This window comes from Streptomyces sp. BBFR51 (assembly GCF_044591655.1).
GTDB lineage: Bacteria > Actinomycetota > Actinomycetes > Streptomycetales > Streptomycetaceae > Streptomyces.
On the sequence record NZ_CP172448.1, the window covers coordinates 7,498,141 to 7,728,826 of the forward strand.

The following is a 230,686-nucleotide window of genomic DNA, read 5'->3' on the forward strand; positions in this document are numbered from 1 at the left end:
CAGCTGGACGTGGTGCGCCTCGAAGTACGCCCGGAACTCGGGGAGCCGCCAGGCCAGGTAGCCGGGCTCGTACTTCTGCGAGTGCGGCAGGTACATCGTGGGCCCCGACTCGACGGGCATGTCGCGGTGTGCGACGGCGCCCTGGAGGGTGAGCACGGGGGAGAGGCGGTGCACGTGCGCCGGGTACGCGGCGGCGACCTCGCCCGAGAGGAAGCCCAGGTGGTAGTCGCGGTGCACGGTCTGGGCGGCGCCGCCCGGGTTGACCACGTTGATCTGCGAGGTGACCTGGTAGCCGGGGCCGAGCCAGGCGCGGGCGACCAGGGCCAGCGGCTCGTTGGCGTAGTACTCGGCGAACGCCTCGGGATCGTGCAGGGCCGCCTTCTCCAGGGCGTTCCACACCCGGTCGTTGGCGCCGGGCGCGGCGAAGTGGTCGCCGGACGTGGCACCCGAGGCACGCTGCTCGGCGATCAGGGCGTCGAACACGGCGGTGGCCCGGTCGACGACCGCCGGGTCCGGGTACGCGCCCTTGAGGACGACGATGCCGGGGCCGTCGGCGAGGGCGTGGACCAGTTCGGCCGCCGTCGCGCGGTCGTCGCGGAGCCGGCCGGCCTCGTAGACCGGGATGTTCCGCTCCACGGCCGAGGCCCGCGGATACGCGGCGGGGTCGGTGACGCTCTCGACGAGCGCGCGGAACGCGCCGAGGTCGCAGTCCCGTTCGAAAAGCCAGGCGCGGTGGGCGGGGACGGGAGTGGAGGACATCGTCGTCCTTTCGCTGACAGGGGCCACGCGGTGCTGACATTCTTGTCCTGACAAACGCGTCGAACAACCAGCAGGCGGCCATCAAAAACCCTTCAAGCCGCAGCTGTGGTCAAGCCAAGGAGCCGGTGATGGGCCACCCCTTCCCGATCAGGGAGATCGCACGTCAGGCGGGCCTGAGCGAGGCCACGGTCGACCGGGTGCTCAACGGCCGGGGCGGGGTGCGGCAGAGCACCGCGGACGAGGTGCGCCGGGCCATCGCCGACCTGGACCGGCAGCGCACCCAGGTCCGGCTGGTCGGCCGCACCTTCATGATCGACATCGTGATGCAGACCCCGGACCGCTTCTCCACCGCCGTACGCGCCGCGCTGGAGGCCGAACTGCCCTCCCTGCACCCCGCCGTCGTGCGCTCCCGCTTCCACTTCCGCCAGACCGGCCCGGCCGGGGAACTGACCGCCACCCTGGACCGCATCGCCCGCCGCGGCTCGCAGGGCGTGATCCTCAAGGCGCCGGACGTCCCCGAGGTGGCCACCGCGGTGGACCGGCTGACCGCCGCGGGCGTGCCCGTAGTGACCCTGGTGACGGACCTGCCCGTCAGCACCCGGCTCGGCTACGTCGGCATCGACAACCGGGCGGCCGGCGCGACCGCCGCGTACCTCATGGGCCAGTGGCTCGGCGAGCGGCCCGGCAACGTCCTCACCAGCCTCAGCAGCGGCTTCTTCCGCAACGAGGAGGAGCGCGAGATGGGCTTCCGGAGTGTGATGCGCGCCCGGCACCCGCGACGCCGGCTCGTCGGGGTCGCCGAGGGGCAGGGCCTGGACGCCACCCAGTACGAACTGGTCCGGGCCGCGCTGGAGCGCGACCCGGACATCCGTGCGGTGTACTCGATCGGCGGTGGCAACATCGCCACCCTGCGGGCCTTCGACGACCTCGGCCGTTCCTGCGCGGTGTTCGTCGCGCACGACCTCGACCAGGACAACACCCGCCTGCTGCGCGAGCACCGGCTGTCCGCCGTGCTCCATCACGACCTGCGCCAGGACGTACGGGAGGCCTGCCGGCTCGTCATGCGGGCCCACGGCGCGCTGCCGCCCGCGGGCCCGACACCGCCGTCCGCGATCCAGGTGGTCACCCCCTACAATATGCCGCCCGCGCCGGCCCGCTGACCGACGCCGGGACGGGCCGCGCCCCGGTAGACGCAGATGCCCAGGGCCAGCAGCCAGTAGCTCAGGACGGCGCCCATCAGGGCGGTGGTGCCCCAGCCGTTCGCCGCGTAGAAGTCGGCGGGGGTGTTGCCGAAGAACAGCGACGGCACGAAGGCCAGGTTGACGACGGCGAGGACGTACGCCGACCGGCCGGTCCAGCGCGGCAGCAGGCGGGTGCGGGAGACGGCGTACCCCACGGCCGTGAGGAAGAACGCGAGCATCAGCCGCGAGATCGACCCGTAGAGGATGTACGTGCCGCTGACGTCGATGGTCGGGTCGATCGGGTGGTCGGCGGCGATGACCGCGCCGGCCTCCAGACCGCTGGAGACCAGGGTGACCGTCGCGTAGACCAGCCCCGTGGCGAAGGCGAGGGAGCCCACCCACTCGTGGGCCGGGCTCACCCGCCTGACCAACTCCCGGAAGGCCGTCACGAACACGACGAGGAAGGCGAGCGCCACGATCCCGATCAGCAGCCGGGCCAGGACGTTCGCGTCCGGCGGCGGACCCGAGTAGACGAAGTACAGGGGGACTTCGACGATGAGGGCGGCAGCGGCGGCGATGCCCGCGCCACCGGTCAGCCGCCGGAGGAGGGTCTCGGTCGCGGGCGACTCGGTCATGGGTGACTGGGGCGTGGGTGACTCGGTCATGGGTTTCTCCCCAAGCGGTGAGGAAGGGCCTGCCGTCGGCGTGTTCGCCGACGACACGAGCCTGCCGCCCCGGGGGCCCGGCGTCCCTGGGCCTGATGCCCGGACCGGGGGTGGTGCCACCCACACTCCCGGTCGGCGCCCGCCGTCACCTCTCCTGCCGGACCTCGGCCCAGGCGCCGCTCTCGGCGGACCGCGTCATGGCCTCCAGAACGGCCGCGCTGTGCACGGCGTCCGGCAGGGTGGCGCCGTGCGGGACGCCCTCCGCGACCGAGCGCAGGAAGCGGTAGGCCTCCACCACCTTCAGGTCGTCGTACCCCATGGCGTTCGCGGCACCCGGCTGAAAGGCGCCGAACTCGCCGTGCCCCGGGCCCACATGGACGGTGCTGACGGGCTGGTCCTGGTACGTGGTGCCGCGGCTGACGCCGAGTTCGTTCATACGGCGGAAGTCCCAGAACACCGCGCCCGTGGTGCCGTGCACCTCGAAGCCGTAGTTGTTCTGCTCGCCGACCGAGACCCGGCAGGCCTCCAGGACACCGCGGGCGCCGGAGGTGAAACGCAGCAGGCAGTTGACGTAGTCCTCGTTCTCGACCGGTCCTGGCTCGCCGCCGACGGCCCGGGAGTGACCCGCGGTGGCCGCGGTGGGGCGGGCCCGCTCGGGCAGGAAGATCGCCGTGTCGGCGGTCAGGGACGCGATGTCGCCGAGCAGGAAGCGGGCCAGATCGGCGCCGTGCGAGGCCAGGTCGCCCAGTACGCCGCTGCCGCCGCGCTCGCGCTCGAACCGCCACGTCAGGGCGCCCTCGGGATGGGCCGCGTAGTCGCTGAACAGACGGATGCGGACATGCGTGACGGCGCCGATCTCCCCGGCGGCGATCAGGTCGCGGGCGGCCTCGACGGCGGGCGCGTTGCGGTAGTTGAAGCCGACCGCGCCCTGCACTCCGGCCTTGGCCACCGCGTCCGCCACCGCGCGGGCGTCGCCGGCGGTCAGTCCGACCGGCTTCTCGATCCAGATGTGCTTGCCCGCCTCGGCCATCGCCACGGCGATCTCGCGGTGCAGGAAGTTCGGCGCGGTGATGCTGACCGCCCGCACGCGCGGGTCGGCGGCCACCTCCCGCCAGTCGCGGGTCGTCGAGGCGAACCCGAACTGCGCGGCAGCCTCCTCGGCCCGCCCCGGCACCTCCTCGGCGACCGTCAACAACTCCGGGCGCAGCGCGAGGTGCGGATAGTGGTGCCGGACGCGGGCGTACGCCTGGGTGTGCACCCGGCCCATCCAGCCGAAACCGACGACCGCGACACCGAGTGCGTCGACCATGAGAGCCCCTCTTCGGACCTGTCCGTGATCTGTCCAGGCCACCCTGGGCGGGCATCGGCATCATGTCAACCTTTTGACAGGACAAACATCGCGACGGCGGGAGCGGTCCGGAAGGGGCGCCGGAACGCCAAATAACGCAAACAAAATTGTTGACAATCTTGTTTGGCTAGATTTACGTTCGACAGGCACTCACTCAGGGAGGGCAACCATGCCGAACCAAGCCCGTCCGGGCACCGGGGAGCAGGCCAAACAGCTTGCGCTCGGGCAGCTGCGGCAGGCGATCCTGCGCGGCGACATGGCACCCGCGCAGCGGCTGGTGGAGAACGAACTCGCCGAGCAGTTCGGCGTGACCCGGGCCAGCATCCGGGCCGCGCTGATCGACCTGGAGTCCCAGGGGCTCGTCGAGCGCATCCGCAACCGCGGCTCACGGGTGCGGGTGGTCACCGTGGAGGAGGCGGTCGCCATCACCGAGTGCCGCCTGGTCCTCGAGGGGCTCTGCGCGGCCAAGGCCGCCGCCGCCGTCGACGACGGGCAGATCGCCCGGCTCAAGGACCTGGGCTCGGCGATGCGCAAGGCCGTGGCCGGCGGGGAACCACTGACCTACTCGGACCTCAACCACGAACTCCACGCCAGGATCCGGGAGTTCTCCGGCCAGCTCACGGCCGTGGAGCTGCTGGAGCGGCTCAACGCCCAACTGGTGCGGCACCGCTTCCAGTTGGCACTGCGCCCGGGGCGTCCGCAGCAGTCCCTGAACGAGCACCTGGCCATGATCGAGGCGATCGAGGCCAGGGACCCACAGGCCGCCGAGGCGGCCGTCCGGGCCCACCTCACCAGCGTGATCGAGGCACTGCGCGACTGACACACGCGCGTGACGCAGGCACCTGAGACAGGCACCTGAGACACGCACCGAGGCGGGCGCCACCTGTCCACCAAGGAGATTCACCCATGACGTACGGCAACGCGCCCGCCGCCGTCCCCCGCTCGACCCTCGTCGTCACCGCGCACGCGGGGGACTTCGTGTGGCGGGCGGGCGGCGCCATCGCGCTGGCCGCCTCGCGCGGGGAGAAGGTCACCATCGCGTGCCTGACCTTCGGCGAGCGCGGCGAGTCCGCCAAGGCCTGGCGCGAGGGCAAGAAGCTGGCGGAGATCAAGGCGCTGCGCCGGGAGGAGGCCGAGAAGGCCGCCGCCACGCTCGGCGCCGAGGTCCGCTTCTTCGACGCCGGAGACTACCCGCTGACCGTCACCCCGGAGCTGACCGACCGGCTCGTCGAGGTCTACCGCGCCACCCAGCCCGACGTCGTACTCACCCACCCGGTCGAGGACCCGTACAACGGCGACCACCCGGCCGCCCACCGCATGGCAATGGAGGCGCGCGTCCTGGCCCAGGCCATCGGCTACCCGGGTGAGGGCGAGATCATCGGCGCCCCGCCCGTCTTCTACTTCGAGCCGCACCAGCCCGAGATGAGCGGCTTCAGGCCCGAGGTCCTGCTCGACATCACCGAGGTGTGGGAGACCAAGCGCAAGGCGATGGAGTGCCTCGCCGCGCAGCAGCACCTGTGGGACTACTACACCGACCTCGCCGTCCGCCGGGGTGTCCAGCTCAAGCGCAACGCGGGCCCCAACCTGGGCCTGGCGCACCAGACCATGGCCGAGGCGTTCATGCGCCCCTACCCGCAGATCGCGAAGGAGCTGGCATGAGCGGCGTCGTCGTCACCAACCCGCCCAAGGCCGACGCCGAGGACGTCGAGGCACTCGCCGCGTACGGTGTCGCCACCGTCAGCGAGGCCATGGGCCGCACCGGGCTGCTCGGCCCGGAGATCCGCCCCGTCCAGCAGGGCGTACGGGTCGCGGGCACCGCGGTCACGGTGCTCAGCTGGCCCGGCGACAACCTGATGATCCACGCCGCCGTGGAGCAGTGCGGCGAGGGCGACGTCCTGGTCGTCACCACCACCTCCCCCTCCACCGACGGCATGTTCGGCGAGCTGTTCGCCACCGCCCTCCAGCGGCGCGGCGTCCGCGGCCTGGTCACGGGCGCGGGCATCCGCGACACCCAGGAGCTGCGGGAGATGGGCTTCGCCGCCTGGTCCCGTGCCGTCTCCGCACAGGGCACGGTGAAGGCCACCGGCGGCTCGGTCAACGTGCCGGTCGCCGTCGACGGCCGGGTGATCCGCCCCGGTGACGTGATCGTCGCCGACGACGACGGGGTGGTGGTCGTCCCGCGCGAGGACGCCCGGCGGGTCGCCGACGCCTGCGAGGCCCGCGAGCAGAAGGAGGCCGCCACCCGCGCCGCCTTCGTCGAAGGGCAACTCGGCCTCGACCGCTACGGATTGCGCGAGAAGCTGAAGCAACTCGGCGTCACCTACCAGTCGTACGAGGAGTACGCCGCCGGGGAGCGGCCGTGACCGGCACCGAGGAGGTGCGCTGCACGCTGATGCGCGGCGGCACCTCCAAGGGCGCCTACTTCCTCGCCGCCGACCTCCCCGCCGACCCCGGCGCCCGCGAGGACCTGCTGCTGCGGACCATGGGCAGCCCCGATGCCCGCCAGATCGACGGCCTGGGCGGCGCCCACCCGCTGACCAGCAAGGTCGCCGTGGTCTCCCGCTCGGACGACCCGGACGCGGACGTGGACTACCTGTTCCTCCAGGTCGCCGTGGACGCCCCGGAGGTCACCGACCGGCAGAACTGCGGCAACATCCTCGCGGGGGTGGGCCCGTTCGCCGTCGAGCGCGGGCTCGTACCGGCCGGCGACGCCGAGACGTCCGTACGCATCCGGATGCTCAACACCGGTGAACTCGCCGTCGCGACCTTCCCGACCCCGGGCGGACGCGTCGACTACACGGGGGACACCGGGATATCCGGCGTACCCGGCACCGCCGCCGCGGTCGTCATCGAGTTCCCGCAGGGCGCCGGCCCCCTCCTGCCCACGGGCAACGTCCGCGACACCGTCTCCGGCACCGAGGTGACCTGCGTCGACAACGGCATGCCGGTCGTGCTGATCCCGGCCGCCGCGCTGAAGGCCACCGGCTACGAGACGCCCGCGGAACTGGAGCAGGACGCGGCGCTCGCCGACCGCCTGAACGAGATCCGGCTGGCCGCCGGGCACCTGATGGGCCTCGGCGACGTCGAGGGCGCCACCGTGCCCAAGCTGACCCTGCTCGCCCCGCCCCGCGACGGCGGCGCGGTCACCACCCGCACCTTCATCCCCGTGCGCTGCCACACCTCCATCGGCGTCCTGGGCGCCGCGAGCGTGGCGGCGGGGCTGCGGGTCCCCGGTGGCGTGGGGGAGGGGATCGCCCGACTCCCCGAGTCCGGCGACCGCGTCCGGGTGGAACACCCCACCGGCTTCCTGGAGGTCGGCGTGGATCTCGACCCCGGTCCGCTCGTGGTCCGCCGTACCGCCGTCGTACGCACCGCGCGCAAGATCTTCGACGGCACCGTCTTCCCCCGGTCCGCAGCGACGGCACCGGTCCCCGCACAACGCCCTGGAGGCCACCATGACTCCGCCGCTCGGTGACATCGCCCATGTCGGCCACGCCCAGCTCTTCACACCCGACCTGGACGCGAGCGTCGCCTTCTTCACGGACTACCTGGGCCTGACCGTCAACGGACAGGACGGCGACACCGTCTACCTGCGCACCTACGACGACTACGAACACCACAGCCTCGTCCTCACCGCCCGTGAACAGCCCGGCCTCGGCCGCCTCGCGCTGCGCACCTCCAGCGAGGAGGCGCTCAGGCGCAGGGTGGCGGCGCTGGAGGCGGCGGGACGGCCCGGCACATGGGTCCAGGACGAGCCGGGCATCGGCGAGCTGTACCTCACCACCGACCCCGACGGGCACGAGCACGCCCTGTACTGGGAGAGCGAGCACTACCGGGCGCCCGAGGAACTGAGGCCCGCTCTCAAGAACCAGCCGCAGGCCAGACCCAACCGGGGCGTGGGCGTGCGCCGCCTGGACCACATCAACTTCCTCGCCGCCGACGTGCTCGCGAGCGCCGAGTTCCAGCAACAGCTCCTCGGCGCCCGGGCCACCGAGCAGATCCGGCTCGACTCCGGGAAGATCGCGGCCCGTTGGCTGACCTTCACGGACAAGTCGTACGACGTCGTCTACACCGAGGACTGGACCGGTTCGTCCGGGCGCCTGCACCACATCGCCTTCGCGGCCGACACCCGCGAGGACATCCTGCGCGCCGCCGACCTCGCCATCGACACCGGTGTGTTCATCGAGACCGGCCCGCACAAGCACGCCATCCAGCAGACGTTCTTCCTCTACGTCTACGAGCCCGGCGGCAACCGCATCGAACTGTGCAACCCGCTCACCCGCCTGGTGCTGGCGCCCGACTGGCCGCTCATCACCTGGACCGAGGCCGAGCGGGCCAAGGGGCAGGCCTGGGGCCTGAAGACCATCGCGTCCTTCCACACCCACGGCACACCGCCGGTCGCCTGACAGGTTTCGCACAGGGGGGTGGGTCGCGCGTGTCCGCGCGCGGCCCACCCCCCAAATCGTTGCTGAGATTGTTAACAAAAGCGTTGACACTCCTGGAGTGCGCTCCTTAGCGTCGCCCCATCACACGTCCGTCCCCTCCAGGCACCGCCTCCTGGACGAGAGGAAACAACGATGTCCTCCTCACCCGCGCTGTCCGCCCGCGGCAGCAGACTGGCCCTGCTGGTCGTCGGCCTCTGCTGGCTGGCCGTCCTCTTCGACGGCCTGGACATGTTCATCTACGGCTCGGTGCTGCCCCACATGCTTCGGGAGAAGGCCCTCGGCATCACCTCGGGCCAGGCCGGCGACCTCGGCAGCTACGCCACCTTCGGCATGCTGGTCGGCGCGCTCGCCGCGGGGACGGTGGCCGACCGGATCGGCCGCAAGAAGCTGATGCTCTCCTGCGTCACGCTCTTCTCACTGGCCTCCGGCCTCTGCGCGGTCGCCGGGAGCGTCTCCGTCTTCGGGCTCGGCCGGACCCTGGCCGGTGTCGGCCTCGGCGGACTGCTGCCGACCGCGATCAGCATGGTCTCCGACTACGCCCCCCGGGGCCGCGCCGCGATCACCATCGGCCTGCTGATGACCGCCCACCACGCCGGCGGCATCCTGTCCGCCTACGTGGCCCTGTGGATCGTCGAGCCGCTCGGCTGGCGCTCCGCCTTCTGGGTCTGCGTGGTCCCGCTGCTCTTCGTCCCGGTGCTCCTGAGGTTCCTGCCCGAGTCGCTGAGCTTCCTCGTCGCCCACGGCCGGACCGAGGAGGCCCGCGCGCTGGCCGGCCGCCACGACGTCGAACTCCCCGCTGCCCCCGCCGGGAAGCCGGTCACCGCCCGCTGGGAGAACCTGGCCAACCTCTTCCGCGGCCGCGAGTGGATCCAGACCCTGCTGTACTGGCTGGCCTCCTTCGGCGGACTGCTGCTCGTCTACGGCGTCGCCACCTGGCTGCCCACCCTGATGCGCGGCGAGGGCTACGAACTGGGCTCCGCGCTGACCTTCGTCGTGCTGTTCAACCTCGGCGGCATCGTCGGCATGCTGGTCGCGGGCCGCGCCTCTGACCGCTTCGGCGCCCCGCGCATCTCGGCGATCTGGTTCGCGCTGACCGCCTGCGGCGTCTTCCTGCTCAGCGTCCACATGCCGCTGACGCTGACCTTCGTGGTCGTCTTCCTCACCGGCGTCTTCCTCAACAGCGCCCAGACCATGATCTACGCGACCGTGTCCATCGGCTCCACCCCGGCCAACCGCGCCACCGCCGTCGGCTGGACCTCCGGCATGGGCCGCTTCGGCGCCGTCTTCGGCCCCTGGCTCGGCGGCCAGTTGCTCGCCGCGAACAAGGGCGACTGGGGCTTCACCGCCTTCGCCATCGCCGGCTTCTCCTCCATGGTCTTCATCGGCATCGCGGCCCTGCGCACGAAGCCAGCCGACGACAGCGCGGAGCAGAAGCTGGTCGGCGCGCACTGATCGCCCCCGGCGGCAGAGACGCAAGCCGGCCACCGCGAGGACGCGGCGGCCGGCATCGGCGTACGGACCGGCAGCCAGCCGGAACCGGGCAGGACCACGGCCGGTAGCGTGACGATCATGGTGGAGTGGGAAGTCCGGCCCGCGTCGGCGTCGGACGTGGAAGCCGTCGCCGAGTTACGGGCCGTGGTACTGCGGGCGGACCTGGAGCGGCTCGGCCGGTACGACGAACGGCGGGTGCGGCAGCGGCTGAGGGACGGATTCGACCGGACGCACACCTGGGTGATCGAGGTGGAGGGCGCGCTCGTCGGCTGCGTGGCGCTGCGGCCAGCCGAGGACGGCCGGTGGCTGGAGCACTTCTACCTCACCCCGCGCCTGCAGGGCGCAGGCATCGGCTCGACCGCGCTCCGCGCGCTGCTGGCGCGGTGCGCGGAGCGCGGCGGTGATCCCGTCCGCCTGAACGTACTGCGGGGCAGCGCGGCCCGACGGCTGTACGAGCGGCACGGGTTCACCGTCGAGACCGAGGACGCCGTGGACGTCTTCATGGTGCGCGAGCCCGTCCGGACCTGACCGGCGGCCGGCCCGCGCCGACCCGGCCCGCCTCGGAGAACCCCCGCTCGGCCGGCCCTCGGTCACCGCCCCTGGCGCGACAGCCAGGCAGCGGTCAGGGAGCCGGAGACGTTGTGCCAGACGGAGAACACCGCGGCCGGCAGCGCCGCCAGCGGGCTGAAGTGGGCCGTGGCCAGTGAGGCCGCGAAGCCGGAGTTCTGCATGCCGACCTCGAAGGCCATGGCGCGGCTCCCCGGTTCGCCGAGCCTGCCCAGGCGCCCCGCTCCGTAGCCGAGCGCCAGCCCGAGGCCGTTGTGCAGCACGACGGCGAGGAACACCACCCCGGCCGACGACTTGATGGCGTCGGCGCTGCCCGCAATGACCACGGCCACGATCACGGAGATCGTCAGAGCCGACAGCCACGGCAGCACGGGTAGCGCCCGCCGCACATACCGCCCCGCCACGAGCCGTTATGAGTCCTTCCAGTTAGGAGTTGGTTCTCGGGTGAACCTGCGGCTCATCAGGTCGATCATCGCGAGACGGATCATGGCCTCGGAGCGATGCGGATGGGTTTCGTAGTCGCGGGCGAGACGGCGGTGGTTCATGAGCCGGCCGAATGTCCGCTCGACGACCCAGCGCCGCGGGATGACCTTGAATCCCTTCTGTCCAGGGTCACGCCGTGCGGTCTCGACGTCGATGCCGAGGTGGGCGCCGTGGTCGATGTCCTTGGTCCGGTAGCCGGTGTCGGCCCAGGCCTTGGTGATCCGAGGGTGGGCTTTGGCAATGCTCGAAAGTAGATTGATGCCACCGGCAATGTCGGCGACGCTGGCGGTGGACAGCCGTCCGAGGCCCGAGGTCGTGGCGGGTCAGGAGGCCGACCGCGACGTTGCTCCGGGACCGCCCGCGTTCGCACCGCGCCACGGCGGGGGTGCCTGTCGGCCAGGGCACGCGCGTGTGGTGACGCGACGGGGCGGCTTCGTCCTCGAACGAAGCCGCCCCCGTGACGCGAGGACCGGTTGTCGCCTACGACGGTCCGCGGGAGACACCGCCGGACCTGCGGCCATGGCCGACGAGTGCGGACGAGGCCCGTCGGCGGCCCGTGGCGGTCTGGTGAGAACACGCTCAGGCGCCGTGGTTGGACTCAGGAGAGTCCAGCACGGAGGAAGGCCGGGTGAAGGTGTCAACGGCCTCGTCGGGTGCGGGCAGGCCCACTCCCGGCAGTCGACCGACGACACGTCGCACAAGCGAGCGGCACCGCATGGGTCGGTTGCTGTATGACGAGCGGCAATGGCAGGCGCATGATGTGACGAGCGGCCGCCTCCGACGTCAGCCCGTTCCCCACACCGGTGAGCAGGTGAGCGAAGGCGTGCTCGTAAACCGACTGTATCGACGGGTCCGACGGGTGTACGAGAGCGCCCACGATCATGGCCGGGAGGACTCGCGGCCCGCGGTTGCGGGCGTCAATCAGTCACGGCGTGCAGGAGTCCGGCGCGGCCGTCTCAGTAGTCGGAGGGGCAGTACAGGGGTGCCGTATCCGCGTTGGCCTTGGTGACCAGGCGGATGGGGGTGTGGTCGATCTTCTGCGCCCTTCTGTCGCGCAGCAGGGCGATGGTGTTGCGGACGGCCAGTTCGCCGGTGTTCCCGGCCGAGTTGGACACCGTCGCGGAGAAGCGTCCGTCCTTCAGTGCTGCGAGGGCCTCGTCGGTGCCGTTGACCGTCACTATCCTGACATGGTCCGCTCCGGCCGCGTCGAAGGCCTTGCGGGCGGCGAAGGCCATCTGCTCGTTGGCGACGAAGGCGTAGTCCAGGCTGGGGTGGGCCCGGGCCATGGTGGCGGCGACCTCGCCGGCCTTCTTGGGATCGAACATGCCCGGCTGTTCGGCGACCACCTCGGCGTTGGCGGGCAGGGCCTTGGTGAAGCCGTCGGTGAGCAGGTCGGAGGCAGCGCCCGGCGCCCCCGCGATGACGGCGACCTGTACGTCCCGGCCCGCTGCGTCGTCGCCGACCCACTGGGCGTCCAACTGTCCTACGGCGTGGAGGTCGACGACCACCGCTCCCAGGATGTCGTCGGGGTCGGTGCTCACGGAGGTCAGGAAGACGGGGATGCCCGCCTCCTCTGCCTTCTCGATGTCGCGTTTCAGGGTGTCCGTGTCGACGGTCTGCAGGATGATCGCGTCGACCCCGCGCGCGATCATGACCTCGATGTTGTTCAGCTCGGTCGAGGCGTTCTGCCGGGAGTTGGAGGTGACCAGCCTCGCGAAGTTGTTCTTGGCGGTGATCTCCACGGACCGCTGGAGGCAGGTGTGGAACTCGCTGTCGCCGCCGTTGACGAATCCGAGGGTGAGCGGCCCGTCGTCCGTGGAACCGGAGTCGGCGGGGTAGAGACCGCAGCCGCTCAGTAGCAGGCCGGTGCCGACGAGCAGGAAGTGGAGGGCTCTTCGGCGACGGACGGGGGTGGGCATGGCAAGGCCGCCTTTCCGGGGAGTGCTGGAGATGTACGCGCGGCTTCGTTCGCCGACGGTCGTCCGGCGGCGGTGTACGCGTGCGGTGGCCACAGCTTGTGCGGCCACGCGACGGCGCGACGGTACCGCCGGACAGTGGGGTGTTCACCCTCTCGGGAGCGCAAGGTAAGCATGCGCGTAGGCGTAGGCTTGCATCGCTCGATATGCCCTCAAGTCGGGTGCTGGTCAGTACTCTTCGTCGGTGGCCAGATCGTGGGGCAATCGGCGGCGGAGTTGATCGAACCCTTCCCCTTGGTGGTCGGTATGGGTGTGCTTCGGCCGGCGCCGCGGCGGAGCGGGCACGTGGCCTGTGCCGGGCGATTGGTGGGGCAGGCCATCGAGTGATCGAGACTTCTCTCAAGCCCGCCAGGCGCTCTGCGAAGGCTCGGACGCCACGGGCGTCAGCCATCTCGGGCGGGGTGGTGCGCGACGTACGGGGGATGCGCGTTCAGGCCGGTCCGCGCTGTCACTGCGAGAGGTGGGGGCTCGCCGTAGCCATCGCGAGTGACGCAAGCGTGCCGACCAGCGTGAAGCAGGCGGCGGTGAGCAGGGCGTCGCCGTAGGCTCCGGTGGGGAGTGCGATCCACGGATCCAAGCGCGAACACCACCGTGTTGGCGACCGCGAAGGTGCGCTGTCCGTAGAAGCCGGAGCGGCACGAGAGGGGCGCGGCTCACTCATTCGATCGTGAGGAACACACCGATGAGGACCACGGACGCGAGGAGAGCAGACCAGACTGCGGGTGCGCTCCAGTGCTGGCTCTCCGCGGTGATCACACCGTAGGTGAACGCGGTGAGGCCCCCGGTGACAGCCGGTGCTCCGGGTAGATCCAGTCGGCGGAACCGGCTGGTCTCCGCGTGGTCGCGGACCTGCAGCAGAGCGGCGGCAAAAGCGAGAACACCGACGGGAGCGTTGACAAAGAAGATCCATCGCCAGCCGGCGTACTGGGTGAGCAGCCCCCGCGAACCGCTCCGGATGCGCCACCCGCCGCCGCGAGCGCACTCCAGAGGCCCATGGCCCGTGCTCGCGCCGCGCCCTAAGGGCTCGCAGGGAATTAACCTGCTGGTTTGATCTTCGTGGGATTGCTATTGGCGAGGAACGCGGTGACGTCAGCGGGTGTGTGGAACCTGGCTGTCGAGGGTGGAATGGTGCAACCGTGCTCGGCCAGGAGAGGCTGGACTTGGTGAACGGCCCTGGTGAGGGTGCTGGTGTTGACTCCGAAGAGCTGGGCGAGGAGATGGCGGGTGCCGAGTTTGCGCAGGTAGAGCACGGTGGCCAGGACTCTGTCGAAGGTGGTCAGCTTGTCTTTGGCCCCAGCGCCCCGAGCACGGATGCGCTCGCCCCCTCGCTGTCGGAGCCGTCCTTGCTCACGTAACTCGTCGAGGTGTGATGTCAGTTGGTTGACGAGTTCGTCCAGCGCCGGTTCGGGCATGCCGGTCAGCTCCGGGTTGCGCAGGCACCCGGTGCAGGGCTGCGAAGACGGGTCGCCGGTCGGCCACGGGGTCGTGGCTGCGCTGGTGGTGTCGCGCGGTGGCGGGTGGAGGGTGTAGTTCCAGTCGCCGTGGAAACGGTGCCGGTGCATGGGCAGAGCGTCGATGTCGCTGTCGGTGACCTTGATGCCGGTGTCGTAGGTGCCCGGGTCGAGTTCGGCGTGGACGGTCAGCCCGGTGCGGGTGGTGGTTGCCGCGATGCTGTTGACGATGACGTCGTGGCTGGTCAGCGGGCGCCCGCGCCAGTTCATGGAGATGTGGGAGAACAGCCGGTGCTCGATCTTGTTCCACTTCGAGGTGCCCGGCGGCATGTGGCAGACCGTGATGTCCAAGCCCGTCTCGGCGGCCAGGGCGGCGAGTTCAGTCTTCCAGGCGCGGGTGCGGTAGCCGTTGGACCCGCCCGCGTCCGCGGTGATCAGCAGGTGGGTGGCGGCCGGGTAGTCGTGCCGACCCCGGGCCTGCCACCAGCGGCGGATGGAGGCGACGGCGAACGCGGCGGTGTCGTGATCGGTGCCGACACTGACCCAGCCGGTGTTCGCGGCGATGTCATAGATCCCGTAGGGGATCGCCTTGCCCGGCCCCTGCCGGTCCAGGAAGTCGTGCGTCTTGACCAGGACCGGCTCACCGGCAGGCCGCCACTGGTGGCCCGCGTTCTTGTAGTCGCCGATGAGTTCTTTCTTCTTCGTGTCCACGCTGATCACCGGCTGGCCGGCGCTCATGTGTCCTCTGGCCTGCTCGTTGATGTAGCGGAACTGGGCGTCGCGGTCCGGGTGCTGCCTGCCCTCGAGTATCTTGGCGCCCGCCTGCAGGCTGAAGCCCTCCTCCCGCAGCAGGTCACCGACCGTGTCCGCACTCACCCGGTGCCCCTGACCGGTGAGCGCGGCCGCCAGGCTTCTGGTCGACTTCACCGTCCAGCGCAGCGGCGACATCGGATCACCCCGCTCATCGGGTTCCACCAGGGCCAGCAGCGCGGACCGCAGCCCAGGATCAAGATCTGCGGACCGCTTGCGGCCGCCACCGGGCCTGCGTACCCGCCCCAGGGGTTCCTCGCCGGCCTCCAGCTCGTCCACGCCCTTGCGGACCGTCGTCTCACTGACCTGGGCCGCCCGCGCGACCGCCCGGATACCGCCGTGACCCAGGATCCGGGCCTCGGCCCCCATCATCAGCCGCCGCTGCCGTTCGTCGAGGTGCGGGAACAACACCTCGAACCTCACAGCGAGTTGACCGCGGACCTCGTCGGAGATGCTCATACCACAACAACGAGCCGCATCACGGGAAGCAACATGTTAATTCCCTGCGAGCCCTTAGGGAGGTGCGGCGGCAGTGGTCCTAGTGCCCCCGAAACCAAAGCGCAAGGCAAGAACCGCGGCATCTAATGCTGCACCGCCTGCACGGCTGATTCGTGCCGCGCCGTAGACAGGCGCGAGACATGTGACCAACGTTGCGTAGTGCAACAGGGCCAGCGACGGCTCCCCGCCGCGGCCACGCATGCCCGCCCCCACTGTTGCCGCAGTGAGGCAGAAGGGTGCCGCTCTCATGTGCCAGGCCGCAGACGCCATCCCGTCCGGCAACGGTGCTGTCGCCGCGCACCTGCCCGTACCGCATCGGTCGGCGACGCGTAGAGCGCTGCTTGCGGGGGTTGCCGTGGCCGCCACCCAGTGGGGAGCGGTCCAGCCCGCTGCAGCGGCTCCGTCGCGTCCGTCGGACGCGCGGCTGTCGCTGACTCTGCTGGGTACCAATGGCGGACCGCCACCGCTTGCCGCCCGCTACGGCATCTCGTCCGCCCTGGTGGTCGACGGCAGGACGTACGTCGTCGACTGCGGCCGCGGCGCGGTCAGCCAGTACATGCGGGCAGGTCTGTCGATGCCCTCGCTCTCCGGCATATTCCTGACTCACCTGCATGCCGACCATGTCGTGGACTACTACGCGTTTCCGATGCTTGCCGCCGGAGCCTCCGGCGAAGCCGGCTTCCGTGCACCCATAGACGTCTATGGTCCGGGACCTGCGGGCATCGCGTCCACCGTGGCCCTCGCCCCTGGGCCAGTTGCCGGCACCGTGGAGATGATGGAACTGGCCGCCCGGGCCTTCGCCGCGTCGCCGAGCTTCTTCATGAGTGAGCACACCGGATCCGATCCCACGGCGCTGCTGCGGGTCCACGACGTGCTGCCACCGTCGAGCACGGGGGCTTCGGCTGCGAACACCGCGCCCGACATGGCGCCTTTCACCGTCATGGAGAACGATGCCATGAAGGTCACCGCTGTGCTCGTGCTGCACGGTGCGGTGTTTCCCGCGTACGCCTACCGGTTCGACACCGACCACGGCAGCGTTGTCTTCTCCGGAGACGCGGCACCGAATCCGAATCTCATCAGGCTCGCCCGGCACGTGGACGTCCTGGTTCACGAAGCGCTCCACCCTGAGGGCCTGGCGAGCCTGGGCCTGCCGCAGACCTTGATCGACCACATTCTGGCCACCCACACGGACGTGGCGGAACTCGGAAGGATCGCGGCCGAGGCCGACGCGCGAACCCTGGTCGCCACCCACCTCGGCCCCGGCGACCCGCTAGTGGTCACGGAGGGGACCTGGCGGCGACTGCTGAAGGACAGCGCGCGTCGAGTCCACTTCACGGGGTCGGCCGTAGTGGGCGCCGATCTTCTACACATTTCCGTGCGGAGCGGCGGACGACGTACGTGGCGACGCTATGCCCAGCCGTCCTCGTGATCGTGAGGCCCGGCCCTGGGTGTGACCTCCGTACCCCGGACGGTTCGCGCCCATTTGCGCATGCACTCTCAGTCGGGCGACACGAAAAGTGACCCCCGTCGACGCTCAGTGATTGTCACACAATGTTGATCTCGTCGGCGGCGGTAGCAGTTCTTTGTGCAGGATTTTCTTGCACGCATCTTGCTGGGGTGTGGCGGAGGGGTTACGTTCCACTCAGATCTTGTCGGACAATCTTGATGGCTCAGTGAGTCAAGGTCGTTCACAGGTGAGTTCGCTCCCGTGTGGTTCCGCGTGCCGTGAACACGGCCCGCGGTGATCAATCGCACGGAAACCCCCATCCACCGCACAGGCGATGCGCCAGGCCGCCCCCGCGCACGAGGTGTGGCCGAGGAGACGAAGATGTCGACCAACAAGCGCGCTCCACAGGCGGAAGCGCTCCGCTTCGAGAACGTGACCCTGGAGTTCCCCGGCAGCCATCGACCCGCCATCGAGGAGGTGTCGTTCCAGATCGAACGCGGCACGTCAGTCGCAGTGATCGGACCCAGCGGCTGTGGAAAGAGCACTCTGCTCAATCTGGCAGCCGGCCTGCTCAAGCCGTCCAAGGGCAAGGTGTACTTCGGCGGTGAAGAGGTCACTGCCGTCAACTCGGACGCCGCATACGTGACCCAGCAGACCGATCTGCTGCCTTGGCTGACCGTCAAGGCCAACATCGGCCTGGCCCTGAAGTTCCGCAAGGTGCCGAAGGCGGAACGGGACGAACGCATCGCTCACTGGATCGGCGTCGTGGGGCTCACCGGGTTCGAGGACCACTATCCACGGGAGCTTTCCGGTGGCATGCGCAAACGCTGTGCGATCGCCCGTGCACTCATCTACGAGCCCTCCATCGTACTGATGGACGAGCCCTTCGGCCCGCTGGACGCCATCACCAGGCTGGGACTCCAGCAGGAACTGCTCAACCTCTGGCAGGAGCAGAAGGGCACGCTGGTCTTCGTCACACACGACCTCAACGAGGCCATCTACCTGGCCGATCAGGTGGTCGTGATGTCCGAGGGGCCGGGCACCGTCCGGCGCGTGCTCCCGATTCCCTTCGAGCGCCCGCGCACCATCGGCACACTCATCGAGTCGCACGAGTTCTCGGAGCTCTACAACGACCTGTGGAGCCTTTTCAGGTCGGATGCGAAGACGCCCGACGCCGCATAGCAAATGCACAAAGCGAGGTCCAACCCTTGATATCCCTTGCTGAAATCATCGACGTACCCAGCCCGCCGGACCGCGTCTGGGAGGTCGTCTCCGACCCTTCCGCCGTCGTTTCGTGCGTCGGCGGCGCGGAACTCGGAGAGTCCCACGACGACGGTTCCTTCGACGCCGTCCTCGTCATCAGGTTCGGCGGCATCCGGGTCAAGTTCGCCGCCAGGATCACCCTGGAGTTGGACGAGGCCGAGCGGGAGGGCCGGCTCACCGCACGAGGCCGGGACGGCCAGGGCGCCACCAGGTTCAACGGGACCGCCGTCTTCTCCGTGACCGATAACCCGGCGACGGGCGGCTCGCAGGTCTCGATGAACGGTGAGGTCAACCTCTCCGGCAAGCTCGCCCCTCTCATCGAGTCGGGTGCCGGTGTCGTGGTGAAGAAGATGACCCGGGAGTTCTCGGAAGCGTTCACCCAACTCTGCGCCGAAACGGAGCAGGCCGAGCCCGCGCCCCCCGCTCCCGAGGAGACGGTCGTCGTCGCTCCGGCCAGGCCGGGGCTCTGGCGGCGAATCCGTGAACGGCTGGCCAGGCTGTTCGGCCGTCGGCGTTCCGTGCCGCCCGCCGCCCGGCCGGATCCCTCCCCGTCCTCCGCCGCATCCGCAACCACCCGAGGAGGCCGTCCATGACAGCCCAGCGCCTCAACAAGGTCATCGCTCATCTCGCGGCGGGCCGGCACGTCTTCGCTTCCTTCTCACCGGCCGAACCAACCGCGGCGATCGACTTCTCCACCAGCTCCTACGACGCGCTCGTCTTCGAGATGGAGCACAAGCCGTGGGACGCCGTCGCCCTTCGCGACACCTTCCAGTACCTGCTGAACCGGCGCCAGATCCGCACCTCCGACGAGCCGGGGCCGGCACTCACGCCGGTCGTGCGCATCCCCGCGAACGGGGCCGAGCGGGCACAGTGGCACGCCAAGCAGGTACTCGACCTCGGCGCCTTCGGTGTCGTCTGGCCTCACATCTCCACCGTTGAGGAGGCCCGCAACGCGGTGGCGGCCTGCCGGTACCCGTCCCTGGCCGACGATCCCCGGTACGAGCCGGCCGGACTGCGCGGCGACAGTCCGGGAACGGCGGCCCGCTACTGGGGCCTGACCAACCAGGAGTACTACTCGCGCAGCGACGTGTGGCCGCTCGACCCCGACGGAGAGGTCCTCGTCGCCCTCATGATCGAGGATCAGCGGGGCATCGAGAACCTGCCGCAGATGCTGGACGAGGTGCCGGGAATCGGTCTCGTCATCGTCGGCGAGGGTGACATGAGCCAGGAGCTCGGCATCCCGCGCCAGTACGACCACCCGCGCATGCTCGAGTGCAAGCGCCGCGTCCTGGACGCCTGCCGTGCCCGAGGTGTCCCCGTCGGCCACCCGCACGTCACCGCCGACAACGTCAAGCAGGTCCTCGACGACGGCTACCGCTTCCTGATGACCGCACCGGTGCGTACCTACCCGGGACTCGACCTGGGGCACTCGCTCACCGGCCGTGCCTGACGGTCCTCCCTTCCACCACCGCTGAACATCTTCGGAGTCTCCTCGTGCTCATCGACTGTCACGGCCACTTCACCACCGCACCGCCTGCCCTCGGCCAATGGCGGGAGAAACAGATCCGCGCCTTCGAGGAGTCGGGCACACACGTCTCGCCCGACGAACTCAGCATCGGCGACGACGCCATCAGGGCCGCCATCGAGAAGGGGCAGCTCAAGCTCCAGGACGAGCGCGGTGTCGACGTGGCGCTGTTCTCTCCGGGCGCGGGGAAGATGGCCCACCACTACGGCGACGAACGCACCAGTCTCGACTGGTCCCAGGTCAGCAACGACCTGATCTCCCGGGTCTGCGGCCTCTTCCCCGGACGCTTCGTGGGCGTCTGCCAGCTGCCCCAGTCGCCCGGCGACGCCCTCGCTTCTTCCGTTCGCGCCAGCGCCGCCGAACTGGAGCGCTGCGTCAACGAACTCGACTTCGTCGGCTGTCTCCTCAACCCCGACCCCTCCGACGGCTACTGGCAGGCCCCGCCGCTCACCGACAAGGTGTACTACCCGCTCTACGAGAAGATGGTGGAGCTGGACGTCCCCGCGATGCTCCACGTGGCCATGTCGAGGAACGCGGCGCTGCAGGGCACCTGTGCCCACTACCTGGCCGGCGACACCGCCGTCTTCATGCAGCTGTGCATGTCGGACCTGTTCAAGGACTTCCCCACGCTGAAGGTCATCATTCCGCACGGTGGCGGAGCCGTCCCCTACCACTGGGGCCGTTACCGGGGCGTCATGCAGGACCAGGGCCGTCCGCCGCTGGAGGAGCTGGTGCTGCGCAACGTCTTCTTCGACACCTGCGTGTACCACCGGCGAGGCATGGAACTGCTCACCGACATCATCCCCGCGCAGAACATCCTCTTCGCCTCCGAGATGATCGGCGCCGTCCGCGGCATCGACCCCGAGACGGGCCATCGCTTCGACGACACCAAGCACATCCTCGACTCCGTCGACACCCTCACCGACGCCGACCGCCGGCTTATCGAGTCCGAGAACGCCCTGCGCGTATTCCCTCGGCTGAACAACGTCCTGGACAACTCCGAGAACACCGAGGCGGGTGCCAAGTGAAGGTCTACGAAGCCATGGCCGAGGCGTTCCTGCGAGAAGGGACGCGCGACGTGTTCGGCATGATGGGCGACGCCAACATGCACTGGATGAACGCCCTCGCCGAGCGGGGCGTCAACCTGTACGAGGTGCGCCACGAGGGCTCCGGCCTCGGCATGGCCGACGGCTGGGCGCGAGCGGCCGGACAGCCCGGCGTGATCACCACGACCAGCGGACCGGGGGTCTCGCAGCTCGCCACCTCGATGATCGTCGCGGCCCGGGCCCGCACCCCGCTGGTCGCCTTCTGCGGGGAGACCGCCTGGGGCGACAAGGCCGCGGCCCAGTACCTCGACCAGGCCCGCTTCGCCGCCGCGATCGAGTGCGCCTTCATCCACCTCGACCGCGCGGACCAGGCGGAGGAAGTCGTCCAGCGGGCCTTCCACCTCGCCCGCACCGAGTCGCGCCCGGTGATGCTCAGCGCGCCCATGGACATACAGCTGCACGAGTACTCCGACGGCACCGACGCCCCGCCGTACGTGCCCTCCACCGAACTGATCGACCATCAACGGCCGTTGCCGGACCCGGAGCGCATCGTACATGCCGCCGACATCGTGCAGGCGAGCAAGCGCACCGTGATCGTCGTGGGACGCGGAGCGCGCCGGGCCGGAGCCGCCGACGAGATCCTGAGTCTTCAGGAGCGCACCGGCGCCCTCATTGCGACGACGCTCCAGGCGAAGAACTGGTTGCGCGACCGCACCGAGCACCACGTCGGCATCGCCGGCCTGTTCGGCAACCGGACCGCGATGGAGCTGTTGCAGGAGGCAGACTGCGTGATCGCGGTCGGTGCCAGCCTCAACCACTACACCACCGAGCACGGCTATCTCTTCCCCGAGGCGAAGTACGTCCAGATCGACACCGCCGAGCACCTTGTCATGGGCAACGGCGCCGCGGCGGACTGCTACGTGCGGGCCGACGCCGTCACCGCTCTCACCGCACTGGAGCGGGAGTTGGGTCTGCGCAAGGTCCGTGTGGAGGGCTTCCACACCGCCGACGTGCGCAACCGCCTGACCGCACCGCTCATCGACCCCGACGAGTACGTGCGGGAACCCGAGCGCATTGACCCGCGTGAGGCGATCGCCGTCCTGGACGCCGAACTGCCGGGCGAGATCGACCTGGTCCTGGGCAGCGGGCACCAGACGGACTTCGGCACCATGCTGTTCCAGCGCTCGCGCGAGATAGTCTCCAACTACGGCATGTTCGGGGCCATCGGCCAGGCACCCCTCATCACCATCGGCAAGATCGTCGCAGATGGGGGACGGCCGTCCTTCGTGGTCGAGGGCGACGCCAGTTTCCTGATGCACCTGTCCGAATTCGAGACCGCCTGTCGGTACCGCCTGCCGCTGCTCGTCGTGGTCATGAACGACGAAGGGCTCGGCGCGGAGTACCACAAGTCCGCGGCGAAGGACCTCGATCCGGAGCTCGCCGTGATCCCGACACCCGAGCTCGGACCCGTCGCGGTGACACTCGGCGGCGCCGGAACGACCGTCCGCACCGTAGACGAACTCCGTGCGGCCCTCGCCGACTATGTACGTGACCCGCGCCCCACCGTCATCGACGTCCGGATCACCCGCAGCGTGCTCAGCCCGCCCTACCGCCGTCTCTGGTACGGCGAGGACGTGTGAGGGGGGACGGACATGGCCAAGCTCGACATCCTTCTCGGGGACTATCCGCACACCCGCCCGCTCAAGGACGGCACACTCCCGGTCGACGGGGTGGAGTGCCGCTTCCAGACGGCCAAGCCGCTGTACTCCGCCTTTCCTCGGATGGTCCGCGACCTCGAGTTCGACGTCTGCGAGATGCCCGTCGCCACCTTTCTCCAGGCGCGCGAGGCCGGGGTGCCCGTCACCCTGCTCCCGGTCGTCCTGATCGGGGCCACACACCACGGCTCGCTCACCCGACTGCCCGACTCTCCCGCTCTGGACCCGCGGCGGCTGGCCGGCAAACGGATCGGCGTGCGCTCGTACGGCCAGACCACCGGCCTGTGGGTGCGTGGCATCCTGCGCGAGGACTACGGAGTTCACGCCTCGGAGATTACCTGGGTCACCACCGAGGAAGCGCACGTCGCGTCGTACCGCGATCCCACGAACGTCGAGCGGTGGGCCGGCCGGAACGTCGCGGGCCTGCTCCGTGCCGGTGACGTGGACGCGGCCGTGCTGGGCCCACGCGCCATCGGGACCCAGGGCACCCCCCTCGTCCCGGTGATCGAGAACGCAGAGGCCGCGGGCCGCGCCTGGTGCGAGCGCCACGGCACGGTGCCCGCCAATCATCTGCTCGTGGTCCGCGACGACGTCCTGAAGACCGAGCGCGACGCGGTCACCGCCCTGTACCGCGCCCTCGCGCAGGCCATCGCGGACACGGCGGGCCAACGCGGCCAGGCGACACCGGCCGGCCGCGCGGTGGCCGCGGGGTGGAGCGACTCCCTGAGCAACTGCCTGCACACAGCGGCTCGATACGCGCTGGAGCAGCAAGTGGTGCGCACTCCGGTCGATCTGGTCGGCATCGAGCGGGGCGCGGAGTTCCTCGCCGACTGAGCCGGCCGATCCGACATACACACGAGAAGCAGACAAGAAGAAGAGAGGAGGGCAGTGATGGGACTGCGCAAGCGCGGAGCCGCGCCCACCCGAGAGCCGGCCGAGTGGACGCCGGAGCTGCTCGCCAAGGTGGAGTGGCGCCGCAAAGCGGCCGACGAACCCTTCCGCGGGCTGGCCACCACCGAGGGCGTGCGCGAGGGACTGTTCCCGTTGACCGGGACCGGCGTCGACACCACCGGGATCCGACGGGCGACCGAGGCCTACCTGGGACAGCTCACCCCGAAGGAACTGTCCGAGGCGCGATTCCCGATGGAAGACGTGACGTGGAGGCACTGGGCCAACGGGGCCCGCTACTTCCTGCGCCACGGCCTGTGCCTCGAGGACCTGGACGACACCAAGCGACACCTCGCCCTGGACCTTGTCCGCACCAGCCTCAGCAAGGCCGGGTACCAGCAGGTCATCGACCTGATGCGGCTGAACCTGACGATCGGTGAGCTGCGCGGCGAGACCGACATGCTCAACGAGTGGATCTACTGGTTCAGCGTCTACGGCGACCCCGGCGGCGACAGGCCCTTCGGTTGGCAGCTGGACGGACACCACGTGAACGTCAACTGCGCGATCGTCGGCGATCACATGGTCCTGACACCGACGTTCCTCGGAGCCGAACCCGTCGTCGACGTGTCGGGCAAGTACGCGGGCACGAGCGCCTTCCGGCTCGAGGAGGCGGTGGCGGCGGAACTGTTCGCCGGTCTCTCCGCGCCGCAGCGGGAACGGGCGGTGATCGCCGACGGAATGCCCGAGGAACTGTTCGTCGGCGCGTTCCGGGACAACTACGAACTGAACTACGAGGGACTCCGGCTCGGCGAACTGACCACGGACCAGCGCCGCGCGGCACGGGAGTTGATCGGCCTCTACACCGGCCGCGCCAACCCCGGGCACGCCGCCGTACGCATGGAGCAGGTCCTCGCACACGAGGGCGACACACACTTCGCGTGGGCGGGTGATCCGGACGGCGTCTTCTACTACCGCATCCACAGCCCCGTGATCCTTATCGAGTTCGAGCACATGGCCGGGGTGATGTTCGACAACGACGTGCCCAGCCGGCGCCACATCCACACCGTGGTGCGCACCCCCAACGGCAACGACTACGGCGTCGACCTGCTGCGTCAGCACCACGAACGCCACCACTCCAGGAGGAAACAGTCATGAAGCTCGTTCTCGGCCGTGACGATCTGGCGGAGGCGGCCGAGGCTGCCGTGGCGGCCGGCGGGGGGCAGGCCGAGCGCCTCGCGATCCGACCGGTCCACAAGGCCTCGCGCGGCTTCGTCGACGGCAACGGACCCGACGTGTGCGAACTCGCCATCGTCACCCTGCTCCAGGCGGTCGCCCAGGACCGTCCCGTCCTGCTGCTACCCATCACCGCGCTCGGCCGCGACCAGCACCAGACGCTGGTGACCATGGGCCGGCTGACCGTGGACGACGTCGAGGGCCGCAGCGTCGGTGTCCGCGCCTGGAGCCAGACCACCGGTGTGTGGGTACGCGGCTTTCTCACCGAGCAGTACGGGGTCGACCTGCGCAAGGTCGACTGGAGGACCTACGAGGGCGCGCACGTCGACGGCTGCGAGGACCCCTCCTGGGTCACCCGTGCACCCGAGGGCAGCAAGCTGCCGGCCGACTTCCTCGACGGCCGCGTCGACTTCGGAATCATGGGCAATGAACTGCCCGCCGACGACCGCATCCGCACGGCCGTCAACGATGCGCGCAGAGTGGCCGCGCAGTGGTCGTCGGCCACCGGCTTCACCCCCGTCAACCACGTCGTGGGCATGACCGAGGCCGCCGCCCGCGAGAACTCCGCCGCGATCCTGGCCGCCTACGACGCCATGCGCAAGGCGGCGGCCGCGGCACCCACGGCCGCCGTCGACCCCTCCGGATTCGCCGGGCTGCGCGGTCCGGTGACCCGTGCCGCCGCCTACGCCGTGGAACAGGAGGTCGTCGCCCGCCCCGTCGACTTCGACGAGCTGGTCGAACGGACCTGCGCCGCTCTCGGCGTCCCCGCCTCCCGCCTCGGTGGCTGACCGAGGCGCGGCACCGCTCTTCCTCCCCCGAACACCATCGCGCTCCGCGGAGCGCAACAGAAAGGCAGGAGATGCAGAAGCTCTCGACCGCCCTCGGCGACTACCCGCACGTGCGGGCACTGCTGGACCAGACGGCCGCGGTACCCGGTCACAGCGTTGAGGAAGTACAGGTCAGGCCGATCATCGGCGCCTATCGGCGCATGATCCGCGACCTCGAGTACGACGTGTGCGAACTCGCACCGGTGTCCTACCTGATGGCCCGCCAGGCAGGTGTCGCCCTCACTGCCATCCCGGTCTTCCTCAACCGGCGGTTCCACCACGGCGACGTCCAGTGCGGACCCCGCTCCGGCATCCGTGTCCCCCGCGATCTCGAGGGACGCCGGGTGGGCGTGCGCGCCTACTCGGTGAGCACCGGGGTGTGGGCGCGTGGTGTCCTCACCGAGGAGTACGGAGTCGACATCGACAAGATCACCTGGGTCGTGGACGACGACGACCACGTCGAGGGTCGCGTGCCGTCCAACGTGGAGCGTGTCACAGACGGGCGCTCGCTCGGTGAGCTGCTGCGCGCCGGCGAGATCGACGCCGCCTTCACCGGCAACGCCGGTACCGGCCGGGCAGGGGCTCCGCGCAGCGGATGGACCGCGACGGCCGAGCCGCAGCCCGTCGACGGCGACGCCCCGTACCCGCTGTTCCCCGAATCAGGCATCCTCGCGTCCGACCACTACGTGCGCACCGGCGTCTACCCCCTCCACTCGGTGATCGCGCTGCGCAGTGACCTGGTCGCCCGCGACTCCTCCCTGCCCACCGCGCTGTACGCGGCGTTCACCGAGGCCAAGCGGCAGCAGCTGGTCGCGGACCCGGACTGGACGGCGCTGCCGCGGTTCGCCCGGCAGGCCGAGCAGATCGGGGGCGACCCTGTGCCCTACGGCGTGGCCGCCAACGAGCCGAGCCTGGCCGCCCTGGTGCGCTACTCACGGGACCAGGGGCTGCTGGACGCGGACTTCTCCGACGACACGCGCGCGCTGTTCGCCGACGGCGACTACCCCGACGCCTGACTGGAGCCAGAACCATGGACATCATCGACACGCACTGCCACGTCATAGCGGGAGACCAGGAGCGGTATCCCTGGTCGCCCATCGGGGGGAAGGCGTCCGCCTGGGCCACCTCCCGCCCCGTGACCACCGAGGACATGGCCGCCCACATGGACGAGGCGGGCATCCTGCAGTCCGTCCTCGTTCAGGCGACCACCGCCTACGGCTACAACAACTCCTACGTTCTCGACAGCGCCGCCGCCCACCCGGAACGCTTTCTCGCGGTCGGCACCTTCGACCCGCTGGCCGACGCGGCCGCGGACCGGTTGGCACGGGCCGTCCGGGGGACGAGCCTCGCCGGTGTGCGGCTGTTCACCAGCGGCAGCACCGTGCCCACGCAGGGAGAGTGGTTCGCGGCGCCCGAGACCTACCCGTTCTGGCGTGCCGCGGGCGAGCTGGACGTCACGGTTTGTCTCCAGCTGCGGCTGGGCGCGGCCACCGGGCAGCTCGTGGACGTACTGGAGCGGTTCCCCGGCGTCCGGGTGCTCCTCGACCACATCGGATACCCCGACATCGCGTCGGGCCCGGCGCGCGCGGGCAAGGAGGTCGCCCAGCTCGCCGGTCACCCGAACCTGCATCTGAAGCTCACCCATCGCAACCTCGAACCGCTGCACGCCGCGGGGGAGGAGGCCATCGAGTTCCTCGCACCCGTGGTCGACGCCTTCGGCGCCGGGCGCATCGCCTGGGGGTCCAACCTGCCGGCGGCCGAGCAGTCGCTGCCCGAACTCGTCGACCTGGCGCGCACGGTGCTGGCACCGCTGCCCGCGACGGCGCAGCAGGAGATCTTCGCAGGCACCGCACGCCGCCTGTACTCGTCGCTGGGCCGGCCCGGGAGCTGACCCGCCATGTGCTCGGTCAGGGTCTCCTCCTCGGTTCTCGTCCCCATGGAAGGCAAAGGCGGTCAAGGTGGACAACGGCAGTATCGGTGTCGAGTCCGGAGCGAACGGGTCGGGCACCCGCTACGGCAAGACCTACGAGGGCCTTCGCGCCCTGCTTCTGTCGGGAAGCATGGCCCCCGGCACCCGGTTGACCGAGGCGGACCTGACCCGGATGTTCGACGTGTCACGGAGCACCATGAGGTCCGTACTGGTGAGGCTGGCGCAGGAGGGCTACGTCACCAGCGAGGTCAATCGAGGGGTGCGGACGCGAAGCTTCTCCGCGGCCGAGGCGGCGGACATCCTGGAGGCCCGAGAGACGCTGGAGTCGGCTCTGGCCGGCAAGGCCGCCGAGCGGGCCACCCCTGAGGAGGTCTCGGACATGCGCCGCACCCTCCTGGACATGGAGGAGGCCAAGTCCAGGGGCGACCAGGACATGTACTCCCGGTGCAACCGGCGTTTCCACCAGCAGATCAAGCAGTCGGCGCACCAGACGACCCTGGCCCGCGCCTACGACACGCTGCTCTACCCGCTGGTGATGCGTCAGTACCGCAACCTGTCCGCCCAGCACCCGCGGTCCGGGTCACTGGAGGAGCACCAGGCCATCTTCCTGGCCGTCGTCACCCGCAACCCCGCCGCCGCCGTCGCGGCGATGCGTCACCACGTCGGCTCCGCCCGCCGGGCGCTGCTGCTGGACAACTCCCGTGGGCCGTCCGTCTCCTGACGGCCCACGGGGATGGGAAGGACAACATGCGCCACGTCGTGGCCACTGAAGCCGGGTCGGTCGAGGGCGTACCGTGCCGGGACCGCACCGTCACGGTCTTCCGCGGCATTCCGTACGCCGCCGCACCGGTCGGCGAACTGCGCTGGCGGCCGCCTCGGCAACCGCCGCGCTGGGAGGGGATCCGACGGGCCGACCGGTTCGGCCCCATGTGCCCCCAGGCCCCGACCGACGCGGCCGCGACAGGCGTCGACGTGCCCATGAGCGAGGACTGCCTGTCCCTGAACATCTGGACGGGCGCGGCCGCGTCGGCGGAGCGCCGACCGGTCCTGGTGTGGATCTACGGAGGTGGGTTCCGCGAGGGCACGGGAGCACATCCCCGTTACGACGGCGAGAACCTGGCGCGCGAGGGCACCGTTGTGGTTACCTTCAACTACCGCCTCGGCGCCTTCGGGTTCCTCGCCACCGCGGAGTTGAGCGAGGAGTCCGGTCACGGCTCCTCGGGCAACTACGGACTGCTCGACTGCGTCGCCGCCCTGCGCTGGGTGCGCGACAACATCGCGCGGTTCGGAGGCGACCCTGACCGGGTCACCATCGCCGGCCAGTCCGCGGGCGCCGGTATGGTCAATTTCCTGGCCATGTCCCCACTCGCCAAGGGCATGTTCCACCGCGCCGTCGCGCAGAGTCACGCCCGGTACGGGCGCGATCCCGAGCTGCGCTACCTGTGCACCTCATACCGGCTGTCCGCCGATGCCGAGGCGGCCGGAGAACGCTACGCACGGGCGCACGGCGCGCACACCGCGAACGCACTGCGCAACCTGCACTGGAGCAAGCTGATCGACGGCCATCAGCCGGTCGACACACTGGTCGACACCGGCGGCACCGCGGGGCCGCCACTGTTCCGCCCCGTCGTCGACGGATGGGCGATCCCCACCGGCTACGACGAGACATACGCCAAGGGCCTGCAGAACGAGGTCGACTACCTCACCGGGAACAACCTGGACGAGGGCGGAGCCGTACCCGAGGACATGGTCGCCGGCCTGCGCTCCGGCCAGCGCCTCCGGCCGGGATCACCGCCGGTCCATGTGACGCTCGAACAGCACCGGTCCGCGGCACGACGGAAGTTCGGCCCGCTCGCCGAGGAGTTCCTGAGGCTGTACCCGGCCGCGACGGACGACGAGGCGGCCCGAGCGAGCAGCCGTGCCGCACGCGACAACTCACGTGTCTCGACCCACCTGTGGGGCGTGGACTGGGGTCGCCAGACCGTCAGCAGACTGCACACCTACTTCTGGACCCATCGTGCCCCGGCGCCCGGTTCGGGACCGAGACGGGCCGGTCACGGCTCCGAGATCGACTACGTCTTCCAGAACCCCGCCGGCAAGAGCGCGTCCTGGACCGAGGAGGACCACGAAATCGCGCGGACGCTTTCCTCCTACTGGACCAACTTCGTCGCCACCGGCGATCCCAACGGCTCGGGCCTGCCACGCTGGCCCGCCTTCTCGCCGGACGCCGGCTCCGTCATGGAGATCGGCGAGCACTTCCGGACCATTCCGGTTTCGGATCCGGCGCGCACCAACTTCTGGATCCGATTCTTCGCCACCCAGCAAGCCTGGTGAACAAAGGAGTTCCCATGAGACAGCACACGACCACCTCGACGCTCGCCCTGGCCTCGGCCACGATACTCGGCGCGGCACTGCTGACCGCCTGCGGCGACGACGGGGCGGCCACGGTCGGAGCGGACGGCAAGACCACCGTCTCCGTGGGTGTGAGCGGCAACGTCTTCGACCTGTCCATCCGCCTCGCGGAAAAGAACGGATACTTCGACAAGCACAACATCAAGATCAAGTACGTGACCTTGACCGCCTCGACGGGCACCTCCGCCCTGCAGTCGGGATCGGTGCAGTTCCTCAACTCCAGCCCCACCAGCTTCCTGGCGGGTCTCTCCAAGGGGTTGCCGGAAATCTCGGTCGCCACCAATGGCGGAGGCAACCCGCTCGGTATAGTCGTCAGCGACGAGTTCGCCAAGGAGCACAACCTGACCGCGGACACTCCCGCGGACCAGGTGGCCAAGGCCCTGGCCGACTCGACGGCCGGTGCCAGCTCTGCCAACACCAAGGCCGAGGCCGGCATCTTCCTGAGGGCCCACGGAGTCGACCCGGACAAGCTGAAGTGGGTCTCGCTGCCCAGTCCGGCAGCCGACAAGGCATCTCTCGCCAAGGGTGAGGTGGACTGGTTCATCACCTCCCAGCCGATCCCGCTGCAGGTACAGCACGAGGGCGACGGCGTCGTCGTCGCCGACTCCTCCAAGGTCCCCGAGTGGACCTACGAACAGGCCGGATACGGCCAGGTCGTCGTGGCGAAGGAGAGCTTCGCGAAGAGCAACGGCGACACCGTCAAGGGGTTCGCCGCCGCCGTTCAGGAGGCGACCGCCTATCTCAGCACGCACCCCGCCACCGACAAGAAGGTACTGGCCGCGGCCCGCAGCACCTTGCGGAGCCTGCCGGACGACGTGCTGAGCTCCTCCGTCTCCCAGGTGGACTGGCCCAGCACGGCCAAGCAGGACGCGGACGGATGGAAGAAGACCCTCGCGTTCGTGAAGGACGGCATCAAGGCGGTCCCGGACGCCTCCGTGTCGTCCGAGGACTGGACCAACACCTACCTGCCGTAGACCTGTACGACCGACCCCAACCAGAAGGGAGCAGACCATGGCAACCGTCACCGACAAGGCCGTGACCAAGCCCGACGCGGACATCCCGTCCTCGCCCGTCAAGAGCGCCCGCGAGCGCCTGCAGGGCACCGCCTCCGTGATCACGCTGCGCGTCCTGGTGATCGTGGTCGCTCTGATCCTCTGGCAGGTGATGAGCGGTCCCGTCGTGCCCGAGTACGCGGTCAGCAAGCCCACCGAGGTGTACGACGCGCTCATCGACATGCTCGGTTCGGCGGCCGGATGGACCGACATCAAGGTCACCGCCATCGAAGTACTGGCCGGCTTCGGGCTCGGTGTCGCCGCCGGAACGGTGATGGGTCTCGTACTCGGATCCTTCCCGCTCATGGGGCGGGTGCTGGAGCCGTTGGTCGCGGCCATCAACGGCATTCCGAAGATCGCCCTGGCACCGCTCTTCCTGCTGTTCTTCGGCATCGGTTCCTGGTCGAAGATCACCATCGCCATGACCGGTGTCGCCTTCGTCGTCTTCTACAACATCTACCTGGGCCTGCGGCTGAGGGAACGCGAGCTCGTCGAGGTCGTCCAGGTCATGGGCGGGCGCAAGCACCACGTGCTCGGCTACGTGACGATCCCGACGCTTGCCGCACCGTTCTTCGCCGCTCTCAAGACGGGCGGGCCTCTGGCCATCCTCGGCGTCATCGGTGCCGAGTTCATCGCCTCCTCCGAGGGGGTCGGACACGAACTGTTCACCTCGGCGCAGAATCTGGACGCGGCCCGCGAGTTCGCCGGCCTCATCGTCCTCGTTGCCATGACACTGACCCTCAACGGTGTTCTGTCCGCCCTCGACGCCTACGCCCTCAAGCGCCTCGGTCTCGCGGCCCGACGCCGGCCGCAGCCCAAGAACTGAGTCCACCCGCCACACGGCAGAGAGAAAGGTGTTCCCCGATGAACGACTTCCCTCACGGTCCGCCCGACGCCCCGGGGGAGGGGGAGCCACCCAGGAGCCCCTCCCGCAGAACGATGCTGGTGGCGATCGCGGCGTCGGCCGCGGCCACCGCACCCCTGATGTCGGCCGGTACGGCCGAAGCGGCACCGGTGCGCCGCGAGGAGCTGCTCTACATCGGCACGTGGAAACAGAACCAGGTCTTCGCGGTCCGGTTCGATCCCGGGAACGGGGCCATGACACCACTCGGGGCCGTGGCGGAGGTCAGCTCGAACTGGGTCGTGGCACACCCCACCCGTCCGGTCCTCTACGTCGCCGGCGACGAGGAGGGCGGACACATCCGGGTCTTCCACATCGACGACGACTCGGGTGCCCTCGACCAGGTCGGCGAGATCGCGACCGAGTCCACGCCGGGCGTCACCGGCGGTCTCTCGTACTTCGGGTTGACCGAGAACGCGGAGACGTTGCTGGCGGCGGACTTCGCGGACGGCTCCGCGGTGACCGTGCCGGTCACCGCGGACGGCCGCCTCGGCCCAGTGGCCTCGCGGGTGCAGGACGCGGGCTCCGGGCCCAATCCTCGCCAGCAGGGCCCGCACCCCCACCATGTGGTCGTCGACCCCAGCGGCACGCACGCCCTGGTCGCGGACTTCGGCGCCGACCGCGTCTTCGTCTACGACTACGACGCGGCCACCCGGCGGATGTCGGCCGGTGCACACGACGGTCCCGGTGCCTACGCGACGGCACCCGGATCGGGACCGCGGCGTCTGACCTTCCACCCCCGTGGACGGATGGTCTACCTGCTGAACGAGCTGACCGCCGACATCCAGGTGCTGCACTGGGACCGCCGGCACGGCGTGTTGACGCCCCACCAGCTCCTGTCGACGAATGCGCCGGACCACACGGGAGCGACGAGCGCCGCCGAACTGGCCGTCAGCCGTGACGGCCGGCACGTCTACACCTCGAACCGCGGGGACAACGCCCTGGTCGTCTACTCCGCGCACCCGAGGACCGGGCTCCTCCACGAGGTCCAGCGGGTCCCCTGCGGGGGCGTGACACCGTGGAGCTTCTCCCTGCATCCGGACGGAAGGTGGCTGTTCGTCGCGAACGAGGCGAGCGGGACGGTGAACCTCTTCCGCGTCGACCCGGCATCCGGGCGCGTTACGGACACGGGCGCCTTCGTACCCGTGCCCCATCCCGACTGCATCACCTTCCGTCCGCGGGGCCGTCGGCACCTCTCCGGACGCTCCTGACTCTGCGGGCTTCGCCGTAAACGAAGCCCTGCAGCTCATCTTTGTCATACAAAAGTCATCGCCAGGGCGGGCGGCGCCCAAGCAACTTGGCCTACTGCCGCGTAATTGTTTCCACGGTGCGTCGGCGCTGCTACGTTCATGCCTCACAGCTTGTCGGACAATTCCTGAATGGGTTTGAGACACGTTGGCGCACTGTCGCGCCTGGGTTCGCACGCCTGCCCGTCCGGTAGTCCGGCGCTGCTGCACCGCATTCAGGACTTGGTGACAGGAGAAGTGCCATGAGGCTCCACCACAGACGCCCCCCAGTCTTCGCGGGCGGATCGCCGTCAACGGTCGCCGGCGGCCGGACCGTGGCCGTGGTGACGACCATGGTGCTCGGTTCGACTCTGCTGTCGGCGTGCGGCGACACGGTGGCACTCGGCTCGGACGGGGCCGAGACGGTCACCGTCGGTGTCGCGGGCAACATCTTCGATGTTCCTCTGCGCGTGGCTCAGGACCAGGGGTACTTCAGCAAGAGGGGGCTGAAGGTCGAGTTCGTGACGGTGACTGCGGCCACGGGGATGCCATCCCTGCAGTCCGGTTCCCTGCAGTTCCTCAATTCCAGCCCGACCGGATTCCTCGGCGCCCTCTCCAAGGGCACTCCCGTGGTGGCGGTCGGGGTGGACGGACTCGGCAATCCTCTCGGCCTCGTCGTCAGCAAGGAGTTCGCCCAGGAGAAGGGACTGACCGCGAAGTCCTCGCCCGACACCGTGGCCAAGGCGCTGGCGGGTTCGATCGGTGGTTCCAGTTCGGCCAACACGAAGGCCGAGGCCGAGATGTTCCTCAAGAACAACCACATCGATCCTGGCGAGGTCGACTGGGTGTCGCTGGCCAGTCCTACCGCGGACAAGGCCGCACTGAACGAGGGACGGATCGACTGGTTCGTCACCTCGGAGCCGCTGCCACTGCAGATCCAGCACGCCGGGCAAGGTGTCGTGGTGGCCAACTCCCGTACGGCGCCCGAGTGGTCGAGCGACTATGCCGGTTACGGCCAGGTCGTCGTCACCCGCAAGGAATTCGCCGATGAGCATGCCGACACGGTCAGGAAGTTCGCGGGCGCTGTGCGCGACGGCACCGCCTATCTGGCCAAGCACGTGAACGACCTGTCTGTGGTACCGGTGGCGAAGCAGGCGATGCCCGGCGTCCCCGACGCGGTGGTGCAGGCCAGCATCGAGGAGGTCGAGTGGCCGCTCTTCGTCGACATGGACGCGCCGACCTGGAGGAAGACCCGCTCCTTCGTCGACGAACTGGGTGCCCTCCCCGAGGGAGCCGAGATCACCACGGATGACTGGACCAACGAATTCGTGAGGTGACACGGTGTGGCCCGGTCACGGCCATGGGGCCGGTGCGGCCGCGCTGGGAATTGAATGAAGAACCCTGTGATACCGGCGGACGAGAGAAGCGTTTCCACATCATTCCGTTCGGAAGAACCCAGTCGTTCACGAACAGGAGCTGGTAGAGCGATGTCCCCCAGTATGAAACGACGAGCGTTTCTGGCAGCCGGTGCGGGTGCTGCCGGCGCCGCCCTCTTACCCCAGCCGTTCGCCGTGGCGGCTGCCGGCCGGGGCAAGAAGGGCGTGATGCTGATGAACCGGATCGGACCCTCGTCGTCCGATCTGTTCGTCTCCGACCTTGATGGTTCCAACGAGCGCAGACTGCTGCGGAGTACCGGGTTCGACCATCACGGTACTTTCACGCCGGACGGCCGCTCGGTCGTCTTCACCTCGGCGCGGGACGGCGATGGCAACTCGTCCCTCTACTGGGCCCGTGCCGACGGCAGCGGCGTCGAGCCGTTGGTGACCGGGCCCGCGGTGGACGATGTCGGTGCGCTGTCACCGGACGGAAGCAAGCTGGCGTTCGTGTCCACACGCGGAGACCACAAGGCGCACATCTGGCTGCTCGACCTGCGTTCGCACAGACTGCGAAACCTCACGGCCGGCCAAGAGGTCGCCGGTGACCCCGACGGCCCCGACTGCTACTTCCGTCCCGCCTGGTCGCCCGACGGCCGGTGGATCGCGTTCTCGAGCGACCGCAACACCGTCTGGCGCGGGCACGACGACGGCGTCGGATGGGAGCACACCCAGGAACTCAGCGTCTACGTCATCCGGCCGGACGGCACCGGCTTCCGCCAGGTCGCGACGAAGCCCGGATACTGTCTGGGCTCCCCGAAGTGGTCGCCGGACGGCCGGCGAATCGTCTACTACGAGATCACCACCGAGGGAACCTGGGACGCCCACCGCCCGGAGGGTGCCGGACGCGTCGAGTCCCAGATCGTCTCCGTCGACGTGACCACCGGGGACCGTGCGGAGCACACCACCGGTCCCGGCCTGAAACTGGCTCCCCAGTTCATCGACGCCACCGAGATCGGCTATCTGATCAAGGGGGGACCGGACGAGGGGCTCGCGTACACATCGGGCAGGCCGGCCGTCAATCGGGCCCTTCGCTCGCCCGCGTGGTCGCCCGACGGCCGGTCGGTGATCTACGAGAAGGTGGGATTCACGACACGTCCACTGGACTCCGCGCTGTACAGCTGGGACCGGGACTGGGAGTACCGCCACTGCGACGTCTTCCCTGTGCTGTCCCGGCAGGGCCGCATCGCGATCACGGAGAAGCAGCTCGGCAACTCCTCCATCGTCACCATGCTCCCTGACGGCTCCGACCGCCGCGTCGTCTTCGACCCGCGGGGCAAGATCAGCGATCCGCTCCCGGGCTCCATCGGGGCCTACCGGCCGGCCTGGTCACCGGACGGCGAATGGATCGCGTCCGGCCTGGGCACCTGGTTCCGGGAAGATGCCCCGAGCAACCTGGTCATCCGGGTGCGCAGCGACGGCTCGGAGTGGGAGAAGCTGACGGACGGCACGTCCAACTCCGGATTCCCGAGCTATTCGGCGGACGGCAACGAAATCGTCTATCGCGTATGGGGCGGGGAGGAGAAGGGATTGCGCATTCTCGATCTCCGCACCCGTACGACCCGTGTGCTCACCGACGACTACGACAATCTCCCCGACTGGTCGCCGGACGGCGAGCTCATCCTCTTCACCCGCAAGACGGCAGGCGTCAATTTCGACGTCTACACCATACGGCCGGACGGAAGCGATCTGCGCTGCCTGACCGACAGCGGCGCCAACGACGCTCACGCTGTCTGGAACCACGACGGACGCATTCTGTACAACAGTGGCATGTACGGGTTCCGGGAGGAGGCGGCGCTGTACGACGACACCTTCCAGTCGTACGGGCAGATCTTCAGCATGAACGCGGACGGCACCGGCAAGAGGATGCTGACCGACAGCCTGTGGGAGGACTCGATGCCGCTCTTCCTGACTCAGGAGGTGCTCCGCGGGAGGGCGTAGTAGCTCCTTGACGATGTGACGACGGCATGACGTGACGCACAACGGCCGTGCCGTGGGAGTGAACCCATCCACTCCCACGGCACGGTCTGCGGTCGTCTCACCTCACTGGGAGAGCACACTCTGCGGGAGGTAGATCGGCATGGAGTCCTCCCACTGGCTGTCGGTCAGCAGCCGTTTCCCGGAACCGTTCGCCTTCATGCTCATGATCTGGCCGTAGGGCTGGAAGGTGTCGTCGTACAGCGCCGCTTCTTCCCGGAAGCCGTACATGCCGCTGTTGTAGAGAATGGTCCCGTCGTAACTCCAGACGGCGTGACCGTCGTTGGCGCCGCTGTCGGTCAGGACCCGTAGATCACTGCCGTCGGGCCGGATGGTGCACACGTCGAAGTTGGTCGCGCTGGTCTTGCGGGTGAAGAGGATGAGCTCGCCGTCCGGCGACCAGTCGGGGAGATTGTCGGACTCCGAGGTGAGGACCGTCGTCGCCCCGGTGGCGAGGTCGAGGATGCGCAGGCCGTTCTGCTCGCCCCACACGCGGTAGACGATCCTGCCTCCGTCGGCGGAGTAGCTCGGGAAACCGGCGTTGGTGGAGTTGTCCGTGAGCGCCTCCGCCCTCGTGCCGTCACTGCGGACCCGCCAGATCGAGGCCGCCATGGCGGCGCGTTCCTGGAACCACCCGCCCAGACCGAACGCGATCCATTCGCCGTCCGGCGACCAGGCGGGCCGGAAGGCGCCGGCCAGACCCTTCGCGAGGAGCTCCGGGTCCAGGTCGCTGTCGGCCGTGTTGAACACGACCTTGAGGTCGGAGCCGTCCGGCTTCAGGGTGACGATCGAGGAGTTGGCGAAGCCGGTCTGCTTCTCCGTGATCGCGAGTCGGCCCTGCTGAGAGACGATCGGGAAGACGTCGCAGAAGCGGTAGTCCCAGTCCGAGTCCCAGGTGTAGAGGGTCTCGTCGAGGTCACGGCTGGTGAAGTCCTGCCTTTCGTAGATCACCGACTTGCCGTCCGGCGACCAGACCGGAGAACGCAGGGACCGTTTGACGGGCGCCCTGCCGGACGTGTATGCGAGGCCTTCGTCGGCGCCTCCCTTGACGAGGTAGCCGATCTCGGTGTTGGTGACGTACTGGGGGGAGACCTTCAGGTGGGGACCGGAGGTGTGCACGACACGGTCGGCGCCCGTCTCGACGTCGACCGAGACGATCTGGGACTCGACGACACCGATGGCCTCCGGGCGGTGGGCGCCCCAGGTTCCCTCGGTGGTGATCTCGTAGTAGACGATTCGCCGGCCGTCCGGCGACCACTTCGGGGAGCCCAGACAGTATCCGGGCTTCGTCGCGACCTGGCGGAAGCCGGTGCCGTCCGGCCGGATGACGTAGACGCTGAGTTCCTGGGTGTGTTCCCAGCCCTTGCCGCCGTCGTGGCCCCGCCACGCCGTGTTGCGGTCGGAGGAGAAGGCGATCCACTGTCCGTCCGGTGACCAGACCGGCCGGAAGTGACAGTCCGGACCGTCGGGGTCGCCCGCGAGCGCCGCGGCCCCGGTGAGGTTGGTCAGTGTGCCGGTCTTCATGTTCCTCAGCCAGATCCGCGAGAGATGGTCGGCCGAGCGGGTGGAGGCGAAGGCCAGTGTGCGCTGGTCCGGTGACAGGACGGCGCTGTCGTTCACCGACGGTCCGGTCACCAGGGGTTGTACGCCCACGGCCTGGCCGGATCCGTTCAGGCTGCCCGAGTAGATGTTGGAGTTGCCGTCACCCGTGCGCTCCGACGTGAAGAACACGGTCTTGCCGTCGGGGGAGAAGTTGGCGTGGCGGTCGAACGCGGCCGTCTTGCTGTCCAGCAGCTTGCGTTCGTTCGACCCGTCGGTCTTGGCGATGTACAGGGTCGACGAGGACGGGCCGATGCGGTTCATCAGCATGACGCCCTTCTTGCCGGCGCCCGCGGCTGCCACAGCGAAGGAGCTTGGCAGCAAAGCGGTGGCCGCTGCTGCCCCGGCTGCCAGGAATGATCTACGTTTCAGCTCATATGGCATGTCTGCGTCAAACCTTTCGCTGATTGACGGACGTGTGACCGCAAGGGGAAGGGCCCCGCTTGTTCAGGCTGAGGTGTCGATCTCGCCGGAGGGGGTGGGGGTGAGATCGGGTTCTGTGTCTGCCGGTCGCCGCCGGTGTGTGTCGGTGGCTGCGGCGCGCGCACGGTCACATGCGTCCATCGCATGGATTGTCGAACAACTTGCGAGCGACCGTAACACCGCCGTATGGGACCGACAAGAAGCGTGCATGAGGAACTGGGCTAACCGTCCGGTTACCTCTCGAGGCAGCCTCGGGTATTGTTGGACAAAGATTCAAGAGTTTTGGTTCGGGCTGTAGCCGGTCGTGTGGGGCGGTGGCCGCTGCACACGCAACTCCCGTACCGCGAGGGCCGGGACCGGTGCGGTCACCCGACATACTGCGCTGTACTCGGCACTTCCCTTCGAGAGTTACAGGTGATCACGTGAACGCCAGTTCCGACGACAGGGCGGTCGACACCGGCAAGGCCGCCTCGAACCGGCACGGTCGCGCGTACGAGGGTCTGCGCTCGCTACTGCTGTCGGGGAGCTTCGAACCGGGCACGCGGCTGACCGAGGCGGAGTTGACCCAGAGATTCGGCGTCTCGCGGACCACCATGAGAGCTGTCCTGGTCCAGTTGACCCAGGAAGGCTACGTCACCAGCGAGGTCAACAGGGGTGTGCGGACACGGCACTTCTCGGTGGAGGAGGCGATGGACATCCTGGAGGCACGGGAAACGCTGGAGTCGGCTCTGGCCGGCAAGGCGGCCGAACGCGCAACCGCGGAGGAGATCGAGGAACTGCGCAGCACGCTGGACGCCATGGCAGACTGCCAGGCGCGGGGTGACCAGGCAGCCTACTCCCAGGGCAATCGCACCTTCCACCAGCAGGTGAAGCTCGCGGCTCACCAGCAGACCCTGGCCCGGGCCTACGACAGACTGCTCTACCCCCTCGTGATGCGGCAGTACCGCAATCTGTCCGCGCCTCACCCCCGATCCGGTTCGCTCGAAGAGCACCAAGCCATCTTCCTCGCCATTCTCACCCGCAACGCCGACGCGGCCATCGCCGCGATGCGTCACCACGTCGGCTCCGCACGCAGAGCCCTGCTGCTGCGCGCGAGCCAGGACGGGGCGGTGTCCAGCGTCGTGGACGGCGACTCGACGGCCGACCCAGTGCAGACACCGGAACTCTAGGAACCCTGAACATGTCGGCGGCCGGCGCCGCGGGAGGTGACTTCGTCGCCTGATCCCTCTTCCAGCAACGGTGCGGACGCGCAGACCCGACGCGGGACTGTCCCAGGCCGGCTGCGAAGACCCAGAGCGGAGGCACCGAACCCAAGTGACGGATGCGCAGAGCCAGGCAGACACCCGTTCCACACCTGAGGTGAAGTCTCAGGAACCGATCTTCACGCTCCCCTTCGTCGGTCTGATGACGTCCAACGGACTGTTGCGGATCTGCACGAACATGCTCATCACACTCGTGCCGCTCTACGCGATCGAGCACGGTGCCTCCACCACGACGGCCGGGCTGACCACCACCGTCTACATGCTGGCCGCGGTCGTGGTGCGGCCGTTGTCCGGCAGACTCGTGGACACCCGTGGCCGCTTCGCCGTGATGGTGTTCGGCTCTCTGCTCTTCTGCGTCGCGACCGGCCTGTACGCGCTCGTGATGCCGGTGTGGATGCTGCTGGCGGTGCGGGTGATTCAGGGGCTGGGCTTCAGCTTCAACGGCACGGCCGTGATGACGCTCGCGACGGATCTGATCCCGGAGAGCCGAATGGCGGAGGGGATCGGGTACTTGGGCATGGAACAGACCGTTGCCCAGCTCTTCGCCCCCTGGCTCGCTCTCGCGGTGAAGAACGCATACGGGTACAGCGCGGTGTTCGGTCTCGTCTTCGCCTTCGCCACGCTGAACCTGCTGCTGCGCATCCCGCTGAAGCGTGTGGCGGCCCAGGTCCACACGGACCGGGAGGGGACCGACCGTGCTCTGCCCGCCGCCGGCGATGCCGGACCGGGCAGTCCTGCGTCGCGGGAATCGGACAAGGGGCGAGCCAAGGAGCCGTTGTGGAGCCGAGTCATAGAACGGAACGTGTGGCGGCCTGCCATGATCATGTTCTTCCTCATGCTGGGGCCGACGGCCATCAACACCTTCATGGCGGCCTATACCGTCGGTCGTGGCATCTCCAACCCGGGTCTCTTCTTCACCGCGAGCGCGGTGACGCTCGCGGTCGCACGCCTCTGCACGGGGCGGATGCAACGCCGTCTCGGGACGGCCTGGACCATCGCCCCGGGCATCGTGTCGGTCGCTGCCGCTCTCGCGCTCGTTGGTTGGTCACCGAACCTGGGCGCGCTCATGGCCGCCGGTGCCTGCTACGGCTGGGGTATGGGCACGGCCCACCCTGGGATCAACGCCCTCGCCGTGCTGTCCGCCGACAAAACCAGGCGGGGCCGGTCGAACGCCACGGTGTTCATGGCCATGGACCTGTCCCGGGCGCTCGGTGCCGTCGGACTGGGAGCACTGGCCGGCCTCACCGGTATCGGCAGTGTCTTCGTAGCCTCGTCCGGCGTGGTCGCCGCCACGTCCTTGACCTACCTGGGGCTGAGGGCGCGCGGCCTCGTGAAGTGAGCCCGAGAACCCGACGGCACGTGGTGACGCCTGCCTAGGCACGCCGGCCGCCTCAGTGGTGGGAGCTTGGTTGTCCCTGAACCATTCGCCGAGGAACTCCAGAAAGACGGTGACCTTCCGCGGTGCGGGTCGGCCAGGGCCGTAGATCGCGTACAGAGGACGTTCGGGGACGGCGTGGCCGGGGAGGAGGACCTGGAGCTTGCCGACGCGGAGATCGTCGTAAGCAGTCCGATGCGGCAGCAGAGCGATGCCGCGACCGTGAGTCGCCGCCTTCTGCAGGGCGGTGTAGGAGTTGGAGGAGAACACCACGTTACGGATCTTGTGCAGGGTGGAGGTCGGTCCATGGCCCAGTCGCCACACCGGTTCGTTCACGTGTACGAGGCAGTCATGTGCCGACAGCTCGTGCGGGTGCGCCAACGGGCTGTGCCGGTCGATGTAGTCCGCGGAGGCGCACAGCACGAAGGGAAGGGACGCGATCTTCTTGAGCCGTACGCCCGAGTCCGGCAGGTCCCGGGTGTGCAGGGCGACGTCGAAGCCACTGTCGAGGAAATCGTAGGTCCGGTCCGACATGCCGCCCATTTCGAAACGCACGGCGATTCTCGGGTGCGCGGCGGAGAATGCGGCGATCGCATCGCCGACGTCGAGGCTTCCGATCCATTTGGGGGAGATGATGTTCAGGCTGCCTTCGGCCCGGTTGTGTAGGTTCGCGATGCCGGCGTCCTCTGCTTCGATCTCCTTGAGAATGCGGGTGGCGAACTCCGAGTATCGAAGACCGGCTTCCGTGAGAGTCACGGAACGGGCCGTGCGGTTGACGAGTCGCACGCCGATCTGCCGCTCCAACTCCGCGACATGACGCGAAACGAGCGAACCCGAGGAGCTGAGAACCCTGGCCGCTTCACTGAAGCTGCCGAGTTGCGAGACAGTGACGAACGTGCGCATCAGTAGGAGACGGTCCATGGGTTTCCCCGTCCTCCTCGCCTCAGATTCGTACGAGGGTCCTGTGAGGTCAAGCGGCGTGATCATCGCCTCGACCTGATCGAGTTCCGAGCGGTCGACTGGTGTGGAGGATGTGAACCGACATGACGACCAGATCGTTTTAGTGATGATAGCAGGAAGGTGAAGGGGGTCGGGCCCGTGAGCGCTCGCTCACTGCAGGGGATTGTGTGGGACGGGTGAGGAGGAATGGCGAGCCCCCCGGCGCGTGGATATTATCTCGCTGGTAGCCGCACCGGCGCCGCTTGCCACTCGAAGTCTTCTCCTCCATATTCCTGCCGACGCACGGCACTGCTAGGGTCGCCATCCCCGTGCTGAGAATAATTGACAGGTGGCGGATTTCCGCCGCTGCTCCTCGGTTTACCAGTTGGCGAGCCAGTGCGTGACGTCGCGTGGACGGCGGCATAAGCAGGGGTGAAAAGGGTGGATGTGCACTTGCTCGATCGGCTGCGAGGATCCGTCGGCACTCGGCGTGCGAAGCCGTCTTCGGCCGGAGGGTGGAGCGGCTTCTGGGCCCTGCTCAGCACGCGCAGCGTGGTGGGGCAGATGTTCGTGCTGCAGGTGGCGATCGTGGTGCTGCTCGCCGTCGTAGCCGTGGTGCTGCTGGTGATGACCGTGCAACGGCAAGCCACCCGTTCCGCGGCCGATCGTTCGTTCGCCGCCGCGGAGGTCTTCGCCCATGCTCCGGGGATTGTGGAGGCCCTGAAGTCACCGGATCCGACGGCGGAACTGCAGCCCCGGGCGGAGGAGGTCCGCAAGGCCGCGCATCTCGACTTCGTCGTGATCGTTGACGACCAGGGAATCCGCTACACGCAGGCCGACCCCAGCCTGATCGGTGAGCGCATCCCGGTCGCCCAGGACCTCGACGCACTGCGCGACGGCCGTACCGTCAGGGGGCGCAACGAGACGGGGAGCCACACCGCGATGCGTACCTTCATGCCGATCAGGGAGACCGACGGCACGGTGGTGGGCGGTGTCGCGGTCGGTGTGCGGGTGTCGAGCATCAGCGCCGAGGCCATGAAACAGCTGCCGACGCTGCTCGGGGTCACTGCCGCCGCCGTGCTGGCCGGCACGGCCGGCGCCGTGGTGGTCAGCCGTCGTCTGCTGCGCCAGACTCACGGCTTGGGACCCGCCGAGATCACGCGCATGTACCGGCATCACGACGCGGTCCTGCACGCCGCCCGGGAGGGCATCGTCATCGTGGACGCCGGTCAACGGCTGCTGCTGGTGAACGAGGAGGCGCAGCGGTTGCTCGATCTGCCCTCGGAGGCACAGGGCCACCGCGTGGAGGAGCTGGATCTCGCATCGCCCATCTCCGATCTCCTGACGTCCGGGCGCGAGGCCACCGACGAAGTCCATCTCGCCGAGGGCCGGGTACTGGCGGTGAACCAACGACCGCTGGACGAGTACGACGGTGCGTCCGGCAGCGTGGCGACCTTGCGCGACTCCACAGAGCTCAGAGCACTCTCGGGCCGGGCGGAGGCCGCGACGGCCCGCCTGAACGTGCTGTACAGCGGGAGCATCGGCATCGGCACGACCCTGGACGTCACCCGGACCGCCGAGGAACTGGCCGGAGCGGCCGTACCGGAATTCAGCGATTTCGTGACCGTCGACCTCGCGGAGCCGGTGCTCAGGGGCGACGAACCGACCGGTGTCGAACGGTCTCTCCGCCGGGTGGCGGTGGGAGGCGTTCGTGAGGACGCGCCGTTCACTCCTGTTGGAGAGAGCGTTCTGTTCGTGCCGGCGGAGTCCGGGGCGGGTGACCTGACGGCGGGGCGGGGACTGATCGATCCCGATCTGCGGGCCGTGGTGGGACACGTCCCCGGCTACGTACCGGGCTTCGGTTTCCGCGACATCGAGCGTGGGCGTCGCGTCGTCGAGTACGGGATCCACTCCCTCATCACGGTCCCGCTGTCCGCCCGGGGCGTGCTTCTGGGCGTGGCCGGCTTCTGGCGGGCGGAGCGGCCCGAGGCCTTTGTGAAGGACGACCTGGAAGTGGCCGAGGAACTGGCCACCCGGGCCGCGGTGGCCATCGACAACGCCCGCCGCTACACCCGCGAGCACGCCATGGCCGTCACACTGCAACGCAGCCTGCTGCCGGGCTCCCTCCCCGGCTCCAGCTTCCTGGAGGTGGCTCACCGCTACCTCCCCACGGAGTCCGGAGGCGTGGGCGGCGACTGGTTCGACGTGATTCCACTTCCGGGGGCACGCGTGGCCCTGGTGGTCGGTGATGTCGTCGGCCACGGTCTGCACGCGGCCGCCACCATGGGGCGACTGCGTACCGCGGTGCACAACTTGTCGGCCCTGGACCTGGCGCCCGACGAACTCATGGCCCACCTGGACGAACTAGTCACCCGCATGGACGAAAGCGGAGCGGGCGAGGACAGCGGCCAGGGCGTCAGCGGCGCCACGTGTCTGTACGCCATCTATGATCCCACCTCGGGTCGTGCCGACGTCGTACGGGCCGGACACCCAGGACCGGTGCTGATCAGTCCCGACGGCTCGGCGCGCCTTCCCGATGTGCCCGTCTCCCCACCGTTGGGGCTCGGAGGTGCGGAACCCTTCGAGACCGCCGTTCTGCAGATCGCCGAGGGGAGCCGACTGGTGCTGTACACCGACGGCTTGATCGAGAAGCCCGGTCACGACATCGACTTCGGCCTCGATCTGCTGCTCGACGTGCTGGCCGGCCATCCGGATCAGGACCCCGAGGCCACCTGCCGGACGGTCATGGGCGCCGCACTCCATTCCCGGCCTCGGGACGATGTCGCGCTGCTGGTCGCTCGTACCCATCTACTGCCGCCGGAGCGGATCGCCCAGTGGGAGATCCCCTCCGAGGCCGCGGCCGTGTCACAGGCCCGCGCCGCGTGCGGACAGCAACTGCAAGCCTGGGGCCTCGACGACCTCAGCTATGTCACGGAGCTGATCGTCTCGGAGCTGGTCACCAACGCCGTCCGCTACGGCAGCCCGCCCGTCACCGTTCGTCTCCTGTACGACCGGACCCTCATCTGCGAGGTCGCCGACGCAAGCAGCACCTCACCGCATCTGCGCCGCGCCGCCACCACGGACGAGGGCGGCCGGGGCCTGTACCTGGTCGCCCGCCTGGCACAGCGTTGGGGGACCCGCTACCTCCCTCGTGGAAAGGTCATCTGGTCCGAGCAGGCTCTGGTCGACGCGACAACGCGGTCCAGCGAGGACACGACCGATGCCCTACTGGACCAATGGAGCGACGAAGCCTTCTGAGCGGGAGCCTCTTCCTGTTGCCAAGGCGCCCCCGCCGGGTCAGTCGTGGCCCATCTGGTCCTCCGCCGACAGGTGCTCCACCGTGCGGCCGGTCTCGGTGAACGTCCGGGTCACATGGCCCGAGGAGTACACCCACAGAATGCGCAGGGGCGTGTCACCGACGTTGCGGAAGAGGTGCGGGATCGGAGAGGGGACGTACGTGGTGTCGAACCGCTCCAGCTTCGTCACCTCGCCGTCGACCCAGACCTCCGCCTCGCCTTCCAGGATCGTCACGTGCTCGTCGCAGTTGTGCGAGTGCAAAGGCGCTCCGGAGCCCGCCGGATACACACTCATGCCGCTGGTGATGCGGTTCTCCCCGCCGGCCGAGGTCGTGGTGATCAAGGGCGTCGTCACCACGGCGCCGCCCCGGTCGAGCAGGGGCACCGTCGCGGTCTTGATGATGGTGGTCATCCCGGGAATCCTCTCCAGTCCAACGTGTCGCGACGATCGACGTTAGGTCGGCCCGGCGCAAAACGGTGCCCTCCGGCGTGCAGGTTTACGTTGCAATCCGAGGAGGGTGAGCATCCCCCGCCCGCCTGTACCGTCACCTGTCACCGCACGGCTCCCGTCTCGTTGCGGAAACGCGTCGGAAAGAAAAGGCAGGTATCGGCCACATGAGGCTCCCCGTTCTCACCGAAGAGGAAATGGACACGCGCCAGCAGGAGCTGGCCGCCCGTATCGCAGGCCGCCGCGGCGCGGTCCGCGGCCCCTTCCGGGTGTGGCTGCACAGCCCGGAGATGTGCGAGCGGGCCGAGTCGCTGGGCGCCTTCGCCCGGTTCGACTGCAGCCTCCCCAAGCACCTGCGCGAGCTGACGCTGCTCATGGCGGCCCGCAATTGGGACGCGCAGTACTCGTGGAACGCCCATGTGCACCAGGCGATCGAGGCCGGCATCCCCGAGGCCGCCGTCAAGGCCGTCGCCGAGAAGCGCGACGCCGTCTTCGACAACGAGGCGGACCAGGCGTTCTACCAGTTCTGCCGCGAGATCCTGGAGGAGCACTTCGTCGCCGACGAGACCTTCGCCGCCGCGCTCTCGCACTTCGGCTCCAAGGGCCTCGTCGACACCATCGGCGCCCTCGGCAACTTCACCATGCTCGGCATGTGCCTGAACACCTTCCAGGTGGACCTCCAGGCCGACAAGGAGCCCCCCTTCCCGGACGTCCGCGGCTACGCCCGGGTTGCCGCCGCCCCGGGCAACGACGGGACGCGGCCGTGAGCTCCCCCGTGACGACGACCCGGACCGTGCTCCGCGTCCGCGGCATCACCAAGAGCTTCGGCGGAGCGGCCGCGCTCAAAGGGGTGGACCTCGACCTGTACCCCGGCGAGGTCCATGCCCTGATGGGCATGAACGGCGCCGGCAAGTCGACCCTCGTCCAGGTGCTGAGCGGCGTGCACCAGCCCGACGGCGGCACCATCGAGGCCGGCGGACACGAGTACGCCGGACTGAATGTCCGTAAGGCCCGCAAACTCGGCATCTCCTCGGTGCCGCAGCGTCGTGAGCTGGCCATGGGGCTCACCGTCGCCGAGAACGTCATGCTGGGCGACCTGCCGACCCGGGGCTTCGGCGCCGTCAACTGGAAGGCGGTCCGCGTTCAGGCCGGTGCCGCCCTGTCCGGCCTCGGCATCGACATCGACGTGGACCGGGTCGCGGGAACGCTCACCGTGGCCGAGCAGACCATGGTCGAGGTGGCGCGCGAGGTCCGCCGCGGCGGCAGGGTACTGATCCTCGACGAGCCGACCGCCTGCCTCAGCGCCAAGGACGCGGGACAGGTCCGTGCCCTGGTGCGCCGCCTGCGAGAGGAGGGTGTCGCCGTCGTCTACATCTCGCACTACATCGACGAGGTCATGTCCATCGCCGACCGGATCACGGTGCTGCGCGACGGCGCGCTGGTCCGCAGCGCGCCGGCCGCCGAGCTGGACCCGGCCTCGCTGGTGCGCAGCATGGTGGGCCGGGACGTGGTATCCACCCGACCCGAGCGGCCCGCCCCCCAGGACAACCACGGGCTCGTCGTACGCGGACTGAGTCAGGGACGCGCCATCCGCGACTTCACCGTGGAGGTGCGCAAGGGTGAGATCGTCGCCGTGCTCGGCCCGGCCGGCGACGCGCAGTCCAGGCTCTTCGACCTGCTGTCCGGGCGGCGGCGCCCGGACGCCGGAGAGGTGCACGTCGACGGGCGTGCCGTGCCCTTCGGCCGGGTGCCCGCCTCCCTCGCCAGCGGACTGCGCTGCGTCACCGGCGACCGCCGTTCGCTCGGCCTGGTCCAGGGGATGACCGTGGACGAGAACCTGATGCTGGCCGGCGACCGCTTCGCCCGGCGCAGGCTGCACCGCACCGGACCCCTCGCCCGCCGCGCCGCTCCCGTCCGTGACACCTACGGCGTCGTCGCCCTCAGCGGCAACCCGCCCGTCGGCTCGCTGTCCGGCGGCAACCAGCAGAAGGTCCTGCTCGGCAAATGGCTGGAGACCGCGCCCATCGCCTGCTTCCTGGAGGACCCCACCAACGGCGTGGACGTCGCCGCCATGGCCGACATCCACACCCTCGTCGACGACCTCGCCGCCCGCGGTGTCGCCGTCCTGCTCGCCTCCTCCTCCGCCGAGGAGGTCATGCGGCTGGCCGACCGGGTCGTCGTCGTGAGCGCCGGCCGCACGGTCGCCGAACACGACATCACCACCATCACCCGCGACGAACTCGTCGCGACCGCACTCGGAGGTCAACCGCAGTGAGCGTCAAAACCCCCGCCGCCGCCCCGGCCGTCGCGACGACCGGTCCCTCCGAACGCCGCGCCCCCTTCCGCTCCGGAGGTCGCAGGCTGCTGCACGTCCCGCACGGCGGGCTCATCGCCGTACTGATCCTGGTGTGCGTGTTCACCGCCGTCCAGGCCGACGCGTTCACCTCCTCGCAGAACCTGCTCAACGTGCTGCGCCAGGTCAGCGTGAACGCCGTGATCGCGGCCGGACTGACCCTGCTGATGACCGCGGGCGGCATGGACTTCTCCATGGGCAGCAACGCCGCCGTCACCCTGTGTGCGGGCGCGCAACTGATCGACGGCGGCTGGTCCACGCCCCTCGTCGTGGTCGTCTGCCTCGCCCTGGCCACCCTGATCGGGCTGGTCAACGGCCTGGTGGTGACCTACACCCGGGTCGCGCCCTTCGTCGCCACCCTCGCCTCGGCGATGCTGCTGGACGGCGTCGCCCTGCTGGTCCTCGACGGCATGAGCGTCACCATCGGCGACAAGATGTCCGCGCTCGGCAACGACGAGCTGGTCGGCGTGCCCTACCTGACCGTCGTGGCGGTACTCGTCCTGGCGCTGATCGGCGTGACCATGCGCTTCACCACCTTCGGCCGCGACGCCTACGCGATGGGCGGCAACGAGCACGTCGCCCGGCTCAGCGGCATCAACGTCAACGCCCGCAAGCTCGCCCTGTACGCCCTCGCCGGAGTGCTCGCGGGCCTCGCCGGGCTGATGCTGCTGTCCCGGCTCGGCGCCGCCGCGCCCAACACCGCGGGCCTGCAGACCCAGCTGACCGCCGTCGCCGCGGTCGTCATCGGCGGCACGTCGCTGGCCGGCGGCCACGGCACCATCATCGGCACTGTCATCGGCGTGGTCCTGCTCGGCGTGGTCGCCAACGCCCTGAACCTTCTCCAGGTCAACAGCAACTACCAACTCGTCGTCACCGGAGGCGTACTCCTGGTTGCGGCGATCATCAACGAGTTCCAGCGCAAGTCCTCACCGGGCCATTAGCGCCCGTCGGCGAACGACGTCCCGCTGCCTTCGCGCATCCCCACGCTCCGCGCCACCCCCACGCAAGCACCTTCTCTTCAACGATGCAGGAAAGGCCCGACCCCATGAAGTCCATCGCCCCCTCCCACCGCCGCGCCGCCGCGGTCTCGCTCGCCGGCGTCGCCGCCCTGGTCCTGGCCGGCTGCGGCTCCGGGAACGACAGCGGTGGCGCCGCCGACGGTGCCGTCTCCCTCGGCTTCGTCAACGGCTCCAACACGCACTTCCACACCTGCCTGCTCCGCGCCGTCGAGCAGGAGGCCAAGGCCCAGGACGCCAAGGTCTACTCGGCCAACTCCAAGCAGGACGCCGGGACCGAACTGTCCAACATCGAGGACATGATCGCCCGGAACGTGGACGCCCTGATCGTTCAGACCGTGAACGTCGACGCGCTCGAGGGAGACATAGCCAAGGCCAAGAGCGCCGGCATCCCGATCTACCTCACCTCCGTGGCCACCTCCGACATGGACGAAGTACTCGGCGCCGCCGTGGTCGACCTCAAGAAGGTCGGCGCCCTGGACGCCGAGTGGATCAGCAAGGACGCGGGTGGCAAGAACGTGAGCGTCGGTATCGTCGCCGGTGCCCCCGGCGCCGCCTCCGACCTGCTCGTCGGCGGCTTCGAGGACGCCCTGCCGAAGACCGCGAAGGTGGTCGCCAGCCAGCCCGGCATGTTCAACCCCGCAAAGGCCCAGGACGTCGCCGAGAACATGATCCAGTCCCACCCCGACCTGGACTACGCCTTCGTCGCCAACGAGGAGATGGCATTCGCCGTCCGCAAGGCGTTCGACGCCGCCGGCGCCAAGGACGTGAAGATCGTCTCCGTCAACGGCACCGAGGACGGCGTCGCCGCGGTCAAGGACGGGCGCCTCTCGGCGACCGTCGCGAACTCGGCGGCGACCATCGGGCAGACCGCGGTGAAGAACACGGTCTCCCTGCTCGACAAGAAGGAGGGCGTTGACAAGATCTCCGACATTCCTCTTGTCTTGGTAACCAAGGACAACCTGAGCGAGGCTCCCCAGTACTGCCCCAAGTAGGGCCCACCGGGAACCGGCGCCCGTCAGGGCGGAACCCCTGCTCCTCGCCTGACGCCGGTCGGGCGGGGAGCGGCCTTGGGAGGAAGAACATGGATCGCCTGCTTCTGATGCACAGCTTCGTCACCGTCGCCCAGGTGGGCAGTTTCGCCGGGGCCGCCAAGAAACTCGGCTCGTCGGGCTCCCTGGTCTCACGGCACGTAGCGGAACTGGAGCGTCACATTGGTGTCCGCCTGGTCAACCGCACCGCTCGCTCGGTGAGCCTGACCGAACCGGGTCAGCGTTACGCGGAATTCGCCGCCCGCATCCTGGAGGAGATCGAGGCCGAGGACGCGGGCATCGCCCAGCTCCACGACCGCGCCGAAGGCACGCTCAGCGTCATCTGCCCCAAATGGATCGGAAGTCTGGATCTTGGCGATGCCATCGCCGCCTTTTCCGCCGCCCATCCCAAAATCCACATCCGTTTCGAGCTGGGCGGGATGTCGGACCGCACCTACGATTTCCTGGACAGCGGCTTCGACGTCGCCTTCCACACCCGTGACCTGCGCGACTCGAGCGTTCGCCTGAAGAAGATCTCGTCGCTGCCCTTCGTACTGTGCGCGTCCGCGGAGTACATCAAGCGGCACGGCGCACTGTCCCACGTCAACGACCTCGCCGCTCACGACTGCCTGGTGCACGTCAACGACCCGGTGTGGCGGATCGGCCACGGACACGCGAGCACCCTGCACAAGATCCGCAACATCGCCTTCTCGTCGAACTCCTACATCGCCCTGCAGAAGGCCGCCGTACACGGCCGGGGGATCGCCCTGCTGCCTCAGCGTCCGGTCTACGACGACCTGGTCTCCGGCGCTCTCCAGGAACTGCTGCCGGAGCTGGCTGTGCCGGACCGCCCCCTGTACGCCATCTACGGCCCCGGCCAGGACACCCCGCGCAAGGTCAGCGTCTTCCTGGACTTCCTCGCCGACTGGTTCTCCCGGAATCTCACTCCCGTCATCCGCTCGTAACCGCCGACGAGGGCGCAAGAAACGATTGCGAACTTTGGGGACCTCCGGCCATTGAGACGGCCATGCCCCCAAACCTACGCTCACCGGGCGAGACGGAAACGAGGAATCCATGGGAATCCAGAGAATCGAATCGGTCACCTACGGCATCGACGACCTCGACACATGTGTGCGGTTCTTCGAGGACTTCGGGCTCCTCCTGGTGGAGCGGACCGACGAACACGCGGTCTTCGAGACACTCACGGGACAGACGCTCCATCTCGACACCGCCCCCGGTCCGCTGCTGCCGGCCCCCGTCGAGAGCGGCCCCACCCTGCGGGAGGTCGTGTGGGGCGTCGACACCCGTGAGGAACTGAACCGCCTCGTCCACTCCGTCGGCCGGCACCACGCCGTCCGCGAGAGCGCCGACGGCGTCCACCACACCGTCGACCTCAGCGGCTTCGGCGTAGGGCTCTCTCTCGCCCGTGCGAAGAACACGACAGTCGAAGCCCGCCCCGCCAACACGCTGGGCACTGTCAACCGCTGGAACCGAGCACTGGACCCGCTCACTCGCGCCCACCCGCTGCGCATGTGCCACGTCGCCCTGAACATCGCCAAGGAGGGCAAGGAGGATGCCGTCGCTTTCTACACCGACCTCCTCGGCTTCCGCCCCACCGACGTGGTCGAGCCCATGGGCGTCTTCATGCAGGCCCCCGGCGACCAAGACCAGCACACCATGCTGCTGTGCCACCGCCCCGACCGTGTCGGGGTCAACCACATCGCCTACGAGGTCCCCGGCTTCGACGACGTGATCGAGGGCGGCAACTTCATGATCGAGCGTGGCTGGCGCGAGGCCCGCAGGCTCGGCCGGCACACCATCGGCTCCAACGTCTTCCGCTTCCTGCACGCCCCCTGCGGCGGGCGCGTCGAGTACGCCGCCGACATGGACCGGGTCGACAACAGCTACGAGACCCGCGTCCACGAGACCACCCCGCCGCACCACATCTGGGCGCTGCGCACCAACCGCGACCAGGACGCCCCCGCCTCGTCCTGACCCCCGCCCCGACCCCGAGAGGGCACACACCCATGACCACCGAGCACGGCTACCCCGCCGTCCGTATGTACATCGCGGGCCAGTGGTGCCAGGGCGGCACCAAGGACACTGCCCCCGTCGTCGACCCGGCCACCGAGGAGGTGATCGGAGAGGTACCCCTGGCCACCCCCGCCGACCTGGACCGCGCGCTCGACGCCGCCACCGAGGGCTTCGAGGTCTGGCGCGCGACCCCCGTGGCCGAGCGCACCCGCGTCCTGCACGCGGCCGCCGACCTGATCGCCGAGCGCGCCCCCGAAATCGGTCGGGTCATGACCCGCGAGCAGGGCAAGCCGCTGCGCGAGTCGACCGGCGAAGCCCGCCGTACCGCCGAGACCCTGCGCTGGCACGCCGACGACGCCCGCCGCGCCTACGGCCGCATCATCCCTTCTGCCCCGGGCACCGTACTCACCGTCCGGCGCGAGCCCATCGGGCCCGTCGCCGCGTTCGTCCCGTGGAACTTCCCCGTCGGCGGCCCCAACCGCAAGATCTCCTCGGCCCTGTCGGCCGGCTGCTCGCTGGTCATCAAGGCCTCCGAGGAGACCCCGGCAACGGCCATGGAACTGGTCCGCTGCTACGCCGACGCGGGCCTGCCGCCCGGCGTCCTGAACCTGGTCTTCGGTGAACCCGCCGAGGTCTCCGAGTACCTGATCTCCTCCCCGGTCATCCGGCTGATCGCCTTCACCGGCTCCGTCCCCGTCGGCAAGCTCCTCGCGGCCCGGGCAGGCGAGGTCATGAAGCCCTCCCTGATGGAACTGGGCGGCCACGCCCCGGTGATCGTCTGCGCGGACGCCGACCCCGTGACGGCGGCCCGCCGGGCGGCACAGGCCAAGTGGGCCAACGCTGGACAGGTGTGCACCTCGCCCAGCCGCTTCCTCGTCCACGAGTCGATCGTCGCGGAGTTCACCGCCGAATTCGTCAAGGCCGCCGAGGCGGTCGTCGTCGGCAACGGACTGGACCAGGGAACCACCATGGGTCCGCTCGCCAACGAGCGCCGCCTGGCGGCCATGGAGCGCCTCACCGCCGACGCCGTCGCCCGCGGCGCCAAGCTACTCACCGGCGGCGAGCGCCTCGACCACCCCGGCCACTACTTCGCCCCGACCGTCCTCACCGACGTACCCCTGGACGCGGAGCTGCTCTTCGAGGAGCCGTTCGGGCCGCTGGCCCCGATCCTGCCCTTCGCCGACCTCGACGAGGCGCTCGCCACCGCCAACGCGCTGCCCTACGGACTGGCTGCCTACGGTTTCACCGGCTCCGCCGCGACCGCCGAGCGGCTCTCCGCCGAGCTGGAGGCGGGCATCCTGTCGATCAACCACTGCGGCGGCTCCGTGCATGAGGCTCCCTCCGGCGGCGTCAAGGACAGCGGCTACGGCCGCGAGGGCGGCCCCGAGGCACTGGACGCCTACCTGGTCACCAAGCGCGTCTCCCACCTGCTGGCGCCATGAGGTACGCGCGCATCTCGGTCGGCGGGCGGGCGGTCTGGGGCCGGGTGGGGGAGGAGCACGTCGAGCTGCTGTCCGGCTCGCCGCTCGAAGAGTCCGGCTGCGACGCCATCGGCATCGTTCCGCGCAGCGAGGCACAGTGGCTTCCACCCGTCGTCCCGCCCGTCTTCTACGCGGTCGGCATGAACTACCCCCGGCACATCGCCCACGCGAAAGCCGCCACCCCCGAGCGCCCCGAGGTCGGCTATCGCGCCAACAACGCCCTCACCGGCCACCTCTCGCCCATCGTCAAACCGGCCGAGGTCACCGGTCGCTTCGAGGCCGAGCCCGAACTCGTCGCCGTCATCGGCCGCACCCTGCGCCACGCCACCCACGCCGAGGCCCGCAAGGCGATCTTCGGCTGGACCATCGGCAACGACGTCAGCGCCCGCACCTGGCAGCACGCGGACCGCACCTTCTGGCGCAGCAAGAACAGCGACACCTTCAAGCCGATGGGCCCCTGGATCGAGACCGACGTCGACGCCCTCGCCCGGACCACCACGCTCCGCGTCAACGGCGTCGTCCGGGCCGAGTTCCCGACCGGCGACATGGTCTTCGACCCCTACGACTTCATCGTCGAGATCACCAAGCACAACACCATGCACCCCGGCGACGTGCTGTGGATGGGCGCCGAGTCCGTCTGCGGGCTCGAGTCCGGCGACACCGTGGACGTCGAGATCGACGGCATCGGTGTCCTGTCCAACCCCGTACTCCTGGAAGGAAATCAGTCATGAGCGCGGCACCCCGCTACATCCACCACGTCAACTTCCCCACCACCGACCCCGACCGGACCGCCGCCTGGTACACCAAGGTCTTCGGGATGAAGCGGATCATGCCCAAGTCCAACACCCGTGTGGTGCTGATGACCCGGGGCAACTTCGACCTGCACTTCACGCCGGTCGAGGAGATGGAGCGCATGGCGCCCTACCACTTCGCCGTCGAGGTCGACGACTGGGACGACTTCCTCGCCCACCTGGGGGAGCTGGGCATCCGGCACACCCGGCCCATCCAGCGCCCCGAGAACCAGTCCAAGTTCTGCTACATCCACGACCCCGACCACACCATGATCGAGCTGGTCTACCACGCCAAGCGTCCCAACTAGACCGGCACATACGGGAGTTCAGGAGTTCACCCCCATGCCCCTCGCCGACTCCGACGGCACCTCCATCTACTACGAACGCCACGGCAGCGGCCCGGCGATCCTGTTCGTGCACGGCAGCGGCGGCCACCACGCCGCCTGGTGGCAGCAGGTCGCGGCGCTGCGCGACGAGTTCACCGTGGTCACCGTCGACCTGCGCGGTTTCGGCAAGTCCGACTCGTCCATGCCCGAGTTCGACGGCCAGGACTTCCCGGGCGACGTGGTCGCGGTCCTGGAGGCCGAGGACCTCACCGACGTCATGCTGGTCGGCCAGTCCATCGGCTCGGTCGCCGCGCTCCGCGCCGGCCTGCTGCGGCCCGAGCGGGTCAGCAGCGTCGTCCTCGGCCACTCCCTGGGCGGCGTCAGCCACCCCGAGCTGAGGGAACTGGCCGCCGCCGACCGCGCCGAGGCCGTCAAGATGCCGGTCATCGACCGCCTGCTGACCAAGCCCTTCCAGACCGGGCGCGCCGATCTCACCTTCCTCTTCCAGCAGATGGGCACCTTCAACGTCGCCCGGATGCAGGACCTGCGCAACCTCGACACCGACGGCCCCTCCCTGGAGGAGATCCGGGCCTGTGGCGTCAAGGTCGCCTTCCTGGCCGGTGAGAAGGACGCGGTACTGAGCGTCAAGACCGTCACCCGCGCCCACGAGCTGCTGCCCGGCTCGCATCTGGAGATCGTCCCGGGTGCCCCGCACTCCATGTACTGGGAGACGCCCGAGCCGTACAACGCGGCGATCGCCCGCCTGCGCCGCACCCTGACCGCACCGAAGGAAGCCGCATGAGCAACATCACCCTCGACGCTGCCGAGGAGATCATCGCCGCCGCCCACAAGCGCGCGCAGGACATCGGCAAGGCCGTCAGCGTCGCCGTCGTGGACGCGGGCGGCTTCGTCGTCGCCGTCCGCCGTCCCGACGGCGCCCGCCCGCTCACCCCCGACATCGCGCGTGCCAAGGCGTACACCGCGGCCGTCATGCAGCGTCCCGGGAAGATGCTGAAGAAGTGGCAGGAGAGCCAGCCCGTCTTCTTCGCCCAGCTCTCCCAGCTGCCGGGCGCCTCGATGCCCATCCTGGCCACCGAGGGCAGCGTCACCATCAAGAAGGACGGCGAGATCATCGGTGGCCTCGGCATCGCCGGCGGTACCGCAGACGAGGACCAGGTGATCGCCGACGAGGTGCTCGCCGCCCTCGGCTACGAACTGGAGTTCGCTGCCTGGGGTGTCGCGAGCAGGTCGGCGGGCGATTCCGGAAAGGACGCGTAACCCATGGCCGACACGTTCAACTACCGCATCGACCACCACGGCAGCCTGGTGCGGCCCGCCGGGCTCGAGAACGACGACCCCGAGGCCGTGGACTCGGCCGTGCGGGAGGCGGTCCAGCTCCAGCGAGGGCTGCGCTCCACCGTCGTCACCGACGGCGACTACCCCCGCGAGGACTTCCGCGGCGCCGTCTTCGACACCGTCTCCGGTTTCCGCCGCACCGGCAAGACCGGCCCCGACGGCCTGACCCGCTGGGTCGCCGAGTCCCTGCCGAAGGCGAACGGCCCGCTGCTCCCCGGCTACGGCACCCGCCTCGCCGCGCTGACTGTGATCGCCCCCAAGGCGACGTTGCCGTCCCCGGCGTACCTGGCCGCCACCACGTTCCAGGCCGGGCTCGGACCGGGTTCCGCGCGCGAGCTGGGCGAGGCGCTGGCCGAGATCGTCCGGGCGGAGATCGCCCTGCTGGTCTCACAGGGTGTCCGGCTGATCCAGCTGGACAACCCCCTCCTCCTGGACCACGTCGCCGTCGACGCGGCCGACGACAGCGTCCTGTCCTTTGAGGACGCGCTCGCGGTGGACGCGGCGGCGGTACGGCTGGACGAGCGCCCCGAGGGCGTACGCATCGGCGTGGCACCCGGCTGGGCGGCACCGGCCGCCGTGGACCGGGCGCGGGCCGAACGCCTCTACACCGGGGTGCCGGCGGACCGCTGGGTGCTGCCCTTCGACCAGGGCACCGGGGCCGAACTGGACCTCGTACGGGCGCTGCCCGAGGACCGTGACGTGTGTCTGGGTGTCGTGGACGCCACCGTGCCCGGACTGGAGGACATCGATACGGTGATGAGCCGCGTCGACGCCGTCGGAGAGTTCAAGGATCTCGAGGACGCCGCCGTCTCCCCGTCCCGCGGCTTCGCCGACATCGCGACCAGGCCGTTGCTCGGCGCCGAGGACCAGCGCCGAAAGCTGGTCCTGGTCGAGACGATCGCCCGCTACTGCTGGGGCAACGAGTTCTGACCGGCCCGAGGGCCGGGAAGCACACGCTTCCCGGCCCTCGGGGTGCCCTCACTGTGCTTGCCTCACAGTGTCTCGGCGAACGTCACCGACCGATCCGTCAGCAGGGGCCACGCCGTCTCGACGATCTGCTCCTTGAAGTGCGGTGCCGCCTTGTGCGCCTCGAACCCGGCGGCGTCCTCGTACCGCTCGTAGAGCAGGAACCCGCCGGGCTCGTCGGCCACGGCGTGCACCTCGTACTGCTGGTTCGCCGGTTCCGCCCGGGTCGCCTCGCGTGCCTTCAGCAGCGCGGCGCGCACGGCCGCCTCGTCGGTGGGGGCGCAGCGATAGTGGGCGACGACTGCGTAGGCCATGTCTCGACTCTCCTCGGTACCCGGCGGCGTCGTGCACGCCGTCCGGCCAGCCGATTCCAGCATGGAACAACCCCGCGCCGACCTGCGCGGGCTGCAACCAATGCCTGCCGTCGCAGGGCTGGTGAACCGGACCTCGCATGGTGTGTTGTCGCATCCGGCCCCGTGTGGCCGACCAGCTGGGACCGCGGGCATCCGCACCTCGGTCGACGAAGGAAGAAGTGATCTGATGCGCACTCTGGAAACGCTCCTGGGCGGAGAGTGGGTGACGACCGGCGAGTGGGTCGACGTCCACGATCCGGCCGACCTCCGGGCCCCCGTCGCCCGTATTCCGGCCCTGCCCGCCAAGGACGTCACCCGGGCCTACGACCTTGCCGAGCAGGGTTTCGCCGTCTGGAAGCGCACCAGCCCCTTCGACCGGGCCCGCATCCTCACCGAGGCCGCCCGGCTGATCCGCGAGCGCCTGGACACGATCGCCGCCGACGTCACCGCGGAGAACGGCAAGACCCTGGCCGAGGCCCGCGGCGAGGCGGGCAAGGCCGCCGACTTCCTGGACTACTACGCGGGCCTCGCCCGCCAGGGCTACGGCACCCTCCTGCACGACGCCCGCCCCGACACCCGTACCCACACCCAGCGCGAGCCCATCGGCGTCATCCTGGTGATCAGCCCCTGGAACGACCCGCTGATCACCCCGGCCCGCAAGCTCGCCCCGCTGCTCGCCACCGGCAACGCCGCCGTGTTCAAGCCGGCCACCGAGACCCCGGCGTCGGGCCTGCACCTCGCCCGCGCCCTGCACGACGCGGGCCTGCCCGCCGGTGTCCTGAACGTCGTCACCGGCCGCACCGCCGAGATCGAGGAGGCCCTCCTCGACGACCCGCGGATCACCGGCATCACGTTCACCGGCTCCAACGCCGTCGGCAACCGCATCCGCCGCCGCCTCACCGACCGCAACGTCCGCTTCCAGGGCGAACTCGGCGGCAAGAACGCCTCCGTCGTCCTGCGCGACGCCGACCTCGCCGCCGCCGCGAAGAGCGTCGTCGCCGCCTCCTTCGGCCAGGCCGGACAGCGCTGCACCGCCACCAGCCGGGTGATCGTCGAGCGCCCGGTGCACGAGGAGTTCGCGCGTCTCCTGCTCGCCGAGGTCGAGACCCTCACCGTCGGCCCCGGCACCGACCCGGCCACCACCCTGTGCCCGCTCTCCAGTCCCCGGCAGCGCGACAGCGTCCTCGCCGACCTGAAACGGGCCGTGGAGCAGGGAGCCACCGTGCTCGCCGGCGGCACCGCGGACACCGAGGGCGCCCGCGCCCACGGCTGCTACGTGCGACCCACCGTCCTGGCCGACGTCACCCCGGAGACGGCGATCTGGCGCGAGGAGGTCTTCGGCCCGGTGCTCGCGCTGCGCGCCGTGGACGACTTCGCCGCCGCCGTCGCGGCCGTCAACGACTCCGACTACGGGCTCGCCGCCGCCGTGTTCACCCGCGACCTGGGCGCCGCGTACCGCTTCGCCGACGAGGCGGACTGCGGGCAGGTCGCCGTCAACACCACCACCACCGGCTGGGACGTCCACCTGCCCTTCGGCGGCTTCCGCGACTCCGGCACGGCCTACAAGGAGCAGGGCGAAGAGGTCCTGCGCTTCTCCACCCGCGTCAAGACGGTCGCCGTCCACTTCGGCGCGTGAGCACGCGGGGAGCGGTACGAACAGGAAGGAGGATGCCGATGGCTGACGAGACGGTCGGCATCGTCGGCGCCGGCATCGTGGGGCTGGCCACGGCCCGTGAGATCGCGCTCCGGCGCCCCGGCACCCGCGTCGTGGTGTTCGAGAAGGAACAGCAGGTCTCGCAGCACCAGACCGGCCACAACTCGGGCGTCGTCCACGCCGGCATCTACTACACCCCCGGCAGCCTCAAGGCCGACCTGTGCGTGCGTGGGGTGTCACTGCTGCGCGAGTACTGCCAGGACCGCGAGCTGCCCTACCGGGAGACCGGCAAGCTGGTGGTCGCGGTCCGTGAGGACGAGTTGGGCCGCATGGAGAACCTCTACGAGCGGGCGAAGAACAACCATGTGCCCGACCTCAGAAGGGTCTCCAAGGACGAGATCGGGGAACTGGAACCGCACGCCGGCGGCATCGCCGCCCTGCACTCCCCGCGCACCGCCATCACCGACTACCCGGCGATCGCCCGGGAGTTCGCCAAGGACGTCACCGATTCCGGCGGCGAGGTGAAGGTCGGCTTCATCGTCACCGGCCTCACCACGGTGCCCGATGGCATCGAGGTCGCCTCCGGGCAGGACCGGGTCAAGGTGGACCGGCTGATTCTGTGCGCCGGCCTCCAGTCCGACGTCGTCGCGAAGCTCGCCGAGGACGGGCGTGAGCCGAAGATCGTTCCGTTCCGGGGTGAGTACATGCTGCTCAAGCCGGACCGCACCCACCTGGTCCGCGGCCTGATCTACCCGGTGCCGGACCCGCGGTACCCGTTCCTCGGCGTCCACTTCACCCCCCGCGTCGACGGCTCGGTCGAGGTCGGGCCCAACGCCGTACTGGCCATGGCCAGGGAGGGCTACACCCTCGGCCGGATCAGTCCCCGCGACCTGCTCGGCCTCGCCGCCTACCCCGGCTCCTGGCGGATGGCCGCCCAGCACTGGCGCACCGGCGTCAAGGAGTACCGCGGCGCCCTGTCCAGGACGGCGTTCATGAAGGACGCAGGGCTCTACGTGCCCGGCGTCGGAGCGTCGGACGTCGTCCGCGGCGGAGCGGGCGTACGGGCCCAGGCCCTGGATCGGGACGGCACCCTCGTGGACGACTTCCGCATCCACAGCGTGGGCCGGATCACCGCCGTGCGCAATGCGCCCTCGCCGGCTGCCACGGCGTCCATGGCAATCGCCGAGCACATCGTCGGCCAGGTCTTCGGCGACGGCTGACGCACGCTGAGAATGCCCTGCTCACGGGGATGCTACGCGCAACAACAGCTTGCATCCCAGGCTCTCGGCAAGACCCCCGGCACCCGCCTAGCGTTCTTGCCGCACCACCCCACCGCCACCGCCCAGCACGTGAAAGCAAGTCCGAGCAAGAGAGAGGCCACGACATGTTCGTCGTCGACACCCAGATCCACATCTGGAAGGAAGAGACCCCGGACCGCCCCTGGGTCCCGGGCGCCCGCGAGCGGATCCGCCTCAACGGCCACCGCGAGGACCCCTTCTCCTACGAGGAGGCCCTGGAGCTGATGGACGAGGCCGGCGTCAACCGCGCGCTGATCCTCCCGCCGTCCTGGGAGGGCAACCGCATCGACTACGCCCTGGAGGCCTGCGAGGCCCACCCGGACCGCTTCGGCATCATGGCCCGCGTCCCGCAGGACAACGAGGCCGAGGGCACCGCGATGCTGAAGGACTTCGCCCAGAACCCGCACATCAAGGGCACCCGGCTGACCTTCCACCGCCCACAGGACCGCAACTGGATGATCGACGGCACCAACGACTGGTACTGGCCGATCGCCGAGCAGCTCGGCATCCCCACCATGGTCCACGCGCCGGTCTGGAAGCGCGAGCTGGGCGAGATCGCCGCCAAGCACCCCGAGCTGAAGATCATCATCGACCACATGGGCATCATGGCCCGCTGCGTCGACGACGCGATCGGATACTGGGTGGCGGAGACCGCCGACCTGGCCGCCCACCCCAACATCTACGTGAAGGTCTCGGCGCTGCCCGGCTACTCCACGCAGCCCTTCCCGAACAACAACATCCAGAAGTACGTGCGCGAGATGGTCGACAGGATGGGGCCGCGGCGCTGCTTCTACGGCACCGACATCACCCGCCTGCTCGGCCACGGCATCACGTACACCGACACGATCGAGCAGTTCACCAAGCACTGGGACTTCACGCCCGAGGAGCTTGAATGGATCATGGGCCGCGGTATCTCCGAGGTCCTGAACTGGCCGTACGAGGGCTGAGGACGTACACGAGATGACGGACAGCAAGAACAGGCCGGGCGCCGACGGCGGTGACGCTCTCGTTTCCGCCCTCACCGCCGTCGGCGCCGACTACGTCTTCTGCTCATCGGGGTCCGAATGGGCCCCGGTGTGGGAGTCCCTGGCCCGGCGCCACCGCGACGGGGAGCCGGCGCCGGCGTACCTGGACCTCACCCACGAGACGGTGGCGGTCGGCATGGCCACCGGCTACGGGCTGCTCGAACGCCGCCCCCAGGGCGTGCTGCTGCACGCCGCTCCCGGTCTTCTCCAGGGCTCCATGGCCGTGCACGGCGCGCTGCTGGCCGGCGTCCCGATGCTGGTCGCCTCCTCCGAGTCGACCACCTACGGCGACGGTCCCGGTCAGGACCCGGGCGGCCAGTGGTACCGCAACCTGTCCATCGTGGGCGGACCGCACCACGTGGCCCAGCCGTTCACCAAGTGGGCCAACGAGGCAGCCGACATCAGCACCCTGCCCACGATGGTCACCCGGGCGGCCGAACTCGCCTGGCGGGCCCCGGCGGGACCCGCCTACCTGAACATCCCGCTGGAGATCCTCCTGGAGGAGTGGGACGGCCGCGAGGCCAAGCCCATCGTGGCTCCCGGCTCGACCCACTCCTCGCCCGAGGAGGTCGAGCCGGTCGCCCGGCTGATCCGCGAGGCGAGGAACCCGGTGGTCGTCACCGAGACCGTGGGCCGTGAGGCGGGCGGCTTCGAGGCCCTGGTCGCCTTCGCCGAGGCCTGGGACATCCCGGTCGTCGAGCCCGACTCAGCGGTGTGCGGCAACTTCCCGCGCAGCCACCCCCTGCACGCCGGCAGCGACATCGGCCCGTGGATGGACGAGGCGGACCTGATCCTCCTGGTCAACTGCCGCGCACCCTTCTACCCGCCGAGCCGCAGGCCGGCCAAGGCGAAGGTCGTCGTCGTCGACCAGGTGCCGCAGCGCCCGCACATCGCGTACCAGGTCCTCTTCGCGGACGCCTACCTCGAAGGCAACGTCGCCCACACCCTGCGTCAACTGACCAGACGGGCCAAGGATCTGGACCGGACGGCGGTGGCCGTGCGGCGCGCGGCCCAGGACGAGCGCAACGCCGCCGAGCAGGACGCGATCGCCGCCGCCGAGGAGAGGGCGGAACAGTCCGAGGGCGTCGACCCGGTCCTGGTCGCCGCGACGCTGCGCAGGCTGCTGACCGGACGGGACGGCATCGTCGTCGACGAGACCATCACCCACAGCCGCGTGGTCAAACGCCACCTGAAGACCGCCGACCCCGACTCGTACTTCTACGTCCAGGGCGGCCTCGGCCAGGGCATCGCCGTCGCGCTCGGCGTCAAACTGGCCGCGCGGCGGCGCCCGGTCGTTCTCACCGTCGGGGACGGCGCGTTCACCTACAACCCGGTGATCCAGTCGTACGACGCGGCGAAGGCCTACGACCTGCCGGTACTGGTCGTGATCTTCAACAACCGTGTCTACAAGTCGATGAATCTCAACCACCGCCGCTTCTACCCCGAGGGCGCGGCGGCCGACACCGGCGAGTGGCTCGGCACCGACCTGCGCCGGCTGCCCCGACTCGCGGCCTTCGCCGAGCCGTTCGGCATGCACACCGAGACCGTCGACACCACCGACGCCCTCGCGCCCGCCCTGGAGCGCGCGCTGAAGGCCGTGACCGAGGGCACGACCGCCGTCGTCGACGTCCTCGTCACCCGCTGACCTACCCAGGAGACCCCGCACCATGACTGAAACTCCCACTCCCGGGCCGGGGAAGGTCCGCGTCGCCGCCGACGACCTGAGCGCCTTCGCCGCCGCCCTCCTGGAGAAGGGCGGCCTGAGTGCCGCACACGCCCGCACCACCGCCGACGTCTTCGTCTGGGCGGCACGGCGCGGCATCGAGTCCCACGGCATCGCCCGCGTCCCCGCCTACCTCGACCTCCTCGCCAAAGGCGTCGCCAACGCCGAACCCGACCTCCGGTTCGAGTCGAGCACCCCGGCCGCCGCGGTGCTCGACGCCGACCGCGCCCCCGGCCCGGTGGCGCTGAGCGCGGCGGCGCAGGAGGCGGTGCGGCGTGCGCGGACCAACGGCGTCGCCTCCGTCGGCGTACGCGGCACCGTGCACACCGGCGCCATCGGCTACTACGTCTCGACGATCGCCGAACAGGGCCTGGTCGGCCTCGGTTTCGTCGCCGGCATGCCCAACATGGGCTACACCGGCGTCAAGGGCGCGGCCGTCGCCACCAGCCCCCTCGCCGTCGCGGTACCCGCCGCCGACCGCGCCCCGCTCCTCCTGGACATGGCCACCGCCACCATCGCACTGGGCAGGATCCGCCAGGCGAGGGCGAACGGCACCCCGCTGCCGGAGAACGCCGCCGCCACCGAGGACGGCACCCCTACCACCGACCCAGCGCTGGCCGTCATGCCGCTGCCGCTCGGTGGTGCGAAGGGGTCCGGCATGTCACTGGCCTTCGAGCTGCTGACCAGCGTCCTGGTCGGCGCGCCGATCCTCTCGGCCTTCCACTCCGACGACCCTGCCGGGCGCAGGCACCGCCAGAACGCCCTGCTCATCGCCCTCGACCCGACCGCCTTCGGCGGGAGCGCCGCGGACTTCGAGGCCGCCGTGGACGACACCCTCGCCACCCTGAAGACCCTGCCGGTCGCGGACGGCGCCGACGGGGTCTACTACCCCGGCGAGCGCAGCGCCGCCCTCGCCGAGGAGCGCGGCGCGGGCGGGATACCGGTGGCGCCCAAGGTCTGGCGCGACCTCACCGAGCGGGCGGCCGGTTCCGGGATCACGCCGCCCGCGACCGTCGAGGCCGTCTAGTACCCCGTCCAGCGCCCCCCGTACGTCGCCGGCCGCCCCCGAGGGGAGGGGCCGGCCGGCGACCCCGTCCCGCCGCGTGGATGGGGTAGGCTTGACCAGCGCGATCACGGCAGACGCGGATCGCGCACCGGGACGTGGCGCAGCTTGGTAGCGCACTTGACTGGGGGTCAAGGGGTCGCAGGTTCAAATCCTGTCGTCCCGACTCATATGAGTCGCAGGTCAGGGCTGGTTTCGGAGGCGTCCGAAACCAGCCCTTGATCATTCTTGGGGACCAGTTGGGGACCGGCGTCCTTGACCGCGTCAGCGAGTCATGACTATCGGGCCCGGCATCGGCATCGCCCTGCTGGCGCACGCCCCCGGGCGCATACGGGAGGAAGCGCTGGCCGGCGCGGTGGACGCGCCCTGCGTCCGCCGGCTTCTGGCCACCGTCCGCACCGATGGGGTCTGTGCCGTGACGGTGCTCAATCCACTGCGCTCGGGGCCCGCCGCCATGTCGACCGTCGCCGCCCCGATCCTGAACCGTCGCGGCGTGGCGCTGGGCGCGTTGTCGTTGGTCGCCCCCGATGAGGGCGGGCCCCGTACCGTGGCCGTGACGGCGCTGCGCAGGGCGAGTCTTGCGATCTCCCGGGCCGCGGGGCCGTGAATCACGCCTGTGCCGGGCAGCAGACCGGCGCCCGTCGGCGGGAACTCTCACGGCCCGGTCCCCTGTCACCGTTCCGGTCTCCGCCTGCTTCGGCCGGGCCGCCGCCGGCGGCTCAGGACTCGACGAACTTGTCGGCCAGTCCCCGGTCCAGGTAGTCGTCGGGCAGATCCTGGATGACCAGCTCGGCTTCGGTGCGCCCGGTGTGCAGCCGCCAGTAGGCGTCGGCGATCGTCTGCGGCTGGGAGTCGTGGCCCCCTTGGCCGATGTAGGCGGCGATCGCCACGTGCGCGGCGTAGACGCCGGTGCCGGCGAGCGCCGCGTGCAGGTTGAGGATCCAGTTGCGCATCCCGCCGGTGGCGATCTGGACGTTCGCCACGTGCGGGGCGATCACCGGCCCCGATCCCGCCCCGCTGCTGACCAGGATCGTCCCCGTGCCGCGCTCCAGCATGCCGGGCAGGACGTGCTGCACCGCCGCCACGCCCCCGAGCAGATAGAGGTCCAGCTGGGCCAGAACCGAGTCGACGGTGACCTTCGTGGCCTCGACGAGCGGTGCCCGGCGCAGGTCGGCCGGGGACGGCGCGGGCGAGTACTCGAGTATGTCGATCGGTCCCAGCCGCTCCTCGGCTGCGGTGAGCGCGGCGTGCAGAGCGGGACGGTCGGTCACGTCGGCGGGAAACGCCTCGGCCCGCACGCCCATGTCGGACAGGTCGTCGGCCACCGCCTGCAGCGTCGTGCGGCTGCGGGCGATCAGCGCCACGTCGACCCCTTCGGCGGCGAACCGCCGGCCGATCGCGCGCCCCAGTTGCGGGCCTGCGCCCACGATCGCGAGCGTGCTCAATTTCGCCACCTCGTTACCCTTGTTCCGACATTCCGGACCGCGGATGTCGGATCTTCGATGTATGCCGGAACAAGGGTAGGAAGCGTGTGGTCCCGGCGCCTTGGACCGGTGCGTCAGCTCGAACGGGAGATTCGCGACAACGATGAGCGGCACCTTCTCGGCAGACGTGAGCGGCGCGAACGCCTTCAGCGACTTCGCCCACGAGTGGCGCAGCCGGATGGGCGACACCTTCGCGCTGGCGCCCTTTCGCCGCACGACCGTGTCCGGCTTCTCGGCGCGCTCCCGCGGGTTCCGGGTGCGGGACATGATGTTCAACCGCTTCGAGACCGCGGCCGCCCTGCGGACGGAGGGCCGACGGGTCGGGGCCGACGATCACGTACGCCTGTGGATCGTCCACCGGGGGACCTGGCGGTTCGAGGAACCGGGAGGGGCCGAGCACACGGCACCGGCCGGCCGCCTGCTGGTACAGACGGGGAGGCTGTCCCACTTCTCCGCCGCGCCACGCACGGTCGTGCAGGTACTCGTCCTGCCCGCCGCAGAGGTGCGGCGCGGGCGGGGCGGGCCGGCCTCCGGTCCTGCCGACACCGCCGAGGTGCGGTTGCTGACGGCGCACGCCGCCATGGTGGGCCGGATGCTGGAGCGTCTCGGGCCGGCCGGGGTCGACGCCGCCCGCGGCACCCTGGCCGAGTTGGCCCGGGCCGCCGCCGGGGGCGGCCTGGACGACGTGGAGCCCCTGTTGTCGCCGGCCCTGGCCCAAGCCGCGCGGGACCTGGCCGACCGCCGGCTCACCGACCCCGCGCTGTCCCCCTCGGCTCTCGCCCGGGAGCTGAACGTCTCCCCGCGTACCCTCCAACGGGCTTTCGCCAGGGAAGGCCGACCGCTGAGCACCTACATCCGGCGCCGACGCCTGGAGGAGGCATGCCGCGCGCTCGTCGCACCGCACCGGCGCATGACCGTCACGGAGATAGCCGCCCGCTGGCAGTTCGCCGACAGCGGCCACTTCGCCCGCGCCTTCCGCAAGTACTACGGCCGGACCCCGACCGACTACGCCGCGACCGCTGTTCGTGAAACGGATGCCACGTAGCTGTGCGGGGCCGGTGCCGCCACCCGCCCGCGGCAGGGACGTCCGGGTCAGCCGAGGCACACCACCAGCAGACAGAGCTGCGGCGATGACGGTTCCGCCGCGGGGGGTGTCCGGGGCGCGTCCTCGTCGCTGCCGTCGCCGGGCGCGGAGGTGGCCGGCGGCTGCCGCGTCGCGGGGTCCGAGTCCTCCGGGGGCGTGTCACCGTAGGCCGGGGCGGTGGTGTCCGGCTGGGGCCGTGCGGTCGTCGGGACCTCGGTGGTCCCGGAAGGGGTGGTGTCGTTGCTCTGCGGCGGGGCCGTCGCCGTCGACCGGTGCCGGGCCTCTACGGGCTGCTGCGGCTCGGCACTGTCCGTCGACGGGTGCGGCTGCGCCGGGCCGGAGACGGGCGCCGGCCCCTGTGCGCGCTCCGGGGCGGTCGGCGGGGGCTCCTGCCGGGGGGCTCCTGCGAGTCGGTGGGGGTCCGGTTGGCCGGGGAGGTGGCGATCTGGGCCCGGTGGTCGGAGTGCCGGTCCACCGAGGGGAGCCAGCCCGCCGCCGACGATCGCGACTGCACGCGCGGCGACTGCGCGGCGCTTGTTCTTCTTCGATCTCGCCAACTGGTGGCGACGGGCCGCCCGCCTCTTCTGCCGCGCGGGCGGCCGGTCCGCGGCACCGATGTCGGCACGAGAGACGGCCGCGGATACCGGAGCGAGGGCGAGCCAGACGGCGGGCGAGGACCAGGCGGCGCACGGCCTGCGCCGGCGTCATCGATGCCGCCTGGGTCACCTATGTTCCTGGTGCCCCTGCCGCGTGCGGGTCGATGTCCGGGGCGTATGCGCCGCGGCCGGGGCACACCAGGGCGCCGTTGAGGTGTCGACGTCATGAGGTGGTTCACCGCCGTGACGAGGTCACAACTCTTCTGAGGCGCGGGGCTGTTGGCGTTCTCGCGGCTTACGCGGTGACGGAGGCGGAGGCGGTCCAGCCGGTAGCTCGGATCCACTCGGCCAGGTCCAGGGGGGCCGGCTCTATCGAGCGCACCGCCGCGCGGTCCGAAGGGTATTCCGCTGCCTTCGCGAACTCGCGGAACATCACCCTGTCGAGGTCGTTGGGAAGCACGCTCAACGGGAGGGCCTCGTACCGTGCCGGGAGCCCGGCGCGTGCGCCGAACGCGGCGGCGATCTGGGGGCCCGTCAGCTCGTCGCCGACGAGGTCGACGGCTCCGCCGGGCGCCTGAGCGGTGTCGAGCAGGAGCGCGGCGGCGACCCGGCCGATGTCCCTGACCGAGATCATCTTCAGGGCGACGTCCTTTGGCAGTGGCAGCCTCAGCACGATCTCCCCGTGCTCCAGGCTCGGTGCCATCACGCTCGCGAAGTTCTCCATGAAGGCGGTCGCGCGAACCATCGAGGCCCTCAGGCCGGACTTCCTCAGGTGCTCCTCGATCCAGTGCTTCGAGTCGTGGTGCGGCACACCCGACTCCCGCCCCGCTCCGAAGACCGAGTTGAACACGACGTGCGGGACGCCCGCCTCGACCGCCGCGTCGACGAGCGCGGTACCGATGCGGATCTCCGCCTCGACCTCTTCGAGGCTGTTCGCCTCCGGGGTCATGAAGTAGAACCCCTCGACCGTCGCCAGCGCGGCGGCCAGCGACGCCGGGTCGTCGGCCCGGACGGTCACCGGCTCGACGCCGCGGGCGGCCAGCGCCTGTGCCCGGTCGGACTGCGGGTCGCGGACCAGAGCCCGCACCCGCGCCTTGTGGTCCAGCAGCGCGTCGACCACCGCCCCGCCCTGTTGCCCCGTCGCGCCGAAGACCGCGATCGTGCCACTCGTCTGTGTGCTCATCGCTGCCACCCCTCACTAGTTCATGGCATGAACGAAACTAGTTCACGTCATGAACTTCGTCAAGGTGCGGGTGCAGCGGGACCTCACGGTGTGATGGGCTGGTTCGAGGTGGGCGAAGAGAGGTCCGAGGTGTCCACGATGGCGGTGGCCACGCGCTCGAAGTCGCGCTGGTCGCCGGCGTCGAGGTTCCTCGCGATCTCGGGCAGGCGCTTGGCGACCTCGGCGTAAACGGCCTCGGCGAGCACCTTCCCCGCAGGCGTCACGCTGAGCATGACGACCCGTCGATCCTGCGCCGAGCTTGCCCGGCCGACCAACTCGCGCCGCGCGGTGCGATCGACCAGCTGGCTCAATGCATTCTTGGTCATACCCAACGACGCGGCGAGGTCAGCCATCTGCCGCGGCTCGTTCCTGATTGCGCACAGCAGCGTGGCCTGCAAGGGGGTCAGGTCGAACTCGGCGCAGACCTGCGCGTACTTGCGTTGAATCACGACCGAGAGCCAAAAGAGCTTGTCGCCATAGTCCACGCCGACCTCCCCGGTCCGATCACGAACGACCAGCCTACTCGTCACGGTCCGGCAGCCACGCCACTGACCAGGAGATGCACACTTCTGCGAGACCGACCTGGCACTCCTTCCCCAACCGCTTTGATCGACTCACCCTGTCCCTTCACCCTCGGTATCCGGCACAGGTATCGATACCCGGCCACATCCGCCCGCTCCTGGACCGCCTGTCGGGTGGCCGGGTTCTGCTCCCTGTGGCAGTGGCCAGCCCTCTGACGGGTGTCAGGGCTCGGGGAGGTGGGACATTCGACGTGCTGCCCGACCGTGAGGCCGCCGGCCTCGAAGCTTGGCCGCGCACGGATCCCGGCGTCGAGATCGTGTGCCGGGACGGGTCGGCCACCTACTCCGAGGCAATCCGCCGGGCCCTGCCCGACGCGGTGCAGGTCAGCGACTGATGGCACCTGTGGCGGAATCTGTGCGGCAGGGTCCTGGCCGAGGTACGTGCCCACGCCCCCTGCTGGGCCACCGTGAACCCGACCCTCTTCGGCGGGGTCCACGAGCAGACCACCTGCGAGCGCCGGCACAAGGTCCACGACCTCCTCGGCCGGGGTGTTGGACCCTGGAATGCTCCCGCCGCCTGACCGTGAACACTGTCAAGCGCTACTCCCGTACCCCCGAGCCGTCGGTCGAATGCATCACCCTTCGCTACCGGCCCCCCTTGGTCGACCCCTACCGCAACACCTGCGCACCCGGCGCGCGGCCGAACCCGCGGTGTCCGTCACGCAACTGTTCCGCGAGATCAAAACCCGGGGCTATACCGGCAGTCACAACCTTCTGGCCTGTCGACCCTCACCGCCGCATGCCCCGAGATGGCCAGACTCTCCAAACCGGTCGCCGAGTTCGCCCAGCTGCCGACCCCGGCGAAGGGCAACGACACCCGGCTCACCGAGTGGATCACCGCCGCCCGGGTGGTCGGCCTGCCCCACCTGCACAGCTTCTGCAACGGTCTGGAACTCGACCGCGCAGCCGTCAACGCCGGCCTGACCCTGAGCTTCCATAACGGCACCACCGACTACGGGACAGAGCCCGTTTGACAGACCCCACCCCGTGTACCGCGGGACGGCGGGGGGGGGCACGGCCGGGCGGACTCGAGAGAGGGCGCCGTCGGCGCCGATGACCGGATCGGTCTCGACGGTCAGCACGGGCTGGGCGACTGGCTCACAGGTCGCAACGGCCGGCTGCCATGGCGGTGACCGCGCACTCGGCCGCGTGGCGAGCCGCGAACGGGGTGCCAAATGTCCCACAGTTGTGTGTGATGCGCTCGGACGTCCCCGGCCGCAGCTGCCACCTCCAGGTGAACTGGACGGGGGCGACCTCAGGATGGCTCCAGATCGGCATCTCCGGGGGCGGCAGAGCCTCCCCCCGGTCGACCAGGATGTGGCGCTTCACCCCACTGATGCAAGCTTCTGCCGACTCTTGCCCCTGCTTTGCACCGTTCCTCCACCGCAGCGGGGTGGGTGTGGACTCGGAGGCGTCGATCAGGGCGTCGGCCAGGTCCGCCAGGCAGAGGTACAGGGCGGCACGGACCGCCTGCGTGTGGAGGCGGCCCCAGTGCTGCGGGGGGCGTTCGGCGATGTCGTCGACGAGGGAGTGGGCGCCGAGTTCGTACAGCGGTTCCTCGAGGTCCGCACCGGCGAAGCCGAGCACAGTGGCAGCGCCCTTGGCCGCCTCCTCCCAGGTGAGCGCGGCGTGGTGGGCGAGCTGGGCGAGATCACCGATACCGAGGTCGTCCACCAGCTGCTCTAGGTATTGTGCCGCGACCTCCGACGGGCCCGGCACTTGGACGTCGAGGGCGCCGGAGCGCACGTTGGCGGCAGCGCTGATGTCGCCCGGTTGAAGTGCCCCCGGCGCTGTCGTGGCGACCACTTCGAGGACTCGCAGGTAGAGAGCCCGTACAGGATGCGCTCCCCGGGGAGGCACCGGTCGGCCCGAGAGCTCGCACACCGCGTCCACGAGGCCGGCCCTGGTGACGCGGAGCGCGCGGCACGCCTGTGGCAACCGATCGGTCATGCCCTTCCGTTCTCCGAAGACGTCCGTTGGGTGCCACCGGGTCAGCGATGGCCCTCACGGGTGCCGTGTGTCATGACGCGGCCGATCGGCTGCAGCGATCCGGGACGGGCCGTCGCAACCAATCGGCCGCGCTGCGATGGGCCTGGTCAGCCCTCGATGGCGGCGAGGGCGTCCACCTCCACCAGCATGCCGGGCGGAAGCGCCATGTAGACGGTGGTACGGGCCGGGAACGGCTCGCCCACCGCCTCGGCGTATGCCTGGTTCATCTCGGCGAGATGAGCGGGGTCGGTGAGGTAGACGCGCAGGATGAGCACGTCCTCCAGGCTCGCACCGGCCGCTTCGAGGACCCCGGTGACGTTGCGAAGGACCTGTGCGGTCTGTTCGGCGACCGTGCTGCCCACGATGTTCCCGGTCGCCGGGTCGAGGGGCAGCTGGCCGGCGACCTGGACGAGTCCGCCCTTGCGCACGCCCTGGGACAGGGGAGCGGGAAGCACGGGGGCGTCTTTGGTGCTGATGATGGTCCTGCTCATGGGAGTTTCCTCGGTTCTTTTCAGAGGCGCATGTCTGCGAGACGGCCGGATCCGTGGTGAGGGGGATCGCGAGGCGTCTCGGTGGGTGACCTTGGCGGGGGCCGCCCGGCTACGGGGCGGGAGGCCCGGGCTGTCAAGATCCGGTGGGGACGGGGGCGGATGGACCGATTCGGTTCATGCCCGGCCCCGAGGGCGGACGCGGACGCCCGCCCCGTTCCGGAGCCGGCCTGCGCCTACCTGTGAGGGCGGCTGCCGGAGCCCGGGGAGCCGTCGTGTGCCGCGGCCCCCGGGGTGGGCGGCGCTCAGCTCCAGAACTGTCGCTCCGCGCTGCGGGGGTCCTCCGTGAGAGTCCACTCACTGTCGATGCGCATGGTGGCCCGACGCGTGGTTTCGTAGCGGTCCCAGCCGGGGGAGCCGCTCCTGGCGAATTCGATCCAGGTGGCGTGTACCCGGCGCGGCAGTTCGGCGGGAGGTTCCACCGGACCGAGGATGGCCTTCGCGCCGTGCAGCTGCGGCAGGGCGGTGATGTCGAAGACGAAGGGGAGCTCCATGGTGTGGGTGGCGCCCAGTTCACCGTTCAGCGCCTGGGAGCGCCAGGCGAACTCGTAGGCGTACGTGTCCGACCTCGGGTGCTGGGAGGCGTGGGCCTCGGCCATACGCCGGCTGCCCTTGCCGAAGATCGCATCGGCCATGATGGCCGACCGGAGTTCCCCGGAGGATGCCTGCGGACGCTCCCGACGGAGGGTCTCGACGAGTCCGGCGGGATCACGGTGCGAGCGTGCCGCGGCGGCGTCGACGTCGGCGTCCGTCGACGTGGAGTAGTTGCCCATCGGGGCGAGGTAGAGGTTTCCCTCCTCGGAGTTGGTTCCGACGAGCAGGTCGACGCCCTCGGCGGCGCCCGCGGCCACGGCGTCGGCCGGCTGCACATCCAGGACCAGGCTGAACGGGCTCAGGCCGATCAGCGGATCGGAGTGGGTCTCGGTCCTCAGGTCGATACCCGCCAGCTTGGGCATGATCTCGACGAACCGCTCGTCGGGGACGGCGGCGAAGGCGTCCGCACGGGGCTCGACGCCAAGGGCCTCCGCCGCCGCCCGGGTCACCCGGGCGGCCTGCTCGGGGCTGAAGGCCCCCAGCCCGCTGCCGCTCTGGACGATGGCGTGCTGGAAGAGACCTTCCGCCTCACGACGGGCCAGGACACCGCCGACGACGGTGGCTCCCGCGGACTGACCGAGCAGGGTGACGTTGCCCGGGTCGCCACCGAAGGCCGCGATGTTGGCACGCACCCACCGCAGGGCGGCGACGACGTCGAGCAGGCCCCGGTTGGCGGGGGCGCCAGGGAGGTCGAGGAAGCCGGAGATGCCCAGTCGGTAGTTGAGGGTCACGAAGACGACGCCGTCGCGAGCGAACGCGCTGCCGTCGTAGAGCGCGGACCGGGTCGAGCCGGCCACGAACCCGCCGCCGTGCACGAAGACCATCACGGGAAGGTCGCCGGACGCTCCCTCGGGCGCCCATACGTTGACGGTGAGGTAGTCCTCACCGGGGATCCAACCGGGGCCGAAGTACGGGGACATGTCCAGCTCGCCGAACGCGTCCCGCTTGGCCTGCGGTGCCGTGGGCCCGGCCTCGGTGGCGTCGCGTATCCCGTCCCACGGAGCATGCGGCTGCGGGGGCGCGAAGCGGCCGGCGCCTACGGGCGGTGCGGCGTAGGGGATGTTGAGGAAGACAGCGGTGCCGTCCTGGTGCAGACCGCGGACGGCACCCTGCGCGGTCTTTACGATGGGATCTGTGTGGTTAGTCATCGGTTGGGCCTCTCTCGGCTGATCAGCTCTGGGCGTACGGGGAGAACGCGGCCCAGGACTTGATCGCGAACTTGTCTCCGTCGCGCTGCACCTCGGCGGCGCCGGAGCCGCCCAGGTGCGCGGGGACGACGAGAACGTTGTTGTCGGATGCCCAGCTCAGGACCTTCCGCCGGGTGGCGCGGGCCGCGGCGGGATCCTCGCAGAAGCAGCTGTTGGCGTCGGGCTCGTGGATCTGGACCGGACTGTGCATCATGTCGCCGACGAAGACCGCCCGGTCCGATCCGGAGTCCAATGTCAGGACCGAAGAGCCCGGGGTGTGGCCGGGGGCGAGGTCGAGGCGCAGGTTGGCGTCGATCTGGTGGCTGTCCTCCCAGAGCAGGGTCAGACCGGCCTGGTGCACCGGGGCGACGCTGTCCTCGAAGACATTCTGGTTGCCGCGGCCCAGCAGGGGCTTGTGCTCATTGGCCGGGTTCCAGAAGTCGAAGTCCGCCTTGGGCATGAGGTAGGTGGCGTTCGGGAACGTGGGCACCCAGGTCCGGCCGTCGAGATGGGTGTTCCAGCCCACGTGGTCGATGTGCAGGTGGGTGTTGATCACGATGTCGACGTCTTCGGGCCGGACCCCGGCGCGGGCGAGGTTGTCCAGGAAATTCGTGTTCAGGCGGCTCCACACCGGCGCGTAGGGGCGTTCCTTGTGGTTGCCGACACCGGTGTCGACCAGAATGGTTTTGCCCTCGCTGCGCAGCACCCACGTCTGGATCGCGGTGTTGACGATCCGGGTCTCGGCGTCCAGGAAGTCCGGAACCAGCCAGGAACGGTGGGTCTCCCACGCCTGGGCCGGGCTCTCCGGGAAGAACGCCTCGGGGGTCATGTCGACGGGGCCGAAGTATTCCCAGACACGAGTCATCGTGACATCGCCCAGGGTGATGGTATCCATGATTGATCTCCAGTTCGATCGGATCCGCACGCTCGGGACCGTGGTGCGGCACGGATGCGGAGGAGCGGCTGTTCATTACGGGAACGGGGTGCCTCCGCGGGTCGGGGCGCCTTCGACGTGCCGGCACGCAGCCGGAGGATGGGCTCGACATCCGCTTCCGCCCGACGCCCACCCGGGTGGGAGACGGCCGAGGCTGCGGTGTCCGAGCCTTCGCCGGGTGGCGACAGGGCCGCCTCCCGGCGAGTACGACCGCTCCGTGAGCGACCCCGCACCACGATGCTGCGGCACCGGGCCCGTGCCGCGGTATGCGTCACGTGACTGCACCTGGCCACGACGGACCGCCGATCGCTGGACGGGAGCGCGCCTCATCGACGATCCGTGCCCACCGGCCCACGCCCAGGCCTGCGCCGTCCGGGGAAAGAGGTGGCGGCCGACAAGGCTTCGGGGCTGCTCGACCCGGCGGGCGACACGGTCGGTCGCCGTCTACGCGCGGTGGGCACAGGGGACGGCCGCAGCCGCGGACGTGCACGTCCCGCGACGTGGTGTGGCCGGTCGTGGCCCGGTGTCGTGCGGACGACGGCCCGGGGCGCGGCCGGGTTCCGGGGCGAGCGGATCCAAGGCTCGCGCGAGCGCGATCAAGGTCGCGTCGAGGTGATCGATGTGCAGGAGCAGACGCTGCTCCGGGCGACGCATGCGTCGCTCGTCCGAGAGCAGCGACAGCGCCCTGGTGACCCTGGGGCGTGCTGCACGCGAGGTGATTCCCGGTCGATGGTGCGTGATGCGGATCAACTGTGTCACGGTCTCCCGTGCGCGGTCGGCCGCGGCGGTGAGCCGGGTGGCGCACTCTGCGTCCTGGCCCGCCGAAGAACGCCCGGCCGTGACGGCCAGGCTCCGTGCGTGGTAAGCAGCAGCCTCCAGCAGTTCCACCAGGTGGCGGGCGCGATCACGTCGGCCACGCTGCGGGTTGAGCGGGTGGGTGAGCGGCAGAGACGCCTTGCCGAAGGACTCCAGCGCTTGGTCGAGGTCATGTGCCGCGCGCACCCAGCTCGTCGGTGTTCCTGCCTCCGGGGTTCCTGCGGTGGCCCGAAGGAGGTGGTGGAGGACCAGCAGGAAGTTGACCAACTCCTCGTCACTGGCCCGGCGGACCGTGGTGGGCAGAACCAGGACGGCGGCGAGGACCCCGCAGGCCACTCCCAGTGCCGTCTCCTCGACGCGCAGGAGCAGCACGTGCGTCGAGAAGGTGCCCAGGAGCGCGAGCAGCAGGCTGAGCATGCAGGTGATGAAGAACGTCACCGCCCAGTAGGCGACGGACGGCGTGTAGAACATCCCGAACATGCAGACCAGCAGCAGGACCAGGAGAAGTGGGCCGTCTCCGTCGACCAGGGCGGCGAGACCGTAGCCGACCACCACGCCGATGACGGTGCCCGTCAGCCGCCGGAGACTTTGCAACAGGACTTCGCCGGTGCTCTCGTTCTTGACGAATACGACCCAGGACGCCGCGACGGCCCAGTACCACAGGTGCGGGGACAGGAGATGACCGCCCACGATGGCGAGTGCCGAGGCAGCGGTCACCTGGAAGGCCTGTCGAGTGGCTGCGCGCTTCAGGCTTCCCGTGTCCCCTTCCCCGCTCCGCTCCACTGCGAAGGCTTGCCTCCGCTGCGGAGCGGGCTCGCGAGGAGGCGTCCCCCACTCCGGCCGGAGGCCGACGCGCGGGCCGAGAGCCCACAGGGCCGCGGTGAGTTCGTCGACTGCTCGGAAGTAGTCCCGCAAATGTGCGGATTCGGCCGGCCGGGGTGCCGGACCGTCCTCACGCTGCTCCTCGTAGTGCTTGGAGGGAGGGGCCGTTCCAACGGTCAGCTGGTGTCGGAGAACCTGAATCCGTCCCGTGAGCTGCTGGCGCGCTGTCCGTTCGCCCAGGTCGTTGAGGCTCGATTGCGTTCGGGCCGCGCGGACGGTGAGCACGGCCAGCCGCTGCGCAGCCACCTCGACACGAGAGATGTGCTGCAGTAGCAGGTCGTCGGTGGCCCGGTCGACCGCGCCTTCATCGAGGAAGTCCTCGATCAGAAGCACGGATGCGTGCAGCCTGTCCAGGCGGCGCTCCAACGCACGACTCCGAGTGTGGACGTCCTGACCAGCGGCGATCATCAAGGCTGTGTCCCGTAGGACATCGTGCACTCGCCCGTCGAAGGCGCGCCGCAGCCGCGTCAGGACGCCGTACGTCGTCCTGGGGCCCGCGCAGTACCACACGGTCGCGACGGCCCCGAATGCGATGAGCACCGCTGCCCCGAGCTGCGGAAGCTGGACCACTCGGGCCTGGGCGAACTGCGACAAGAAGAAGGCCATGAAGCCGAAGATCCCCAGCCCCAGCCCTCGCGCGCCGAATCGGCGGGCCTGGACGGCCAGATAGATCAGCAGCAGGAACAGCATTTTGGCTGCCGTCGCGTACGGAGTCAGCACGGCTCCGGCGGACAGGGCCGCGAGGGAGAGTGGAGCCCCGAGCCCGAGCGTGATGAGCTGGTTGCGCGGGTGCAGGTCACTGATCGCCAGTGACGTCACCATCGCGGTGAAACCGCCGGCCAGCAGGGCTGTGTCGGACCCGTGCAGCGCTGTCAGCACGGCGAGGGTCGCGGTGGCGCCGAGCACGGCGCGCATCGCGGAGGTGAGACGCATCAGCCCCGGGTCAATGGCGGTGAAGCGGTCCCACAGCGATTCTGTCCTTGCCACCATGGGGTTCTCCGTCATCCTTCCACCTGTGGACGGTCGTGCCTGCGGCTGACGGCGCGGAGCCACTGCGTGGCGGTCGTCCGCGCGGGGGCCTACGTCACCGCGACAGGCCGGACGGCGATGAGAGGGGTCTGGAGGTCCCGACCGACTCATTGCCGCGTCCTCAGTCTCGACGAGTGGGGGTCCCGTCCGGTATGCGTCAGGCGACTGCTTCCGGAGGCTCGTGACGGAACGGGCACGGGAGCCCGTCACCGAGACGGGAGACGGGCTGCGCTCTCCGATGCGCCGAGCCGCGTCCCGCGTGCTCCGGCTTCGACGGCGGTGCTGTGCGGCGCAGCGGGAGGCCCGCGTATCCCGGGAGGCCAGACCTCGCAGGTGACGGCCGGGTTCTGCAGCGCGACACGGAGGGTGCGCCCGCGCAGGGGCCTTGCCCGTCGGTGCCCGCCACGGCTGACTGCCGACGCCGGACAGCGACAGGGCCCGGACCACCCCACGGCCAGGGCGGGCTGAAAGCGCCCGTGTGCCCGCGGGCGGTCGCAGGGCGCCGGACCGGTGCGGGTGCCGGCGCCCCGCTCGTCGCCCAGCGGTCGCGGGCCTCAGGCGCTCATCGCCGGAGTGGTGGTGGGTGGGGCTCCCAGCGCGGGGCGCTCCTTGCGGCCGGTTCAGCTGTGACTGAAGCCCGCCCACTCCTTGATCTTGAAGGAGCTGCCGTTGCGCTCCACCTCGGCGGCGCCGCGGCCGGGGAGGTGGGCGGGCAGGACGAGGGCCTTGTTGTCGGCGGCCCACTCCAGTTCACGGCGCCGGGTCGCGAGCGCCTTCTTCTCGTCCTCCTCGAAGCAGCTGTTGAACTCGGGGTGCTCGAGCTGGAGCGGGGTGTGCAGCAGGTCGCCGGTGAACAGCGCCTTCTCCTTGCCCGATTCCAGCCGGAGGACGGAGGAGCCGGGAGTGTGCCCGGGCGCGAGATGCAGCTTCAGGCTGCCGTCCAGGGTGTGCGAGTCCTCCCACAGCTTCACCAGGCCGGCGTTGTGGACCGGGAGCACGCTGTCCTCCCAGACGTTCTGGTTCCCCTGCCAGTACTTCGGCTGGACCGGGCCCAGGGGGTTCCAGAAGTCGAATTCGACCTTGGGGATCACGTACGTGGCGTTGGGGAAGGTCGGCACCCAGTCGCGGTCCTCGCGCTGCGTGTTCCAGCCGACGTGGTCGTTGTGGAGGTGGGTGTTGACGACGATGTCGACGTCCGGCGGTCTCACTCCGGCGCGGGCGAGGCGGCGCAGGAAGTCGGTGTCCATGTACTGCCACTGCTTGGCGTAGGGACGGTATTTGTCGTTTCCGGCGCCCGTGTCGATGAGGATCGTCTTGCCCTCACTACGCAGGACCCAGGTCTGCAGGGCGGAGCTGACCATGTCGGTGCTGGAGTTCCAGAAGTCCGGGCTCAGCCAGTTCTCGTTCTCCTGCCACAGCTTCGGCGCGCTGTCCGGGAAGAACTGACGCGACGTCAGGCCCACGGGACCGCTGAACTCGACGACACGGGTGATGGTGACCTTGCCCAGTTCGATCGTCTGGACCCGCGTCCGGCGTTCGGCGGCGGACGCCGGGAGCTGGCTGCCGAACAGGCCGGCGGCACCGACCGCCGCGCCGATGCCCGCGGTCATTCCGACGAAGCCACGCCGGCTCAGGGAACGTGAATGATTTTCGCTATCCATTTTTTTGCACTCCGATGAAGTCCACACATGACGTCCTATTGCGCCGGCCATGGGAGGCCGCCAGGACTGTGATAAGGCCGAGCTCGTGTTATCGCGGCCGCTATAACCATGGTGATTCAAGGAACAATCAATGGGTATCAGTCACGTGACTGAGATGGGAAACGCCGCCGAAATCGCAAGTGAAAGAGCAACGAGTGCTCAGGCGTCGAGGTGGTGAGCGGTGTACGTACTTGGGACGGACAGTCGCCGGCTGCCCATGGGATCGCGGAACACCCGGCGTATCTCGACACACCCGTCCTCGAGCCGCAGATCGGCGCGGGCTGCGCGTTCCCGCGGGTGGTCGGCTCTCCCAAAAGCTGCCTTGCGGGCGTGCTCCGCATCGGCTGCGCGGTCGATCACGTAGAAGTGGCGTACCAGTCGACCGCAAGGCGTGCGGAACCCGAGTCCCACCAGCCACGAGCCATCGGTGACCATGAGAGCGACCTTTCCTGTCAGAGATGTGCGGCTTCGGTGGTCTTCTGCGCGGAAGCGCGCCACCGCCGGCGCCGGTCGTGTCTGCCCCGCCGATCCGGGGGAGGCACGACCGTGCGCGCATCACGATTCTGTGTCCGGTCACACGTTCTGAGGTATGCGTCACATGACTGCATCGGTGCCGCTCACCCACGGGCGGAGAGCGCGTGCGCCTGCCGGTTCTCCCCCGCGGCGGCCTCGACGCCCCGGCCGGGAGCCCGTACGGCAGGGGGTCGGGCGCCGTTCTGTGGCGAACCGACAAGGCGACGGCCGGAATATCTCGGGTAATGCGTGTGTTTGGACGGCTGAAGACGGCCCGAGCCCGGTGAGCGGCATCTGCGGGCACTGCCCCGGTTCGGGGCGCGCTATCATCTGGGAAATTCTCAATTCCCTGGAGCATCCGTGCGAAACAATGGAAGGGCTCGTGCGGACCAACGCTCGACGCGGGATTCCGCTCCGGCGGTGGTGAGCCGAGAAACCGAGACCGCAGAAATCATCCGGCGTGTCGGCGCCGACCGGTCCCACAGCGACGTGTTGATCATCACGGGCGAGCCCGGTGCCGGAAAGAGCATGCTGCTCGACCTCGCGGTGGACCACGCGCGAAGCTCGGGCCGCCGAGTGCTGCGGACGGTGGGCTGCGAATCCGAGACGCACCTCGGGTTCGCCGGTCTCTATCAGATGCTGCGCCCGGTGCTCGGCGAAATGGAGAGCCTGCCGTCGCGGCAGCGCTCCGCGCTCCGCGCCGTTCTGGGTCTCGACGACTGTGCCGAGACGCCCGACGCCATGCTCGTCGGATTGGCGGTCCTGACCTTGCTGTCGGACCTGGCGGAAACCGACCCGCTGGTGGTGGTGGTCGACGACGCCCAGTGGATCGACCGCGGAACACTGGACGTTCTCTCCTTCGTGGCGCGACGCATGGACAGCGAACCCGTCACGCTGCTGGTGGGAGTCCGCACCGCGGCTGCGCTGCCCGGGTTCGACAAGGGATACGAGCGCCTCGAGGTCGGCCCACTGGGCATCGAGGCGGCGAACCGGCTGCTCGACCAGCAGCCGACGCCGCCCACCGGCCGCATCCGCGTGCGGATCCTTGAGGAGGCGGTCGGCAACCCGCTGGCCCTGGCGGAACTCGCCCGCGTCGCCGCGATCCGACAACTCGAGGGCAGCAGCATTGAGGGCCCACTGCCGCTCACCGACCGGCTGAAGCAGATTTTCGCGGAGCACGCGGCCGACCTGCCGGGACCGACCCGCCGCACCCTGCTGCTGCTCGCTGCCGCCGGTGCGACGGATGCGCCGGCGGCCTCCATGGGACTCCCCGAGGCGGACGACAAGGTGTTGGTGCCCGCGGAGCAGGCCGGTCTCGTACGCCAGGAGGGCCCCAGGGTCGTCTTCCGCAACCCGCTCATCCGCTCGGCCGTCTACCATGCCGCGTCCTTCGAGGAACGCCGCCGGGCGCATCTCGATCTCGCGGAGCTGCTGCGTGAGGAGCCCGACCGCCGAGCCTGGCATCTCGCCGCCGCAACCCTGCTCCCCGATCAGGAGGTGTCGGCCGCCCTGCAACAGACGGCCGACCGAGCCCGGCGCCGGGGTGGCTATGCGGCCGCAGCCGCAGCTCTGGAGCGCGCCGCGGAACTGAGCCCACGCGGCGAGGACCGGGCGCGACTCCTGACGGAAGCCGCCGCCGCAGCCGTCTTCACCGGTCAGCTCGGCTGGGTGGAACGCCTGGCCGCCGAGGTCCGCGAGTCCACCGACGACCCGGCACTGACAGGCGAGGCATCGCTGGCCTCCGGGCAGCTCATGGCCATGGGCGAGCACCACACGGCGGCCTTCACCATGCTCCTGCGGGTCGCCCGCGAGGCGGCGGTCGCCCGGTCGCCTCGCGTACTGGACGCGCTCGCCGCGGCGGCCGTGGTCCGCTACTACTCGGGTGAGGAGTTCCAGCAGCGGGAGATCCAGGGCCTGCTCTCCCACGTGCCCGACGATGACGCCAGGGCAGCCCTGCACGCCTGGGTGCTGGCCGTCTCGGACCCCAGCGGCGCAGGAGCATCCCTGGGACCGCTGCTGCCCGGCCTGATCGCCGAGGCCAAGGACGACGCCAAGCGCCTGACCATGCTTGCCATCGTCTCCTGGCTCCTCGACCAGACCCCCCTGGCCGCCAAGACCTTCGACGAGGCGTTCGACCGGTGGCAGGCCCATGGACCGCTCCCGGACGGACTGGGGTGCGCGGCCGGCTGGACCTATCTGGAGCAGGGTCGGTGGGCCGAGGCCCGGTCGGTGGCGGCCGACATCGCCGCCATGGCATCGTCGGCCGGACTTCACCACGCCGAGGCGTGTGCTCGCGGACTCGACTCCACGGTGCTCAGCCTGCTCGGTGACACGGCCGCCGCACGCCGGCTCGCCGAGCAGGCGCTGGCCCTGGTCGATCCGCTGGAGAGCCGCTCCGTCGCGGTCTTCGTACGTCGGGCTCTGGGGATGGCGGCCGTGGCCGAGGGAGACTACGACACCGCGTACACGCAGTTCCGCGCCGCTTTCACCGATGACGGCGATCCGGTCCACTACCACGTCTCCTACACCGTCCTGGCCGAACTCGCCGCGGCGGCCGTCCGCCGAGGGCGGCAGGGGGACGTCACGGAGTTGCTGGAGCGGTCGGCGCGACGCCTGGGTACGGGGATGTCGGCGCGGGTAGCCGCGCTGATCGCCCGGGGCCGCGCCCTGTTGGCCGATCCCGAGCTCGCGGAGCCGTACTTCCAGGCGGCGCTCGCGGACGCCACAGGTGAGCAGTGGCCGTTCGAACGGGCGCAGACACGGCTTGACTACGGCGAGTGGCTCCGGCGGCAGCGCCGCATCGCCGAGGCCCGCCCGCTGCTGAGCGCCGCCCTCGCAACCTTCCAGCGGCTGGGAGCGCGGCCGTGGATCGAGCGGGCACAGACAGAGCTGCGCGCCGCCGGTATCGAAGCCAGCCGCGTCGTGCCCAGTGCTTTCGCCGAACTCAGCCCCCAGCAGCAGCAGATCGTGTGGCTGGCAGCCCGAGGACTGACGAATCGTGAGATCGGCGAGAAGCTGTTCCTCTCGCCGCGCACGGTCGGCTCGCACCTCTACCGTGTGTTTCCCAAGCTGGGCATCACCGCCCGGTCACAACTCCGGGACGTGCTCGAAGGCACTCTGTCGGGGGCGGGTGTCCAAGGCCGAGAGGGGACCATCGGCGGGCCACCCGCGCCGGGGGCAAGCGGCTGATACCGCCTGGTGATGCCATGACCGATCACCTGGAGGAAATCTCCGACGAGGACGGCGCGGTCGCCCTTGGAATCCAGGGTGAGTACGGAAGAACCCGAGGTGTGTCCTGGGGCGGGTTCCAGGCGGAGACCGGCGTCGATGTCATGGCCGCCGTCCCACCCGGGGCAGAGCCTGTCCGGTCGCGTGGACGGGACCGACGGAGTCCTCGAAGACGTAGCAGTTCCGAACTGGCAACGGGACGGGCGCAGGGTTGGCAGGGTCCGTCCCCGCTCCAGTTGGTTGACGGATACCGTGGCTGAGTTCAGCATGACAAATTCGGTGAGCGTGAATCGTGCTGGGGGACACGGCGCGACTTCGTGGCGCCTGAACTCGCTCGGGCGCCACAGGTTTCAGTCGACCACGCGGGTATCAGCCGATCATCCGGGGCCCGTTCCGCATACCACCGATGCACCACCATGTCGGCCCCGCGTCCAGCCCACGGCGGTACCTGCCCGCGGCAGGACGTCGCGGCTTGCCACGTGGTCACCGGTTAATGTTCTCGACTGGCGCATGCACTTCGGGGACTGTCTCCTGATGTCCCTCACTTGCGGGAGTCTCGCCGGGCGCCGGCGTTTCGATGTCCCGCGGGTGCGCGTTCCGAAGAGTTCGGGTATGCCACGCCGAGCCCCACGATGAAGGCGAGCATGACCGCCCAGGTCGAGCCGGTGCCGACGAGCAGGAAGAAGGGGATGACCCACACGACGGAGCCGATCGCTCCGGCCAGGTACACGGGCCGTCGTCCGACCCGGTCGGACAACCGCGCATAGACCGGAATAGTGATCACCTCCAGTGCGGCCGCCGCGACGTCAGCCCCCAGAGCCACGTTGCCGCTCACTCCGAGCTCCGTGGTGACGAAGGCGACGCCGAAGACCGGGAAGAGGTAGGCGAACCCGTTCTCGGCGAAACGGGCGCCGATGACCACCAGGAAGCTCTTGGGCTCCTGGCGCATTGCCGCGAAGAGATCCAGCCGCTGAGGTGTCTGTGGCTCCTGTGCCTTCTCGAAGGCCGGTGTCTCACTGATCCGCCGTCGGATCAGGTAGCCGACGGCGACGACGACGAGACTGAGCAGGAAGGGTATGCGCCAGCCCCATGCACGGAACTGGTCGTCGGGCATCAGCAGGAACAGCTGGAACACCCCCGCAGCCAGCAGCGTGGCCGTGGCGTACCCGACGGGTGCCCATGCTCCGGCGGCTCCGCGACGTTGCTGGTCGGCGTGTTCGACGGAGAGCACGACGGCCCCGGCGTACTCTCCTCCCGCTCCGAAGCCCTGCACGAGCCGGAGCAGGATGAGCAGGACGGGCGCGGCCATCCCGATCTGGTCGTACGTGGGCAGCACACCGATCAGAGCGGTGGCGGAGCCCATGATGAGCAGGGTGAGGACGAGGACGGCTCTGCGTCCCAGCCGGTCGCCGAGCACGCCCAGGAACAGGCCTCCGAGGGGGCGGGCGAGGAACGGAAGGGGACTGAGTGTCCTGGTCGTCCTCGCGGTCTCGGCCCACAACGGCGACTCCGCCGTTCTCCGGGGGGCGTACGGCCAAGCGCCCGAGCCGTACCGCGTGCTGGAAGGAGTTCCCGGTGGACGTGTCCGCGGCGGGCTCTTCGGAGGCGCCGGTCCCACCTAGCTAGACGAGTGGCGGACGGAGGAGTACGCCCCGCCGTCATTCCATGCCCTTCTTGCCTGGCGTCCAGAACGGTTTGGTCAGGACCGCGCGCCGGCCCCAGCCCGCTTCCTGGACGAGCACCCGCCGCACTGCTTGCACGTCCCGTGCCTCTCCGGCGACATATGCGATCCCGCCGGGTTCGGGAGCGAGTCGTCGTACCGCGTCCGGCAGTGACGTCTCGCCCCGGAGTACCCAGTCGAGCCGGTCGCCGCCTGCCAGGGGCAGCCGGTCCGCGGCTGTCGCCATCTCGATGCACCCGGAGACGACGGCTTCCCCGGGCAGTGCAGCGAGCATCGCACCGAACGCGACCGAGGCCGTCTCGTCGCCGACGAAGAAGTGGCGGGCGGCATCGGGGCGCAGCGTGAAGGTGCCCTCGGGGCGTCGCAGCCGCACCTGTTCGCCCGGTGCGACGGCACGGCCCCATCGGGCGCCCGGTCCGCTCCCTGCGTGGTCCAGTACGCACAACTCGACGACGCCGGACGGGTCGTAGTGCCAGATCGAATACGTACGGAGGGCGAGTCCGCCGACCAGGACACGCACCTGCTGGCCCGGCTGGACCTCCAGACCGGCCAGTTGTCCGCCGTCGATGCGCAGCCGACGCATTCGCGCGGTGAGCTGCTCAGCCTCGGTGACGGTGCCGCGTACCGTCAGAAGATCGAGGACGGGGTTCAGAACAGCGGGCATGCAGGGCTCCTCAACGGGGCGGGGTGTCGTACTCGGCGGGAGGCGCAACGCGATAGTACGCGTCTGCGAGAGTTCGCGATAGTGCGTGTTGAGGTAGCGTCCCTGTAACCGGCGCACACGGCCGGCATCGCCGCCGGCACGGCGTCCGGCGCAGGCCGACGCGAGCGGACAGGATGATGTCGGCGGGCCGCATCGCCCAGGGCGGTGCGGGCACCCCGGGCTGTGATGCCCAGACCGGAGCTCCGGCCCGCCTGGTGCGGCGAGAGCGAGGCCGCCACGCCGTGGGCGAGTGCCGGCATGGCCGGACCGGTGCTCCAGCGCCCGTCACGGTGCCGAACGTTTCCGCTGCAGCAGCCAGGTGCCCCCTGTTACTGCCCCCGTCACCAAAAAGCCCACCATCAGGGACATTTTGAATTCCTCCATCTTGCTGCCGTCGTCCGCCATAATCACTGACAGCGTCGTAATGACGGCCGTGATCACTAGCCCAATGGCCAGGTTTTTACGCACCAGCGATTTCAGCAATTTCTCCTCGTTTCTCGATGAGCGTGCCGCAGTATCGTCCTTTACTCGGCGGCGCACCTGGGCTGTCAGTGCTTGTGGCAGGCGAAGTTGTAGGTGCCCTTGTTGGCGGTATGACGGCGGCCACGACGGCGGCCGTGGCCACTGGAAGGGCGAGGCGCAGCTTCCAGGCCAACATCCTCTGAATCCTCTTTTTGGGGGCACCGACCGGCCGACGAGAGTCGTGGCGCAACAAAAATGACGGGCGTTTCGTCTGCCTGTATGCGATATGCGCGCTAAAAGCATGGGTCTAGGGTTGCCAACGGCGGTTTTTCGCAACGGCAATGGGGCTGTACTGAGGTCGTGCCGGATTCACCGGCGCCCTTGACATTTGACGCCAATACGAATGTCTCCTCGCGATGCTGGCCCGATGTCGGCCAGGCAGGCACCGCCAAGCGCGACGGCCAGAGCGGCACCCTGGGTGGGACGCCGAGGAACTCCGGATCGGGCCCGTCGTGGGTGAAGAAGCCGAGGGGAACCCCGTCGCGATGGCCGGCGCCTCGAACACGAACGCCACCGGGTCGCGCAGGCGAAGAACCCCCGGCGCCGCGCCGGCCGTAGGTCATGCTGCCGTGCACGAGCAGGAAGAGGATCAGGCCGAGCATCATCGGCAGGGCCGAATCGTCACGAGAAGGGGCGCGAGCCCGCGGCCACCACGATGTCCTCGATGCACCAGGTCCGGTGACACGCGTCGTCCCTCGTCGATGCGGACACCGTCGTCACCGCGACGTGCCGGACAGCGTCATGTCCTGCGGACCGCCCGCCTCGGTCGCCGGCCGGCGGCCGCGGATCCTGCGGGCCAAACCGACGAGGACCGAGCGCAGCGCCTCGGCCCGACGGCTGGACGGGACGAACATCTGCTGCTTGAGCCGCGCGGCGCGCTGGTGCTTGGTGATGAACGGACGCAGCCCTGCCTCCCAGGCGTCCAGGGCGGCGGCGAGGTCGTCGGGGTGCTCCTGCAGGGCCGCGCCCAGTGCGGCGCCACCGCGCAGCGAGGACGTGGCGCCCATGCCCGAGTAGAGGTTCATGCACCAGGCCGCGTCCCCCACCAGCACGACTCGCCCCGTACTCCACCGCGGCATCCGCACCTGGTGTACCGAGTCGAACACGTGGTCAGGGGCCTCTTCCAGGGAGTCCAGGACGTGGCGCACCGTGGGGTCGTCCATCCCGGAGAAGGCCGCGCGCAGCCGGTCGAGTCGCGACCCGCTGAACTGCTCCTGGATGGCCGTTGTCCGGTAGGTCAGCAGCGCGGTGGGTGCGTGGTCGGCGAGCCCGAACACCCACACCGCCCGCTTGGCGCGCGCGATGATGATGCTGTCGCTCGCCTCGTACGTGGGCGCCTGCTCCTTCAGCTGGAAGGCGCAGATCATCGCGTTCCACGTGGTCAGGTGGTCCTCGTGGGGACCGAACACCATCCGGCGCACGCTTGAGCGCATCCCGTCCGCGCCGACCACCAGGTCGAAGCTCTCGCGGTACTGGCCACCGGTGTCGGAGTTCTCGAGCAGGACCTGCACCTCGGCAGGACCCTCGGTGATCGCGACCGGAGTGGTCGCGAACCGCACCTCGACACCCGTGATGCTCTGCCACAGCGCGGCCTCGATGTCGCCGCGCAGCACTGCTGCCGGCCCTCCGGGTTGGTCCAGGAATCCCAGAGCCGGCCTGCGCCTGCCTCGGCGATCCACCGACCACGCATTCGGGCCGGCCGCGCGTTCCGGGTTGCGGGTGTGCAGGTGGTCGGCGATGCCCAGGTCGACCGCGGCCTGCCGGCCCTCCGGGAACAGCCCGACGAAGTAGCCCCCGGTGCGCCGCTGGGGCGCCCGTTCGACGATCACCGGTGTCCAACCAGCCCGGCGCAGTCCGATCGCCGCGGACATCCCCGCGATCCCGAGCCCCACCACCAACGCCCTCTTCTGCATGGCTGTCATCGCGTCGTGCCGGAGGGGACAGCGGCCGCAGTCGGAGCCGCAGCCTCGGTGAACTCCGCCGCCAGCCGGCGGTGGACGACCCTGCGGACCAGATCGAGAACGCCCGAAACCAGCACCTGGACCGGGCGGCTGGACGGCACGAACCGCTGTTGCTTGATCCGTGCGGAGCGCCGCTGGCTGGTGATGTAGGGACGCAGCCCTGCCTCCCAGGCGTCCAGGGCGGCGGCGAGGTCGTCGGGGTGCTCCTGCAGGGCCGCGCCCAGTGCGGCGCCACCGCGCAGAGAGGACGAGGAGCCCATGGCCGAGTAGGTGTTCATGCACCAGGCCGCGTCTCCCACCAGCACGACCCGCCCCGTACTCCACCGGTCCATCTTCACCTGGTGGATCGAATCGAACACGTGGTCAGGGGCCTGCTCCAGGGAGTCCAGGACGTGGCGCACCACGGGGTCGTCCTCCATCCCGGAAAAGGCCGCGCGCACCTGCTCGATCGACGGCCCGGCGAACCGGTCGGGGATGTCCTCGGTGCGGTAGGTCAGCCACGCGCAGGGCGCGTGGTCGGCGAGTCCGAACACCCACATCGCACGCTTGGGGCGCGAGACGATGATGCTGTCGCTCGCCTCGTACGTGGGCACCTGCTCCTTCAGCTGGAACGCGCAGATCATGGCCTTCCAGTTCGCCAGGTAGTCCTCGTCCGGACCGAACACCATCCGGCGCACGCTCGAGCGCATCCCATCCGCGCCGACCACGAGATCGAAGTCCTCGCGGTACTGCTTCCCGGTGCCGGCGTCCTCGAGCAGGACCCGCACTCCGTCGGCGCCCTCGGTGATCTCGGCCGGAGTGGTCGCGAACCGCACCTCGACGGCGTCCTGGGTCTCGTCGTCGGTGATGCCCTGCCACAACGCGGCCTCGATGTCGCTGCGCAGCACTGCTGCCAGCCCGCTGGGCGCGTCCAGCAATCCCAGAGCCGGCTTCCGCCTGCCCCGGCGATCCACCGACCACGAGTTCCCGCCCGGTCGCCATTCCGGGTTGCGGGTGTGCAGGTGGTCGGCGATCCCCAGGTCGGCCGCGGCTCGCACTCCCTCCGGGAACATGAAGATGAAGTAGCCCCCGGTACGCCGCTCGGGTGCCCGTTCGACGATCACCGGCGTCCAACCGGCGTGGCGCAGCCCGATGGCCGCGGACATCCCCGCGATCCCGAGCCCCACCACTAGTGCCCTCTTCTGCATGGCTTTCCTTTCTCCGATTACGTTCTGATGGATGGATGGCTCGATCCGCCACGACGGCGACGCGGCTGCGGCCAGTGTGTGCCCATGCCTCACCGACCCCAACGGGCACGCGGTGTGGGGCAGTTGCGGGGATCCGTAGGCGCAGCGGGCCATGACTTCGGGCGCCTCGGCGAGCATCTCCCCGACTGACCGCGATCCGACGCCGCTCCCGGTGATCCAAATTCGCGGGCTGCGCAGCAAGGTCCGCGGGCAGCGACGCCTCCGAGCCGGCGGACGAGCCGATTTAGACGTGGGCCGTGTTCGCCCCGGTGTTCTCGCCGTTGCTGAGCGGCGCGGCGAAGAAGGCCTTGGTGACAGGCCCCCACAGGCAGTTCGGCACGAGCCTGGGCGACGTCTCGGACATCGCATCGGCCAGAGCCTGCTCCAGAGCGTCGGGCCCGTCCTGGGTCAGCGACACGGTCGTCGCTCCCGCGCCGCGCAGCCGCCCGAGCGCCTTCGGATCGCGCCCGGCGGCGATGACCCGCTCTGCCCCGAAAGCCAGTGCCCCCTGTGCGGCAAGGCTGCCCGACATTCCGTGGCGTCCAGCACCAGTACGGTGTCCAACGCTCCCACTTCCCTGCGTCGCGCGGGGAGGGTCATCCAGCGCGACAGGCCGGGGTTCATGCCCGCGGCGATCGCGAGTGGATCCGCCCCCGCCGGAACCTCCTTCCGGAAGGCAGCGACCAGCCGCCCGACCGTCGTCCCGAAGGACGGACGCGCGCGCTCGGTGTGGACCAGTCGCCCGTACCGGCGGATACCTCATCCGGCCGCGGCCGTAGTGCCGCCAGGTAGCCAGCCCGCGCCCGTTGTTGACCAGGCCGGCTCCGATGAGGTGCAAGGGCTCGGGACCGGGCGGGACCGTCGGCTCGGGCAAGTCGGCGCAGAAGGGCGCGGTGAAGGTTGCAGCACGCATCACGGGCACTCCTTAACTAAGTTCAGTGCTGTGGCCAGCATTCCTGAACGCTGTTAAGGTGTCAACCATGACCAAGGGCATCACCCGGGAGCACATCGTCACGGCGGCGCTCGAACTCCTCGACGACCAGGGCATGGACGCCCTCACCGTCCGTACACTCGCCTCCCGGCTGGACGTCCGCCCCTCCGCGCTCTACTGGCATGTGCGCAACAAGCAGGAGCTGCTCGACGAGATGGCCACCGAGGTCATGCGCCGGGTGGCTGACGCCCTCGCCGCGGTCCCGCCGGGCGACGGATGGCGCGACGACCTCGCCGCCTACGGCCGCGTGTTGCGCTCGGAGTACCTGCTCCACCGCGACGGGGCCCGCATCTTCAGCGGCACCCGGATCACCGACCCGGATGTGGTCCGCATGAAGGAGCCGCTGTTCGAACGCTGGACCGCGTCCGGCTGGAAGTCCGCCGACGCGGACGACGCCATCGACCTGGTCACCGCGTTCGCCGTTGGCTTCGTCATTGAGGAGCAGGAGAGGCGCCAGGCCGTCGGGGCCGATCCGTCGCGGTACTCGATCGACCAGCGCGACGCCTGGCTCGGCGAAGGCGCGTCACTGGTCAAGGAGGCCGGGCACCTCCGCGACGACGGCGACCGGCGGTTCGAACGGCTCCTCGGCATGGTCCTCGACGGGATTGGCGCCCGGCTGGACACGTGACTCCTCCGCGCCTGCGCACTAAGGCGTGTCTCTTCGATCATGCAGCTCGTTGTTCTGGTCATGATGAGTCGGGGGGATCTGACCGACGCCGAGTGGGCTGTGCTGGAACCGCTGCTGCCAGTGAGCAACAACCGGTGCGGCCGGTGGCGCGATCACCGACAGGTGATCAACGGGATCATGCACCGGTTGAGCACCGGAGTGCAGTGGCGAGAGCTGCCCGAACGCTTCGGGCCGTGGAAGACCGCTCACAAACGGCACTTGCTGTGGTCGGCTGACGGCACCTGGGAGAGGCTCCTGCAGCACGTCCAGTCCGTCGCCGATGCCGATGGCGGCATCGACTGGAACATCCAACGTCGACTCCACCGTTGCGCGTGCTCACCAGCACGCCGCGGGGTCGCCCAAGGGCCCACCGCCCGCACCGCCGGGCTCCTCAAAAGGGGCTCTGCAAAGTTCGGTTCAACGACTGCCGGCGGTGGTGAGCCTGCGCGACCTGCTGGAGGAGGCGGTACAGCAGGTGAAGCCCTCGGCCGGTCCCGCGGCGGGCTGACCACCAAAATCCACATCGCTGCAGAGGGCCGCTGCCGCCCGCTGTCCCTGCTCATCACGCCGGGACAGCGGGCGGACTGCACCCAGTTCGAGCCGGTCATGGACAAGATCCGAGTTCCCCGCATGGGGCTCGGGCGTCCTCGCCGCACGCCGGACAGCGTCGGAGCCGACAGGGCGTACAGCAACCGTATGATCCGCGCCTACCTCCGCAAGCGCGGGATCCGGCATGTGATCCCGGAGAAGAAGGACCACAAGGCCGCCCGCCTACGCCGGGGTTCACGAGGAGGACGGCCCCTGGGCTTCGACAAGGAGCGGTACAAAGATCGCAACACGGTGGAGCGGGCCATCGGAAAGCTGAAGCAGTTCAGAGCCGTGGCCACCCGGTATGCCAAGCGCGGATACGTCTACCTCGGCACCGTCACCGCCGCAGCACTCCTCATCTGGCTCCGCTCGTGATCGGCTGGAGCTTTTGGGACCGACAATGGGCTATTCGAAACCGGGCGCACAGCAGCGTTCGCCCGCCGTTCTGTGTCAGGAGGACCTATGCAACGAGGCGAAGTCTGGTGGGCGGATTTCGGCGAGCGGCGCCTGGTCGTGCTGCTCTCGGGGGAAGCAGAATCCGAGGTCCGGGCGATGCAGGTCGTCGATCCTGCGGGCACCGAGCTCAGCGGCGTTGCCGCTGAGCTGGCAGTAGGCGCCTCCGAAGGACTACCTCTTGAAGGTGTCCTGCGAGTCGCACTCCCGCGTCCAGGCCTCATCCCCTGCACTTGGCTGGTCAGCCTCACCCGGGAAGACCTGATCGAGCGGGTGGGAGCCCTGTCGACCGCGAAGCTCGGTGAGCTCCAAGATCTCCTCCACCTCGGTGGACTTGAGTAGCCACCCGTGGGTCGCGATCACCCGCTACCACCGCGCGGCCACGTCCAGCCCGGCGGCACCGTGACAGCCTCCGCACTCCTCAACTGGCTCCGATCGTGATCGAAGAGACAGGCCCTAGGGTCCGTCTTCAAGGATCACCTGGGTGGTAGATCATGCTGTCGTGGTAGGTCGTCATGAACTTACTGACCAGGAGTGGGAGTTACTTGCTCCGCTGATACTCGGGGCCGCTACGGGGCGGCCTCGCGTGGAAGACCGACAGGTCATCAACGGGATGGTTTAATCGACTCCAGGGATTTCGAGGCGCCGGGTGTCGGGTCATCCTGCGCACCGTGAAGGACGAGCTGTCCAACGGCCCGACCCTGCTCTTCTGCCGGCAGCTCGATGCGGTCGCCGTACCGTTGGCAGCGCTCGAATTCCGAAGCGGCAGACTTACCCTCCGGGGTGTCGGGGTCCGTGATGCTCAGCGCGATGTGGAGTGGCTGGTCACGGTCGGCTCCGGGATAGGCGGGAAGGACTTCGATTCCGGTGTGCGGTCCCGGGCCGGCGGTGATGCGAAAGTCGTAGTGCGGGTCCAGCTCGGCTAGGCGGTCGCACAATTGTCGGAGCCGCGCGGCCGCAGTCTGCAGCGTGTCAATGGGTGAGGTGTGACTTCGGGCGACCTCCTGAAGCAGGTGCCCCCAGCTCCGCGTGATGGTCGGCGAAATAGACCCGGCGGACAGCCGGGTGCTCGGCCAGCCGGGCCTTGATCCAGGTGGCCCCGCGCCACGAAAGAGGGAACGAGAACCGCTGCTGAAGGCTGCTGAACCACTTCTCCTCGGTCGGGTTGAGGTCGATCGGCACGCTGACGTCCCCACTGACGGGGTTCAGCAGGGCTGCCCGACCCAAGGACTTCTCGACCTTCTCCCGGCGCCCCTTTGCCATCCGGCCAGTGAAGGATTTCGTCTCGAAGACGTGGACCCCGTGAGGGCCTGTGAGCTGTGCGTCTCTGCCGCCATCGCCACCTGATCCATCGACGCGCAGGAGCTGCGGATGCATGCAACTGAGTAGGCCGGTGATAACCTGTTCGGAGGCCCGTGGATCCTTCGGCCACTCCATGTCACCCACGCCTGCCGCCCTTCGAGGCCACGGACCGATCTGGCTGATCTCTCACGGTAACGCCGGCCGCTGATAGGGCCCTCGAAGCTGGCTGTTGGACTGCGCCGTCATGGGGACCAGTTGGGGACCAAACGACCTGCGCGATGCCGAATAGTCCCCGTAGCCCGCACTCCTGGGGGTCAAGGGGTCGCAGGTTCAAGTCCTGTTGTCCCGACTGGAGACAGTCACAGATCAGGGCCGGTTTCGGAGCCATCCGAAACGGGCCCTCGGTCATTTCTGTGGGGCAGTCGCCGCCGGCCCGGACCGGCGACGACTTCCTGCGCCCGGAAGCGAGGGGTAGTGAACGACGTGAACACCGGCGAGCACACCGACGTGCTGCTGCACACGGCCGGACGGGCGGCCCACATCACCCTCAACCGGCCCAGGGCCCTCAACGCCCTCACCCACGCGATGGTCCGCCGCATCGACGAGGCGCTCACCGCGTGGGAGCACGATCCGGCCGTCGAGACCGTCGTCGTCACCGGCGCCGGGGAGCGCGGCCTGTGCGCGGGCGGTGACATCCGCGCCATCCACGACGACGCCCGTGACGGCGACGGCAGCGCGTCCGCCGCGTTCTGGCGCGACGAGTACCGCCTCAACGCCCGCATCGCCCGCTACCCCAAGCCGTACGTCGCCGTCATGGACGGCATCGTGATGGGCGGCGGCGTCGGTCTGTCGGCGCACGGCCGGGTGCGCGTCGTCACCGAGCGGTCCCGGGTCGCCATGCCGGAGACCGGCATCGGCTTCGTGCCGGACGTCGGCGGCACCTATCTGCTCGCCCGCGCGCCCGGCGAACTCGGCACCCACCTCGCGCTGACGGGCACGGCAGTCGGCGCCGCCGACGCCCTGCTGTGCGGTCTCGCCGACCACTACGTGCCGTCCGCCTCCCTGGGACGTTTCGCCGACGACCTGGCCGGCCTGCCCCTGCGAGAGGTGCTGGAGCGCCATGCGCAGCAGCCGCCACGGGGCGAACTGGCCGGGCGACGGGCCTGGATCGACGCCTGCTACGCCGCCGACACGGTGGAGGAGATCGTCCGGCGGCTGACCGACCACGGCGAACCGGACGCCAAGGAGGCCGCCGAGACGCTGCTCGCCAAGTCGCCCACCGCGGTGAAGGTCACCCTGGCCGCCGTACGCCGCGCCCGGCGGCTCGACTCGCTGGAACGCGTCCTCGACCAGGAGTACCGCGTCTCCTGCGCGGCCCTCACCACCCCCGACCTGGTGGAGGGCATCCGCGCCCAGGTCGTCGACAAGGACCGCACCCCGCGCTGGTCGCCCGCCGACCTCGCCGACGTCACCGACCAGGACGTCGAGCGGTTCTTCCGCCCACTCGGCGAGCGGGAGCTGGGGCTCTCCGCCGCGACCGGCACCGCCGCGCAGGCCGCCCGCTGAACAGCGTGGCGTTTCCCAGGAGGCGGACACCCTCTTGACGCGCCCCGGACGCCGGTCGACACTTCCCTAGGAATCCTAGTGAACAGGTAGGGAAACATGGGGCGCCTCGACCAGGTCACCGGCGACGAGCACCGCACGCCCGGGCCGTCCCCCATGCTCACCTCCCGCCGGCACATTGACCTCCTCCGCGTCTGCAGCGCGATCGGCTCCCCGCGCTGAACCCGCTCGGCGCCGGCCGACGGCGGTCCCCGTACGGACACCGCCCGCACCGCGCCCGCTCACGGTCCGCCGCCCACCTCCGCCGCGTGTACGTCCACGCGCCCGCACCCGGGGAGAACCATGTCCGTCACGCCGCTCACCCCCGCCCCCGCCTTCCGGGGGCGCCTCGGCCGCGACCCGCGCAGCGGCCACTACGCCGTACCGCGCCGCTACCGCCTCCACCTGTCACCCGGCGACGACGACTGTCTGGGCATCGCCGTCGTGCACAGCCTCCTCGGCCTGGACCAGATCTGTCCGGTGACCGTCCTGGACCGGGAACCCGACTGCGCCGACGGCGGCCACTCCGTGCTGCGCCCGCTGTACGAGGCCAGCGCACACCACTACCGGGGCCCGGCCGTCGCGCCGGTCCTCAGCGACGGCTGGTCGGGCCGGATCGTGAGCACCCACGCGCGCGACATCAAGCGCGACCTCGCCCGGTCCTTCACGTCCGCGGCCGGTCCGGTGCTGTACCCGCGCGGCACGGAGGGGGAGACGGCTGCCGTCGAGGAGCTGTGCGCGCGGACCGCCGATCCACAGGCGCTGCCCGGCGTGCTGGACGCGCTGGAGCGGCGCCTGACCGCGCATCCCTACCTCCTGGGCGACCGGCTGACCGCGGCCGACGTCGAGGTGTGGGTGGCCCTCGTGCGGCGCGACACCCCGCGCCGCGCCGCCGGCCACCCCGCCCTGTGGTCCCACGTGCGGCGCCTGTCCGCCCACCCGGCGTTCGGCCGCCACCTCGCGGAACGTCCCAGCTGACGGAACGGCGTTGACACCCGCCGGGTCAACTGCCTTACTTGCGGACCAAGAACGGTCATGAGTGTCAGCGACAAGCCCTGGCTCGCTGGCCGGCAACCCTCGCTCCGCGGTGGGGTGCCCCAGGTGACGACCGGACCGGATGACTCACTTCGACATGACTCACTTCGGTAAGCGCGAGGCCCAAGGGGCCGGACAGTGACGGTGACGGACATGCGCACAGCTCCCAGGACGGCCCGGCGCCGCGCCCAGGGCCGCGTACGCCCGTACCCCAGCCCGCTCGTCGCCGACCGCGCCGTCGACCTGCTCCGCGTCAGCAGCGCACTGTGTACCGGCTCCGGCCGCGCCCGCTGCCAGTACTGAACAGCCCGTTCAGCCCCGCGGCGGGCGCCCGGCCACGACGAACACCGCCCCCGCGCCGGGGAGCGGTCCCACCGCCCTGCCGTCCCGCCGTAGCGGCCCGGACAATGCATGACGCCCTGTCACCGCATCGCGCCGCCGGTCGTTTCGCCGTACGAAAGGACTCCGCGCCCGTGAACCACCCGACCGGCCTCCGCGCGGACGCGTCCCGGATCGCCCCCGGCCCGCATCCGCTCGACAACGCCGTCTGGGCCGCCCTGACCGGGCCCCACGCCCACTTCGCCGAACGCGTGGGCCGGGCCGCCCGCTACCCCTTGGACGTGGCCGTCTTCACCGCCCTCGCCGACCCCGCGGACCCGGCCGCCTGGGCCGACCTGCACCGGCTCGTCGGCCCGGACACCGCCGTCGCGCTGCCCGGCGGGCACCGGGTCCCCGAGGGCTGGCGGACCTCCGGCGGCGTGCCGGGCGTGCAGCTCGTCGACACCGCGCTGCGTGCCGAGCCCGACCCGGACGCGGTACGGCTCGGACCGGCCGACGTGCCCGAGATCCTCGATCTGGTCGCCCGCACCCGGCCCGGCCCCTTCCTGCCCAGGACGGTGCTGCTCGGCACCTACCTCGGCATCCGGCACCGGGGCCGGCTGATCGCCCTGGCCGGCGAGCGGCTGAGACTGCCCGGCTGGACGGAGATCAGCGCCGTGTGCACCGACCCGGAGCACCGCGGCCGGGGCCTGGCCGCCCGCCTGGTCCGTGCCGTCGCCGCGGGCATCCGGGAGCGGGGCGACACCCCGTTCCTGCACGCGGCCGCGAGCAACACCGGAGCCATCCGGCTCTACGAGTCCCTCGGCTTCACCCTGCGCCGCCACACCTGCTTCCTCGAAGTACGCACCCCCGCCACCCCCGCCGCCCCCGCCACGGCCCCCGTGACGGCGACGCCGTGACGGGCGGCGGACGGCCCAGACCCCCCGCACCACCGCGCGCCGTCCCACGCGAGGCCGGCGCTTCGTACGACCACCAGGACGGACCACCAGGAAGGCACCCATCCGTGTCCACCACTCCTTCCGAACCACTGCACCTCGCCGTCGCCCTCGACGGCACCGGCTGGCACCCCGCCTCCTGGCGCGAGCCCTCGGCCCGCCCCCGGGAGCTGTTCACCGCCGGTTACTGGGCCGACCTCGTCGCCGAGGCCGAGCACGGCCTGCTCGACCTCGTGACCATCGAGGACGGCCTCGGCCCGCAGTCCTCCCTCCTCCTCGCCCCCGACGAGCGCACCGACCAGGTCCGCGGCCGGCTGGACGCCGTACTGATCGCCGCCCGCGTCGCACCCCTGACCCGGCACATCGGACTGGTGCCGACCGTGATCGCCACCCACACCGAGCCGTTCCACGTCTCCAAGGCGATCGCCACCCTCGACTACGTCAGCACCGGCCGCGCCGGACTGCGCGTGAAGATCTCCGCCCGCCCCGACGAGGCCGCCCACTTCGGCCGTCGCACCGCCCCGCACATCGACGACTACGAGAGCCCCGCCTCCCGGGAGGCGGTCACCGAACTGTTCGACGAGGCCGCCGACCACGTCGAGGTCGTCCGCCGGCTCTGGGACAGCTGGGAGGACGACGCGGAGATCCGGGACGCGGCCACCGGCCGCTTCGTCGACCGGGACAAGCTGCACTACATCGACTTCCAGGGACCGCGCTTCAGCGTCAAGGGCCCCTCCATCACGCCCCGCCCGCCGCAGGGCCAGCCACCGGTGACCGCGCTCGCCCACGCGACCGTGCCGTACCGGCTCGTGGCCCGGCAGGCGGACGTCGGCTACGTCACCCCGCACGACGCCGGCCAGGCACGGGCGATCGTCGCCGAGATCCGCGCCGAGCAGGAGCGCGCCGGACGCGCCGCGGAGCCGCTGCACGTCTTCGCCGACCTGGTGGTCTTCCTGGACGACGACCCGGCCCGCGCCGCCGCCCGCAGGGACCGTCTCGACGAGCGTGCCGGACAGCCGTACACCAGCGACGCCCGGATCTTCACCGGCAGCCCCGCGCAACTCGCGGACCTGCTCCAGGAGTTCGCGTCGGTCGGGCTGACCGGCTTCCGGCTGCGGCCCGCCGTCCACGGCGACGACCTCCCGGCGATCACCCGCGGCCTGGTCCCCGAACTCCAGCGCCGCGGAGCCTTCCGCCGCGCCTACGAGGCGGACACCCTGCGCGGACTGCTCGGGCTGTCCCGCCCCGTCAACCGCTACGCCGCCTGAGCCGGAAGGGACACCAAGCCATGACCGAGCCGCTGAAGCAGATCCACCTGGCCGCGCACTTCCCCGGCGTCAACAACACCACGGTGTGGAGCGACCCCCGCGCCGGCAGCCACATCGAGTTCAGCTCCTTCGCCCACTTCGCGCGGACCGCCGAACGCGCCAAGTTCGACTTCATGTTCCTCGCCGAAGGCCTGCGCCTGCGCGAACAGGGCGGGAAGATCTACGACCTCGACGTCGTCGGCCGCCCCGACACCTTCACCGTCCTCGCCGCGCTGGCCGCCGTCACCGACCGCCTCGGCCTGACCGGCACCATCAACTCCACCTTCAACGAGCCCTACGAGGTCGCCCGCCAGTTCGCCGGCCTCGACCACCTCTCCGGCGGGCGCTCCGCCTGGAACGTCGTCACCTCCTGGGACGCCTTCACCGGCGAGAACTTCCGGCGCGGCGGCTTCCTGCCGCAGGACGAGCGCTACTCCCGCGCCCGCGAGTTCCTCACCACGGCGAACGAACTCTTCGACTCCTGGCGCGGCGACGAGATCGTCGCCGACCCGGACACCGGAACCTTCCTCGGCGACGCCAAGGCCGGCGCCTTCGTGCACCAGGGGCAGCACTTCGACATCCACGGCCGCTTCGACGTCCCGCGCTCCCCGCAGGGCCGCCCGGTGATCTTCCAGGCCGGGGACTCCGAGGAGGGCCGCGAGTTCGCCGCCGCCGAGGCGGACGCCGTCTTCAGCCGGTACGCCACCCTCAAAGAGGGACAGGACTTCCACCGGGACGTCAAGCGGCGCCTGGCCAAGTACGGCCGCGCCGCCGACCAGTTGCTGATCCTGCCCGCCGCGACCTTCGTACTCGGCGACACCGACGCCGACGCCGAGGAACGCGCCCGCGAGGTCCGACGGCAGCAGGTCAGCGGGGCCACCGCCCTCAAGCACCTGGAGTTCGTCTGGAACCGGGACCTGTCCTCCTACGACCCGGAGGGCCCGCTGCCCGACGTCGACCCGGTCGTGAGCGAGGAGCACATGGCCCGCGGCCGGGCCCAGGTGCGGACGTACCGGGACCCGCTGGCCACCGCCCGCGAATGGCGCGAACTGGCGGCGGCCAACAACTGGTCCATCCGCGACCTCGTCATCCACACCGGCAACCGCCAGACCTTCGTCGGCACCCCGGCCACCGTCGCCCGCACCATCAACGACTTCGTCCAGGCCGACGCCGCCGACGGCTTCATCCTCGTCCCGCACATCACCCCCACCGGCCTGGACGAGTTCGCCGACACGGTCGTCCCGATCCTCCAGGAACAGGGCGTCTTCCGCGCCGACTACGAGGGCACCACCCTGCGCGACCACCTCGGCCTGGCCCACCCCGACGCGGAGCGCGTCAACCACCGGGAGGCGTCGTGAAGAAGTCGCCGTGCCCGCCGCCCCCTCGCGGCGGACACGGCGTGTGCCGCTATACGTCACCCTCCCCCGAAGGTGGCGTATAGCGGCCGGCCCCCGGCGCCGGACTGTGGCCACGGCACCCGGGCGTCTGTGAGCCGCGCGGTCACCAGCACATGACCGCCGTCTCGCCCGCACCCCACGAGGAGTACAGACGCACCCGGACGACATAGCGGCGGCCCTTGACGAAACGGGCCCTGATCGAGGCGTTGCGGGGGCTTGCCCCGTCGTCGTGTCCGGCGAGGTAGCGCGGGACACCGTCCCGCTCCTCGAAGATGACGACGACGGCGTCGCTGTCACCGAAGGTGCCCACGGTGTACTCGCGGGTCTCCGGCGGGTCCACGCGGAAGTCGGCCTGCTCGCCGGGTCCCAGACCCAGCGGCACCGAGCGGAACGGCACCAGCGGACCCGGCCGGCCGGTGGGCGGGTACCAGCGCAGGGCGAACTCCTTGTCGGCGGCGGAGAGGGTACCGGGCGGGTGCAGACCGGAGCGGTAGTGCTCGGGCTCCAGTATCAGCCCCGAAGGGAAGGGATACTCCATGATCGACTGCGGATCCCAGACCGGGCCGTTGACCTCGTCGCTGTCGAGCTTGCGCAGGATGTTGTGGAAGGTCCGCTCCCGGCTCCAGTGGTTCGGCGGGCCCGCCAGTTCGGCGTAGACGGCCTCGTCGTCCCAGAGGATGCCGGCGAACGGGCTCTGGTGCTCGTGCAGCATGCCGAGCGCGTGCCCGATCTGGTGCAGGGCCGTCGCGCGCTCACCCGGTGCGGTCAGGTCCCACCCGAAGTTCATCGTACGGTCGTTCAGACCCACCCGGAGCGCGTCCTTGCCCACCGCCGACCAGGACCCGTCGCCGGGCTGGAAGCCGATGCGAAGTTCCGCCTCCGAGCGGTCGCGGACCTCGGTGAGTTCGAGCCCGATGCCGAGGTCCCGCCACTCCCGGAAGCAGTCGCGCACCACGTCCCGCTGCTCGTCGGTCCCCACCCACGAACCCCGGCGCGGCCGCCCGGTGCCCGGCATCGGCACCACGGAGGTGTCGGTGTCGCCGCCGAGGAAGCAGTAGTGCAGAACGGTTCCGTTGACCCACATCCGCTGCCCGCCGACGAGCGCGGCGACGCGCTCGGCGGCCAGCCCCGGTGCGAGCACGGGGGCAGGCTGCTGCGCGAGCGAGCAGTAGCGTGCGGTCATGGCCCCCAGCGTGCCGTCCGGGCAGGTCCCGGCGCCTGAGTCGAGGGGTACTCAAGTCACCCTGTATCAGGGATGAGTACGCCGACTCATGTTGCCGTGACGACTTCTTGGTGGGACGCGAAGACGCTGGAGACGCCCTGGCCGTTCACCGGCCGGGCGGACGAACTGGAGCTGGTGCGCCGGTCCGTGACCGCCGGGCGGCCCGGCCTCGTGGTGACGGGCCCGGCCGGTTCGGGCAAGACCAGGCTCGTGACCCAGGCCGTACGCGGCACGGACTGCGCCAGGGCCGCCGGGACGCCCGAGAGCCGGGACATCCCCTTCGCCGCGTTCGCCCACCTGCTGCCCGAGACCGTCACCCTGCACCGTGCGGTGCAACTCCTGTCCGGGGTACGGCTGCTGCTGGTCGACGACGCGCACCTGCTCGACGGCGCCTCCGCAGCCCTCGTGCACCAGCTCGCCGTGCACGGCCGCACCCGGCTCCTGGTCGTCGCCACCGACGGCGTCCCCGTACCGGGCGCCGTGTCCCGGCTGTGGTCCGGGGAACTGCTGCCGCGCCTGGCCCTTGAGCCGCTGCCCCACGAGGAGACCGCCGAACTCCTCACGGAGGGCGCGGGCACCGGCCTGGAGCCGCTCACCGTCGACCGGCTGCACCGCCTGTGCCGGGGCGACCTGCGGCTGCTGCGCGAACTGCTGACCGCCGTACGCGAGGAGGAGCTGCTCGTGCCGGTGCCGGGCACCGACCGCCGGACGTGGCGGGGACCGGTACCCCTCACCGCGACGGTACGCGAGCGCACCGCCCACGTCCTGGGCCGCACCCGCCCCGGGGAGCGGGAGACGCTCGAGCGCCTCGCCTTCGCCGAGCCCATGCCCCTCGACCTGGACACCCTCGACGTGGGGACCCTGGAGCAACTGGAGGCCGAGGGCCTGGTCACCGTCGACGACCACGGCGCCACCCGCCTCGCACACCCCCTGCACGGTCCGGTCCTGCGCGCCGCCGCGGGCCGGCTGCGAGCCCGGCGCCTGGCCCGCACCCCACAACAGTGCGGCCCCGCCCTGGAGGCGGAGCGGGCGGACCTCGCGCTGCGCATCGAGCAGGCCGACGTACGGGCGACCCAGACGCCCGTGGGGGAGTGGCTGGCGGCCGAGGGAGCCCCGCTGCCGGCGCCGTACGCGGCGCTGCGGGCCCGGTTCGCGCTGCTGCGCGGCCGCCTGGGCGAAGCCGCGGCCTGGGCGCGCGAGGGCCTGCGGACCCGGCCCGACGACCCGTCCTGCCTGGCCGAACTGGCCTCGGCCGTAGCGCAGTCGGGCGACGCGCCGAACGAGAACGAGGGGGCGGCCCCCGCCTGGTCCGCCGCCGCGCGCGGCGACCTCGACGCGGCCGTCCGGCTCGCCGCGGAGGGTGACCCGTACGACGCCGTCCGGCTCGGCGCGCCCGAACGGGCGGCCGGGAGGCTGACCGGCGTCTTCGCCGCCCACGCCGACGCCCTCGCGCGCGGCGACGGACCGGCGCTCGACCGGGCGGCCGAGGAGCTCGAGCGGCGCGGATTCCTCCTCTTCGCGGCCGAGGCGCACGCCCAGGCGGTACGCGCCCACCGCGACCCGCACGCCGCCCGCAACGCCCGTACCCGCGCCGCCGCCCTCGCCCGGCGCTGCCAGGGCGCCCGCACCCCCGCCCTGTCCGGCCTGGCGCTCGGCGAACTCACCGCCCGCCAGCGGCAGATCGTCACGCTCGCCGCCGCGGGTCTGAGCAACCGGCAGATCGCGGAGCGACTCACCCTCTCCATCCGCACAGTCGGCAACCACCTCTACGGCGCCTACACCCGCCTCGGCGCAGGCGACCGCGGCGCCCTGCCCTGGCTGATGGAACTACCCGAACCCCAACCGGCCTGAGCCCGGGCCGAGCCGACCGGAGCCCGAGCGGGTGCCCGAGCCCCAGCCGGTGGCGCGCGGGCCCCAACCGGCCTGCGCCCGCGCGCCGACCGGCCTGGGCCCAGCCCAGCCGACCCGAGCCCGAGCAGGTGCCCGAGCCCCAGCCGGTGGCGCCCGAGCCCCAGCCGGCCTGGGCCCGAACCGGAACCCGGCCTGAGCCTCCGCCCCAACCTGCCTGCGCCGCCGCCCCCTCAGGCCGCCCCGAACGCGGAGAAGGCCCACCCCGTGGCCTGGTGCACCGCGTCGCTCGGCAGGGCGGCCCGCGCGTCGCGCAGCGCCTCCGCCAGGGACAGACCGGCGTCCAGCCCCTTGTGCAGCGCGAGCATCAGGGGCACCACCGCCGCGTCGTTGACCGGCGCGGTGCACGCCACCACCCCTGCCGTGCCCAGCGGCAGCAGCGCGGTGACCAGCCCGAGCAGCTCGTCGGCGCCGACCGACGCGAAGCGGGCGGTGTCGCAGCAGGGCAGGATGATCCGGTACGGGCTGCGGTCCAGCCGCTCGAAGTCGTGCACGATCAGCGGCCCGTCCGCCATCCGCAGCGACGAGAACAGGGGGCTGTCCGCGCGGAAGGTCCCGTGCGCCGCGATGTGCGCCAACGCGGCCCCGTCCAACTCCCGCAACACCCGCGGCACCCGCGCCTCGTCCCCCTCCAGCACTAGGGGCCCGCCGGGCGTGGTGCCGTCGCCAGGCCCGGCCGACACCCCGTGAGCCTCGCGCTCCCGTCCGTCCCGTGCGAGCGCCCCACGGGCCCCGGTCGGTCCACCGGACGACGGCATCCACGCCTCGTCGCCGCCCGCCGACCACTGCCCGGCGTACCGGTCGGAGAGTTCGGGCACCTCGGCGCCCTCGCTGGCCAGACCGGGGCCGCGCACCAGGACCTGACGGCCGCCGGGCGGGGGAGCGGTGTCCTTCGCGCGCAGCCAGCTGCTCGCCGACGGCGACACGCTCAGGACCCGTTCGCGCAAAGCGGGCAGCAGGGCCCACGGCACCCGGTGCAGCCGGCCCGGCGGGACCACCACGACCGGACCGGTGCCGAGGTGTGCCGCGGCGGGCCCGAGCAGCAGCCGCTGAAGACGGGCGCCCGCCGCCTCCACCAGCGGCAGCCGCGCCTCCGCCCCGGGATGGGCCAGCCGCCGCAGACCGGCCTGTACGTGCTCGGCCTCCACCTCCGCCTCGGCCAGCAGGCCCGCCTCGAACCGCCGTACCCGTCCCTGCCCGCACAGCAGTACGTGCACGCGCCCGTCGAGCACCGCCAGCTCCACCAGCCGTACGTCGTCACCCAGCCGCCGCAGCAGACGCCCCACGTCGAACCGGTCGCCGTCGCCGGGAGCCTCGCCCCGCATGTGCAGGGTGCGGGAGCGGATCTCCCGTTCCAGGCGACGCTGTTCGCGCTCCAGGGCGGGGACGGGCCGGCCGCCGTCGGTGCGGGCCTCCTCCGCGCGGGCGGCGAGTTCCCGGAACGCCGTCATGGCGCTCAGCAGCACCGGATCGGCCGGCGGCCGGGTCGGCGGCGCCGACAGCACCGTCGCCCGCCAGCGCTCGCTCCACACCAGCAGCCGCCGCGGACCGCCCGAGACCAGGCTCGCCCGCTGCGCCAGCGCCGCCAGCTCCGCGCCCTGCGCGGTCGCCCGGGCCCGCAGCTCCGAGGCGCCCAGCGTCATCCGGTGGTCGTCGAGGACGTCGAGACCGCGCCGGCAGGCCTCCAGCACGCCCCGCGCCGACCCGGCCGCCCGCGCCCGCAGCGCCTGCGCCGCCCAGCCCGTCATCCGCGCGAGCGGCGGCCCGTTGTGGCGGCTGCGCGCGGCGACCGCCAGATGCCGCTCCGCGTCTGCCGTCCAGCCGAGACCCAGCGCGATCCGGCCCGCGAGCAGCGAAGCCTCCGGCGCGGCCGGTGCCCCGAAGGCCGCCAGCCGCTCCGCCACCGCCGCCGCGTCCGCGACCAGCCGGCCCGACCCGCGCCCCGTCGCGACCCGCGCCTCGATCAGCACCAGCCGGGCGTGTGTCTCGTACCAGGTGCGCCGCTGGGCGGCGAACAGCCGTACCGCGAGTGCCGCGCGGGCGAGCGCCGTGCGCGGATCGTCCGCGAGCCGGGCCGCCCGCGCGGCGACCAGCAGCAACTCCGCCTTGCGGGTGGACTGTCCGCCGATCCCGTCCAGCGCGGCGATCGCCCCGTCCGCCTCGGTCAGCGCCTCCGTGGCCAGCCCCGCCGCCATCAGGACCTCGCACCGCCGGATGGTGAGCATGAACGTCGGCGTGCCCAGCTTCGCGTACCGCTCCTCCGCCTCGTCCAGCAGCCGCAGCGCCGCCGGCACGTCACCCGAGCGGAACGCGGCGAGCCCCCGGCTCTCCACCGCGTCGGCCTTGTCGTGCTCCTGGCCGGTGGTGTCCCACAGCGCCTCCGCGGCCGTGAAGTCGGCGTCCGCCCGCTCCACCGAACCGAGCGCCAGATGCACGGTCGCCCGCAGCGTCAGCGCCCGCGCCGTCCAGATCACGTCCTCCGCCTGCCGCAGCACCGGGATCGCCCGCCGTACGTCCTCCAGCGCCTCGCCGTGCCGGCCCAGCACCCACCACACGTACGCCCGCCGGAACAGCACCCGCGCCCGGGTGTGGCCGGTGCCGCGCGCCACGCCCCGCTCGAACGCCGCCAGACCCTCCCGGGTGCGCCCGGAATGCACCAACGCGACCCCGAGCGTGGCCAGTACGTCCGCCTCCCGCTCGGCCGAGTCCGCGCGGGCGGCCAGATCGCGGGCGCGCCGCAGATGGGCGAGGGCCCGCCGGGTGTCGCCGAAGTCCCGCTGCCAGATGCCGATGACCTGGTGGGCGATCGAGGCGTGCAGCGGCGAGGGATCGGCGCCGAGCAGCTCCTCCGCCCGCGTCAGCGCCTCGCCCGGGGCGGCGAACACCATCGGCAGGAGTTCGAGAACCGAGTCGTTTCCCGCTGTCACCCCACGGATGGTAGTGCTCCGCAACCATGCCACACAGGTTCGAGTCTGTATCAATCAGCCACCCTGGGACTCTGATTGACGACCGCGGCCGCGACCGTGGCCCGAACCGCCCCGCAGCACGACCGTAGTCACCGCCGCCGCCTCAGTGGAGGACATGCCATGGCACCACAGCGATTCCGCGAGCAGTTCGACCAGATCCAGCGCTCGATGCCGGACGTTGCGCTGGTGATGGGGCCGGACGACTCCGCCGAGTTCTTCTACGAGAAGGGCGTCGTCCTCGCCCGCGACGGCGAGGAGGCCCGCCTCGTCGAGGACACCGTGCGCGAGCACTTCACCGCGACGGCCGAACTGACCCCGGACCACGTACGCCGGGCGAGCCCCGAGACCAACCGCACCGGCATCACCCGCATCCAGGTCGGCGACCCCGGCGAGGGCGACCGCGGCGGCGACCCCACCGTCGCCCACGCCCTGCGCTCCCTGAGGACGATGGAGGGACGCGCGGGCCGCAGGATGATCAGCCGCAACCACGTCGTCTCGATCGCCGTCAACGCCTGCCCCGGCGACGAGCCCGTGCCCGTCCCGGTGAGCGAGCCGCCCAACCCGGCCGCCGCCGCGACGCCGTACGACGCCGGGACCGCCGTCGGCGTCCTCGTCATCGACACCGGCCTCATGCACGACTACCGGTCCTACCCGCTGCTGACCCACACCGACGGCGACGCCCAGATCAGGGAGTGCGACGACGACGGCGTCCTGTGCCAGTACGTCGGCCACGGCACCTTCATCGCCGGGCTCGTCGCCGCCGTCGCCCCCAACACCGACGTGACGGTGCTCAACACGCTCAACGACGCCGGTGCCATCCTGGAGTCGGAGCTGGGCGAGAAACTCTTCGAGGCCGTCGACCGCGACGGCTGGCCCGAGGTCCTCAGCCTCTCCGCGGGCACCTCCAACGGCCGCACCGACGGGCTGCTCGGCGTCCACGCCTTCATGGAGGAACTCCGCGACCAGCGCACCCTGCTGGTCGCCGCGGCCGGCAACAACGCCAGTGCCACGCCCTTCTGGCCCGCCGCCTACGCCGACCTGCCCGGCTGGGAGAACTCGGTCCTGTCGGTCGGCGCCCTGCGCTCCGACGGCGAGTTCGGCGCCTGCTTCAGCAACCACGGCGGCTGGGTCAAGGCGTACGCCCCCGGCGAGCGGCTCACCAGCGCCCTGACCGGCTTCGGGACGCCCGTGCCGTACGTCTACCAGCACTCCACCTACGACGCCTGCCGGTTCGGGTTCGCCTACCCCTGCACCTGCCAGCACCCGCGGCACAACGGGGTGCTGAGCGAGCCGGGCGAGGCGCCCGCCAAGCCGGACCAGGTGATGTTCGAGGGGCACGCCCAGTGGAGCGGCACCTCCTTCGCCACCCCCGTGGTCGCGGGGCTGGTCGCCTCCCACATGACGGCGCACGAGGAGACCGACCCGCGCGCTGCCCGCGCGCAGCTGCTCGCGGCCAACACCGAGTACGCGGAGGTGCGCGGGGCGCACGTGCCGGCGCTGCTGCCGCCCACCTGGCGTCCGGTCCCCCTCGACCCCTCGGCCGGCGGGTCGTGAGCTGCCTGACGGCGGTCGGAACCACCCCCTCCACGGCGTACGATGACGTGTCGTACACGAGGGGTGGGACCGTGGACCGTGCAGATGTCGGGGCGCTCGTCCAGTCGGCCGCCGACGGGGACGCGGCGGCCTGGAAGTCGCTGGTGGACGGGCTCGGCCCGCTGGTGTGGTCCGTCGTACGGTCGCACGGACTTTCCGACGCCGACGCGCACGAGGTCTACCAGACCGCCTGGTTCCGGTTCGCCCAGCACCTGGGGCGGATCCGCGAACCGGAGAAGACCGGGTCCTGGCTTGCCAGCACGGCACGGCACGAGTGCCTGAAGCTGCTCAAGGCCTCCAAGCGGTGGACGCCGACCGACGATCCGCAGCTGCTCGACCGGCCGAGCGAGGACCGTACGCCGGAGGAGTCGGTGCTCGACTCCGAGGAGGCCGCCGCGCAGACCGAGCGCGTCCGGCTGCTGTGGCAGGAGTTCGAGGAACTGGGCGAGCGGTGCCGCCAGTTGCTGCGGGTGCTGATCTCCTCGCCACCGCCCAGTTATCAGGAGGTGTCCGCCGCGCTGGGTATCGCGGTGGGCAGCATCGGGCCGATGCGCCAGCGCTGTCTGCGCAGGCTGCGCGCCCGGCTGGAGGCACGGGGGACGATATGAGCGATCTGAACGACGACTTCGATGACGACGAACGGACCGACGAACGGACCGGCGACCGGTCCGAGGGGACGTTCACGGACGACGAACTCGCGACCGGGCTCCTGGAGGAGGAGCTGCGGCAGGCCGCCGCTATCCTGGACCCGGTCCCGGCCGAGCTGCGGCGGATCGCCGTCGACGCCTTCGCGCTGCACGACCTGGACGCCCGGGTCGCCGAGCTGACCTTCGACTCGCTGGTCGACGGCATCCCGGTCAGGGGAGAGAGCGACCCGCCGCGGATGCTGACCTTCCGCGCGGACGGGGTGACCGTGGACGTCGAGGTGACCGCGGACGGACTGATCGGCCAGCTGCTGCCGCCGGGGCCGGCCGGCATCGAGGTGCTGAGCGGCCCGCGGTCGCACGCGCGGCTGACGGCGGACGACATGGGCCGGTTCACCGGCGAGGCCCCGCCCACCGGCCCGTTCGCGCTGCGGCTGCGGACCGGCCGGGAGGTGGTCGTGACGGAGTGGCTGCGCGCCTGAACGTGCCTGAGCCTGCTGAGCCTGCTGAGCCTCCCCGAGTGCGCCCGCTACCAGGCGCAGGGCAGGGTGCGCGGGCCCCGGATCATGGTCTTGCGCCGCCAGGCCACCTGGTCGGCGGGGACCGCGAGCCGCAGGTCGGGCAGCCGCTCCAGCAGGGTGTCGACAAGGAGTTCGGTCTGCATCCGGGCGAGCACGGCACCCGTGCAGAAGTGGTGCCCGTTGCCGAAGGCCAGGTGCGGGTTGGGAGCGCGGTCGAGGTCGATCCGGTCCGGGTCGGGGAAGACGTCCGCGTCGCGGTTGGCGGCCAGGTAGGAGACGTACACGGGGTCACCCGCGGCGATGCGCACCCCGCGCACCTCGACGTCCTCCAGGGCGATGCGGGCCAGACCCACCGAGGTGCGGTGCGAGATCCAGCGCAGCAACTCGTCCAGCGCGACACCCCGCTCCTCGGGGCGCTCCCGCATCCGGGACATCAGCTCGGGGCGGGTGAGCAGCAGGTACAGCATCTGGCCGACGTTGTGCGTGACGGCCTCCCCGCCGATCTGCAGCGGCCCCGCGAGCCCGACGGCCTCCGTCTCGCCGACCTCGCCGCGGCCCACGGCGGCGCCGAGCATCGAGTACACGGCGTCGCCGCTGCTGCCGGCCCGCGCGCGGACGGTCTCGGTGATCCACCCGTACAGGCCCTGTTTGGCCCGCTCGGCGGCCTCGGCGCCGCCGGAGGTGGAGATGATCTGCCGGGTCCAGGAGTGCACGCGCTCCCGGTCGGCGGCCGGCACACCCATCACCTCGCTGACGACGGCGATCGGGAAGGGCTCCAGGACCCGCTCGACCAGGTCCGCCGGCGGTCCCTCCTGAACGATCCCGTCCACCAGACCGTCGAGGATCAGCTGCGCCCGGGGCCGCAGCCCCTTCGTCGCGCCCACGGTGAACGCGCCCGCGACCGCGCGCCGCAGCCGGTTGTGGTCGGGCTGGTCGGCGAACGCGAGTGAACCGGGACGGGGCTTGAAGTGCGGGGCGAGGCGCGTGATCTGACGCTTCGTCACCTCGGCCCGTCCGAAGCGCGGATCGTTCGTGATCGCCTTCACGTCGTCGTACCGCGTGGCCAGCCAGGCCCAGCCCTCGCCGTGCGGCAGCCGGACGCGGGTCAGCGGCCCCTCGCGCATCAGATCGGCGAGGACCGGGTCGAACTCCGGGCCGTCCAGGTCGAGGGCGGGCCAGTCCCGTACCGGGGGCGGGGACTGGCCGGTGAGGGTGGTGGTCTCCTGCGTCATTCCCCCACCCTCGCGGCGCACCCGCCCGGCTGTCGCGCGGGAGTGCTCCAGCCGGTGGGCGGGCGGCGGGTCAGCCGGACACGGCGTCGACGAGCGCGGCCAGTGACCCGGCGAGGCGGGCCAGCCCAGGCCCGGCCGGACCGCCCGGTTCGGTCATGTAGGTGTCGCGGCGGATCTCCACCATCAGGGCGCCGACCTCGCTCCGCTTCCCGTAGAAGTCGAGCGGTACGTACGTTCCGCCGAACGGGCTGTCCAGGCCCGTCTCCCCGCACGGGGCGAACGCCTCCCGCGCGGCGGTGAGCAGTTCGGACGGCGTGTGGAACGCGTCGGTGCCCAGGCAGACGGGCGGGCGCGGACCCGCGCCGTGCAGCTCGTAGGGGAGCGGCTCGGTGGGGTAGGAGTGCACGTCGACGATCACGGCCCGGCCGGTGGCCGCGAGCCGGTCCGCGACCGCCTCGGTCATCGCTCGCGCGTACGGCCGGAAGTACCGCTCGACCAGCGGCTCCGGGTCCGTGTCGCCGGACCGCAGCACCTCGCGGTGCGACGTCCGCGTGTACACGGCGCCCATCCCGACGGCCGTCATCTCCTCCCGCTCGTCGGGGAACCGCTCCGGGTCGACGACCAGCCGCGACGCCCGGTTCACGAACCGCCAGGGCACGACACCGGCCAGGCGGGCCGCCGCCTCGGCGATCTCGGCCGTGTGCGAGTCGGTCATGTGGTCCAGCTCCCGCTCCAGCTCCGCGTCGGACAGGACGATGCCGGGACGGACGTCGGCCGGGATCACGCGGGAGGAGTGCGGCACGTGCAGGATCACCGGGGACCGCGCGGCCCCGGGGAGCAGCTCGAAGGCGGTCGGGACGTCGGTCATGGGGAGGCTCCGAGGGCGTTGTCAGTGGGGTGCGGCAGGATCGTGGTGCCGGTGCCGGTGCCGTTGCCGTTGCCGGTGCCGGAAAGCGAGGACAGGGGGGCGTCATGCCGATCACCAATCAGCGGGTGACCGCACATCCGTTTCTGCGGGGTCTGTACGAGGACGGGTACTTCCCCGACCACGTGGTGGACCGGGGCCGCGACATCCTGCTCCGGCTGTGCGAGCGGGTGGAGACGGACCGGCCGGCCGACCTGGCGGCGCTCTACGCGCTGACTCACGCGGCGACCGGCGAGTTCAACGAGCTGGAGGCCGCCTTCGAGGCGGCGGGCAGCGAGCTCGAGACCACGGCCCGGGAGGAGATCGGCGAGGACTTCTGGTTCGTCGCCCAGGCCTACGGCTTCCCGGACGCGGACCCGGAAGAGCTGATCGCGCCCCGGGAGTGGTGAAGAGGCGGCACCCCGCCTCCGCGGGGACGGAGACGGGGTGCCGGGTGCCTGCTGGCCGGGGGAGGATCAGGCGAGGGACGCCAGCGCCTCGTTCCAGGTGGCCGACGGGCGCATGACCTCGGCGGCCTTGGCCGGGTCGGGCTGGTAGTAGCCGCCGATCTCGGCCGCCTGGCCCTGTACGGCGTTCAGCTCGTCGACGATGCGCTGCTCGCTCGCGGTGAGCGTCTCGGCGAGCGGGGCGAAGGCCTTGGCCAGGTCCGCGTCGTCGGTCTGCTTGGCCAGCTCCTGCGCCCAGTACAGGGACAGGAAGAAGTGGCTGCCGCGGTTGTCGATGCCGCCGACGCGACGGGTCGGCGACTTGTCCTCGTTGAGGAAGGTCGCCGTGGCGCGGTCCAGGGTGTCGGCGAGGACCTTGGCGCGGGTGTTGCCGGTGGCCTCGGCGTACTGCTCCAGGGACGGCACCAGGGCGAAGAACTCGCCGAGGGAGTCCCAGCGCAGGTAGTTCTCCTTGACCAGCTGCTGCACGTGCTTGGGCGCGGAGCCGCCGGCGCCGGTCTCGAACAGACCGCCGCCCGCCATCAGCGGGACGACCGACAGCATCTTGGCGCTGGTGCCCAGCTCCAGGATCGGGAACAGGTCGGTCAGGTAGTCGCGCAGCACGTTGCCGGTCACCGAGATGGTGTTCTCGCCGCGGCGGATGCGCTCCACCGACAGCTTGGTCGCCTCCACCGGGTTGAGGATCCGGATGTCCAGGCCCTCGGTGTCGTGCTCCGCCAGGTACGCCTTCACCTTGGCGATCAGGTTGGCGTCGTGGGCGCGGCCCTCGTCCAGCCAGAAGACCGCCGGGTCGCCGGTGGCGCGGGCGCGGGTGACGGCCAGCTTCACCCAGTCGCGGATGGGGGCGTCCTTGGTCTGGCAGGCGCGGAAGATGTCTCCGGCGGAGACCGTCTGCTCCAGCACGGCGTTGCCGTCGGCGTCGACCAGGCGGACCGTGCCCGTGGTGGGGATCTCGAAGGTCTTGTCGTGGCTGCCGTACTCCTCGGCCTTCTGCGCCATGAGGCCGACGTTCGCGACCGAGCCCATGGTGGACGGGTCGTAGGCGCCGTTGGCGCGGCAGTCCTCGATGACGGCCTGGTACACACCGGCGTAGGAGGAGTCCGGGATCACGGCGAGGGCGTCGTGCTCGCCGCCGTCCGCGCCCCACATGTGGCCGGAGGTGCGGATCATGGCCGGCATGGAGGCGTCGATGATGACGTCGGAGGGCACGTGCAGGTTGCTGATGCCCTTGTCGGAGTCGACCATCGCCAGCTCCGGGCCCTCGGCGAGCTCGGCGTCGAAGGAGGCCTTGATCTCGGCGCCCTCGGGCAGGGACTCCAGGCCCTTGTAGATGCCACCCAGGCCGTCGTTCGGGGTGAGACCGGCCTTGGCGAGCGCCTCGCCGTACTGCGCGAAGGTCTTCGGGAAGAAGGCGCGGACCACGTGGCCGAAGATGATCGGGTCGGAGACCTTCATCATCGTGGCCTTCAGGTGCACGGAGTACAGGATGCCCTCGGACTTGGCGCGGGCGATCTGTGCCGTGAGGAACTCGCGCAGTGCGGCGACGCGCAGCACGGAGGCGTCGACGACCTCGTCCTTCTTCACGGGGACGGACTCGCGCAGCACCGTGGTGGTGCCGTCGTCGCCGACCAGCTCGATCCGCAGCGTGCCGTCCTCGGCGATCACCGCGGACTTCTCGGTGGAGCGGAAGTCGTTGTCGTCCATGGTCGCGACGTTGGTCTTGGACTCACCGGTCCAGGCGCCCATGCGGTGCGGGTGGTTCTTGGCGTAGTTCTTCACCGAGGCCGGGGCGCGGCGGTCGGAGTTGCCCTCGCGCAGGACCGGGTTGACCGCGGAGCCCTTGACCTTGTCGTAGCGGGCGCGGACGTCGCGCTCCTCGTCGGTCCTGGGGTCGTCCGGGTAGGCCGGCAGCGCGTAGCCCTGGCCCTGCAGCTCGGCGATCGCGGCCTTGAGCTGCGGGATGGACGCCGAGATGTTCGGCAGCTTGATGATGTTCGCCGCGGGGGTCCTGGCCAGCTCGCCGAGCTCCGCCAGGGCGTCCGGGATGCGCTGGTCCTCGGTCAGGTACTCCGGGAACAGGGCGATGATGCGGCCGGCCAGCGAGATGTCGCGGGTCTCGACCGCGACACCCGCCTGCGAGGCGTACGCCCGGATCACCGGCAGGAACGAATACGTCGCCAGGGCCGGGGCCTCGTCAGTGTGTGTATAGATGATGGTCGAGTCAGTCACCGGTGCTCCGCTCCACGTCTGCAACATTGCTCGACATCAAGATATCTCGTGACCGGCCTCGGCTCGACAGGGGTGGCGCGGAGATTCCGGACACCCTGCCGTCAGGGCAGCGGGACGGCCTCCTCACCCGCCCGCTGCTGCGGGAACACCACGGTGCCCCCCTGCTGGAGCGCGACCGTCCGGGCGGGCGACGGAATGCGGATGCCCTCGGCGCGGTAGCGCCTGTGCAGGCGCTTGACGAACTCGTGCTTGATCCGGTACTGGTCGCTGAACTCGCCCACGCCCAGGATCACGGTGAAGCCGATCCGCGAGTCGCCGAAGGTGTGGAATCGGATCGCCGGCTCGTGTTCCGGCACCGCGCCGCCGACCTCCGTCATCACCTCGGCGATCACCTCGGTCGTCACCCGCTCCACGTGGTCCAGGTCACTGTCGTAGGAGACGCCGACCTGGACCAGTACCGTCAGACGCTGCTCGGGCCGCATGAAGTTGGTCATGTTCGACTTCGCGAGCTGCCCGTTCGGGATCACGACCAGGTTGTTGGACAGCTCGCGGACGGTGGTCTGGCGCCAGTTGATGTCCTCGACATAGCCCTCCTCGCCGCTGCTGAGCTGGATGTAGTCACCGGGCTGCACGGTCTTCGAGGCCAGGATGTGGATGCCCGCGAAGAGGTTGGCCAGCGTGTCCTGGAGGGCCAGCGCGACCGCCAGACCACCGACGCCCAGGGCGGTGAGCATCGGCGCGATGGAGACGCCCAGCGTCTGCAGCATCACCAGGAAGCCGATGGCCAGCACCAGGACCCGGGTGATGTTGACGAAGATCGTGGCCGACCCGGCGACCCCCGAGCGGGAGGTCGTCACCGTCCGCACCAGACCGGCGATCACCCGGGCCGCCGACACCGTCGTCACGAAGATCAACAGGACCGTCAACACCTGATTGACGCCGTGCTGCACCGTCCGCGTCAGCGGCAGCGCCGCCGCCGCACCGGCCACGCCGCCCGCGACCGCCGCCCACGGCGCCACCGTGCGCAGCGCCGCCACCAACACGTCGTCGCCGCCCCAGCGGGTGCGCCCGGCATGGCCCGCCAGCCACCGCAGCAGCATCCGCAGCAGGAACGCCCCCAGCAGGCCCGCCCCCAGCGCGATGCCCGCGGGCACCAGGCGGTCCATGGTCAGCTCCTCGGTCACCGGCCGCCTCCAAGGGGCACGGCCGCGGCGAAGTCCCTCGCCGACGACCGGATGTGATGGTTCGTCACGTCGTCACCTGCTCGAATGCCTACGGGATGTCGGGGATGCGCGACCCGGCCGATCCGCAAGACAGTTCGACCCGCGCGACCGCTCATCCTGCCGCATCCCCGGCCATGGTCAGAACCGTGCCGAGGGGCTGGGCGGGACGTTTCAGACGATGCCCTCGGCCAGTTCCGCCTGCTCACGGTCGTCGCCGTACGCCGCGGTCGTCGGAGTGCCGTACGAACGGCGGGCGACGAACCACCACACCGTGGCCAATACCAGTACGACGACAAGGGCGACGACGGCGTAGTTCATCGTGTCTACCGTCACCGGCGACGACTGGGGGAGGCAGAACAGCACGGTGACCAACGCCACCCACACCACCGCGACCCAGCCGACCGGCCTGCTCCAGCGACCGAGGTTCCAGGGTCCAGGCGTGAACCGGTCGCCGGCCCGCAGCCTCAGCAGCACCGGGATGGCGTACGCCGGGGTGATGCCGATGACGTTGATGGCGGTCACCGCGCCGTACGCCGTCGCCGAGTACAGGGACGGCACGGCGAGCAGGCCGGCCACCACCACCGACAGCCACACCGCGGCGACCGGGGTCTGGGTGCGGGCCGAGACCTTGCGCCACAGGGCCGAGCCGGGCAGGGCGCCGTCCCGGCTGAACGCGAACACCATGCGGCTGGCGGCGGCCACCTCGGCGTTGCCGCAGAAGAGCTGCGCCACGATCACCACGAGCAGCAGCGCGCTCGCCCCGTCCGTGCCCAGTCCGTCGAGGAGGATCTGCGCGGGCGGCACCCCGGTCGCGGTGTCGCGCGTCGCGTCGTAGTCCTGGATGGCGAAGGTCAGTCCGGCCAGCAGCACGAAGCCCGCCAGCCACGACACCCAGATGGCCCGCACGATGCCGCGCGCCGCCGACACCGAGGCGTTCGAGGTCTCCTCGGACAGATGGGCCGAGGCGTCGTAGCCGGAGAACGTGTACTGCGCGAGCAGCAGGCCGATCGCGGCCACGTACAGCGGGTTCTCCCAGCCGGTGTCGTTGACGAACTCGGTGAAGACGAAGGACGGCGACTGGTGGTGGTCGGGGACGATCACCAGCGCTCCGACGATCAGCGCGACGCCGGCCAAGTGCCACCACACACTGACGGAGTTGAGCACGCTGACCAGCCGCACCCCGAAGAGGTTGAGCACCGCGTGCAGCAGCAGGATCGCGAGGAAGATCAGCATCGTCTTCTCCGGCGTCGGCTCGAAGCCCCACTGCAGGTTCAGGAACGCGCCCGTGAACAGCGCCGCCCCGTAGTCGATCCCGGCGATCGCGCCGAGCAGCCCCAGCAGGTTCAGCCAGCCGGTGTACCAGCCCCAGCGCCGGCCCCCGAGCCGGTCGGCCATGTAGTACAGCGCGCCGGACGTCGGATACGCGCTGGTGACCTCCGCCAGCGCCATCCCGACGCAGAGCACGAACAGGCCGACGCCCGCCCAGCCCCACAGCATCACGGCGGGGCCGCCGGTGCCCATGCCGAAGCCGTACAGGGTCATGCAGCCGGACAGGATCGAGATCACCGAGAAGCTGATCGCGAAGTTGCCGAAGCCGCCCATGCGGCGGGCCAGCACGGGCCGGTAGCCGAGTTCGCGCAGGCGCTGCTCCTCGTCGGTTGCGGCGCCGGACGCGCTGCGCGGCCCTGGAACGGACGGTTCAGAGGGGCGGGACATACGAAAACCTCCGGGAACGCAAGGGTGGGGGGTCAGGAGCGCCGGTCACCGCCGCGGGCGGCCGAACGACTGCGGGTGCGGGCCTGGAGGAAGACCTCCACCGCCCGCTGGGAGGAACCCGCTCCCGGGGCCCGGCAGGCCCAGGGCAGCGGCGTCCAGTAGGGGCCGAGCGCGTCGAACACCCGGGCCGCCTCCTGGAACCGGAGGGCGCCCCACAGGGCGTGGGCCAGGTGGTTCATGTCCAGCAGGGACCGCTCGTCGTCCTGGGTGAGCGTGAACCAGGAGTGGAACGCCTGCCGCGCCTCACGGGTGGCGTCCTCGGCCACCCAGTGCAGGTCCAGGGCGGCCTCCCGCCCGCCCGAGCGGCGGTAGCGCTCGACCCGCACGTACAGCGGCAGCACGTGCAGCGCCGAGCCCGGCGGAGCCGACCCCGCCGCCCAGTGCGCGAACCCCGCCGCCTGGGCGAGGCGTTCGGAGCCGCCGCGCGGATACAGGAACTGCAGCATGCGGTGATGGGCCTCGCGGTTGTACGGGTCCCGCTTGCCGGCCTCGGCGAGCAGACCCCACGGCCCCGGCGGCAGCATCGGCTCCGGCGGCGGCATCCGGTGCTCCTGCCAGCGCTGCCCCTCGTCCAGCCGGGCCAGCGCCAGCAGGCACACCCACGGCACCGGGTCGTGGGGCGCCGCCCGGGACGCCGCGTCGCAGGCGTGCCAGGCCTGCAGCCACAGTTCGCGCGTGCGGCGGTGCTCCTCGCGGTGCGCCCGCAGCGCGCGCTCCACGACGACGCGGGCGTGCATCACCGCGGCCGCCACGCTGCGCGGCTCCTCCGCGAGCCACGCCCGCACCACGTCCGTACCGGCCGCCGACGCGGCGAGCACCTGGGTGCGCCGGGTCCACTGCGCCCAGGAACCGGTCTGCTCCAGCAGGATGCGCATCGACATCCAGCGCCCGGCGCGCAGTTCCTGCAAGGCGGAGCGGAGCGCGGTGTCGTGACCGGCGGGATCGTAGGCGGGCTGGGCTCCGTCTCTGGCCATCAGACGGCCGCTGTGGGGAGCGGAGCGGTCCTGACGGCAGGGTGGAGTGACAAACAGCCCTCCCCTGGGGCGGCGGTGCGGCGGTCGTGCGGTCGGCGCACACTATAGAGGCGGAGGTTCCGCCTCTGTTCTGTTTTGGAAAGTGAGCGCAAATCCTTTGCCACCAGGTCGAACTGACTGGCCGTCTCTCACTCGTGACGCCGTGTGCCCACGGAGGGCGGGCCGACGCGCAGTGATCGCCGAGACGGTCGACGCGGGAGCCGGGGAGGCGCGCGACTGCGGACCCGGTGCCCCCCGTCGACCAGGGAACCTCGGGCGCCAAGGCCCCGGTGATCCGCCCCTAACGCGGCGTCGTCGGCACCGGTTTCGCCGAGGTCCGTCCGCGCTGCCTGCCAGGGGAAGCTGTACGCCTCGGTGGTCGACGCCGGACACCGGCCGCCCGCTCACGACCCACTGGTCCGGCAGGACCGCCGGGCCGAGCCCGTCCTTTTGGGTGAACTCGACGCACACGTCGGCGAGTTGCCGAGCCTAACCCGCCTGCCTCTCGATGCGTATTTCGCCGCGCCGAAAATGGCCTGGATACGACGCCACCTCACCCGCGAGGGCCACGTCACCACCTCCGACAGCCGACTGGTCCACCGGCTCACCGGCGCCCTCGTCACGGACGCCGCGACGGCCTCCCGCACCCAACTGCTCGACCTCGACCGTGCCCAGTGGTCACCCCGCGCACTGGAGCTGTACGGCCTGACCGGCGAACGGCTCCCCGACATCGTGGACAACGCGGCCCGCGAACGCCCCCGCGCCGCCCGCCTCGCCCGAGCGGTACCGAGCGGTACCGAGCGGCCCCGAGGTGATCCGCGCTCAGATCACCCGCATCCGTACCAGCGCGGCCAGCGTCAGCGCCCCCGGCAGCAGCGGCAGCCAGACCGTCAGGAGTCTGAACGCCAGCACCACCGCCGTCGCCACGCCGGCCGGGCCGCCCGCCGCCACCAGCGCCACGACCAGCGCCGCCTCGACCGACCCGATGCCACCGGGCGTGGGCACCAGCGCCACCGCGACCGTCGCCGCCAGATAGGCCACCGCCATGTGCGCGACCGGTACCGGCAGCCCCAGCGACCGCCCCACCAGCACCAGCGCCGAGGCCTGCAACGCGGGGAACGCCAGCGCGCCGCCCCACAGCGCCAGCGCACGAGCCGGGCGGGCGTGCACCGACCGGGCCTCGCCCAGCGCCGTCCGCAGGAAGGCGGCCACCGCCCCGCGCAGCCGCGGCATCAGCGCCAGCACCACCGCCGCCACGACCGGGACCGCGCCCGCGACGACCACCAGCGGCCCCACGGCACCCTCGGGCAGCAGCGTGCCGAGCCGCAGCGCGTCGGGGAACGCGATCAGCAGGGCGCCCAGCAGGGCGAGCCGGCCGACGCTCTCCGCCAGCAGATACAGGGCGAGGGCGGCCGAGGACCGGGCGAGCGGCAGCCCGCACACCGTCATGAACCGCAGGTTGACCGCGCTCGCGCCAAGACCCGTCGGCAGCAGGTGGTTGGCCGCGCCCGCCGCGAACTGCGTGGCCAGCAGCCGCCGCCGGGGCAGCCGCTCCACCACCGCGCCCTGCCGGGTGCAGGCGGCGGCGGCCCAGGTCAGACAGGTCGCACCGGCCGCGGCCAGCAGCCAGGGCCAGCGGGCCGTGGCGAGATGACCGAAGCCCTCGGCGAGTACCGACCGGTGCCGCACCGCGACCACGGTCACCAGGAGCAGCGGAAGCACGCAGAGGATTCGGCGGACCGGGACGCGGTGCAGGAGTGGCTTCTCGGGGAGTCGTACCGCTGTCGTCACACCACAAGACATTCCCCGAGTAGCGCCAACTACGGATGGCCGACGCGCGGACACGGGCTTACGGACCGCGGGCGGCGCCTGATTGACCTCAAGGTTGGTCGAGGTTCTACGGTCTCCCACATGAGCATGGAGACCACAGCCTGGACCCAGCTGCACAGCGTCATGAACGCCGAGCAGGAGCGCCGCCCCCTCGCCCGCGCGACGCTGCGCCGCATCGGCGCGTTCGCCCGCCCGCACCGCCGCCGCATCGCCCGCTTCGTACTGCTCGGGATGGTGACCGCACTGCTCGCCGTCGCCACCCCCGTCCTGGCCGGACGGGTCGTCGACGCGATCGTGTCGCGGGGCGAGGAGGGCACGGTCGTGCGTCTCGCCCTGCTGATCGCGCTCATCGCGGTCGCCGAGGCGGTGCTCGGCATCCTCTCCCGCAGGCTCTCCGCGACGCTCGGGGAGGGACTCATCCTGGATCTGCGGACGGCCGTGTTCGATCATGTGCAGCGCATGCCGGTCGCGTTCTTCACACGTACTCGTACGGGCGCGCTGGTCTCCCGTCTCAACAACGACGTCATCGGCGCCCAGCGGGCCTTCAGCAACACCCTGTCCGGCGTGGTCAGCAACCTGGTCACGCTGCTGCTCACCCTCGCCGTCATGCTCACCCTGTCCTGGCAGATCACCCTGCTCGCCCTGGCGCTGCTCCCGGTCTTCGTGCTCCCGGCCCGCCGCATGGGCCGCCGCATGGCCCGCATGCAGCGCGAGGCCGCCGCGCTGAACGCCTCGATGGGCACGCGTATGACCGAGCGCTTCTCGGCGCCCGGCGCCACCCTGATCAAGCTGTTCGGCCGTCCGGAGGAGGAGTCCGCCGAGTTCGCCGACCGCGCCCGCCGCGTCGCGGACATCGGCGTGCGCACCGCCACCGCCCAGGCCGCCTTCATCACCGCGCTCACCCTGGTCTCCGCCCTCGCCCTGGCCCTGGTCTACGGCCTCGGCGGCTTCTTCGCCCTGCGCGGCACCCTGGACCCCGGCGCCGTCGTGGCGCTGGCCCTGCTGCTGACCCGCCTGTACGCGCCGCTCACCGCGCTCGCCGGGGCCCGCGTGGAGGTCATGAGCGCCCTCGTCAGCTTCGAGCGGGTCTTCGAGGTGCTGGACCTGACCCCGCTCATCGACGAGAAGCCCGACGCCCGCCCGGTCCCCGACGGCCCGGTCGCCGTCGAGTTCGACGACGTCCGCTTCGGCTACCCGTCCGCCGACAAGGTCTCCCTGGCCTCCCTCGAAGAGGTCGCCTCCCTGGACACCCGCGGCGGCGAAGAGGTCCTGCACGGCCTCTCCTTCCGCGCCGAACCGGGCCAGACCGTCGCGCTCGTCGGCACCTCCGGCGCCGGCAAGTCCACCATCGCCCAGCTGCTGCCGCGCCTGTACGACACCGACGGCGGCACCGTGCGCGTCGGCGGCGTGGACGTGCGCGACCTGAGCGCCCGGTCGCTGCGCGACACCGTCGGCATGGTCACCCAGGACGGCCACCTCTTCCACGACACGGTCCGGGCCAACCTGCTGCTGGCCCGGCCCGACGCCACCGAGGGCGACCTGTGGGACGCGCTGCGCCGCGCCCGCCTCGCCGACCTCGTACGGTCCCTGCCCGACGGACTCGACACCGTCGTCGGCGAGCGCGGCTACCGGCTCTCCGGCGGCGAACGCCAGCGGATGACCATCGCCCGGCTGCTGCTGGCCCGCCAGCGCGTCGTCATCCTCGACGAGGCCACCGCCCACCTCGACAACACCTCCGAGGCGGCCGTCCAGGAGGCCCTCGCCGAGGCCCTCGAGGACCGGACGGCCGTGGTGATCGCGCACCGGCTCTCCACGATTCGGGCGGCCGACCAGATCCTGGTGGTCGAGGCGGGCCGCATCGTGGAACGCGGCACCCACGAGGAACTCCTCGCGGCCGACGGCCGCTACGCCCAGCTGCACCGCACCCAGTTCGGACGACCGGCCATGGACAAGGCCGCGTAAGCCCGCCGCGCGGGCCGTTACGGCGGGCCGGACACCCCGGCCCGCACCGGCAGGTCCTGCTCGGCCCAGACGACCTTCCCCTCGGGCGTGCGGCACGAGCCCCAGCGCCGGCACAGCATGTTGATCAGCTGGAGACCGCGCCCGCTCTCGTCGCTCACGTCCGCGTGCTGGATCTGCGGCAGGTCGGGACCGGAGTCGGAGACCTCCACCGACAGCCGCTCGTGCCGCAGCAGCCGCAGCTCACCGGGGGCGTTCCCGTACCGCAGGGCGTTGCCTACCAGCTCGCTGACCACCAGCTCCGTCGTGTCGACCAGCTCGTCCAGACCCCACCGCTCCAACTGCTCGCGCACCGCCGTACGCGCCTGCCCGGCGGCCTTGCCGTCCGGCGGCAGCGTCCGCACGTACACGTCGTGGTCCGGACCGAGCGGCCGGGCGCGGGCGGCCAGGACGATCGCGTCGTCCGAACGGTCGCCGCCGACCCGTTCGGCGACCGCCCGGCACTCGGTGCCGTCCTCGGGCACCCCGTCGCCGACCGCCTCGCGCAGCCGCTCCAGCTGGGCGGCGAGGTCGGCCGTACGGGACCTGATCAGCCCGTCCGTGTACAGCATCAGCCGGCTCCGCTCGGGCACCGGCCGCTCGACCGGGTCGTACGGGATCACCCCGGTCCCCAGCGGTGCCCCGGCGGGTACCTCCAGGAAGGAGACGGCACCGTCGGGCCCGGTCAGCAGCGGCGGCGGGTGACCGGCGCTGGCGATGCGGAAGGTGCGGCCGTACGGGTCGTAGACCGCGCACAGACACGTGGCCACCTGGTCCTCCTCCAGGTCGCGGGCGGCCAGGTCGAGGCGGGCCAGCAGCCGCTCGGGCGCGATGTCCAGCGCCATCAGGGTCCGCGCCACCGTGCGCAGCCGCCCCATGGTCGCGGCGGCGGCCAGACCGCGCCCCATCACGTCGCCCACCATCAGCGCCGTACGGCCACTCGGCAGCTCGACCACGTCGAACCAGTCGCCGCCCACGGCCGCCGGATCCGCGGCCGGGTCGTAGCACGAGGTCACGTCGAGGCCGGGGGTGCTCGGGCTGGACCGGGGGAGCAGCGCCCGCTGAAGGGTGACGACGTGCTCGCGCTCGCGCCCGTACAGCCGGGCGTTGTCGATGTACACGGCCGCCTTCGACGCCAGCTCCATGACCAGTGCCACGTCGGCACGCGTGAAGGGGGTCCGGCTGCCCGCCCGGACGAAATCGGCCAGGCCCAGCAGCACCCCGCGGGCGATCAGCGGCACCGCGAGGTAGGAGTGCACACCCGCGTGACGCATCCGGTCGGCCGCCTCGGGCGTGGGCGCCACCGCGGCGAAGTCGGGCCGCTCCATGCGCGTGACCAGCACGGGCTCGCGGGTGGACAGGCAGGTGCGCAGGAGCCGGTCCGGGGTGTACACGGACAGCTCGCCCACCGGGTCCGGAGCGAGGTCGAGCCCGGGAATCTCCGCGACCGCCATGGCTCTGAGCTCGGGGGTGTGCGTCTGCGCCTCCGGACGGTCGCCCTCCTGGAACCGGAGCACCGACTCCAGCAGGTCCACCGCGCACCCGTCGGCCAGCTCCGGCACGGTGAAACCGGCCAGCTCCTCGGCCGTGCGCCGCAGGTCCAGGGTGGTCCCGATGCGCATACCGGCCTCGTTGAGCCACGCCAGCCGACGCCGGGCGCGCACCGCCTCGGTGACCGGGCGCACGGCGTTCTTCAGCGCCCGGCGGCCGCCCACGAGCGCCTCGGGAGGCCGGCGGATCCCGCGCAGCCACGGTCGTTCCCGCACGCGTCGCCTCCTCCCACGGCCTCCTGTCCCCGATTCTGCCTCGCCTCGCGGCGACCGGCGACGGCGGAGCCCCGGCCGTCGGGCGCACCGACCGGGGCCACCGCACCAGGGCGCGGCAAAGGGACGCCGCCCTGCGCCGCCCTGCGCGGCTCAGGCGCGCAGCCACACCGCCGTGTCGCCCGGCAGCCGGCCGGCGCCGTCCAGGGGCCCGCTGACGAGCAGGACGGCGCTGTGCGCGGGCAGCTCGGCCGGCCCGGCGGACAGATTGACGACGCACATCAGGCCGCCCGCCCGCCGGAAGGCGAGGACACCGTCCGGCGCGGGCAGCCAGTCGAGCGGGCCGTCGCCGAAACCCCGGGTGGAGCGCCGCAGCCGCAGCGCCTCGCGGTAGAGCGACAGCATCGACTCCGGGTCCGCGCCCTGGCGGTCCGCCGCATACGCCGACCAGCCCGCCGGCTGCGGCAGCCAGGGCTCGGTCTCGGAGCCGAACCCGCAGTACGGGGCGTCGGCGGCCCACGGGAGGGGGACGCGGCAGCCGTCCCGGCCCGGGTCGACGCCCCCGGAGCGGAAGTGCATCGGGTCCTGGATCCTCTCCCGCGGGATGTCGGCCTCGGGCAGGCCGAGTTCCTCCCCTTGATACAGATAGACGGACCCGGGCAGGGCCAGCGTCAGCAGCGCCGCGGCCCGCGCGCGCCGGGTGCCCAGGGCCAGGTCGGTCGGGGTGCCGAAGGCCTTCGTCGCGAAGTCGAAGCCGGTGTCCTCGCGGCCGTACCGGGTCACCGTGCGGGTCACGTCGTGGTTGCAGAGCACCCAGGTGGCCGGGGCGCCCACGGGGGCGTGCTCGGCCAGGGTGTCGTCGATGGTGCGGCGCAGCCGGTCCGCCTCCCAGGGGCAGGACAGGAAGTTGAAGTTGAAGGCGGTGTGCAGTTCGTCCGGCCGCAGGTAGCGGGCGAAGCGCTCGGCGTCGGGCAGCCACACCTCACCGACGAAGACACCCCCGTACTCGTCGGCGACGGCCCGCCAGGAGCGGTAGACGTCGTGCAGTTCGTCCTGGTCGATGTACGGGTGCGGGTCGACGCCCTCCTCGAAGTCCGCGAGCGCGGGGTCCTTCGCGAGCAGCGCGGCGGAGTCGATGCGTACGCCCGCCACCCCCCGTTCGAACCAGAAGCGCAGCACGTCCTCGTGCTCCCGGCGTACTTCGGGGTGGGCCCAGTTGAGGTCGGGCTGCTCCGGGGTGAACAGGTGGAGGTACCACTCCCCGTCCGGGACCCGGGTCCAGGTGCGGCCGGAGAACTGGGAGGGCCAGTTGTTGGGCGGGAGTTCGCCCCTCTCACCGCGGCCGGGACGGAAGTGGAAGCGCTCCCGCTCCGCGCTGCCCGGACCGGCCTCGAGCGCGGCCCGGAACCAGGCGTGCTGGTCGGAGACATGGTTGGGGACGATGTCGACGATGGTGCGGATGCCCAGCTCCCGCGCCTCGGCGATCAGCTTCTCGGCCTCGCCCAGGGTGCCGAAGGCCGGGTCGATCGTGCGGTAGTCGGCGACGTCGTAGCCGCCGTCGACGAGCGGCGAGACGTACCAGGGGGTGAACCAGACGGCATCCACGCCGAGTTCGACGAGGTGGGGCAGTCTCGCCCGGACGCCCGCCAGGTCACCGGTGCCGTCGCCGTCGCCGTCGGCGAAACTGCGGGGATACACCTGGTAGATGACGGCGTCGCGCCACCAGTCGTCGGTGCGGTGCGAGTTGGGGGCTGCCACGTGACGGTCCTTTCGGGCAGGGTGGATCTTCGCCGCCGGCCCGGACAGAGCGGGGCGTCGGACAGGCCGGCGGCGAAGGTTGACGGGACGAGCCGGAGGTGGGGAGGGGAGCGGGCCGCAAGCGCCTCGGCCCCGCGCCCTCAGCCCTTGAGTCCTCCGGCGGTGAGTCCGCTCATGATGTTGCGCTGGAAGATCAGGAAGATGACGAGGGTCGGCAGCGAGGCCATGGTGAGCGCGGCGATCAGCACGTTCATGGGCACCCCGTTGGACAGGGAGTAGATCCCGACGTTCAGGGTCTGCTTGGCCGGGTCGGGCAGGGTCAGCATGGGCCAGAGGAAGTCCTTCCAGACGCCCACGATCGCGAAGATGGACACCACGCCGAGGATCGGCCGCGAGATCGGCAGGACGATCGACCAGAGCGTGCGCATCGGCGACGCACCGTCCATCGAGGCGGCGTCGAGCAGTTCCCTGGGGATCGAGTCGAAGAACCGCTTCAGCAGGAAGATGTTGAAGGCGTTGGTCACCGAGGGCAGCCAGATCGCCCACGGCGTGTTCAGCAGGTTGCGTTCGAAGATCGGCACGTCGAGCACCGTCAGGTACTGCGGCACCACCAGCACGGTCGCCGGGATCATCAGCGTCGCCAGCATCAGACCGAGGACGGCCTTGCCGAAGATCGGCCGGAGCTTGGAGAGGGAGTAGGCCGCCGCCACGTCGAACACCAGCTGGAAGGCGAGCGCGCCGAACGCGTAGAACAGCGTGTTCCCCAGCAGGCCGGCCAGGTCCATGACGTTCCACGCCTCGGAGTAGTTCTCGGGCCGGAAGGACTCGGGGACCAGCGTCGGCGGGGTCTGCACGACCTCCTGGGTGTCCTTGAAACCGCTGGAGATCATCCAGTACATCGGCCCGAGGAACACCACGGTGAAGAGCGCGACGACGAGGCCGAACACCACCCAGTACAGCAACTTCCCGCGCGGGCGGGCGAGCTGGGCCGGTGAGATGAGTGTGCGTGTGGACATCTGTGGATTCCCCCGGCTCTACTCGTCCTCGGCGCGGCTGAGCTTCACGTACGCCGCCGAGAATCCGGCCAGCAGTACGAGGAGCAGCAGGCCGAGGGCCGCCGCGGCACCGTAGTTGTTGAAGTTGAAGGCGTACTGGTAGATGAGGTAGACGACCGTGGTGGTCGAGCCCTCGGGGCCGGCGCCACCGGTGAGCAGGAAGGGCTCCACGAAGACCTGCATCGTGGCGATGATCTGCATCAGCAGCATCAGCGACAGGATGAGCCGCGTCTGCGGGATCGTGACGTGCCAGATCTTGCGCAGCAGCCCGGCACCGTCCAGCTCCGCCGCCTCGTACAGCTCGCCGGGGATGCCCTGGAGCGCGGCCAGGTAGATGAGTGCCGCGCCGCCCATGTTCATCCACGTCGAGGCGATGACCACGGAGAGCATGGAGAGGTCGGGGTCCTGGAGCCACTGCTGCTCGGGCAGTCCGAAGAAGCCGAACACCTCGTTGAGCATCCCGTAGCCGGGGTCGTACAGGTACTTGAAGAGCAGTACGGAGGCGACCGGGGGCAGCATCACCGGCAGGTAGACGAGCAGCCGCAAGTACCCCTTGCCGTGCCGCAGTTCGTTGATGACGATCGCGACGACGAACGGCACCGCGAAGCCGAGGACGAGGGCCAGCACGGTGAACAGCAGGGTGTTGCGCCACGCCTGCCAGAAGGCCGGGTCGTTGAAGACCGTCTCCAGGTTGTCCAGGCCGACCCAGGAGACCTCGCCCTGGTCCGTCTTCTGGAAGGCGAGGAAGAACTCCCGGACCATCGGGTACCAGGAGAAGAACGCGAAGCAGAGAACCGCTCCGATCAGGAAGCCGTGCGCGGTGAGATTGCGCTTCAGGCTCCTGCCGAACGACCCGCCGCGCCGGGGCGGGCCGTCCACCGGCGGCCGGGCGTGCTGGGCTCTCGCCGCCTTGCTCGGGGTCAGGCTGGGGGCCGACATCGTCGCTCCTTGGGACTGATCTCATGGGCCCCGGGGGGCGGTGCGGCCCGCCCCCCGAGGGAGCCGGTCACTGCGTGGCCAGAACCTGGTTGACCTGCTGCTCCGCGCTGGAGAGCAGCTTGTCGACGTCGGCGTCCTCGTTGGTGAGGATGCCGGACATCACGTTGTCCAGGACCTTGTAGACCTCCTGGGCCTTCGGCGGCTCGGCCATGCCCGGGACCGGGTTGTCCATGAACGCCTTGAAGTTGTCGACCGGCATGGTGGCGTGCTCGAGCCGGGCCGCGTCGTCCTTCTTCTTCGACTCGTTCAGCCAGAAGTTGGGCTGCGGGAGACCGACCGGCAGCTTGTCGGTCTTCTTGCGGGCCCAGTTGAACTGACCCTCGCCGACGGTCAGGTTCTGGAAGTTCAGCCAGGCGATACCGGCCTTGATCTTGTCGGGGGAGATCCCCTTCTTGATCATGTAGTTGTTGCCGCCGGCCAGGGTGTTCTTGGCACCCGGGATCGGCCCCATGCCGAAGTTCTCGTAGTCGGCGCCGAGTTGCTGGACCATGTACGTGATGTCGTCCGGCGCGGCGAGGAACATGCCCAGCTTGTCGGTGGCGATCTGCTTCTGCAGGTCGCCCCACTTGAGCAGCTGGGTCTTGCCCATGCTCTCGTCCTCCCAGCGCATGGCGTGGAGGTTCTCGGCGACCTGCTTGCCCAGCGCGTCGTTGAACGCCGCCTTCTTGCCGCTCTCGTCGACGACCTCGCCGCCGATGCTGTACATCTGCGCGGTGAAGTGCCAGCCGCCGGTGTTGCCCGCGCTGTACTCGCCGAAGCCGGCGATGCCTTCGCCCAGGTCGGCGATCTTCTTGGCGGCGGTGCGGACCTCCTCCCACGTGCGCGGCGGGGTGTCCGGGTCGAGTCCGGCCTTCTCGAAGAGCTTGCGGTTGATCAGCAGGCCCATCGTGTAGTTGCTCGTGGGCAGGCCGTAGAGCTTGTTCTCGTGCTTGAGCGAGCCGAGGACGTTCGGGTCGATGTCCTTGAGGGCCGGCACGGTCTTGTCGTTGACGTAGGCCGTGATGTCCTCGGCGCCGTCGTTGTCCAGCACCTGCGGCAGATCGGTGAAGTACGTGTAGAAGACGTCGGGCTGCGACTTGGCCTTGAGCATCGCCGTGAAGCGCGGCGGCTCCAGACACTGGCCCGGGGTGGAGCGGCCCTCGATGGTGACGTTGGGGTACGTCTTGTTGAACTCCTTGACGTCCTCCTTCCACTCCTTCAGCTCGGCCGCCTTCGCCGTCGGCGGCATGCAGTCGATGGTGATCGTCACCTTGGTCTTCGGGTCCAGCGGGGCAGCCGGGTCCGAGGACCCACTGCCGCCTTCGGAACCGCCGCCGTCGTCACTGCTGCTCGTGCCGCAGGCGGCCAGAGCGGTCAGGGTGAGAGCGGAGACGAGCGTGATGGCGCCGGCACGACGAGTACGGCGGAACCGAGCACTTCTCATGGGTGGTCCCCTTCGGGCATGAACGTGGAAGGCGCCCCACCGCCGATGCGTTGTGGGGCGCCGCTCACTCAACCACCGCAAACAAGTGAACGCAATATCTCGCGCTGATTTCGTAATTGCTTGACAGTCCGCCGAAGATGTTGAGGTCCCGCTACCGGGCGGATACCTGTGCCGTGGAGCCGCGGACGACGAGTTCCGGTTCGAAGAGCAGTTCCCTGTGCGGGACTTCGGTCCCTTGGATCTGGGCGCAGAGGAGGTCGACGGCGGCGCGTCCCATGGCCTCGATGGGCTGGCGGACGGTGGTGAGGGGTGGTTCGGTGCAGGTCATGAAGGCGGAGTCGTCGTAGCCGACGACGGAGACGTCGTGGGGTACGCGGTGGCCGCGGCGGCGGGCGGCTCGTACTGCGCCGAGGGCGAGGGGGTCGCTGGCGCAGATGATGCCGGTGACACCGCGCTGGAGGAGGCGGGTGGCGGCGGCCTGGCCGCCTTCGAGGGAGAACATGGCCCGCTCGACGAACTCCTCGGGCAGCTCCCCGTGGGCGGCACGGGCGGCCTCCTGTGCGGCGGCGAGCTTCCTGCGTGAGGGGATGTGGTCGGTGGGGCCGAGGACCAGGCCGATGCGCTCGTGTCCCAGCGAGGCAAGGTGCCGCCAGGACTGCTCGACGGCCACGGCGTCGTCGCAGGCGATGCACGGGAAGTCGAGGTCGGTGATGGAGGCGTTGATGAGGACCACGGGGATGTTGCGTTCGGCGAGCAGCCGGTAGTGGTCGTGCGGGGCGTCGGCCTGGGCGAACAGGCCTCCGCCGGCGAAGACGACGCCGGAGACCTGCTGCTGCAGCAGCAGCTCGACGTAGTCGGCCTCGGAGACGCCGCCCTTGGTCTGGGTGCACAGCACCGGGGTGAGCCCCTGCTGGGCCAGCGCGCCGCCGATGACCTCGGCGAACGCGGGGAAGATCGGGTTCTGCAGCTCGGGCAGCACCAGCCCCACCAGTCGTGCGCGCTCGCCCCGCAGCTGGGTCGGCCGCTCGTAGCCCAGGACGTCCAGGGCGCTCAGCACGGACTGCCGGGTCGTCTCCGAGACTCCCGGTTTGCCGTTGAGCACCCGGCTGACCGTGGCCTCGCTGACCCCAACCTTCTTCGCCACCTGAGCAAGTCGTCGCGTCACATACGCAAGACTAGCGCAAGTCTCGCAAGAGACTTGCGCCAGTCCGTGGGGTGACCGACAAGAGCCGTTGCGGGCCCCCGCGGTCTAGGGGTTGCGGTTGATCTTGAAGGTGGAGGTGGTGTTCCGGACGTCCACGGCGTTGTCACCGAGCTTCAGCCCGTTGAAGGTGACCTCGCCGACCGCCGGTCCCTGTCCCGCCTCGGGCATCTCGTTGGCCCACAGGCCGAAACCGGACTTGGCGTCGAACTCGTCACCGCTCTTGTGCGCGCCCGTGACGGAGACGTCGGTGAAGACCGTGTCCTTGATCGGGAACTGCGGCTGACCTCCCACGTAGTTGGTCTGGAACATGATGCCGCTGTAGGTCGGGTCGACGATGTCGACGTTGTTGACCCGGATGCCCTGGAACACCTTGGACGCCGAGAACACCCAGATGCCGGGGAAGGTCTGACCGCCCCAGAAGTGCCCGCCGGCCCGGACGATCGAGACGTTCTCGAAGGTCGTCGGATCGGTGCCGAACCCGTTCATCGGGTAGCCGAAGTCCAGCGAGCTGATGGTGATGCCCGAGTAGACCAGGGTGTCCGCGATGTGGATGTTGCGGAAGGTGTTGTTGTAACCGCCGTAGACGGCGAGACCCGCCGCACGCCAGGTCAGCGTCGTCGTGAGGTTCTCGTACAGGTTGTTCTTCATGTCCGCGCCGCCCGCGTCGATCGCCGAGAAGAGCGCGAAGCTGTCGTCACCGGTCGCCCGGGCGTCGTTGTTGGAGACGAGGTTGTCGGTCGAGCCGTTGGTCATGTTGACGCCGTCGGCGAACATGTTGCGGATCCGGGAGTTCTTGATCGTCATCCGGTCGGTGTTGGCGCCCCAGTACAGACACACCATGTGCTCGTTCCAGATGTTGTCGATCACGATGTCCGACACGTTGGAGAAGTCGAACACCTTGCCCGGCCCGTCGATGCGGCTCGTGTAGTTGCCGAAGTAAGCGAAGTTCGCGAACGTCGACCCCTTCGCGCTAGCCTCGGCCCGGAAGCCGATGTCGGTGTTGTCCTGCGTCGTCGGCGCGTGGAACCTGGTGAACCACGGACCGGCGCCCACCACCTTCACCGCCTTGCCGTACACCTGGAACTTGCTCGTCGTCTGGTAGTCGCCGGGCGGCAGGTACACACCGACCAGCTTGCCGGAGGTGTCCATACGGACCTTGTCGAGCGCGTTCTGCACGTCCTGGTGGCCGAACCCGGCCGGCACCGTGTAGGCCGCCGGGTCGGGGTTCGCCACCGCGGCGACCTGCTCCAGGTTGACGAAGTCGATCGCGTAGTCGGAGGTGTTCGAGGCGTCCTTCTGCAGCCGGATCCTGCTGCCCGCCGGCACGGTCTCGCCGAGCATGATGTGCGCCTCGTCGTAGATGTGACGCGGCGCGCCCGCACCGGGGGAGTTGCCGGGCGAGGCCTCGTTGCCGTACAGCCAGGCGTACTTCGAGGTGAGCGGGAGCGCCTTCTTCATGACGCCGTCCACGTACACGTTGATCGTGGCGTCGGTGCCGCCGCCACCCGGCGCGTCCGGGATCGAGAAGCGGGTCACCAGGGTGTTGGTGTCCGCCTTGGTGGTGAACTCGACGTACTCACCGGTCTTGTCCAGGTGCACGGCCCTGCGGCCGGACGCCTCGCCCGCGATGTCACCGATGGTCCGGTTGGGGCCGACCACGGTGGCGCCGCCGCCGACCGTACCGTCCTCCGCCTCGTACATGTCGTACGGCATGTTCGCGCCGCGCCCGACGAACAGCGGCTGCGTGGAGGTGTTGTTCTCCCGCTTGACCGGCAGTTCGTTCGCGTCGTCGGCGACCGTCGCCTTCAGGGTGTACGAGCCGTTGGCCGCCTTCCAGGTGCCGAGGCTCACGGCCGGGGCCGTGGTGCCGGCGGCGATGACACCGGAGTGCGCGCCGGTCAGCGTCTTGACGGTGGTGCCCTTGGAGTCGACCAGGGTGAGCGTCACCGCGTGACTGCCGCCCGCCGAGTCCTGGGTGCCCTGGTTCCGGAGCGCGACCTTGAAGGTCACGTCGTCACCCGTGGCGGGACTGGAGGGAGAGGTGGTGACGGCGGCGGCGACCAGGTCGGAGCTCTGGACCGGCTTGACCACCAGGGGCTCGGGCCGCGTGTAGGTGTTGTTGGTCTCGTTCTGCTCGATGATCTCGTTCGCCTCGTCGGCGACCGCGCTCAGTTCGTAGGAGCCGGCCTCGCGCGCCCCGACGGACGCGTCGACCGTGCTCTGCGCACCGGGCTCCAGCGCACCGACCTCGGCGGTGGCGACCTTGGTGTCGCCCAGCCGCAGGGCGACCTCGCCGGCCGGGGCGGCCGCCGCGCCGCTGTTGCGGACGGTGGCGGACACGGTGATCTCGTCCGACTCGACGGGTGCGGCGGGCGAGGTGGTCAGCTTCGTCACCTCGAGGTCGGGGTTGGGCGCGGGGGTGCCGATCACCTGGAACTCGGCGATCTGCCCGGCCGTCGCCCCGGTGTTGGAGGTGACCCTGAGCCGGATGTCCGCGGCCCGGTCGTCGACCGGGACGGTCACGCTGTTGCCGCCGCTCGCCGGGTCGAAGACGTAGTCCTTGGCGGCCACCAGGGAGGTGAACTCCGACGCGTCCTGCTCGCGTCCCAGCACCTCGATCCTCTGAGTGCGCTTCGACCAGCTCGTGTCGGGATTCAGCTTGAGGACGACGCTGTCGATGTCCGCGTTCGCGCCCAGCCCGAGGGTCAGCGTGTTCGGGTAGCTGCCCGCCGCCCCCTCCCAGTAGGTCGAGGTGCTGTTGTCGTTGGCGTTCTCGGCGACATAGGTGTGGATGACGGACGAGGCACTGATCGGCTTGCCGACGGCCAGGTTCGAGCCGTCCTTCGTGCCGCCCCGGATCACGGAGTTGCTGTCGACCGACTCGTTGCCCGCCGCGTCCTTGGCCCGCACGAAGTAGGTCACGTTCGCCGACGCCGGCTGCGTGTCGGTGAAGGTGGTGACGTCTCCGGCCACGCTCTCGCGCAGCTTGTTGTTGGCGTAGACGTCGTACGCGGTGACGCCCTTGTCGTCGGTCGAGGCGTCCCAGGTCAGCTTGACCTGGCCGGCGGCCGGCTCGGTGAGCGCGAGGTTCGAGGGCGCGGTGGGCGCCTGCGTGTCACCGGTGTCCGCGCGGCGGGTGACCGAGTTGCTGTTGCCCGACTGGTTGCCGGCCGCGTCCTTGGCCCGCACGTAGTAGGTGACCGTGGTGTCGGCCGGCCTGGTGTCCGTGTACGTGGTGACGTCACCCGCGACCGAGGTCAGCAGATCGCCGTTGGCGTAGACGTCGTACCCGGTGACGGCGGTGTCGTCCGAGGACCCGTTCCAGGTCAGCCTGATCTGGCCGGTGGCCGGCTCGGTGAACGCGAGGTTCGCCGGAGTGGTGGGGGCCTGTGTGTCACCCGTCGCCGGACCGTAGACCTCCAGTTCGGAGAACTGGGCGGCGGGCTGACCGGTGTTGGCCGTCACCAGGACCCGCACGTAGCGCGTGGTGGTCGCGTCGAAGGTGATCGTGGCCGCCTGGCCGCCCGCCGCGTCGAAGGCGTACGCCTTGGCGGCGGTCAGGTCGGTGAAGTCCGAGCCGTTGTCACTCGCCTGGATCTTCAGGGTCTGGCTGCGGGCAGGCCAGCCGTCGGGCAGTCGCAGTACGACGCGGTCGACCCGGCGGGAGGAGCCGAGGTCGGCCTGGAGCCACTGCGACAGGGCGTTGTTGGCGCTCTCCCAGTAGGTGGCCTTCTTTCCGTCGTTCGCGTTGCCGGGGGTGTACTGCTCCGTGGAACTGCTCGCCGTCAGCCGGCGGCCGGCGGCGAGGTTCGCGGACGACTCCCCGGCCGCGTGCACCTCCAGCTCGGAGAGCTGGGCCGCCTGCCAGCCGGTGTTCGCCGTGACGTCCACCCGCACGAACCGTGTCTCGGTGGCGGGGAAGCTCACGGTGACCGTGTTGCCCGTGCCCGGGTCGAAGGCGTACGTGGCGGAGGTCTTCAGCGTGCTGAAGCTCGTGCCGTCCGCGCTGCCCTGGAGGGAGAGCGTCTGGTCGCGGCTCTCCCAGCCGGCGGGCAGTCGCAGGACGACCTCGTCGATCCGCTCGGTGGCACCGAGGTCGGTCTGCACCCACTGGGGCAGACCGCCGCCGCCGCTCTGCCAGTACGAACCCTGGTTGCCGTCGGTGATGTTGGCGGCGCCGTACTCGCCGTGCGAGCTGCTCGCCGCCGTGGCGTCCCCCACGGCGATGTTGGGGCCACCGGCTGCCGTGGCCGACAGCAGCGGTCCTCCCAACGCCAGGAGACTGGTCGCGACCACGGTGCACAGGGCGCGTGATCTCCAGTTCCGGTTTCTCATCTGTCCCCACATCAGGTAGACACTCAATGTTCTCTGACATTTACGCTGAGCGCCCGCAGAGTTGCAGAGAAATGTTGAGTCGTCTACAGGATGGACAGCGGCAAGTGGGCGCACGGCAGGGCCCGGTGGCGTCGGTGAGGGGTGAGGCGGCGTCGGGGCATGCCTCGGATCAGCGGCTTTCACGAGCTACGTCGAGTACCCGCAAGCCGCTGCCATTTCCCGCAAGGAACTTGCGGTCAAGTAGGGGAGAGAGGAGCCGTCAGCCGGCGGACGGCTGTGCCGTGGAGCCGCGGACGACGAGTTCCGGTTCGAAGAGCAGCTCACCGTGCGGGACTTCGGTGCCCTGGATCTGGGCGCAGAGGAGGTCGACGGCGGCGCGTCCCATGGCCTCGATGGGCTGGCGGACGGTGGTGAGGGGTGGTTCGGTGCAGGTCATGAAGGCGGAGTCGTCGTAGCCGACGACGGAGACGTCGTGGGGTACGCGGTGGCCCCGTCGGCGGGCGGCTCGTACTGCGCCGAGGGCGAGGGGGTCGCTGGCGCAGATGATGCCGGTGACACCGCGCTGGAGGAGGCGGGTGGCGGCTGCTTGCCCGCCTTCCAGGGAGAACATGGCCCGCTCGACGAACTCCTCGGGCAGCTCCCCGTTCATGGCCCGGGCCGCTTCCTGCGCGGCGGCCAGCTTCCTGCGGGACGGGATGTGGTCGGAGGGGCCGAGGACCAGGCCGATGCGCTCGTGCCCCAGCGAGGCAAGGTGCCGCCAGGACTGCTCGACGGCCACGGCGTCGTCGCAGGCGATGCACGGAAAGTCGAGATTCTCGATCGACGCGTTGATCAGCACGACGGGGATCTGCCGCTCGGCGAGCAGCCGGTAGTGGTCGTGCGGGGCGTCCGCCTGCGCGAACAGTCCGCCCGCGAACACCACCCCGGAGACCTGCTGCTGCAGCAGCAGCTCGACGTAGTCGGCCTCGGAGACGCCGCCCTTGGTCTGGGTGCACAGCACCGGGGTGAGCCCCTGCTGGGCCAGCGCGCCGCCGATGACCTCGGCAAACGCGGGGAAGATCGGGTTCTGCAGCTCGGGCAGCACCAGCCCCACCAGCCGTGCGCGCTCGCCCCGCAGCTGGGTCGGCCGCTCGTAGCCCAGGACGTCCAGGGCGCTCAGCACGGACTGCCGGGTCGCCTCCGACACCCCCGGCTTGCCGTTGAGCACCCGGCTGACCGTGGCCTCGCTGACCCCAACCTTCTTCGCCACCTGAGCAAGTCGTCGCGTCACACACGAAAGGCTAACGCAAACACCGCAAGCGGCTTGCTCACCGCATGCATTGAGGCGGCTCCGTCCCTCTCCACGGGATATGTCCCGTTCAGTCCACTGTGACCCGGGCGACGACCGGGAGGTGGTCGCTGCCGGTGGCGGAGAGGGTGCGGATGCGGCCGACGGTCGCGGAGCGGGCCATGACCTGGTCGATCCGGGCCAGCGGGAAGGCCGCGGGATAGCTGAGGGCGACGCCCCGCTCGGCCACGTTCAGCCGCTCGGTGAGCGGCTCCAGGGCCCGGTCGTCGACCGTGCCGTTGAGATCGCCCAGCAGGATCACGCGGTTCAGCTCCTCCGCCGCGACGGCCTCGCCCAGCAGGCCGGCGCTCTCGTCCCGCCAGGACGACGCGAGTCCGCTCGCCCGGACCCGGACCGAGGGCAGATGCGCGACGTACACGGCGATCTCACCGCGCGGCGCGTGCGCCACGGCGCGCAGCCCCCGGTTCCACTCCTCGGTGATGCCCCGGGGCCTGATGTCGAGCGGGCGGGCGTCGGTGAGCGGGTACTTCGACCAGAGTCCGACCGTGCCCCGGACCGCGCGGTACGGATAGTCCGGGGCAAGGGTGCTCTGGTACACCTCCAGGGCCGGCGGCACCAGCTCCTCGAGTGCGATGAGGTCGGACCCGGCGCCGGCCAGCGCACGAGCCGTACCCGCGGGGTCGCCGTTCTCGTCGCTGACGTTGTGCTGCACCACGACGAGGTCGTCGGTGCCGGACTCCGCCGCCGGCAGGAGCAGCCCGCCGAAGAGATACGTCCAGGCGGCCACCGGCAGGAGCAGACTCACCAGGGCGAGCGCCGAACGGCACACCAGCGCCAGGACGAGCAGCACCACGACCACCAGACCGAGCCACGGCAGGAACGACTCCAGCAGACTGCCCAGCCCCAACACCGCGTTGGGAACCACCCCGTGGAACACCAACAGGAGTGCCGTCACCACTGCCGCCCCGGCGAGCACCCGCCCCCGCCGCCAGACCGACCGGCCCGCCACGCCCACCCGCTCCGCCATCGCTCCCCGTTCCACCGTCGTCACCTGTCAGGACGAGTCACTGGTGGATCGAGTTCCGGCGCGGAGCGGGCAAGGCGGTGCGGGCAGGGCGGAGCGGGCAGGGCGGTGCGGGGCCGGTCGGGGCGCCGCTCAGCCGTCCGCGGAGCTGCCGCGGACGACGCAGGAGCGGTTGTTCTCCCAGCCCCAGCCGTCCCCGTCCGGGTCGGAGGAGGAGCCGTTGACGCAGTACGGGTATCCGTTGGGCGCGGTGCCGCCGCCCGTGTCGCCTCCGCCGCCGTAGACGGTGGCGGTCCTGGAGGTGGAGGAGATGCCGTCGGCCCCGTAGAAGATGCGGTTGCCCCAGCTGGTCATCGAGTTCGCGTCGAAGCCGTTGACCATGTCGAGGTACTCGACTCCGCCGCCGTTGCCGCTCCAGGACCAGCCGAGGTAGCCCACTCCGAGGGACCGCGCGGTCGCCATGATGGCGTCCTCGTCGGGATCGCCGTCGCTGTGCCGGTCGCCGAACTCGCCCACGACTACGGGAAGCCGGTTGCCGACGAAGTGGTTCAGGTAGCCCTGCACCTCGGCGGCGGTGTCGTAGACCCCGTACATGTGGATCGAGAAGATGGTGTTGCGGTCGGGGTCGGAGGCGAAGACCGAGGCCGCGTTGTCCCGCATGGTGCCGGACCAGTCCTGGCCCCAGTTGGGGGCGTCGACCATCAGCGCGTGGTTGATCCCGGCGTTGCGCAGCTTGCCGATCGCGCTCTTGGTGGCGCCGGTCCAGGCGCTGTAGTTGTTGTTCCCGAAGGGTTCGTTGCCGATGTTGACGACGACGTAGTCCTCCTGGCCCTGGAGCGCGCTCTTCACGGCGATCCAGTAGTCGGCGGCCCGGTCCAGGGTGGTGGCGGCGCCGTCCTCGCCGTACCCGGTGGTGTCGTGCACCTCGAGCACACAGATGACCTTGGCGGCCTTGCACTGGCCGATGAGGGAGGAGACCTCGGAGGCGCTCGTCCGCGTCCACCGGTCACCGCTGCTGAGGACGACGCGGACCGTGTTGGCGCCCTTGGCCGCGATGTCGGCGACGGACCCGGAGCGGTCCGGGTACCAGGCGTGGGCGTGGTTCACCCCGCGCATGACGAACTCGTTCCCGTTGGCCTCGTACACGCGCCCGTTGACGACGCGGATACCGGTGACCGCGGCGTCGGCCCGGTCGGGGGCGGGCCCGAAGACGGACACCAGCAGACCGAGGACGGCGGCGAACGCCATGCCCGCGGTGGTGAGCAGCCTGCTCTTCGGTGATCTCTCCATGTCTCTCCTTGGATGTGAACGTGCCGGATGGACAACGTTGTCAGTGAGCTGCTTCGGCGAGAGGGTGCGTGCGGCAGCGGCTCCGGGCCCGGAGGCGCTGCGGGTTGGATCCCATGAGGCCCGCTGTGTTGCGAGCATGTCAATGGATAAGGCGCAGAAAGAGCGCGGAATTGATGCCCGATAAGTAAACTCCAGCTAAACCGAAGCGATCTCGGTCAAGCGTGTTGCGACGCGGGAGAAGTGGCGCTATACCGGTTCACTTGCCATGCGCCGGTTTCGAGTCAGGGGGCAGGCTGACGACACTCGACCGGTTCTTGAGAAAACGTCTTCAAGGGACTGTCGAGTAAATGCTGTTGCCCCTTGAACGGAATTGCCCGCAGGTCCCGCTTCGGCGGTGGACCGCCGGGCCCGATCATGCCGCACGGCTGCAGAGTGACTCGCGGCTCACCTGCCCGGAGGCCACCTGACGGCAGGTCATGGGCCGTGAGCGGAAGGGCTGTCCAAGGGGTTGACCGTAGTTGAACGCCGCCCTTACGGTCACGACCGCAACCTCTTGCAGTCATCTTGCTGCAAAGCATTGCAAGCGTGTGCCGACCCGACTCCCCAGCCATCGTCGGCACAGCACCCCGGGACACCCGCACCCTCACACGGGAGACTCCATGCACGGGAGCACCAGCACAGCACGAAGAGTCACCGCCACGGCGCTCGCCCTCACCGCCGGGATGGCCGGCAGCCTCCTCGGCACCGCGGCACCGGCGCAGGCGGCGCCGCCGGGAGAAAAGGACGTCACCGCGGTGATGTTCGAGTGGAAGTTCAGCTCGGTCGCCCAGGCGTGCACCGACACCCTCGGGCCGGCCGGCTACGGCTTCGTCCAGGTCTCGCCACCGCAGGAGCACATCCAGGGCGGACAGTGGTGGACCTCGTACCAGCCGGTGAGCTACAAGATCGCGGGCCGGCTCGGTGACCGCGGACAGTTCAAGAGCATGGTCGACACCTGTCACGCGGCCGGCGTGAAGGTCGTCGCCGACTCCGTCGTCAACCACATGGCGGCCGGCGACGGCACGGGCACCGGCGGCTCGTCGTACACCAAGTACAACTATCCCGGCACCTACTCGTCGACCGACTTCGACAACTGCACCTCGCAGATCAACGACTACGGCAACCGCTTCAACGTCCAGGAGTGCGAACTGGTCGGCCTCGCGGACCTGGACACCGGCGAGGACTACGTGCGCGGGAGGATCGCCGGCTACCTCAACGACCTGCTGTCCCTCGGCGTCGACGGCTTCCGGATCGACGCGGCCAAGCACATGGCAGCCGGTGACCTGGCCAACATCAAGTCCCGGCTCAGCAACCCGAACGTCTACTGGAAGCACGAGGCCATCTACGGCGCGGGCGAGGCCGTCTCCCCGAGCGAGTACCTCGGCAGCGGCGACGTCCAGGAGTTCCGCTACGCACGTGACCTCAAGCGGGTCTTCACCGGCGAGAACCTCGCGTACCTGAAGAACTTCGGTGAGTCCTGGGGCTACATGGCCTCGGACAAGTCCGCCGTCTTCGTCGCCAACCACGACACCGAACGCGGCGGCGACACCCTCAGCTACAAGGACGGCGCCACCTACACCCTGGCCCACGTGTTCATGCTGGCCTGGCCGTACGGCAGCCCCGACGTCCACTCCGGCTACGAGTTCACCGACCGCGACGCGGGACCGCCGAACGGCGGCCAGGTGAACGCCTGCTACAGCGACGGCTGGAAGTGCCAGCACGCCTGGCGCGAGATCTCCTCCATGGTCGGCTTCCGCAACGCCGCCCGCGGCCAGGCCGTGACCGACTGGTGGGACAACGGCGCAGACCAGATAGCCTTCGGCCGCGGTTCGAAGGCGTACGTCGCCATCAACCACGAGGGGTCCTCGCTGACCCGTACGTTCCAGACGTCGCTGCCCGCCGGCGACTACTGCGACGTCCAGTCCGGCAAGGGCGTCACGGTCGACGGATCCGGCCGCTTCACCGCAACGCTGGGCGCCGACACGGCCGTGGCCCTGCACGTCAACGCCCGCACCTGCGGCGGCGGCACCGCTCCCGACCCCGACCCGCAGGCCTCGGGCGCGTCCTTCGCCGTCAACGCCACCACCACCCCGGGCCAGAACATCTACGTGACCGGCAACCGCCCGGAACTCGGCAACTGGAACCCGGGCAGTGCCCTCGAACTCGACCCGGCCGCCTACCCGGTGTGGAAGCTGGACGTGGATCTCCCCGAGGGCACGTCCTTCGAGTACAAGTACCTCCGCAAGGACGCGGCGGGAAACGTCACCTGGGAGAGCGGCTCCAACCGCACCGCGACGGTGAACACCACAAAGATCAACCTCAACGACACCTGGCGCAACTGAGTACCGCTCGATGAACAGTTGCGTGTGAGCAAGCTGACACGCGCGGGGACATCGGGGTCGGCCGTTCGGGGGAAGGTACTGTGTTCAAGGCTCGAACGGCCCCCCGTATGACCCGCGGTGGGGACCGCGGTGAAAGCCGTCCGTCTGAGCCGCCCGCACGCGACCTCTGAAGTGGAGCTCATGAACGTGTCGACCGGCGGCAGACGGTTGCGGATGGGGGGCGCCACAGCGGCCCTGGTCTGCGCGATCGCCCTGTCGCCCGGCCCCGGTTACGCGGCCCCGAGCGAACCCGAACCGCGAAACGACAAGTCGATCGAGGACATCCGCGCCGAACTGGACGGCCTCTACCGCGAGGCGGAAGTGGCCACCGAGGCGTACAACGCCGCGAACGAGAAGGCGGCCAAGCAGGAGAAGCGGCTGACGTCGCTGCGCAAGGACCTGACCCGCGCCGAGAAGCGGGTGAAGGACCTGCGCGACCTCGCGGGCGCGGCCGTCCGTACCCAGTACCGCGGGGGTGATCTCGCCGCCACCGGCATCCAGTTGCTGCTCGGCGACCACCCCGACCAGGCCCTGGACGAGGCGTCCCAGGCCCGCCAGGCCATGCGGGGGCTGGTCAACGTCGCCGAGACCCAGAAGACCGCCCGCGCGGAGCTGAGCGGGCAGACCGATGCCGCCACCAAGGAACTGCGGGAGCTCAAGAGCAGCCGGGCGGCCAAGGCCGGTGCGAAGCAGAAGATCGAGAAGAAGATCGCCACGGCCGAGCGGATCGAGGCGGGGCTCGAAGAGGAGCAGACCCGCAGACTCGCCGAGTTGGAGAAGGAGAGGGAGCGGGAGGCCGAGGCCAAGTGGACCGGACCCGGCTCCGGCGGCGGTGGCTCGACGGGGACCGGCAAGGGGAAAGGTCCGGGAGGAGGCACACAGGCGAGCGGAGCGGCCGCACAGGCCGTCGGCTTCGCGATGGCGCAGATCGGCAAACCGTACGTGTGGGGCGCCGTGGGCCCGTCGTCGTACGACTGCTCGGGACTCACCTCCGCCGCCTGGGCGGCGGCCGGGCACCCCATTCCCCGTACCTCGCAGGCACAGTGGGCGGGCCTGACCCGCGTGAGCCTGTCCTCCGCCCGGCCCGGAGACCTGATCATCTACTACAACGACGCCACCCATGTGGGCATGTACATAGGAGGCGGGCAGATCGTCCACGCCCCGCGGCCCGGCCGCGCCATCACGACCGCGCCGGCCGCCTCCATGCCCGTACTCGGCGTCGTACGACCCGGAGCCTGAGCGGATGACCCACTCGCTGACCCCCCGTGACCAGGGGAACCTGCCCGCGCTCAGCGCCACACCGCTGATCCGTCTCGACGCCTACGTGGCCGAGGACGGGTCGACGGTGGTCAACGGTCACCTGTTGGAAATGGGCGGCATGCGACCGCCCAACGAGGCGATCCTCGACGCCGTCGCCATGTTCGCCCGCACCCTGCGGGCCCCGGTCGCGGCCACCGTCATCGACCGCACCGTGCAGCAGGTGGCGCGCCTGCGCGTCCACCCCGACGGCTCGAGCCGGACCATCGCCGACGAGGAGGACCTGCCGCCCGGCCGCGAGCGAACGGCCGCCGAGGAGGAGGCGTTTCCTCCGCTCGCCCGCGTCGAGCGCATCATCCAGCACGCGCAGCGCGAGGAGCTGCACGCCGCGTTCGTCCTCGCCAGCGCGCTGCGCGAGCACCTCACGCTGCGCAGGGGGGCGGAGGACGAACTCTCGCTGGAGGCCAGGGCGATCGAGGCGTACCTCGCGTATCTGCGCGGCGACCACATGCTCTCCACCGTCCTCGCGCTGACCGTCGCCCGCATCCGCTGCCGTACCGACCTGAACCGGGCGGCCCCCGACGTCGCCCGCGCCACCGCGGCCTGGCAGCGGCTCTGGGACGACGGCCAGGTGGCCACCCGGGGGCAGGAACTGCTGCACATGTGGGAGCGGCTGTCCGAGGCGGACCTGCTGCGGGACCCGTCCCACCACGCCATGGCCCAGGCCGTACGGAGCCGGCTCGCACAAGGCGGCCGTCCCGTACCGCCACCGTCCGCGGCAGCCGCCCTGACCGCGGACCCCGACACCACCCCCGCCGCCCCCGAGGACAAACCCCTCAAGCCCACCCGCCGCGGCCTGCGACGCTTCACCCGACGGCCGGGGCGGTGAGGCGGACGACCAGCGCGCCCTCGGCGAACCCACAGGTTTCGAGTCCGACATGTGAGGTCGCCATGGTTCGGATCAAGGCCGGACGGGTGGTGTGTAGGGAAGGGTCAGGGACAGCAGGGTGAGCAGGCCCAGGACCACGGGCAGCAGGGCCACGAGGTAGAGGAAGGTGTAGCCGATGATGTCGCGTGCCTTCAGCTTCAGCACGCCCAGCAGCGGCAGCATCCAGAAGGGGTTGACGAGGTTGGGGAGGGCTTCGGCGGCGTTGTAGATCTGCACGGTCCAGCCGAGGTTGACGTGCAGGTCGTTGGCCGCCTGCATCACGTAGGGCGCTTCGATGACCCACTTGCCGCCGCCGGAGGGGATGAGGAAGCCGAGGACGACGGAGTAGACGCCCATCGTCACCGGGAACAGGCCCGAGGAGCCCGTGCCGGTGAACATCGAGGCCAGGTAGTGCGACAGGCTGTTGCCGGAGCCGTTGGTGGCCTCCGTCATGATGGCCGCGATACCGGCGTAGAAGGGGAACTGGATCAGCACTCCGCCGGTGGCCGGCACGGCCTTCGCCACCGCGGCGACGAACCGGCGCGGACGCCAGTGCAGCAGCATGCCCAGCGTCAGGACCAGCAGGTTGTACGTGTTGAGGGCGGAGATCGCGACGATGGGACTCTGGGACGTGAACTCCTGCACGGCCCAGCCGCCGACGAGCGCGACGACGACGAAGGTGAGCAGCGGGCTGTACTCCAGCCACTCCCCGGGCCGGGTGCGCGGCCGGTCCTCTTCCACCGGGTCGGACGGGTCGATGCCGAGGTCGGCGGCGGTACGCACGCTGTCCCCGCGCGGCGCGGTGACGTAGGCGACCGCGACACAGGTGACGATCACCGCGGCGGCGAGGGTGAGGGACTGCCAGGTGAAGATGGTCTGGCTGAAGGGGATGACGCCGGTGACGTCCAGCAGCGAGTCCGTCAGGCTGTCCGGATTGGCCTGCAACTGGGCGGCGGAGGAGCTGAGGCCGAGTGCCCAGCTGCCGCCGAGGCCCAGGTAGGCGGCCGCGGACGCGGCGCGGTAGTCGACGCGCAGGTCTTCCCGCTCGGCCAGCCGGCGCACCAGCAGTCCGCTGAAGATGAGGCTGAAGCCCCAGTTGAGCAGCGCCGAGGTGAGGCTGACGGTGGCCACCATGGCGACGGCGGTGCGATTGCTCGCCGGTATCGCGGCGAGCCGGGTGATGACCCGCTGTACGGGACGCGCGGTGGCGACGACGTAGCCGCCGATCGCGACCATCGCCATCTGCATCGTGAACGGGATCAGGTCCCAGAAGCCGTCGCCGAAGACGTCGGTGACCTTCGCGGGCGACGATCCGATGGCCATCGCGGCGACCGCCACCACGGCGACGGCGAGCAGGGCGAAGACCAGCGCGGTGGGGAACCAGCGCTCGGAGAAGGCGGCGCTCCGGGCGGCGGCCCGCGCGAAGACGTTGTCGGTGGCCGACGGGTGTCGCGGCTCAGCAGGGGGGACGTGCCGCTGGGTCATCGGGGATCACTCCTGGGACATGGTGGTCTCGGACGAGGGACCGCACGCCTGGTAGACCGCCGCCGCGGCGGTGAGGTCGGCGAGCGCGCTGCCCACGGACTTGAAGACGGTGATCTCGTCCGGGGAGCGCCGGCCGGGCACCGTGCCCGAGCAGAGGCCGGACAGGGTGCCGCGGATGTCGGCCGGGGTGAGGACGCCGTGCTCCAGGGGCTGGGTCAGATCACCGGACTCGCGCACGGCCTGCGGGGTGTCGATGAACACCGAACCGCGGCGCACGCACTGGTCGTCGGCCTCCCGCATGGTGGGGCGGAAGCTGCCGACGAGATCGAGATGGGTGCCGGGCCGCAGCCAGTCGCCCCGGATCACCGGTTCGGTGGCGAGCGTGGCGCAGCTGACGATGTCGGCCTCGGCGACGGCGGCGGGCAGGTCGGTGACGGCCCGGGCGTCGACGCCCTGCCGGCTCAGCCGGTCGGCGAGCCGCCCCGCGCTCTGCTCGGACCGGCTGTGCACGAGGACGGTGTGGATGCCGAGGACACTGCGGTAGGCGTCGGCGGCGAGGCTCGCGACGTGTCCGGCGCCGACCACCAGGAGCACGCCGCTGTCCGGGCGGGCGAGGTACCCGGCGGCGAGTGCGGACGTGGCCATGGTGCGGCGCCGGGTCAGCTCGTCGCCGTCGATGACCGCCAGGTGTTCCCCGGTGACGGCGTCGGCCAGCACGTACGCGGAGGACAGGGCGGGCCGGCCGAGGGCGGCGTTGCGGGGGAAGACGTTGACCAGCTTCACGCCGAGGAAGCCGCCCTCCGTCCAGGCGGGCATCAGCAGCAGGGTGGCGTCGCCGTCCGCGTCGACGGTGTGGTGGTGGCGGGCGGGGCTGTGCGCGCCCCGCACGAATCCGTCCCGCAGCGCGGGGACGAGCCGGTCGAATGGGAGGGCGGCGACGGTCTGTTCGGCGTCGATGTGCAGCATGGGGGTCTTTCGGTAGTCCCGTGAGGGTCGGTCGGTCGATCGGGGCGGGTCAGGCGTCCAGAACGAGGTCGGCGGAGACGGGCAGCGCCTGGCAGGTCAGGCACTGGTCGTCGGGCAGGTCCTCGGGTGGGTCGACGAGATGGGTGACCCGCCCGCCGAGGACGGTGACGGCGCAGCTCTCGCACTGGCCGAGCCGGCAGCCGCTGGGCAGCCGGACGCCTTCCCGTTCGGCGAGCTGGAGCAGGGTGCCGTCGGCGCGGGTCCAGGTCACGCGTTTGCGGCTGCGCCGCAGCTCGACCGTGGCGCGGGCGTCCTCGGGGACCGCCACCGCTCGGGCCGCCGCGTGGAACTTCTCGGTGAAGACGTCGAAGCGTGGCACGCCCCGGGCGACGAGCCCGGCGGTGACATCGGTGAGCATCTCCTGCGGACCGCAGAGGTAGAAGCGGGCACGGCGGGCGATCAGTTCGGCCTCGACGTGCTCGGCGCCGATCCGCCCGTGGTGCGTGGGCCGGTCGGCGGGTCCGCTTCTGCTGTAGTGCGTGTGCACCCGCAGCCGCGGCAGCCGCCGGCGCAGAGCGGCCACACGGTCGGCGAAGGCGTGCGAGGCGCCGTCCCGGCTGCCGTGGTGCAGCACGACCTCCGGGACGCTGCCGCCGCTGTGCGCCAGCGTCTCCAGGTAGCCCAGGAACGGCGTGATGCCGATACCGGCCGCGAGCAGGACGACGGGCCGGTCGATGTCGGTGGGGATCACGAAAGGCCCGGCCGGCGCGGCGAGCCAGGCCCGGGTCCCCGGGGCGGCGGTGTGGGCGAGGCCGGAGACCTCGCCGCCCGGCACCCGGCGCACGGCGATGCCGTAGCCGGTGCGGGCGGGGTCTCGGGCGGGTCCGGTCAGGGAGTAGCTGCGGGACGCCGCCGCCCCGGTGGCGCCGGGACCGGTGAAGGACACGGTGACGTGCTGTCCGGGGCGGAAGTCGCCGGCCGCCAGGCCGTCGGCGGGCTCGAGGGTCAGCGCGACGATGTCGGCGCCCTCCGGGCGGGCGTCGGCCACGACGAACTCCCTGTCGCCCGTCCAGTGGGTCAGGGGCAGCGCCCGGACGTCGCAGGCACCGGAGCGCATGGGCACGGAGCCGCTGACCGGGTCGCGTATGTCGTCGTCGACGAGCAGGTTGTAGTTGCTGCCCCGCTCGTCGAACGGGTCGAAGCCGGGCAGCCCGAGGTCGGGGGCCTCCTGCCACCAGCCGTACTCGGCGACCACCACGTCGTCGTGCAGATCGGGGTCGATCCGCGCCCGCATCCGGACGGCGCCCGAGCGCGTCGACAACTCCACCCACTGCCCGTCCTCGACGCCGCGCATACGGGCCAGTCGGGCGCTGACGTCCACGGTGGGGTCCGGACTGCGCCGGCGCAGGGAGGTCAGGCCCCGGTGCTGGCTGTGACAGAAGTAGCCGTTCTTGGCGCAGGTCAGCCGGAGAGGGTGGCGGTCGTCCGTGGGGCGGTGCGGGTCGGTGTGCTCGGGCACGGGGGAGTGGCCGTGCGCCGCCAGCTGCTCGGAGTACAGCTCGACGCGGCGGGTGGGAGTGCCGAAGCCGGTGACGTGTCCGGCCTCCCCGGCCTCCCCGGCCTCCCCGGCCTCGACGGGGCGGGCGTACTTGCGGTGGGTGTGGGCGAGGGGCAGCCGCAGCCCGCCGGGCCGGCGGCGCAGCTCCTCGACGGTCAGGCCGAGGGGAGCGAGCTGGTGGTTCCAGCCGGCCGTGACGTCCCCGTCGAAGAAGTCGGCGCCCATGCCCAGCCGTTCGGCGAGGTCGAAGACGACCTCCGTGTCGGAGCGCGACTCGCCCACCGGCTCCACCATGCGCGGCCGCAGTTGTACGTGCTCCTGCGCGCGCAGCCCGACCTCGAAGCCCGCCTTGACCGCCTCGTGCTCCCAGGGGCTGTTGACCGGCAGCACGATGTCGGCGAACTGCGAGGTGGGGTTGGGGAACAGGTCCAGGTGCACATAGAAGTCGAGCGCGCGCAGCGCCTCGGCGGTGCGCCGCGGGTCGGGCTGGGAGAGCACCAGGTTGCTGCCGAAGCCGACCAGGGCCCGCACCGGGTAGGGGTCGCCGTCCAGGACGGCGCGGCACAGGTCGCGGCCGCTGATCCAGCCCTGGGCCGGCGGGCCGACCGGGTGCTCGGCGAGACCGAGGGCCTTCGTCCGCTGTCCGGCGTCGAGTTGGTCGAGGGAGGTGACCGGGGCGAGAGGCTGCCGGGGCCAGATCACGTTGCCGCCGGGCGCGTCGAAGCTGCCGGTCAGGGCGTACAGGGTGGCGATGGCACGCTCGGTCTGCGTGGCGTTCGCGTGCTGCCCGACGCCGGTCCAGGAGTGGTAGGAGACGGAGCGGGCCGAGGCCAGGGCGTCCGCGAACGCGGCCAGTTCGGCGGCGCCGACGCCGGTCGCGCGGACGGTGGCCTCCGGGGTCCAGGGGGCGCAGGCCTCCCGGTACCGGACGAAGGCGGGCACGCAGTCGACGGGACCGTCGACGGTGTCGATCCGGTACGTGCCGTCCAGGGCGAAGTCCTCGGGGCGGGTCGCCGGGAACCGGGTGTCGTACGGCCGCCAGGTCCCGGTGACGGCGTCCTGGACGACGTGACCGGTGAGCGCGGGGTCGAGGTCCTCGGCGCGCAGGAAGCGACCGGTGTCGCGGCGCACCAGGAGCGGGGCGTTGGTCCAGGCGCGCACGAAGACGTCGTCGTACGCGTCCCGCTCCAGCAGCAGCCGGGCGGTGCCCAGGGCGAGGGCCGCGTCGGTGCCGGGCCGCACCCGCAGCCAGTGGTCGGCGTCCCGGGCACTGGTGGACCGGCGCGGGTCGACGACGGCCAGCCGTGCGCCCCGGGAGCGGGCCTCGGCGAGCGCCGCGGACTGGGCTAGCCAGGTCTTGGCCGGGTTGTGGCCCCACAGCACGGCGAGGTCGGTGCCGGCGAAGTCGGCGGTCGGCAGGGCGCAGCCGAAGGTGAAGGCGTGCGCCCAGTCCTTGTGCCAGTTGCAGACCTCGGTGGAGTAGCAGATGTTGGGGCTGCCGAAGAGCCTGACGAACCGCTCGATCCAGTCGATCGAGTCCGACAGCGCCGTGCCGCTGGGCGAGGTCACCGCGAACGCCACCGCCTCCGCGCCGTGCCGGGCCTTCGTCCGGCCCAGCCGTTCGGCGATCTCGGCGAGTGCCTCGTCCCAGCCGATGGGCTCCCACTTGGGGTCCGGGTCGGACTTCGGGGTGGTGCGCCGCAGGGGCCGGGTCAGCCGGTCCGGGCTGTGCACGATCTCGGGCGCGGCCCGCCCCTTGGGGCACAGGGCTGCCCCCGTGGGATGACCGGTGTCGGGCCGCACACCGGTCAGCGCCCCGCCCTCGACGGTGTAGACGGCACCGCACCGGGAGCGGCACAGGGTGCAGTACCCCTGCTTCTCCACCATCTCCGCCCTCTCCGCCATTGTTACTCCGCAGTAGTCGGTTACCGGCTACCGGTTGCCGGTAAGCCAGTAAGATGCATTGCGGCAGAGTTCGAAGTCAAGGGTTCGAAGTCAAGAGCTTCGAAGTCGAGAGAAGGCGGGGCGGAGCACCGATGGCGCAGAACCTGGCAGCCGGTTCAGCCGGTTCCCTCAAGCGCACCAGCCTGCGCGACCAGGTGCTCGACCTGGTGCGCCAGTCACTGGTCTCGGGCGAGATCCGGCCCGGGGACATCTACTCGGCCGCGGCCCTCGCGGCCAGGCTCGGCGTCTCCAGCAGCCCGGTGCGTGAAGCCATGCTCACCCTGGTCGGCGAGGGCCTGATGGAACCGGTCCGCAACCGCGGCTACCGGGCGGTGCCGATGAGCGAGCACGACCTGGACGAGGTGTTCGCGATGCGCCTGCTGCTGGAGGTGCCCGGCACACTCTGGGCGGCGGAGCGGGCGACGCCGGAGGACGTGGCCGGACTGCGCGTGGTGGCCGACGAGATCGAGGCGGCGGCGGGGGCGGGAGACGTCGTCGCGTTCCTGGACGCCGACCGCCGCTTCCACGCGGGCCTGCTGCGGCTGTGCGGCAACCGGCGACTGGTCGACACCGTCCTGTCGCTGCGTGACCAGACCCGTCTGTACGGCCTGGACGCCCTGGCCCGGCACGGCCTGCTGGACCGCTCGGCCCGTGAACACCACGACATGCTCGACGCCATGGCCGCAGGGGACTCCGAACGCCTGGAGGAGGCCGTCCGGCACCATCTCCGGCACACCCGCTCCGACTGGGCCGCCCCGGACGACGGCACCCCGTCCGGCGCGGCCGAGGCGCCGGAGAAGACCACCCCGTCGCGCTGACGGACGCCCGTTCCACACCCCGGCCGCAGGCACGGCTCCCGGCACTCGCGGCACTTCAGGTCAGCAAACGGTCAGCATCGGGCATAAAGGTGTCACCCGCCGAGCCGACTCCAACAGGCCTTGCCGACCGCCCGAGTTGATTCTTCCGGACCAGTTCGCCCGTACGCTTTCCCTCCAGTAGACAGCAGGCGAGCGGGACCGGCCACGACACAAGGGAGTGACGGACATGCGGCGTATCGACGTGGCGGAACGACGGGCCCGGCTCGGCGTACGGCACCGGCTGGCGGCCGCCGCCCGCGCGAAGGATCCGGTCGAGGTGGCGGGTGACCTCGTCGCGCTGCACAGCACCGACCCCTCCTCCGTGTACGTCGCCACCTGGGCGCGGACGAACGGCGGTTCGGTGCGGGAGGTGGAACGCGCCCTCTACGAGGACCGCTCCCTCATCCGGCTGCTCGGCATGCGCCGTACCGTCTTCGTGACCACGCTCGACGTGGCCCCGGTGATGCAGGCCGCCTGCTCGAAGGCGGTGGCCGCGCGCGAACGCCGCAAGCTCCTGGGCTTCCTGGCCGCGTCCAAGGTCGCGGACGACGAGACGGGTGTACGCGCATGGCTCGCCGAGACGGAGGACGTCGCCGTACGCGCGCTGGCAGCCCGAGGTGAGGCGACGGCCGCCGAACTCGCCGGCGACGACCCCCGCCTCAGTACGACCGTCGTCCTCTCGGCGGGCAAGCACTACGAGGGCACGCAGAAGGTCGCCAGCAGGCTGCTGCTCCTGCTCGCCGCCGAGGGCCGCGTGGTGCGGGGCCGGCCGCGCGGCTCCTGGACCTCGCACCAGTACCGCTGGGCACCGCTGAGCGACTGGTCACCTGGCGGCCTGGCCGAGTTGGACACCCACGAAGCGGAGGAAGAACTGGCCCGGCGCTGGCTGCGCGCCAACGGCCCGGCCACGGCGGACGACCTGCGCTGGTGGGCGGGGTGGACCAAGACACAGGTCAAGCGCGTGCTGACGGCACTCGAGCCGGTCGAGGTCGATCTCGGCGGCGGCACGACGGGTCTGCTGCTGCCCGACGACCTCGAGGAGACCGAGGCCCCGGAGCCGTGGGCCGCGCTCCTTCCGGCGCTCGACTCCACCCCCATGGGCTGGCACGAACGCGACTGGTTCCTCGGCGACCACGGCCCGCGCCTCTTCGACCGGGCCGGCAACATCGGCCCCTCCCTGTGGTGGGACGGCCGCATCGTCGGCGGCTGGGCCCAGGACAGCGGCGGCGAGATCGTGTGCCGCTTCCTGGAGGACGTCGGCGCGGACGCCGAGGCGGCGGTGCACGCGGAGGTGGAACGCCTCGCCGCCCCCCTGGGCGACGTCAGACTGAGCGCCCGCACGCGGGGGCGTACGTGGCTGGAGGACGAGCTGGCGAAGTAGCGCCGGAGAGGCGACAGCGAGGTGGGTCCCGGTCGGCCACCTCGCGCCCTCACTGCCGTCCGGACCGCCCGAGCGAAGCAGTTGAGGGTGCAGGCGGCGACGTCGGTCGCACCCGCTCAGCCGGCCGACGTGCTCGGTGGCGCCTCGCGTGCTTCGGTGAGGGCTCGCTGCCTCATAAACGGTACGCCGACCGTCGAAGAGACCGCCCGCCGGCTCGTGAACCGCACGCTCAAGGCCGAGCGTTACGACACCTGACGGCCTCTTGGCGGAGCAGGGGACGAGACGGCCCCCGCAGTCGCGGAAGACCTGGGCCTGGCTCCGCCGGGCTACCGCGGAGGTTTACCCAAAGCCCAACCCGGGGTTGACGCCGAGATGACCTGCGCACGTCAGAATCCTCGCGAGACCGACGTTGCCGCGGCAACGGCATTCAAGGGGGAATCAGTGAAGCGACGCGTACTCGGGCTGTTGGCCGTGGCCTTCAGCACGGTGTTGATCGCCACCACACCGGCCTCGGCACACAGCACAAACGACTGGGTGAAGACCACCCAGGGCGCGCCGGCAGGATGGGCACACAGGACCGCGAAGAGCTACGTCGGTGGTGTCCAGCAGGAGACGGACATCTACTGGCAGGACAACGGTGAGGTCTGGGTCCAGAGCAGGGTGTGGGACAGGTCGACCGACGGCTACTGCGCGGCCGTCCAGATCCGCTACGAGATCTCTACGAGTCCCGGCCAGTGGGCAGGCCACTGGCACTACCGGCCCGTCGGTGGCGCCCTCGACTGCGCATACCTCGAACCCTCCCCGCAATACAGCGCGAACTGGATGGCGCGCTACTCCACCCGCAAGGTCGCGGCACGGGCCTGTCACGCCAACTCGAAGGGCGAGATCGTCGAGTGTGAAGGAACGTGGCACTGAACCTGCGGGATGGCAACCGGGACGGCGGGCCGAGCCCCGGTCGTGGGGCCCGGCTGACCGTCTCAAAGCCTGTTTCCAGACCCTCTCCATGGCTGGTCAATCGCAGGCTGTTCACTCACCTGTATAGCTCCCAAGGGGGGAGCCGGAGTCTGGGGGATTCATGAGTTCACGCTCCAAGCGGATCAAGCTCGCCGCCTCCGCGGTCGGCATGCTGACCGCCGCCACCCTTGCACTGAGTACCGCGCCCGCCTCCGCATCCGGGACCTACAGCGGCCTCGCCTACATCTACGGCGCCGGCACTTACACCGACGACTGGGGCGACGAAGGCGTCACGGACACCACCCACAACACCAACTCCAATGCCACCTGCATGTGGCAGCAAATCCTTTGGGCGGACGGCTACCTCACATCCACCACACAGATCGACGGCGTCTTCGGAAGCAGGACCGCGACCGCGACCGCGAACTGGCAGCGCCATTTCACGGGGGCCGCGTCTGCCGACGGAAGCGCCGGCAAGAACACCTGGGGCAATGCAGACAACCGGCTCTACTACATGTCGGGCAGTGAAGCTTCCGGCCAGTCCCTGGTGGTGGCGTACAACGGTACGTCCCACAGCTTCACTCTGGAGCGCGACGAAAACGGGAAGTATCGCTTCGGAGACGGGACCGGCAACTGGTGGTTCGCCGGCTACAACTACCGGACCTGCAGTTTCTGACGTCAGGCGCTCTCCGGCGCGTTGGGTCCCCGAGGGCGAGCCAGTCCGGAAGTGCCAAGGCATCTACGCGATACGGCCATGACGGCGAATTTCCCTTGGTGGAAGGCACGTTAATTCGCCTGAAAGTCGAGCGACTAACGAAGGACCTGGATGCCCCCGGGTGACGACGGGCTCTGAGATGAGTTGTTCCGGCGTTGTCCCCGGGTGCTGAGAGTCCGGGAGATGCAGGTCTGCGCTGTGCCAACAATATGGCGCGATCGGCTAATGACCGGGCCATTCGCGCGCAGTACGCTGCCGACGCCCTCTACGAGAAGAGGAAACATGAGACGCATCCTGTTCGCTGTCATTGCGGCTGTGGGACTGGTGTTAGGTATGCCCGGCGCCGCAAGCGCCCATAGCACCGACGACTGGTACACCGCGGAGGAACCACCGGCGAACCACACCTTCGCCGGCTGCTCCCTCAGCCATGTCAGCGGTGTGTACCAGGAGCTGTGCTGGGGCCGCTACGGCAACTGGTTCTCTATGGACGGCGTGATCTCCGATACCGTCACCGACGGATACTGTGCGACGGCGCAGCTCCGCTACGAGATCTATGAAAACGGAGCCTGGGCCGGGCACTGGCACTACCGCAAGGTGCCGGGCTACGACTGCACAACTGGAGGGCCGTTCGAGGGCGATTTCGTCGGGGAGTTCGTCTCCAAATATCAGATGCGCAACATCTCCTCGCGGGCCTGCCACGCCGACTCCAATGGCGAGATCATCCACTGCGAGTCGAACTGGCACGGGCTGACGCAGTCGACAGCAAGAAATGAGGACCACGGACAGCCCATGGAATATCCGTGGGTCAACGGTGAGTAGCTCTGCCCACTTCTCCGGGATGCGGTTGCCGATTTGGTGTGGGACAGTGACGTTTTCTCAGCGGTGATCATTCCCAGATTGTGTTGAGGCCGAGGGCGGCGCGGGCAATGTCGCCGATCTGGCTCGGGCTGATGGTGACGTGCTGCAGGGTCCGCCCACGCTGCTTGAGTTCGGCATACGTCGCCAGCCGGTCCAGGTAGGCGCAAGCGTGCGTGGGGTCGTCCGGTCCGGCGCTCGGGCCGGGCCGGACCGCGTCCAGTTCCGCCCCCGCGCCCCGTGCGGCGTCAGCCGATGGCGATACGCGTTTTCCAGTAGCTCGCGGCGCCGATGGTCTGGGTGCCGGAGCCGATGAGCACGGTCCGGCCGCCCGCGTAGAACCTCACGGACCCGTCGGAGTGCACGGTCCAGATGTCGGGGATCGCGTCCCCGTTGACGTCCGGCGTGCCGATCAGATGCGGGATGTCGGCGCTGCCCCAGCCGGAGGCGCCGTACTCGGTGTCCACGCCCCCCGCCGAGTTGGCTGCGGCGGCCGGCGAGGTGAGGTTCACACCTCCGCCGGAGGCCGCGATGCCCTTGCGGAGCAGCAGCCTGCCGGTGACATCGGTGCGGTGGACGAGGTCGGTGACGCCGTCACCCGAGACATCCTGGACGGTGACGGTGTCGAGCGCGGCTTGGTCAGCCGCCGGGTGATGCCGTCTCCCGGCAGATGCGCTCGAACAGCACCTCCACCGGCTGGGGGCGCGTGTGCCGACCGGTGAACTGCTTGCCGTTGTCGGTCAGGACCTGGAAGGGCACCCCATACCGCGCATCGCCGCGATGAAGGCCGAGCACACCGCGCGGGCGCTGGGGACGGCCACGACGGAGGCGATCGGGATCGATCGGGATCGATCGGTCACAGCGGGGAGCCTCGTTCGGCTTGGACCACAAGGCTGCCCGGATCGTGTGTTCTACAGGCGTCGGTAGGGAATTAGCCCGTCGTAGGCCCACTTGACCGCCTGGAGTCCGGGGACCGGATGAAGCCCCGGGTTGCCCGGTGCGTGAAGGGCTTTCCAGATCGATGCGGAGGACGGCTCCGTACTCGACGAAGTCGTATCTGGCGCATCGTCAGGTAAGTCGGCATCTGGTCGGCATGAGTCCTCGCGCATGCCGAGAGAGGTGCTCGGCCGGGTGCTTGGCAGGCGGTGGTGCAACAGCCTGGCCCAGACGGAAGCGCAGGCGAGAATCCTTCTTGCCCGATAGAAATCGATGTTCCGCTGAATCTTCGAGTCCGACGAGTGCCGGTGTACAGTGAACAACGCCCCTGACCTGCAGAAAGCGGCGGGGAGCCGTCACATAGGAGTCCAAAGTGCTGCGCACTGTTCTCAAGTCCAAGATCCACCGCGCCACCGTCACCCAGGCCGACCTGCATTACGTCGGCTCGGTGACCATCGACGCCGATCTGCTGGACGCGGCCGATCTGCTGCCCGGTGAGCTGGTGCACATCGTGGACATCACCAACGGGGCCCGGCTGGAGACGTATGTCATCGAGGGCGAGCGGGGGTCCGGGGTGATCGGGATCAACGGGGCCGCGGCTCACCTCGTGCACCCCGGGGATCTGGTGATCCTCATCAGCTACGCCCAGGTCACCGACGCCGAGGCGCGATCGCTGAAGCCTCGGGTCGTGCATGTGGACGGGGACAACCGTATCGTCGCCCTGGGTGCGGACGCGTCCGCGCCGGTACCGGGCTCGGACCAGGAACGCAGCCCGCGGGCCGTGTCGGCCTGACGTACTGACCTGCTGATCCCGCTGAGCTTTTGGGGACGAGGAGCGTGCCGTGAGTGACATCGAGATCCGTGACGACCGGGCGGCGGGACGGCTGGAGGCGATCGCGGCCCAGGAGGTCGTCGGCCGCGTCGAGTACTTCGTCCTGGACGCTCCCGCGCGCGCCCTCGTGCCCGTCCACACGATCGTCGAGCCGGCCCACGAGGGCCAGGGCATCGCGGGTTCCCTGGCCCGTGAGCTGTACGCCCTCGCGCGACGGGAGGGCGTCACGGTCGCCCCGCTGTGCCCGTACGTCGTGAAGTGGGCCGAGCGTCACCCCGACGAGGCACCCGCGGCCGATCCGGAGCTGCTGCGCGCGGCGAAGGAATGGCTCGTGGCGCATCCCGAGCGGTTCTGAGCGGGACCCCGGAGCACCTGTGCTGGCGTTGCTGCACACCTCGCCCGTTCACGTCCCCGTCTTCGACGCCCTGCGTGACGACGCGCATCCCGGTCTGGAGCTGCGGCATCACGTCGACGCCGGGCTGCTGGACCGGGCGCGGCGAGAAGGGCCGGAGGCGGTGGCCGGCGCGGTCATGGCCGTGCTGAGGCAGGCGGTCGCCGAGGGGGCGCGGGCCGTGCTGTGCACCTGCTCGACCCTCGGCGGCGTCGCGGAGGCGGCCGCCGCCGGGGCCGGTGTGCCGGTGCTCCGTGTCGACCGGCCGATGGCCGCCGGCGCCGTGGCCGCCGGTCCTCGCGTCCTCGTCCTCGCCGCCCTGGAGAGCACGCTCGCTCCGACGGCGGCACTGATCGAGGAGGAGGCCAGTCGCGTGGGCCGCCCCGTGGAGGTGCGCACGCGGCTGGTGGCCGGTGCCTGGCGGCGGTTCGAGGCCGGTGACACCGAGGGCTACGTGCGAGCGGTGGCCGAGGCGGCCGACGCCGTCACCGGCGCGGACGTGATCGTCCTGGCCCAGGCATCCATGGCACCGGCCCGGGAGTCGACGACGGCCCGCGTCCCGGTGCTGGCCAGCCCCGCGCCAGGACTGGCCGCCGGTGCGGCGGCGGCGCGCCTGGGCCACCTGGGCCCGGGGGTTCATGCGGACGAGTGAGTGGGGAGGCGGCCGTCGGGTAGGCGGGGGACAAGTCCAGAGCCGACGTCGACCGACTGGCCGGAGGACAACGCCATGACGAACCCGTATCCGGATCCCGTCCCACCCGGTCCCACCCCGGGGCCCACTCCCGGTCCGGACCCGGAGCCCCCACAGCCGAGCCCGGACCCGGCCTCACCACCGGCCCCCGGTCCGGAGCCGACCCCTCCGCCGCCGCCCCCTGGGCCCGGCCCGCAACCCACGCCCCAGCCTCCGGGCCCCGGTCCGCAGCCAACCCCTCCGCCGCCCGGCCCCGGCCCGCAGCCGCCGCCCGACCCTCCCGGTCCTCCTGGGCCCTCGCCGTCCCCGATCCCGCCGGGGCCCGAGCCCGTGCCCAGCCCCGAGCCGGGACCGCCCCTCACCTGAGCGAGGGGCGGCACACTCCGGGGGAGGGCACAGGGAAGGGAAAGGTGCTACGCGGTGACCTCCGACCGGTCCCCGCCCCACAGCGTGTGGAACGCGCCGTCACGGTCCGTCCTGCGGTACGTGTGCGCCCCGAAGAAGTCCCGCTGCCCCTGCGTCAGCGCGGCCGGGAGCCGCTCGGCGCGCAGGGCGTCGTAGTAGGCGAGGGCGGCGGCGAAGCCCGGTGTCGGGACGCCCTGCCGGGTCGCGGCGACCAGCACCTCGCGCCAGTCGTCCTGCGCTGCGGCGATCTCCTGGGCGAACGTCTCGTCCGACAGCAGGCTCGGCAGGTCCGGCCGGGCGTCGTACGCCGCGCGGATACGGTCCAGGAACGCCGCGCGGATGATGCAGCCACCGCGCCAGATCGCGGAGACCGCGCCCAGGTCGATGTCCCAGTCGTACTCCTCGCTGCCCGCCGCGATCTCGTGGAAGCCCTGCGTGTACGACACGATCTTCGACGCGTACAGCGCCTGCTCGACGCGGTCGGCGAAGGCGGCCGCCTCCGACTCGCCGAGCGGAGACGCCTTCGGGCCCGCCAGGCCGCGCGAGGCATCCCGCAGCGGCGCGTGGCCGGACAGGGAACGGGCGAAGACGGCCTCCGCGATGCCCGACACCGGCACGCCCAGGTCCAGCGCGATCTGTACCGTCCAGCGGCCGGTGCCCTTCTGCTCCGCCTGGTCGACCACCACGTCCACGAACGGCTTGCCCGTCGCCGCGTCCACGTGCGAGAGCACCTCCGCGGTGATCTCGATCAGGTACGAGTCCAGTCGGCCGGTGTTCCAGGTGCGGAAGATCTCGGCGATCTGCGCGGGGGAGTACCCGGCGACGTCGCGCAGCAGCTGGTAGGCCTCGCCGATCAGCTGCATGTCGGCGTACTCGATGCCGTTGTGCACCATCTTCACGAAGTGCCCGGCGCCGTCGGGACCCACGTGCGTCACGCAGGGCGCCTCGTCCGCCGCCTTCGCCGAGATCTTCTCCAGCATCGGGCCGAGCGATTCGTACGACTCCTTCGAGCCGCCGGGCATGATGCTCGGGCCGTTCAGCGCGCCCTCCTCGCCGCCCGAGATGCCGGTGCCCACGAAGTGAATACCCTGCTCGCGCAGTTCGCGCTCCCGGCGCCGGGTGTCCGCGAAGTGCGCGTTGCCTCCGTCGATGATCATGTCGCCGGGCTCGAGGAGCGGGGCGAACTCCCGGATCACCGCGTCGGTCGGGTCACCGGCCTTCACCATGATCACCAGGCGCCGCGGCCGCTCCAGCGCCGCCACGAACTCCTTGGCGGTCTCGGTCGCGACGAAGTCGCCCTCGCCGCCGAACTCCTCCACCAGCGCGTGCGTGCGCGACGCGGTCCGGTTGTGCACCGCGACCGTGTAGCCGTTGCGGGCGAAGTTGCGGGCCAGGTTGCGGCCCATGACCGCGAGACCCGTGACGCCGATCTGCGCTGTAGTGCTCATTGGTTTGGCTCCTAGTGACCTTGGTGTCTGTGGTGCTCTGTGTACGTGGTGCCTTGTGTCTGTGGTGCCTTGGTGTCCGTGGCGCCCTGTGTCCGTGGTGCCGGTGCCCGCCAGTATCGCCGGTTTCGCTCCTCGACCGTGCTGACGTGCCGGTACGCCGGTCGCACTTTCTGCCACCGCGGACTCCAGTACGCGCGGGAGGGGCCGGGTGCCTCAGCGGCCGGACGCCCCATCCGGCCAACTGCCGCCCGTTCCCGGCCACTCGGCGTGACCAACCGGCCGATTGCCGTCTTGTCATGGCCGGTTCGTGGCGCTTACTTTTGCCCCTCCTGACGCAATGTCGAGGGGGATCTCCATGGCCGTACGCGGCCGGCATCGCCGGTATCAGCTGAACAGGATCAATCGCGCCTCACTGACCGTCACCGCCGGCGGCGCGGGACTGGCTCTCCCACTCGTCGGTACCGGTACGGTCCACGCGGCCGACGTGGAGACCTGGGACAAGGTCGCTGCCTGTGAGTCCACCAACGACTGGGACATCAACACCGGCAACGGCTACTACGGCGGCCTGCAGTTCACCCAGTCCACCTGGGAGGCGTTCGGCGGCACGCGGTACGCCCCGCGCGCCGACCTGGCCACCAAGGACCAGCAGATCGCGGTCGCCGAGAAGGTACTCGACGGCCAGGGCCCCGGCGCCTGGCCGGCGTGCGCGCCGCGGGCCGGACTGGCCCGCGGCGGCGAGACCCCCGACATCCGGCCGGCCGGGGGAGCGGGGTCCGCGAATAAGTCCGGCTCGGTGAAGGACGTCCAGCCCCAGACCACACCGCAGTCCCGGGCGGGCAAGGCCCGGATGTACACCGTGGTCACCGGCGACACCCTCTCCGGCATCGCCGACGCCCACCAGGTCCGGGGCGGCTGGCAGCGCCTGTACGAGGCCAACCGCGGCGCGATCGGAGCCGACCCCGACCTGATCCTGCCCGGCCAGCGCCTGACAGTGCGCGGCGAGGGGGCCACCACGGCGTCCCCTGCCGAGTCGAGGACGACCCAGCCGCGCCAGAAGCAACCGAAACAGGACAAGCAGCAAAAAGAGCCGAAGCAGGAGCAGAAGAAGCAGCAGCAGAAGCAGGAGAAGAAGCAGCCGACGCAGAAAGAGCAGCACAAGCAGCAGAAGGCGCCGAAGAAGTCGTCCACCGACAGCGGCAAGGCCACCACCCACCAGGCCGTCGTCGCCCCGGTGGACGCCGCCATCGGCACGCCGTACCACCAGGCGGGCTCCTCCTGGTCGAAGGGTTACCACACCGGCGTCGACTTCCCCGTCCCCACCGGCACCTCCGTCAAGTCGGTCGCGGCCGGCCGGGTCGTCAGCGCGGGCTGGGGCGGTTCGTACGGCTACCAGGTGGTGGTCCGGCACGGCGACGGCCGGTACTCCCAGTACGCGCACCTCTCGGCGATCTCCGTGAAGGACGGTCAGTCGGTGGGCGCCGGTCAGCGCCTCGGACGCTCGGGCTCCACGGGAAACGTCACGGGCCCGCATCTGCACTTCGAGGTGCGGACGGGGCCCGGCTTCGGTTCGGACGTCGACCCGCTGGCGTACCTGCGGGCCGGCGGCGTCAGGATCTGATCCGGACCCGTCGGCGGCTGAGCAGCGGCGGCGGGACGAACGGGCCGCCGTAGAAGGGGCCGTAGGAGAGCGTCGTGTCGTCGCTCTCCGCCGGTCCCCCGGCGTCGTACGCCTCCTCGGCGGGGGCGGTGTCCGGGACCGGCGATGCCGCCGGGGAGGGCACGAAGACCTTGTCGGGCTGCCGGGCCGCGGGCGCGCCCCGCTGCTTGCGCTCCTCCCGCTCCTCGCTCCCGTCCCGGACGCCTCGGGCCCCCTCGACCGGCACGGACCCGGCCGGCAGGGACCCCACCGGCGTCGCGACCGCCGCCGCCCCGGCCACGACCTCCGCGGCCAAGGCGGAGCCGGAGACGGAGGCCGTGCCTGTAGCTGCAGCCGTAGCCGTAGCCGTATCCGTGGTCTCCCGGGCGATCCGCTCCGTCGTCAGGAGGATCAGTCCGCCGGCGGCCACCACACCGCAGCTCAGGGCGAGCGCGGTGCCGGTCGTGCCGTAACGGAAGGTCTCGCCGAACATCGTGATGCCGACCACGGCGGCCACCACCGGGTTCACGACCGTCAGCGTGGCCAGCGGGGCCGCGAGACCGGCGCCGCGGTAGGAGGCCTGCGACAGCACCATGCCCGCCGTGGCGAGTACGCCGATCACGGCCAGCGACGGCAGGTCGGCGGCGGACACCCCGCCCGTCCAGTCGACGGCGACCGTCTTGGTGAAGACCGAGGACATGCCGAAGGCTATGCCGGACGCGGTCGCCAGCAGGATGCTGCGGACCGCCGGATGCCGGTGCGCGGCCCGCCCGGCGATCATCAGCGCCACGACCACACCACCGGTGACCAGCGCCGACCCGACGCGCTGCGCCGTGTCCAGCGACTGTGCCTCGGACGCGCCGACCAGGGACAGCAGACCGGCGAGGCCGACCGTCGCCATGAGCGCGCCCCGCCAGGCCGTCGCCCCGGCCCTGCGGCCCACGAACAGCGCGGCCATGGGCAGGGCGAACACGATGGTGAGCGCTCCCAGCGGCTGGACCAGGCTCAGCGGACCGAGGGCGAGAGCGACGACGTGCAGCAGACCGCCGAGGCCGTTGAGCCCGACCGCCGCCCACCAGCCGGGCCGGCGCAGCGGAGCGTACTGAGCACCCGGGGACGACGACGCGACCTGCTCCTGCACGATGGCTCCGCCCGCGTACGCCACGGCGGAGACGAGTGACAGCAGCACGGACAACGCGAGGGCGCTCATCGGCTGCTCCTCTGCGTGAGGCGGGGGCGCTGGGCCCGGCGCGGCGAACGGTCGTCATCCATGGACAACACGATGCCGTCTCAGGGTCTTCCCGTCGTCGTCCCTGAGCATTCTTTGGGTCCTACTACCGATGGAGTACGACGGCCCCGCCGTCCTCCCCAGGGTGGGCTACTTCCGGGCTCCGCCCCCCGGCCACGCCCGCCGGCCCCGGCCCCCAAGGGTCTTGATACTACTGCTCTCCGTGGACCTCGATCCCGCCCTCTCCGCACTCCGCCCGCTCGGCGGCTTCTCCGTCCTGCACACGTCTCTGCCGTCGTCCGGGCACCCGTCCCTGCCCACGTCCCCGCACCCGTCCCCGCATACGTCGCACCCGTCGCCGTCCCGGCCGCTCGCCACCCTCGCACACGCCTACGCACCGGGATACGCGGCCGCGACGCCGGACGTTCACGTTCCGGTCGGACCGGACCCGCTGGGCCTCCGCGTCCGGAAGGTGGCCCTCGCGCTCGGCGCCCCCGAGACCCGGGTCGCCGCCTCCGTGGCCCAGCAGGGGCTCGCGGCCCGCCTGTGGTCGGTGACGCTGGCCTGCGCCGCACTCTACGGCCGCGTCCCCGACCTCGACCCACGCCTGCTGCGCTGGGACCCCGACGCCACCGCCCCCGACGACCTGTGGCTCACCGAGGTGCACGCCCGGCCGGGGGACGCCGCCACCGTCACGGACGTCGTCCTCACCACCCACCTCGCGCCCCTGACGTCGGCCGTGCACACCCGGTACGGCGTCGCGACCGGCCTGCTGTGGGGCAACGCGGCCTCCGCCCTGGCAGGCGCCGGCCGGGAACTGGACCGCTGGGCCCGCGGCAACGGCCGTACGGACACCGCCGCCCGCGCCCGGTCGCTGACCGCCGCACTGCTGGCCCACCCGCTGCTCGCCGCGACCGGCACCCTCACCGGCACGTCCTTCCGGCGCCGCAGCTGCTGCCTGTACTACCGGGTGCCCGGAGCCGGGGTCTGCGGCGACTGCTGCTTCTCCCGGCCGCCCGGGTCCCCGTGATCCCCGCGGCGCCCGCGGTCTTCCCCAGGCGCCCCGTCTGGGTGACCATGAGGGAACCAGCCGCCGAGACGGGAGGTTCCGGGTGCGCGTGGGACTGCTGACCCGTGAGTTCCCGCCGGACGTCTACGGCGGCGCCGGTGTCCACGTCGAGTTCCTCGCCCGGGAACTCGCCCGCCTCGTCGACCTGGACGTGCACTGCTGGGGCGAGGGCCGCAGCGACGGCGTGCGGCGCCACCGCCCCTGGTCCGTGCTCGACGGCGCCAACGACGCGCTGCGCAGCTTCTCCGTGGACCTCGCCATGACCGCCGCCCTCGAAGGCCGCGACCTGGTCCACTCCCACACCTGGTACGCCAATCTCGGCGGCCATCTCGCCAAGCTCCTGTACGGCGTCCCGCACGTGCTGACCGCCCACTCCCTGGAGCCCCTGCGCCCCTGGAAGGCCGAGCAGCTCGGCGGCGGTTACACCCTGTCCGGCTGGGCCGAGCGCACCGCCGTCGAGGCGGCCGACGCGGTGATCGCCGTGTCGGCCGCCATGCGCGAGGACGTCCTCGGCTGCTACCCGGCGCTGGACGCCTCCAGGGTCCACGTCGTGCACAACGGCATCGACACCCGCCTCTACCGGCCCGACCGCGGCACCGAGGCGCTGGACCGGATCGGCCTGGACCGCTCTCGCCCGTACGTCCTGTTCGTCGGCCGCATCACGCGGCAGAAGGGCGTGCCCCACCTGCTGCGCGCGGTACGGGACATCGACCCGGCCGCGCAGGTCGTGCTGTGCGCGGGCGCCCCGGACACCCCCGAGATCGACCAGGAGTTCCGCGACCTCTTCGCCGCGCTGAGCAGCGCACGCGAGGGGGTGCACTGGATCCCGCGCATGCTGCCGCGCGCGGACGTGATCCAGCTCCTGACCCACGCCGCCGTCTTCGTCTGCCCCTCCGTGTACGAGCCCCTCGGCATCGTCAACCTGGAGGCGATGGCCTGCGGCACCCCCGTGGTCGCCTCCCGGGTCGGCGGCATCCCCGAGGTCGTGGCCGACGGCGAAACGGGGGTACTCGTGACCAGGGACGGGAACGGCGACGGGAACGACGACGACTTCGAGGCGGGCCTCGCGCGCGCACTGGACTCCGTGCTCGGCGACCCCGAGGCCGCCCGGCGGATGGGCGAGGCGGGCCGGGAGCGCGCGGTTCAGGAGTTCGGCTGGGACGCCGTCGCGCGTCGCACGGTCCGGCTCTACGAGGAGATCCTCAAGCAGGCTTGAGCCGCCCCGCCCCGGGGTGGCCGAGGGTGAACGAGGGTGAGGGGAGCGGCCATGCGTCGTGGAGGTCCTTCGGTGCTGGGCATCGTCCTGGCGGGCGGAGAGGGCAAACGCCTGATGCCCCTGACCGCCGACCGCGCCAAACCCGCGGTCACGTTCGGCGGCACCTACCGGCTCGTCGACTTCGTCCTGTCCAACCTGGTCAACGGCGACATCCTGCGGATCTGCGTGCTCACCCAGTACAAGTCGCACTCCCTGGACCGGCACATCACCACCACCTGGCGGATGTCCAGCCTGCTGGGCAACTACGTCACCCCGGTCCCCGCCCAGCAGCGCCTGGGCCCGCGCTGGTACCTGGGCAGCGCCGACGCGATCCTGCAGTCCCTGAACCTGGTGTACGACGAACAGCCCGAGTACGTCGTGGTCTTCGGCGCCGACCACGTGTACCGGATGGACCCGCGCCAGATGCTCACCCAGCACATCGAGTCGGGCGCGGGCGTCACCGTCGCCGGGATACGGGTGCCGCGCGCCGAGTCGCCGTCCTTCGGCGTGATCACCCCGGGTTCCGACGGGCAGACCGTCACCGGCTTCCTGGAGAAGCCCGCCGACCCTCCCGGCCTCGCCGGCGACCCCGGGTGCGTCTTCGCCTCGATGGGCAACTACGTCTTCACCACCAAGGCCCTCATCGAGGCCCTCCAGAGGGACGCCGAGGACGAGGACTCCGTGCACGACATGGGCGGTTCGATCCTGCCCCAGCTCACCGACCGCGGCGAGGCCGCGCTGTACGACTTCAGCGCCAACCACGTGCCGGGGGAGACCTCCCGGGACCAGGGCTACTGGCGGGACGTGGGCACGCTGGACGCCTACTACGACGCCCACATGGACCTGATCGCCGAGCGGCCCGCCTTCAACCTCTACAACCGCGACTGGCCGATCTACACCCACTCCACCCAGCTCTCGCCCGCCCGCTTCAACGCCGGCGGCATCGCCAGCGAGTCGATCATCAGCGCGGGCTGCCTGATCCGGGGGCAGGTCACCCGCTCGGTGCTCTCGCCGGGCGTGGTCGTCGACCCGGGTGCGGTCGTGCAGGGCTCGGTGCTGCACGACAACGTGCACATCGGCCGGGGCGCGGTGGTGCGCGGGGCGGTGCTCGACAAGAACGTCGACGTGCCGCCGGGCGCGACGATCGGCGTCAACCCGCAGCGGGACGCCGAGTTGTACACCGTCTCCAAGGGCGGCGTGATCGCGCTGGGCAAGGGGCAGCGCGTGCCGTGACGGACGGGGCCGTTGTCATGCCGCCGGGCTGTTGTCATGTCCCTGGACGCCAAGCGGAATCCGTGCTGTCATGCCTCTGCACCCGTGCCGTTACATCGTTGTATGACATCGATGTCTGAGCCATCAGCCACCACCCGTTCTCGAGGAGAGGGTCAGTGCGCACCAAACGACTCAGAAACAGACTCGCGCTGCTGCTAGCCGCCGCCCTCGGCGTCGCGGGCCTTGCCGCCGTCCCGGCCGCAGGCGCGGCCGGCGACGACACGTCCGCGGAGATCCACGGTCTGAAGGGCGAGTACTACACCCAGTCCGCCCCCGGCGCCTTCGACTTCCACGAGCTGAAGGCCACCGGCTTCGACCCGCAGGTCGACTTCAACACCCTGGAGCCGCGGCTCGACTTCGCCACCGGTCAGGCGGACGACGTCAGCGTCCGCTGGACCGGCAAGCTCGTCCCGGAGCAGACCGGCGCCCACACCTTCTCGATCATCGGCGACAACGGCTTCCGCCTCTGGATCGGGGGACAGCTCGCCATCGACCACTGGGTCGACGACTGGGACCGTGAACAGACCGCCCAGCCCGTCGAGCTGACGGCCGGCCAGTCCTACGACATCAAGCTGGAGTACTTCGAGCACTACGGCGGCTCCAACCTCCACCTGCGCTGGACGGAGCCCGGCGGCACCAAGGAGGCGATCCCGCAGTCGGCGTTCCGCCTGCCCGACGGCTTCGACTACAACGGTGCGACGTCGACCACCGTCGAGGCCACCGGCCGCACCCTCAGGCTGGACTTCGCGACCCCCCTCGCCGCGGCTCCGGCCGGCCTCACCGACCACCTCGAAGCGGTGATCGGCGGCGCCAAGTGGCCCCTGGGCGAGGCCAAGGTCGACCCCGCCGACCCGAGCGCCCTGCTCGTCGCCCTCGACCAGCCCGTCGTCGGCAACAAGAACGGCGACGCCCCCGGCACCGCCGACGTCCGCTACGACGGTGAAGCCGGCCTCACCGACGCCGAAGGCAACGTTGTCAAGGCGTTCTGGAGCAGCGGCGGCAACCAGTCCACCTACCAGCTGCGCACCGACTGGGCCGACGAGGTGGGACCGGACAACGCCCTCCCCGAGTACCCGCGCCCGCAGTTGACGCGCGACGACTGGCAGAACCTCAACGGGCGCTGGCAGTTCGCCGCCGCCGAGGACGGGGAGCAGCCGCCGGTCGGCAAGAACCTGAAGGAGCGCATCCTCGTCCCGTACCCGGTGGAGTCCCAGCTCTCCGGCGTCCAGCGGCACGAGGACCGCATGTGGTACCGCCGCACCTTCACCGTGCCCCGCGACTGGCACATCGGCTCCGGCCAGCGGCTGAAGCTCAACTTCGGCGCCGTCGACTGGCAGTCCGAGGTGTACGTCAACGGCACGAAGGTCGCCGAGCACAAGGGCGGTTACGACAAGTTCGGCGCCGACGTCACCGACGCGCTGAAGCCCGGCCGCACCCAGGAACTGATCGTCGGCGTCTACGACCCGACCGACGCGGCGAACGGCGAGAACCCGCCGCTCGGCAAGCAGCGCCTGGACCCGAGCGGCATCTGGTACACGCCCAGCTCCGGCATCTGGCAGACGGTCTGGATGGAACCGGTCGCCCGTGACCACGTGGACTCCCTCAAGCTCACCCCGAATGTCGACGCGGGCACGCTGACCGTCGAGCCGAAGGGCGTGCGCGACGGCGTACGCGTCAAGGCCACGGCGTACGCCGGGCACCGCAAGGTCGCCACGGTGAGCGGACGCACCGGCGAGCCGCTGACCCTGAAGATCCGCGACCCGCGCCTGTGGTCGCCCGACGACCCCTTCCTGTACGACTTGGAGGTCACCGTCGGCCGCGACCACGTCGAGAGCTACTTCGGGATGCGCTCCATCGCCGTCGAGAAGGTGAACGGCGTACCGCGCACGATGCTCAACGGCGAGCCCACGTTCCTGATGGCCACCCTCGACCAGGGCTTCTGGCCCGACGGGCTGCACACCGCACCCACCGACGAGGCCCTCGCGTACGACCTCAAGCTGCACAAGCAGCTCGGCTTCAACTCGGTGCGCAAGCACATCAAGGTGGAGCCCGACCGCTGGTTCTACTGGGCCGACAGGCTCGGTCTGATGGTGTGGCAGGACATGCCCGCGATGACCGCGGGGGTGAACCCGTCCACCGCGGCCCGCGCCGAGTACGAGCGCGAGATGAAGGAGATGATCGACGAACACGTCAGCCACCCGTCGATCGTCATGTGGGTCACCTTCAACGAGGGCTGGGGCCAGTACGACATCGGCCGCGTCGCCGAGCAGGCCAAGGCCTGGGACCCGACCCGTCTCGTCAACAACATGTCGGGCCTGAACCTCGGGGCCGACGGCGGCGCCGGCGACATCATGGACGAGCACGGCTATCCGAGCCCCGCCCTGCCACCGTCCCCGGACGGCGAACGCGCCCTGGTCAGCGGAGAGTACGGCGGTCTCGGTCTCGCTGTCCCCGGCCACGCCTGGTCGGTGCAGCAGTCCTACGTCGACGTCGACCCGGCGACGTACACCGACGACTACCTCACCAAGCTCGACGAGGTGCGCGCCCTGGCCTGCAAGGGCGGCAACGGCGCCGTCTACACGCAGATCTCGGACGTCGAGGGCGAGCTCAACGGCCTGGTGACGTACGACCGCAAGGTCGTCAAGCCCGACGTGGCGCGGGTCGAGGCGGCGCAGGCGCGGCTGATCGCCGACATGTCGCGGGCGACCCCCGCGAACTGCGCCTGACCACGCGGCGATCCGGGCGGGGCGCGTCCCACGCGTCCCACGCGTCCCGCCCGGACGCCCCCGCACGGCCTCGCCGGCCCGGGGCGGCGCACCCTGCCGGCGCCGCCCCGGGCCCACCGGGCTCCCTCACCTCCCCCTGCCCCGACTGGAGTCCCCATGGCTCTCGACCGACGCCGCTTCCTCCACGGCGGTTCCCTCGCCGTCGGCGCGCTCGCCGTCGGCCTGCCCGCGCTCGGCACACCCGCCGCGGCGGCCGGCGCGCTCGCACCCGACGCCTTCACCCGGCTCGCGCCCGGCAGCGTCACCGCACGCGGCTGGCTCGCCGGACAACTCCGCCTGCAACTGGACGGGTTGTGCGGCCGCTACGCCGAGCGCTCCCACTTCCTCGACTTCGCCACCACCGGCTGGGTGCACCCCGACCGGGGAGCCTGGGAGGAACTGCCGTACTGGCTGCGCGGCTACGTCCCCCTCGCCGTCGTCACCCGCGACCGCGAGGCACTCGAGCAGTCCCGCCGCTGGATCGACGCCATCCTCGCCACCCGCCAGGACGACGGCTTCTTCGGCCCCCGGGCGCTGCGCACCTCCCTCAACGGCGGCCCCGACTTCTGGCCCTTCCTGCCCCTGCTCCAGGCACTGCGCACCTGGGAGGAGTACGCGGGCGACCAGCGGATCGTGCCCCTGTTCACCGGCTTCCTGCGGTTCATGAACGCCCAGGGAAAGGGCGCGTTCGACTCGAGTTGGGTCTCGCTGCGCTGGGGCGACGGCATCGACCTCGCGCTGTGGCTGCACCGCCGCACCGGCGAGGCGTTCCTGCTCGACCTCGTCGAGAAGATGCACGCCTGGGGCGCGGACTGGACGGGCCCGCTGCCCAGCCCGCACAACGTCAACATCGCCCAGGGCTTTCGCGAACCGGCCCAGTACGCGCAGCTCTCCGGCTCCGCCGCCGACACCCGGGCCACCTACGACACGTACGAGCAGGTCATGGCCGGGTACGGGCAGTTTCCCGGGGGCGGGCTCGCGGGGGACGAGAACATCCGGCCCGGGTTCGGCGATCCCCGGCAGGGCTTCGAGACCTGCGGCATCGTCGAGTTCATGGCCGCCCACGAACTGCTCGTCCGGATCACCGGCGACCCGGTCTGGGCCGACCGCTGCGAGGACCTGGCCTTCAACGCGCTGCCCGCGGCCCTGGACCCCGAGGGCCGCGCCGTCCACTACGTCACCAGCGCCAACAGCGTCGACCTGGACAACGTCCGCAAGACCCAGGGACAGTTCCAGAACGGCTTCGCGATGCAGGCCTACCAGCCCGGCGTCGACAACTACCGCTGCTGCCCGCACAACTACGGCATGGGCTGGCCCTACTTCACCGAGGAACTGTGGCTCGCCACCCCCGACCGGGGACTGGCCGCCGCGATGTACGCCCCCTCGCGGGTCGACGCGGCCGTCGGCGCCGACGGCACCCGGGTGACCATCACCGAGGACACGGACTATCCCTTCGACGACACGATCACCCTGACCGTGTCGACCCCGCGAAGGGTGGCCTTCCCGCTGGTCCTGCGCGTCCCGGGCTGGTGCACGGGGCCGCAGGTGCGGGTCAACGGCCGGTCCGTGCCCGCGCCCGACGGCCCGGCCTTCGTCCGCGTCGAGCGCACCTGGTCCGACGGAGACCGCGTCACCCTGCGCCTGCCGCAGCGCACCACCCTGCGCACCTGGCCCGGCAACCACGGCTCGGTCGGCGTCGACCGCGGACCCCTGACGTATGCCCTGAAGATCGGTGAGGAGTACGTCCGCTACGCGGGCGACGACGTCTTCCCCGAGTACGAGGTCCACGCCACCACCCCCTGGAACTACGGTCTCGTGCCGGGTGCCACGCCTGCCTTCCGCCGTGCGCGCGGCCCGGTCGCTGACAACCCGTTCACCCACGACGGCGTGCCCGTCTCGCTCACCGCCGAGGCCCGCCGAGTCCCCGAGTGGGTCGCGGACGACGAGCACGTGGTCGCGCCGCTCCAGCCGAGCCCGGCCCGCTCCAGCCGGCCGGTCGAGCAGGTCACCCTGATCCCGATGGCCGCCGCCCGGCTGCGGATCGCCTCCTTCCCCACCGCCGCCCCGGACGGCACCCCCTGGGTCCCCGAGCCGGCCTTCCGGCGCGTCCAGAACAAGCACAGCGGCAAGGTGCTCGCGGTCGACGGCATGTCCACCGCCAACAGCGCCCGCGTGGTGCAGTTCGCCAACACCGGCACCGGCGACCACGCCTGGCAGCGGATCGACAAGGGCGACGGCTGGTTCCTCGTCCGCAACGGCCACAGCGGCAAGGTCCTCGGCGTCGACGGGATGTCCACGGCCGACAGCGCGCGCGTCGTGCAGTACGAGGACAACGGCACCGACGACCACCTGTGGGCCTTCGTCGACCAGGGGGACGGCTGGTTCCTGGTCCGCAACAAGCACAGCGGCAAGGTGCTCGGTGTGGACGGGATGTCGACCGCCGACAGCGCCCAGGTCGTGCAGTTCGACGACAACGGCACCGACGACCACCTCTGGCGCTTCGCCTGAGCCGAGAGAGAGTGAGACACCCTTCCATGAGCTGGACCCAACGGCTGCGCGGTGTGGCGACGGCCGCCGCGGCGGCGCTCCTCGCGGGCGTGGTGGCCGCGCCCTCGGCGCAGGCGGCCCCACGCCACGACGGCGCGCTGACCGATCTGGTGAACCCGTTCATCGGCACCGAGAACGAGGGCAACACCTACCCCGGCGCCGCCGTGCCCTTCGGCATGGTGCAGTTCTCGCCGGACACCGGCCACAACACCGGCTACGACCACTCCGACACCCACATCCGCGGCTTCTCCCTGGTCCACCTCTCCGGCGTCGGCTGCGGGCTCGGCGGCGACCTGCCGGTCCTGCCGACCACCGGGGACGTCACCGAGACGGACTACGCGAAGTACGCCGCCTCCTTCAGCCACGACGACGAGGAGGCGAGCCCCGGCTACTACCGGGTCGGCCTCGACTCCGGAGTCGAGGCGGAACTGTCCGCCACGGCACGCACCGGAGCGCAGCGCTACACCTTCCCGGCCACCGACAAGGCCAACGTCCTGCTCAACGCCGGCCAGTCGCTGCACAAGAACATCACCACCAAGGTCGAGGTCCTGGACAGCCGTACGGTGCGCACCGCGATCACCGGCAGCGGCTTCTGCCAGGACACCGAGCCCTACACCGTCTACACGATCACCCGCTTCGACCGGCCCTTCGCCTCCTACGGCACCTGGGACGACGGCACCGTGACCGCGGGCGCGAAGTCCGGCGGCGACGGCGCCTACGTCCGCTTCGACACCACGAAGGACCGCACCGTCGAGGCGACCACCGCCCTGTCCTACGTGGACGCGCGCGGCGCCGCGCGCAACCTGCGCGCCGAGGGCGGGCGCTCCTTCGACTCCGTGCGCCACGGCGCGCAGCGCACCTGGGAGAAGCGCCTGGACGACGTACGGGCCCGGGGCGGCGACGACACCCTGCGCCGCACCTTCTACTCGTCCCTGTACCGGTCCTTCCTCGCGCCCAACATCGGCAGCGACGTCGACGGGCGTTACACCGGCTGGGACCAGAAGATCCACCGGGCCAAGGGCTTCACGTACTACCAGAACTGGTCCCTGTGGGACACCTACCGCACCCAGTCCCAGCTCCTGTCCCTGCTCGCGCCCCGCGAGGCCCGCGACATGGCCATCTCCGTCATCAAGATCGACGAGGAGAGCGGCTGGCTGCCCAAGTGGGGCTACGGCACCGTCGAGACCAACATCATGACCGGCGACCCGGTCACCCCCTTCCTCACCAACGCCTACCAGCAGGGCCTGCTGCACGGCTGGGAGGAGAAGGCCTACCGGGCACTGAAGAAGAACGCCGACGGCGTCCCGCCCACCGACTCGCCGGCCGTCGGCCGGGAGGCCAACCGCGAGTACCTCGCCGACGGCTTCGCGCCCTACGTCAAGGGCCGCCCGCACGCCAAGCCCGGCGACTCCGACTACGACCACGGCGCCTCCGCCACCCTGGAGTACGCCCTGTCCGACGCCATGCTCTCCCGCATGGCCCGCGACCTCGGCCACGACCAGGACGCCAAGCGGTACGCCGAGCGGGCCCAGAGCTACCGCGACGTCTTCGACCCCTCGACCGGCTTCTTCCGCGCCCGCGACATCGACGGCGTCTTCACCGGACCGGCCGACCCGGCGCAGAGCGAGGGCTTCCACGAGGGCACGTCCTGGCAATACCAGTGGCTGGTGCCGCAGGACCTGCCCGGCATGATCGACCTCATCGGCGGCACCGAGGCCGCGGGCGAGAGGCTCGACTCGTTCTTCGCCTACGACCAGCTCCTCGCGGATCCGGCCAAGACCGCCCGCGAGGTGTGGGTGAACGGGCCGTACGACTACTACAACGCCGACAAGTACAACCCGCAGAACGAACCCGACCTGATCGCCCCGTACACCTACCTGTCGACCGGGCAGCCCTGGAAGACGACCGACGTGGTGCACGCGGCGCTCACCCTCTTCACGGACACGCCGACCGGCATGACCGGAAACGACGACCTCGGAACCATGTCCGCCTGGAACGTGCTGTCCTCGATCGGGATCTTCCCGATCCAGCCCGGCTACGACACGTGGGGCCTGTCCACACCGGTCTTCGACCGCGTCGACCTCACCCTGGACCGCCGCTACTACCCGCGCGGCGCCCTGACCATCACGGCGCCCGGCACCTCCGGCACCGACCGGTACATCCAGTCGGCCCGCACCGACGGCAAGGACTACGCCAGGACCTGGCTGACGACCGACGCCCTGCGCTCCGTACGGTCGCTCGGGTTCACGGTCGGCCCGCAGCCGTCCGGGTGGGGAACCACGACGGAGGCGGTGCCGCCGCCGCTGACGTGAGCACAGACGCCCCATGAGTCCCAGCAGTCCCGCCCCTGCCGAAAGGGGCGGGACTTTAATCTGCTGTTAACTGTACGTAGCTTGATCGTACTTGACCGTAATCGTCGAAGGGCGATTGACTGCTTGTCCACCCTCCGTCCGTTCTCCGTCCATCAGCCGCCCGTGCGTCGTCCTTGCGAGGCAAGCCCTTGACTCCCGATCCGCTCGCTCCCCTCGACCTGGCGTTCTGGAACATCGAGTCCCCCGAGCACCCCATGCACCTCGGCGCGCTCGGCGTCTTCGAGGCCGACTCGCCCACCGCCGGGGCCCACGCGGCGGACCTGCTCGCGGCCCGGGCCCCCTCGGTGCCCGGACTGCGGATGCGGATCCGGGACACCTGGCAGCCGCCGCTGGCCCTGCGGCGGCCGTTCTCCTTCGGCGGCGCGACCCGCGAGCCCGCCCCCGGCTTCGACCCGCTCGACCATGTGCGGCTGTACGCCCCCACCACCGACTTCCACGCCCGGGCCGGGCGCCTCATGCAGCGCCCCCTGGAGCGCGGCCGCCCGCCCTGGGAGGCGCACGTGCTGCCGGGCGCGGACGGCGGCTCCTTCGCCGTGCTGTTCAAGTTCCACCACGCCCTGGCCGACGGCCTGCGCGCCCTGACCCTCGCCGCGGGCGTCCTGGACCCGATGGACCTCCCCGCCCCCAGGCCCCGCCCCGAGCAGCCGCCGCGCGGACTCCTGCCCGACGTGCGCACCCTGCCCGGGAAGCTGCGCGACGCCCTGTCCGACGCGGGCCGCGCCCTCGACATCGGCGCCGCCGCGGCCCTGTCCACCCTCGACGTGCGCTCCTCCGCCGCACTCACCGCCGCCTCCTCCGGCACCCGTCGGATCGCGGGCGTGGCGGTCGACCTCGACGACGTGCACCACGTCCGCAAGACCACCGGCGGCACCGTCAACGACGTACTGATCGCGGTCGTCGCCGGCGCCCTGCGCCGCTGGCTGGACGAGCGCGGCGACGGCAGCGAGGGCGTCGCGCCCCGCGCGCTGATCCCCGTCTCCAAGCGCCGCCCGCGCACCGCCCACCCACAGGGCAACCGGCTCTCCGGGTACCTGATACGGCTTCCGGTCGGCGACCCCGACCCGCTGTCCCGCCTGGACACGGTCCGCGCCGCCATGGACCGCAACAAGGACGCCGGGCCAGGCCGGGGCGCCGGAGCCGTCGCCCTGCTCGCCGACCACGTGCCCGCGCTCGGCCACCGGCTAGGCGGGCCACTGGTCTCCGGGGCCGCCCGGCTCTGGTTCGACCTCCTGGTCACCAGCGTGCCCCTGCCCAGCCTCGGGCTGCGGCTCGGCGGGCACCCGCTCACCGAGGTCTACCCGCTGGCGCCGCTGGCCCGCGGCCACTCCCTGGCGGTGGCCGTCTCGACGTACCGCGGGCAGGTCCACTACGGCCTGGTCGCCGACGCGAAGGCGGTGCCGGACCTCGACCGCTTCGCCCTGGCCCTGGCCGAGGAGGTGGAGACATTGCTCACCGCCTGCGGTCCCTGAGGTGATCGGGTTTGGCTCCGTGCCCCGGCGCTGAATAAAATCCGCTGTTCGAAAGCGGACGCGTCTCGGAGCGCCGCGACGGTGACCAGGGACGGCAGCGGCGATGACGGTGACACAGGACGGCTCGGCGACCACGGACGAGGTGGTGTACGGGTCCGGCGACGTGGCGGGACACGGCCCGGGAATCGACCCGGAGCGGCTCGCCGTCTGTCTGAGCGTGCTCGAGGAACTCGACGGGATCGAGGTCGACCACCCCGACGCGATCCGGGTCCGCCGCGCCACCTCGCACATCTACCGCATGGTCAAGCAGCGCCGCCGCCAGGAGCGCCGGGCCGCCAAGACCGCCCACGACAAGTCGGTCACCGAGGCCACCGCCACCGGTTCCGCCGAGCGCATCGACGACGAGACCGAGGGCATCCTGCCCTCCTCCCGTACCGGGGAGGGCCGGATCGCGGGGATACTCCAGCGCCCGCGCTCCTGCTACATCTGCAAGCAGCGCTACGTGGAGGTCGACTACTTCTACCACCAGCTCTGCCAGGACTGCGCCGCCGAGAACCGGGCCCGCCGCGACGCCCGCGCCGACCTCACCGGCAAGCGCGCGCTGCTCACCGGCGGCCGGGCCAAGATCGGCATGTACATCGCGCTCCGGCTGCTGCGCGACGGCGCGCACACCACGATCACGACCCGCTTCCCCAAGGACGCCATCCGCCGCTTCAAGGCCATGGACGACTCCGCGGACTGGCTCCACCGCCTGGAGGTCGTCGGCATCGACCTGCGCGACCCGGCCCAGGCCGTGGCCCTGGCCGAGCAGGTCACCGAGCAGGGCCCGCTCGACATCCTGATCAACAACGCCACCCAGACCGTGCGCCGGCTGCCCTCCGCGTACGCCGCGCTCGTCGAGGGCGAGAGCGCCCCGCTGCCCGCCGGGGAACTGCCGGCCCATCAGGTCATCGGCGCCTTCAACTCCGGTGCGGTGGACGGCCTGGCCGCGCTGCCGCCGGGCGCCTCGGGCCTCGACGCGCAGAAGGTGGCCGACCTCGCCCTGGTCGCGGGCAACGCCAGCGTGGTGAGGCACCGCGAGGGGACCGCCATCGACGCGGGCGGCCTGGTCCCCGACGTCGTCGACTCCAACACCTGGGTCCAGACCATCGAGCAGATCTCCCCGGTGGAACTGCTCGAGACCCAGCTGTGCAACTACACCTCGCCGTTCATCCTCATCAGCGCCCTGCGGCCGGCCATGGCCGAGGCCGCGCGCAAGGCGTCCGCGGGGCGCGCCTACGTCGTCAACGTGTCGGCGATGGAAGGCGTGTTCGCCCGCGGCTACAAGGGCGCCGGCCACCCGAACACCAACGCCGCCAAGGCCGCGATGAACATGGTGACCCGGACCAGCGCCCAGGAGATGTTCGACACCGACCGGATCCTGATGACCTCGGTCGACACCGGCTGGATCACCGACGAGCGCCCCCACTTCGACAAGCTGCGCCTGGCCGACGCCGGTTTCCACGCCCCGCTCGACCTGGTCGACGGCGCGGCCCGCGTCTACGACCCCATCGTGCGCGGCGAGACGGGCGAGGACCTGTACGGCGTCTTCCTCAAGGACTACGCACCCGGCAAGTGGTGACGGGTACGCCGTCTCAGTCGACGGCGCCCAGCCGCGAGTTCCGCGCCGCCGTCAGCTCCAGCACCGTGCGCCAGTCCTCCAGGACCCCGGCGTCGAAGACGGCCGTGCGGGCCTCGTCGTCCGCCTGACGCAGGCCGGCCACGTCGTCGTCGTGGGCCCAGGCCTCGGGGTGGGCCTGCCGGCGCACCAGGCGGGCGACCCGCGCGCCGAGCAGCGGCCGTACCGCCTCGGCGGTCCGGACGGCCGGGTCGCCGGGCCACAGCAGCCGGCCCACCGGCGACACCAGGCCGGCGACCTGGAGCTCCTTGTCGGCGGGCCGGCGCCGGCGCAGCAGCGCGGCCGTCCGCAGGGCGTGCCCGTGCGGATCGTCGGGCCCACCGCCGTGCCGCGCGGCGGACCGCTCGTCCCGGCAGGCGTACAGCAGGTCCATCAGCTCCTCGACGCTGCGCAGTTCCATGCCTCGGTCCTCCCACGAGACAGCCGTTGCCGACCGGCAGCAGACCATGGCGAGCTTGCGCCGCAGCCAACGGCAACTTAACTGCGCGACCCGTCGCCGCCGACATTCGAAGGTGCGGTCGCCGGTGTGGGCCGAACGGGTGAGTTGCACAGGGGTGCGAAAGTGGAGCTATCAGGGCACACTTGGGCCAACTGTGCACGCGGCGAAGGGCAATGGTTCTCCCATCTTTTGAGCCCCATAGAGCGCGCCCCCGCTCATTTGGTTAATCTGGATCGGACGGACGGCAGCACAGGGCACTACCCACACCCAAGGTCCGCCATGGGACAAGCCGGTTCACAACGGTCTGCTCTCGCACGAGTTACCGGCGCCACCGCGTCCGAACTGCATTCGACTCACACCCGAGCGGGCGACTGGTGCCGGACAGGAGACTGCCCGACAGGCCCCGAGGGTGACCCGACACATAAGGAGTGCGCGGTGACACCGGAGACAACGACGAACCCAGAGCAACGCACCGAGGAACGCACCGGGCGTGCGAGCCGCAGGCCCGGAGAGATCGGCAGCCTCGACGTGTGGGCGAGGTCCGCCCCGATCCGCCTGGCGGGCTACGAGGAGGACCTCGCGGAGCCCCACATCCTGCCCAGCGTGGACTGACCGGCGCCGCCACCCCCGCCACCGCCCACCGAAGCCGCCCGCGCATGGGCGTGCGAGACTCACGCCCATGCTGATCAGGCAAGCCACGGCCGACGACTGGCCGCACATCTGGCCCTTCTGGCACCGCATCGTCGCGGCCGGCGAGACCTACGCATGGGACCCGGACACCTCCGAGGAGGCCGCCCGGGCCCTGTGGATGAACCCCGCCAAACGCGTCTACGCCGCCGAGGACGAGACCGGCGCCGTCGTCGCCTCCGCCTACGTCACCGCCAACTACGGCGGCCCGGCCGCCCGCATCGCGGGCGCGGGCTTCATGGTCGACCCCGACCGGGCCGGCCGCGGCACCGGACGGGCCCTGGCCGAACACGTCCTGGCCGCGGCGAAAGCCGACGGATACCGGGGCATGGTCTTCAACGCCGTCGTCGAGACCAACCCGGCCGTGCGGTTGTGGACCTCCCTCGGCTTCACGATCCTCGGCACGGTGCCGGACGCCTTCGACCACCCGCGGCACGGGAGGGTGGGCCTGCACATCATGCACCGCGCCCTGTAGGGACCGCTCGACCGCGCCCGGCAGGGACCGCTCAGGCCGGCGGGGCCGTCCGCCGCCAGGGCCGCAGCGCCTCGATCCGCCCCGCCAGCTCCAGCAGCGCCGCCTCCGACCCCGGACGCCCCACCAGCTGTACGGCGCAGGGCGCGCCCGAGGGCAGGGTGCCCAGCGGCACCGTCATCGCGGGCCAGCCGGTCAGGTTCCACGGCGGCGTGAAGGGCGAGTACGCCGAGTTCGCCACCACGTTGCGCAGCCAGCCCCGCTCGTGCCAGGGCCCCGCCTTGGGCGAGCGGCGGGCCAGCGCCGGCGTCAGCAGGACGTCGTACTCGGCGAAGAACGGCTCCAGGCGCCCGCGCAGCCGCTCCCGGGCCTCGCCGGTCGACACCGCGCCGACGAAGCGCCGCCCGACGGCCGCGTGGACCCGTGTCCGCCCGGCCAGCAGCCGTCGGTCCAGGTCCCGCGCGTCCACCGACGTGCCGGCCGTCCAGTGGGCCAGGGCGGTCACGCTCAGTGACGCCGGGTAGGGCGGGTCCGCCCGCCGCACCTGGTGCCCCGCCTTCATCAGCACCTCGGCGGCCCCGCGCACGGCGTTCGCGTACGGCCGGGACACGGTGACGCCGGCCAGCGGGCTGCGCAGCGAGGCGGCGACGCGGAGGGCGCCGGAGTCCCCGCGGTCCGGCAGGGCGCCGTCCGCGAGGACCGTGAGCATCAGGCGGGCGTCCGCGACCGTCGTCGCCAGCGGCCCGTTCTCGGACATGCCGAACCAGTCGCCCTCGCCGATGCCGGCCGGCACGACGCCGTGGCCCGGCTTGACGGTGACCAGACCGCAGTTGGCCGCCGGGATGCGCAGCGAGCCCATGCCGTCGTTGCCGAGCGCGAGAGGCACCATCCCGGCGGCGACCGCGGCCGCGCTCCCGCCCGACGAACCGCCCGCCGAGCGGGTCGGGTCCCACGGGTTGCGGGCCGTGCCGTGCACGCCCTCGGTGGTGCCGAACACGCACAGTTCCGGCACGTTCGTCAGCCCCACCACCACCGCGCCGGCCGCCCGCAACCGGGCCACGGTGACATGGTCGACGTCCGCGGGCGTGTCCGGCGTCGCGGCCGAACCGAGCCGCGTGGACTCGCCGCGCACCGCGAGATTGTCCTTGACCGCCACCGGCACGCCGGCCAGCGGCAGTTCGGCCAGGTCTTCGCGGGCGCCCACCTCGTCGGCCTCGGCGAGCGCGGCCGGGGCCCGCACCGCGCGGAAGGCGCCGACGCCGCCGTCGAGCCGCTCGATCAGGGCCAGATGCTCCGCCACCACCTCGCGTGGCGTGACCCGCTTCTCGCGTACGGCGGCGGCGATCTCGGTGGCGGTCCGGCCGGCCCAGTCGGTCACGGAGGGCTCCTCGGGGTGGGGTGGCGAAATGACGACGGGATTGCGGGACGACGGGACGACGGGATTGCGGGACGACGGGACGACGGGATTGCGGGACGACGGGACTACTGGCGAGTACGAGCAGCACTCTGCCCGCCCCCGGCGCCCACGTCGAGAGTGCGGACCGCCCGGTCGCCGGCCCGCTGTCCCGGTCAGGCCGGCCGGGCCGCTCCCGTGCTGTCCCGCTCGATCAGCCGCGGCACCGGCACCCGCACCGTCCGGGCCGGGCCGCCGTCCAGCAGGGCCGTCAGCTCCGTCGCCGCCGTGCGGCCGAACTCCACGCTGTCCCGGGACAGGGCGGACAGCCACGGCTTGACCATGCGGCACAGCGCCGAGTCCTCCCAGGCCACCACGGACACGTCCGCCGGCACCGAGAAACCGAGGTCGGCCGCGGCGGCGACCCCGGCGACGGCCATCACGTCGTTGTCGTAGATCAGGGCCGTCGGGGGAGCGGGCGCCTCCAGGACCCGGCGGGTGACGGCCGCGCCCTCCGCGTCGGAGTAGTCGGTGGTCACCGACTCGACCTCGCCGAGGCCGCGCCGGGCGGCCTCGGCGCGCAGGGCCCGGATACGGCGCTCGGTGTGGGCGAGTCCCGGCAGCCCGGCGATGTGCGCGATCCGCCGGTGCCCGAGCGCGTGCAGCCCGTCCACCAGCGCGGCCATCGCGCCCGCGTCGTCCGCCCACACCGTCGACAGGCCCGGGTGGCGTTCGTCCGGCGCGCCGCCGATCACCACGGCGGGCAAGCCGAGTGCGTCGAGCAGGTCCGGGCGCGGATCGTCGGTGCGCGGGTCCACCACCAGGACGCCGTCCACCCGGTGTTCGGCCCACCAGCGCCGGTAGACGGCGCACTCGTCGTCGACGTCCTGCGCCACCTGGAACAGCAGGCCCAGATGACGCCGCGCCAGCACCTCCTGGATGCCGGAGACCAGTTGCAGGAAGAAGGAGTCCACGCCGAGGGTGTGCGCGGGCCGCGCCAGCACGAAGCCGACCGTCGCCGCACCCTCCCCGGACAGCGCGCGCGCCGCCGTACTGGGCCGCCACCCGAGCTGCTCGGCCACCCGGCGCACCCGGTCCCGGGTGATCTCGGAGACCCCCGGCCGGTCGTTCAGCGCGAACGAGACCGCGCTCTCGGAGACCCCGGCCCGCCGCGCGATGTCCTTCATCGTCGGCCGCCGCGCCGCAGGCCGCTTGGCCGGCATGTACGCCCCTTTCCCGGTGCTGAGCTAAAGCGCTTGAGTGGAAAGATCCTAAAGCGCATTAGTGGATCGTGGCAAGTAAAGCAGCAGTGGCCGTCTGACCTGGACTAATGCTCTTCACGTGTCTTTAGTTCCCGTGAATCCATTGACTTCCCGCGGAATCGCCGTGCATGGTCGCTGCCATCCCACCGTCGACGTCTTCAGGGAGACGTGTCACCGTGCCCACCTCGCGCAGAACATTCGCCGTCGCCGCCGTCGCCGCCCTCGTCCTGCCGCTCAGCGCCTGCGGCTCCGGAGACGACGGCGGTGGTTCGTCGGACGCCTCGGGCAAGGTCGAGGGCGACATCACCTTCCAGACCTGGAACCTGCGGGCCAACTTCAAGGACTACTTCGAGGGCCTGATCGCCGACTTCGAGAAGAAGTACCCCGGCACCCACGTCAAGTGGGTCGACCAGCCCGGCGAGGGCTACGCCGACAAGATCAGCGCCGACGCCGCCGGCGGCACCCTGCCCGACGTCGTCAACGTCTCCCCGGACCTCGTCGCACCGCTCGCCAAGGCCGGCCTCGCCCTCGACCTGGACAAGGCCGCGGGCCAGTACGAGAAGGAGTACCTGGAAGGGGCCTGGGCCAGCCACCGGATACCGGGCACGGACGGCACGTACGCCTTCCCCTGGTACCTCAACACCGGCCCGCTCTTCTACAACAAGTCCCTCTTCGAGAAGGCCGGGCTCGACCCCGAGCAGCCTCCGAAGACGTACGACGACGTCTTCGACGCCGCCCTGACGATCGCCGACAAGACCGACGGCGAGGTCGCCACGCTCGCCAACGTGCCCACCATCGAGGACTTCGGCCGCTACGGCGTACCGCTCATGGACAAGGAGGGCACGGCCTTCGCGTTCAACGATGCCAAGGGCGTCGAACTCCTCACCAAGTACAAGGAGCTGTACGACGCCAAGGCCCTCGACCCGCAGGCGCTGACGGCCACCCCCGAGTCCTCCGGGAAGAAGTTCCTCACCGGTGCCGTCGCCATGAACCCGGGCAGCGCGCTCGACCTCGCCAACTTCAAGAAGCAGGCGCCGAACCTGTACAAGAACATCGGCATCACCGACCAGATCACCAGCACCGGCCACGTCAACATGTACGTGATGGGCCTGATGGTGAACCAGCAGAGCCAGCGCAAGCCCGCGGCGGTCGCCTTCGCGCACTACGTCACCGACGCGGCCCACCAGATGTCCTTCGCCAAGCAGGTCGCCATCTTCCCGAGCACCGCCGGTTCGCTGGACGACCCCTACTTCACCAAGGAGGACGGGACCGACGAGACGCGCGTCCGGGTCGCCGCCGCCAAGTCCCTCAAGGACGCCGTCAACTACACGCCCGTCCTGTTCAGCGAGCAGATGAAGACCGAGCTGCGCAACGAGGTCGCCAAGGCGCTCCAGGGCAAGCAGAGCCCCGAGGAAGCACTCGACAACGCCGTCAAGGCGTGCGACCGGCTTCTGCAGCAGCAGGGCTGAGACGTCATGGCGAGTCCCACCGTCACCGGCCCCCGACGCGTCGCCCAGGGCGCGACCCGGCGCGTGCGGCGCCAACTGCCCGCCAGCCCCTGGCTGTTCGCCGCGCCCGGTCTGCTGATCACCGGCGCGTTCATCCTGTACCCGTTCGTCTCCACGCTCGTCAACTCCTTCACCGACCGCCGCACCCTGGTCCCGGGCGAGTTCGTGGGCCTCGCCAACTTCCGCGAGCTGCTCCACGACGACATGTTCTGGATCGGCCTGCGCAACAGCTCCCTGTACGTCCTCGGGGTCGTCCCCGCACTCGTCCTGCTGCCGCTGCTGCTCGCCCTGCTGGTGCAGAAGAACATCCCCGGCATCACCTTCTTCCGCTCGGCCTTCTACACCCCGGTCGTCGCCTCGATCGTCGTCGTCGGGCTGATCTGGGTCTGGCTCCTCGACGAGCGCGGACTGGTCAACTCCCTGCTGGAGATGCTCGGCGCCAGTCCGGTCGGGTTCCTCAGCGACCAGTGGCTGATCCTGCTCAGCGCGATGGCCGTCACGGTCTGGAAGGGCCTCGGCTACTACATGATCATCTACTTGGCGGCGCTCGCCAACGTGCCCCGCGAGCTGCACGAGGCCGCCGCGGTGGACGGCGCGGGCGCGGTCCGCCGCTTCCTCACCGTCACGGTGCCCGCCGTCCGCTCCACCATGGTCCTGGTCGCGGCGCTCTCCTCGGTCGCCGCCTTCAAGGTCTTCTCCGAGGTGTATCTGATGGCGGGCCCGAGCGGCGGCCCGGCCGGTGAGGACACCACCCTCGTGATGCTGGTCCAGCGCACCGGCACCGGCCTGACCGGCCGGGTCGGCTACGCCTCCGCCATCTCCGTCGTCGTCTTCGTCGTCACCGTCGCCCTGATGCTGCTCGTGCTGCGCGCGGACCGGAAGGAGGAGTCGTGAGCGTCGTGGAGAAGCCCCTGCCCGCCGAGAGGCCGCAGGTCGCGCCGGCCCGCGAACCCCGTGTCACCGACGAGCACGGCCGCCGCGTACGCGGGTGGGAACTGGCCCTGCGCTACCTGCTCCTGCTCGGTGTCCTCGCCCTGACCATCGGCCCGTTCCTGTGGCAGCTGTCGACCTCGCTCAAGGGTCCCACCGAGGACATCTTCAGCTCCCCGCCGAAGTTCCTGCCCGCCGAGCCCACGCTGCACAACTACGAGCGGGTCGCCGAGACCATCCCCGTGTGGGACTACGCCCTGAACTCGCTGAAGGTCGCCGCGGCCAACGTGGTCACCAACTGCGTCGGCGCCGCCCTCGCCGGCTACGCCCTGGCCCGGCTGCGCTACCGCGGCCGGCGCGTCGCCACCCTGGTGTTCATCCTGGCCATGCTCGTGCCCGTGGAGGGCATCATCATCGCCCAGTTCACCACCATGCGGGAGCTGGGCCTGAACAACACCCTGATCGGCGTCGTGCTGCCCGGCTGTGTCAGCGCCCTGAACGTGCTGCTGATGCGCAACGCCTTCCTCAACCTCCCCTACGAGATAGAGGAAGCCGCCTACGTCGACGGCGCCAACGTCTGGCAGCGGTTCCTGCGGATCGCGCTGCCCTCGGTGAAGGGCACGCTCGCGGTCGTCGCGATCTTCGCCTTCATGGGCGCCTGGGACGACTTCCTTTGGCCGCTGATCGTGCTGAGCGACCCGTCCAAGTTCACCCTGACCATCGGCCTCAACTATCTGCACGGCACCTTCGCCAACGACGAGCGCCTCGTCGCCGCCGGCACGATCATCGCCGTGGCGCCGCTCATCGCCCTCTTCGCCTGCCTCCAGCGGTACTTCTTCCGCGGCGTGGGCGAGGGCGCCGTCAAGGGCTGAACCACCCGCTTCCCCCTCACAAGGACACCGCATGCCTTCTGCCGTGCGCTTCGGCGTCAACTACACCCCGAGCGTCGGGTGGTTCCACCACTGGCTCGACTTCGACCTCGACTCCGTACGCGCCGACCTGGACTCCGTCGCCGCACTGGACGTGGACCACGTCCGCGTCTTCCCGCTGTGGCCGTACTTCCAGCCCAACCGCTCCCTGATCCGCGAACGCGCCGTCGAGCACCTGGTGGCGCTGGTCGACGCGGCGGGTGAACGCGGCCTCGACGTCAACGTGGACGGCCTCCAGGGCCACCTGAGCAGCTTCGACTTCGTGCCGGCCTGGACCCGCACCTGGCACCGCCGCAACCTGTTCACCGACCCGGAGGTCATCGACGGCCAGGCCACCTACCTGCGCACCCTCGCCGCCGCCCTGTCCGGCCGGCCGAACTTCCTCGGCATGACCCTCGGCAATGAGGTCAACCAGTTCTCCGCCGGGCCCCATCCCGACCCGGACCGTGCGACCAGCGAGCAGATCGACACCTGGCTGGAGCGGATGCTCGCCGCCTGCGAGGAGGGCGCCCCCGGCCGGATGCACCTGCACGCCGAGTACGACGCCACCTGGTACCAGGACGACCAGCCCTTCACCCCGGCCCAGGCCGCCCGGCAGGGCGCCGTCACGGCCGTGCACTCCTGGGTCTTCAACGGCACCGCACAGCGCCACGGCCGTACCTCCGTGCCCAGCGAGCACCACGCCGCCTACCTGATCGAGCTGAGCAAGGCCTGGGCCGACGACCCGCACCGCCCGGTCTGGCTCCAGGAGGTCGGCGCCCCCGCGCCCCTCGTCCCGGCCGAGCACGCTGCGGCCTTCACCGAGGCGACCATCGACAACGCCCTGGACAGTCCCGACCTGTGGGGCGTCACCTGGTGGTGCTCGCACGACGTGTCCCGGGAGCTGGCCGACTTCCCCGAGCTGGAGTACGGGCTCGGGCTGCTCACCAACGACCGCCGTCCCAAGGGCGCGGCACGCGCCCTGGCCCGCGCGGCCCGCGCCGCACGGGACGGGGCCCGTCCCGCTCCCGCCCCGCGCACCACCGCTCTCGTCGTCCCCGCCGATCCGGGGCGGCGCTCGGCCTGCGCCCCCGGCGGCGCCGTCTTCGACGCCTTCTTCCGGCTGGTCGCCGACGGCGCCCGCCCCACCACCGTCCTCGACACGCGCGCCGCCGACCCCGGGCACCTCGCGGCCCGCGGCATCACCGAGGTCGTCACCCCCGACCAGGTGACTCCCGCGACACGGGAGGCCCCGCACGGACCCCACGTCCACCAGGGAGGCACCCCCTCGTGACCGCCGCACGATTCGAACCGCACGCGGTGGGGGAGCTGTACACCACGTCGGACCCCGACACCGTGACCCATACCCGGTAACCCCCCGCACTCCGCCCGCACCCGCCCCACGCAACCAGGAGCACCCCGCATGCATGACGACCGCAACCTGGTCGAAGCCCGCCTCAAGCGCGTCCTCGACGAGCGCGTCCGCCCCGCCCTCTACCCCGAGTCCGTGCCGCTGGACGTGGCGGTCTGGAACGCGCCCGGCGAGCCCGTGCCGGTCGAGGAGGGACTCGCGGCCGAACCGCAGCCCATAGAGGTGGGCGCCCGCTGGGGCGCGCCCTGGGGCACCAGCTGGTTCCGGGTCACCGGCACCGTCCCCGAGGAGTGGGCCGGGAAGACCGTCGAGGCGATCCTCGACCTCGGCTTCGACGAGAACATGCCCGGCTTCCAGTGCGAGGGCCTGGTCTACCGGCCCGACGGCACCCCGGTGAAGGGCCTCAACCCACGCAACCAGTGGGTGCGGATCGGCGCCCCCGCCGAGGGCGGCGAGGAGGTGCGCCTGCACGTCGAGGCCGCCTCCAACCCCGTCGTCCTCGACTACCACCCCTTCGTGCCCACGCACCTCGGCGACAAGGACACCGCGGGCAGCGAGCCGCAGTACACGCTCGCCCGCATGGACCTCGCCGTCCTCGACGAGACGGTGTGGAACCTGGTGCTCGACCTGGAGGTGCTGGGCGAGCTGATGGCCGAGCTGCCGGTGGACTCGCCGCGCCGCTGGGAGATCCTGCGCGCGCTCGACAAGGCCCTGGACGCCATCGACCTCCAGGACGTGAACGGCACGGCCGAGCAGGCCCGTTCCCGGCTCACCGAAGTGCTCTCCACCCCCGCCGTCCCCTCCGCGCACCGCATCAGCGCCGTCGGCCACGCGCACATCGACTCGGCGTGGCTGTGGCCGCTGCGCGAGACCGTGCGCAAGGTGGCCCGCACGACCTCCAACATGACCGCCCTCCTGGAGGACGAGCCGGACTTCGTCTTCGCCATGTCGCAGGCCCAGCAGTGGGCGTGGGTGCGCGACCACCGGCCCGAGGTGTGGGCGCGGGTGAAGAAGGCCGTCGCGGACGGGCGGTTCGTGCCGGCCGGCGGCATGTGGGTGGAGTCGGACACCAACATGCCCGGCTCGGAGGCGATGGCCCGGCAGTTCGTGCACGGCAAGCGGTTCTTCCTCGACGAGTTCGGCGTCGAGAACGACGAGGCGTGGCTCCCGGACACCTTCGGGTTCGCGGCCGGACTGCCGCAGATCATCAAGGCGGCCGGCACCAAGTACCTGCTGACGCAGAAGATCTCCTGGTCGCAGACGAACAAGTTCCCCCACCACACCTTCCGCTGGGAGGGCATCGACGGCACCCGGATCTTCACGCACTTCCCGCCCGTCGACACCTACAACTGCTCCATGAAGGGCAGCGAGATCGCCCACGCGGCGAAGAACTTCAAGGACAAGGGAGTCGCCCGGCACTCCCTCGCCCCCACCGGCTGGGGCGACGGAGGCGGCGGCACCACCCGCGAGATGGTCGCCAAGGCGGCCCGGCTGCGTGACATCGAGGGCTCGGCGACGGTCGAGTGGGAAACCCCGCACGCCTTCTTCGAGAAGGCCGAGGCAGAGAACCCGCAGCCGCCCGTCTGGGTCGGCGAGCTGTACCTCGAACTGCACCGCGCCACCCTCACCAGCCAGGCCAAGACCAAGCAGGGCAACCGCCGCAGCGAACACCTCCTGCGCGAGGCCGAGCTGTGGGCGGCGACCGCGGCCGTGCGGGCCGGCTTCCCCTACCCGTACGACGACCTGGACCGCATCTGGAAGACGGTCCTGCTGCACCAGTTCCACGACATCCTGCCCGGCTCGTCCATCGCCTGGGTGCACCGCGAGGCCCGTGCGACCTACGACCGGGTCGCCGCCGAACTGACCGGGATCATCGATGCCGCCCAGCGCGCCCTGGCCGGCGAGGGCGACACCCCGCTGGTCTTCAACTCCGCCCCGCACGCACGGGCCGGCGTCCGCGCGGGCGCCGCGGCGGCCCCGCTGACGGAGGGCCGCACCGGCCTCACCGCCCGCCCTGGCGGCGGCCACGTCCTGGACAACGGCCTGCTGCGCGTCGAGATCGACGAACGCGGGCTGGTGGTCTCGGCGTACGACATCGCCGCCGACCGCGAGACGATCGCGCCGGGCGGGGCGGGCAACCTGCTCCAGCTCCACCCCGACTTCCCGAACATGTGGGACGCCTGGGACGTCGACGAGTTCTACCGCAACACGGTCACCGACCTCACCGACGCCGACGAGGTCGCCCCCGGCGACGACGGCGCCTCGGTGCGCGTCGTCCGCTCCTTCGGCTCCTCCCGCGTCACCCAGGTGCTCACCCTCGCGCCGGGGGAGCGGCGGCTCGAGGTGGACACCGAGGTCGACTGGCACGAGACGGAGAAGTTCCTCAAGCTCGCCTTCCCCATCGACGTGCACGCCGAACGGTATGCGTCGGAGACCCAGTTCGGGCACTTCCACCGGCCCACCCACACCAACACCAGCTGGGAGGCCGCCAAGTTCGAGGCCTGCAACCACCGCTTCGTCCACCTGGAGGAGCCCGGCTGGGGCGTCGCGGTCGTCAACGACTCGACGTACGGCCACGACGTCACCCGAACCGTCCGCACCGACGGCGACGCCGGTACGACCACCACCGTCCGGGTGTCCCTGCTGCGCGCCCCGCGCTTCCCCGACCCCGAGACCGACCAGGGCGTGCACCGGTTCCGGCACGCGCTGGTCCCGGGCGCGTCCATCGGCGACGCCGTGCGCGAGGGCTGGCGGATCAACCTGCCCGAGCGGCACGTCACGGGCGCCGACGAGGTGGCGCCGTTGATCTCGGCCGACCGGGACGCGGTGGTGGTCACCGCCGTCAAGCTCGCCGACGACGGCAGCGGCGACGTCGTGGTCCGCTTCCACGAGGCCCACGGCGGCCGCGCCAGGGCCACCCTGACGGCCGGCTTCCCGGTCGCCGCCGTGGCGGTCACCGACCTCCTGGAGCGCCCCCTCGCCGACGAGGAGCCCGCGATCGAGACCGACGGCGACCGGATCGCCGTACGCCTGCGCCCGTTCCAGCTGATGACCCTGCGCCTCAAGCGCGCGTAGCGCGTCCGGCGGCGGGCCCGGCACCCGGAAACGGTGCGCCGGGCCCGCCCCGCTACGACCGCTGCGGCACCACGGTCAGCCGCGTCGGCGGCAGATACTCGCGCACGTACGTCCGCTCCCAGCACGCCCCCGTCTCCCGCAGCTCGCGCCACGTCGTGTACCGGTAGCGGAACAGGCGGGCGCGGACGAAGCGCGGTGGGGCGTCGGGCGGGAACGGGGAGCGGCGCAGCAGCTTCAGCGTCGCGCGGTCGTTCTCCAGCAGCCGTTCCACCAGGGTGCCGAACCACGACCCCGCGTACGAGGGCGACAGCGCGGCGAACCACATCAGCCAGTCCAGGCGCAGATGGTACGGCGCGAACTGACGCGGCCAGCGCCGCGGATCACCGGGCTTGCCCTTGAACTCGTACTCCCGCCAGTCGCCGTCCTCGCGGGCCGTCTCGTCGGCGGTGCCCTCGATCACCACCTCGTACCGGATCCGGCTGACGCTCCCGAAGGCGCCGTAGGTGTTGACCAGGTGGAGGGAGTCGAAGGAGCGGTTCATCACCTGGCGACGGGAGATCATGTTGCGGACCGGACGGTGGCTCAGGAACAGCAGCAGCGCCGCCGCGGCCAGGACCACGACCTCGTACCAGAGCGGAGCGGCGGCCACGGACGGCGGATCGGCCGGGAACGCGACCACCGACAGCGCGAGCACGACGGTGATCCAGTTCAGCCAGGAGAAGTTGCCCGAGAGCACCAGCCACAGCTGGGTCGCGATCATCAGCGCGGCGGCGGCACTCGCCACCGGCTGCGGGGTGAAGAGGAGGAAGGGCACCACGAGCTGCGTGACGTGGTTGGCGGCCACCTCCACGCGGTGCAGGGGCCGGGGCAGGTGGTGGAAGAACCAGCTCAGCGGGCCCGGCATGGGCTGGGTCTCGTGGTGGTGGTCGAGACAGGTCAGCTTCCGCCAGCACTCGTCGCCGCGCATCTTGATCAGCCCCGCCCCGAACTCCACCCGGAACAGCAGCCAGCGCAGCAGGAACAGGACGAGCACCGGCGGCGCGACCTCGTCGTTGCCGAGGAAGACGGCGACGAAGCCGGTCTCCAGCAGCAGCGACTCCCAGCCGAACGAGTACCAGGTCTGTCCGACGTTGACGATCGAGAGATACAGCGCCCACGGCACCAGCCACAGCAGCATCGCGCCCCACAGCGGCAGCAGCGAGTCGAGACCCGCCACCAGCGCCGCCGACACCGCGCAGCCCGTCCAGGCGCAGCCCGCGAAGAGCCGGTCCGAGTAGCGCCACTGGAACAGGCTCGGCGCCCGCCCGAACGGCACCCGCTCGACGAAGCGGGGCACCGGCGTCAGACCGCGCTCGCCGAGCAGCGCCCGGAACTGCAGCGCCGCCGTCAGGAACGCGACCAGGTACACGACGGCCAGCGCCCGCTGGAAGACCAGCCGGCCCAGCCAGTAGTCGGGTGCGGTGAACCACTCCACGGCCGCGCTCCTCTCGTACGGTCACGCTCTGTGTACCCCGGTCGGCCGCCCGGTCCCTCCCGGAAGGCACCGGGCGGCCGACCAGGAGTCGAAGATTCGGGCAAATCCTGGCAAGGTGGGGTCCATGGCTGATCGGGGAGCGAGCGCCCCGTCACTCCCGGAAGACTGGCCCGCCCACCCGGACCCGATCCTGGCGCTCAACCGCATGGGCAGCTTCGACTGGGACCTGGACGCCGGGCTGTTCCACATGGACGCCCAGGCCCACGAGGTGTTCGACCTGCGCCCGGAGGAGTACGACGGGCGCCCCGAGTCGCTGTCGGCGCGGGTGCCCACGGCGGAGAGCCGCCGCATGGACGCCATCGTCGCCCAGGCCATGAAGGACGGCAGCGAGAACTACGGCACCTACTTCCGTCTGCGCCGCCGCGACGGCACCCTGCGTTGGACCCGCACCCAGGGCTACATCCGCCGGGACGAGACCGGTCGCCCCCGCCGGATCATCGGCATCGTCCGCGACGCCACCCAGGAGATGGCGGAGACCGCGGCCAACCGCGAGCAGGCCGCGCAGGACGAGGCCCGCCGCCGGCTCACCAACGTCGTCCAGCTCGCCACGGCCGCCCTGGCACACGCCCGCACGGTGGACGACGTGATCGAGGTGCTGCGCGACACCCACGGCCTCACCCGGCTGGGCGCCACCAGCCTGGTGATGGGGCTGGTCGAGGCCGGCCGCATCCGGCTGGTCGCCGACGGCCCCGAGAACAGCTTCGTCCCCGGCACCCGGGTCACCCGGATCGACGAGCCGTACCCGATGAGCGAGGCCGTACGGACCCTCAGCCCCCGCTTCATCGAGTCGCCGGAGGACTTCGCGGAGCGCTACCCCCTGCTGTGGAAGGACATCACCCACCTCGACATCACCGCGGCCGCCTACCTGCCGCTGATCGCCCAGGCCCGCCCGATCGGCGCGATCGGGCTGCTCTACAGCGACCGGCACGGCTTCTCCCCGGAGGACCGCAACGTCCTGGTCGCGCTCGGCAGCGGCATCGCGCAGAGCCTGCAGCGGGCCATGCTCTACGAGCAGGAGATGGACCTCGCCGAAGGGCTCCAGCAGGCCATGCTGCCGCGCACCATCCCCAGCGTGCCCGGCTGCGACGTCGCCGTCCGCTACCGCGCCGCCTCCATCGGGGGCGCCCTCGGCCGTGACATCGGCGGCGACTGGTACGACCTGATCCCGCTGCCCGGCGGACGCGTCGGCGCCGTCATCGGCGACGTGCAGGGCCACGACACGCACGCCGCCGCCGTCATGGGCCAGCTGCGCATCGTGCTGCGCGCCTACGCCGCCGAGGGCCACCCACCGGCCACGGTGATGGCGCGGGCCTCCGTCTTCCTGCACGAACTCGACACCGACCGCTTCGCGACCTGCCTGTACGCGGAGGTCGACCTGGGCACCGGAGTGGTCCAGCTGGTCCGCGCCGGACACATCGACCCTCTGCTGCGGTTCGGTGACGGCACCTGCCGCCACGTCCGCGTCGAGGGCGGGCTGCCGCTCGGCCTGTCCGCCGAGTTCGGGCGCCTCGCCTACCCGGTCGCCACCCTCGAACTGGACCCGGGCAACACCCTGCTGCTGTGCACCGACGGCCTCGTCGAGCAGCCCGGCGCCGACCTCGACGAAGGGATGGACGTCCTCACGGCGCTGATCGGCTCCGGACCGCAGGACGTACGGGACCTCGCCGACCGGCTCATCGACGTGGCCGACGAACGCCGCGGCGACGACGACGTCGCGCTGCTCCTGCTGCGCCGCCACGGTCTGGGCGCCCCCCGCACCTTCGGCCGGGTCCAGCAGCACGTGTCCCCCGGCGACCCCGAGGCCCTCACCGAGGCCCGGCACATGATCCGCGCCGCGGTCAGGTCCTGGGGTGCCAGGGGCCAGAGCGACGAGATCGAACTGGTCGCCGACGAGCTGATCACCAACGCCCTCATGCACACCGAGGGCTCAGCCGTCGTCACGCTGCGGCTGCTCACCGGAACCGACCGCAGACTCCGGGTCGAGGTCGAGGACTCCTCCAGCGCCCTGCCGCGCCGCCGCGAGGCCGGGGACGACGGTGTCTCGGGGCGGGGGCTGCTCCTGGTCGAGTCGCTCGCCGACGAGTGGGGTGTGGAGGCGCGCGGCGGCGGCAAATGCGTGTGGTCCGAGTTCGTGGTGGCCCACGGCGCGGGCTGAAACCCACTGGCGCCGCCGGTGGCCGGTGGCACTCTGGACGTATGCCAGAACTGCCCGAGGTCGAGGCGCTCCGCGACTTTTTGACCGAACACCTCACCGGCCGCGAGATCGTCCGGGTCCTGCCCGTGGCGATCAGCGTCCTGAAGACGTACGACCCGCCGCTCACGGCGCTGGAGGGCCACCAGGTGGCCGGCGTGCACCGCTACGGCAAGTTCCTCGACGTCGAGACCGCCGGCGGCCCGCATCTGGTGACCCATCTGGCCCGGGCCGGCTGGCTGCGCTGGAAGGACAGCCTGCCCAGCGGTCTGCCCAGGCCCGGGAAGGGACCGCTCGCGCTGCGTGTCGCCCTGGAGACCGGCGCGGGCTTCGATCTGACGGAGGCGGGCACGCAGAAGCGGCTCGCGGTGTACGTCGTGGCCGACCCGCAGCAGGTCCCGGGCGTGGCCCGGCTCGGGCCCGACCCGCTCGCCGACGACTTCGACCAGGCGCGCTTCGCCGCCCTCCTCGACGGCGAGCGGCGCCGGCTCAAGGGCGCCCTGCGCGACCAGAGCCTGATCGCGGGCGTGGGGAACGCGTACAGCGACGAGATCCTGCACGCCGCGAAGATGTCCCCGTTCAAACTGGCCGCCTCCCTCACCGACGAGGAGACCGCGCGGCTGTACGCGGCCCTGCGCGGCACACTCACCGAGGCGGTGGACCGCTCGCGGGGCATCGCCGCCGGACGTCTGAAGGCCGAGAAGAAGAGCGGGCTGCGGGTCCACGGGCGCACCGGCGAGGCCTGTCCGGTGTGCGGCGACACCATCCGTGAGGTCTCCTTCAGCGACTCCTCGCTCCAGTACTGCCCGACCTGCCAGACCGGTGGCAAGCCGCTGGCGGACCGGAGGATGTCCCGGCTGCTGAAGTGACGGCGGTGGCCGGGGCGGATGTCATCCCGCCGGAAGCGTCACCAGATGCTGCCCGGTCGCGGTCCGCACCTCGTAGCGGGCGATCTCGTCGGGATGCAGGGCGGCACCGCCGTGCATGGTGTTCGGCCGGGCGTCGTGCTCCGGGACGTTCCAGCTGGTGATCGTCTGCTCGGTGCCGTCGCGGCCGACGGCGATCAGCCGGCACGAGCGCGGCCCCGCCCCGTCCTTGACCTCCAGCCGCACGTCCGTGCCCCAGGTCTCGTCCTCGGCCGTGATCCGCGCCCACACCCCGGAGCGGGCATCGGTCGCGGTGACCGGCGCCGCCGGATCGCCCTGACTCGCGTACAGCACGGCGCCGGGTCCGGCCACGGCGCACACCACCGCGGCGGCCACGGCGTACAGCACCCGCCTGCGGCCGGCCCGGTGGCGGGTGGCCACCTCGGACAGCAGCCGGTCGAGCAGGCGCGGGCCGGGCCTGGTCAGGGGGTGCACGATGCGGGGTGTCGCCTGCCGGTACAGCATCAACTGGCGGGCGGCGGGGCCGAATTCGGTCACCTGGGCCGTGCACCGAGGGCATTCCATGAGGTGGTCCTCGAAGCGGAACGCTTCCGCCTCGTCCAGCACGCCGAGCGCGTAGGCGCCGACGTCACGATGCCTTTCCAGGGACCTCATGCCGAATCCTCGTGCCGTTGGGTGCGGGTGGGGTTACTCCTTGCTCCCACCCGTACGCACCGGACAGCCGAATCACTCAAGCCACCGCACAATCGCAACCAAGGTGTTCGGAGCGGCGAAAGCGGTGGATTGGTCGGTCCCCGAAGAAGTTTGTGAGCAGGTCCGGACGGCTAGAACAGATGGATGGCGAGATGGCCCAGCGGCAGTCCCAGCTGCCAGGCCGGCGTCCACACCTGGGGCCCCTCGTCCTCCCCGGTCACCGGCGCTCCGCCGGGCACCGCGTTGAGGTCGGGGGCCAGCAGTTCGGTCTCCTGGAGCCAGCGCCAGGCGGCCCGGGCCAGCTCCAGGTCGGGCGAGTGGCGTCCGGCGGCGATCGCGTCGGCCGTGACCTCGGCCAGCCGCCCGTGCACCCACTCGTGCCACGGCTGGTCGTAGGCCGTCAGGGACAGCCAGGTCTCCAGGTGGGTGACGACACGGATGCCGCTCAGCTCGTTCTCCGTGTCGGACAGGAAGACGGTCAGCGCCAGCGCGTCGCGTCCGGCGCGGAACTCGAAGGACGTCGGCGGCATCAGGTCGCCGGTCCGCAGCAGCTCGTCGGCGATGTACTCGGCGTACAACCACGCCATGGGAACGCTCAGTTCGCCCCCGCCTGTGCCGTCCGTGCTCTCTTGACCTCTGTGCAGCATCCCTTCCTGCCTTCCTCCGGTGCGTGCGCGTCGCCCGACCCGGGTCATGGGCCCCCGTCCGGAACACGGATGAGAACAGCCGATTACTCAACCGGGGTCCCGGGCAAGGCGCTTTACGGAGGTTTGACCATACGGTCGGTTTCACCGCAGGTCGGCGGCGTATCCCGGTAGCACCCTGCGCAGGGCGCGCAGCGCGTAGTAAGCGCGGGACTTCACGGTACCGGGCGGGATGCCGAGGGCTGCCGCGGCTTCCGCCACGCTCGCCCCCTGGAAGTACACCAGCACCAGGACTTCACGGTGCTCCGGAGTGAGAGTCTTCACAGCCTCGCGCACATCGAGGGCAGCGGCGGCCCGTTCGGCGTGATCGGCGCAGACCCGCGCGTTCTCCAGTACGGCGTCGCCGACCTCCGGGGGACGGGCCTGACGGGCGCGGCGCGCGTCGATCGCGAGGCGCCGCGCCACGGTGAGCAGCCAGGGCCGTACGGAGTCGAAGTCGTCGGCGCGCAGCGCCTCGGGGTGCTGCCAGGCGCGGACCAGGGTCTCCTGCACGAGGTCCTCGGCGCGTTGCCGGTCGCCGTCGCTGAGCCGCAGCAGCAGCGCGAAGAGCGGCCGGCCGTGCTCGCGTTGCAGTGCGGCGAGCTCGTGCTCGGCGGTCGTCCCGTTCGCTGTGTCCGTCAGGGTGATTCCGGCCGTCATGGCCGTATGGCACCGCAGGGGGCCGCCCGGGGACAGGGCGCACGCACGGGCGTGCGGCGGACGGTCGATCGCGTCGACGAACGGTTCGACGAACGGTCGGCACCCCCCGTTCGCGCACGCCGGACGGGCTAATGGGCGTGTCGGAGTCGCCTGTGACAAGCCATGCCTCATTACCTGTTTGTAAGTAAATGTGACTTTTCATCGGTGTGTGCGACCCAGCGGAGTGAACGGATGATCACACGCAGTCGGCAGGTGGCCCTGGCCCTGACCGCCCTCCTCACCGCGGGCGCGGCCTGCCAGGCCCGCGACCACGAACCGCCGAAACGCCCGGCGCAGGCCCCGCCCGCCGCCGACGACGGCGCCTTCACGCTGGTCGCCTCCGGGGACGTGCTGCCGCACGACTCGATCATCGAGCGGGCCCGCTTCGACGCCGGCGGCACCGGCTACGACTTCCGCCCCATGCTCGCGGGCGCCCGGCCGATCGTCTCGCGCGCCGACCTCGCCCTGTGCCACATGGAGACCATCTACGGCGCGAACGGCGACTACAGCGGCTACCCCCTCTTCAAGTCCCCGCCCGAGGTGGCGAAGGCGCTGGCCGCGACCGGCTACGACGGCTGCTCCACCGCTTCCAACCACAGCGTGGACGACGGCGCGAACGGCATCCGCCGCACCCTGGACGCCCTCGACCGCGCCGGCGTGCGGCATGCCGGGACGGCGCGTACCGAGGGCGAGGCGGACACCGCGACGGTCCTGCGCGCCGGCCGCGCCGAGGTCGCCCACCTCGCCTACACCCTCCACACCAACGGCCACCCGCTGCCCTCGGGACAGCCCTGGGCGGTCGGCCTGATCGACGAGGAGCGGATCGTCGCGGACTCCCGGGCCGCCCGGAAGGCGGGCGCGGACGTCGTCGTGGTGTCGCTGCACTGGGGCACCGAATGGCAGGACGAGCCCGACGGGGACCAGTTGGCCCTGGCCCGGAGCCTGACCGCCGCACACACCGGCGACCGCCCCGACATCGACCTGATCCTCGGCACCCACGCCCATGTCCCGCAGGCCTACGAGAAGCTCAACGGCACCTGGGTGATCTACGGGATGGGGGACCAGATCGCCGGCGAGATGGTCAACGACGAGGGCGCCCGCGATCCGCGCGGCAACCAGTCGGCCATCGGCCGCTTCACCTTCGCGCCGCCCGCCCGGCCCGGCGAACGCTGGAGGGTGACCAGGGCCGAGTTCGTCCCGCAGCTGTTCGACGTCGACGCCGGCCGGGTGGTGAACCTCAATCAGGCACTGGACCAGGGCGCCGAGGTACGCGCCGTGCGCGACCGCATCCGCGACGTGGTGTTCAGCAGGGGCGCCGCCGAGGACGGGCTGGTGATGGGGAAGTAGGCCAGGCGCCGCCTGTGTGGCGTCACGTGTCCTCCACGTGGTCCAGGGCCGTCAGCATGGCCCCGAGCACCCGCAGGCAGGTGGTGACGTCGGTGTCCGTGAGGTCCTGGCCGACCTCGCGCAGCAGCCGGTGCTCCCGGTCCAGGACCTCGCTGATCGTGTCCCGTCCCCGGGCGGTCAGCCGGATCAGCGACGACCGGCGGTGCGCCGGGTTCGGGATGCTCTCCACCAGGCCCTGCGCCGCGGCCTCGTTGACCATCCGCTGCACGAACTGCCGGCTGATCGCCTGGGCCCGGCCCATCTGGGGCACGGTCATCGGACCGCCGCGCCGCAGCATCGTCAGCACGGCGCGGACGCCCACGGACAGACCGTCGGCGGCCAGGCCCTGCTCGACACCGCGCTGCGCGCGCCGGTAGAGCGGGCCGACCAGGTCGTACACCTCGGTGAGCCGCCGTGCGAGCGCGTCCGGCGGGAGGGGTGCGTCGATGTCGTTCACCCCGCCATCATGACACCCCGGTTGTCAAAGTGAGGCCCACATGACACCTTGGTTGTCATGAATACTGCTTCGGACCTCCGTTTCTTCGCCTCCGCCGACGGCGACCTCGCCTACCGCGACACCGGCACCGGTGACCCCGTCGTCCTGCTGCACTCCGGGTTCACCGACCACCGCGTCTTCGACGCCCAGATCCCGGCCCTGGCCCGCGGCCACCGCGTGATCGCCCCCGACGTGCGCGGACACGGCGCCTCCGCCAACGCGACCCGGCCGTTCCGCTGGGCGGACGACCTCGCCGCGCTGCTGCGCCACCTCGACGCCGGCCCCGCGGTGCTCGTCGGCGTGTCCATGGGCGGCGCCATCGCCACCGACACGGTGCTCGAGTACCCGGAGCTGGTCCGTGCGGTGGTCGCCTGCGGGGCGTCCACCAGCGAGTTCGAGTACACCGACCCCTGGGTGCGGGGGGTGCTGGCGGAGCAGGCCGCCGCACTGGGCGCGGGGGACGTCGAGGGCTGGCTCACGGCGTTCCTGCGCTTCGTGCCGGGGAAGCACCGCACCCCCGACGACGTCGACCCGGACGTGCTGCGCCGGGTGCGCGAGATGGCCCTGGGCACCCTCTCCAAGCACACCCCGGACGAGGAGAACCACCACGTGCCCCTGACCGACACCTGGTCCCGGGTCCCGAAGATCGACGTCCCGGTCCTCGCCGTCAACGGCGCCCTGGACGCGCCCGACCTGATCGCGGACGCGGAACGGCTCGCCCGTACGGTCCCGGACGGCCGTTCCGTCGTCGTCGAAGGCGTCGCGCACTACCCGAACATGGAACGGCCCGAGGTCTTCGAGGAGATCGTCACCGGATTCCTGCGCGGCCTGTGAAGGCGAGCCGCTATCGGCGCGCCAGCTCCGACTTCCGGTACGAGTACGCGAAGTAGATCACCAGACCGACCACGAACCACACGGCGAACCGCACCCAGGTCTGCCACTGCAGGAACGTGATCAGCCAGATCGAGAACACGATGCCCAGCGCCGGCACGAACGGCATCCACGGCGTACGGAAGGTGCGCGGCAGGTCCGGCTGCCGGTAGCGCAGCACGATCACCGCCGCGCACACCACCACGAACGCCAGCAGGATGCCGATGTTGGTCAGCTCCGCCGCCTCACCGATCGGCAGGAACCCGGCGATCGCGGCCGACGCGAACCCCACGATCCAGGTGACCCGGGTCGGCACGTGCCGCGTCGGGTGCGTCTTGGCGAACCACTTGGGCAGCAGCCCGTCGCGCGACATGGAGAACCACACGCGGGTGACACCCAGCATGAACGTGAACATCACCGTGAGGATGCCGATGATGGCGCCCACCGCGATGATGTCGGCCAGCGAACTCAGCCCCACCGACTTGAACGCCGTCGAGAAGCCGCTCTCCGGGTCGATGCTCTTGTAGTTCTGCATGCCGGTCAGTACCAGACAGGCCGCCACGTACAGCACCATCGAGATGATCAGCGAGTAGATGATCGCCTTCGGCATGTGCCGCTGGGCGTCCTTCGACTCCTCGGCCGCCGTCGACATGGCGTCGTACCCGAAGACCGCGAAGAACACCGTCGCCGCACCGGTGAACGCCCCGCCCACCCCGAACGGGAAGAACGGGTGGTAGTTCGAGGTCTCGACGTGGAAGACGCCCACCCCGATCACCAACAGCACCACCAGCACCTTCAGTACGACCACGACCATCTCGAAGCGGGCCGCGTTCCTGATGCCCAGCGTCAGCAGATACGCGATCAGCAGGCACAGCACCGCCGCGAACAGGTCGACCCGGTGACCGTCCCCGGTGCCGGGCGCGCCCAGCATCCAGTTCGGCAGGTCGGCGCCCATCTCGTTGACCAGGAAGCTGAAGTAGCCCGAGATGCCGATCGCGACCACCGCCACGATCGCCGTGTACTCCAAAAGCAGGTCCCAGCCGATGAACCACCCCACCAGCTCGCCCAGGACCGCGTAGCCGTAGGTGTACGCGGAGCCCGCCTTCGGGATCAGCCCGGCGAACTCGGCGTAGGACAGGGCGGCCGCCGCGCTCGCGACGCCCGCGATGAGGAAGGAGACGAGGACCGCGGGACCCGCCGTGCCGTTGGCGACGGTGCCGGCCAGCGTGAAGATGCCGGCCCCGATGATGCCGCCCACGCCGATCGCGGTCAGCTGCCACAGCCCCAGCGAGCGGACCAGGCCCCCGCCGCTCTCCGTCTCCTCGATGTGCTCGATGGGTTTGCGGCGGAGAACACCCTCACCCATGCGGAACCCGGCCATGCGCCTCACCTCTTTGTGAACGGCAAACGGCTGACGGTGGATCATGATGACTCACACACGTCCGCGACGGAAGCCACGACGCACACCCGGACCGGACAGGTGCTACGGCACCACCGTCACCGGCCAGCGCCCCGCCTTCACCAGCCGGACCGCGACGGAGCCGATGAACCGGTGACCTGCCTGCTCGGAGGCGCCCACCACCACCGCGTCCGCCTTCAACTGGTCGGCCGTCTTCACCAGTCCGCTGTACGGATCGCCGCGGAAGGTGTGGAACTCCCAGCGGATGTCGAATATCCCCTTGACCCGCTCGGTCGCCTCCCGGATCTGGGCCACCAGCTCCTCGGCGATCTCGTCGGTCGTCTCCGCCACCGGCGCCCCGAGCGCCGCACCCCCCGCCAGCACCGGCTGCACGTACACCACGGCGAGCAGGGCGCCCTGGCGCCGGGCCTGACCACCGGCGTAGGCCGCGGCCCTCAGCGAGGAGTCGGAGCCGTCCACACCGACGACGATGACCTTGGGTCCGTCCGTGCCGCGTTCGAACTGATGGGAGTGCTGTTCCGTCACGCGGCGAGGCTATCGGAGTCCTCGGTGATCTTGGGCTGGGCGGGTGGTTTCGTGCCGCCGCACCGGTGTTGCTCAGGTGCGGCGCGGCCCGGCCGGGCGACTGATGAGTCATGAAAAAGGATCAGTTGCTCACGCGTCGCACACTGCTCGCCGGTGTCGCGGCCGTCGGAGCCGCCGGCGCCGGCGCCGCGCTCGCGACGGGCCTGGGAAACGGACCGGCCCGGCCGGCCGCACCCGCTCCGGGACCCCCGAAGCACAGCCCGCTCAAACCCTCCGCCTACCGCCTGGCGCCCCTGACCGGATACGGCGCCCCACGCGCCGCGCCCCGGCAGCCCCCGGTGCGCAGCGAGCCGATCCTGCGCATGACGGGCCGGGGCCGCACCATGCTGCTCACCTTCGACGACGGACCCCATCCCAAGTACACCCCGCAGATCCTGGACACCCTGGCCGAGTACGAGGTGCGCGCGACGTTCTTCGTGTGCGGGGAGATGGCGGACTACAACCGGGACCTGCTGACCCGGATGGCCGACGAGGGGCACGTGGTCGGCAACCACACCTGGTCCCACCCGCTGCTGACCAAACTCACCCGGCGCCGCATCCGCTCGGAGATGGAGCGTACGAGCGAGGTCGTCGAGCAGGCCTACGGCGAGGCGCCCCGCTGGTTCCGGGCCCCTTACGGGGCGTGGAACCGGGCCGCCTTCCAGCTCGGCTCGGAGCTCGGCATGGAACCGCTGGCCTGGACCGTGGACACCCTCGACTGGACGACACCCGGCACCGCCACCATCGTCGACCGGGTCGAGGACGGCGCCGCCCCCGGCGTCGTGGTGCTCTCGCACGACGCCGGGGGCGACCGGTCGCAGAGTGTCCGCGCCCTGCGGCGCTATCTGCCCGAGCTGCTCGACTCCGGCTACCACCTCACCGTCCCGCGGCGGCGTCTGCTGTGACCGCCGCCGCGCCCGCCCGGCCGGGGCACGCTCAGCGGACCTCGACCAGGCGGGCGAAGGTGACGACGTTCCCGTCGTAGCCGTTCTGCTTGGAGAAACCGCCGCCGCAGGTGATGACCCGCAATTCCGGGCCGCCCTTGGAGGCGTATACCCGGTCGCCGGGGAAATTGTTCTTCTCGAACACCTCGATGCCGTAGATCTCGAAGACCGCCGTCTTTCCGTCCTGGCGGTGGATCTCCACCTTGTTTCCCTTTTTCAGGGCGCCGAGTCCGTAGAAGACGGCGGGGCCCTGCTGGTTGTCGACATGGCCGACCACGACCGCGGTGCCCTTTTCCCCCGGGGCGACCGCGCCGGTGAACCAGCCGGCCAGGTTCGGGTCCTCGGGCGGCGGCGCGTCCACCCAGCCGTCCACGTCCAGACCGACCGCCATGACCGGCGCGTCGACCTGGATCGCGGGGATGGACACCCGGTCGGGCACCGAGTACGACAACGGCGCGACACCGGTGGCCGCGCCGTCGCCGGCCGCCACGCGGGTGTCCGAGGCGGCGGCCGACGCCGGCTGCGGCGGGCCCACGTCGAATTCCCCCGAGCCGTTGCGGACGAGCGCGAGACCGGTCAGCAGAACAAGCGCTATCACGCCCCAGGGAGCGCGCTTCCTCCGCCGCTCCTCCTCTTCGGCCAACTCGGAGTCGTACATTCGCCATCCCCTCTCGACCCGGCCGTCGCCGGATCATCCGCGCATACGAGCACGCTAAGCGCCGCGCGTGGGACCGGCGACGGGGCGGCGGCGAACGGGTGGTGCGCGCGTCCTTCGGTGAGCCATCCGGGATTTCCCCGGCGGAGATTTTCTGACGGTGCGTGACCTGCGGCGATATCCACTCGCGCGGTTCCGGCCCGACACGGCCCTCACCAGGACGGACCATTCCCGAAATGCGGCCTCGTGCAAGGCAACTGAGGGTCTTTCTGGGAGGCGCTTTCTCGCCGATCGACCGGGGACGGGACCCGGGGCGTCTTCCGCGGAGGATCACATGCGCAACACTCGTGCCCTCGCGGCAGCCGGCGCCGCGGTCGCTGTCCTCGGACTGGCCGCCCCCACGGCCACCGCCGGTGGAGACCACAACCAGCCGAGCAACATCGTCGCCCTGCCCAGCGTCATCGCCCGCGGCGGTCAGATGACCGTCACGGTCGACGGCTGCCCCCAGGGCGGCACGATGACCTCGGACGCGTTCCGGACCACCCACCTGACGCCGGTCAGGGGAGCCAACGAGACCTCCAAGGGCACCGCCACCATCAAGGAGGACGCCCGGCCCGGCTCGTACGACATCACCGTCAACTGCTCGGGCAGGCGGCTGACCCGCCCGGCGGCCTTCACCGTCATCGGCGGCGTCCGCGGCGGCCTCGGCGGCAGCAGCTCCAGCGGGGCGACCCCGACCGACATCGCGATCGGCGGCGGGCTCGTCGCCGCGGCCCTCGCCGGGGGCGGCCTGTTCTGGATGCGCCGCCGGGCCGAGCGTCGGTACTGACCCGTTCCCGTCCACCCGCCCCCATGACAGGGCTTCGCCCCGGACCCTTGCCGGATCCGGGGCGAAGCCCTGTGCGCGCGGGGCGGTGGGATCAGCTGCCGTCCCCGCCGGGACGGCGGCGCGAGAGGTGGTACGCCGTGCCCACCGCGCCCGCCACGAGCGCCAGGCCGAGCCCGATCTGCTTCACGTCGAACCCGGCGACGCTGCCGCCCTCGCCGGCGTGCACCCCCTTGGGGTGACGGGGCTCGGGGGTCGGATGGTGCGAACCGCCCGCGATGGTCAGGTTCACGGTGCCGGTCCGCTCCTTGCAGGCGAACGACACCTGGTAGACCGCCCCGCGACGGGCGTCCCGGTCGACCCGCGCCGTCGCCGACGACTCGTGCCGGGGGATGGTGACCGTGTCGAACACCGGCGAGGTGACCGTGACCCGCCCCCGGCAGCCCGCTGCGGTGCGGCCCACCCCCAGCGTCACCTCGCCGCCCGGCGCCACGGTGGCGGGGTGGACGGTGAAGCCGAACGTCGAGTTGTCTCCGCCGACGGCGGCCCCGGCCGGTACACAGGCGGAGAGGGCGGCGACGCCCAGCAGTGCGACCGAGGCGACGGGTATCGCGCGCATGGTGAATCCTCCGGGTCCCCGAGGAGCGGCGGCGGACCTGTTCCGCTCGCGCCAGGAATGCACCTCGATGTCCGAAACGCTAGGAAGCCGTGCGCGCGGGCGCGATCGCAGTCGCGCGAATGGGGCAAGAGGGTGGGCCGCTCAGGGGACGATGACGGGGTGTCGGGCGTCCCCTGGCTGGGTGTCAGTCCCCGGCCCCGGGAAAGAGGCTCAGGAACGGGTCGGTCGAGGCCGCCACGCCTCGGCTGAAGGGGGCGTCGAAGTCCCAGATCAGGAACAGCAGGAAGGCGATCAGCGCGGAGAACAGCCCGGCCAGGACCAGTTCGCGGGGCGTACGCCGGATCTGCAGGGCGAAGACCATTCCGATCGTGATGACGGCCCCGGCGATGAGCCCGAACCACACCACCCCCGGCATGGTCGCGCCGGTGGACTGCTCCCGGGTGGTACGGGCCTGGTCGGCGATGGCCACCTGGTCGACGAGGGGCTGGTACGCCTGGGCCTCGAAGTCGGACCGCGGCTCGTAGTCGGTGACGTCCGCGCGGACGCGGTCGAGCAGTTCGGTGCCGCGGTCGGTCACCTCGCTGTGGTCGGCCATCGCCTTCCACTCGGTGGTGACGACGTGTCCGACATAGGCGTTGACATCCTCCCGGATGCGGTCACGGACGTCGGGCGGGTAGATGCGGACGCGTTCCGAGATCTCGTGCAGCGCGACGGCCTCCGTCTGCACGTTGTCCTGGGCGGCGCTGCGCGCCTCCCAGACACCGGCGATGGCCAGGCCCAGGACGATGGCGTACACCACGCCGATCCACATCGTCATGTACTCGATGACGTCGGGGGTCTCGGTGATGTCCTCGTCGTCGGACGCCGCGCGGTGCCGTAGGAGGGTGACGATGACCACCACGACACAGGCGGCCAGCATCGCGAGGGTGAGAACAAGCCATTCCGGCAAGAGAGGCCTCCAGGAATCAGCGCGCTCGGAGCGCGGCGACGGCGACCACCGCGGGCACCGTGATGAGCAGGACGAAGACGAGCGGCGACGTGGTCCCGCGCGAGGGCCGCTGCGGCGGCCGGGCGGCGCGGTGGCGCGGATAGTGCACCGGGCTCAGCGACGGCCGGGGCGTGGGCGTGGGCGTGGGAGTGGCCGACGGAGCGGGCGCGGGAGCCGCGGGAGCCGCGGGACGGACCGGTGGCGGAGTGGGACGGGGCGTCGGGGCGGGCGCCGGCGTGGGCCGGGCCGGCGCGGGCCGCGGAGGTGGTGGCGGCGGTGGTTCGGGCTTCGGGGCCGGTGGTGCCGGCGGGGGAGGTTTCGGCGCGGGGGGCGCGGGGGGCGCGGGGGGAGTCGGCTTCGGCGGTGGCGGCGCGGGTGTGGGCGTCGGGGTGGGAGTCGGTGTCGGTGAGGGCTCGGGACACGGCGGAAAGGTGGGCCAGGAGGCGCTCCCGGCGACCGCCACCGCTTCGGTACCGCCCGGTCCGGTCGACGCGTACGCACAGGCGTCCGCCTGCGCCGGGCCGACCGGTATGCCGACGAGAGTGAACGTCAGCGTCACCAGGGCCAACACCCGTCCGGCTGAGGCGGTTCGGGTCGGTTCGGGTCCATGCACGACGCAGATCATGGAGCCTGGCGCACCGGGCCACGCCCGAGTGGCCGGTGATTGCCCCGAAGGAGGGACACCGTCCCACCAGGGGTTTGACGACGACGAGCCCGCTCGCGACGGGACCCGGACGCGCGTACGAGAGGGTCACACGCCGTCGGGCGCGGGAAAGAAACCCGCGCCCCCGTTGAACACAACCGGCTCCCCCATGCGTACCCAGTGTCGTGCGGCGGCCCAGCAGGGCGCCCCAACACCTTTGTGACGATCGGGGATTGACGATGAAGACCTCCTGGCGGAGCGCCTCACTCGTGGCGAGCGCTGCGGCGGTGCTGGCGCTGACGACGGCGTGCGGCCAGGACGGCGGCGGCGCCACCGGCAGCCAGAACGTGGGCGCGACGGCCGCGCCCGGCGACGTCGGCGACATCGGCGCGGGGGCCGGGGACGGACTCGGTACCGGGGCGAGCGCGGGCGGCACCCAGGCCTCGGCGAGCGCGCCGGAACCCGCGGGCAAGCTGTCCGTCTCCACGAACGCCGAGATCGGCGACCTGGTGACCGACGGAGCGGGCCGCACCCTCTACCGCTTCGACGCCGATACCGCCCAGCCGCCCAAGACGACGTGCGAGAACGACTGCGCCACCGCCTGGCCGCCCGTCGCCGCGGACGACGCCCTCGCCGGCGAGGGCATCGACAAGGCCCTGCTCGGCGAGGTCACCCGCCCCGACGGCACCAAGCAGCTGACGATCGGCGGCTGGCCCGCGTACCGCTACGCCAAGGACGCCGCCGCCGGCGACGTGAAGGGCCAGGGCGTGGGCAAGAAGTGGTACGCGCTGGCCGCCGACGGCAAGAAGGCCAAGGCCGAGCCGGCCGCCGGGCTGTCCACCCGCGAGGACCCGAAGCTCGGCGAGATCGTCGTCGACAAGAACGGCATGACCGTCTACCGCTTCATGAAGGACGAGGCCTGGCCGAAGCCCGTGTCGGCGTGCACCGGCGCCTGCGTGGAGAAGTGGCCGGTCGTGGCGCCCGTCGAGGCCAACGACACCAAGGGCGTGGAGAAGAAGGGCCTGATGAGCTTCACGCGGCCCGACGGCGCTGCCCAGCAGACCATCGACTGCTGGCCGATCTACACCTTCGGCGGCGACAAGAAGGCCGGAGACACCAACGGTCAGGGCGTGGGCGGCACTTGGTACGCCGTCAAGCCCGACGGAAAGCCGGTCGGCGCGCCGAAGAAGTAGCGACCTCCCGCCTGCCAACCTTCAGCGCGCGACCAGCGGGCCGTCCCCTCCGTACCCAGGCGGAGGGGACGGCCTGGTTCGTGCGCTTTCGCATGCCTTCGCCCACGGCACGTGCCCCAGGCAGTGACCGGGAACGGACGGTCAATTTCCGTTTGGGCTCGCCCCTTTGGCGGGCGATCAGTAGCCTCAGCTCGAACACCGGATCGCCTATGCCTTGGAGAGCTAGATGGAGCGTCCCGCCTGGGCCCCTCGCAGCATCGACATCTCGGTGCCCAGCGTGTCCCGGATCTACGACTTCTACCTGGGCGGTTCGCACAACTTCGAGGTCGACCGGGAAGCGGCCCGCAGGGCCATGGAGTTCATGCCGGGACTCCCCAAGATCATGCAGGCGAACCGGGCGTTCATGCGCAGGGCCGTGCGCTTCGCGGCCGACCAGGGCATCGACCAGTTCCTGGACATCGGCTCCGGCATCCCCACCTTCGGCAACGTCCACGAGGTGGCCGGGCGCAGCCGCCCCGGCGCGCGCGTGGTGTACGTCGACCACGACCCGGTGGCGGTCGCGCACAGCGAAGCCGTCCTGGCGGGCCACGACGACGCCGACGTCGTGGCCGGCGACCTCCTCAAGCCGCGGGAGATCCTCGCCGCCCCGCAGGTGCGGCGGCTGATCGACCTGAATCGACCGGTCGCCCTGCTGCTGGTTGCCATACTGCACTTCGTGGAAGACGCGGACGACCCGCACGCGGCGGTGGCCGAGCTGAGCGACGCGCTCGCGCCCGGCAGCCTGCTCGTCCTCACGCACGCCTCGTACGAGGGAATCCCGCTGCCCGCCGAGCGGGCCGGGGGCGCGGTGGACGTGTACAAGAACATCCGCAATCCGCTGATCATGCGTTCGCGCGAGGAAATCGCGCGGTTCTTCGAGGGGTACGACATGGTGGAACCCGGACTGGTCCCGATGCCGCGCTGGCGGCCGGAGGGGGCGGTGGAGGACGAGGACCCGTACGCGTTCTCCGGGTTCGCCGGCGTGGGGCGCACCGCGTGAGCGCGGAGCCGGACGGGCCGGAGGACAGACTGCGCCGGTTCGCGACGATCTGGAGCCGGGCGGTGTTCCCGGTGACCTCGACCTCGTCCACCCGGCCCGAGTTCGAGGAGCAACTGCTGCCGCTGGCCCGCCGGCTGAGCGAGGTACTGCGCGCACGGAGCTTCGACGCGGACGAGGCCAGGGCGGCCGGCGCCGCCCTCGTCGACTCCCACTGCACCGACCCCGAGGCGCTCTCCCGGACGCTGGACTGCGTCGACGCCTATCTGGTGCTCTACTGCGGCGCGGACGGCGACCCGGAGGACCTGCGGGCCCGCTCGGCGCGGCTCCAGCACGCGATGGCGGCCGGGTTCGCCGGGGCGCTGCGGGCACGGACCCTGGCCGAGCAGGAGGCCATCGCGCAGGCCGCCCTGAAGGCGCAGGGCGTGGTGGCCGAGGCCCTGCACGCCAGCGAGGCGCGCTTCCGCGCGGTCTTCGAGGGCGCCGCCATAGGCATCGGCATCGCCGACCTGGAGGGCAACGTCCTCCAGGTCAACGAGGCGCTGATGCGCATGTTCGGCATCGCCGACCCGACGCTGGGCGGCCGCAACGCCATCGAGTGGACCCACCCCGAGGACGCGCCGCAGACCTGGCGGCTCTACGAGGAGCTGGTGCGCGGCGAGCGCGAGCACTACCACGTGGAGAAGGCCTTCTACCGGCCCGACGGAACGGTCCTGTGGACCAACCTCACCGTCTCCCTGCTGCGTGACGCCGACGGCACTCCGCAGTACCAGCTCGCGCTGATGGAGGACACCACCGAGCGGCGGCTGCTCAACCTGCGGCTGCGCTACGAGGCGACGCACGACGCGCTCACCGGCCTGCCCAACCGCAGCTTCTTCTTCGAACGCCTGGAGAAGGCCCTGAACGCGGCTCCGGGTCAGCGCTTCGGCCTGTGCTACCTCGACCTCGACGGTTTCAAGACCGTCAACGACAGCCTCGGTCACGCGGCGGGCGACCGGCTGCTCGTGGAGGTCGCCGACCGGCTCCAGGCCTGCGCCACCGCGCCCGGCGAGATGGTCGCCCGCCTCGGCGGCGACGAGTTCGTCGCGCTGACCACGGGTACGGACACCCGGCACGAGGTCGACGAGCTGGCCGGACGCATCATGAACGCGCTGCTCGCCCCGATCAGCGTCGACGGCCGCGAACTGACCGTGCGCGGCAGCATCGGCATCGTCGAGGGCCCGACGGGCGAGCGCAGCCCGGCGGAGGTGCTGCGCAGCGCCGACATCACCATGTACCGCGCCAAGTCGGCGGGCGGCAACCGCTTCGAGCTGGCCGATCCGGAGGCCGACGCCCGCGTCATCACCCGGCACGGACTGACCACCGCGCTGCCCGCGGCCCTGGAACGCGGCGAGTTCTTCATCGAGTACCAGCCGCTGGTCCACCTCGGCGACGGCAGCGTGCGCGGCGCCGAGGCGCTGGTGCGCTGGCTGCACCCCCAGCACGGCGTGCTCGGCCCGGACCGGTTCATCCCGCTCGCCGAACACACCGGGTTGATCGTGCCGCTGGGCCGCTGGGTCCTCGAGCAGTCCGTGCGGCAGGCCCGCGCCTGGCGGGAGCGGTACGGGGAGACCGGCGCCGCGGGCCCGCTGCGCATCAACGTCAACCTCTCGCCCTGCCAGCTCACCCACCCGGGACTGGTCCAGGACACCGTCGAGATCCTGGAACGGACCGGCGTGGCGCCCGACGCGCTGTGCCTGGAGGTGACGGAGTCGGCGCTGATCGGCGCGGACGACGACCTGCTGAAGCCGCTGCGCCGGCTGGCCGAGATGGGTGTGGACATCGCCCTGGACGACTTCGGCACCGGCTACTCCAACCTCGCCAACCTGCGCCGGCTCCCGGTGAGCGTCCTCAAGCTGGACCGCTCCTTCACGCAGAGCATGCAGCAGTTCCCCGCCGACCCCGTCGATCTGAAGATCGTCGAGGGCATCGTCGCCCTGGCCCACAGCCTGGACCTCGCGGTCACCGTGGAGGGCGTGGAGACCGGCGCGCAGGCCGAGCAGCTGCGCATACTGGGCTGCGACACGGCCCAGGGCTGGTACTACGCCCGCCCGGGCCCGCCGGAGCGGCTGCACGAACTGGCCCTGGTGGACGCCACGGGCTGAGCGGCACCGCCGACTCCCGCCCCGTCACGCGGCGGGGTCGCCGCCCGGCTCACGCCCCGTCACGTGCGGTCCGGCTCTCGCGCGGCTGTGGCGACTTCGGTGGCTGCGCGGACGAGGGCTGTGGTGGCCGTCGGGCGGGGCTGGCGGGGCCGGGGCGGCGGGTGGCGTGTCACGCGGCGGGGTGGTGGGTGACGCCATGGTGTGAGTGGGGCCGCCGGCTCCCGCGCCGTCACGCGGTGGGGTCGTCGTCCGGCTCACGCCCTGTCACGGGCGGTCCGGCTCTCGCGCGGCTGTGGCGACTTCGGTGGCTGCGCGGACGAGGGCTGTGGTGGCCGTCGGGCGGGGCTGGCGGGGCCGGGGCGGCGGGTGGCGTGTCACGCGGCGGGGTGGTGGGTGACGCCATGGTGTGAGAGGGGCCGCCGGCTCCCGCGCCGTCACGTGGTGGGGTCGTCGTCCGGCTCACGACCTGTCACGGGCGGTCCGGCTGCCGGGCGGCTGTGGCGACCTCGGTGGCCGCGCGGATCAGGGCCGCGGTCGCGGTCGAGCGGGACTGTTGGGGCCAGGCGAGGGAGAGGACGACCGGCGGGGCGTCCGGGATCGGGCGGTAGGCGATGCCCGGGCGCGGGTAGCGGGCGGTCACCGAGGCGGGCAGCAGGGTGACGACCTTCCTGAGGGAGACGGCCGTGAGCACCTGGGCCAGGTCGTCGTGGCCGCGCCGGGCCTCGTCGATGTACCGCTCCACGCTGCCGGCGTCGAGGCCGAGGTCGGCCAGCTCCAGCCGGTCGCGGGCGGCGAGCGGATGGTCCGCCGCGAGGACGGCGACGCGCGGTTCGGCGGCCAGTGTCTCGGTGTCGAGACCGGTCCCGTCGAACGGCGCGTGGACCAGGGCGACGTCCGCCTCGCCGCCGCGCAGCAGCCGCGGCTGCTCCTGCCACCCGCACAGCCGGACGGCGACCGGCACGGACCCGGGCTCGCAGGCGTAGCGCGCCAGGATCGGCTCCAGCAGCCCGGCGTCCCCGTCCGCCTTCATGGCCAGCACCAGCTTCGGTTCCCCGGCCGCGCGCCTGGCCCGCCGCCCGGCGGCCTCCAGGGCGTTCAGCGCGACGCGGGCCTCGGCGAGCAGCACGTCCCCAGCCGGGGTCCGGGTCACACTGTGGGTGGTCCGCTCGAACAGGGCGACGCCCAGCTCGGCCTCCAGCCGGCGGATCGCCCTCGACAGCGGGGGTGGGGAGATGCCCAGCCGCTCCGCGGCGCGCGCGAAGTTCAATTCCTCGGCGACGGCGACGAAGTAGCGCAACGGACGGGATTCCACGCCCGGCCTCCCTTCGGTATTGCCTTCAGGGTAACAACCGCGACCGGACCGGTCCTTCAGTTCCGTCGGACGGCGCCACAGGATGGACGTGCGTCCGGCGCTCGTACGAGACGGGCCTCAGGCCGGCGCGGTCCCCCTTTCACTCCCGAACCGGAGCTCTTCGTGATCGTCATCACCACCCCGACCGGCCGAATCGGCCAGCAGGTCCTCGACAACGTCCTGGACGCGCTGGACGACAGCACCGTGCTCCGAGTGATCGCCCGCGATCCCGCTCGCCTGACCGCCCGCGCCCGCGAGCGCGCCGAGGTCTTCCAGGGCTCGCACGCCGACCCAGAGGTCCTCGGCGCGGCCTTGGCCGGTGCCGACCAGGTGTTCTGGCTGGTGCCGCCCGCACCCGGCGCCGACAGCGTCGAAGGCCACTTCCGCGACTTCACGCTGCCGCTGTGCGAGGTGATCGCCGGCCAGGGCCCCGAACGGGTCGTCGCGGTCTCCTCCCTGGGACGCGGCGTCGCGAAGAACGCCGGGCAGATCTCCGCCTCGCTCGCCATGGACGACCGGATCGCCGCCACGGGCGTGCACTACCGGGCGCTGTGCCCGCCCTTCCTGATGGAGAACCTGCTCGGCCAGGCGAAGGCACTGCGCTCCACGGGCGAGTTCCGCATGGCCTACGCCGCCGACCGGGTCCTGCGGACCTGCGCCACCGCCGACATCGCCAGGGAGGCGGCCCGGCTGCTGCTCGACGACTCCTGGACCGGCCGCGCCGACGTCCCGCTCGTCGGCCCCGACGACCTCACCCCGGAGGGCATGGCAAAGGTGCTGTCCGACGTACTGGGCCGCCCGGTACGCGTGCTGGAGACGACGCCGGAGGAGTACCGGGCGTCGGCCCTTCGCTTCGGGGCGAGCGAGGACGGGGCCCGGGGCCTGGCCGACATGGCCTCGGCGATGGCCACCCAGGGCTTCTACGGCGCGGCCGAGCCCAGCACTGCGGACACTGCGCCCACGAGCTTCCGCCGCTGGTGCGAGGAGATCCTCCGGCCGGCCACGCTCGCCTGACGTCCGGGTCGGGTCACCGCTCCAGCAGCATCCGCTGCAACTCCCGTGCGGCCCGCGGCGGTGCCACGTCGCTGCGGTGGGCCAGCGCGATCGTCCGGTACAGCCCGGGCCGGGCCAGCGGTGTCACCCGCAGTCCGCGCCCGGAGCGCGCCGCCACCATCCGCGGGACGACGGCCATGCCAAGGCCCGCCCGCACGAAGCCCAGCACCGCGTCCATCTCGCCGCCCTCCACGGCGAAGTCCGGCTCGAACCCGGCGGAGCGGCACGCGGCCACGGTCAGCTCCCGCAGGTCGTAGCCGTGCCGGAACATCACCAGACGCTCGCCCTCCAGGTCGGCGACGCGCACGGCACGGCGCCCGCCGCCCGGCCGGGGCGACTCCGGGGACGACACCACCACCAGGTCCTCGCGCAGCAGCTCGACCGTGGTCAGCGCCGGTGACGCGGTGGGCAGCGGCAGCACGACCAGGGCGAGGTCGAGCGCGCCGCGCGCCAGCTCCCGCACCAGGTCGTGCGAGCCGCCCTCCTCGATCAGCAGCTGAATGCCCGGGTAGCGGTCGTGGAAGGCGCGCAGCACGTCGGGGAGCAGGCCGGTGCACAGGCTCGGGGTGGCACCCAGTCGGACCCTGCCCCGGCGCAGCTGCGCCAGCTCCAGCACCTCGTGCCGGGCGGTGTCCGCGTCGGCCAGGATGCGCCGGGCCAGCGGCAGCAGCGCCTCCCCGGCGTCGGTGAGGGTGATGTTCCCGCGCGCCCGCAGGAACAGGTCGGCGCCCAGCTCCCGCTCCAGCGCCTTGATCTGCTGCGACAGCGACGGCTGCGCCACGTGCACCACCTCGGCGGCCCGGGTGAAGTGCCGCGTCTCGGCGACCGCCACGAAGTACTGAAGCTGTTGCAACTGCATACCGCGAGCATACGTCCTCGATAGGCATACTCTATGGAAACGAGGCGTTCCATGTCTTGGACCGATGGGGCCCCGGCCCCGTAGCGTCCTGTGACATGGCTCTGGCAACGCGGACGGACCGACGGCCGTCCCTGGCGCGCACCGTGTGGGACTCGACCGTCGGCAAGAAGACAGTGATGGCGGTCAGCGGTCTCGTCATGCTGCTCTACCTGGTCGCCCACATGATCGGGAACCTGAAGATCTACTTCGGGGTCGAGGAGTTCAACCACTACGCCCACTGGCTGCGCACCGTCGGCGAACCGTTCATGCACTACGAGTGGACGCTCTGGCTGATCCGCGTCGTGCTGGTCGTCGCCGTCGTGGCCCACGCCGTCTCCGCGTACCAGCTCAGCCGCCGCGACATCAGGGCGCGGCCCAGCAAGTACGTGCACAAGAAGGCGCGTTCCAGCTACGCGACGCGCACCATGCGCTGGGGCGGGATCATCCTCGGGCTGTTCATCGTGTGGCACGTCCTCGACCTGACCACCGGCACCGTGCACACCGGCGGCTTCGAGACCGGCAAGCCCTACCAGAACGTCGTGGACACCTTCTCCACCTGGTACGGCAACGTCATCTACATCGTCGCGATGCTCGCCCTCGGCCTGCACATCCAGCACGGCTTCTGGAGCGCCGCCCAGACCCTCGGCGCCGGCAGCCGTACCCGCGACCGCGCCCTGAAGACGACCGCGAACGTCCTCGCGCTGGTGCTCACGATCGGCTTCGTCGCCGTACCCGTGGGCGTCATGACCGGAGTGGTGAGCTGACATGACAACCTACGCCGACTACACGACCGGCACGCCGGTCGCCGACACCAAGGCCCCCGCCGGACCGGTCAACGAGCGCTGGGACACGCGCCGTTTCGAGGCGAAGCTGGTCAACCCCGCCAACCGGCGCGGGAAGACCGTCATCGTCGTCGGCACCGGCCTCGCGGGCGGCTCGGCCGGCGCGACGCTGGCCGAACAGGGCTACCACGTCGTCCAGTTCTGCTACCAGGACTCCCCGCGCCGCGCCCACTCCATCGCCGCCCAGGGCGGCATCAACGCGGCGAAGAACTACCGCAACGACGGCGACTCGATCCACCGCCTGTTCTACGACACCGTCAAGGGCGGCGACTTCCGCTCCCGCGAGTCCAACGTGCACCGGCTCGCACAGATCTCGATCGAGATCATCGACCAGTGCGTGGCCCAGGGCGTGCCCTTCGCCCGCGAGTACGGCGGTCTGCTCGACACCCGTTCCTTCGGCGGCGTCCAGGTCTCCCGGACCTTCTACGCCCGCGGCCAGACGGGCCAGCAGCTCCTGCTCGGCGCATACCAGGCCCTCAGCAGGCAGATCGCGGCCGGCACCGTCGAGATGCACGCGCGCACCGAGATGCTCGACCTGATCGTCGTGGACGGCCGGGCCCGCGGCATCGTCGCCCGCGACCTGGTCACCGGGAAGATCGACACCTACTTCGCGGACGCCGTCGTCCTGGCCAGCGGCGGCTACGGCAACGTCTTCTACCTCTCCACCAACGCCATGAACTCCAACGCGACCGCGATCTGGCGGGCGCACCGGCGCGGTGCCTACTTCGCCAACCCCTGCTTCACGCAGATCCACCCGACCTGCATCCCGCGCACCGGCGACCACCAGTCGAAGCTGACGCTGATGAGCGAGTCGCTGCGCAACGACGGCCGCATCTGGGTGCCGAAGGCCAAGGGCGACGACCGGCCCGCGAACCAGATTCCCGAGGACGAGCGCGACTACTACCTGGAGCGCGTCTACCCGTCCTTCGGCAACCTCGTCCCCCGCGACATCGCCTCCCGCGCCGCGAAGAACGTCTGCGACGAGGGCAGGGGAGTGGGCCCCGGCGGCCAGGGCGTCTACCTGGACTTCGCCGACGCGATCGAGCGGATGGGGCGCAAGGCGGTCGAGGCCAAGTACGGCAACCTCTTCGACATGTACCAGCGGATCACCGACGAGGACCCGTACCGGGTACCGATGCGGATCTACCCCGCCGTGCACTACACGATGGGCGGCCTGTGGGTCGACTACGACCTCCAGACCACCGTCCCCGGCCTGTTCGCCGTCGGCGAGGCCAACTTCTCCGACCACGGAGCCAACCGGCTCGGCGCCTCCGCGCTGATGCAGGGCCTGGCCGACGGCTACTTCGTCCTGCCGGCCACCATCAACGACTACCTCGCCCGCAACCCGCTGGGTGGCGAGGGCGACGAGGTCGACGACGGCCACCCGGTGGTGCAGGAGGTGCTGGCCGAGACCGAGGACCGGCTGAACCTGCTGCTGTCCGTCGACGGAGACCGCACCCCCGACTCCTTCCACCGTGAACTCGGCGAGCTGATGTGGGAGTTCTGCGGCATGGCCCGCACCGACTCGGGCCTGCGCAAGGCCCTGGAGCGCATCCCGCAGATCCGCGAGGAGTTCTGGCGGCGCATCAAGGTCCCCGGCACCGGCGAGGAGTTCAACCAGTCGCTGGAGAAGGCCAACCGCGTCGTCGACTACCTGGAGCTGGCCGAGCTGATGTGTCTCGACGCGCTGCACCGGGCCGAGTCCTGCGGCGGCCACTTCCGCGAGGAGTCCCAGACCCCCGACGGCGAGGCGGCCCGCAGGGACGAGGAGTTCGGTTACTCCGCCGCCTGGGAGTTCACCGGCACCGGCGAGGCCCCCGCCCTGCACAAGGAAGACCTGGTCTTCGAGTACGTCCACCCCACTCAGCGGAGCTACGCATGAAGCTCACCCTGCGCGTCTGGCGGCAGAAGAACGCCGACGCCGACGGCGCCATGTCCACCTACGAGGTGGACGGGATCTCGCGGGACATGTCCTTCCTCGAGATGCTCGACACCCTCAACGAGGAACTCATCCTCAGGGGCGAGGACCCCGTCGCCTTCGACCACGACTGCCGCGAGGGCATCTGCGGCGCCTGCTCGCTGGTCATCAACGGCGACGCCCACGGCCCCGAGCGCACCACCACCTGCCAGCTGCACATGCGGTCCTTCCAGGACGGCGACACGATCGACATCGAGCCGTGGCGGGCGTCCGCCTTCCCGGTCGTGAAGGACCTGGTCGTCGACCGTTCTGCCTTCGACCGGATCATCCAGGCCGGCGGCTACATCACCGCGCCGACCGGTGCCGCGCCGGAGGCCCACGCCACGCCGGTGCCGAAGCCGGACGCGGACCTCGCCTTCGAGCACGCGGAGTGCATCGGCTGCGGTGCGTGCGTGGCGGCCTGCCCGAACGGAGCGGCGATGCTCTTCACGTCCGCGAAGGTGAACCACCTGAACGTCCTGCCGCAGGGCGCGCCCGAACGCGAGACGCGGGTCCTGGACATGGTGGCGCAGATGGACGACGAGGGCTTCGGCGGCTGCACGCTCACCGGCGAGTGCGCCACGGCCTGCCCCAAGGGCATCCCGCTGGTGTCCATCACCAGCATGAACAAGGAGTGGCTGCGGGCCACGCGCAAGGTGGCGAAGAAGTAGCCCCACAAGACGTTCGCCGAAAGGTGCGGACGGACGGGGCCGGGAGAGGTGCTCCTCCCGGCCCCGTTTCGCATGCGGGCGCCCGCCATTCAGGAAGCGCACATCCCGGCTCCCGGCACTGGTCATGTGCAGTACAGCCGGTGTCGGAAGAACTGAGGCGGAGCCGTCCCCACGACCAGGAGAGCACCCATGACCGGCGTACTGACCGCAGACCGCCGCCCGAAGCCCGCCGAGCCCCGCCGCTACACCGTCACCCTCGCCCGCGACGAGGACGACGTGCGGGCCGCGCAGCGGCTGCGGCACGACGTCTTCGCCGGGGAGATGGGCGCGCTGCTCGCGAGCCCCCAACCCGGGTACGACGTCGACCCCTTCGACGCGTACTGCGACCACCTGCTCGTGCGCGAGGAGACGACCGGGCAGGTCGTCGGGACCTACCGGCTGCTGCCGCCGGGGCGCGCGGCGGTCGCCGGGCGGCTGTACGCGGAGAGCGAGTTCGACCTCGCGGCGCTGGACGGGATCCGGCCCGGCCTGGTCGAGGTCGGCCGTTCCTGCGTGCACCCGGACCACCGCGACGGCGCCGTCATCGGCCTCGTCTGGGCCGGCATAGCCCGGTACATGACCGACCGCGGGCACGAGTGGCTGGCGGGCTGCTGCTCGCTCCCGCTCGCCGACGGCGGGGCCCTCGCGGCCGGCGCCTGGGACCGGGTGCGGGCCAAGCACCTGGCGCCCGAGGAGTACCGCGTGCGGCCGCTGCTCCCGTGGATCCCGCGCGCCGCCGCGCCCGCCGCCCGTACCGAACTGCCGGCGCTGCTGCGCGGCTACCTCCGGCTCGGCGCCTGGGTCTGCGGGGAACCCGCGCACGACGTGGACTTCGGCGTCGCGGACCTGTACGTGCTGCTGCCGATGAGCCGGGTCGACCCGCGCTATCTGCGGCACTTCCTCTCCCTGGTCCCGGCCTGATGAGCGGCTGGCTGCCCGTCGCGCCCTGTACTCCGGGGACGTGCGTGGAGCCGGTCCGGGCGGCGGTGGCGGCACCGCGCGCCGTGCTGCGGCTGACGTCGGTCGCAGTCCTGCTCCTGGCCGGGATCGCGGTCGTGCTCACGCCGCTCGGCCGCGGGAGAGTCCCCGACGCCGTGGTGCGGCGCTGGTGCCGGTGGATCGTAGGGGCCGCCGGCGTCCGGGTCCGCGTCACGGGAGCCGCCGCGCCCGGGGGCGGGCTGCTCCTCGTCGCCAACCACGTCTCCTGGCTCGACATCCCGCTGCTCGCCGCCGTGCGCCCCGCCAGGATGCTGGCCAAGAGCGAGATCCGGCGCTGGCCGGTGGCGGGCGCGCTGGCCGCCCGCGGCGGGGTGCTGTTCATCGAACGGGACCGGCTGCGGGCCCTGCCGGACACGGTCGCCGTGATCGCGCGGGCCCTGCGCGCGGGCGCCGCGGTCGCCGCCTTTCCCGAGGGCAGCACGTGGTGCGGACGCGCCCGGGGGTCCTTCCGCCGCGCCGTCTTCCAGGCCGCCCTGGACGCCGGAGTGCCGGTCCAGCCGGTCCGCATCCGCTACCGGGCCGGCGAGCGGGCGGCGGTGAGCACGGCCCCCGCGTTCGTCGGCGCGGACACGCTGCTGGCCTCGCTGTGGCGGGTGGCGTCGGCACGCGCGCTGACCGCGGAGGTGGAGGTGTGCCCCGCCGTCCCGCCGGGCCGCCATCACGACCGCCGCGCGCTGGCCGAGGCCGCCGGTCACCACCCCCACGGCCACCAGGGGAAAGCACCTTCGAAAAGTATGTGTGGTTTGTGACGTATGCGCAGTTTCCGTACCGCTGATACGGACATCCGGAAGACAGACACTCCGGAAGGAGGGTGATGGCAGATGATCACCCGTGAAGAGATCGCCAACGTCCTGGACCAACCGGTCTATGACGGGGACGGCAACAAGATCGGCGACGCCAAGCATGTCTTCTTCGACGACATGACCGGCCGTCCCGAGTGGGTGAGCGTCAAGACGGGCATGTTCGGCTCCAGCGAGTCCTTCATACCCATTCGCGACGCCGCGCTGGTGCAGGACCACCTCGAGGTTCCCTACCGCAAGGACCACATCAAGGGCGCGCCCAATGTCGACGTCGACGCGGGCGGCCATCTGTCGGAGTCCGAGGAGCACCGGCTCTACGACTACTACGGCATCAACTGGGACAGCGTGCTGTCCGAGGCCGAGCGCACCGACGACGGCCGCTGGGCGGCCGGACCCGGCACAGCCGGTGCGGCGGGCGCCGCCGGGGCGGCAGGTGCCGCGGGAGCCGCGGGAGCCGCGGGCACGAAGGACGATGCCGGGACCGCGGGCATGGCCGGTACGGCGGGCGGCAAGACCGGCCGTCAGGGTGCCATGGACCGCGAGGGCATGCGCGGCGACGAGTACATGACCCGCTCCGAGGAGCAGATGCGCGTCGGTGTCGAACGGCACGAGTCGGGCCGGGCCAGGCTGCACAAGTACGTGGTCACGGAAGAGGTCCAGCAATCCGTTCCGGTGACCCACGAGGAAGTGCGGGTGGTGCGCGAGCCCATCACGGAGGCCAACCGTGACGAGGCGATGGCCGGGCCGGAGATCAGCGAGGCCGAGCACGAGGTCACGCTGCACGCGGAACGCCCCGTCGTGGAGACCGAGGCGGTGCCGGTGGAGCGCGTCCGGATGACCACGGAGGAGCACACCGAGAACGAGACGGTACGCGGCCAGGTCCGCAAGGAACGCATCGAGGCCGAGACCGAGTCCCTCACCGAGGACGACACCCGTCGGGGCCGCGAGTGACCGTCCCCCGCCGTCGCGGGACCGTGCGTGCGCCGGTGAACGGACTTCACCGGCGCGTCCCGCCGTCCAGGGCGCGGGCCAGATAGCGCGCGGTGGCACCGCCGCCGGCCCGCGCCACCTCTGCCGGAGACCCCGCGGCGACGACCCGGCCACCGGCGTCGCCGCCGCCCGGGCCGAGGTCGATCACATGGTCGGCGCCCGCCACCACACTCATGTCGTGCTCGACGACGACCACCGTGTGACCGGCGTCGACCAGCCCGTGCAACTGGCGCATGAGCACCGCGACATCGGCCGGGTGCAGACCGGTCGTCGGCTCGTCGAGCAGATACAGGGTGTGGCCTCGCCGCCCCCGCTGGAGCTCGCTCGCCAGTTTGATGCGCTGCGCCTCCCCGCCGGACAGCTCCGTCGCCGGCTGGCCGAGGCGCAGATAGCCGAGACCGACGTCCAGCAGCGCGGCCAGACTGCGCGCCACCGCCGGCGTGTCCGCGAAGAACTCCGCCGCGTCCTCCACCGTCAGGTCCAGCACCTCGGCGATGTTCCGTCCCCGGTACGTCACTTCGAGCGTCGCCGGGTTGTAGCGCGCCCCGCCGCAGTCCGGACAGGGTGCGTACGTGCTCGGCAGGAACAGCAGCTCGACGCTGACGAAACCCTCGCCCTGGCAGGTCTCGCAGCGCCCTTGCGGCACGTTGAAGGAGAACCGGCCCACGCCGTAACCCCGTTCGCGCGCCTGCCCGGTGGCCGCGAAGACCTTGCGCACGACGTCGAACAGGCCCGTGTACGTGGCCAGGTTGGAGCGCGGGGTGCGCCCGATCGGCCGCTGGTCCACGGAGACCAGCCGGCCCACGTCCGGCAGGTCCTCGGTGATCTCGCCGACGAGCGTCGACTTCCCGGAACCGGACACGCCCGTCACCGCGGTCAGCACCCCGAGCGGGAACCGCGCGGTCACCTCGCGCAGGTTGTGCCGGGTTACCGGACCGACCGTCACGGTGCCCCGCGCGGCGCGTACCTCCCGCACGGGGGCGGGGGAGCGGTCGAAGAGGTGCCGGGCCGTCGCGGAGTCCGCGACCCCGGCCAGCCCGTCGACCGGACCGCTGTACAGCACCCGCCCGCCGTGCTCGCCCGCCCGCGGACCGACGTCCACGATCCAGTCCGCGCCGCGCATCACGCCGAGATGGTGCTCCACCACGAACACCGAGTTGCCGGCCGCCTTCAGCCGCTCCAGCACCGTCAGCAGGGCCTCGGTGTCGGCCGGGTGCAGGCCCGCCGAGGGCTCGTCGAGGACGTACACGACCCCGAACAGTCCGGAGCGCAGCTGGGTCGCCAGCCGCAGCCGCTGCAACTCGCCCGCCGAGAGGGTCGGGGTCGCGCGGTCGAGGCTGAGATAGCCGAGCCCCAGCTCGACGACGGGTGCGATGCGTGCGGTGAGGTCACCGGTGAGCACCCTGGCCGTCTCGCCGTCGGTCGGCAGCGTCCCGGCGAGTTCGGTCAGCGGCAGTGCGGTCAGCTCGGCGATGGTGCGGCCGCCGACGGTCACCGCCAGGGCCTCGGCCCGCAGTCTGCCGCCGCCGCACACCGGGCACGGCGCACTGGCGAGGAAGCGCTCCGCCTTCGCCCGTAGTGTGGCGCTCTTCGAGTCCGAGAACGTCTTCATCACATAGCGCCGGGCGCTCATGTACGTGCCCTGGTACGGCCGCTGGATGCGGCCCGCGTCCCGCACCGGGTGCACCGTGACCACCGGCTGCTCGTCGGTGAACAGGATCCACTCCCGCTGCTCGGCGGGCAGCTCGCGCCACGGCCGGTCCACGTCGTACCCGAGCGCGTCGAGGACGTCGCGCAGGTTCTTGCCCTGCCAGGCGCCCGGCCACGCGGCGATGGCGCCGTCCCGGATCGGCAGGGACGGATCGGGGACCAGCAGTTCCTCGGTCGTGCGGTGCACCCGGCCGAGCCCGTGGCACTCGGGGCAGGCCCCGGCCGCCGTGTTCGGCGAGAAGGCGTCGGAGTCGAGCCGCTCGGCGCCCGGCGGATAGTCGCCGGCGCGGGAGAAGAGCATCCGCAGGGAGTTGGACAGGTTGGTGACCGTCCCCACCGAGGAGCGCGACGTCGGAGCGGCCCGGCGCTGCTGTAGCGACACGGCGGGCGGCAGCCCGGTGATCTCGCCGACCTTGGGGGCGCCGACCTGGTGGATCAGCCGGCGGGCGTACGGCGCGACCGACTCGAAGTAGCGCCGCTGCGCCTCCGCGTAGACCGTCCCGAAGGCCAGCGACGACTTCCCGGAACCGGACACTCCGGTGAACACGGCGACCACGTCCCGGGGGACGTCCACGTCCACGCCCTGGAGGTTGTGCTCGCGGGCGTCGCGCACCCGGACGTACGGGTCGTGGGGGCTGTGCATCGCGGGGAACTCCGTACGGTCTTCGGTCGCGGCAGCGGACGTGGGGGACAAACCCCGCGATTCTACGCCGGGGCGGCGTGCGTCCCGGCGCCGACGGCGCGGGCGAGCCGCCGATAGGAGTCCAGCAGCGCCTCGCGGTCGTACGTGCTGGTGGTGACGAGGACCTCCTGCGCGCCCGTCTCCTTCACCAGGGCCTCCAGCTCGTCGGCGACCTGCTCCCCGGTGCCGGCGATGTGGCCCGCGAGACCGGCCTCGTACAGGTCCCGTTCCTTGGCGGTCATCGTCCGGGCCCCGACCTCCTCGGCCGGGGGCAGCGGCGGGAAGGACCCGCGGGTGCGGGCGTGGGCCATGGACCACGCCTCCGGGACCAGCAGCCGCCGCGCCTCCTCGGGCGTGGCGGCCACCGCGACGGTGCCGGAGACGACGACGTACGGCTCCGTGCTCCACTCGGAGGGGCGGAACCCGGCGCGGTAGCGGTCGATGCCGCGGCGCATCCGGTCCCGGTCGCGCAGGTCCCCGATGACCATCGGCAGGCCCGCGCGGGCGGCGACGGCCGCGCCCTCGCCCATGGCCAGCACGAACGGCGGCACGGTCAGCCCCTCCGCGGGGCGCGCGTGCACGCCGGTGGGCGAGGTGCCCCGGAACCAGCCGAGCAGCTCGGCCAGTTGGGCGTCGAAGTCGTCGGCGTCGTCCTTGTCCCGGCCCAGCGCCCTGCGTACGCCGTCGGTGAAGCCCACCGAGCGGCCGAGCCCCATGTCGATCCGGCCGGGGAAGAGCGACTCCAGCACGCCGAACTGCTCGGCGACGACCAGCGGCCGGTGGTTGGGCAGCATCACGCCCCCGGTGCCGACGCGGATGCGGCTCGTGGCGCCGGCCACGGCGGCCGCCAGCACGGTCGGCGCCGATCCGGCCACCCCGGGCACGCCGTGGTGCTCCGCCACCCAGAACCGGTGGTAGCCAAGCCGCTCCGCCTCCCGCGCCAGCTCCACGGTGCCGCGCAGCGCCTCCCCGGCGGTGCGGCCCGCGCGGATGCGGGAGCGGTCGAGGACGGAGAAGCGGGTGGTGGCGAGGCTCGAGGTCACATGGGGTTCAACGCCCCCACGCCGCACAGATTCCCGCGGCCGCGTTCTAGGGTGGGCGGGTGAGCGACAGCAGTGGGCCCCCGGTGGCCGTGTTCGACCTGGACAACACCCTCGCCGACACCGCGCACCGGCAGCGGTTCCTGGAGCGCCGGCCGCGCGACTGGGCCGCCTTCTTCGCCGCCGCGCCGCACGATCCGCCGCTCGCTCAGGGCGTGGCGCTGGTGCGGGAGACCGCCGGGGAGTGCGAGATCGTCTATCTGACCGGACGGCCCGAGCGCTGCCGCCGCGACACGCTCGACTGGCTGGCCGCGCACGGCCTGCCGGAGGGGGTCGTGCACATGCGCGGCGACGCCGACCGCAGGCCCGCCCGGCGCACCAAGCTGGAGATCCTGCGGCGGCTCGCGCGGACCCGCGAGGTCCGGGTCCTGGTGGACGACGACGAGCTGGTCTGCGACGACGCCGAGCGTGCCGGATTCACCGTTTTGAGGGCGCGCTGGGCGGCCCGGTCGGCCGAGCTGCGGGCGGCGCAGGAGCGCGAGGGCCGCACCTGAGCGTCAGTCCGACTCCTCCAGGCGGAAGCCGAGCTTCAGTCCGACCTGCCAGTGCGCGACCTCACCCTCCTCGATCTGGCCGCGCACCTGGGTCACCTCGAACCAGTCCAGGTTGCGCAGAGTCTGCGAGGCGCGGGTGACGGCGTTGCGGACGGCCTGGTCGACACCGTCGGGCGAGGTGCCGACGACCTCGGTGACGCGGTAGGTGTGGTTCGACATGCGGGTGCTCCCTTCCGCGGGGCAGCGGTGTGCCGTGCGTCACTCCACCGTGCCCCAAGTCGGGACGGAGCGCGAGGCATCGGCTTTCCGGACGGCAACCGTCCGTCACCCTCTTGACCTTCCCATTGGTACATACCAAAATCTCATACACCCGTTCGAGCCTCGAGCTCGTCCCCCCACGTCGGGTCTCCCTTCGCGTGCGCAGGACACTCCTGTCCGCCTCCGCCCCCTGTCCGTCAGACAGAAGGACCCCTCGTGAGACGTCGCCTCCTCGCCCTTGTCTGTGTGTCCGCCTCCCTGGTCAGCGGCTGCGGCCTCATCTCGCAGGACGGCGGGGGCGAGCGGAGCACCGTCACCGTGTGGCTGATGAAGGACAGCGCCTCGCAGGACTTCCTGCGCCGGTTCACCGAGGACTTCGAGCGCGACCACCCCGACCTCGACCTGGACATCCGCATCCAGGAGTGGACGGGAATCGGGGACAAGGTGCAGACCGCGCTGAAGGCCGACGGCACGGACGGCCCCGATGTCGTCGAGGTCGGCAACACACAGGTCCCGCAGTACGCGGAGGGCGGCCGGCTCCAGGACCTGACGCTGGAGTCGATGCGCGACTGGGGCATCCGCGACTGGCTGCCGGGCCTCGCCGAACCGGGGCAGTGGATGTCCCAGCAGTTCGGCATCCCCTGGTACGCCGCCAACCGCGTCGTCATCTACCGCAAGGACCTCTTCGAGCAGGCCGGCATCACCGAGCCGCCGCGCACCCGCGAGGAGTGGCTCACCGCCACGAAGAAGCTGGACAAGGGCGGCGACCAGGGCATCTACCTGGCCGGACAGGACTGGTACACGCTCTCCGGCTTCATCTGGGACGAGGGCGGCGAGCTGGCCACCCAGGACGGCGAGGGCGGCACCTGGACGGGCGCCCTGGACTCCGAGGCGGCCCTGCGCGGCATGGACTTCTACCGCGAGCTCCAGGCCCTGGGCGACGGCCCGCTCGACGCCGACGAGGAGCACCCGCCGCAGTCCGGGGTGTTCGCGAAGGGAGAGGTCGCGCAGATCGTCGCGGTGCCGGGCCTCGCCCAGTCCATCGTGGGCGAGAACCCCGAACTCAAGGGCGAACTCGGCTTCTTCCCCGTGCCCGGCAAGAGCGCCGGCAAACCCGGCGCCGTCTTCACCGGCGGCTCGGACCTCGTCGTCCCGAAGAACTCCGACCAGCGGGACGGTGCGCTCGCCGTGGTCGAGGCGCTCGTGGGCACCAAGTGGAACACCGACCTGGCACGCACCATGAACTACGTCCCGAACAAGAAGTCGCTCGCCAAGGCCGTCGCGGACGAGGAGGGGGTCGCAGCCATGGCGGCCGGCGCCGCACAGGGCCGCGCGACCCCCGGTACGCCTCAGTGGGGCGCGGTCGAGGCCGACAACCCGATCAAGGAGTACATGACGAAGGTGCTCACGGGGGCGGACGCGGAGTCGGAGGCCCGCCGGGCCTCCGAACGCGTCACCGAACTGCTGGACGTCAACGCGCGCTGACGGTCGGCCGGGCGTGGCGCGCCGTCTTCAGCGCGCCACGCTCAGCGCCTCACGCCCAGTGCGGCGGGCTCAGCGCCTCACGCTCAGCGCGCCACGCTCAGCGACAGTGCGAAACGCGCCTCGCCGTCCGTCCACCAGTGGGTCAGGTCCAGCCCGGCCGCCTCCAGTTCGGCCCGTACGCCCTCCCGCCGGAACTTCGCGGACACCTCGGTGCGCAACTCCTCCCCGGCCGCGAAGTCCACGGCCAGGTCGAGCGCCTGGACCTTGACCGTCTGCGCGGTGCGCGAGCGCAGCCGCATCTCGATCCACTCCCGTTCGGCGTTCCACAGCGCCACGTGCTCGAAGGCCGCGGGCTCGAAGTCCGCCTCCAGCTCACGGTTCATCACGGACAGCACGTTCTTGTTGAACTCGGCCGTCACCCCGGCCCCGTCGTCGTACGCCCGGACCAGTACCCGCTCGTCCTTGACCAGGTCCGTGCCCAGCAGCAGGGCGTCGCCCGGGGCGAGCAGGGCGCGGACGGCGGTCAGGAACGCGGCGCGCTCCCCGGGCAGCAGGTTGCCGATGGTGCCGCCGAGGAACGCCACCAGCCGGGGGCCCGGCGTGTCGGGCAGCGTCAGACCCCCGGTGAAGTCGGCGATCAGCGCGTGCACCTGGAGGTCCGGCCGTTCGGCGACGAGCGCCTGGCCGGCCTGGGTCAGGGCGCTCTCGCTGACGTCGACCGGCACATAGCCGGTCAGCCCCGTCAGCCGAGTCAGCGTGTCGAGCAGGATGCGGGTCTTCTCCGAGGAGCCGGACCCCAGCTCCACCAGGGTCCGGGCCCCGGTCGCCGCCGCGATCTCGTCCGCCCGGTCGACCAGGATCTCCCGCTCGGCCCGGGTCGGGTAGTACTCGGGCAGCGCGGTGATCGCCTCGAACAGCTCGCTGCCCCGCGCGTCGTAGAACCACTTCGGCGGCAGCCACTTGGGCGTGCTCGTCAGGCCCGCCAGGACGTCGGCGCGCAGGGCGGCGTCCGTGGCGTCCTCGGGCAACGTCCGGGTCAGGCGGAACTGGCTCACGTGCGGGTCTCCTTCTCAGAGCCGAAAGCGTCGGTCGGACCGGGCCCCGGGGCGGTGGTGCCCGGGTCCTTGAGCGGGGTGAGCTGCACGTCCGTGCCGCTCGCCGCGAGCAGGGTGTGGTCGGGGACCTCCTGCCAGTGCGGGTCGTCGTCGTAGGGCTCGGAGGCGACGACCGTGCCGCCACCCGGACGGGTCAGGTACCACAGGGTGTCGCCCCAGGTGGTGGCGGTGACGGCGGCGCCGTTGGTGAGCAGGAGGTTGAGCCGGGAGGCGGGGGCCGCCGCGGCCACTTCCAGCACCGTCTCGGCCAGCGCCCGGCCCTCGTCGTCGCCGGCGCGCAGCCGGGCCAGTACCAGCGCCCACACGAGCGCCGAGTCGTTGCGGGCCTCCAGCGCGAGCAGGTCCTCGGGCGGCAGCGTCGCGGCCACCGGCGCGAGCGAGCCGGGCCAGCCGGTCACGGCGCCGTTGTGGCTGAACAGCCAGGTCCCCGTGGCGAACGGTGCCGCCGCGGCCTCCGCGTCGGCGCCCGCGAGCGTCGCGTCCCGTACGGCCGCGAGCAGTGCGCCGGTGCGCACCACTCGAGCCAGGTCGGCGAAGGACTGGTCGGCCCAGATCGGCCCCGCCCGGCGGTAGCGGGCCGGTACCGGGTCGCCCTCGGCGTACCAGCCGACGCCGAACCCGTCGGCGTTGACCGTGCCGTGCCGCTGGTGGCGGGGCGCCCAGGACTGGCGGTACAGGCCGTGGGGCGGCGTCACCAGGAGCCGGCCGAGCGTCTCGGCGGGGCCGACGTAGGCGAGGTGACGGCACATCAGGCGACCTCCGCCGACCGCGCGGTGCGGAACCCGGAGAAGATCTGCCGCCGGATCGGGTAGTCCCAGTTGCGGAACGTGCCCCGGCAGGCCACCGCGTCCACGGCGAAGGACCCGCCGCGCAGCACCTTGTACTCGGGCCCGAAGAACACCTCGGAGTACTCCTTGTAGGGAAAGGCCCGGAAGCCCGGGTACGGGGTGAAGTCGCTCGACGTCCACTCCCACACGTCGCCGATCAACTGCCGTACCCCGAGCGGCGACTCGCCGGCCGGGTAGCTGCCCGCGGGCGCCGGACGCAGGTGCCGCTGGCCGAGGTTGGCGTGCTCCGGTCCCGGGTCCGCGTCGCCCCACGGGTAGCGGGCCGTGCGCTCGCCCGCCGGGTCGTGGCGGGCGGCCTTCTCCCACTCGGCCTCGGTGGGCAGCCGGCGGCCGGCCCAGCGGGCCCAGGCGTCGGCCTCGTACCAGCACACGTGCACCACCGGCTCGTCGGCCGGCACCGCCTCGGTGACACCGAACCGCCGCCGCAGCCACTGCCCGCCGTCGCGGCGCCAGAACAGCGGGGCGGTGATGGAGTGCCGGCGGATGTGGTCCCAGCCCGCCGGTGCCCACCAGCGCGGGTCCTCGTAGCCGCCGTCGTCCATGAAGGCCCGGTAGGCGCCGTTGGTCACCGGGACGGTGTCGAGGAAGAACGGCGCCACCTCGCGCCGGTGCGCGGGGCGTTCGTTGTCCAGCGCCCACGGCTCGGTGGAGGTGCCCATGGTGAACGGGCCGCCGGGGACGAGGACTTCGGCCGCGCCGGTGAACAGGGGCACCGGGTCGGGGTCCGGGGCGGTCAGGGCCTGGGGGCCCTTGCGGAGCTGGTGCGTGATCAGCATGGTCTCGTCGTGCTGCTGCTCGTGCTGGGCGATCATCCCGAAGGCGAAGCCCGCCTCGGTGAGCCGGGTCCCGTCGAACGCGGTGGACTCCAGCACGTCCAGGGCCCGTCCGCGCACGTCGGCCGCGTACCGGCGGGCCTCGGCGGGCGCCAGCAGCGGCAGGCTCGGCCGCTGGGAGCGGGGATGCTCGAAGGCGTCGTACAGGCTGTCTATCTCGGGGCGTATCGCCTCCTGCCCGCCCACCGCGCGCAGCAGCCACTGCTCCTCCTGGTTGCCGATGTGCGCCAGATCCCACACCAGCGGGGACATCAGCGGCGACACCTGGCCGGTCAGGTCGGGACCCTCCACGCAACTGGTCAGCAGCGTGGTGCGCTCCCGGGCGGTGACCAGCGTGGCCAGGGCCCGCTCACGCAGCCTCCCGGCGTCCGTGGCCGCCTCGTCGGCGGTGGTCGCGGTGTCGTTGGTGGGGTCGGTCATGAGCGGGTCTCCCTCCCGTGCGGGCCACGGCCGCCGTCGTACAGCTCGTCCAGCAGATCGTCGGCGGGGCAGCGGCCCCGGCGGACGTAGCGCTCCAGGAACCCGGCGACCGCGTCCGTGACTTCGGTGCTCGCGCCGAGCCGCGGCAGGGCGGCGAGCGCCGCGGTGAAGCACGTGGCGGCCGCCTCCCGCAGTTCGGGGTCGGTGAGTGCGTCGCGGGCCGCGTCCTCGTACAGCGGATTGTGCGGGGCGGGCCGGCCGAGGGTCCGCTCGGCGAGTGGCTTCACGGCCCGGTAGGCGGTCTCCGTGGCCTCCGGGTCGTCGAACAGCGCCGCCGTCACGGCGAGCGGCACGATCCATCCGTCGTCGCCGGGTTGTGCGTCGATCATGCGCAGCTCCAGGTGGCCGCGCGGCCGCACCGGCGGGAACAGCGTGGTGAGGTGGTAGTCGAGGTCCTCCCGGGTCGGCGGCCTCGGCACCAGCTCCCGGGTCCACTCCCGCAGGGTCAGGCCCTCCGGCACGTCCCAGGGACCGCCGTCGCGGCGTACGCACATCACCGGGGCGTCCAGCACGTGCCGGGTCCAGGTGCGGCGCGGGTCGCTGTCCAGCGGCGGGCCGCCGGCCCGGCCGGTGCCTATCTGCGTCCACCGCAGCTGCCGGGTGGACCGCCAGCCCGTGGGTCGCCCCTCGGCCAGCGGGGAGTTGGCGAACGCGGCGAGCAGTACCGCGCCCAGGTGATGGGCCAGCCACCAGCGGCGTACGTGACCCAGCGGCCCGGGCTCCTCGTGCCCGGCGTCCACGCACACCTGCACGGAGGCGGACGTGCACATCATGAAGCGGCCGCCGGGGCCGTTGCGGTCGAGACAGGCCTCCATGGCGTCGTAACGCGGCTGCCGCAGGAAGCGGCGCGGCGTGTGCCAGGGATCGTGGCCGAGGCCGACGAGGGCGAGACCGTCCTCACGCAGGACCGCGCGGACGGCGTCCAGGTCGGCGGAGACGGAACGGACGCACTCCGTCAAAGAGGCGGCGGGGAGCGAACTCAGCTCCAGCTGGCCGCCCGGTTCGACGGTCAGCGCCGACCTCAGGGGCACGGCCCGCAGCGCGGTGTACACCGCCTGGAGCCGTTCGGGTGATACGGGGAGCCGCGGCGCGCGCAGCTCGTGGACGAGCCATTCCACCTCGACGCCGAGGCGTTCGGGCGGGCCGGTCTTGAAGCAGATGCCGTGGACCAGCGCCTCGACCTCGGCCTCACTGACGGCGGTACGTGGCCGGATACAGCCACCAACCGAATCGGACATGTCGGGATCCTCCTGAGATTCCACCATGCCGCCGACCCTTTTGCGGTGGGCCGGGTCGGCACACTCGTCCCACCCAAGACCCTCGTGCCGCTCCGCACAAGGGTGCATATCAGGACGTTCCAGCTCGGTAATCTCCGCGACCCGCCCGTTTCCGGGGGCTTTCCCCGTCGTTCGCCGGTCGGGAAACTCCGTTGCACCGCATCACCAGCATCACCCAGGATTCCCGCATGAGCACGACGGGGGAGAGCGCGCGCCTGCGGGGCATCGCACAGCAGACGGAACAGATCGTGACGGCCGGGCTCTACCGCACGCCCGACGGCCACGAGGTGCCGGTCGGGGCGGCGATCGAGGCGGCACGGGACGGTACGCGGACGTACGGGCCGGAGCCCGTCGGCGTGGCCCCCCGCGCACCGGCGCGAACGGTCTTCGAGGTGACCGGCGAGAGCAGCCTGGAGGCCGCCCGGCGCCTCGGCGGCGAGGTCGCCGTCCTGAACTTCGCCTCCGCCCGCAACCCCGGCGGCGGCTACCTCAACGGCGCCCAGGCCCAGGAGGAGGCCCTGTGCCGGGCCTCGGCCCTGTACACCTGCCTGCTGCGGGCGCGCGAGTTCTACGACCACCACCGCGCCCACCGCGACCCGTTCTACACGGACCGCGTCATCCACTCACCCGCCGTGCCCGTCTTCCGCGACGACCGAGGCCGCCTGCTGGACGAGCCGTACCCGGCCGGATTCCTCACCTCCGCCGCGCCGAACGCCGGGGTGGTGCTGCGCACGGCCCCGGAGCGCGCCGCCGAACTGCCCGCCGCCCTTGCCGTGCGCGCCGAGCGGGTGCTGGAGACGGCCGCGGCGCACGGATACCGGCGGCTGGTGCTCGGCGCCTGGGGCTGCGGGGTGTTCCGCAACGACCCGGCCCAGGTGGCGGGCGCGTTCCGGACGCTGCTCGGGCCCGGCGGACGGTTCGCCGACGCCTTCGACCGCGTGGCGTTCGGCATCCTGGACCGCACCCCGGGCGGCACCGTCCGGGCGGCGTTCGACCGCGCCTTCCCCAAGGGCGCGGGCCGTCCCGGTCAGCTCCAGCCGTAGCGCTCCCGCAGCCGCTGCCGTACGAGGTTGAAGCGCATCCGGTCCAGGGCGCACGCCTCGCGCCGCATACCCGCGTCGTGCAGCCGCAGCACCCGGTCCACGTCGACCCAGGAGTCGCGCCCGGAGCGGTCCCAGGGCCCGCTCCCGATCGGCACCCACTCGCGGTCGCCGTCGTGCCGTTTGCTGGACAACTGCACGGCCAGCACCGTCCCGGCCGCCTCCCGGGCGACGACGAGCACGGGCCGGTCCTTGCCCCGGCCGTCCGCCTCCTCATAGGGCACCCACGTCCAGACGATCTCGCCGGGATCGGGGTCTCCGTCGTGCGCGGGGGAGTACTCCGTACGCACCCGGCCCACCTTCCGGGGGTCGGCCTCGGTGGTCGCGGAGGGACCGTAACGTCCGGGGACGGTCTCGCCGTTGCTGTCGATGTCGTCGGTAAAGGCGCTCACGGCCGTACCGTACGGGACGGTTCCGCGCGGACGTGCGGTGACCCGTGTCGGGAAGGCCACGGCCCCACCGCGTCGGTCGGCGCCGGCCGCGATCGGGTGGCAGGCTGATCACCGGGCCCCCGCCCCTGTCCGGGGGCGCGTGCCACCGACCGCACGAGTCAGAAGGCGACGTCATGACCGACCAGCTCACCGTGAGCGTCCTGGGCACCGGCATCATGGGTGCCGCGATGGCCCGCAACCTCACCCGCGCCGGACACACCGTCCGCGCCTGGAACCGCAGCCGGGACAAGGCCGAGCCGCTGGCCGCCGAAGGCGCGCACGTCGCCGACAGCCCGGAGGAGGCCGTACGGGGCGCCGACGTCGTCCTGACCATGCTGTACGACGGCCCGGCCGCCCTCGACGTCATGCGGCGGGCCGCGCCCGGCCTTAGCCCCGGAGCCGTGTGGGCGCAGTCCACCACCGCGGGCGTCGACGCGGTCGCCGACCTGGCCGCCTTCGCCCACGAACACGGCCTCGTCTTCTTCGACGCCCCGGTCCTCGGCACCCGTCAGCCCGCCGAGGCCGGCCAACTGCTGGTGCTGGCCGCCGGTCCCACCGACGCGCGGCCCACGGTGGCGCCGGTGTTCGACGCCGTCGGCTCCCGCACCGTGTGGACCGGCGTGGACGGCGCGGCCGGCAGCGCGACCCGGCTCAAGCTGGTGGCCAACAGCTGGGTCCTCGCCGCCACCAACGCGGTCGGCGAGGTCCTGGCGCTCGCCAAGGCGCTGGGCGTGGACCCGGACAACTTCTTCGACGCCATCGCCGGCGGTCCGCTCGACATGGGCTATCTGCGCGCCAAGGCCGCGATGATCCGCGACGGCGCGCTGACACCGGCCCAGTTCGCCGTCACGACCGCCGAGAAGGACGCCCGGCTGATCGTCGAGGCCGGCGAGGCGAACGGCGTCCGTCTCGACGTCGCCGCGGCCGGCGCGGAACGCCTGGCCCGGGCCGCCGCCCAGGGGCACGGCGACGAGGACATGGCGGCGGCCTACTTCGCCAGTTTCGTGGAGAAGGCGAGCGACTGAGCCCGCCCGGGGTACCAGGTGCACCGGACCCGACCGAATCCAACCCGACCGAATCCAACCAACCGAATCCAACCGACCGAATCCAGAGGAGTCCGCATGTCCAAGCCGCCGCTGCCGTCCGAGGCCGTCGAACTGCTGCGCCGCCCCAACCCGTGCGTCATGGCCACCCTCCGCTCGGACGGCGCCCCCGTCTCCACGCCCACCTGGTACGGGTGGGACGACGACGGTCGCGTGCTGGTCAACCTCGACGCGGGCCGCGTACGCCTGGGACACCTGCGTCGCGACCCGCGCGTCACCCTCACCGTCCTCGCGGCCGACGACTGGTACACGCATGTCACCCTCATCGGCCGTGTCGCCGAGATGCGCGACGACGAGGACCTCGCCGGCATCGACCGGCTCTCCCGGCACTACACGGGCAACCCGTACCCGGACCGGGTCCGTCCCCGGGTCAGCGCGTGGATCGAGGTGGAACGCTGGCACGGCTGGGGGGCGCTGAAGGACAGCTCCCAGTCCGGCTGAGGTGCGGTGCCTCGTCCCGGGCCGGAAGCCGGAACAGCTTCCCCGGCCACCAGAACCGGCGGCCCAGGTCGAGCGCGAGGGCGGGCACCAGTACGGTGCGGACCAGGAACGTGTCCAGCAGGACGCCGATCCCGACCAGGACGCCCATCTGGGCCATCGTCACCAGGGGAAGCCCGGCGAACACGGCGAAGGTGGCGGCGAGGACGACACCGGCGGAGGTGATGACACCTCCGGTGCTGGTCAACCCCGCCAGCACCCCGCGGACGTGACCGAGCCGGGCGGTCTCCTCGCGCACCCGGTGCATGAGGAAGATGTTGTAGTCGATGCCGAGGGCGACCAGGAACACGAAGCCCATCAGCGGAATCGACCAGTCGACACCCGCGAAGCCCAGAACGTGCTCGAAGAGCAGGTTCGAGGCACCCAGCGCCGCCAGGTACGACAGCACCACCGTGGCCAGGAGCAGCAGCGGCGCGACCAGGGCGCGCAACAGCCCGACCAGCACGGCCAGGACGACCAGGAGCACGATCGGGACGACCGTCCTCAGGTCGCGGCCGGCGGCCCGCTGGGTGTCCAGGGTCTGCGCGGTGGTGCCGCCGACGAGCGCGTCCGCGCCCGCCACCCCGTGCACGGCGTCCCGGAGTCCGTCGACCGTGTCCTTGGCCCGCTCGCTGTCCGGGGTGTCCTCCAGAACGACGGAGAGCTGGGTGAGCGCGCCGTCGGGCGTGCGGTCGCCCCCCGCCTCCACGCGGGCCACGCCCTCGACCTCCGCCGCGGCC

The 230,686-nt window shown here is 71.2% G+C and carries 188 protein-coding genes, 1 tRNA gene, 8 pseudogenes and 1 riboswitch (2 of these 198 running past the window's edge); of the genes and pseudogenes, 117 read left to right on the forward strand and 80 right to left on the reverse strand.

Features of this window, described 5'->3' with window-relative positions; all coding sequences use genetic code 11:
* Positions 1 to 759: the 5' portion of a phytanoyl-CoA dioxygenase family protein gene (locus ACGH7X_RS34050; RefSeq protein WP_399892770.1), read on the reverse strand. 402 nt of this gene lie to the left of the window's left edge; only the first 759 of its 1,161 coding nucleotides appear in the window; its start codon is at positions 757 to 759; its stop codon lies off the left edge, out of view.
* A 128-nt stretch (positions 760 to 887) separates the two neighbouring features.
* On the opposite strand from ACGH7X_RS34050, the gene ACGH7X_RS34055 reads away from it, so the two are divergent.
* Complete coding sequence (locus ACGH7X_RS34055) at positions 888 to 1,919, forward strand: LacI family DNA-binding transcriptional regulator (RefSeq protein WP_399892772.1); 1,032 nt, start codon at positions 888 to 890, stop codon at positions 1,917 to 1,919.
* On the opposite strand, the gene ACGH7X_RS34060 is transcribed toward ACGH7X_RS34055, so the two are convergent.
* Together ACGH7X_RS34060 and ACGH7X_RS34065 are read right to left on the reverse strand one after the other, a co-directional pair.
* Positions 1,889 to 2,605: a hypothetical protein gene (locus ACGH7X_RS34060; protein WP_399892775.1), complete on the reverse strand. Its 717-nt coding sequence runs from the start codon at positions 2,603 to 2,605 to the stop codon at positions 1,889 to 1,891. The genes ACGH7X_RS34055 and ACGH7X_RS34060 overlap by 31 nt on opposite strands.
* Before the next feature lie 145 nt (positions 2,606 to 2,750).
* Entirely contained in the window at positions 2,751 to 3,914 is a 1,164-nt protein-coding gene (locus tag ACGH7X_RS34065; RefSeq protein WP_399892778.1) for a Gfo/Idh/MocA family protein, read from the reverse strand.
* A 208-nt stretch (positions 3,915 to 4,122) separates the two neighbouring features.
* On the opposite strand from ACGH7X_RS34065, the gene ACGH7X_RS34070 reads away from it, so the two are divergent.
* From ACGH7X_RS34070 to ACGH7X_RS34100, 7 genes are all read left to right on the forward strand, one after another.
* A complete protein-coding gene (locus tag ACGH7X_RS34070; RefSeq protein WP_399892780.1) occupies positions 4,123 to 4,773 on the forward strand; it encodes a GntR family transcriptional regulator in 651 nt (216 codons plus the stop codon).
* Positions 4,774 to 4,859: 86 nt separating this feature from the next.
* Entirely contained in the window at positions 4,860 to 5,612 is a 753-nt protein-coding gene (locus tag ACGH7X_RS34075) for a PIG-L deacetylase family protein (protein WP_399892783.1), read from the forward strand.
* Positions 5,609 to 6,316, forward strand: coding sequence for a 4-carboxy-4-hydroxy-2-oxoadipate aldolase/oxaloacetate decarboxylase (locus tag ACGH7X_RS34080; protein WP_399892786.1), 708 nt, complete (start codon positions 5,609 to 5,611; stop codon positions 6,314 to 6,316). The genes ACGH7X_RS34075 and ACGH7X_RS34080 overlap by 4 nt, the downstream gene beginning before the upstream one ends.
* The gene (locus ACGH7X_RS34085; RefSeq protein WP_399892788.1) at positions 6,313 to 7,428 is read left to right on the forward strand and encodes a 4-oxalomesaconate tautomerase; all 1,116 of its coding nucleotides are present in this window, start codon (positions 6,313 to 6,315) and stop codon (positions 7,426 to 7,428) included. Before ACGH7X_RS34080 ends, ACGH7X_RS34085 begins: the two co-directional genes overlap by 4 nt.
* Complete coding sequence (locus ACGH7X_RS34090; RefSeq protein WP_399892791.1) at positions 7,409 to 8,359, forward strand: VOC family protein; 951 nt, start codon at positions 7,409 to 7,411, stop codon at positions 8,357 to 8,359. Before ACGH7X_RS34085 ends, ACGH7X_RS34090 begins: the two co-directional genes overlap by 20 nt.
* Positions 8,360 to 8,530: 171 nt before the next feature.
* Positions 8,531 to 9,850 carry an MFS transporter gene (locus ACGH7X_RS34095; RefSeq protein ID WP_399892794.1) on the forward strand — a complete coding sequence of 440 codons (1,320 nt, stop codon included), beginning with the start codon at positions 8,531 to 8,533 and terminating at the stop codon, positions 9,848 to 9,850.
* 117 nt (positions 9,851 to 9,967) lie between these two features.
* Entirely contained in the window at positions 9,968 to 10,417 is a 450-nt protein-coding gene (locus ACGH7X_RS34100) for a GNAT family N-acetyltransferase (protein WP_399892797.1), read from the forward strand.
* A 62-nt stretch (positions 10,418 to 10,479) separates the two neighbouring features.
* Here the strand turns inward: ACGH7X_RS34100 and ACGH7X_RS34105 are convergent.
* The 5 genes and pseudogenes from ACGH7X_RS34105 to ACGH7X_RS34125 form a co-directional block, all read right to left on the reverse strand.
* A pseudogene (locus tag ACGH7X_RS34105) lies at positions 10,480 to 10,866 on the reverse strand (bile acid:sodium symporter family protein); the annotation flags it as partial.
* Positions 10,867 to 11,235: pseudogene (locus ACGH7X_RS34110) on the reverse strand (transposase); the annotation flags it as partial.
* Positions 11,236 to 11,895: 660 nt separating this feature from the next.
* Positions 11,896 to 12,858 (reverse strand): sugar ABC transporter substrate-binding protein, encoded by a 963-nt coding sequence (locus ACGH7X_RS34115; protein WP_399892800.1) that lies wholly within the window; start codon positions 12,856 to 12,858, stop codon positions 11,896 to 11,898.
* A gap of 505 nt (positions 12,859 to 13,363) precedes the next feature.
* Entirely contained in the window at positions 13,364 to 13,492 is a 129-nt protein-coding gene (locus ACGH7X_RS34120; RefSeq protein ID WP_399892803.1) for a hypothetical protein, read from the reverse strand.
* Between the two features lie 457 nt (positions 13,493 to 13,949).
* On the reverse strand, positions 13,950 to 15,635 hold the full coding sequence (locus ACGH7X_RS34125; RefSeq protein WP_399892805.1) for an ISAzo13 family transposase: 1,686 nt from the start codon (positions 15,633 to 15,635) through the stop codon (positions 13,950 to 13,952).
* Positions 15,636 to 16,029: 394 nt separating this feature from the next.
* Here ACGH7X_RS34125 and ACGH7X_RS34130 point away from each other — a divergent pair, with 394 nt between their 5' ends.
* The 18 genes from ACGH7X_RS34130 to ACGH7X_RS34215 all read left to right on the forward strand — a co-directional run bounded on the left by ACGH7X_RS34130 (position 16,030) and on the right by ACGH7X_RS34215 (position 36,513).
* Positions 16,030 to 17,103: an MBL fold metallo-hydrolase gene (locus tag ACGH7X_RS34130; RefSeq protein ID WP_399892808.1), complete on the forward strand. Its 1,074-nt coding sequence runs from the start codon at positions 16,030 to 16,032 to the stop codon at positions 17,101 to 17,103.
* 399 nt (positions 17,104 to 17,502) lie between these two features.
* Complete coding sequence (locus ACGH7X_RS34135) at positions 17,503 to 18,303, forward strand: ABC transporter ATP-binding protein (protein WP_399892811.1); 801 nt, start codon at positions 17,503 to 17,505, stop codon at positions 18,301 to 18,303.
* Between the two features lie 26 nt (positions 18,304 to 18,329).
* On the forward strand, positions 18,330 to 18,977 hold the full coding sequence (locus tag ACGH7X_RS34140; protein ID WP_399892814.1) for an SRPBCC domain-containing protein: 648 nt from the start codon (positions 18,330 to 18,332) through the stop codon (positions 18,975 to 18,977).
* Positions 18,974 to 19,834: an HpcH/HpaI aldolase/citrate lyase family protein gene (locus ACGH7X_RS34145; RefSeq protein WP_399892817.1), complete on the forward strand. Its 861-nt coding sequence runs from the start codon at positions 18,974 to 18,976 to the stop codon at positions 19,832 to 19,834. The genes ACGH7X_RS34140 and ACGH7X_RS34145 overlap by 4 nt, the downstream gene beginning before the upstream one ends.
* Positions 19,835 to 19,878: 44 nt before the next feature.
* Positions 19,879 to 20,937 carry an amidohydrolase family protein gene (locus tag ACGH7X_RS34150; protein WP_399892820.1) on the forward strand — a complete coding sequence of 353 codons (1,059 nt, stop codon included), beginning with the start codon at positions 19,879 to 19,881 and terminating at the stop codon, positions 20,935 to 20,937.
* Positions 20,934 to 22,595 carry a thiamine pyrophosphate-binding protein gene (locus ACGH7X_RS34155; RefSeq protein WP_399892823.1) on the forward strand — a complete coding sequence of 554 codons (1,662 nt, stop codon included), beginning with the start codon at positions 20,934 to 20,936 and terminating at the stop codon, positions 22,593 to 22,595. Before ACGH7X_RS34150 ends, ACGH7X_RS34155 begins: the two co-directional genes overlap by 4 nt.
* Before the next feature lie 12 nt (positions 22,596 to 22,607).
* Positions 22,608 to 23,504, forward strand: coding sequence for a hypothetical protein (locus tag ACGH7X_RS34160; protein ID WP_399892826.1), 897 nt, complete (start codon positions 22,608 to 22,610; stop codon positions 23,502 to 23,504).
* Positions 23,505 to 23,561: 57 nt separating this feature from the next.
* A complete protein-coding gene (locus tag ACGH7X_RS34165) occupies positions 23,562 to 24,713 on the forward strand; it encodes a DUF3500 domain-containing protein (protein ID WP_399892828.1) in 1,152 nt (383 codons plus the stop codon).
* Positions 24,710 to 25,579, forward strand: a complete 870-nt coding sequence (locus ACGH7X_RS34170) for a hypothetical protein (protein WP_399892831.1) — start codon at positions 24,710 to 24,712, stop codon at positions 25,577 to 25,579. Before ACGH7X_RS34165 ends, ACGH7X_RS34170 begins: the two co-directional genes overlap by 4 nt.
* Before the next feature lie 71 nt (positions 25,580 to 25,650).
* Positions 25,651 to 26,634 carry a 4,5-dihydroxyphthalate decarboxylase gene (locus tag ACGH7X_RS34175; protein ID WP_399892834.1) on the forward strand — a complete coding sequence of 328 codons (984 nt, stop codon included), beginning with the start codon at positions 25,651 to 25,653 and terminating at the stop codon, positions 26,632 to 26,634.
* Positions 26,635 to 26,648: 14 nt separating this feature from the next.
* Entirely contained in the window at positions 26,649 to 27,509 is an 861-nt protein-coding gene (locus ACGH7X_RS34180) for an amidohydrolase family protein (RefSeq protein WP_399892836.1), read from the forward strand.
* Positions 27,510 to 27,576: 67 nt separating this feature from the next.
* Complete coding sequence (locus ACGH7X_RS34185; protein WP_399892839.1) at positions 27,577 to 28,269, forward strand: GntR family transcriptional regulator; 693 nt, start codon at positions 27,577 to 27,579, stop codon at positions 28,267 to 28,269.
* A gap of 26 nt (positions 28,270 to 28,295) precedes the next feature.
* On the forward strand, positions 28,296 to 29,882 hold the full coding sequence (locus tag ACGH7X_RS34190) for a carboxylesterase/lipase family protein (protein WP_399892842.1): 1,587 nt from the start codon (positions 28,296 to 28,298) through the stop codon (positions 29,880 to 29,882).
* 14 nt (positions 29,883 to 29,896) lie between these two features.
* Positions 29,897 to 30,934, forward strand: coding sequence for an ABC transporter substrate-binding protein (locus ACGH7X_RS34195; protein WP_399892845.1), 1,038 nt, complete (start codon positions 29,897 to 29,899; stop codon positions 30,932 to 30,934).
* A 37-nt stretch (positions 30,935 to 30,971) separates the two neighbouring features.
* Positions 30,972 to 31,838: an ABC transporter permease gene (locus ACGH7X_RS34200; protein WP_399892848.1), complete on the forward strand. Its 867-nt coding sequence runs from the start codon at positions 30,972 to 30,974 to the stop codon at positions 31,836 to 31,838.
* 38 nt (positions 31,839 to 31,876) lie between these two features.
* Positions 31,877 to 33,124 (forward strand): lactonase family protein, encoded by a 1,248-nt coding sequence (locus tag ACGH7X_RS34205; protein WP_399892850.1) that lies wholly within the window; start codon positions 31,877 to 31,879, stop codon positions 33,122 to 33,124.
* 368 nt (positions 33,125 to 33,492) lie between these two features.
* Complete coding sequence (locus ACGH7X_RS34210) at positions 33,493 to 34,476, forward strand: ABC transporter substrate-binding protein (RefSeq protein WP_399897537.1); 984 nt, start codon at positions 33,493 to 33,495, stop codon at positions 34,474 to 34,476.
* Positions 34,477 to 34,710: 234 nt separating this feature from the next.
* The gene (locus ACGH7X_RS34215) at positions 34,711 to 36,513 is read left to right on the forward strand and encodes a TolB family protein (protein WP_399892853.1); all 1,803 of its coding nucleotides are present in this window, start codon (positions 34,711 to 34,713) and stop codon (positions 36,511 to 36,513) included.
* 102 nt (positions 36,514 to 36,615) lie between these two features.
* Here ACGH7X_RS34215 and ACGH7X_RS34220 read toward each other — a convergent pair whose 3' ends face one another.
* Positions 36,616 to 38,451, reverse strand: a complete 1,836-nt coding sequence (locus ACGH7X_RS34220) for a hypothetical protein (protein WP_399892856.1) — start codon at positions 38,449 to 38,451, stop codon at positions 36,616 to 36,618.
* A gap of 542 nt (positions 38,452 to 38,993) precedes the next feature.
* On the opposite strand from ACGH7X_RS34220, the gene ACGH7X_RS34225 reads away from it, so the two are divergent.
* Positions 38,994 to 39,740 (forward strand): GntR family transcriptional regulator, encoded by a 747-nt coding sequence (locus ACGH7X_RS34225; protein WP_399892859.1) that lies wholly within the window; start codon positions 38,994 to 38,996, stop codon positions 39,738 to 39,740.
* A 190-nt stretch (positions 39,741 to 39,930) separates the two neighbouring features.
* Positions 39,931 to 41,172 (forward strand): MFS transporter, encoded by a 1,242-nt coding sequence (locus ACGH7X_RS34230; RefSeq protein ID WP_399892862.1) that lies wholly within the window; start codon positions 39,931 to 39,933, stop codon positions 41,170 to 41,172.
* 60 nt (positions 41,173 to 41,232) lie between these two features.
* Here ACGH7X_RS34230 and ACGH7X_RS34235 read toward each other — a convergent pair.
* Positions 41,233 to 42,129: pseudogene (locus ACGH7X_RS34235) on the reverse strand (LysR family transcriptional regulator); the annotation flags it as partial.
* 582 nt (positions 42,130 to 42,711) lie between these two features.
* Here ACGH7X_RS34235 and ACGH7X_RS34240 point away from each other — a divergent pair.
* Positions 42,712 to 45,405, forward strand: a complete 2,694-nt coding sequence (locus tag ACGH7X_RS34240; protein ID WP_399892864.1) for a SpoIIE family protein phosphatase — start codon at positions 42,712 to 42,714, stop codon at positions 45,403 to 45,405.
* Between the two features lie 39 nt (positions 45,406 to 45,444).
* Here the strand turns inward: ACGH7X_RS34240 and ACGH7X_RS34245 are convergent, their stop codons facing one another.
* Positions 45,445 to 45,855, reverse strand: coding sequence for a cupin domain-containing protein (locus tag ACGH7X_RS34245; protein WP_399892867.1), 411 nt, complete (start codon positions 45,853 to 45,855; stop codon positions 45,445 to 45,447).
* A 233-nt stretch (positions 45,856 to 46,088) separates the two neighbouring features.
* Between ACGH7X_RS34245 and ACGH7X_RS34250 the strand changes: the two genes are divergently transcribed.
* From ACGH7X_RS34250 to ACGH7X_RS34305, 12 genes are all read left to right on the forward strand, one after another.
* Positions 46,089 to 46,658, forward strand: a complete 570-nt coding sequence (locus ACGH7X_RS34250; RefSeq protein WP_399897540.1) for a carboxymuconolactone decarboxylase family protein — start codon at positions 46,089 to 46,091, stop codon at positions 46,656 to 46,658.
* Positions 46,655 to 48,166, forward strand: coding sequence for a sugar ABC transporter ATP-binding protein (locus ACGH7X_RS34255; RefSeq protein ID WP_399892870.1), 1,512 nt, complete (start codon positions 46,655 to 46,657; stop codon positions 48,164 to 48,166). Before ACGH7X_RS34250 ends, ACGH7X_RS34255 begins: the two co-directional genes overlap by 4 nt.
* Complete coding sequence (locus ACGH7X_RS34260) at positions 48,163 to 49,185, forward strand: ABC transporter permease (RefSeq protein ID WP_399892873.1); 1,023 nt, start codon at positions 48,163 to 48,165, stop codon at positions 49,183 to 49,185. The genes ACGH7X_RS34255 and ACGH7X_RS34260 overlap by 4 nt, the downstream gene beginning before the upstream one ends.
* A gap of 104 nt (positions 49,186 to 49,289) precedes the next feature.
* Complete coding sequence (locus ACGH7X_RS34265) at positions 49,290 to 50,255, forward strand: sugar ABC transporter substrate-binding protein (RefSeq protein ID WP_399892876.1); 966 nt, start codon at positions 49,290 to 49,292, stop codon at positions 50,253 to 50,255.
* A gap of 89 nt (positions 50,256 to 50,344) precedes the next feature.
* A complete protein-coding gene (locus ACGH7X_RS34270) occupies positions 50,345 to 51,256 on the forward strand; it encodes a LysR family transcriptional regulator (protein ID WP_399892878.1) in 912 nt (303 codons plus the stop codon).
* A 109-nt stretch (positions 51,257 to 51,365) separates the two neighbouring features.
* On the forward strand, positions 51,366 to 52,286 hold the full coding sequence (locus ACGH7X_RS34275; protein WP_399892881.1) for a VOC family protein: 921 nt from the start codon (positions 51,366 to 51,368) through the stop codon (positions 52,284 to 52,286).
* Positions 52,287 to 52,318: 32 nt separating this feature from the next.
* Positions 52,319 to 53,767 (forward strand): NAD-dependent succinate-semialdehyde dehydrogenase, encoded by a 1,449-nt coding sequence (locus tag ACGH7X_RS34280; RefSeq protein WP_399892884.1) that lies wholly within the window; start codon positions 52,319 to 52,321, stop codon positions 53,765 to 53,767.
* Positions 53,764 to 54,537 carry a fumarylacetoacetate hydrolase family protein gene (locus ACGH7X_RS34285; protein WP_399892886.1) on the forward strand — a complete coding sequence of 258 codons (774 nt, stop codon included), beginning with the start codon at positions 53,764 to 53,766 and terminating at the stop codon, positions 54,535 to 54,537. The genes ACGH7X_RS34280 and ACGH7X_RS34285 overlap by 4 nt, the downstream gene beginning before the upstream one ends.
* Positions 54,534 to 54,905: a VOC family protein gene (locus ACGH7X_RS34290; protein WP_399892889.1), complete on the forward strand. Its 372-nt coding sequence runs from the start codon at positions 54,534 to 54,536 to the stop codon at positions 54,903 to 54,905. The genes ACGH7X_RS34285 and ACGH7X_RS34290 overlap by 4 nt, the downstream gene beginning before the upstream one ends.
* A gap of 34 nt (positions 54,906 to 54,939) precedes the next feature.
* The gene (locus ACGH7X_RS34295; protein ID WP_399892892.1) at positions 54,940 to 55,725 is read left to right on the forward strand and encodes an alpha/beta fold hydrolase; all 786 of its coding nucleotides are present in this window, start codon (positions 54,940 to 54,942) and stop codon (positions 55,723 to 55,725) included.
* A complete protein-coding gene (locus ACGH7X_RS34300) occupies positions 55,722 to 56,201 on the forward strand; it encodes a heme-binding protein (RefSeq protein ID WP_399892895.1) in 480 nt (159 codons plus the stop codon). The genes ACGH7X_RS34295 and ACGH7X_RS34300 overlap by 4 nt, the downstream gene beginning before the upstream one ends.
* A 3-nt stretch (positions 56,202 to 56,204) precedes the next feature.
* Positions 56,205 to 57,209, forward strand: a complete 1,005-nt coding sequence (locus tag ACGH7X_RS34305; protein ID WP_399892897.1) for a methionine synthase II (cobalamin-independent)-like protein — start codon at positions 56,205 to 56,207, stop codon at positions 57,207 to 57,209.
* A gap of 62 nt (positions 57,210 to 57,271) precedes the next feature.
* Here ACGH7X_RS34305 and ACGH7X_RS34310 read toward each other — a convergent pair whose 3' ends face one another.
* Positions 57,272 to 57,559: a putative quinol monooxygenase gene (locus ACGH7X_RS34310; RefSeq protein ID WP_399892900.1), complete on the reverse strand. Its 288-nt coding sequence runs from the start codon at positions 57,557 to 57,559 to the stop codon at positions 57,272 to 57,274.
* Positions 57,560 to 57,785: 226 nt separating this feature from the next.
* On the opposite strand from ACGH7X_RS34310, the gene ACGH7X_RS34315 reads away from it, so the two are divergent.
* The 7 genes from ACGH7X_RS34315 (at position 57,786) to ACGH7X_RS34345 (ending at position 64,968) form a co-directional block, all read left to right on the forward strand.
* Positions 57,786 to 59,234 (forward strand): aldehyde dehydrogenase family protein, encoded by a 1,449-nt coding sequence (locus ACGH7X_RS34315; RefSeq protein ID WP_399892903.1) that lies wholly within the window; start codon positions 57,786 to 57,788, stop codon positions 59,232 to 59,234.
* Between the two features lie 38 nt (positions 59,235 to 59,272).
* Positions 59,273 to 60,472: an L-2-hydroxyglutarate oxidase gene (lhgO, locus tag ACGH7X_RS34320; RefSeq protein WP_399892905.1), complete on the forward strand. Its 1,200-nt coding sequence runs from the start codon at positions 59,273 to 59,275 to the stop codon at positions 60,470 to 60,472.
* Positions 60,473 to 60,636: 164 nt separating this feature from the next.
* Positions 60,637 to 61,497 (forward strand): amidohydrolase family protein, encoded by an 861-nt coding sequence (locus ACGH7X_RS34325; RefSeq protein ID WP_399892908.1) that lies wholly within the window; start codon positions 60,637 to 60,639, stop codon positions 61,495 to 61,497.
* A 13-nt stretch (positions 61,498 to 61,510) separates the two neighbouring features.
* Positions 61,511 to 63,220 (forward strand): thiamine pyrophosphate-dependent enzyme, encoded by a 1,710-nt coding sequence (locus tag ACGH7X_RS34330; RefSeq protein WP_399892910.1) that lies wholly within the window; start codon positions 61,511 to 61,513, stop codon positions 63,218 to 63,220.
* 22 nt (positions 63,221 to 63,242) lie between these two features.
* Positions 63,243 to 64,325, forward strand: coding sequence for an Ldh family oxidoreductase (locus tag ACGH7X_RS34335; protein ID WP_399892913.1), 1,083 nt, complete (start codon positions 63,243 to 63,245; stop codon positions 64,323 to 64,325).
* 128 nt (positions 64,326 to 64,453) lie between these two features.
* Positions 64,454 to 64,527: transfer RNA gene (locus ACGH7X_RS34340), tRNA-Pro, on the forward strand.
* 108 nt (positions 64,528 to 64,635) lie between these two features.
* A complete protein-coding gene (locus ACGH7X_RS34345) occupies positions 64,636 to 64,968 on the forward strand; it encodes a hypothetical protein (protein ID WP_399892916.1) in 333 nt (110 codons plus the stop codon).
* A 112-nt stretch (positions 64,969 to 65,080) separates the two neighbouring features.
* Here the strand turns inward: ACGH7X_RS34345 and ACGH7X_RS34350 are convergent, their stop codons facing one another.
* On the reverse strand, positions 65,081 to 65,806 hold the full coding sequence (locus tag ACGH7X_RS34350; protein ID WP_399892918.1) for an SDR family NAD(P)-dependent oxidoreductase: 726 nt from the start codon (positions 65,804 to 65,806) through the stop codon (positions 65,081 to 65,083).
* Positions 65,807 to 65,948: 142 nt separating this feature from the next.
* Between ACGH7X_RS34350 and ACGH7X_RS34355 the strand changes: the two genes are divergently transcribed.
* On the forward strand, positions 65,949 to 66,890 hold the full coding sequence (locus ACGH7X_RS34355) for a helix-turn-helix domain-containing protein (RefSeq protein WP_399892921.1): 942 nt from the start codon (positions 65,949 to 65,951) through the stop codon (positions 66,888 to 66,890).
* A gap of 930 nt (positions 66,891 to 67,820) precedes the next feature.
* On the opposite strand, the gene ACGH7X_RS34360 is transcribed toward ACGH7X_RS34355, so the two are convergent.
* Positions 67,821 to 68,708: an NmrA family NAD(P)-binding protein gene (locus ACGH7X_RS34360; RefSeq protein ID WP_399892924.1), complete on the reverse strand. Its 888-nt coding sequence runs from the start codon at positions 68,706 to 68,708 to the stop codon at positions 67,821 to 67,823.
* Positions 68,709 to 68,791: 83 nt separating this feature from the next.
* Positions 68,792 to 69,232 carry a MarR family winged helix-turn-helix transcriptional regulator gene (locus ACGH7X_RS34365; RefSeq protein ID WP_399880043.1) on the reverse strand — a complete coding sequence of 147 codons (441 nt, stop codon included), beginning with the start codon at positions 69,230 to 69,232 and terminating at the stop codon, positions 68,792 to 68,794.
* A 257-nt stretch (positions 69,233 to 69,489) separates the two neighbouring features.
* Between ACGH7X_RS34365 and ACGH7X_RS34370 the strand changes: the two are divergent.
* A pseudogene (locus ACGH7X_RS34370) lies at positions 69,490 to 70,281 on the forward strand (transposase); the annotation flags it as partial.
* 145 nt (positions 70,282 to 70,426) lie between these two features.
* Here the strand turns inward: ACGH7X_RS34370 and ACGH7X_RS34375 are convergent.
* The 6 genes from ACGH7X_RS34375 to ACGH7X_RS34400 all read right to left on the reverse strand — a co-directional run bounded on the left by ACGH7X_RS34375 (position 70,427) and on the right by ACGH7X_RS34400 (position 78,917).
* The gene (locus ACGH7X_RS34375) at positions 70,427 to 71,278 is read right to left on the reverse strand and encodes a hypothetical protein (RefSeq protein WP_399892927.1); all 852 of its coding nucleotides are present in this window, start codon (positions 71,276 to 71,278) and stop codon (positions 70,427 to 70,429) included.
* A 146-nt stretch (positions 71,279 to 71,424) separates the two neighbouring features.
* On the reverse strand, positions 71,425 to 71,808 hold the full coding sequence (locus ACGH7X_RS34380) for a RidA family protein (RefSeq protein ID WP_399892930.1): 384 nt from the start codon (positions 71,806 to 71,808) through the stop codon (positions 71,425 to 71,427).
* Positions 71,809 to 72,110: 302 nt separating this feature from the next.
* Complete coding sequence (locus ACGH7X_RS34385) at positions 72,111 to 73,607, reverse strand: carboxylesterase/lipase family protein (RefSeq protein ID WP_399892933.1); 1,497 nt, start codon at positions 73,605 to 73,607, stop codon at positions 72,111 to 72,113.
* A 22-nt stretch (positions 73,608 to 73,629) separates the two neighbouring features.
* Entirely contained in the window at positions 73,630 to 74,541 is a 912-nt protein-coding gene (locus tag ACGH7X_RS34390) for an MBL fold metallo-hydrolase (protein WP_399892936.1), read from the reverse strand.
* 483 nt (positions 74,542 to 75,024) lie between these two features.
* Positions 75,025 to 77,283, reverse strand: a complete 2,259-nt coding sequence (locus ACGH7X_RS34395) for an FUSC family protein (RefSeq protein ID WP_399892939.1) — start codon at positions 77,281 to 77,283, stop codon at positions 75,025 to 75,027.
* A 644-nt stretch (positions 77,284 to 77,927) separates the two neighbouring features.
* A complete protein-coding gene (locus ACGH7X_RS34400; protein WP_399892942.1) occupies positions 77,928 to 78,917 on the reverse strand; it encodes an MBL fold metallo-hydrolase in 990 nt (329 codons plus the stop codon).
* Between the two features lie 963 nt (positions 78,918 to 79,880).
* Here ACGH7X_RS34400 and ACGH7X_RS34405 point away from each other — a divergent pair.
* Entirely contained in the window at positions 79,881 to 82,709 is a 2,829-nt protein-coding gene (locus ACGH7X_RS34405) for an AAA family ATPase (RefSeq protein ID WP_399892945.1), read from the forward strand.
* Positions 82,710 to 82,726: 17 nt separating this feature from the next.
* Here ACGH7X_RS34405 and ACGH7X_RS34410 read toward each other — a convergent pair.
* From ACGH7X_RS34410 to ACGH7X_RS34440, 7 genes and pseudogenes are all read right to left on the reverse strand, one after another.
* Positions 82,727 to 83,017, reverse strand: a pseudogene (locus ACGH7X_RS34410) (hypothetical protein); the annotation flags it as partial.
* Between the two features lie 272 nt (positions 83,018 to 83,289).
* Positions 83,290 to 84,249, reverse strand: a complete 960-nt coding sequence (locus ACGH7X_RS34415) for an MFS transporter (RefSeq protein ID WP_399892947.1) — start codon at positions 84,247 to 84,249, stop codon at positions 83,290 to 83,292.
* Positions 84,250 to 84,406: 157 nt separating this feature from the next.
* Positions 84,407 to 85,093: a siderophore-interacting protein gene (locus ACGH7X_RS34420; RefSeq protein ID WP_399892950.1), complete on the reverse strand. Its 687-nt coding sequence runs from the start codon at positions 85,091 to 85,093 to the stop codon at positions 84,407 to 84,409.
* 324 nt (positions 85,094 to 85,417) lie between these two features.
* Complete coding sequence (locus ACGH7X_RS34425) at positions 85,418 to 85,615, reverse strand: hypothetical protein (RefSeq protein ID WP_399892953.1); 198 nt, start codon at positions 85,613 to 85,615, stop codon at positions 85,418 to 85,420.
* 755 nt (positions 85,616 to 86,370) lie between these two features.
* Positions 86,371 to 87,567, reverse strand: a complete 1,197-nt coding sequence (locus tag ACGH7X_RS34430) for an FAD-dependent monooxygenase (protein WP_399897543.1) — start codon at positions 87,565 to 87,567, stop codon at positions 86,371 to 86,373.
* A gap of 5 nt (positions 87,568 to 87,572) precedes the next feature.
* A complete protein-coding gene (locus ACGH7X_RS34435) occupies positions 87,573 to 88,802 on the reverse strand; it encodes an FAD-dependent monooxygenase (RefSeq protein WP_399892956.1) in 1,230 nt (409 codons plus the stop codon).
* Between the two features lie 283 nt (positions 88,803 to 89,085).
* Positions 89,086 to 89,373: a hypothetical protein gene (locus ACGH7X_RS34440; protein WP_399892958.1), complete on the reverse strand. Its 288-nt coding sequence runs from the start codon at positions 89,371 to 89,373 to the stop codon at positions 89,086 to 89,088.
* Positions 89,374 to 89,821: 448 nt separating this feature from the next.
* Between ACGH7X_RS34440 and ACGH7X_RS34445 the strand changes: the two genes are divergently transcribed.
* The 4 genes from ACGH7X_RS34445 to ACGH7X_RS34460 all read left to right on the forward strand — a co-directional run bounded on the left by ACGH7X_RS34445 (position 89,822) and on the right by ACGH7X_RS34460 (position 92,466).
* Positions 89,822 to 90,460 (forward strand): TetR/AcrR family transcriptional regulator C-terminal domain-containing protein, encoded by a 639-nt coding sequence (locus tag ACGH7X_RS34445; protein ID WP_399892961.1) that lies wholly within the window; start codon positions 89,822 to 89,824, stop codon positions 90,458 to 90,460.
* 63 nt (positions 90,461 to 90,523) lie between these two features.
* Entirely contained in the window at positions 90,524 to 91,462 is a 939-nt protein-coding gene (locus tag ACGH7X_RS34450) for an IS5 family transposase (RefSeq protein WP_399897546.1), read from the forward strand.
* A gap of 87 nt (positions 91,463 to 91,549) precedes the next feature.
* Positions 91,550 to 91,882 carry a type II toxin-antitoxin system PemK/MazF family toxin gene (locus ACGH7X_RS34455; protein WP_399892964.1) on the forward strand — a complete coding sequence of 111 codons (333 nt, stop codon included), beginning with the start codon at positions 91,550 to 91,552 and terminating at the stop codon, positions 91,880 to 91,882.
* 329 nt (positions 91,883 to 92,211) lie between these two features.
* Positions 92,212 to 92,466 carry a hypothetical protein gene (locus ACGH7X_RS34460; protein WP_399892967.1) on the forward strand — a complete coding sequence of 85 codons (255 nt, stop codon included), beginning with the start codon at positions 92,212 to 92,214 and terminating at the stop codon, positions 92,464 to 92,466.
* A 46-nt stretch (positions 92,467 to 92,512) separates the two neighbouring features.
* On the opposite strand, the gene ACGH7X_RS34465 is transcribed toward ACGH7X_RS34460, so the two are convergent.
* The gene (locus ACGH7X_RS34465) at positions 92,513 to 92,986 is read right to left on the reverse strand and encodes a hypothetical protein (protein WP_399892969.1); all 474 of its coding nucleotides are present in this window, start codon (positions 92,984 to 92,986) and stop codon (positions 92,513 to 92,515) included.
* A 330-nt stretch (positions 92,987 to 93,316) separates the two neighbouring features.
* Between ACGH7X_RS34465 and ACGH7X_RS34470 the strand changes: the two genes are divergently transcribed.
* The 7 genes from ACGH7X_RS34470 (at position 93,317) to ACGH7X_RS34500 (ending at position 99,418) form a co-directional block, all read left to right on the forward strand.
* Positions 93,317 to 94,408, forward strand: a complete 1,092-nt coding sequence (locus ACGH7X_RS34470) for an enoyl-CoA hydratase/isomerase family protein (protein WP_399892972.1) — start codon at positions 93,317 to 93,319, stop codon at positions 94,406 to 94,408.
* Between the two features lie 96 nt (positions 94,409 to 94,504).
* On the forward strand, positions 94,505 to 94,627 hold the full coding sequence (locus ACGH7X_RS34475; protein ID WP_399892975.1) for a putative leader peptide: 123 nt from the start codon (positions 94,505 to 94,507) through the stop codon (positions 94,625 to 94,627).
* Between the two features lie 120 nt (positions 94,628 to 94,747).
* The gene (locus ACGH7X_RS34480) at positions 94,748 to 95,422 is read left to right on the forward strand and encodes a glutathione S-transferase C-terminal domain-containing protein (RefSeq protein ID WP_399892978.1); all 675 of its coding nucleotides are present in this window, start codon (positions 94,748 to 94,750) and stop codon (positions 95,420 to 95,422) included.
* 53 nt (positions 95,423 to 95,475) lie between these two features.
* Positions 95,476 to 95,602, forward strand: a riboswitch (SAM riboswitch).
* Positions 95,603 to 95,632: 30 nt separating this feature from the next.
* Positions 95,633 to 95,782, forward strand: a complete 150-nt coding sequence (locus ACGH7X_RS34485) for a hypothetical protein (RefSeq protein WP_399892980.1) — start codon at positions 95,633 to 95,635, stop codon at positions 95,780 to 95,782.
* Positions 95,783 to 95,952: 170 nt separating this feature from the next.
* Positions 95,953 to 96,717 carry a GNAT family N-acetyltransferase gene (locus ACGH7X_RS34490; protein ID WP_399892983.1) on the forward strand — a complete coding sequence of 255 codons (765 nt, stop codon included), beginning with the start codon at positions 95,953 to 95,955 and terminating at the stop codon, positions 96,715 to 96,717.
* A 104-nt stretch (positions 96,718 to 96,821) separates the two neighbouring features.
* On the forward strand, positions 96,822 to 98,021 hold the full coding sequence (locus ACGH7X_RS34495; RefSeq protein WP_399892986.1) for an LLM class flavin-dependent oxidoreductase: 1,200 nt from the start codon (positions 96,822 to 96,824) through the stop codon (positions 98,019 to 98,021).
* Positions 98,022 to 98,041: 20 nt separating this feature from the next.
* Complete coding sequence (locus ACGH7X_RS34500) at positions 98,042 to 99,418, forward strand: NtaA/DmoA family FMN-dependent monooxygenase (RefSeq protein WP_399892989.1); 1,377 nt, start codon at positions 98,042 to 98,044, stop codon at positions 99,416 to 99,418.
* 142 nt (positions 99,419 to 99,560) lie between these two features.
* On the opposite strand, the gene ACGH7X_RS34505 is transcribed toward ACGH7X_RS34500, so the two are convergent.
* Entirely contained in the window at positions 99,561 to 100,640 is a 1,080-nt protein-coding gene (locus tag ACGH7X_RS34505; protein WP_399892991.1) for a hypothetical protein, read from the reverse strand.
* A 72-nt stretch (positions 100,641 to 100,712) separates the two neighbouring features.
* Between ACGH7X_RS34505 and ACGH7X_RS34510 the strand changes: the two genes are divergently transcribed.
* Entirely contained in the window at positions 100,713 to 102,530 is a 1,818-nt protein-coding gene (locus tag ACGH7X_RS34510) for a LuxR C-terminal-related transcriptional regulator (RefSeq protein WP_399892994.1), read from the forward strand.
* A gap of 230 nt (positions 102,531 to 102,760) precedes the next feature.
* Here ACGH7X_RS34510 and ACGH7X_RS34515 read toward each other — a convergent pair whose 3' ends face one another.
* Entirely contained in the window at positions 102,761 to 105,475 is a 2,715-nt protein-coding gene (locus tag ACGH7X_RS34515) for a CHAT domain-containing protein (protein WP_399897549.1), read from the reverse strand.
* A gap of 198 nt (positions 105,476 to 105,673) precedes the next feature.
* Here ACGH7X_RS34515 and ACGH7X_RS34520 point away from each other — a divergent pair, with 198 nt between their 5' ends.
* The 3 genes from ACGH7X_RS34520 (at position 105,674) to ACGH7X_RS34530 (ending at position 108,272) form a co-directional block, all read left to right on the forward strand.
* The gene (locus ACGH7X_RS34520; protein WP_399892997.1) at positions 105,674 to 107,107 is read left to right on the forward strand and encodes a S8/S53 family peptidase; all 1,434 of its coding nucleotides are present in this window, start codon (positions 105,674 to 105,676) and stop codon (positions 107,105 to 107,107) included.
* 71 nt (positions 107,108 to 107,178) lie between these two features.
* A complete protein-coding gene (locus ACGH7X_RS34525; protein ID WP_308401181.1) occupies positions 107,179 to 107,754 on the forward strand; it encodes a sigma-70 family RNA polymerase sigma factor in 576 nt (191 codons plus the stop codon).
* A complete protein-coding gene (locus tag ACGH7X_RS34530) occupies positions 107,751 to 108,272 on the forward strand; it encodes a hypothetical protein (RefSeq protein WP_399893000.1) in 522 nt (173 codons plus the stop codon). The genes ACGH7X_RS34525 and ACGH7X_RS34530 overlap by 4 nt, the downstream gene beginning before the upstream one ends.
* 47 nt (positions 108,273 to 108,319) lie before the next feature.
* Here the strand turns inward: ACGH7X_RS34530 and ACGH7X_RS34535 are convergent, their stop codons facing one another.
* A complete protein-coding gene (locus tag ACGH7X_RS34535; protein ID WP_399893003.1) occupies positions 108,320 to 109,543 on the reverse strand; it encodes a cytochrome P450 in 1,224 nt (407 codons plus the stop codon).
* A gap of 70 nt (positions 109,544 to 109,613) precedes the next feature.
* Entirely contained in the window at positions 109,614 to 110,411 is a 798-nt protein-coding gene (locus ACGH7X_RS34540; RefSeq protein ID WP_399893006.1) for an N-formylglutamate amidohydrolase, read from the reverse strand.
* Positions 110,412 to 110,515: 104 nt separating this feature from the next.
* Between ACGH7X_RS34540 and ACGH7X_RS34545 the strand changes: the two genes are divergently transcribed.
* Positions 110,516 to 110,857: a DUF5713 family protein gene (locus ACGH7X_RS34545; protein ID WP_399893008.1), complete on the forward strand. Its 342-nt coding sequence runs from the start codon at positions 110,516 to 110,518 to the stop codon at positions 110,855 to 110,857.
* A gap of 66 nt (positions 110,858 to 110,923) precedes the next feature.
* Here ACGH7X_RS34545 and ACGH7X_RS34550 read toward each other — a convergent pair whose 3' ends face one another.
* From ACGH7X_RS34550 to ACGH7X_RS34565, 4 genes are all read right to left on the reverse strand, one after another.
* Positions 110,924 to 113,143, reverse strand: a complete 2,220-nt coding sequence (locus tag ACGH7X_RS34550) for an NADP-dependent isocitrate dehydrogenase (RefSeq protein ID WP_399893011.1) — start codon at positions 113,141 to 113,143, stop codon at positions 110,924 to 110,926.
* Positions 113,144 to 113,244: 101 nt separating this feature from the next.
* Entirely contained in the window at positions 113,245 to 114,327 is a 1,083-nt protein-coding gene (locus ACGH7X_RS34555; RefSeq protein ID WP_399893014.1) for a mechanosensitive ion channel family protein, read from the reverse strand.
* 210 nt (positions 114,328 to 114,537) lie between these two features.
* Complete coding sequence (locus tag ACGH7X_RS34560) at positions 114,538 to 116,082, reverse strand: amino acid permease (RefSeq protein ID WP_399893017.1); 1,545 nt, start codon at positions 116,080 to 116,082, stop codon at positions 114,538 to 114,540.
* A 32-nt stretch (positions 116,083 to 116,114) separates the two neighbouring features.
* Positions 116,115 to 117,116, reverse strand: coding sequence for a hypothetical protein (locus ACGH7X_RS34565; protein WP_399893020.1), 1,002 nt, complete (start codon positions 117,114 to 117,116; stop codon positions 116,115 to 116,117).
* Positions 117,117 to 117,530: 414 nt separating this feature from the next.
* Between ACGH7X_RS34565 and ACGH7X_RS34570 the strand changes: the two are divergent.
* Positions 117,531 to 117,833, forward strand: a pseudogene (locus ACGH7X_RS34570) (FGGY family carbohydrate kinase); the annotation flags it as partial.
* Between the two features lie 144 nt (positions 117,834 to 117,977).
* On the opposite strand, the gene ACGH7X_RS34575 reads toward ACGH7X_RS34570, so the two are convergent.
* Positions 117,978 to 118,877: a YbhN family protein gene (locus ACGH7X_RS34575; protein ID WP_399897551.1), complete on the reverse strand. Its 900-nt coding sequence runs from the start codon at positions 118,875 to 118,877 to the stop codon at positions 117,978 to 117,980.
* A gap of 195 nt (positions 118,878 to 119,072) precedes the next feature.
* Here ACGH7X_RS34575 and ACGH7X_RS34580 point away from each other — a divergent pair, with 195 nt between their 5' ends.
* The gene (locus ACGH7X_RS34580; RefSeq protein ID WP_399897554.1) at positions 119,073 to 120,947 is read left to right on the forward strand and encodes an ABC transporter ATP-binding protein; all 1,875 of its coding nucleotides are present in this window, start codon (positions 119,073 to 119,075) and stop codon (positions 120,945 to 120,947) included.
* Between the two features lie 17 nt (positions 120,948 to 120,964).
* Here ACGH7X_RS34580 and ACGH7X_RS34585 read toward each other — a convergent pair whose 3' ends face one another.
* The 10 genes from ACGH7X_RS34585 to ACGH7X_RS34630 form a co-directional block, all read right to left on the reverse strand.
* Positions 120,965 to 122,749: a SpoIIE family protein phosphatase gene (locus ACGH7X_RS34585; protein WP_399893022.1), complete on the reverse strand. Its 1,785-nt coding sequence runs from the start codon at positions 122,747 to 122,749 to the stop codon at positions 120,965 to 120,967.
* Between the two features lie 150 nt (positions 122,750 to 122,899).
* A complete protein-coding gene (locus ACGH7X_RS34590; RefSeq protein ID WP_399893025.1) occupies positions 122,900 to 124,504 on the reverse strand; it encodes a glycoside hydrolase family 13 protein in 1,605 nt (534 codons plus the stop codon).
* A 140-nt stretch (positions 124,505 to 124,644) separates the two neighbouring features.
* Positions 124,645 to 125,520 (reverse strand): carbohydrate ABC transporter permease, encoded by an 876-nt coding sequence (locus tag ACGH7X_RS34595; RefSeq protein WP_399893027.1) that lies wholly within the window; start codon positions 125,518 to 125,520, stop codon positions 124,645 to 124,647.
* An 18-nt stretch (positions 125,521 to 125,538) separates the two neighbouring features.
* The gene (locus tag ACGH7X_RS34600) at positions 125,539 to 126,498 is read right to left on the reverse strand and encodes a carbohydrate ABC transporter permease (protein WP_399893029.1); all 960 of its coding nucleotides are present in this window, start codon (positions 126,496 to 126,498) and stop codon (positions 125,539 to 125,541) included.
* A 67-nt stretch (positions 126,499 to 126,565) separates the two neighbouring features.
* Positions 126,566 to 127,981, reverse strand: coding sequence for an extracellular solute-binding protein (locus ACGH7X_RS34605; protein WP_399893032.1), 1,416 nt, complete (start codon positions 127,979 to 127,981; stop codon positions 126,566 to 126,568).
* Positions 127,982 to 128,132: 151 nt separating this feature from the next.
* Positions 128,133 to 129,146 carry a LacI family DNA-binding transcriptional regulator gene (locus tag ACGH7X_RS34610; RefSeq protein WP_399893034.1) on the reverse strand — a complete coding sequence of 338 codons (1,014 nt, stop codon included), beginning with the start codon at positions 129,144 to 129,146 and terminating at the stop codon, positions 128,133 to 128,135.
* Positions 129,147 to 129,230: 84 nt separating this feature from the next.
* Positions 129,231 to 133,520 carry a discoidin domain-containing protein gene (locus ACGH7X_RS34615; RefSeq protein ID WP_399893037.1) on the reverse strand — a complete coding sequence of 1,430 codons (4,290 nt, stop codon included), beginning with the start codon at positions 133,518 to 133,520 and terminating at the stop codon, positions 129,231 to 129,233.
* 259 nt (positions 133,521 to 133,779) lie between these two features.
* Positions 133,780 to 134,790, reverse strand: coding sequence for a LacI family DNA-binding transcriptional regulator (locus ACGH7X_RS34620; protein ID WP_399893039.1), 1,011 nt, complete (start codon positions 134,788 to 134,790; stop codon positions 133,780 to 133,782).
* 88 nt (positions 134,791 to 134,878) lie between these two features.
* Positions 134,879 to 135,784 carry an endonuclease/exonuclease/phosphatase family protein gene (locus ACGH7X_RS34625; protein ID WP_399897557.1) on the reverse strand — a complete coding sequence of 302 codons (906 nt, stop codon included), beginning with the start codon at positions 135,782 to 135,784 and terminating at the stop codon, positions 134,879 to 134,881.
* Positions 135,785 to 135,964: 180 nt separating this feature from the next.
* Entirely contained in the window at positions 135,965 to 137,122 is a 1,158-nt protein-coding gene (locus tag ACGH7X_RS34630) for a cellulase family glycosylhydrolase (RefSeq protein WP_399893042.1), read from the reverse strand.
* A 659-nt stretch (positions 137,123 to 137,781) separates the two neighbouring features.
* On the opposite strand from ACGH7X_RS34630, the gene ACGH7X_RS34635 reads away from it, so the two are divergent.
* The 3 genes from ACGH7X_RS34635 (at position 137,782) to ACGH7X_RS34645 (ending at position 141,688) form a co-directional block, all read left to right on the forward strand.
* Entirely contained in the window at positions 137,782 to 139,503 is a 1,722-nt protein-coding gene (locus ACGH7X_RS34635) for a carbohydrate-binding module family 20 domain-containing protein (protein WP_399893045.1), read from the forward strand.
* A 180-nt stretch (positions 139,504 to 139,683) separates the two neighbouring features.
* Positions 139,684 to 140,781 carry an NlpC/P60 family protein gene (locus tag ACGH7X_RS34640; RefSeq protein ID WP_399893048.1) on the forward strand — a complete coding sequence of 366 codons (1,098 nt, stop codon included), beginning with the start codon at positions 139,684 to 139,686 and terminating at the stop codon, positions 140,779 to 140,781.
* 4 nt (positions 140,782 to 140,785) lie between these two features.
* On the forward strand, positions 140,786 to 141,688 hold the full coding sequence (locus tag ACGH7X_RS34645; protein ID WP_399893051.1) for a hypothetical protein: 903 nt from the start codon (positions 140,786 to 140,788) through the stop codon (positions 141,686 to 141,688).
* Between the two features lie 72 nt (positions 141,689 to 141,760).
* On the opposite strand, the gene ACGH7X_RS34650 is transcribed toward ACGH7X_RS34645, so the two are convergent.
* Genes ACGH7X_RS34650 through ACGH7X_RS34660 form a run of 3 tightly spaced genes read right to left on the reverse strand, consistent with a single transcriptional unit; the run spans position 141,761 to position 147,641 of the window.
* Entirely contained in the window at positions 141,761 to 143,212 is a 1,452-nt protein-coding gene (locus ACGH7X_RS34650) for a short-chain fatty acid transporter (protein ID WP_399893054.1), read from the reverse strand.
* 6 nt (positions 143,213 to 143,218) lie between these two features.
* Positions 143,219 to 144,178, reverse strand: a complete 960-nt coding sequence (locus ACGH7X_RS34655) for an ornithine cyclodeaminase family protein (RefSeq protein ID WP_399893056.1) — start codon at positions 144,176 to 144,178, stop codon at positions 143,219 to 143,221.
* Positions 144,179 to 144,227: 49 nt separating this feature from the next.
* Positions 144,228 to 147,641 (reverse strand): molybdopterin-dependent oxidoreductase, encoded by a 3,414-nt coding sequence (locus ACGH7X_RS34660; protein WP_399893059.1) that lies wholly within the window; start codon positions 147,639 to 147,641, stop codon positions 144,228 to 144,230.
* A gap of 131 nt (positions 147,642 to 147,772) precedes the next feature.
* On the opposite strand from ACGH7X_RS34660, the gene ACGH7X_RS34665 reads away from it, so the two are divergent.
* The 5 genes from ACGH7X_RS34665 (at position 147,773) to ACGH7X_RS34685 (ending at position 152,406) form a co-directional block, all read left to right on the forward strand.
* Positions 147,773 to 148,498: a GntR family transcriptional regulator gene (locus ACGH7X_RS34665; protein ID WP_399893062.1), complete on the forward strand. Its 726-nt coding sequence runs from the start codon at positions 147,773 to 147,775 to the stop codon at positions 148,496 to 148,498.
* 226 nt (positions 148,499 to 148,724) lie between these two features.
* Positions 148,725 to 149,918, forward strand: coding sequence for a winged helix DNA-binding domain-containing protein (locus ACGH7X_RS34670; RefSeq protein ID WP_399893065.1), 1,194 nt, complete (start codon positions 148,725 to 148,727; stop codon positions 149,916 to 149,918).
* 441 nt (positions 149,919 to 150,359) lie between these two features.
* Positions 150,360 to 150,833 carry a hypothetical protein gene (locus ACGH7X_RS34675; RefSeq protein WP_399893068.1) on the forward strand — a complete coding sequence of 158 codons (474 nt, stop codon included), beginning with the start codon at positions 150,360 to 150,362 and terminating at the stop codon, positions 150,831 to 150,833.
* 160 nt (positions 150,834 to 150,993) lie between these two features.
* Positions 150,994 to 151,548 (forward strand): peptidoglycan-binding protein, encoded by a 555-nt coding sequence (locus ACGH7X_RS34680; RefSeq protein WP_399893071.1) that lies wholly within the window; start codon positions 150,994 to 150,996, stop codon positions 151,546 to 151,548.
* 321 nt (positions 151,549 to 151,869) lie between these two features.
* Positions 151,870 to 152,406 carry a hypothetical protein gene (locus ACGH7X_RS34685; protein WP_399893073.1) on the forward strand — a complete coding sequence of 179 codons (537 nt, stop codon included), beginning with the start codon at positions 151,870 to 151,872 and terminating at the stop codon, positions 152,404 to 152,406.
* A 284-nt stretch (positions 152,407 to 152,690) separates the two neighbouring features.
* On the opposite strand, the pseudogene ACGH7X_RS34690 reads toward ACGH7X_RS34685, so the two are convergent.
* A pseudogene (locus ACGH7X_RS34690) lies at positions 152,691 to 153,068 on the reverse strand (hypothetical protein); the annotation flags it as partial.
* Positions 153,041 to 153,302 (reverse strand): annotated as a pseudogene (locus ACGH7X_RS34695) (IS481 family transposase); the annotation flags it as partial. The pseudogenes ACGH7X_RS34690 and ACGH7X_RS34695, both read right to left, overlap by 28 nt.
* Positions 153,303 to 153,751: 449 nt before the next feature.
* On the opposite strand from ACGH7X_RS34695, the gene panD reads away from it, so the two are divergent.
* From panD to ACGH7X_RS34710, 3 genes are read left to right on the forward strand one after another with little or no spacing between them, the layout of a single operon-like run.
* Positions 153,752 to 154,171, forward strand: a complete 420-nt coding sequence (gene panD / locus ACGH7X_RS34700; RefSeq protein WP_399893076.1) for an aspartate 1-decarboxylase — start codon at positions 153,752 to 153,754, stop codon at positions 154,169 to 154,171.
* Between the two features lie 49 nt (positions 154,172 to 154,220).
* A complete protein-coding gene (locus ACGH7X_RS34705; protein ID WP_399893079.1) occupies positions 154,221 to 154,565 on the forward strand; it encodes a GNAT family N-acetyltransferase in 345 nt (114 codons plus the stop codon).
* Positions 154,566 to 154,584: 19 nt separating this feature from the next.
* Positions 154,585 to 155,253: an aspartate/glutamate racemase family protein gene (locus tag ACGH7X_RS34710; protein ID WP_399893081.1), complete on the forward strand. Its 669-nt coding sequence runs from the start codon at positions 154,585 to 154,587 to the stop codon at positions 155,251 to 155,253.
* A 452-nt stretch (positions 155,254 to 155,705) separates the two neighbouring features.
* Here the strand turns inward: ACGH7X_RS34710 and gndA are convergent, their stop codons facing one another.
* On the reverse strand, positions 155,706 to 157,145 hold the full coding sequence (gene gndA, locus ACGH7X_RS34715; protein ID WP_399893084.1) for an NADP-dependent phosphogluconate dehydrogenase: 1,440 nt from the start codon (positions 157,143 to 157,145) through the stop codon (positions 155,706 to 155,708).
* A gap of 355 nt (positions 157,146 to 157,500) precedes the next feature.
* Here gndA and ACGH7X_RS34720 point away from each other — a divergent pair, with 355 nt between their 5' ends.
* Complete coding sequence (locus ACGH7X_RS34720) at positions 157,501 to 158,763, forward strand: transglycosylase family protein (protein WP_399893087.1); 1,263 nt, start codon at positions 157,501 to 157,503, stop codon at positions 158,761 to 158,763.
* On the opposite strand, the gene ACGH7X_RS34725 is transcribed toward ACGH7X_RS34720, so the two are convergent.
* A complete protein-coding gene (locus tag ACGH7X_RS34725; RefSeq protein WP_399893089.1) occupies positions 158,753 to 159,991 on the reverse strand; it encodes a DMT family transporter in 1,239 nt (412 codons plus the stop codon). The genes ACGH7X_RS34720 and ACGH7X_RS34725 overlap by 11 nt on opposite strands.
* Positions 159,992 to 160,232: 241 nt before the next feature.
* Here ACGH7X_RS34725 and ACGH7X_RS34730 point away from each other — a divergent pair, with 241 nt between their 5' ends.
* The 8 genes from ACGH7X_RS34730 to ACGH7X_RS34765 all read left to right on the forward strand — a co-directional run bounded on the left by ACGH7X_RS34730 (position 160,233) and on the right by ACGH7X_RS34765 (position 174,379).
* Complete coding sequence (locus ACGH7X_RS34730) at positions 160,233 to 161,039, forward strand: (2Fe-2S)-binding protein (protein WP_399893092.1); 807 nt, start codon at positions 160,233 to 160,235, stop codon at positions 161,037 to 161,039.
* An 82-nt stretch (positions 161,040 to 161,121) separates the two neighbouring features.
* On the forward strand, positions 161,122 to 162,294 hold the full coding sequence (gene glgA, locus ACGH7X_RS34735) for a glycogen synthase (protein WP_399893094.1): 1,173 nt from the start codon (positions 161,122 to 161,124) through the stop codon (positions 162,292 to 162,294).
* 51 nt (positions 162,295 to 162,345) lie between these two features.
* Positions 162,346 to 163,566, forward strand: coding sequence for a glucose-1-phosphate adenylyltransferase (glgC, locus tag ACGH7X_RS34740; RefSeq protein WP_399893096.1), 1,221 nt, complete (start codon positions 162,346 to 162,348; stop codon positions 163,564 to 163,566).
* Positions 163,567 to 163,721: 155 nt separating this feature from the next.
* The gene (locus tag ACGH7X_RS34745; protein ID WP_399893098.1) at positions 163,722 to 166,331 is read left to right on the forward strand and encodes a PA14 domain-containing protein; all 2,610 of its coding nucleotides are present in this window, start codon (positions 163,722 to 163,724) and stop codon (positions 166,329 to 166,331) included.
* A gap of 156 nt (positions 166,332 to 166,487) precedes the next feature.
* Complete coding sequence (locus tag ACGH7X_RS34750; RefSeq protein ID WP_399893101.1) at positions 166,488 to 168,878, forward strand: RICIN domain-containing protein; 2,391 nt, start codon at positions 166,488 to 166,490, stop codon at positions 168,876 to 168,878.
* A gap of 26 nt (positions 168,879 to 168,904) precedes the next feature.
* Positions 168,905 to 171,229: a GH92 family glycosyl hydrolase gene (locus ACGH7X_RS34755; protein WP_399893104.1), complete on the forward strand. Its 2,325-nt coding sequence runs from the start codon at positions 168,905 to 168,907 to the stop codon at positions 171,227 to 171,229.
* Positions 171,230 to 171,417: 188 nt separating this feature from the next.
* Positions 171,418 to 172,758, forward strand: a complete 1,341-nt coding sequence (locus ACGH7X_RS34760; RefSeq protein WP_399893107.1) for a wax ester/triacylglycerol synthase family O-acyltransferase — start codon at positions 171,418 to 171,420, stop codon at positions 172,756 to 172,758.
* A gap of 103 nt (positions 172,759 to 172,861) precedes the next feature.
* Positions 172,862 to 174,379: an SDR family NAD(P)-dependent oxidoreductase gene (locus ACGH7X_RS34765; protein ID WP_399893109.1), complete on the forward strand. Its 1,518-nt coding sequence runs from the start codon at positions 172,862 to 172,864 to the stop codon at positions 174,377 to 174,379.
* A 13-nt stretch (positions 174,380 to 174,392) separates the two neighbouring features.
* Here ACGH7X_RS34765 and ACGH7X_RS34770 read toward each other — a convergent pair whose 3' ends face one another.
* The gene (locus ACGH7X_RS34770) at positions 174,393 to 174,836 is read right to left on the reverse strand and encodes a hypothetical protein (protein ID WP_399893112.1); all 444 of its coding nucleotides are present in this window, start codon (positions 174,834 to 174,836) and stop codon (positions 174,393 to 174,395) included.
* A 474-nt stretch (positions 174,837 to 175,310) separates the two neighbouring features.
* On the opposite strand from ACGH7X_RS34770, the gene ACGH7X_RS34775 reads away from it, so the two are divergent.
* Together ACGH7X_RS34775 and ACGH7X_RS34780 are read left to right on the forward strand one after the other, a co-directional pair.
* The gene (locus ACGH7X_RS34775) at positions 175,311 to 175,487 is read left to right on the forward strand and encodes a hypothetical protein (RefSeq protein ID WP_399893115.1); all 177 of its coding nucleotides are present in this window, start codon (positions 175,311 to 175,313) and stop codon (positions 175,485 to 175,487) included.
* Positions 175,488 to 175,554: 67 nt separating this feature from the next.
* The gene (locus ACGH7X_RS34780) at positions 175,555 to 176,037 is read left to right on the forward strand and encodes a GNAT family N-acetyltransferase (protein WP_399893117.1); all 483 of its coding nucleotides are present in this window, start codon (positions 175,555 to 175,557) and stop codon (positions 176,035 to 176,037) included.
* A gap of 31 nt (positions 176,038 to 176,068) precedes the next feature.
* Here the strand turns inward: ACGH7X_RS34780 and ACGH7X_RS34785 are convergent, their stop codons facing one another.
* Both ACGH7X_RS34785 and ACGH7X_RS34790 read right to left on the reverse strand, forming a co-directional pair.
* Positions 176,069 to 177,412, reverse strand: coding sequence for an amidase (locus tag ACGH7X_RS34785; RefSeq protein ID WP_399893120.1), 1,344 nt, complete (start codon positions 177,410 to 177,412; stop codon positions 176,069 to 176,071).
* 191 nt (positions 177,413 to 177,603) lie between these two features.
* Complete coding sequence (locus tag ACGH7X_RS34790) at positions 177,604 to 178,650, reverse strand: LacI family DNA-binding transcriptional regulator (protein ID WP_399893123.1); 1,047 nt, start codon at positions 178,648 to 178,650, stop codon at positions 177,604 to 177,606.
* Positions 178,651 to 178,865: 215 nt separating this feature from the next.
* On the opposite strand from ACGH7X_RS34790, the gene ACGH7X_RS34795 reads away from it, so the two are divergent.
* From ACGH7X_RS34795 to ACGH7X_RS34815, 5 genes are all read left to right on the forward strand, one after another.
* Entirely contained in the window at positions 178,866 to 180,158 is a 1,293-nt protein-coding gene (locus ACGH7X_RS34795) for an ABC transporter substrate-binding protein (protein WP_399893125.1), read from the forward strand.
* A gap of 6 nt (positions 180,159 to 180,164) precedes the next feature.
* On the forward strand, positions 180,165 to 181,091 hold the full coding sequence (locus tag ACGH7X_RS34800) for a carbohydrate ABC transporter permease (protein ID WP_399893128.1): 927 nt from the start codon (positions 180,165 to 180,167) through the stop codon (positions 181,089 to 181,091).
* Complete coding sequence (locus tag ACGH7X_RS34805) at positions 181,088 to 181,999, forward strand: carbohydrate ABC transporter permease (protein ID WP_399893131.1); 912 nt, start codon at positions 181,088 to 181,090, stop codon at positions 181,997 to 181,999. The genes ACGH7X_RS34800 and ACGH7X_RS34805 overlap by 4 nt, the downstream gene beginning before the upstream one ends.
* A gap of 31 nt (positions 182,000 to 182,030) precedes the next feature.
* Positions 182,031 to 183,329, forward strand: a complete 1,299-nt coding sequence (locus ACGH7X_RS34810; RefSeq protein WP_399893134.1) for a glycosyl hydrolase — start codon at positions 182,031 to 182,033, stop codon at positions 183,327 to 183,329.
* Positions 183,330 to 183,458: 129 nt separating this feature from the next.
* Positions 183,459 to 186,482 carry an alpha-mannosidase gene (locus ACGH7X_RS34815; protein WP_399893137.1) on the forward strand — a complete coding sequence of 1,008 codons (3,024 nt, stop codon included), beginning with the start codon at positions 183,459 to 183,461 and terminating at the stop codon, positions 186,480 to 186,482.
* A 52-nt stretch (positions 186,483 to 186,534) separates the two neighbouring features.
* Here the strand turns inward: ACGH7X_RS34815 and ACGH7X_RS34820 are convergent, their stop codons facing one another.
* Positions 186,535 to 187,956 (reverse strand): lipase maturation factor family protein, encoded by a 1,422-nt coding sequence (locus tag ACGH7X_RS34820; RefSeq protein WP_399893140.1) that lies wholly within the window; start codon positions 187,954 to 187,956, stop codon positions 186,535 to 186,537.
* Between the two features lie 124 nt (positions 187,957 to 188,080).
* Between ACGH7X_RS34820 and ACGH7X_RS34825 the strand changes: the two genes are divergently transcribed.
* Together ACGH7X_RS34825 and ACGH7X_RS34830 are read left to right on the forward strand one after the other, a co-directional pair.
* Entirely contained in the window at positions 188,081 to 190,171 is a 2,091-nt protein-coding gene (locus tag ACGH7X_RS34825) for a SpoIIE family protein phosphatase (RefSeq protein ID WP_399893143.1), read from the forward strand.
* Between the two features lie 41 nt (positions 190,172 to 190,212).
* Positions 190,213 to 191,076 (forward strand): Fpg/Nei family DNA glycosylase, encoded by an 864-nt coding sequence (locus tag ACGH7X_RS34830; RefSeq protein ID WP_399893146.1) that lies wholly within the window; start codon positions 190,213 to 190,215, stop codon positions 191,074 to 191,076.
* 21 nt (positions 191,077 to 191,097) lie between these two features.
* Here the strand turns inward: ACGH7X_RS34830 and ACGH7X_RS34835 are convergent, their stop codons facing one another.
* The 3 genes from ACGH7X_RS34835 to ACGH7X_RS34845 form a co-directional block, all read right to left on the reverse strand.
* Positions 191,098 to 191,748 (reverse strand): zf-HC2 domain-containing protein, encoded by a 651-nt coding sequence (locus ACGH7X_RS34835; RefSeq protein ID WP_399893148.1) that lies wholly within the window; start codon positions 191,746 to 191,748, stop codon positions 191,098 to 191,100.
* A 170-nt stretch (positions 191,749 to 191,918) separates the two neighbouring features.
* Positions 191,919 to 192,434: a hypothetical protein gene (locus ACGH7X_RS34840; protein ID WP_399893152.1), complete on the reverse strand. Its 516-nt coding sequence runs from the start codon at positions 192,432 to 192,434 to the stop codon at positions 191,919 to 191,921.
* Between the two features lie 141 nt (positions 192,435 to 192,575).
* The gene (locus ACGH7X_RS34845) at positions 192,576 to 193,130 is read right to left on the reverse strand and encodes a sigma-70 family RNA polymerase sigma factor (protein WP_217166934.1); all 555 of its coding nucleotides are present in this window, start codon (positions 193,128 to 193,130) and stop codon (positions 192,576 to 192,578) included.
* 231 nt (positions 193,131 to 193,361) lie between these two features.
* Here ACGH7X_RS34845 and ACGH7X_RS34850 point away from each other — a divergent pair, with 231 nt between their 5' ends.
* Positions 193,362 to 194,516, forward strand: coding sequence for a CapA family protein (locus ACGH7X_RS34850; protein ID WP_399893155.1), 1,155 nt, complete (start codon positions 193,362 to 193,364; stop codon positions 194,514 to 194,516).
* A gap of 22 nt (positions 194,517 to 194,538) precedes the next feature.
* Here ACGH7X_RS34850 and ACGH7X_RS34855 read toward each other — a convergent pair whose 3' ends face one another.
* On the reverse strand, positions 194,539 to 195,012 hold the full coding sequence (locus tag ACGH7X_RS34855) for a MarR family winged helix-turn-helix transcriptional regulator (protein WP_399893158.1): 474 nt from the start codon (positions 195,010 to 195,012) through the stop codon (positions 194,539 to 194,541).
* A gap of 57 nt (positions 195,013 to 195,069) precedes the next feature.
* Between ACGH7X_RS34855 and ACGH7X_RS34860 the strand changes: the two genes are divergently transcribed.
* Complete coding sequence (locus tag ACGH7X_RS34860; RefSeq protein ID WP_399893161.1) at positions 195,070 to 195,885, forward strand: alpha/beta fold hydrolase; 816 nt, start codon at positions 195,070 to 195,072, stop codon at positions 195,883 to 195,885.
* Positions 195,886 to 195,895: 10 nt separating this feature from the next.
* Here the strand turns inward: ACGH7X_RS34860 and ACGH7X_RS34865 are convergent, their stop codons facing one another.
* Positions 195,896 to 197,302 (reverse strand): amino acid permease, encoded by a 1,407-nt coding sequence (locus ACGH7X_RS34865; RefSeq protein ID WP_399893164.1) that lies wholly within the window; start codon positions 197,300 to 197,302, stop codon positions 195,896 to 195,898.
* Between the two features lie 102 nt (positions 197,303 to 197,404).
* Positions 197,405 to 197,866, reverse strand: a complete 462-nt coding sequence (locus tag ACGH7X_RS34870; protein ID WP_399893166.1) for a universal stress protein — start codon at positions 197,864 to 197,866, stop codon at positions 197,405 to 197,407.
* A 110-nt stretch (positions 197,867 to 197,976) separates the two neighbouring features.
* On the opposite strand from ACGH7X_RS34870, the gene ACGH7X_RS34875 reads away from it, so the two are divergent.
* Positions 197,977 to 198,810 carry a polysaccharide deacetylase family protein gene (locus tag ACGH7X_RS34875; protein ID WP_399893169.1) on the forward strand — a complete coding sequence of 278 codons (834 nt, stop codon included), beginning with the start codon at positions 197,977 to 197,979 and terminating at the stop codon, positions 198,808 to 198,810.
* Positions 198,811 to 198,841: 31 nt separating this feature from the next.
* On the opposite strand, the gene ACGH7X_RS34880 is transcribed toward ACGH7X_RS34875, so the two are convergent.
* Positions 198,842 to 199,507 (reverse strand): class F sortase, encoded by a 666-nt coding sequence (locus ACGH7X_RS34880; RefSeq protein ID WP_399893172.1) that lies wholly within the window; start codon positions 199,505 to 199,507, stop codon positions 198,842 to 198,844.
* Between the two features lie 331 nt (positions 199,508 to 199,838).
* On the opposite strand from ACGH7X_RS34880, the gene ACGH7X_RS34885 reads away from it, so the two are divergent.
* The gene (locus ACGH7X_RS34885; protein ID WP_399893175.1) at positions 199,839 to 200,333 is read left to right on the forward strand and encodes a hypothetical protein; all 495 of its coding nucleotides are present in this window, start codon (positions 199,839 to 199,841) and stop codon (positions 200,331 to 200,333) included.
* 91 nt (positions 200,334 to 200,424) lie between these two features.
* On the opposite strand, the gene ACGH7X_RS34890 is transcribed toward ACGH7X_RS34885, so the two are convergent.
* From ACGH7X_RS34890 to ACGH7X_RS34900, 3 genes are all read right to left on the reverse strand, one after another.
* On the reverse strand, positions 200,425 to 200,949 hold the full coding sequence (locus ACGH7X_RS34890; RefSeq protein ID WP_399893176.1) for a hypothetical protein: 525 nt from the start codon (positions 200,947 to 200,949) through the stop codon (positions 200,425 to 200,427).
* Positions 200,950 to 201,133: 184 nt separating this feature from the next.
* Entirely contained in the window at positions 201,134 to 201,898 is a 765-nt protein-coding gene (locus tag ACGH7X_RS34895) for a hypothetical protein (protein ID WP_399893179.1), read from the reverse strand.
* A 16-nt stretch (positions 201,899 to 201,914) separates the two neighbouring features.
* A complete protein-coding gene (locus ACGH7X_RS34900) occupies positions 201,915 to 202,046 on the reverse strand; it encodes a hypothetical protein (RefSeq protein ID WP_399893182.1) in 132 nt (43 codons plus the stop codon).
* A gap of 773 nt (positions 202,047 to 202,819) precedes the next feature.
* Here ACGH7X_RS34900 and ACGH7X_RS34905 point away from each other — a divergent pair.
* The 3 genes from ACGH7X_RS34905 (at position 202,820) to rmdA (ending at position 206,953) form a co-directional block, all read left to right on the forward strand.
* The gene (locus ACGH7X_RS34905; RefSeq protein WP_399897560.1) at positions 202,820 to 203,773 is read left to right on the forward strand and encodes an SCO0930 family lipoprotein; all 954 of its coding nucleotides are present in this window, start codon (positions 202,820 to 202,822) and stop codon (positions 203,771 to 203,773) included.
* 226 nt (positions 203,774 to 203,999) lie between these two features.
* The gene (locus tag ACGH7X_RS34910; RefSeq protein ID WP_399893184.1) at positions 204,000 to 204,812 is read left to right on the forward strand and encodes an SAM-dependent methyltransferase; all 813 of its coding nucleotides are present in this window, start codon (positions 204,000 to 204,002) and stop codon (positions 204,810 to 204,812) included.
* Complete coding sequence (rmdA, locus tag ACGH7X_RS34915) at positions 204,809 to 206,953, forward strand: cyclic Di-GMP phosphodiesterase RmdA (RefSeq protein ID WP_399893186.1); 2,145 nt, start codon at positions 204,809 to 204,811, stop codon at positions 206,951 to 206,953. The genes ACGH7X_RS34910 and rmdA overlap by 4 nt, the downstream gene beginning before the upstream one ends.
* A 469-nt stretch (positions 206,954 to 207,422) precedes the next feature.
* Here rmdA and ACGH7X_RS34920 read toward each other — a convergent pair whose 3' ends face one another.
* Positions 207,423 to 208,265: a LysR family transcriptional regulator gene (locus tag ACGH7X_RS34920; protein ID WP_399893188.1), complete on the reverse strand. Its 843-nt coding sequence runs from the start codon at positions 208,263 to 208,265 to the stop codon at positions 207,423 to 207,425.
* A 162-nt stretch (positions 208,266 to 208,427) separates the two neighbouring features.
* Here ACGH7X_RS34920 and ACGH7X_RS34925 point away from each other — a divergent pair, with 162 nt between their 5' ends.
* A complete protein-coding gene (locus tag ACGH7X_RS34925; protein WP_399893191.1) occupies positions 208,428 to 209,318 on the forward strand; it encodes an NAD(P)H-binding protein in 891 nt (296 codons plus the stop codon).
* A gap of 13 nt (positions 209,319 to 209,331) precedes the next feature.
* Here the strand turns inward: ACGH7X_RS34925 and ACGH7X_RS34930 are convergent, their stop codons facing one another.
* Entirely contained in the window at positions 209,332 to 210,216 is an 885-nt protein-coding gene (locus ACGH7X_RS34930; protein WP_399893193.1) for a LysR family transcriptional regulator, read from the reverse strand.
* A 131-nt stretch (positions 210,217 to 210,347) separates the two neighbouring features.
* Between ACGH7X_RS34930 and ACGH7X_RS34935 the strand changes: the two genes are divergently transcribed.
* The 6 genes from ACGH7X_RS34935 to ACGH7X_RS34960 all read left to right on the forward strand — a co-directional run bounded on the left by ACGH7X_RS34935 (position 210,348) and on the right by ACGH7X_RS34960 (position 216,514).
* Positions 210,348 to 211,019, forward strand: coding sequence for a succinate dehydrogenase (locus ACGH7X_RS34935; RefSeq protein ID WP_399897563.1), 672 nt, complete (start codon positions 210,348 to 210,350; stop codon positions 211,017 to 211,019).
* A 1-nt stretch (position 211,020) separates the two neighbouring features.
* Positions 211,021 to 212,979 (forward strand): fumarate reductase/succinate dehydrogenase flavoprotein subunit, encoded by a 1,959-nt coding sequence (locus tag ACGH7X_RS34940; protein WP_399893196.1) that lies wholly within the window; start codon positions 211,021 to 211,023, stop codon positions 212,977 to 212,979.
* Complete coding sequence (locus tag ACGH7X_RS34945; protein ID WP_399893199.1) at positions 212,976 to 213,725, forward strand: succinate dehydrogenase/fumarate reductase iron-sulfur subunit; 750 nt, start codon at positions 212,976 to 212,978, stop codon at positions 213,723 to 213,725. The genes ACGH7X_RS34940 and ACGH7X_RS34945 overlap by 4 nt, the downstream gene beginning before the upstream one ends.
* Before the next feature lie 189 nt (positions 213,726 to 213,914).
* Complete coding sequence (locus tag ACGH7X_RS34950; protein WP_399893201.1) at positions 213,915 to 214,685, forward strand: GNAT family N-acetyltransferase; 771 nt, start codon at positions 213,915 to 213,917, stop codon at positions 214,683 to 214,685.
* On the forward strand, positions 214,685 to 215,512 hold the full coding sequence (locus ACGH7X_RS34955) for a lysophospholipid acyltransferase family protein (RefSeq protein WP_399893204.1): 828 nt from the start codon (positions 214,685 to 214,687) through the stop codon (positions 215,510 to 215,512). The genes ACGH7X_RS34950 and ACGH7X_RS34955 overlap by 1 nt, the downstream gene beginning before the upstream one ends.
* 72 nt (positions 215,513 to 215,584) lie before the next feature.
* Entirely contained in the window at positions 215,585 to 216,514 is a 930-nt protein-coding gene (locus tag ACGH7X_RS34960; RefSeq protein WP_399893207.1) for a DUF2382 domain-containing protein, read from the forward strand.
* Between the two features lie 46 nt (positions 216,515 to 216,560).
* Here ACGH7X_RS34960 and ACGH7X_RS34965 read toward each other — a convergent pair whose 3' ends face one another.
* Entirely contained in the window at positions 216,561 to 218,906 is a 2,346-nt protein-coding gene (locus tag ACGH7X_RS34965; protein WP_399893209.1) for an ATP-binding cassette domain-containing protein, read from the reverse strand.
* A gap of 62 nt (positions 218,907 to 218,968) precedes the next feature.
* Positions 218,969 to 219,988, reverse strand: coding sequence for an LLM class flavin-dependent oxidoreductase (locus ACGH7X_RS34970; protein WP_399893212.1), 1,020 nt, complete (start codon positions 219,986 to 219,988; stop codon positions 218,969 to 218,971).
* Positions 219,989 to 220,047: 59 nt separating this feature from the next.
* Between ACGH7X_RS34970 and ACGH7X_RS34975 the strand changes: the two genes are divergently transcribed.
* Complete coding sequence (locus tag ACGH7X_RS34975) at positions 220,048 to 220,539, forward strand: hypothetical protein (RefSeq protein WP_399893215.1); 492 nt, start codon at positions 220,048 to 220,050, stop codon at positions 220,537 to 220,539.
* A gap of 3 nt (positions 220,540 to 220,542) precedes the next feature.
* Here ACGH7X_RS34975 and ACGH7X_RS34980 read toward each other — a convergent pair whose 3' ends face one another.
* On the reverse strand, positions 220,543 to 220,758 hold the full coding sequence (locus tag ACGH7X_RS34980) for a dodecin (RefSeq protein ID WP_399893218.1): 216 nt from the start codon (positions 220,756 to 220,758) through the stop codon (positions 220,543 to 220,545).
* A gap of 255 nt (positions 220,759 to 221,013) precedes the next feature.
* Here ACGH7X_RS34980 and ACGH7X_RS34985 point away from each other — a divergent pair, with 255 nt between their 5' ends.
* Positions 221,014 to 222,282 carry an extracellular solute-binding protein gene (locus ACGH7X_RS34985; protein ID WP_399893221.1) on the forward strand — a complete coding sequence of 423 codons (1,269 nt, stop codon included), beginning with the start codon at positions 221,014 to 221,016 and terminating at the stop codon, positions 222,280 to 222,282.
* An 83-nt stretch (positions 222,283 to 222,365) separates the two neighbouring features.
* Here the strand turns inward: ACGH7X_RS34985 and egtD are convergent, their stop codons facing one another.
* Genes egtD through egtA form a run of 4 tightly spaced genes read right to left on the reverse strand, consistent with a single transcriptional unit; the run spans position 222,366 to position 226,796 of the window.
* Complete coding sequence (egtD, locus tag ACGH7X_RS34990; protein WP_399893223.1) at positions 222,366 to 223,337, reverse strand: L-histidine N(alpha)-methyltransferase; 972 nt, start codon at positions 223,335 to 223,337, stop codon at positions 222,366 to 222,368.
* Positions 223,334 to 224,146: an ergothioneine biosynthesis protein EgtC gene (gene egtC / locus ACGH7X_RS34995; protein WP_399893226.1), complete on the reverse strand. Its 813-nt coding sequence runs from the start codon at positions 224,144 to 224,146 to the stop codon at positions 223,334 to 223,336. The genes egtD and egtC overlap by 4 nt, the downstream gene beginning before the upstream one ends.
* The gene (egtB, locus tag ACGH7X_RS35000; RefSeq protein WP_399893229.1) at positions 224,146 to 225,498 is read right to left on the reverse strand and encodes an ergothioneine biosynthesis protein EgtB; all 1,353 of its coding nucleotides are present in this window, start codon (positions 225,496 to 225,498) and stop codon (positions 224,146 to 224,148) included. The genes egtC and egtB overlap by 1 nt, the downstream gene beginning before the upstream one ends.
* Positions 225,495 to 226,796 carry an ergothioneine biosynthesis glutamate--cysteine ligase EgtA gene (egtA, locus tag ACGH7X_RS35005; RefSeq protein ID WP_399893232.1) on the reverse strand — a complete coding sequence of 434 codons (1,302 nt, stop codon included), beginning with the start codon at positions 226,794 to 226,796 and terminating at the stop codon, positions 225,495 to 225,497. Before egtA ends, egtB begins: the two co-directional genes overlap by 4 nt.
* Before the next feature lie 227 nt (positions 226,797 to 227,023).
* On the opposite strand from egtA, the gene ACGH7X_RS35010 reads away from it, so the two are divergent.
* Entirely contained in the window at positions 227,024 to 227,878 is an 855-nt protein-coding gene (locus tag ACGH7X_RS35010; protein WP_399893235.1) for a TIGR02452 family protein, read from the forward strand.
* Here ACGH7X_RS35010 and ACGH7X_RS35015 read toward each other — a convergent pair.
* Positions 227,863 to 228,327 (reverse strand): type II toxin-antitoxin system PemK/MazF family toxin, encoded by a 465-nt coding sequence (locus ACGH7X_RS35015; RefSeq protein ID WP_399893238.1) that lies wholly within the window; start codon positions 228,325 to 228,327, stop codon positions 227,863 to 227,865. The two genes, ACGH7X_RS35010 and ACGH7X_RS35015, sit on opposite strands and share 16 nt — an antisense overlap.
* Positions 228,328 to 228,500: 173 nt before the next feature.
* Here ACGH7X_RS35015 and ACGH7X_RS35020 point away from each other — a divergent pair, with 173 nt between their 5' ends.
* Entirely contained in the window at positions 228,501 to 229,391 is an 891-nt protein-coding gene (locus tag ACGH7X_RS35020; RefSeq protein ID WP_399893241.1) for an NAD(P)-dependent oxidoreductase, read from the forward strand.
* Positions 229,392 to 229,487: 96 nt separating this feature from the next.
* Positions 229,488 to 229,910 (forward strand): PPOX class F420-dependent oxidoreductase, encoded by a 423-nt coding sequence (locus ACGH7X_RS35025; protein WP_399893244.1) that lies wholly within the window; start codon positions 229,488 to 229,490, stop codon positions 229,908 to 229,910.
* Here ACGH7X_RS35025 and ACGH7X_RS35030 read toward each other — a convergent pair.
* Positions 229,840 to 230,686, reverse strand: partial view of an MMPL family transporter gene (locus ACGH7X_RS35030; protein ID WP_399893247.1) — the 3' end only. 1,292 nt of this gene lie beyond the right edge of the window; only the last 847 of its 2,139 coding nucleotides appear in the window; its start codon lies off the right edge, out of view — the gene reads right to left on this strand; the stop codon is at positions 229,840 to 229,842. The two genes, ACGH7X_RS35025 and ACGH7X_RS35030, sit on opposite strands and share 71 nt — an antisense overlap.

Excerpts from the sequence above, each read along its gene's own strand:
- ACGH7X_RS34195 (WP_399892845.1), top strand. The coding sequence starts at position 29,897 with ATGAGACAGCACACGACCACCTCGACGCTCGCCCTGGCCTCGGCCACG.
- ACGH7X_RS34400 (WP_399892942.1), bottom strand. The coding sequence starts at position 78,917 with ATGACCGCGGGCATCGGCGCGGCGGTCGGTGCCGCCGGCCTGTTCGGC.
- ACGH7X_RS34635 (WP_399893045.1), top strand. The coding sequence starts at position 137,782 with ATGCACGGGAGCACCAGCACAGCACGAAGAGTCACCGCCACGGCGCTC.
- ACGH7X_RS34545 (WP_399893008.1), top strand. The coding sequence starts at position 110,516 with ATGCCGATCACCAATCAGCGGGTGACCGCACATCCGTTTCTGCGGGGT.
- ACGH7X_RS34645 (WP_399893051.1), top strand. The coding sequence starts at position 140,786 with ATGACCCACTCGCTGACCCCCCGTGACCAGGGGAACCTGCCCGCGCTC.
- ACGH7X_RS34780 (WP_399893117.1), top strand. The coding sequence starts at position 175,555 with ATGCTGATCAGGCAAGCCACGGCCGACGACTGGCCGCACATCTGGCCC.
- glgC (WP_399893096.1), top strand. The coding sequence starts at position 162,346 with ATGCGTCGTGGAGGTCCTTCGGTGCTGGGCATCGTCCTGGCGGGCGGA.
- ACGH7X_RS34060 (WP_399892775.1), bottom strand. The coding sequence starts at position 2,605 with ATGACCGAGTCACCCACGCCCCAGTCACCCATGACCGAGTCGCCCGCG.
- egtB (WP_399893229.1), bottom strand. The coding sequence starts at position 225,498 with ATGACCGACCCCACCAACGACACCGCGACCACCGCCGACGAGGCGGCC.
- ACGH7X_RS34360 (WP_399892924.1), bottom strand. The coding sequence starts at position 68,708 with ATGAGCACACAGACGAGTGGCACGATCGCGGTCTTCGGCGCGACGGGG.
- ACGH7X_RS34310 (WP_399892900.1), bottom strand. The coding sequence starts at position 57,559 with ATGGCCTACGCAGTCGTCGCCCACTATCGCTGCGCCCCCACCGACGAG.
- ACGH7X_RS34755 (WP_399893104.1), top strand. The coding sequence starts at position 168,905 with ATGAGCTGGACCCAACGGCTGCGCGGTGTGGCGACGGCCGCCGCGGCG.
- ACGH7X_RS34880 (WP_399893172.1), bottom strand. The coding sequence starts at position 199,507 with ATGTACGACTCCGAGTTGGCCGAAGAGGAGGAGCGGCGGAGGAAGCGC.
- ACGH7X_RS34640 (WP_399893048.1), top strand. The coding sequence starts at position 139,684 with ATGAACGTGTCGACCGGCGGCAGACGGTTGCGGATGGGGGGCGCCACA.
- ACGH7X_RS34145 (WP_399892817.1), top strand. The coding sequence starts at position 18,974 with ATGACAGCCCAGCGCCTCAACAAGGTCATCGCTCATCTCGCGGCGGGC.
- ACGH7X_RS34685 (WP_399893073.1), top strand. The coding sequence starts at position 151,870 with ATGAGACGCATCCTGTTCGCTGTCATTGCGGCTGTGGGACTGGTGTTA.
- ACGH7X_RS34520 (WP_399892997.1), top strand. The coding sequence starts at position 105,674 with ATGGCACCACAGCGATTCCGCGAGCAGTTCGACCAGATCCAGCGCTCG.
- ACGH7X_RS34980 (WP_399893218.1), bottom strand. The coding sequence starts at position 220,758 with ATGTCGAACCACACCTACCGCGTCACCGAGGTCGTCGGCACCTCGCCC.
- ACGH7X_RS34725 (WP_399893089.1), bottom strand. The coding sequence starts at position 159,991 with ATGAGCGCCCTCGCGTTGTCCGTGCTGCTGTCACTCGTCTCCGCCGTG.
- ACGH7X_RS34475 (WP_399892975.1), top strand. The coding sequence starts at position 94,505 with ATGGGGCGCCTCGACCAGGTCACCGGCGACGAGCACCGCACGCCCGGG.
- gndA (WP_399893084.1), bottom strand. The coding sequence starts at position 157,145 with ATGAGCACTACAGCGCAGATCGGCGTCACGGGTCTCGCGGTCATGGGC.
- ACGH7X_RS34580 (WP_399897554.1), top strand. The coding sequence starts at position 119,073 with ATGGAGACCACAGCCTGGACCCAGCTGCACAGCGTCATGAACGCCGAG.
- ACGH7X_RS34345 (WP_399892916.1), top strand. The coding sequence starts at position 64,636 with ATGACTATCGGGCCCGGCATCGGCATCGCCCTGCTGGCGCACGCCCCC.
- ACGH7X_RS34445 (WP_399892961.1), top strand. The coding sequence starts at position 89,822 with ATGACCAAGGGCATCACCCGGGAGCACATCGTCACGGCGGCGCTCGAA.
- ACGH7X_RS34330 (WP_399892910.1), top strand. The coding sequence starts at position 61,511 with ATGACGGACAGCAAGAACAGGCCGGGCGCCGACGGCGGTGACGCTCTC.
- ACGH7X_RS34315 (WP_399892903.1), top strand. The coding sequence starts at position 57,786 with ATGCGCACTCTGGAAACGCTCCTGGGCGGAGAGTGGGTGACGACCGGC.
- ACGH7X_RS34515 (WP_399897549.1), bottom strand. The coding sequence starts at position 105,475 with ATGGTGTTCGCCGCCCCGGGCGAGGCGCTGACGCGGGCGGAGGAGCTG.
- ACGH7X_RS34270 (WP_399892878.1), top strand. The coding sequence starts at position 50,345 with ATGGATCGCCTGCTTCTGATGCACAGCTTCGTCACCGTCGCCCAGGTG.
- ACGH7X_RS34500 (WP_399892989.1), top strand. The coding sequence starts at position 98,042 with ATGACCGAGCCGCTGAAGCAGATCCACCTGGCCGCGCACTTCCCCGGC.
- ACGH7X_RS34605 (WP_399893032.1), bottom strand. The coding sequence starts at position 127,981 with ATGAGAAGTGCTCGGTTCCGCCGTACTCGTCGTGCCGGCGCCATCACG.
- ACGH7X_RS34865 (WP_399893164.1), bottom strand. The coding sequence starts at position 197,302 with ATGGCCGGGTTCCGCATGGGTGAGGGTGTTCTCCGCCGCAAACCCATC.
- ACGH7X_RS34115 (WP_399892800.1), bottom strand. The coding sequence starts at position 12,858 with ATGCCCACCCCCGTCCGTCGCCGAAGAGCCCTCCACTTCCTGCTCGTC.
- ACGH7X_RS34930 (WP_399893193.1), bottom strand. The coding sequence starts at position 210,216 with ATGCAGTTGCAACAGCTTCAGTACTTCGTGGCGGTCGCCGAGACGCGG.
- ACGH7X_RS34165 (WP_399892828.1), top strand. The coding sequence starts at position 23,562 with ATGGGACTGCGCAAGCGCGGAGCCGCGCCCACCCGAGAGCCGGCCGAG.
- ACGH7X_RS34250 (WP_399897540.1), top strand. The coding sequence starts at position 46,089 with ATGGACACGCGCCAGCAGGAGCTGGCCGCCCGTATCGCAGGCCGCCGC.
- ACGH7X_RS34245 (WP_399892867.1), bottom strand. The coding sequence starts at position 45,855 with ATGACCACCATCATCAAGACCGCGACGGTGCCCCTGCTCGACCGGGGC.
- ACGH7X_RS34240 (WP_399892864.1), top strand. The coding sequence starts at position 42,712 with ATGTTCGTGCTGCAGGTGGCGATCGTGGTGCTGCTCGCCGTCGTAGCC.
- ACGH7X_RS34305 (WP_399892897.1), top strand. The coding sequence starts at position 56,205 with ATGGCCGACACGTTCAACTACCGCATCGACCACCACGGCAGCCTGGTG.
- lhgO (WP_399892905.1), top strand. The coding sequence starts at position 59,273 with ATGGCTGACGAGACGGTCGGCATCGTCGGCGCCGGCATCGTGGGGCTG.
- ACGH7X_RS34285 (WP_399892886.1), top strand. The coding sequence starts at position 53,764 with ATGAGGTACGCGCGCATCTCGGTCGGCGGGCGGGCGGTCTGGGGCCGG.
- ACGH7X_RS34540 (WP_399893006.1), bottom strand. The coding sequence starts at position 110,411 with ATGACCGACGTCCCGACCGCCTTCGAGCTGCTCCCCGGGGCCGCGCGG.
- ACGH7X_RS34890 (WP_399893176.1), bottom strand. The coding sequence starts at position 200,949 with ATGCGCGCGATACCCGTCGCCTCGGTCGCACTGCTGGGCGTCGCCGCC.
- ACGH7X_RS34530 (WP_399893000.1), top strand. The coding sequence starts at position 107,751 with ATGAGCGATCTGAACGACGACTTCGATGACGACGAACGGACCGACGAA.
- ACGH7X_RS34940 (WP_399893196.1), top strand. The coding sequence starts at position 211,021 with ATGACAACCTACGCCGACTACACGACCGGCACGCCGGTCGCCGACACC.
- ACGH7X_RS34125 (WP_399892805.1), bottom strand. The coding sequence starts at position 15,635 with ATGAGCATCTCCGACGAGGTCCGCGGTCAACTCGCTGTGAGGTTCGAG.
- ACGH7X_RS34080 (WP_399892786.1), top strand. The coding sequence starts at position 5,609 with ATGAGCGGCGTCGTCGTCACCAACCCGCCCAAGGCCGACGCCGAGGAC.
- ACGH7X_RS34455 (WP_399892964.1), top strand. The coding sequence starts at position 91,550 with ATGCAACGAGGCGAAGTCTGGTGGGCGGATTTCGGCGAGCGGCGCCTG.
- egtC (WP_399893226.1), bottom strand. The coding sequence starts at position 224,146 with ATGTGCCGTCACCTCGCCTACGTCGGCCCCGCCGAGACGCTCGGCCGG.
- ACGH7X_RS34905 (WP_399897560.1), top strand. The coding sequence starts at position 202,820 with ATGAAGACCTCCTGGCGGAGCGCCTCACTCGTGGCGAGCGCTGCGGCG.
- ACGH7X_RS34800 (WP_399893128.1), top strand. The coding sequence starts at position 180,165 with ATGGCGAGTCCCACCGTCACCGGCCCCCGACGCGTCGCCCAGGGCGCG.
- ACGH7X_RS34845 (WP_217166934.1), bottom strand. The coding sequence starts at position 193,130 with ATGACGGCCGGAATCACCCTGACGGACACAGCGAACGGGACGACCGCC.
- ACGH7X_RS34960 (WP_399893207.1), top strand. The coding sequence starts at position 215,585 with ATGATCACCCGTGAAGAGATCGCCAACGTCCTGGACCAACCGGTCTAT.
- ACGH7X_RS35020 (WP_399893241.1), top strand. The coding sequence starts at position 228,501 with ATGACCGACCAGCTCACCGTGAGCGTCCTGGGCACCGGCATCATGGGT.
- ACGH7X_RS34885 (WP_399893175.1), top strand. The coding sequence starts at position 199,839 with ATGCGCAACACTCGTGCCCTCGCGGCAGCCGGCGCCGCGGTCGCTGTC.
- ACGH7X_RS34510 (WP_399892994.1), top strand. The coding sequence starts at position 100,713 with ATGAGTACGCCGACTCATGTTGCCGTGACGACTTCTTGGTGGGACGCG.
- ACGH7X_RS34210 (WP_399897537.1), top strand. The coding sequence starts at position 33,493 with ATGGTGCTCGGTTCGACTCTGCTGTCGGCGTGCGGCGACACGGTGGCA.
- ACGH7X_RS34385 (WP_399892933.1), bottom strand. The coding sequence starts at position 73,607 with ATGACTAACCACACAGATCCCATCGTAAAGACCGCGCAGGGTGCCGTC.
- ACGH7X_RS34600 (WP_399893029.1), bottom strand. The coding sequence starts at position 126,498 with ATGTCGGCCCCCAGCCTGACCCCGAGCAAGGCGGCGAGAGCCCAGCAC.
- ACGH7X_RS34650 (WP_399893054.1), bottom strand. The coding sequence starts at position 143,212 with ATGACCCAGCGGCACGTCCCCCCTGCTGAGCCGCGACACCCGTCGGCC.
- ACGH7X_RS34180 (WP_399892836.1), top strand. The coding sequence starts at position 26,649 with ATGGACATCATCGACACGCACTGCCACGTCATAGCGGGAGACCAGGAG.
- ACGH7X_RS34435 (WP_399892956.1), bottom strand. The coding sequence starts at position 88,802 with ATGCAGAAGAGGGCACTAGTGGTGGGGCTCGGGATCGCGGGGATGTCC.
- ACGH7X_RS34325 (WP_399892908.1), top strand. The coding sequence starts at position 60,637 with ATGTTCGTCGTCGACACCCAGATCCACATCTGGAAGGAAGAGACCCCG.
- ACGH7X_RS34480 (WP_399892978.1), top strand. The coding sequence starts at position 94,748 with ATGTCCGTCACGCCGCTCACCCCCGCCCCCGCCTTCCGGGGGCGCCTC.
- ACGH7X_RS34335 (WP_399892913.1), top strand. The coding sequence starts at position 63,243 with ATGACTGAAACTCCCACTCCCGGGCCGGGGAAGGTCCGCGTCGCCGCC.
- ACGH7X_RS34630 (WP_399893042.1), bottom strand. The coding sequence starts at position 137,122 with ATGGAGAGATCACCGAAGAGCAGGCTGCTCACCACCGCGGGCATGGCG.
- ACGH7X_RS34660 (WP_399893059.1), bottom strand. The coding sequence starts at position 147,641 with ATGGCGGAGAGGGCGGAGATGGTGGAGAAGCAGGGGTACTGCACCCTG.
- ACGH7X_RS34965 (WP_399893209.1), bottom strand. The coding sequence starts at position 218,906 with ATGCACAGCCCCCACGACCCGTACGTCCGGGTGCGCGACGCCCGCGAG.
- ACGH7X_RS34770 (WP_399893112.1), bottom strand. The coding sequence starts at position 174,836 with ATGGAACTGCGCAGCGTCGAGGAGCTGATGGACCTGCTGTACGCCTGC.
- ACGH7X_RS34560 (WP_399893017.1), bottom strand. The coding sequence starts at position 116,082 with ATGTCCCGCCCCTCTGAACCGTCCGTTCCAGGGCCGCGCAGCGCGTCC.
- ACGH7X_RS34750 (WP_399893101.1), top strand. The coding sequence starts at position 166,488 with ATGGCTCTCGACCGACGCCGCTTCCTCCACGGCGGTTCCCTCGCCGTC.
- ACGH7X_RS34840 (WP_399893152.1), bottom strand. The coding sequence starts at position 192,434 with ATGCTGCACAGAGGTCAAGAGAGCACGGACGGCACAGGCGGGGGCGAA.
- ACGH7X_RS35010 (WP_399893235.1), top strand. The coding sequence starts at position 227,024 with ATGAGCACGACGGGGGAGAGCGCGCGCCTGCGGGGCATCGCACAGCAG.
- ACGH7X_RS34420 (WP_399892950.1), bottom strand. The coding sequence starts at position 85,093 with ATGCCCGCTGTTCTGAACCCCGTCCTCGATCTTCTGACGGTACGCGGC.
- ACGH7X_RS34720 (WP_399893087.1), top strand. The coding sequence starts at position 157,501 with ATGGCCGTACGCGGCCGGCATCGCCGGTATCAGCTGAACAGGATCAAT.
- ACGH7X_RS34395 (WP_399892939.1), bottom strand. The coding sequence starts at position 77,283 with ATGACGGAGAACCCCATGGTGGCAAGGACAGAATCGCTGTGGGACCGC.
- ACGH7X_RS34680 (WP_399893071.1), top strand. The coding sequence starts at position 150,994 with ATGAGTTCACGCTCCAAGCGGATCAAGCTCGCCGCCTCCGCGGTCGGC.
- ACGH7X_RS34815 (WP_399893137.1), top strand. The coding sequence starts at position 183,459 with ATGCATGACGACCGCAACCTGGTCGAAGCCCGCCTCAAGCGCGTCCTC.
- ACGH7X_RS34135 (WP_399892811.1), top strand. The coding sequence starts at position 17,503 with ATGTCGACCAACAAGCGCGCTCCACAGGCGGAAGCGCTCCGCTTCGAG.
- ACGH7X_RS34670 (WP_399893065.1), top strand. The coding sequence starts at position 148,725 with ATGCGGCGTATCGACGTGGCGGAACGACGGGCCCGGCTCGGCGTACGG.
- ACGH7X_RS34175 (WP_399892834.1), top strand. The coding sequence starts at position 25,651 with ATGCAGAAGCTCTCGACCGCCCTCGGCGACTACCCGCACGTGCGGGCA.
- ACGH7X_RS34830 (WP_399893146.1), top strand. The coding sequence starts at position 190,213 with ATGCCAGAACTGCCCGAGGTCGAGGCGCTCCGCGACTTTTTGACCGAA.
- ACGH7X_RS34595 (WP_399893027.1), bottom strand. The coding sequence starts at position 125,520 with ATGTCCACACGCACACTCATCTCACCGGCCCAGCTCGCCCGCCCGCGC.
- ACGH7X_RS34485 (WP_399892980.1), top strand. The coding sequence starts at position 95,633 with ATGCGCACAGCTCCCAGGACGGCCCGGCGCCGCGCCCAGGGCCGCGTA.
- egtA (WP_399893232.1), bottom strand. The coding sequence starts at position 226,796 with ATGTCCGATTCGGTTGGTGGCTGTATCCGGCCACGTACCGCCGTCAGT.
- ACGH7X_RS34440 (WP_399892958.1), bottom strand. The coding sequence starts at position 89,373 with ATGTCGGGCAGCCTTGCCGCACAGGGGGCACTGGCTTTCGGGGCAGAG.
- ACGH7X_RS34950 (WP_399893201.1), top strand. The coding sequence starts at position 213,915 with ATGACCGGCGTACTGACCGCAGACCGCCGCCCGAAGCCCGCCGAGCCC.
- ACGH7X_RS34860 (WP_399893161.1), top strand. The coding sequence starts at position 195,070 with ATGAATACTGCTTCGGACCTCCGTTTCTTCGCCTCCGCCGACGGCGAC.
- ACGH7X_RS34190 (WP_399892842.1), top strand. The coding sequence starts at position 28,296 with ATGCGCCACGTCGTGGCCACTGAAGCCGGGTCGGTCGAGGGCGTACCG.
- ACGH7X_RS34825 (WP_399893143.1), top strand. The coding sequence starts at position 188,081 with ATGGCTGATCGGGGAGCGAGCGCCCCGTCACTCCCGGAAGACTGGCCC.
- ACGH7X_RS34075 (WP_399892783.1), top strand. The coding sequence starts at position 4,860 with ATGACGTACGGCAACGCGCCCGCCGCCGTCCCCCGCTCGACCCTCGTC.
- ACGH7X_RS34065 (WP_399892778.1), bottom strand. The coding sequence starts at position 3,914 with ATGGTCGACGCACTCGGTGTCGCGGTCGTCGGTTTCGGCTGGATGGGC.
- ACGH7X_RS34790 (WP_399893123.1), bottom strand. The coding sequence starts at position 178,650 with ATGCCGGCCAAGCGGCCTGCGGCGCGGCGGCCGACGATGAAGGACATC.
- ACGH7X_RS34090 (WP_399892791.1), top strand. The coding sequence starts at position 7,409 with ATGACTCCGCCGCTCGGTGACATCGCCCATGTCGGCCACGCCCAGCTC.
- ACGH7X_RS34450 (WP_399897546.1), top strand. The coding sequence starts at position 90,524 with ATGAGTCGGGGGGATCTGACCGACGCCGAGTGGGCTGTGCTGGAACCG.
- ACGH7X_RS34430 (WP_399897543.1), bottom strand. The coding sequence starts at position 87,567 with ATGCAGAAGAGGGCGTTGGTGGTGGGGCTCGGGATCGCGGGGATGTCC.
- ACGH7X_RS34160 (WP_399892826.1), top strand. The coding sequence starts at position 22,608 with ATGGCCAAGCTCGACATCCTTCTCGGGGACTATCCGCACACCCGCCCG.
- ACGH7X_RS34170 (WP_399892831.1), top strand. The coding sequence starts at position 24,710 with ATGAAGCTCGTTCTCGGCCGTGACGATCTGGCGGAGGCGGCCGAGGCT.
- ACGH7X_RS34850 (WP_399893155.1), top strand. The coding sequence starts at position 193,362 with ATGATCACACGCAGTCGGCAGGTGGCCCTGGCCCTGACCGCCCTCCTC.
- ACGH7X_RS34665 (WP_399893062.1), top strand. The coding sequence starts at position 147,773 with ATGGCGCAGAACCTGGCAGCCGGTTCAGCCGGTTCCCTCAAGCGCACC.
- ACGH7X_RS34835 (WP_399893148.1), bottom strand. The coding sequence starts at position 191,748 with ATGAGGTCCCTGGAAAGGCATCGTGACGTCGGCGCCTACGCGCTCGGC.
- ACGH7X_RS34070 (WP_399892780.1), top strand. The coding sequence starts at position 4,123 with ATGCCGAACCAAGCCCGTCCGGGCACCGGGGAGCAGGCCAAACAGCTT.
- ACGH7X_RS34280 (WP_399892884.1), top strand. The coding sequence starts at position 52,319 with ATGACCACCGAGCACGGCTACCCCGCCGTCCGTATGTACATCGCGGGC.
- ACGH7X_RS34535 (WP_399893003.1), bottom strand. The coding sequence starts at position 109,543 with ATGACGCAGGAGACCACCACCCTCACCGGCCAGTCCCCGCCCCCGGTA.
- ACGH7X_RS34505 (WP_399892991.1), bottom strand. The coding sequence starts at position 100,640 with ATGACCGCACGCTACTGCTCGCTCGCGCAGCAGCCTGCCCCCGTGCTC.
- ACGH7X_RS34565 (WP_399893020.1), bottom strand. The coding sequence starts at position 117,116 with ATGGCCAGAGACGGAGCCCAGCCCGCCTACGATCCCGCCGGTCACGAC.
- ACGH7X_RS34290 (WP_399892889.1), top strand. The coding sequence starts at position 54,534 with ATGAGCGCGGCACCCCGCTACATCCACCACGTCAACTTCCCCACCACC.
- ACGH7X_RS34055 (WP_399892772.1), top strand. The coding sequence starts at position 888 with ATGGGCCACCCCTTCCCGATCAGGGAGATCGCACGTCAGGCGGGCCTG.
- ACGH7X_RS35025 (WP_399893244.1), top strand. The coding sequence starts at position 229,488 with ATGTCCAAGCCGCCGCTGCCGTCCGAGGCCGTCGAACTGCTGCGCCGC.
- ACGH7X_RS34945 (WP_399893199.1), top strand. The coding sequence starts at position 212,976 with ATGAAGCTCACCCTGCGCGTCTGGCGGCAGAAGAACGCCGACGCCGAC.
- ACGH7X_RS34275 (WP_399892881.1), top strand. The coding sequence starts at position 51,366 with ATGGGAATCCAGAGAATCGAATCGGTCACCTACGGCATCGACGACCTC.
- ACGH7X_RS34655 (WP_399893056.1), bottom strand. The coding sequence starts at position 144,178 with ATGCTGCACATCGACGCCGAACAGACCGTCGCCGCCCTCCCATTCGAC.
- ACGH7X_RS34765 (WP_399893109.1), top strand. The coding sequence starts at position 172,862 with ATGACGGTGACACAGGACGGCTCGGCGACCACGGACGAGGTGGTGTAC.
- ACGH7X_RS34300 (WP_399892895.1), top strand. The coding sequence starts at position 55,722 with ATGAGCAACATCACCCTCGACGCTGCCGAGGAGATCATCGCCGCCGCC.
- ACGH7X_RS34375 (WP_399892927.1), bottom strand. The coding sequence starts at position 71,278 with ATGACCGATCGGTTGCCACAGGCGTGCCGCGCGCTCCGCGTCACCAGG.
- ACGH7X_RS34205 (WP_399892850.1), top strand. The coding sequence starts at position 31,877 with ATGAACGACTTCCCTCACGGTCCGCCCGACGCCCCGGGGGAGGGGGAG.
- ACGH7X_RS34295 (WP_399892892.1), top strand. The coding sequence starts at position 54,940 with ATGCCCCTCGCCGACTCCGACGGCACCTCCATCTACTACGAACGCCAC.
- ACGH7X_RS34095 (WP_399892794.1), top strand. The coding sequence starts at position 8,531 with ATGTCCTCCTCACCCGCGCTGTCCGCCCGCGGCAGCAGACTGGCCCTG.
- ACGH7X_RS34875 (WP_399893169.1), top strand. The coding sequence starts at position 197,977 with ATGAAAAAGGATCAGTTGCTCACGCGTCGCACACTGCTCGCCGGTGTC.
- ACGH7X_RS34355 (WP_399892921.1), top strand. The coding sequence starts at position 65,949 with ATGAGCGGCACCTTCTCGGCAGACGTGAGCGGCGCGAACGCCTTCAGC.
- ACGH7X_RS34910 (WP_399893184.1), top strand. The coding sequence starts at position 204,000 with ATGGAGCGTCCCGCCTGGGCCCCTCGCAGCATCGACATCTCGGTGCCC.
- ACGH7X_RS34380 (WP_399892930.1), bottom strand. The coding sequence starts at position 71,808 with ATGAGCAGGACCATCATCAGCACCAAAGACGCCCCCGTGCTTCCCGCT.
- ACGH7X_RS34810 (WP_399893134.1), top strand. The coding sequence starts at position 182,031 with ATGCCTTCTGCCGTGCGCTTCGGCGTCAACTACACCCCGAGCGTCGGG.
- ACGH7X_RS34390 (WP_399892936.1), bottom strand. The coding sequence starts at position 74,541 with ATGGATACCATCACCCTGGGCGATGTCACGATGACTCGTGTCTGGGAA.
- ACGH7X_RS34100 (WP_399892797.1), top strand. The coding sequence starts at position 9,968 with ATGGTGGAGTGGGAAGTCCGGCCCGCGTCGGCGTCGGACGTGGAAGCC.
- ACGH7X_RS34955 (WP_399893204.1), top strand. The coding sequence starts at position 214,685 with ATGAGCGGCTGGCTGCCCGTCGCGCCCTGTACTCCGGGGACGTGCGTG.
- ACGH7X_RS34265 (WP_399892876.1), top strand. The coding sequence starts at position 49,290 with ATGAAGTCCATCGCCCCCTCCCACCGCCGCGCCGCCGCGGTCTCGCTC.
- ACGH7X_RS34200 (WP_399892848.1), top strand. The coding sequence starts at position 30,972 with ATGGCAACCGTCACCGACAAGGCCGTGACCAAGCCCGACGCGGACATC.
- ACGH7X_RS34615 (WP_399893037.1), bottom strand. The coding sequence starts at position 133,520 with ATGAGAAACCGGAACTGGAGATCACGCGCCCTGTGCACCGTGGTCGCG.